The 230,686-nt window shown below is 38.2% G+C and carries 210 protein-coding genes, 4 tRNA genes and 1 rRNA gene (1 of these 215 cut by a window edge); 56 read left to right on the top strand and 159 right to left on the bottom strand.

Features of this window, described 5'->3' with window-relative positions:
- Together uvrA and uvrB are read right to left on the bottom strand one after the other, a co-directional pair.
- On the bottom strand, positions 1-1,386 hold the 5' portion of the coding sequence (gene uvrA / locus ACMX9J_RS20555; protein WP_028412038.1) for an excinuclease ABC subunit UvrA. Its footprint begins 1,491 nt before the window's first position; 1,386 of the gene's 2,877 nt are visible here — the first part of the coding sequence; the start codon lies at positions 1,384-1,386; its stop codon lies off the left edge, out of view.
- Positions 1,387-1,392: 6 nt separating this feature from the next.
- On the bottom strand, positions 1,393-3,372 hold the full coding sequence (gene uvrB, locus ACMX9J_RS20550; RefSeq protein ID WP_033580416.1) for an excinuclease ABC subunit UvrB: 1,980 nt from the start codon (positions 3,370-3,372) through the stop codon (positions 1,393-1,395).
- 335 nt (positions 3,373-3,707) lie between these two features.
- Between uvrB and ACMX9J_RS20545 the strand changes: the two genes are divergently transcribed.
- The gene (locus ACMX9J_RS20545) at positions 3,708-5,369 is read left to right on the top strand and encodes a sigma-54 interaction domain-containing protein (RefSeq protein ID WP_416226133.1); all 1,662 of its coding nucleotides are present in this window, start codon (positions 3,708-3,710) and stop codon (positions 5,367-5,369) included.
- 64 nt (positions 5,370-5,433) lie between these two features.
- Here ACMX9J_RS20545 and ACMX9J_RS20540 read toward each other — a convergent pair whose 3' ends face one another.
- The 7 genes from ACMX9J_RS20540 to ftsE form a co-directional block, all read right to left on the bottom strand.
- Positions 5,434-6,348: a proline dehydrogenase family protein gene (locus ACMX9J_RS20540; protein ID WP_028412035.1), complete on the bottom strand. Its 915-nt coding sequence runs from the start codon at positions 6,346-6,348 to the stop codon at positions 5,434-5,436.
- 315 nt (positions 6,349-6,663) lie between these two features.
- Complete coding sequence (locus tag ACMX9J_RS20535) at positions 6,664-6,894, bottom strand: DUF2198 family protein (protein ID WP_205689522.1); 231 nt, start codon at positions 6,892-6,894, stop codon at positions 6,664-6,666.
- 20 nt (positions 6,895-6,914) lie between these two features.
- A complete protein-coding gene (locus ACMX9J_RS20530; RefSeq protein WP_028412033.1) occupies positions 6,915-8,105 on the bottom strand; it encodes a PDZ domain-containing protein in 1,191 nt (396 codons plus the stop codon).
- A gap of 162 nt (positions 8,106-8,267) precedes the next feature.
- The gene (locus tag ACMX9J_RS20525) at positions 8,268-9,707 is read right to left on the bottom strand and encodes a S41 family peptidase (RefSeq protein ID WP_028412032.1); all 1,440 of its coding nucleotides are present in this window, start codon (positions 9,705-9,707) and stop codon (positions 8,268-8,270) included.
- Between the two features lie 173 nt (positions 9,708-9,880).
- Positions 9,881-11,089, bottom strand: coding sequence for a peptidoglycan DD-metalloendopeptidase family protein (locus ACMX9J_RS20520; RefSeq protein WP_176344887.1), 1,209 nt, complete (start codon positions 11,087-11,089; stop codon positions 9,881-9,883).
- A 160-nt stretch (positions 11,090-11,249) separates the two neighbouring features.
- On the bottom strand, positions 11,250-12,140 hold the full coding sequence (ftsX, locus tag ACMX9J_RS20515) for a permease-like cell division protein FtsX (protein WP_014457813.1): 891 nt from the start codon (positions 12,138-12,140) through the stop codon (positions 11,250-11,252).
- Complete coding sequence (gene ftsE, locus ACMX9J_RS20510; RefSeq protein WP_013085414.1) at positions 12,130-12,816, bottom strand: cell division ATP-binding protein FtsE; 687 nt, start codon at positions 12,814-12,816, stop codon at positions 12,130-12,132. Before ftsE ends, ftsX begins: the two co-directional genes overlap by 11 nt.
- 338 nt (positions 12,817-13,154) lie before the next feature.
- Here ftsE and ACMX9J_RS20505 point away from each other — a divergent pair, with 338 nt between their 5' ends.
- The gene (locus tag ACMX9J_RS20505; protein ID WP_416226132.1) at positions 13,155-13,691 is read left to right on the top strand and encodes a flavodoxin family protein; all 537 of its coding nucleotides are present in this window, start codon (positions 13,155-13,157) and stop codon (positions 13,689-13,691) included.
- Positions 13,692-13,716: 25 nt separating this feature from the next.
- On the opposite strand, the gene cccB is transcribed toward ACMX9J_RS20505, so the two are convergent.
- The 6 genes from cccB to secA form a co-directional block, all read right to left on the bottom strand.
- Entirely contained in the window at positions 13,717-14,031 is a 315-nt protein-coding gene (gene cccB / locus ACMX9J_RS20500) for a cytochrome c551 (protein WP_013059743.1), read from the bottom strand.
- Between the two features lie 124 nt (positions 14,032-14,155).
- Positions 14,156-14,872 (bottom strand): twin-arginine translocase subunit TatC, encoded by a 717-nt coding sequence (gene tatC / locus ACMX9J_RS20495; RefSeq protein ID WP_328171369.1) that lies wholly within the window; start codon positions 14,870-14,872, stop codon positions 14,156-14,158.
- A gap of 59 nt (positions 14,873-14,931) precedes the next feature.
- Positions 14,932-15,150 (bottom strand): twin-arginine translocase TatA/TatE family subunit, encoded by a 219-nt coding sequence (locus ACMX9J_RS20490; protein WP_028412028.1) that lies wholly within the window; start codon positions 15,148-15,150, stop codon positions 14,932-14,934.
- A 26-nt stretch (positions 15,151-15,176) separates the two neighbouring features.
- Positions 15,177-16,910, bottom strand: a complete 1,734-nt coding sequence (locus ACMX9J_RS20485; RefSeq protein ID WP_416226149.1) for an alkaline phosphatase D family protein — start codon at positions 16,908-16,910, stop codon at positions 15,177-15,179.
- Between the two features lie 305 nt (positions 16,911-17,215).
- A protein-coding gene (gene prfB, locus ACMX9J_RS20480) for a peptide chain release factor 2 (RefSeq protein WP_114896991.1) occupies positions 17,216-18,314 on the bottom strand; the annotation gives its coding sequence in 2 pieces (ribosomal slippage) (positions 17,216-18,250 and positions 18,252-18,314; 1,098 coding nt in all).
- Between the two features lie 99 nt (positions 18,315-18,413).
- Complete coding sequence (gene secA, locus ACMX9J_RS20475; protein WP_416226131.1) at positions 18,414-20,930, bottom strand: preprotein translocase subunit SecA; 2,517 nt, start codon at positions 20,928-20,930, stop codon at positions 18,414-18,416.
- A gap of 226 nt (positions 20,931-21,156) precedes the next feature.
- Between secA and ACMX9J_RS20470 the strand changes: the two genes are divergently transcribed.
- A complete protein-coding gene (locus ACMX9J_RS20470) occupies positions 21,157-21,561 on the top strand; it encodes a GNAT family N-acetyltransferase (RefSeq protein WP_416226130.1) in 405 nt (134 codons plus the stop codon).
- 73 nt (positions 21,562-21,634) lie between these two features.
- Here ACMX9J_RS20470 and hpf read toward each other — a convergent pair whose 3' ends face one another.
- The 5 genes from hpf to ACMX9J_RS20445 all read right to left on the bottom strand — a co-directional run bounded on the left by hpf (position 21,635) and on the right by ACMX9J_RS20445 (position 25,828).
- Positions 21,635-22,186 carry a ribosome hibernation-promoting factor, HPF/YfiA family gene (hpf, locus tag ACMX9J_RS20465; protein WP_013059750.1) on the bottom strand — a complete coding sequence of 184 codons (552 nt, stop codon included), beginning with the start codon at positions 22,184-22,186 and terminating at the stop codon, positions 21,635-21,637.
- Between the two features lie 188 nt (positions 22,187-22,374).
- Complete coding sequence (locus tag ACMX9J_RS20460; protein ID WP_028412024.1) at positions 22,375-22,713, bottom strand: hypothetical protein; 339 nt, start codon at positions 22,711-22,713, stop codon at positions 22,375-22,377.
- A 2-nt stretch (positions 22,714-22,715) separates the two neighbouring features.
- A complete protein-coding gene (gene fliS / locus ACMX9J_RS20455) occupies positions 22,716-23,117 on the bottom strand; it encodes a flagellar export chaperone FliS (RefSeq protein WP_028412023.1) in 402 nt (133 codons plus the stop codon).
- Between the two features lie 16 nt (positions 23,118-23,133).
- The gene (locus ACMX9J_RS20450) at positions 23,134-24,939 is read right to left on the bottom strand and encodes a flagellar hook-associated protein 2 (protein WP_416226129.1); all 1,806 of its coding nucleotides are present in this window, start codon (positions 24,937-24,939) and stop codon (positions 23,134-23,136) included.
- Between the two features lie 202 nt (positions 24,940-25,141).
- Positions 25,142-25,828: a YpmS family protein gene (locus tag ACMX9J_RS20445; RefSeq protein WP_224980629.1), complete on the bottom strand. Its 687-nt coding sequence runs from the start codon at positions 25,826-25,828 to the stop codon at positions 25,142-25,144.
- A 325-nt stretch (positions 25,829-26,153) separates the two neighbouring features.
- Here ACMX9J_RS20445 and ACMX9J_RS20440 point away from each other — a divergent pair, with 325 nt between their 5' ends.
- The gene (locus ACMX9J_RS20440) at positions 26,154-27,551 is read left to right on the top strand and encodes an amino acid permease (protein ID WP_028412020.1); all 1,398 of its coding nucleotides are present in this window, start codon (positions 26,154-26,156) and stop codon (positions 27,549-27,551) included.
- Positions 27,552-27,590: 39 nt separating this feature from the next.
- Here ACMX9J_RS20440 and ACMX9J_RS20435 read toward each other — a convergent pair whose 3' ends face one another.
- Complete coding sequence (locus ACMX9J_RS20435) at positions 27,591-29,303, bottom strand: sodium:solute symporter family protein (RefSeq protein WP_416226128.1); 1,713 nt, start codon at positions 29,301-29,303, stop codon at positions 27,591-27,593.
- A gap of 630 nt (positions 29,304-29,933) precedes the next feature.
- Here ACMX9J_RS20435 and betB point away from each other — a divergent pair.
- Both betB and ACMX9J_RS20425 read left to right on the top strand, forming a co-directional pair.
- Positions 29,934-31,424: a betaine-aldehyde dehydrogenase gene (gene betB, locus ACMX9J_RS20430; protein ID WP_176521382.1), complete on the top strand. Its 1,491-nt coding sequence runs from the start codon at positions 29,934-29,936 to the stop codon at positions 31,422-31,424.
- A 21-nt stretch (positions 31,425-31,445) separates the two neighbouring features.
- Entirely contained in the window at positions 31,446-32,648 is a 1,203-nt protein-coding gene (locus ACMX9J_RS20425; protein ID WP_033580409.1) for an iron-containing alcohol dehydrogenase, read from the top strand.
- Between the two features lie 42 nt (positions 32,649-32,690).
- Here the strand turns inward: ACMX9J_RS20425 and cudC are convergent, their stop codons facing one another.
- From cudC to ACMX9J_RS20350, 15 genes are all read right to left on the bottom strand, one after another.
- Positions 32,691-33,245 (bottom strand): choline uptake/conversion transcriptional regulator CudC, encoded by a 555-nt coding sequence (cudC, locus tag ACMX9J_RS20420; protein WP_028409671.1) that lies wholly within the window; start codon positions 33,243-33,245, stop codon positions 32,691-32,693.
- A 226-nt stretch (positions 33,246-33,471) separates the two neighbouring features.
- Entirely contained in the window at positions 33,472-33,702 is a 231-nt protein-coding gene (gene csrA / locus ACMX9J_RS20415) for a carbon storage regulator CsrA (protein WP_029714345.1), read from the bottom strand.
- 24 nt (positions 33,703-33,726) lie between these two features.
- Positions 33,727-34,149 (bottom strand): flagellar assembly protein FliW, encoded by a 423-nt coding sequence (gene fliW, locus ACMX9J_RS20410; RefSeq protein WP_028412016.1) that lies wholly within the window; start codon positions 34,147-34,149, stop codon positions 33,727-33,729.
- Between the two features lie 81 nt (positions 34,150-34,230).
- Entirely contained in the window at positions 34,231-35,112 is an 882-nt protein-coding gene (gene flgL, locus ACMX9J_RS20405; protein WP_033580408.1) for a flagellar hook-associated protein FlgL, read from the bottom strand.
- Between the two features lie 2 nt (positions 35,113-35,114).
- Positions 35,115-36,638, bottom strand: coding sequence for a flagellar hook-associated protein FlgK (gene flgK / locus ACMX9J_RS20400; RefSeq protein WP_416226127.1), 1,524 nt, complete (start codon positions 36,636-36,638; stop codon positions 35,115-35,117).
- A gap of 18 nt (positions 36,639-36,656) precedes the next feature.
- Positions 36,657-37,118 carry a flagellar protein FlgN gene (locus tag ACMX9J_RS20395; protein ID WP_223546706.1) on the bottom strand — a complete coding sequence of 154 codons (462 nt, stop codon included), beginning with the start codon at positions 37,116-37,118 and terminating at the stop codon, positions 36,657-36,659.
- Between the two features lie 21 nt (positions 37,119-37,139).
- Entirely contained in the window at positions 37,140-37,394 is a 255-nt protein-coding gene (flgM, locus tag ACMX9J_RS20390; RefSeq protein ID WP_014457790.1) for a flagellar biosynthesis anti-sigma factor FlgM, read from the bottom strand.
- Positions 37,395-37,553: 159 nt separating this feature from the next.
- On the bottom strand, positions 37,554-37,967 hold the full coding sequence (locus ACMX9J_RS20385; RefSeq protein ID WP_028412012.1) for a TIGR03826 family flagellar region protein: 414 nt from the start codon (positions 37,965-37,967) through the stop codon (positions 37,554-37,556).
- Positions 37,968-38,028: 61 nt separating this feature from the next.
- Positions 38,029-38,664: a ComF family protein gene (locus ACMX9J_RS20380; RefSeq protein ID WP_260505796.1), complete on the bottom strand. Its 636-nt coding sequence runs from the start codon at positions 38,662-38,664 to the stop codon at positions 38,029-38,031.
- 53 nt (positions 38,665-38,717) lie between these two features.
- The gene (locus ACMX9J_RS20375) at positions 38,718-40,208 is read right to left on the bottom strand and encodes a DEAD/DEAH box helicase (RefSeq protein WP_028412010.1); all 1,491 of its coding nucleotides are present in this window, start codon (positions 40,206-40,208) and stop codon (positions 38,718-38,720) included.
- 97 nt (positions 40,209-40,305) lie between these two features.
- Positions 40,306-41,151 carry a DegV family protein gene (locus tag ACMX9J_RS20370; RefSeq protein ID WP_033580406.1) on the bottom strand — a complete coding sequence of 282 codons (846 nt, stop codon included), beginning with the start codon at positions 41,149-41,151 and terminating at the stop codon, positions 40,306-40,308.
- 106 nt (positions 41,152-41,257) lie between these two features.
- On the bottom strand, positions 41,258-41,695 hold the full coding sequence (locus ACMX9J_RS20365) for a YaaR family protein (RefSeq protein WP_033580405.1): 438 nt from the start codon (positions 41,693-41,695) through the stop codon (positions 41,258-41,260).
- Positions 41,696-41,815: 120 nt separating this feature from the next.
- On the bottom strand, positions 41,816-42,247 hold the full coding sequence (gene fliS / locus ACMX9J_RS20360; RefSeq protein ID WP_080754497.1) for a flagellar export chaperone FliS: 432 nt from the start codon (positions 42,245-42,247) through the stop codon (positions 41,816-41,818).
- Positions 42,248-42,625: 378 nt separating this feature from the next.
- Positions 42,626-43,309: a response regulator gene (locus ACMX9J_RS20355; RefSeq protein ID WP_013059772.1), complete on the bottom strand. Its 684-nt coding sequence runs from the start codon at positions 43,307-43,309 to the stop codon at positions 42,626-42,628.
- 77 nt (positions 43,310-43,386) lie between these two features.
- Entirely contained in the window at positions 43,387-44,535 is a 1,149-nt protein-coding gene (locus ACMX9J_RS20350; protein WP_013059773.1) for a sensor histidine kinase, read from the bottom strand.
- Positions 44,536-44,973: 438 nt separating this feature from the next.
- Between ACMX9J_RS20350 and ACMX9J_RS20345 the strand changes: the two genes are divergently transcribed.
- Positions 44,974-45,609 carry a YigZ family protein gene (locus ACMX9J_RS20345; protein WP_013085443.1) on the top strand — a complete coding sequence of 212 codons (636 nt, stop codon included), beginning with the start codon at positions 44,974-44,976 and terminating at the stop codon, positions 45,607-45,609.
- Positions 45,610-45,804: 195 nt separating this feature from the next.
- On the top strand, positions 45,805-46,803 hold the full coding sequence (locus ACMX9J_RS20340) for an LCP family protein (protein WP_028412005.1): 999 nt from the start codon (positions 45,805-45,807) through the stop codon (positions 46,801-46,803).
- Positions 46,804-46,841: 38 nt separating this feature from the next.
- Here the strand turns inward: ACMX9J_RS20340 and ACMX9J_RS20335 are convergent, their stop codons facing one another.
- Positions 46,842-47,894: a glycosyltransferase family 4 protein gene (locus ACMX9J_RS20335; RefSeq protein ID WP_013059776.1), complete on the bottom strand. Its 1,053-nt coding sequence runs from the start codon at positions 47,892-47,894 to the stop codon at positions 46,842-46,844.
- Positions 47,895-48,523: 629 nt separating this feature from the next.
- On the opposite strand from ACMX9J_RS20335, the gene ACMX9J_RS20330 reads away from it, so the two are divergent.
- Both ACMX9J_RS20330 and ACMX9J_RS20325 read left to right on the top strand, forming a co-directional pair.
- Positions 48,524-49,057 (top strand): hypothetical protein, encoded by a 534-nt coding sequence (locus tag ACMX9J_RS20330; protein WP_416226126.1) that lies wholly within the window; start codon positions 48,524-48,526, stop codon positions 49,055-49,057.
- 20 nt (positions 49,058-49,077) lie between these two features.
- Entirely contained in the window at positions 49,078-50,607 is a 1,530-nt protein-coding gene (locus ACMX9J_RS20325) for a flotillin family protein (protein WP_028412004.1), read from the top strand.
- Positions 50,608-50,643: 36 nt separating this feature from the next.
- Here ACMX9J_RS20325 and ACMX9J_RS20320 read toward each other — a convergent pair whose 3' ends face one another.
- The 3 genes from ACMX9J_RS20320 to galU form a co-directional block, all read right to left on the bottom strand.
- Complete coding sequence (locus ACMX9J_RS20320) at positions 50,644-51,351, bottom strand: WecB/TagA/CpsF family glycosyltransferase (protein WP_028412003.1); 708 nt, start codon at positions 51,349-51,351, stop codon at positions 50,644-50,646.
- Between the two features lie 66 nt (positions 51,352-51,417).
- Complete coding sequence (locus ACMX9J_RS20315; protein ID WP_028412002.1) at positions 51,418-52,701, bottom strand: nucleotide sugar dehydrogenase; 1,284 nt, start codon at positions 52,699-52,701, stop codon at positions 51,418-51,420.
- A 246-nt stretch (positions 52,702-52,947) separates the two neighbouring features.
- Positions 52,948-53,832, bottom strand: coding sequence for a UTP--glucose-1-phosphate uridylyltransferase GalU (galU, locus tag ACMX9J_RS20310; protein WP_416226125.1), 885 nt, complete (start codon positions 53,830-53,832; stop codon positions 52,948-52,950).
- Between the two features lie 241 nt (positions 53,833-54,073).
- Between galU and ACMX9J_RS20305 the strand changes: the two genes are divergently transcribed.
- From ACMX9J_RS20305 to ACMX9J_RS20295, 3 genes are all read left to right on the top strand, one after another.
- Positions 54,074-55,636 (top strand): hypothetical protein, encoded by a 1,563-nt coding sequence (locus ACMX9J_RS20305; protein WP_048021738.1) that lies wholly within the window; start codon positions 54,074-54,076, stop codon positions 55,634-55,636.
- Complete coding sequence (locus ACMX9J_RS20300) at positions 55,629-58,259, top strand: DEAD/DEAH box helicase (RefSeq protein WP_049166295.1); 2,631 nt, start codon at positions 55,629-55,631, stop codon at positions 58,257-58,259. The genes ACMX9J_RS20305 and ACMX9J_RS20300 overlap by 8 nt, the downstream gene beginning before the upstream one ends.
- 297 nt (positions 58,260-58,556) lie before the next feature.
- Complete coding sequence (locus ACMX9J_RS20295; RefSeq protein ID WP_028411998.1) at positions 58,557-59,603, top strand: LysM peptidoglycan-binding domain-containing protein; 1,047 nt, start codon at positions 58,557-58,559, stop codon at positions 59,601-59,603.
- 282 nt (positions 59,604-59,885) lie between these two features.
- On the opposite strand, the gene ssb (ACMX9J_RS20290) is transcribed toward ACMX9J_RS20295, so the two are convergent.
- The gene (gene ssb / locus ACMX9J_RS20290) at positions 59,886-60,248 is read right to left on the bottom strand and encodes a single-stranded DNA-binding protein (protein WP_028411997.1); all 363 of its coding nucleotides are present in this window, start codon (positions 60,246-60,248) and stop codon (positions 59,886-59,888) included.
- A 96-nt stretch (positions 60,249-60,344) separates the two neighbouring features.
- Between ssb (ACMX9J_RS20290) and ACMX9J_RS20285 the strand changes: the two genes are divergently transcribed.
- Together ACMX9J_RS20285 and ACMX9J_RS20280 are read left to right on the top strand one after the other, a co-directional pair.
- The gene (locus ACMX9J_RS20285) at positions 60,345-60,782 is read left to right on the top strand and encodes a YwpF-like family protein (RefSeq protein WP_028411996.1); all 438 of its coding nucleotides are present in this window, start codon (positions 60,345-60,347) and stop codon (positions 60,780-60,782) included.
- A gap of 523 nt (positions 60,783-61,305) precedes the next feature.
- On the top strand, positions 61,306-61,728 hold the full coding sequence (locus ACMX9J_RS20280) for a helix-turn-helix domain-containing protein (protein ID WP_028411995.1): 423 nt from the start codon (positions 61,306-61,308) through the stop codon (positions 61,726-61,728).
- 28 nt (positions 61,729-61,756) lie between these two features.
- Here ACMX9J_RS20280 and fabZ read toward each other — a convergent pair whose 3' ends face one another.
- The 40 genes from fabZ to ACMX9J_RS20080 all read right to left on the bottom strand — a co-directional run bounded on the left by fabZ (position 61,757) and on the right by ACMX9J_RS20080 (position 97,778).
- On the bottom strand, positions 61,757-62,191 hold the full coding sequence (gene fabZ, locus ACMX9J_RS20275; RefSeq protein WP_013059788.1) for a 3-hydroxyacyl-ACP dehydratase FabZ: 435 nt from the start codon (positions 62,189-62,191) through the stop codon (positions 61,757-61,759).
- Positions 62,192-62,274: 83 nt separating this feature from the next.
- A complete protein-coding gene (locus ACMX9J_RS20270) occupies positions 62,275-63,096 on the bottom strand; it encodes a flagellar hook-basal body protein (protein ID WP_033580402.1) in 822 nt (273 codons plus the stop codon).
- A gap of 23 nt (positions 63,097-63,119) precedes the next feature.
- Complete coding sequence (locus ACMX9J_RS20265) at positions 63,120-63,944, bottom strand: flagellar hook-basal body protein (RefSeq protein WP_416226124.1); 825 nt, start codon at positions 63,942-63,944, stop codon at positions 63,120-63,122.
- Positions 63,945-64,058: 114 nt separating this feature from the next.
- Positions 64,059-65,060 carry a rod shape-determining protein gene (locus ACMX9J_RS20260; RefSeq protein WP_013059791.1) on the bottom strand — a complete coding sequence of 334 codons (1,002 nt, stop codon included), beginning with the start codon at positions 65,058-65,060 and terminating at the stop codon, positions 64,059-64,061.
- Positions 65,061-65,246: 186 nt separating this feature from the next.
- Positions 65,247-65,510, bottom strand: coding sequence for a sporulation transcriptional regulator SpoIIID (gene spoIIID / locus ACMX9J_RS20255; protein WP_013059792.1), 264 nt, complete (start codon positions 65,508-65,510; stop codon positions 65,247-65,249).
- A 276-nt stretch (positions 65,511-65,786) separates the two neighbouring features.
- The gene (locus ACMX9J_RS20250; RefSeq protein ID WP_028409695.1) at positions 65,787-66,617 is read right to left on the bottom strand and encodes a M23 family metallopeptidase; all 831 of its coding nucleotides are present in this window, start codon (positions 66,615-66,617) and stop codon (positions 65,787-65,789) included.
- Positions 66,618-66,778: 161 nt separating this feature from the next.
- Positions 66,779-67,801 (bottom strand): stage II sporulation protein D, encoded by a 1,023-nt coding sequence (spoIID, locus tag ACMX9J_RS20245; protein ID WP_416226123.1) that lies wholly within the window; start codon positions 67,799-67,801, stop codon positions 66,779-66,781.
- Positions 67,802-67,962: 161 nt separating this feature from the next.
- Positions 67,963-69,267, bottom strand: coding sequence for a UDP-N-acetylglucosamine 1-carboxyvinyltransferase (gene murA / locus ACMX9J_RS20240; RefSeq protein WP_028411990.1), 1,305 nt, complete (start codon positions 69,265-69,267; stop codon positions 67,963-67,965).
- Positions 69,268-69,298: 31 nt separating this feature from the next.
- On the bottom strand, positions 69,299-70,039 hold the full coding sequence (locus tag ACMX9J_RS20235; protein WP_028411989.1) for a YwmB family TATA-box binding protein: 741 nt from the start codon (positions 70,037-70,039) through the stop codon (positions 69,299-69,301).
- Positions 70,040-70,199: 160 nt separating this feature from the next.
- The gene (locus ACMX9J_RS20230; protein ID WP_013059797.1) at positions 70,200-70,436 is read right to left on the bottom strand and encodes a DUF1146 family protein; all 237 of its coding nucleotides are present in this window, start codon (positions 70,434-70,436) and stop codon (positions 70,200-70,202) included.
- Positions 70,437-70,710: 274 nt separating this feature from the next.
- Positions 70,711-71,115, bottom strand: a complete 405-nt coding sequence (locus tag ACMX9J_RS20225) for a F0F1 ATP synthase subunit epsilon (RefSeq protein ID WP_028411988.1) — start codon at positions 71,113-71,115, stop codon at positions 70,711-70,713.
- A gap of 26 nt (positions 71,116-71,141) precedes the next feature.
- Positions 71,142-72,563, bottom strand: a complete 1,422-nt coding sequence (gene atpD, locus ACMX9J_RS20220) for a F0F1 ATP synthase subunit beta (protein ID WP_013059799.1) — start codon at positions 72,561-72,563, stop codon at positions 71,142-71,144.
- Positions 72,564-72,599: 36 nt separating this feature from the next.
- The gene (locus tag ACMX9J_RS20215) at positions 72,600-73,457 is read right to left on the bottom strand and encodes a F0F1 ATP synthase subunit gamma (RefSeq protein WP_013059800.1); all 858 of its coding nucleotides are present in this window, start codon (positions 73,455-73,457) and stop codon (positions 72,600-72,602) included.
- Positions 73,458-73,562: 105 nt separating this feature from the next.
- On the bottom strand, positions 73,563-75,071 hold the full coding sequence (gene atpA / locus ACMX9J_RS20210; protein WP_013085461.1) for a F0F1 ATP synthase subunit alpha: 1,509 nt from the start codon (positions 75,069-75,071) through the stop codon (positions 73,563-73,565).
- A gap of 15 nt (positions 75,072-75,086) precedes the next feature.
- Positions 75,087-75,632, bottom strand: coding sequence for a F0F1 ATP synthase subunit delta (locus ACMX9J_RS20205; protein ID WP_176344908.1), 546 nt, complete (start codon positions 75,630-75,632; stop codon positions 75,087-75,089).
- Positions 75,629-76,147 (bottom strand): F0F1 ATP synthase subunit B, encoded by a 519-nt coding sequence (locus ACMX9J_RS20200; protein ID WP_013085463.1) that lies wholly within the window; start codon positions 76,145-76,147, stop codon positions 75,629-75,631. The genes ACMX9J_RS20205 and ACMX9J_RS20200 overlap by 4 nt, the downstream gene beginning before the upstream one ends.
- Before the next feature lie 102 nt (positions 76,148-76,249).
- Entirely contained in the window at positions 76,250-76,462 is a 213-nt protein-coding gene (atpE, locus tag ACMX9J_RS20195) for a F0F1 ATP synthase subunit C (protein ID WP_013059804.1), read from the bottom strand.
- Positions 76,463-76,552: 90 nt separating this feature from the next.
- Entirely contained in the window at positions 76,553-77,263 is a 711-nt protein-coding gene (gene atpB, locus ACMX9J_RS20190; RefSeq protein ID WP_013059805.1) for a F0F1 ATP synthase subunit A, read from the bottom strand.
- A gap of 18 nt (positions 77,264-77,281) precedes the next feature.
- Entirely contained in the window at positions 77,282-77,653 is a 372-nt protein-coding gene (locus ACMX9J_RS20185; protein WP_013059806.1) for an ATP synthase subunit I, read from the bottom strand.
- Positions 77,654-77,659: 6 nt separating this feature from the next.
- Positions 77,660-77,881 carry an AtpZ/AtpI family protein gene (locus ACMX9J_RS20180; protein ID WP_013085464.1) on the bottom strand — a complete coding sequence of 74 codons (222 nt, stop codon included), beginning with the start codon at positions 77,879-77,881 and terminating at the stop codon, positions 77,660-77,662.
- 297 nt (positions 77,882-78,178) lie between these two features.
- Positions 78,179-80,371, bottom strand: a complete 2,193-nt coding sequence (locus tag ACMX9J_RS20175; RefSeq protein WP_416226122.1) for a S8 family serine peptidase — start codon at positions 80,369-80,371, stop codon at positions 78,179-78,181.
- A gap of 67 nt (positions 80,372-80,438) precedes the next feature.
- Positions 80,439-81,590 carry a non-hydrolyzing UDP-N-acetylglucosamine 2-epimerase gene (gene wecB / locus ACMX9J_RS20170; protein ID WP_367033106.1) on the bottom strand — a complete coding sequence of 384 codons (1,152 nt, stop codon included), beginning with the start codon at positions 81,588-81,590 and terminating at the stop codon, positions 80,439-80,441.
- A 22-nt stretch (positions 81,591-81,612) separates the two neighbouring features.
- A complete protein-coding gene (gene upp, locus ACMX9J_RS20165; protein WP_013059810.1) occupies positions 81,613-82,242 on the bottom strand; it encodes a uracil phosphoribosyltransferase in 630 nt (209 codons plus the stop codon).
- 214 nt (positions 82,243-82,456) lie between these two features.
- Entirely contained in the window at positions 82,457-83,701 is a 1,245-nt protein-coding gene (gene glyA / locus ACMX9J_RS20160) for a serine hydroxymethyltransferase (protein ID WP_013059811.1), read from the bottom strand.
- A gap of 117 nt (positions 83,702-83,818) precedes the next feature.
- Positions 83,819-84,370, bottom strand: a complete 552-nt coding sequence (locus ACMX9J_RS20155; protein ID WP_028411982.1) for a TIGR01440 family protein — start codon at positions 84,368-84,370, stop codon at positions 83,819-83,821.
- Positions 84,371-84,405: 35 nt separating this feature from the next.
- Positions 84,406-84,867: a ribose 5-phosphate isomerase B gene (gene rpiB / locus ACMX9J_RS20150; RefSeq protein WP_028411981.1), complete on the bottom strand. Its 462-nt coding sequence runs from the start codon at positions 84,865-84,867 to the stop codon at positions 84,406-84,408.
- Positions 84,868-84,946: 79 nt separating this feature from the next.
- Complete coding sequence (locus ACMX9J_RS20145) at positions 84,947-85,375, bottom strand: low molecular weight protein arginine phosphatase (protein WP_028411980.1); 429 nt, start codon at positions 85,373-85,375, stop codon at positions 84,947-84,949.
- Positions 85,376-85,606: 231 nt separating this feature from the next.
- Positions 85,607-86,167 carry a manganese efflux pump MntP family protein gene (locus ACMX9J_RS20140; protein WP_028411979.1) on the bottom strand — a complete coding sequence of 187 codons (561 nt, stop codon included), beginning with the start codon at positions 86,165-86,167 and terminating at the stop codon, positions 85,607-85,609.
- 67 nt (positions 86,168-86,234) lie between these two features.
- Positions 86,235-87,275, bottom strand: a complete 1,041-nt coding sequence (locus tag ACMX9J_RS20135) for an L-threonylcarbamoyladenylate synthase (protein ID WP_098627061.1) — start codon at positions 87,273-87,275, stop codon at positions 86,235-86,237.
- 192 nt (positions 87,276-87,467) lie between these two features.
- Positions 87,468-87,914, bottom strand: coding sequence for a GNAT family N-acetyltransferase (locus tag ACMX9J_RS20130; protein WP_047749577.1), 447 nt, complete (start codon positions 87,912-87,914; stop codon positions 87,468-87,470).
- Between the two features lie 85 nt (positions 87,915-87,999).
- A complete protein-coding gene (gene spoIIR / locus ACMX9J_RS20125) occupies positions 88,000-88,893 on the bottom strand; it encodes a stage II sporulation protein R (RefSeq protein WP_033580396.1) in 894 nt (297 codons plus the stop codon).
- Between the two features lie 121 nt (positions 88,894-89,014).
- Positions 89,015-89,866 carry a peptide chain release factor N(5)-glutamine methyltransferase gene (prmC, locus tag ACMX9J_RS20120; RefSeq protein ID WP_028411975.1) on the bottom strand — a complete coding sequence of 284 codons (852 nt, stop codon included), beginning with the start codon at positions 89,864-89,866 and terminating at the stop codon, positions 89,015-89,017.
- Complete coding sequence (prfA, locus tag ACMX9J_RS20115) at positions 89,866-90,933, bottom strand: peptide chain release factor 1 (RefSeq protein WP_013059820.1); 1,068 nt, start codon at positions 90,931-90,933, stop codon at positions 89,866-89,868. The genes prmC and prfA overlap by 1 nt, the downstream gene beginning before the upstream one ends.
- Before the next feature lie 138 nt (positions 90,934-91,071).
- Positions 91,072-91,686 (bottom strand): thymidine kinase, encoded by a 615-nt coding sequence (locus ACMX9J_RS20110; protein WP_153252841.1) that lies wholly within the window; start codon positions 91,684-91,686, stop codon positions 91,072-91,074.
- Positions 91,687-91,890: 204 nt separating this feature from the next.
- Positions 91,891-92,091, bottom strand: a complete 201-nt coding sequence (gene rpmE, locus ACMX9J_RS20105; protein WP_013085477.1) for a 50S ribosomal protein L31 — start codon at positions 92,089-92,091, stop codon at positions 91,891-91,893.
- A 154-nt stretch (positions 92,092-92,245) separates the two neighbouring features.
- Entirely contained in the window at positions 92,246-93,520 is a 1,275-nt protein-coding gene (gene rho / locus ACMX9J_RS20100; protein WP_014457752.1) for a transcription termination factor Rho, read from the bottom strand.
- 525 nt (positions 93,521-94,045) lie between these two features.
- A complete protein-coding gene (locus tag ACMX9J_RS20095; protein ID WP_028411974.1) occupies positions 94,046-95,332 on the bottom strand; it encodes a UDP-N-acetylglucosamine 1-carboxyvinyltransferase in 1,287 nt (428 codons plus the stop codon).
- A 207-nt stretch (positions 95,333-95,539) separates the two neighbouring features.
- Complete coding sequence (gene fsa / locus ACMX9J_RS20090; RefSeq protein WP_013059825.1) at positions 95,540-96,184, bottom strand: fructose-6-phosphate aldolase; 645 nt, start codon at positions 96,182-96,184, stop codon at positions 95,540-95,542.
- A 137-nt stretch (positions 96,185-96,321) separates the two neighbouring features.
- A complete protein-coding gene (locus ACMX9J_RS20085) occupies positions 96,322-97,179 on the bottom strand; it encodes a class II fructose-bisphosphate aldolase (RefSeq protein WP_013059826.1) in 858 nt (285 codons plus the stop codon).
- A 224-nt stretch (positions 97,180-97,403) separates the two neighbouring features.
- Entirely contained in the window at positions 97,404-97,778 is a 375-nt protein-coding gene (locus ACMX9J_RS20080; RefSeq protein WP_087944205.1) for a response regulator, read from the bottom strand.
- Positions 97,779-98,015: 237 nt separating this feature from the next.
- On the opposite strand from ACMX9J_RS20080, the gene ACMX9J_RS20075 reads away from it, so the two are divergent.
- Positions 98,016-98,546, top strand: a complete 531-nt coding sequence (locus ACMX9J_RS20075) for a DUF2529 family protein (protein WP_033580394.1) — start codon at positions 98,016-98,018, stop codon at positions 98,544-98,546.
- A gap of 38 nt (positions 98,547-98,584) precedes the next feature.
- Here ACMX9J_RS20075 and ACMX9J_RS20070 read toward each other — a convergent pair whose 3' ends face one another.
- The 9 genes from ACMX9J_RS20070 to ACMX9J_RS20030 all read right to left on the bottom strand — a co-directional run bounded on the left by ACMX9J_RS20070 (position 98,585) and on the right by ACMX9J_RS20030 (position 111,844).
- Entirely contained in the window at positions 98,585-100,192 is a 1,608-nt protein-coding gene (locus ACMX9J_RS20070; RefSeq protein ID WP_033580393.1) for a CTP synthase, read from the bottom strand.
- Between the two features lie 320 nt (positions 100,193-100,512).
- The gene (rpoE, locus tag ACMX9J_RS20065) at positions 100,513-101,049 is read right to left on the bottom strand and encodes a DNA-directed RNA polymerase subunit delta (RefSeq protein WP_033580392.1); all 537 of its coding nucleotides are present in this window, start codon (positions 101,047-101,049) and stop codon (positions 100,513-100,515) included.
- Positions 101,050-101,398: 349 nt separating this feature from the next.
- Positions 101,399-104,641: a fused isobutyryl-CoA mutase/GTPase IcmF gene (icmF, locus tag ACMX9J_RS20060; RefSeq protein ID WP_098112253.1), complete on the bottom strand. Its 3,243-nt coding sequence runs from the start codon at positions 104,639-104,641 to the stop codon at positions 101,399-101,401.
- Positions 104,638-105,282, bottom strand: coding sequence for a TetR/AcrR family transcriptional regulator (locus ACMX9J_RS20055; RefSeq protein ID WP_014457745.1), 645 nt, complete (start codon positions 105,280-105,282; stop codon positions 104,638-104,640). The genes icmF and ACMX9J_RS20055 overlap by 4 nt, the downstream gene beginning before the upstream one ends.
- Before the next feature lie 27 nt (positions 105,283-105,309).
- Entirely contained in the window at positions 105,310-106,443 is a 1,134-nt protein-coding gene (locus tag ACMX9J_RS20050; protein ID WP_013059833.1) for an acyl-CoA dehydrogenase, read from the bottom strand.
- 11 nt (positions 106,444-106,454) lie between these two features.
- Positions 106,455-107,582, bottom strand: coding sequence for an acyl-CoA dehydrogenase family protein (locus tag ACMX9J_RS20045; RefSeq protein ID WP_176344911.1), 1,128 nt, complete (start codon positions 107,580-107,582; stop codon positions 106,455-106,457).
- 12 nt (positions 107,583-107,594) lie between these two features.
- Complete coding sequence (locus ACMX9J_RS20040; protein ID WP_033580390.1) at positions 107,595-108,449, bottom strand: 3-hydroxybutyryl-CoA dehydrogenase; 855 nt, start codon at positions 108,447-108,449, stop codon at positions 107,595-107,597.
- A 15-nt stretch (positions 108,450-108,464) separates the two neighbouring features.
- Positions 108,465-109,628, bottom strand: a complete 1,164-nt coding sequence (locus ACMX9J_RS20035) for an acetyl-CoA C-acetyltransferase (protein ID WP_028411968.1) — start codon at positions 109,626-109,628, stop codon at positions 108,465-108,467.
- Between the two features lie 104 nt (positions 109,629-109,732).
- On the bottom strand, positions 109,733-111,844 hold the full coding sequence (locus ACMX9J_RS20030) for a (Fe-S)-binding protein (RefSeq protein ID WP_028411967.1): 2,112 nt from the start codon (positions 111,842-111,844) through the stop codon (positions 109,733-109,735).
- A gap of 198 nt (positions 111,845-112,042) precedes the next feature.
- Between ACMX9J_RS20030 and cls the strand changes: the two genes are divergently transcribed.
- Both cls and uvsE read left to right on the top strand, forming a co-directional pair.
- Positions 112,043-113,236, top strand: coding sequence for a cardiolipin synthase (gene cls, locus ACMX9J_RS20025; protein ID WP_416226120.1), 1,194 nt, complete (start codon positions 112,043-112,045; stop codon positions 113,234-113,236).
- A gap of 24 nt (positions 113,237-113,260) precedes the next feature.
- Positions 113,261-114,214: a UV DNA damage repair endonuclease UvsE gene (gene uvsE / locus ACMX9J_RS20020; RefSeq protein WP_416226119.1), complete on the top strand. Its 954-nt coding sequence runs from the start codon at positions 113,261-113,263 to the stop codon at positions 114,212-114,214.
- Positions 114,215-114,246: 32 nt separating this feature from the next.
- On the opposite strand, the gene argS is transcribed toward uvsE, so the two are convergent.
- From argS to speE, 4 genes are all read right to left on the bottom strand, one after another.
- Positions 114,247-115,917: an arginine--tRNA ligase gene (gene argS / locus ACMX9J_RS20015; protein ID WP_416226118.1), complete on the bottom strand. Its 1,671-nt coding sequence runs from the start codon at positions 115,915-115,917 to the stop codon at positions 114,247-114,249.
- Positions 115,914-116,354, bottom strand: coding sequence for a DUF1934 domain-containing protein (locus ACMX9J_RS20010; RefSeq protein WP_406902095.1), 441 nt, complete (start codon positions 116,352-116,354; stop codon positions 115,914-115,916). The genes argS and ACMX9J_RS20010 overlap by 4 nt, the downstream gene beginning before the upstream one ends.
- A 189-nt stretch (positions 116,355-116,543) precedes the next feature.
- Entirely contained in the window at positions 116,544-117,422 is an 879-nt protein-coding gene (gene speB, locus ACMX9J_RS20005) for an agmatinase (RefSeq protein WP_028411962.1), read from the bottom strand.
- 75 nt (positions 117,423-117,497) lie between these two features.
- Entirely contained in the window at positions 117,498-118,325 is an 828-nt protein-coding gene (gene speE / locus ACMX9J_RS20000) for a spermidine synthase (RefSeq protein WP_013059843.1), read from the bottom strand.
- Between the two features lie 266 nt (positions 118,326-118,591).
- Between speE and ACMX9J_RS19995 the strand changes: the two genes are divergently transcribed.
- The gene (locus tag ACMX9J_RS19995) at positions 118,592-120,658 is read left to right on the top strand and encodes a transglycosylase domain-containing protein (protein WP_028411961.1); all 2,067 of its coding nucleotides are present in this window, start codon (positions 118,592-118,594) and stop codon (positions 120,656-120,658) included.
- A 38-nt stretch (positions 120,659-120,696) separates the two neighbouring features.
- On the opposite strand, the gene ACMX9J_RS19990 is transcribed toward ACMX9J_RS19995, so the two are convergent.
- Both ACMX9J_RS19990 and ACMX9J_RS19985 read right to left on the bottom strand, forming a co-directional pair.
- Positions 120,697-121,209, bottom strand: a complete 513-nt coding sequence (locus tag ACMX9J_RS19990) for a YwhD family protein (RefSeq protein ID WP_416226117.1) — start codon at positions 121,207-121,209, stop codon at positions 120,697-120,699.
- Between the two features lie 16 nt (positions 121,210-121,225).
- Positions 121,226-121,873 carry a site-2 protease family protein gene (locus tag ACMX9J_RS19985; protein WP_028411960.1) on the bottom strand — a complete coding sequence of 216 codons (648 nt, stop codon included), beginning with the start codon at positions 121,871-121,873 and terminating at the stop codon, positions 121,226-121,228.
- Positions 121,874-122,146: 273 nt separating this feature from the next.
- On the opposite strand from ACMX9J_RS19985, the gene ACMX9J_RS19980 reads away from it, so the two are divergent.
- On the top strand, positions 122,147-122,332 hold the full coding sequence (locus ACMX9J_RS19980; protein ID WP_013085497.1) for a 2-hydroxymuconate tautomerase: 186 nt from the start codon (positions 122,147-122,149) through the stop codon (positions 122,330-122,332).
- A 46-nt stretch (positions 122,333-122,378) separates the two neighbouring features.
- Here the strand turns inward: ACMX9J_RS19980 and ACMX9J_RS19975 are convergent, their stop codons facing one another.
- The 3 genes from ACMX9J_RS19975 to ACMX9J_RS19965 form a co-directional block, all read right to left on the bottom strand.
- On the bottom strand, positions 122,379-122,888 hold the full coding sequence (locus ACMX9J_RS19975; RefSeq protein ID WP_033580386.1) for a YwgA family protein: 510 nt from the start codon (positions 122,886-122,888) through the stop codon (positions 122,379-122,381).
- A gap of 23 nt (positions 122,889-122,911) precedes the next feature.
- Complete coding sequence (locus ACMX9J_RS19970) at positions 122,912-124,219, bottom strand: HD domain-containing protein (protein WP_013059849.1); 1,308 nt, start codon at positions 124,217-124,219, stop codon at positions 122,912-122,914.
- A 193-nt stretch (positions 124,220-124,412) separates the two neighbouring features.
- Positions 124,413-124,637, bottom strand: a complete 225-nt coding sequence (locus ACMX9J_RS19965; RefSeq protein ID WP_013059850.1) for a DUF1450 domain-containing protein — start codon at positions 124,635-124,637, stop codon at positions 124,413-124,415.
- 201 nt (positions 124,638-124,838) lie between these two features.
- Here ACMX9J_RS19965 and ACMX9J_RS19960 point away from each other — a divergent pair, with 201 nt between their 5' ends.
- Both ACMX9J_RS19960 and ACMX9J_RS19955 read left to right on the top strand, forming a co-directional pair.
- Positions 124,839-125,513 carry an RsfA family transcriptional regulator gene (locus tag ACMX9J_RS19960; protein WP_033580385.1) on the top strand — a complete coding sequence of 225 codons (675 nt, stop codon included), beginning with the start codon at positions 124,839-124,841 and terminating at the stop codon, positions 125,511-125,513.
- A gap of 128 nt (positions 125,514-125,641) precedes the next feature.
- Complete coding sequence (locus tag ACMX9J_RS19955; RefSeq protein ID WP_028411958.1) at positions 125,642-126,493, top strand: lipoate--protein ligase family protein; 852 nt, start codon at positions 125,642-125,644, stop codon at positions 126,491-126,493.
- A 31-nt stretch (positions 126,494-126,524) separates the two neighbouring features.
- Here the strand turns inward: ACMX9J_RS19955 and pta are convergent, their stop codons facing one another.
- On the bottom strand, positions 126,525-127,496 hold the full coding sequence (gene pta, locus ACMX9J_RS19950) for a phosphate acetyltransferase (protein ID WP_013059853.1): 972 nt from the start codon (positions 127,494-127,496) through the stop codon (positions 126,525-126,527).
- Between the two features lie 276 nt (positions 127,497-127,772).
- Between pta and hemQ the strand changes: the two genes are divergently transcribed.
- The 3 genes from hemQ to gerQ all read left to right on the top strand — a co-directional run bounded on the left by hemQ (position 127,773) and on the right by gerQ (position 129,613).
- The gene (hemQ, locus tag ACMX9J_RS19945; protein WP_013059854.1) at positions 127,773-128,516 is read left to right on the top strand and encodes a hydrogen peroxide-dependent heme synthase; all 744 of its coding nucleotides are present in this window, start codon (positions 127,773-127,775) and stop codon (positions 128,514-128,516) included.
- Between the two features lie 156 nt (positions 128,517-128,672).
- Positions 128,673-129,095, top strand: a complete 423-nt coding sequence (locus tag ACMX9J_RS19940) for a cell wall hydrolase (protein WP_016765947.1) — start codon at positions 128,673-128,675, stop codon at positions 129,093-129,095.
- 26 nt (positions 129,096-129,121) lie between these two features.
- Positions 129,122-129,613, top strand: a complete 492-nt coding sequence (gerQ, locus tag ACMX9J_RS19935; protein WP_416226116.1) for a spore coat protein GerQ — start codon at positions 129,122-129,124, stop codon at positions 129,611-129,613.
- A gap of 24 nt (positions 129,614-129,637) precedes the next feature.
- On the opposite strand, the gene ACMX9J_RS19930 is transcribed toward gerQ, so the two are convergent.
- From ACMX9J_RS19930 to ACMX9J_RS19920, 3 genes are all read right to left on the bottom strand, one after another.
- On the bottom strand, positions 129,638-130,009 hold the full coding sequence (locus tag ACMX9J_RS19930; RefSeq protein ID WP_013059856.1) for a DUF423 domain-containing protein: 372 nt from the start codon (positions 130,007-130,009) through the stop codon (positions 129,638-129,640).
- 15 nt (positions 130,010-130,024) lie between these two features.
- Complete coding sequence (locus ACMX9J_RS19925) at positions 130,025-130,342, bottom strand: YwdI family protein (protein ID WP_028411956.1); 318 nt, start codon at positions 130,340-130,342, stop codon at positions 130,025-130,027.
- A 103-nt stretch (positions 130,343-130,445) separates the two neighbouring features.
- Complete coding sequence (locus ACMX9J_RS19920; RefSeq protein WP_028411955.1) at positions 130,446-131,120, bottom strand: uracil-DNA glycosylase; 675 nt, start codon at positions 131,118-131,120, stop codon at positions 130,446-130,448.
- A gap of 177 nt (positions 131,121-131,297) precedes the next feature.
- Between ACMX9J_RS19920 and ACMX9J_RS19915 the strand changes: the two genes are divergently transcribed.
- Together ACMX9J_RS19915 and zwf are read left to right on the top strand one after the other, a co-directional pair.
- The gene (locus ACMX9J_RS19915; RefSeq protein ID WP_013085507.1) at positions 131,298-131,744 is read left to right on the top strand and encodes a staygreen family protein; all 447 of its coding nucleotides are present in this window, start codon (positions 131,298-131,300) and stop codon (positions 131,742-131,744) included.
- A 305-nt stretch (positions 131,745-132,049) separates the two neighbouring features.
- A complete protein-coding gene (gene zwf / locus ACMX9J_RS19910; protein ID WP_013085508.1) occupies positions 132,050-133,552 on the top strand; it encodes a glucose-6-phosphate dehydrogenase in 1,503 nt (500 codons plus the stop codon).
- A 42-nt stretch (positions 133,553-133,594) separates the two neighbouring features.
- Here the strand turns inward: zwf and gndA are convergent, their stop codons facing one another.
- Complete coding sequence (gndA, locus tag ACMX9J_RS19905) at positions 133,595-135,007, bottom strand: NADP-dependent phosphogluconate dehydrogenase (RefSeq protein WP_013059861.1); 1,413 nt, start codon at positions 135,005-135,007, stop codon at positions 133,595-133,597.
- 396 nt (positions 135,008-135,403) lie between these two features.
- Here gndA and ACMX9J_RS19900 point away from each other — a divergent pair, with 396 nt between their 5' ends.
- Together ACMX9J_RS19900 and ald are read left to right on the top strand one after the other, a co-directional pair.
- On the top strand, positions 135,404-136,639 hold the full coding sequence (locus tag ACMX9J_RS19900) for a PucR family transcriptional regulator (protein WP_416226115.1): 1,236 nt from the start codon (positions 135,404-135,406) through the stop codon (positions 136,637-136,639).
- Positions 136,640-136,891: 252 nt separating this feature from the next.
- Positions 136,892-138,025 carry an alanine dehydrogenase gene (gene ald / locus ACMX9J_RS19895; RefSeq protein WP_013059863.1) on the top strand — a complete coding sequence of 378 codons (1,134 nt, stop codon included), beginning with the start codon at positions 136,892-136,894 and terminating at the stop codon, positions 138,023-138,025.
- Positions 138,026-138,087: 62 nt separating this feature from the next.
- On the opposite strand, the gene ACMX9J_RS19890 is transcribed toward ald, so the two are convergent.
- Positions 138,088-138,474: a hypothetical protein gene (locus ACMX9J_RS19890; protein ID WP_224980621.1), complete on the bottom strand. Its 387-nt coding sequence runs from the start codon at positions 138,472-138,474 to the stop codon at positions 138,088-138,090.
- A 793-nt stretch (positions 138,475-139,267) separates the two neighbouring features.
- Here ACMX9J_RS19890 and pdxK point away from each other — a divergent pair.
- The gene (pdxK, locus tag ACMX9J_RS19885) at positions 139,268-140,092 is read left to right on the top strand and encodes a pyridoxine/pyridoxal/pyridoxamine kinase (RefSeq protein WP_047749570.1); all 825 of its coding nucleotides are present in this window, start codon (positions 139,268-139,270) and stop codon (positions 140,090-140,092) included.
- Between the two features lie 33 nt (positions 140,093-140,125).
- Here pdxK and ACMX9J_RS19880 read toward each other — a convergent pair whose 3' ends face one another.
- Positions 140,126-140,995 (bottom strand): Cof-type HAD-IIB family hydrolase, encoded by an 870-nt coding sequence (locus tag ACMX9J_RS19880; RefSeq protein WP_033580381.1) that lies wholly within the window; start codon positions 140,993-140,995, stop codon positions 140,126-140,128.
- Positions 140,996-141,083: 88 nt separating this feature from the next.
- Positions 141,084-141,791, bottom strand: a complete 708-nt coding sequence (pgmB, locus tag ACMX9J_RS19875) for a beta-phosphoglucomutase (RefSeq protein WP_028411951.1) — start codon at positions 141,789-141,791, stop codon at positions 141,084-141,086.
- Positions 141,792-142,066: 275 nt separating this feature from the next.
- Between pgmB and ACMX9J_RS19870 the strand changes: the two genes are divergently transcribed.
- From ACMX9J_RS19870 to ACMX9J_RS19830, 9 genes are all read left to right on the top strand, one after another.
- Entirely contained in the window at positions 142,067-143,704 is a 1,638-nt protein-coding gene (locus ACMX9J_RS19870; protein WP_025752447.1) for a PTS transporter subunit IIBC, read from the top strand.
- 4 nt (positions 143,705-143,708) lie between these two features.
- Entirely contained in the window at positions 143,709-144,494 is a 786-nt protein-coding gene (locus ACMX9J_RS19865) for an endonuclease/exonuclease/phosphatase family protein (protein WP_028411950.1), read from the top strand.
- A 290-nt stretch (positions 144,495-144,784) separates the two neighbouring features.
- Entirely contained in the window at positions 144,785-145,885 is a 1,101-nt protein-coding gene (locus tag ACMX9J_RS19860) for a glycosyltransferase family 4 protein (RefSeq protein WP_028411949.1), read from the top strand.
- Positions 145,882-146,820: a glycosyltransferase family 2 protein gene (locus ACMX9J_RS19855; protein ID WP_013059871.1), complete on the top strand. Its 939-nt coding sequence runs from the start codon at positions 145,882-145,884 to the stop codon at positions 146,818-146,820. The genes ACMX9J_RS19860 and ACMX9J_RS19855 overlap by 4 nt, the downstream gene beginning before the upstream one ends.
- A gap of 2 nt (positions 146,821-146,822) precedes the next feature.
- The gene (locus ACMX9J_RS19850) at positions 146,823-148,541 is read left to right on the top strand and encodes a DUF6020 family protein (RefSeq protein ID WP_116739825.1); all 1,719 of its coding nucleotides are present in this window, start codon (positions 146,823-146,825) and stop codon (positions 148,539-148,541) included.
- Entirely contained in the window at positions 148,541-148,876 is a 336-nt protein-coding gene (locus ACMX9J_RS19845) for an EamA family transporter (protein WP_013059873.1), read from the top strand. The genes ACMX9J_RS19850 and ACMX9J_RS19845 overlap by 1 nt, the downstream gene beginning before the upstream one ends.
- A complete protein-coding gene (locus ACMX9J_RS19840) occupies positions 148,869-149,201 on the top strand; it encodes an EamA family transporter (RefSeq protein WP_014457712.1) in 333 nt (110 codons plus the stop codon). Before ACMX9J_RS19845 ends, ACMX9J_RS19840 begins: the two co-directional genes overlap by 8 nt.
- A 30-nt stretch (positions 149,202-149,231) precedes the next feature.
- A complete protein-coding gene (gene murJ / locus ACMX9J_RS19835) occupies positions 149,232-150,734 on the top strand; it encodes a murein biosynthesis integral membrane protein MurJ (protein ID WP_176344924.1) in 1,503 nt (500 codons plus the stop codon).
- Positions 150,735-150,759: 25 nt separating this feature from the next.
- Positions 150,760-152,136 carry an O-antigen ligase family protein gene (locus ACMX9J_RS19830; RefSeq protein WP_028411945.1) on the top strand — a complete coding sequence of 459 codons (1,377 nt, stop codon included), beginning with the start codon at positions 150,760-150,762 and terminating at the stop codon, positions 152,134-152,136.
- A 28-nt stretch (positions 152,137-152,164) separates the two neighbouring features.
- On the opposite strand, the gene ACMX9J_RS19825 is transcribed toward ACMX9J_RS19830, so the two are convergent.
- From ACMX9J_RS19825 to ACMX9J_RS19785, 9 genes are all read right to left on the bottom strand, one after another.
- Positions 152,165-153,964: a cation:proton antiporter gene (locus ACMX9J_RS19825; protein ID WP_416226114.1), complete on the bottom strand. Its 1,800-nt coding sequence runs from the start codon at positions 153,962-153,964 to the stop codon at positions 152,165-152,167.
- Between the two features lie 225 nt (positions 153,965-154,189).
- Positions 154,190-155,935, bottom strand: coding sequence for a thiol reductant ABC exporter subunit CydC (gene cydC / locus ACMX9J_RS19820; protein WP_255287248.1), 1,746 nt, complete (start codon positions 155,933-155,935; stop codon positions 154,190-154,192).
- Positions 155,935-157,647 (bottom strand): thiol reductant ABC exporter subunit CydD, encoded by a 1,713-nt coding sequence (gene cydD / locus ACMX9J_RS19815; RefSeq protein ID WP_328171382.1) that lies wholly within the window; start codon positions 157,645-157,647, stop codon positions 155,935-155,937. The genes cydC and cydD overlap by 1 nt, the downstream gene beginning before the upstream one ends.
- Positions 157,647-158,663, bottom strand: a complete 1,017-nt coding sequence (gene cydB / locus ACMX9J_RS19810; protein WP_328171383.1) for a cytochrome d ubiquinol oxidase subunit II — start codon at positions 158,661-158,663, stop codon at positions 157,647-157,649. The genes cydD and cydB overlap by 1 nt, the downstream gene beginning before the upstream one ends.
- Positions 158,650-160,056, bottom strand: a complete 1,407-nt coding sequence (locus ACMX9J_RS19805) for a cytochrome ubiquinol oxidase subunit I (protein WP_028411940.1) — start codon at positions 160,054-160,056, stop codon at positions 158,650-158,652. Before ACMX9J_RS19805 ends, cydB begins: the two co-directional genes overlap by 14 nt.
- A 300-nt stretch (positions 160,057-160,356) precedes the next feature.
- Entirely contained in the window at positions 160,357-160,812 is a 456-nt protein-coding gene (locus ACMX9J_RS19800; protein WP_013059882.1) for a threonine/serine exporter family protein, read from the bottom strand.
- 14 nt (positions 160,813-160,826) lie between these two features.
- On the bottom strand, positions 160,827-161,588 hold the full coding sequence (locus ACMX9J_RS19795) for a threonine/serine exporter family protein (protein ID WP_013085528.1): 762 nt from the start codon (positions 161,586-161,588) through the stop codon (positions 160,827-160,829).
- A 144-nt stretch (positions 161,589-161,732) separates the two neighbouring features.
- Positions 161,733-162,743 (bottom strand): LacI family DNA-binding transcriptional regulator, encoded by a 1,011-nt coding sequence (locus ACMX9J_RS19790; protein ID WP_033580374.1) that lies wholly within the window; start codon positions 162,741-162,743, stop codon positions 161,733-161,735.
- 95 nt (positions 162,744-162,838) lie between these two features.
- Positions 162,839-163,615: an alpha/beta hydrolase gene (locus ACMX9J_RS19785; protein ID WP_033580373.1), complete on the bottom strand. Its 777-nt coding sequence runs from the start codon at positions 163,613-163,615 to the stop codon at positions 162,839-162,841.
- A 191-nt stretch (positions 163,616-163,806) separates the two neighbouring features.
- Between ACMX9J_RS19785 and ACMX9J_RS19780 the strand changes: the two genes are divergently transcribed.
- Positions 163,807-165,192: a sugar porter family MFS transporter gene (locus ACMX9J_RS19780; RefSeq protein ID WP_049166315.1), complete on the top strand. Its 1,386-nt coding sequence runs from the start codon at positions 163,807-163,809 to the stop codon at positions 165,190-165,192.
- 273 nt (positions 165,193-165,465) lie between these two features.
- Here ACMX9J_RS19780 and ACMX9J_RS19775 read toward each other — a convergent pair whose 3' ends face one another.
- Positions 165,466-166,710 (bottom strand): glutamate-5-semialdehyde dehydrogenase, encoded by a 1,245-nt coding sequence (locus ACMX9J_RS19775; RefSeq protein WP_155008455.1) that lies wholly within the window; start codon positions 166,708-166,710, stop codon positions 165,466-165,468.
- Positions 166,707-167,531, bottom strand: coding sequence for a glutamate 5-kinase (gene proB, locus ACMX9J_RS19770; protein WP_013085533.1), 825 nt, complete (start codon positions 167,529-167,531; stop codon positions 166,707-166,709). The genes ACMX9J_RS19775 and proB overlap by 4 nt, the downstream gene beginning before the upstream one ends.
- A gap of 253 nt (positions 167,532-167,784) precedes the next feature.
- Here proB and cstA point away from each other — a divergent pair, with 253 nt between their 5' ends.
- Together cstA and katA are read left to right on the top strand one after the other, a co-directional pair.
- A complete protein-coding gene (cstA, locus tag ACMX9J_RS19765; RefSeq protein WP_014457699.1) occupies positions 167,785-169,593 on the top strand; it encodes a carbon starvation protein CstA in 1,809 nt (602 codons plus the stop codon).
- A gap of 276 nt (positions 169,594-169,869) precedes the next feature.
- On the top strand, positions 169,870-171,330 hold the full coding sequence (gene katA / locus ACMX9J_RS19760; protein WP_033580370.1) for a catalase KatA: 1,461 nt from the start codon (positions 169,870-169,872) through the stop codon (positions 171,328-171,330).
- A 325-nt stretch (positions 171,331-171,655) separates the two neighbouring features.
- Here the strand turns inward: katA and ACMX9J_RS19755 are convergent, their stop codons facing one another.
- Together ACMX9J_RS19755 and ACMX9J_RS19750 are read right to left on the bottom strand one after the other, a co-directional pair.
- A complete protein-coding gene (locus tag ACMX9J_RS19755; RefSeq protein WP_416226113.1) occupies positions 171,656-173,905 on the bottom strand; it encodes a sensor histidine kinase in 2,250 nt (749 codons plus the stop codon).
- Complete coding sequence (locus tag ACMX9J_RS19750; protein ID WP_028411932.1) at positions 173,883-174,572, bottom strand: response regulator transcription factor; 690 nt, start codon at positions 174,570-174,572, stop codon at positions 173,883-173,885. The genes ACMX9J_RS19755 and ACMX9J_RS19750 overlap by 23 nt, the downstream gene beginning before the upstream one ends.
- 250 nt (positions 174,573-174,822) lie before the next feature.
- On the opposite strand from ACMX9J_RS19750, the gene ACMX9J_RS19745 reads away from it, so the two are divergent.
- On the top strand, positions 174,823-176,274 hold the full coding sequence (locus ACMX9J_RS19745; protein ID WP_033580368.1) for an alpha-amylase: 1,452 nt from the start codon (positions 174,823-174,825) through the stop codon (positions 176,272-176,274).
- A 29-nt stretch (positions 176,275-176,303) separates the two neighbouring features.
- Here ACMX9J_RS19745 and ACMX9J_RS19740 read toward each other — a convergent pair whose 3' ends face one another.
- From ACMX9J_RS19740 to ACMX9J_RS19730, 3 genes are all read right to left on the bottom strand, one after another.
- On the bottom strand, positions 176,304-177,737 hold the full coding sequence (locus ACMX9J_RS19740) for an anion permease (protein ID WP_028411930.1): 1,434 nt from the start codon (positions 177,735-177,737) through the stop codon (positions 176,304-176,306).
- Positions 177,738-178,018: 281 nt separating this feature from the next.
- On the bottom strand, positions 178,019-179,218 hold the full coding sequence (locus ACMX9J_RS19735) for a class I SAM-dependent rRNA methyltransferase (protein ID WP_033580367.1): 1,200 nt from the start codon (positions 179,216-179,218) through the stop codon (positions 178,019-178,021).
- A 193-nt stretch (positions 179,219-179,411) separates the two neighbouring features.
- Positions 179,412-180,449: a PepSY domain-containing protein gene (locus tag ACMX9J_RS19730; protein WP_033580366.1), complete on the bottom strand. Its 1,038-nt coding sequence runs from the start codon at positions 180,447-180,449 to the stop codon at positions 179,412-179,414.
- A 228-nt stretch (positions 180,450-180,677) separates the two neighbouring features.
- Here ACMX9J_RS19730 and ACMX9J_RS19725 point away from each other — a divergent pair, with 228 nt between their 5' ends.
- Together ACMX9J_RS19725 and ACMX9J_RS19720 are read left to right on the top strand one after the other, a co-directional pair.
- Positions 180,678-181,361, top strand: a complete 684-nt coding sequence (locus ACMX9J_RS19725) for a response regulator transcription factor (protein ID WP_028409748.1) — start codon at positions 180,678-180,680, stop codon at positions 181,359-181,361.
- Positions 181,358-182,806 carry a sensor histidine kinase gene (locus ACMX9J_RS19720; RefSeq protein WP_416226112.1) on the top strand — a complete coding sequence of 483 codons (1,449 nt, stop codon included), beginning with the start codon at positions 181,358-181,360 and terminating at the stop codon, positions 182,804-182,806. The genes ACMX9J_RS19725 and ACMX9J_RS19720 overlap by 4 nt, the downstream gene beginning before the upstream one ends.
- Before the next feature lie 40 nt (positions 182,807-182,846).
- Here the strand turns inward: ACMX9J_RS19720 and ACMX9J_RS19715 are convergent, their stop codons facing one another.
- On the bottom strand, positions 182,847-183,689 hold the full coding sequence (locus ACMX9J_RS19715) for a PepSY domain-containing protein (protein ID WP_176344941.1): 843 nt from the start codon (positions 183,687-183,689) through the stop codon (positions 182,847-182,849).
- Positions 183,690-184,070: 381 nt separating this feature from the next.
- Between ACMX9J_RS19715 and ACMX9J_RS19710 the strand changes: the two genes are divergently transcribed.
- Positions 184,071-185,969 (top strand): PhoX family protein, encoded by a 1,899-nt coding sequence (locus tag ACMX9J_RS19710; RefSeq protein WP_033580363.1) that lies wholly within the window; start codon positions 184,071-184,073, stop codon positions 185,967-185,969.
- Between the two features lie 167 nt (positions 185,970-186,136).
- The gene (locus tag ACMX9J_RS19705; RefSeq protein WP_033580362.1) at positions 186,137-186,532 is read left to right on the top strand and encodes a (deoxy)nucleoside triphosphate pyrophosphohydrolase; all 396 of its coding nucleotides are present in this window, start codon (positions 186,137-186,139) and stop codon (positions 186,530-186,532) included.
- 239 nt (positions 186,533-186,771) lie between these two features.
- On the opposite strand, the gene ACMX9J_RS19700 is transcribed toward ACMX9J_RS19705, so the two are convergent.
- Positions 186,772-189,576, bottom strand: a complete 2,805-nt coding sequence (locus tag ACMX9J_RS19700; RefSeq protein ID WP_033580361.1) for a DEAD/DEAH box helicase — start codon at positions 189,574-189,576, stop codon at positions 186,772-186,774.
- Positions 189,577-189,874: 298 nt separating this feature from the next.
- Between ACMX9J_RS19700 and ACMX9J_RS19695 the strand changes: the two genes are divergently transcribed.
- A complete protein-coding gene (locus tag ACMX9J_RS19695; RefSeq protein ID WP_014457691.1) occupies positions 189,875-190,873 on the top strand; it encodes a tRNA dihydrouridine synthase in 999 nt (332 codons plus the stop codon).
- A gap of 169 nt (positions 190,874-191,042) precedes the next feature.
- On the opposite strand, the gene rlmH is transcribed toward ACMX9J_RS19695, so the two are convergent.
- The 24 genes from rlmH to ACMX9J_RS19575 form a co-directional block, all read right to left on the bottom strand.
- Complete coding sequence (gene rlmH / locus ACMX9J_RS19690; RefSeq protein WP_028411923.1) at positions 191,043-191,522, bottom strand: 23S rRNA (pseudouridine(1915)-N(3))-methyltransferase RlmH; 480 nt, start codon at positions 191,520-191,522, stop codon at positions 191,043-191,045.
- An 83-nt stretch (positions 191,523-191,605) separates the two neighbouring features.
- Positions 191,606-191,764, bottom strand: coding sequence for a CxxH/CxxC protein (locus ACMX9J_RS19685; RefSeq protein ID WP_013059901.1), 159 nt, complete (start codon positions 191,762-191,764; stop codon positions 191,606-191,608).
- Positions 191,765-191,837: 73 nt separating this feature from the next.
- Positions 191,838-193,070, bottom strand: coding sequence for a S1C family serine protease (locus ACMX9J_RS19680; RefSeq protein ID WP_033580481.1), 1,233 nt, complete (start codon positions 193,068-193,070; stop codon positions 191,838-191,840).
- A gap of 57 nt (positions 193,071-193,127) precedes the next feature.
- A complete protein-coding gene (locus ACMX9J_RS19675) occupies positions 193,128-193,922 on the bottom strand; it encodes an MBL fold metallo-hydrolase (RefSeq protein ID WP_014457688.1) in 795 nt (264 codons plus the stop codon).
- Between the two features lie 18 nt (positions 193,923-193,940).
- Complete coding sequence (locus tag ACMX9J_RS19670) at positions 193,941-194,720, bottom strand: two-component system regulatory protein YycI (RefSeq protein ID WP_033580359.1); 780 nt, start codon at positions 194,718-194,720, stop codon at positions 193,941-193,943.
- Entirely contained in the window at positions 194,707-196,074 is a 1,368-nt protein-coding gene (locus ACMX9J_RS19665) for a YycH family regulatory protein (protein ID WP_028411920.1), read from the bottom strand. The genes ACMX9J_RS19670 and ACMX9J_RS19665 overlap by 14 nt, the downstream gene beginning before the upstream one ends.
- Positions 196,065-197,972: a cell wall metabolism sensor histidine kinase WalK gene (walK, locus tag ACMX9J_RS19660; RefSeq protein ID WP_033580358.1), complete on the bottom strand. Its 1,908-nt coding sequence runs from the start codon at positions 197,970-197,972 to the stop codon at positions 196,065-196,067. The genes ACMX9J_RS19665 and walK overlap by 10 nt, the downstream gene beginning before the upstream one ends.
- A gap of 6 nt (positions 197,973-197,978) precedes the next feature.
- Positions 197,979-198,686 (bottom strand): response regulator YycF, encoded by a 708-nt coding sequence (yycF, locus tag ACMX9J_RS19655; protein WP_013085552.1) that lies wholly within the window; start codon positions 198,684-198,686, stop codon positions 197,979-197,981.
- A 262-nt stretch (positions 198,687-198,948) separates the two neighbouring features.
- A tRNA-Phe gene (locus ACMX9J_RS19650) sits at positions 198,949-199,021 on the bottom strand.
- A gap of 4 nt (positions 199,022-199,025) precedes the next feature.
- Positions 199,026-199,101 (bottom strand) — tRNA-Asp (locus ACMX9J_RS19645).
- Positions 199,102-199,136: 35 nt separating this feature from the next.
- Positions 199,137-199,208 (bottom strand) — tRNA-Glu (locus ACMX9J_RS19640).
- A gap of 15 nt (positions 199,209-199,223) precedes the next feature.
- Positions 199,224-199,296, bottom strand: a tRNA-Lys gene (locus tag ACMX9J_RS19635).
- A 168-nt stretch (positions 199,297-199,464) separates the two neighbouring features.
- A complete protein-coding gene (locus tag ACMX9J_RS19630; RefSeq protein ID WP_013085553.1) occupies positions 199,465-200,751 on the bottom strand; it encodes an adenylosuccinate synthase in 1,287 nt (428 codons plus the stop codon).
- A 187-nt stretch (positions 200,752-200,938) separates the two neighbouring features.
- Positions 200,939-202,303 carry a replicative DNA helicase gene (gene dnaB / locus ACMX9J_RS19625; protein WP_013059909.1) on the bottom strand — a complete coding sequence of 455 codons (1,365 nt, stop codon included), beginning with the start codon at positions 202,301-202,303 and terminating at the stop codon, positions 200,939-200,941.
- A 116-nt stretch (positions 202,304-202,419) separates the two neighbouring features.
- The gene (rplI, locus tag ACMX9J_RS19620) at positions 202,420-202,869 is read right to left on the bottom strand and encodes a 50S ribosomal protein L9 (RefSeq protein WP_013059910.1); all 450 of its coding nucleotides are present in this window, start codon (positions 202,867-202,869) and stop codon (positions 202,420-202,422) included.
- Positions 202,866-204,839 (bottom strand): DHH family phosphoesterase, encoded by a 1,974-nt coding sequence (locus ACMX9J_RS19615; RefSeq protein ID WP_025752414.1) that lies wholly within the window; start codon positions 204,837-204,839, stop codon positions 202,866-202,868. The genes rplI and ACMX9J_RS19615 overlap by 4 nt, the downstream gene beginning before the upstream one ends.
- Positions 204,840-204,875: 36 nt before the next feature.
- Positions 204,876-205,820, bottom strand: coding sequence for a YybS family protein (locus ACMX9J_RS19610; protein ID WP_033580875.1), 945 nt, complete (start codon positions 205,818-205,820; stop codon positions 204,876-204,878).
- Positions 205,821-205,958: 138 nt separating this feature from the next.
- Positions 205,959-206,198, bottom strand: a complete 240-nt coding sequence (gene rpsR, locus ACMX9J_RS19605) for a 30S ribosomal protein S18 (RefSeq protein ID WP_013059913.1) — start codon at positions 206,196-206,198, stop codon at positions 205,959-205,961.
- 66 nt (positions 206,199-206,264) lie between these two features.
- Entirely contained in the window at positions 206,265-206,765 is a 501-nt protein-coding gene (ssb, locus tag ACMX9J_RS19600) for a single-stranded DNA-binding protein (RefSeq protein ID WP_013059914.1), read from the bottom strand.
- 47 nt (positions 206,766-206,812) lie between these two features.
- Complete coding sequence (gene rpsF, locus ACMX9J_RS19595) at positions 206,813-207,100, bottom strand: 30S ribosomal protein S6 (RefSeq protein ID WP_013059915.1); 288 nt, start codon at positions 207,098-207,100, stop codon at positions 206,813-206,815.
- A 189-nt stretch (positions 207,101-207,289) separates the two neighbouring features.
- Positions 207,290-208,390 (bottom strand): redox-regulated ATPase YchF, encoded by a 1,101-nt coding sequence (gene ychF, locus ACMX9J_RS19590; RefSeq protein ID WP_028411917.1) that lies wholly within the window; start codon positions 208,388-208,390, stop codon positions 207,290-207,292.
- Between the two features lie 170 nt (positions 208,391-208,560).
- On the bottom strand, positions 208,561-208,758 hold the full coding sequence (locus ACMX9J_RS19585) for a DUF951 domain-containing protein (RefSeq protein WP_013059917.1): 198 nt from the start codon (positions 208,756-208,758) through the stop codon (positions 208,561-208,563).
- Between the two features lie 14 nt (positions 208,759-208,772).
- Complete coding sequence (locus tag ACMX9J_RS19580; protein ID WP_033580876.1) at positions 208,773-209,666, bottom strand: mechanosensitive ion channel family protein; 894 nt, start codon at positions 209,664-209,666, stop codon at positions 208,773-208,775.
- Positions 209,667-209,733: 67 nt separating this feature from the next.
- Positions 209,734-210,747, bottom strand: a complete 1,014-nt coding sequence (locus ACMX9J_RS19575) for a membrane protein (protein WP_033580877.1) — start codon at positions 210,745-210,747, stop codon at positions 209,734-209,736.
- Positions 210,748-210,833: 86 nt separating this feature from the next.
- On the opposite strand from ACMX9J_RS19575, the gene yyaC reads away from it, so the two are divergent.
- A complete protein-coding gene (gene yyaC, locus ACMX9J_RS19570) occupies positions 210,834-211,454 on the top strand; it encodes a spore protease YyaC (RefSeq protein ID WP_028411915.1) in 621 nt (206 codons plus the stop codon).
- A 31-nt stretch (positions 211,455-211,485) separates the two neighbouring features.
- Here yyaC and ACMX9J_RS19565 read toward each other — a convergent pair whose 3' ends face one another.
- The 10 genes from ACMX9J_RS19565 to rpmH all read right to left on the bottom strand — a co-directional run bounded on the left by ACMX9J_RS19565 (position 211,486) and on the right by rpmH (position 220,696).
- A complete protein-coding gene (locus ACMX9J_RS19565; RefSeq protein WP_013059921.1) occupies positions 211,486-212,355 on the bottom strand; it encodes a ParB/RepB/Spo0J family partition protein in 870 nt (289 codons plus the stop codon).
- The gene (locus ACMX9J_RS19560) at positions 212,327-213,109 is read right to left on the bottom strand and encodes a ParA family protein (protein WP_013059922.1); all 783 of its coding nucleotides are present in this window, start codon (positions 213,107-213,109) and stop codon (positions 212,327-212,329) included. Before ACMX9J_RS19560 ends, ACMX9J_RS19565 begins: the two co-directional genes overlap by 29 nt.
- A gap of 117 nt (positions 213,110-213,226) precedes the next feature.
- Positions 213,227-214,102, bottom strand: a complete 876-nt coding sequence (gene noc / locus ACMX9J_RS19555; RefSeq protein WP_013059923.1) for a nucleoid occlusion protein — start codon at positions 214,100-214,102, stop codon at positions 213,227-213,229.
- A 135-nt stretch (positions 214,103-214,237) separates the two neighbouring features.
- On the bottom strand, positions 214,238-214,954 hold the full coding sequence (rsmG, locus tag ACMX9J_RS19550) for a 16S rRNA (guanine(527)-N(7))-methyltransferase RsmG (RefSeq protein ID WP_013085565.1): 717 nt from the start codon (positions 214,952-214,954) through the stop codon (positions 214,238-214,240).
- A 30-nt stretch (positions 214,955-214,984) separates the two neighbouring features.
- A complete protein-coding gene (gene mnmG, locus ACMX9J_RS19545; protein ID WP_013059925.1) occupies positions 214,985-216,874 on the bottom strand; it encodes a tRNA uridine-5-carboxymethylaminomethyl(34) synthesis enzyme MnmG in 1,890 nt (629 codons plus the stop codon).
- Between the two features lie 22 nt (positions 216,875-216,896).
- Entirely contained in the window at positions 216,897-218,285 is a 1,389-nt protein-coding gene (mnmE, locus tag ACMX9J_RS19540) for a tRNA uridine-5-carboxymethylaminomethyl(34) synthesis GTPase MnmE (protein WP_028411914.1), read from the bottom strand.
- A gap of 306 nt (positions 218,286-218,591) precedes the next feature.
- Entirely contained in the window at positions 218,592-219,221 is a 630-nt protein-coding gene (jag, locus tag ACMX9J_RS19535; RefSeq protein WP_028411913.1) for an RNA-binding cell elongation regulator Jag/EloR, read from the bottom strand.
- Entirely contained in the window at positions 219,218-219,982 is a 765-nt protein-coding gene (gene spoIIIJ / locus ACMX9J_RS19530; RefSeq protein WP_028411912.1) for a YidC family membrane integrase SpoIIIJ, read from the bottom strand. Before spoIIIJ ends, jag begins: the two co-directional genes overlap by 4 nt.
- 115 nt (positions 219,983-220,097) lie before the next feature.
- On the bottom strand, positions 220,098-220,451 hold the full coding sequence (gene rnpA, locus ACMX9J_RS19525; RefSeq protein WP_013059929.1) for a ribonuclease P protein component: 354 nt from the start codon (positions 220,449-220,451) through the stop codon (positions 220,098-220,100).
- A gap of 110 nt (positions 220,452-220,561) precedes the next feature.
- Entirely contained in the window at positions 220,562-220,696 is a 135-nt protein-coding gene (gene rpmH / locus ACMX9J_RS19520) for a 50S ribosomal protein L34 (protein WP_013059930.1), read from the bottom strand.
- Positions 220,697-221,450: 754 nt separating this feature from the next.
- On the opposite strand from rpmH, the gene dnaA reads away from it, so the two are divergent.
- From dnaA to ACMX9J_RS19485, 7 genes are all read left to right on the top strand, one after another.
- Entirely contained in the window at positions 221,451-222,794 is a 1,344-nt protein-coding gene (gene dnaA / locus ACMX9J_RS19515; protein ID WP_028411911.1) for a chromosomal replication initiator protein DnaA, read from the top strand.
- Between the two features lie 186 nt (positions 222,795-222,980).
- Positions 222,981-224,117, top strand: coding sequence for a DNA polymerase III subunit beta (gene dnaN, locus ACMX9J_RS19510; RefSeq protein WP_013054821.1), 1,137 nt, complete (start codon positions 222,981-222,983; stop codon positions 224,115-224,117).
- Positions 224,118-224,217: 100 nt separating this feature from the next.
- On the top strand, positions 224,218-224,433 hold the full coding sequence (gene yaaA / locus ACMX9J_RS19505; RefSeq protein WP_013054822.1) for a S4 domain-containing protein YaaA: 216 nt from the start codon (positions 224,218-224,220) through the stop codon (positions 224,431-224,433).
- Positions 224,434-224,447: 14 nt separating this feature from the next.
- A complete protein-coding gene (gene recF, locus ACMX9J_RS19500) occupies positions 224,448-225,566 on the top strand; it encodes a DNA replication/repair protein RecF (protein WP_013054823.1) in 1,119 nt (372 codons plus the stop codon).
- A 240-nt stretch (positions 225,567-225,806) separates the two neighbouring features.
- On the top strand, positions 225,807-227,723 hold the full coding sequence (gyrB, locus tag ACMX9J_RS19495; protein WP_028411910.1) for a DNA topoisomerase (ATP-hydrolyzing) subunit B: 1,917 nt from the start codon (positions 225,807-225,809) through the stop codon (positions 227,721-227,723).
- Between the two features lie 126 nt (positions 227,724-227,849).
- A complete protein-coding gene (gyrA, locus tag ACMX9J_RS19490; RefSeq protein WP_416226110.1) occupies positions 227,850-230,360 on the top strand; it encodes a DNA gyrase subunit A in 2,511 nt (836 codons plus the stop codon).
- A gap of 265 nt (positions 230,361-230,625) precedes the next feature.
- Positions 230,626-230,686, top strand: a 16S ribosomal RNA gene (locus ACMX9J_RS19485); the annotation flags it as partial.

Raw genomic sequence — 230,686 nt, 5'->3', positions numbered from 1 at the left:
TTCACGCAGTATCATATCCGCAATCTTCATGTCTTTTTCAGATAAACTGAGACTTTCAAAAAAGTCATATGCTTCTTTTACTGAAAAGCGTGTTGTATCTCCTATATGCTTTTCGTCAATAAGCACCGCTAAGCTTTCGCGTTTTAAACGATTTCCTTTACATTTTGGACAAGCTTGCTGAGCCATGTATTTTTCCATTTGCTCACGGATATAATCAGAACTTGTTTCATGATAACGGCGTTCTACGTTCCGAAGCACACCTTCAAATTCGATATGATTTTCTCTTACTTGGCCAAAATCATTTTCATAGCGAAAGTAAATTTTTTCTTTACCGCTGCCATATAATACTTTATCAAATAAATGTTCCGGGATATCTCGAACCGGCACATCCATGTCGATGCCGTAATGTGTACATACGGCTTCAAGCAGCTGCGGATAGTATTGAGAACTTGTTGGCTCCCAAGGTGCAATTGCGTGCTGATGAAGTGTTAAGTCATAGTTAGGAATCACTAAATCTTTATCCACTTCCAATTTCGTTCCTAACCCGTCACACGTTGGACACGCCCCGTACGGACTATTAAATGAAAACATGCGGGGCTCAAGTTCTCCAATGGAGAAGCCACATTTTGGACAAGCATGATGCTCGCTAAAAAGTAATTCTTCCTCACCTATTACATCAATAATTACTTTCCCATCTCCAAGGCGAAGAGCTGATTCCAAAGAGTCCGACAAACGAGCGGCTACACCTTCTTTGACAACAACGCGATCAATCACTACTTCAATGGAGTGCTTTTTGTTTTTTTCCAGTTCAATTTCTTCTGTTATTTCACGCATTTCTCCGTCTACTCGAATGCGAACGTACCCTTCCTTTTTAATATCTTCTAATACTTTTACATGGGTGCCTTTTCGGCCAGATACCACAGGGGCCAGTACTTGAAGTTTTGTACGTTCAGGGTACTCTAAAATTCTATCTACCATTTGCTCAATCGTTTGAGACGTAATTTCAATTCCATGATTAGGACAAATCGGCTTTCCTACACGAGCAAACAAAAGGCGCAAATAGTCATAGATTTCGGTCACAGTTCCGACGGTTGAACGAGGGTTTCGGCTCGTTGTTTTTTGATCGATTGAAATAGCAGGCGACAATCCTTCGATCGAATCTACATCTGGCTTATCCATTTGACCTAAAAACTGTCTTGCATACGCCGAAAGTGACTCGACATAACGTCTTTGTCCTTCAGCATAGATTGTATCGAAAGCTAAAGAAGATTTACCAGAACCTGACAACCCTGTTAATACCACTAATTTGTCTCGCGGGATTTCAATATCGATATTTTTCAAATTGTGGGCTCGTGCACCTTTTACCACGATTTTTTCCATCGCCATGTTTTATCACCCTTCCGCTTTTAATTCTAGAATCAAGTCACGAAGCTCAGCTGCGCGTTCAAAGTTAAGCGCTTTGGCTGCTTCTTTCATTTCTTGTTCCATTTCTTCTACGAGCTTTGCTTTTTCTTTTTTATTGAGTTTATCAAATGCCGGTGCTTCTTCATACGTTTCTGTATCTTCTGCTACTACTGTTGCACGAATTGAGCCTCGAACTTCTTTTTGAATCGTTGTCGGTGTAATACCATGCTCTTCGTTGTAAGCTTCTTGAATACTTCTACGACGCTTGGTCTCATTGATAGCAATGTCCATGGAGTTTGTGATGCGATCTGCATACATAATGACATGTCCATTAGCATTTCGCGCAGCACGTCCAATGGTTTGAATAAGCGATCGTTCTGAACGCAAGAATCCTTCTTTGTCCGCATCTAATATGGTTACTAACGAAACTTCTGGAATATCTAAACCTTCACGAAGTAAGTTAATCCCTATGAGCACATCATATTTTCCAAGCCGCAGCTCTCGGATAATTTCAATACGCTCGAGCGTCTTCACCTCAGAGTGAAGATATTGAACTTTAATGCCAATTTCTTTTAAGTAGTTCGTTAAATCCTCAGACATTTTCTTTGTTAACGTCGTGACGAGCACTCGTTCATTTCGCTTAATCCGGTCGTGAATTTCTCCAATTAAATCATCAATCTGCCCTTCAATTGGTCGAACTTCAATATTTGGATCTAATAATCCCGTTGGACGGATAATTTGTTCAATCACCTCAGGCGCCTTCTCAAGTTCGTAAGGACCTGGTGTTGCTGAAACATGGACGATTTGTTTAATATGCTGTTCAAATTCATCAAATTTAAGCGGACGGTTATCTAATGCAGACGGCAAGCGGAAACCATGGTCCACCAACACTTGTTTACGCGCTTGGTCTCCATTATACATTCCTCTAACTTGAGGAATGGTAACGTGGGATTCATCCACCACAAGAAGGAAATCTTCCGGGAAGAAATCCAGCAGTGTATAAGGTGTAGAACCAGCCGGACGAAGCGTTAAATGACGAGAGTAATTCTCGATTCCTGAACAAAATCCCATTTCTCTCATCATTTCTAGGTCGTAGCGAGTGCGCTGCTCCAAGCGCTGCGCTTCTAAAAGCTTTCCTGCTTCTTTTAACTTCTCTAGCTGTTCTTCTAGTTCTTTTTCAATGTTTTGAATGGCCACACGCATTTTTTCTTCCCTCGTGACGAAGTGAGATGCCGGGAAGATAGCCACGTGTTCACGATCTCCAATAATTTCTCCTGTTAAGGCGTCGACTTCGCGAATGCGGTCAATTTCATCCCCGAAAAATTCCACGCGAATACAGTGTTCATCTCGAGACACAGGAAAAATCTCAACAACATCACCGCGAACGCGGAACGTTCCGCGCTTGAAGTCAATATCGTTTCTTTCGTACTGTACATCCACTAGCGTACGAAGCAGCTGATTGCGTTCTTTTTCCATTCCTACTCGAAGAGATACTACCATTTCTTTGTATTCTTCCGGAGACCCTAATCCATAAATACAGGATACGCTGGCAATAATAATGACATCTTTTCGTTCAAAAAGAGCAGAAGTTGCCGAGTGACGAAGTTTATCAATCTCGTCATTAATGCTTGCATCTTTTTCAATAAATGTATCTGTTTGAGGTACATAAGCTTCAGGCTGATAGTAATCATAGTAACTGACAAAGTATTCGACTGCATTATTAGGAAAAAACTCTTTAAACTCACTGTACAATTGACCAGCAAGCGTTTTGTTATGAGCCATAATTAATGTCGGCTTATTTATTTCCTTAATAACATTAGACATAGTGAAGGTTTTTCCCGTTCCTGTAGCACCTAATAATACTTGATGCTGCTTACCTTCTTTAATTCCTTTCACAATCTTTTCAATTGCCTTTGGCTGATCACCTTGCGGTTGATATGGGGATACTAATTCAAACTGATCTTTCAAATGAAGGCCTCCGTTTCTATTTTCTTGTTTTATCTATTTTTATTACGATATGTAAAAACCGAAAACACGAACTGATATTCGTATTTTATCACTTTATACTCATAAATGAAACTAATGAGTATTAATCTTATATAGTGTTTGTTTGTTTTGATTTTTTACCCTGTTACTTTATTACCCACTAAATTCTTATACTACCCTTTTCGAGGGGAATACAACTCTTTAGATGAAAGCAATAAAAGAAAGTAAGCTGCCTAATTGTTTGAAAAAGATAGGCTTTTGCGCCAATTTCTAAATTATGATACAGTATAAAAAATATGTACTGAGAGGGGTTTAGTATGGCAAGCGTTGATCAAGTTCTTATAAATAACTCCTTTATAACAGTTGAAGAATCAACTTCTTTAGCTAAAGTGAAATCTGAACTTTCCAACTATGATTTCGTTGTAGTCACAGCAAGTACCTTTTATGTAATACAAAAAGATGAACGATACCTTTTAACAGGTCATGACGAGGCATCGTCCATTAAAAAAGTAATAGCGGACACAAATTGGCCTTCATCTTCTACTTCTACGTTAGCCAATTTACAAGCCAACACAAACTGGAATAGACCAGTCCTCATTCAAGCAGAAAACCAAGAAACCACAATAGGACTTGTAACACCTTCACAGTGGATTACACATTTGCATAGCCAAAATGAGATATTAGCTTCCTATTTTGATACATTGGCAGAAACCATTAATGATGCAGTGACAGCGGTCGATCATGAAGGAAATGTAATCTTGTGGAATACTGCTGCGGAACATACGTATAAGATTCAGAGAGATAATATTATTGGTAGAAAAATCGGAGAGCATTTTAAAGATGAATCCATCATTCTACATACGATTCTAAATGAAGGGCGTCCTGTGCGCGGAACGTATCATCGTCCTAATGAACAAACTCACGTGCTCATCAATGCATCTCCTATTATAAGAAACAACCGAGTCATAGGTGGAGTCGCAACCGAACATGACATTACCAATATTGTAAGACTAAATGAAGAAATTGATGTATCTCTTCTCATTCCGAAAGATAATCCATTTTCTTCTTTTGCGGGTATCAGTCCTGAAATTAAGCAAGCCGTTGACATTGCCAAAAAAGTGGCATCTACAGATATGCCTATTTTATTAACAGGAGAACCTGGTTCTGGGAAAGAAATGCTGGCTCAGGCCATCCACTACGGGGGATCCAAACATAAAGAACCTTTTTTATCTTTAAATTGCGCCACTATTCCATCTGGACTTCTGGAAATTAAACTCTTTGGTCATCAAAAAGACGTCTTTTCAGAAGATCCAACGACCATTGCAGGAAAACTGGAGCAGGCTCATAACGGGACGTTATTTATTGAAGAAATTGATAAAATGCCTCTTGAAATTCAAGTTAAGTTTCTCCGTTACTTGGAAGAACGAGCCTTTTATCACGTTGGAGGCACGGAAGAAATTCAAGTCCAAACCCGAATTGTAGCCTCTACTACGACGCCTTTGGAAGAGTTGCTAAAAGCCGGTGAATTCCATGAAAATCTTTACTATTTGCTGACCGTCATTAATATTATCATTCCGCCGCTTCGAGACCATAAAGAAGACATTGAAGCATTAACGCAGCAATTTGTACAGGAATTTAGTAAAAAGTATAAAAAGAAGGCTCCTTTCATCAGCTCTGAAGTTCTCGAAGCCTTTATGCAATACGATTGGCCAGGAAATATTCGCGAGCTGAGAAATACGATTGAACGAATGATTTTTCTTAGTGATCAGTCGTTGATTACCCTTACGCACCTTCCTGACAATCTGAAGGATGCCAGTTCTTTCACAGAAGTTCAAAAAGAAGAAGATTCTCTCCAAGAAGCTAGGCTAATAGAAGAGACTCTTCAAAAAACCTATGGAAACAAAAGTGCAGCAGCAGATCTGCTTGGCATTTCGCGCGGCACCCTTTATAACAAAATCAAAGAATACGGATTAAACTAATTAAAAAATTCGACACGAAGCTCAGGATACTTGTGTCGAATTTTTTATGTTTCTTGGACTGAACTTATTTGGAGAAATTTTTTAATACGAACCATACGTTGGCGGGGCGTTCGGCTAGGCGTCTCATGAAATACCCAAACCAATCAATTCCGTAAGGAACATAAACCCTGACTTTATATCCTTCTTTGACCAGACGATCCTGTAGCTCTACGCAAATTCCATAAAGCATTTGGAACTCAAACTGATCATTTGAAATGCCGTTTTCTCTTACTAATCGTTTTGTATACTGAATCATTTCCTCATCATGACTTGCTACAGCTGTATAGTGTCCATTTAATAAATGCATTTTAATGATTTTTTTATAGTTTTCATCTACGTCTTTCTTTTCCGGAAACGATACTTCTGGCGATTCTTTGTAAGCTCCTTTTACCAGACGTAAATTGGCTTGATATTGATGTAAGTCATTCATATCTTGTTCTGTACGATAAAGATACGCTTGAATCACAATTCCAATATTATCAAATTCTTTGCGTAATTCTTTATACATATCAAGGGAGATTTGGCAGTGCAAGTAGTCTTCCATATCAATTCGAACAAAAATATCATTCACTCTGGCTGTGTGTAGAATTCTGCGCATATTTTCCATACAAAGCTCTTTGCTAATATCCAATCCTAAAGAAGTCATCTTTAATGATAAATTTGATTGAACGCCCGATGCTGCAATGGCTTCTAGTGTCTGAATGCACATGGCCGTAGATAACCTAGCTTCCTCTTCTGTAAAAACAAATTCGCCTAAATGATCGAGTGTCACAACTTTCCCACCATTGTTAAGCTCCTTGGATGTTTGAATTGCTGATTCAATTGAGTCTCCAGCAACAAAACGAGCTGCCCCCATCCGCAATCCATACTTTTTAGCTAATTTATTCATTGAATGATTTTTGCCAAGCGACTGAAACATCGTTCTCATTAACACTTCCATCGATACTAAACCTCCTTCTATTTTTAAAAATCAAAATAAATATAATTTTCAGATTAATTTCTTTATTTTTCTATACCCCAACTACATATTTGTACACACATTTAAAATAATTTACACAAAATTGTTTAAGTTATTTTATTTACAAACATATTTGTATAATTAATTTAATTATACTTATTTATCGATGGAACCGTAACAACAGTGTTATGAGTTCTAACTCGTTTTTCGACATAAAAAAGCTCTCCACATTTCGTAGAGAGCTTTTGCGTACGTTTTGATAATAGGACGATTCACTTATCATCAAAGCAACAATCTTTATTTTCCAGCTGCTAGCATGCCTTTTGCATATATAAAACCAATGGCTGCTGAAAGTAAATCTATTAAAATAATAAGCGGATAATCTGCGTACCCTTTATATACAGAAACAGCTATCAACAAAAGCGTCAGCGCTGTGGCAACATATAGGTTATATGTTACTCTAGCAAACAGAACAAGCAATATGGCGGGTAGAAAAACTGCGGCAATCGTTTTGACTTCCACAAACATTTCTCCTTTTTATCCGTCTTTTAACCAGCTTGTGAATTACGTTTTGTATAATTGTGTACAAACAAAATACCTAGTTCATGATGTTCGTTGTCATACAATGCTCGCTGAGTAAAGCGAACTTCTCCATTTTCGTCAATAACTTCTAGCTTACAAAAAGCACGGTTATTCACTTGTAATGCTTCATAAAATTTATGGACTTCAGATATAGCGATTCCATTTACTTTAATAATCACTTCTCCTACTTTCAAACCCATTTTCTCTGCCGGAGAATGAGGGATGATTCCTAACACAACCAAACCTTGTGTACGCTTAGTAAATAGTGCGGGCGCTTTTTCATCGCTTCGACGCTGCTGCAAACGAATCCACTCTCTTCCTATGATCGCTAGAATAACAACAGCGACAGCGGCAGGAGGATAAAAAATAGCAGCAATTGTAATAATCGTTAATCCCACGCCTAATGCTAATACACGCTTACCGGTAAATTCAATAGATTTAAACGGAACCATACTTTGAATTCGCTGATAAAAACCGATAGCAAAAGGAACAAAAAACAGGCTAAATGATGTTCCGTCAATAGATAACACAGGCCACCATGGAAACACAGACGTAATGGCGCTGCCTGGAATTAAGACAAAAAGCGGAACAACCCATAATTTTTGAGAATAATGAGCCCCAATTTCCTGCCCTCTTTTACTTTTCACAATGGCTGGAGACGTACCTTTTGCTCCAAACTTCCAAATTAAATATCCTTCTGCTAATACAAGCAGCGACATTAAAATAGTAAGAGAAGGTAAATCTGCGTTATGAGCTTGCACAGACCACGTTTGAATAAATCCTTCACCGAAACCAGCTGCAGGAATAAGCAAGGTCGCAAGCACAGCCAGTCCTACCGTATAAGAAGGAGAAAGCCATTTAAACGTCCACGGGCCGCTTATGATAAAAGTTAAAACAGCTACAAGTACAATCGTTCCTATAGATACATAGACACCTAGCAACACGGTAACAACGGATAAAATCAAACCAATAATGATACCTGGAAAAAATAAATATTTTGCTTCTAAAATAAAATCAAACACGCGAACATGAAAATTCTGACGCTCTCTCTTGACGCGAGAAAGACCTACAAAAAACGAGACGAGCAGAAATAAATAAGTTAACGGGTGCAAAAATAAACGCCCGATACCTTTTAAAAGCTCTAATGCAAAATCCATTTTTTCACCACCTGTATTTTTCACATTTTTATTACAACATTTACGATTGATTGTTATGTATCATAGGCTTCTTTATTTTATCAAAATGCATCACTAACCGACAATGTTGTTTTTACTAAAAAAGTTCCGTGCTTTGGAAAAGCACGGAACTTTTTCTACTTCTTATTGACTAGCTAGCTTTAAAGCCGTTTGAAGCTGACGATCTTCATCTTTGGATTTAATTTTTTCTAATAGTTTTGTTTGTAAAAGCGCTGCTGTATCTTCATCAATTTCACCTGTAGCTTTTTGCTTATTGGCTTTTTGGAATGCAGTTACAGCTGTTTCTGTCTCTTTACTAAAATATCCGTCTGTACGTCCAGGTTCAAAGCCAAGGCCTTTTAGCATCACTTGAGCATTCTTCACTTGGTCACCTGTCATATCACGTGTTAATGGCTTTTTATCAACTTGAATTGGATTTGCATAATAGTAATCCGGCTGCTTGACTTCTACCGTTGGTTTTATACCTTTTTCGTTAATCCAGTTTCCATCAGGCGTTAGCCATTTATAGAACGTTAATTTTAAATTACTGCCGTCTTCCATTGGAACAGCTTGTTGAACCGTTCCTTTTCCATAGGATTTTTCACCGACTAGCTTGTATCCGCCTGCTTCTTTTAATGCCCCGGCAAGAATTTCAGAAGCAGATGCACTTCCTCCATCAATCAAGGCCACAATTGGATAATCCTTTTGCTTTTTCATTGAAGAAACCACTTTTTGACGTTCACCGTTACGATCTTCAATTTGAATGTATGGCTTTTTATTCGTTACTAATTTATCGAGCATTTTTTCAACACTCGTTAAATAGCCACCAGGATTTCCACGAACATCTAGAACTAAACCATCAATATGTTTATTTTCAAGTTTTTTCAACTGTTTCGTAAATTCGTCTCCCGTTGACTCAGAGAATGACGTAATTTCCATGTAACCAATTTTTTTATTGTTTACATTTTTAACAGAAGAATAGACGGTTTCAATTGGAATCTCATCTCTTACAACCTTTACTTTCATCGTTTCTTTCACGCCTGGTCTTTGAACATCTAATGTCACGGTAGAGCCTTTTTTACCGCGAATTTTTAATACCGCTTCATTCAATTCAAGACCCGCGATACTTTTACCATCGATCTTTAAAATCTGATCATTTGGTTTTAATCCTGCTTTTTCCGCAGGAGATTGTTTAAACGGAGCTACGATTGTTACTTTTCCATCTACCATGCTTACTTCAGCACCAATCCCCTCAAACGATGAATCAAGAGACTGCGTGAATTGCTGTGCCGTTTTCTTATCCATGTAAGATGAGTGAGGGTCTCCTAAGGTTTGTACCATTCCTTGGATTGCGCCATCTAATAATTTTTTGTCATCTACATCTTTGTAATATTTTGAAGATATCAGTTCGTAAGCCTGCTTGATTTTGTCTAGCTCTTCCTTTTCCACTTTACTATCATTTGAAGAAGTTGTAAGGGGGGTACTGACCGTTCCAGCATTTGCATACTGAATGCCAAAATATGTACCTGCTGCTCCAACAACTAAGGAGAGTGCCATTAATAGTGCAACGATTTTCCGATTCAAGTTCTTTCATCCTCCTCAACCTTAAGCCATCTCTTCTTATTATAATAGATACAACCAAAACTATGTAATAAAAAGGATGCATGTGTTATTTGTAGCAAAAGGCACCACACAAATCAAGTGCGATGCCTTTTTGTTAAACTATATGTTGAGCTTGTACCACGTATGCTAGGAACTTAAAATTTAATATAACGTTCAGGGTTTACAGCAGAGCTTTTGCCTTTCCAATCGCCCTTATGCAATTCAAAATGCAGGTGAGCACCAAACGAACGTCCTGTGTTCCCTATATAACCTAATTGTTGACCTTTATTGATAGATTGACCACTTGAGACGCTGTAGCTCTCTAAGTGAGCATAAACTGTAACCCACGTCTGACCTTCGACATTGTGACGAATAAATACGGCATTACCAAAAGAAGAAGAATGATATGCTCTAATTACTTTTCCGCTTGCTGCGGCTACAACTGGCACACTTTCTCCTCGCTTTCCAATATCAATACCGTAATGTCCTCTTCCAAACGTTTCTCGATATCCAAAATGAGATGTTACCGGGCCCTTTGCCGGCCTCATAAACGACCCGCTTGTAACAGGTGGTGCCTCCTCTGTTGCCCCGGCTTTTTCAATTTCTTGCTGTTGAGCTTGTGCTGCATTTTTTTGATCGGCTAAAATAGAAGCTTGCTCTTCTAATCCAACGGCTTCTTCATTAAATTCTTTTTCCTGATCTTTGAGCGTTTGCATGAGGTGATTCTTTTCATCCACTTGTTTTTGCAGCTGCGCACGAAGATTTTTAAGTTCTTCAAGCGCTTGATTTACTTCCGTTAGCTTGTTTTGAACTTTTGTTTCTTTCTCTTCTTTTGCCTTTTTATCAGCTTCATGCTGCATTAACAAATCGCGGTCAGCCCCTACAATTGTCGAAACCGCACTCACTCTGCTAATAAAGTCTCCGAAGCTTTCAGAGCCTAGCAGTACATCTATGTAATCCACAGACCCGCCGTTTTCTTGTAAAGCACGAGCACGCTTTTTTAATAGCTCATTTCGTTTTTCAATTCTTTTTTTTACAACGTTAATTTCATTTTTCAGCTTTTCGATGTCTTGCTTTGCTTTTTCTACTTCAGCTTCACGGCTGCGGATGTCTGCATTTGTCTGTCCGACTTCTGAATCCAAACGCGCAATCTCAGCTTCTTCGTTTTTTTGCTGTTCTTGAACTTCTTTTAATTTCTCTTTATTTTGATTAATATTTTGGTTCACATCGTTACTTTTTTTCTCTAAATCACTGAGTTTAGTAGTGCTGGCACTTTCTGCATAAGCAACTTTTTCATTACCTATCCAAGCTGTACCTAGTCCAACTAAAACTGCTGCTGTCATTACTAATGTCTTACGTGTCATTTGTTTCTCCCCATTTGCACATATTTCCCCGTATAAACGGGCATTAGCAAGACCCCCATTAGCACTTTTTTCTATTTTTATCTGTAATTACACAACAACCTCACATCTGATAAACATCAAATGTGAGGTTGTTATAATCTATTATGTTAAAAATCTATCTTTATTTTCGTAAGAATTTACGGATGGATAATGTACTTCCCCACATCCCAATTAGACCACCGATTACAAGTAGTAATAGCGATACTTGAAGCACGAATGGAAAAGCAGGTAAAAGTTCAAAGAATCCATCGAACTTAGGCTGAACTTCATTATATAAAACGCTGTACACACCGATAATAACAGCAATTGGCACAATAGAACCAAGCACTCCTAAAAACAGACCTTCAATAAAGAACGGCCAGCGAATAAAGGAGTTTGTGGCTCCAACTAAGCGCATAATTTCAATCTCTTCACGGCGAGCTACAATCGTAATTTTAATTGTATTTGAAATGAGGAACATCGCTGTAAATAGAAGCCCTAAAATCAGTACTACTCCGATATTACGAGCTACTTTCAGCACTTTAAATAACTTTTCAACTTGATCTTGTCCGTATTGAACTTTTGCTGCATACGGATATTTCTCAATTTGTTTAGCTACTTTTGCGACATCAGTCGGCTCTTTTGTTTTAACAACAAACACATCATTTAATGGGTTTTGCTGCTCAAACGGTTCAAAAGCTTGTCCTTCATCACCCATACTATTAATTAAATCTTTTAACTCTTTATCTTTAGAAGAAAACGTCACCGTATCAACTTGCTTAATTGCATCTAGCTTTTCTTTCATTGCTTTTCGATCATCCGCTGTCGCTGCAGCATCAACGTGAACGCGAATTTCCACATCATTTTCAATCAATTTAGCAATGTGGTTTAAATTCATCATCAACATAAAAAATACGCCTACAAGCAAGAGCGTCACGGTAACCGCGCTTGCAGATGCGAATGTCATCCAGCCGTTTCTTCCTAAACTTTTAGATCCTTCACGTAAGTGGCGACCGAATGTCCTAGCCTTCATATCCGTATTCACCTCTTACTTCATCACGCACAACATTTCCATTTTCAATCGCAATTACGCGCTTTCGAATTGTATTTACAATTTCACGGTTATGCGTTGCCATTAAAATAGTCGTACCGCGTTTATTAATCTCCTCAAAAATATCCATTATTTCCCATGAAGTCTCCGGATCAAGGTTCCCTGTCGGTTCGTCGGCGATGACAACCTTAGGACTATTCACAATTGAACGCGCAATAGACACACGCTGCTGCTCTCCTCCAGATAATTCATCAGGGAAAGAATCCATTTTACCCTTTAACTTAACAAGCTCTAGCACCTCTAGCACTCGCTTTTTAATTTCTTCGGGACTTTGCTCAATTACTTCTAGTGCAAAAGCAATGTTTTCATAGACCGTTAATTTTGGAAGCAGCTTGAAATCTTGAAAGACTACACCAATATGACGTCTAAAGATAGGAACTCTGCTATCTTTTATTTTTGCTACATTTGCACCGTTTACAATGATATTTCCTGAAGAAGGCTTTTCTTCACGATACATCATTTTAATAAAAGTGGATTTTCCTGCTCCACTTGGTCCTACGATATAAGCAAACTCACCTTGATTAATCTTGATGCTAATGCCATTGATTGCTTTTACACCGTTCGGATACGTTTTATATACATTTTGCATTTCAATCATAAGTAATCACCTAATCAAGTGTGTTATTTTAATACTATGTAAAACTTGTCAAAATACGACAAAACTCTACAATTCAAACCAAAAATTCGACTCTTCTCACGCGCTTTCTCATTATAACATCACTCTTCGTGAAAATAAGCCCCAAAAATATTACATTTTTATTTCAAATATGACATAAGTAGGATATTTTTAGCAGGGTATGAGAATTTATCCTTATTTTTAATTCTGTTGTTTTTTGCTGTTCATTTTTTTACGAATATCGTTAGACAAAGCACATTCATGTCTACTTTTTTACAAACAAGGTATGATAAATAAGAAAAACGATGAGGAGAGATAACATGATCACTATTTATGGAAGTTCACGGGAAAACGGAAATACGGAAGAATTGGCTAAAGCAGTCTTAAAAGATATCAATACTGAAGAAGTTTACTTACGTAGGCATACCATTAACCCCATTACTGATATGCGTCACGATGAACATGGATTTACCAATCAACAAGATGATTATTATGATATAGCGAAAAAGATGGCAACGCACGATACTATTTTATTTGTTACGCCTCTTTACTGGTACGGTATGAGCGGATTGATGAAGAACTTTGTGGATCGTTGGTCTGAAAGCCTTAGAGATTCGACAATCAACTTTAAAGAACAAATGAAAAATAAGCGCGTCTATGTATTAGTAGTCGGGGGCACAGGCGCATCTGTAAAGGCCCTTCCTCTTATTATGCAATTTCAATACATTGTCGATTTTATTGGTTCTTCCTTTAGCGGATACATCATTGGAGAAGCCAATGCACCTGGAGACATAGCAAAAGATGTCAAAGCTCAACAGCAAGCTATTGTCTTAAATGAACAATTAAAGCAGCTTTAACACAAAAATAAGACGGAGACCCGTCTTATTTTTTCTTTGCCAGCCAAGCCGCAACTTTTTTGGCATCTTCTTCATTAATCAGTCCTTTTGGCATACCGCCTTGACCATTGTTAATAATGTTTTCAATTTCAGCTTCTGAGTGCTTGCTGCCTACATGCTGCAAGCTTGGCCCATTTGCTCCTCCTAAATCTACACCGTGACAGCCTGTACAGTTTTTCTTCACAATATCTTCTGCACTCGCTGAAGATTCACCGGCAGATTCATTTTTGGAACTACCTCCGCCGCACGCGGACAAAACAAGCGCTAGGCCAATTGTTAACGTTAATAATACTTTTTTCAAGCCTTCTCCCCCTTGCTGTAGAGTTTTCACTCTATTATAACCTACTCAAGAATGTTTAAAACACTCTGTTTACAAGGACTTTGTTTCAATTTCATGAATTCTCTCATCGTATTTATGTATGAGGTCAAGCAATTGATTCGTTTCCTAAACGTTTTTTGTATACTACGCGTGAAATTGTCACACTGAGCTCATATAAGAGCAGAAGCGGGACAATGACTAAAATATCCGAAATAAAATCAGGAGGAGTAATAAGCACAGATATCACAATTAAAGCAAAATAAGATAACTTCCTTGCTTTAGCTAACCTCACTGGATTTAGAACCCCTAAACGCGTTAAAAATAAGACAACTAAAGGCATTTCAAATAAAAAACCAAATGGTAAACACAGATTAAGCATAAAACGGAAATAATGCTCCGCCGTAAACATGAGTGAAAACTGATCATTCGACAAACCTGTTAAAAATGCTAAAACCATTGGAAATAAAACAAAATAACCAAACCCCAAGCCACTTACAAATAAGAGAAAAAAGAATGGAATGAAGGTAATCATAATCTTATACTCTTCCTTTTTTAATCCCGGTGAAACAAACCGAAATACTTGATAAGCAGCTACTGGAAGTGTAAAAGCAAGCGCAAAAACAAATGCAATCACCATATAAATCCATACAATTTCACTTGGTCCAAGTATAGCAAGCTTGCCGTCCAAATCTTTCACTAGCCACTGATAAATATCTTGTACAAATACAAAACTGACAATAAGTAAAACTACAAATGCACAAAGTGTTTTAATAATACGAACACGCAATTCTTCAAGGTGCTCCATCAAGCTCATTTCTCCCATTGTCTATTTCTCCTTTCTGACAAGTAGAAATAGACGAGTTTCCTCGTCTATTTCCTTACTTACAATGTCGATTCATTCCTTTTTTGTTCAGAAACGGTTGCTGCCTGCTTTTCTTTAACACTTTCATCATCTGATACGAGCCCTTTTGCTGCTCCTTTAAATTCAGTTAATGTTCGCCCAAACGCCCGTCCAACTTCCGGCAGCTTAGACGGCCCAAAAATAATTAACGCAATGACCAAAATAATAACTAAACCAGGAATTCCAATATTAGAAAGCATACTTGACCTCCTTTCCCTTACTCAATTTACTGCTGTACTTTTTCTTTCTTTTTCAACTCTTGTTTTTCATGTGCTTTCCCGTGTGCCCGCATACGATCTTCCTCTACTTCCTTAGAAATCTTTAGCCCACGCGGCACGTTATTTACTTCAACTTCTGTCATACCTTTTCCATCTTTTTTATATTGAAAGGAAGCTCGAGTTGAAATTTCCGCACCAGGTTCTGTTACAAAAGGCACAACGCGATAATCAGCTTGCCATATATCAGGAGTGACCGTACACCTTACATATCCTCTGTAATCATTAAAGAATGTGAGATGTGGATTTTGACTTAAAATTTTATCCGTATCAGCTCGTTTATCTGCTCCGTTCCCTCCGGAAGTGATGGAGGTGCCAACGAACTCTGCACCAATAATTCTTGAATTAAGATTGGCAAAATCCGTGTGTAAATTAGAAGCCCAGTTAGCGTGCACATCTCCAGTTAGTACAATGACGTTGTCCAACTTTTTCTTTTCAATAAAATCAATAACACGCTGACGATTCGCCGTATACCCATCCCATGCATCCATGCTGTATGTAGGCTTAGCCGCCGTTCCAAATTTTCTGGGAGCAAAGAAAATTTGTTGAGCCAGTACGTTCCAATGACACGCTGATTTTTCAAGATTAGTAAAAAGCCATTTTTCTTGTTCAATCCCTAATAGCGTACGTTTAGGATCAAGAGATTCTGGCGTTTGCGGCTTTGTTCCGTCTCCGTTTGCTTGATCGTCTCTGTATTGACGCGTATCCAACACTTGAAAGGAAGCTAGTTTCCCATATGAAAAGTCACGATACAATCTCATATCCGTTCCGTGAGGCAAGGATGTTTGACGCAAAGGCATATGTTCGTAATAAGCTTGATAAGCTGCCGCGCGGCGTTGAATAAATGCTTCTACTGATTGTCCTTTTTCAGGAATTACATTTGCATAATTGTTTTCTACTTCATGATCATCCCACGTCACAACCCACGGAAAAGCAGCATGAGCAGACTTCAAATTGGCATCTGACCTGTACTGAGCATGCCTGTTTCGATAGTCTTGAAGCGTTTGAATTTCTGCGCTGCTGTGAGTACGAACATTTCCGCTTGCAGCCACATACTCGTTTGGTCCATATTCATAGATGTAATCGCCCAAATGAACCACAAAATCCAATCGTTCTTTAACCATATGTTCATAAGCTGTAAAGTAACCATGTTCATACTGTTGACACGAAGCGAATGCAAACGTCATGCTGGCTACTTCTGCATTTGCTGAAGGAAGTGTTTTTGTTTTTCCAACCGGGCTTAACTCATGACCGCTTTTAAATCGATAATAATAAATACGGCCTGGCTTTAATCCTTTTACATCAACGTGAACAGAGTGAGCAAGTTCAGGTCTAGCTATTTCTGTTCCTCGTTTGACAATTCGATGAAAGTCTTCATCTTCGGCAAGCTCCCATTTTACTGGAACGGGTTGATTAGGCATTCCCCCGCCATTCAATGGGTCTGGTGCTAATCTTGTCCAAAGAACAATACTATCTGCTAAAGGATCTCCCGATGCGACGCCTAAAGTGAACGGATAACTTGAAAATTTAGGCGCTGCCGCTGAAACTTCTACTGCATTTAAACCGATAGACTGAGCAATTGTTAAGCCAAGTGATACTCCTGCTACTTTTCCAGCTCCTTGTAAAAAACGCCTTCTATCAAACCCTTTACTCGAAGAAAAACTGTTCTGTTTTACTTGCTCTATTAATTCGTGTAACGATTTATTTGCCACTGCACATGCCCCTTCCTCTTGATTTAACTCAAATTATAAAAGCTGTTTGTAAAAGAGGTATAAAGGATTGTAAAGAAGCATTTACCATAAAATAGGTATTTTAAACCATTTTATTTCATTGACAAAATAAGCGAACGGACGACAGCAACCTTTAAATTTCTGTATTTTCTTAATTTTCTATCTACAAATAGTTCTTTACGCTCGTTTTTCTTCATTCAAATTTTACAAAGTCCTAACAACTAAAAAAAGGCAGCATACCGAGGTATACTGCCTTTTGATTAAATATGAGAACGTAAATACGCATCAATAAACGGATCTAGATCTCCATCCATTACACTTTGCGTGTTTCCGACTTCCGTATTTGTGCGGTGATCTTTTACTAACGAATACGGATGGAATACGTAAGAACGAATTTGACTTCCCCATCCAATATCTTTTTGTTCTCCGCGGATTTCAGCTAGCTGTTCTTGCTGCTTCTCAATTTCTAACTGATACAACTTAGATTTTAACATCTTCATTGCTTGCTCACGGTTTTTAATTTGTGAACGTTCCGTCTGACAAGATACGACTACATTAGTTGGGAGGTGAGTAATACGAACAGCTGAATCTGTTGTATTGATATGCTGACCTCCGGCACCGCTTGCACGGTACGTATCAACCTTCAAATCTTCCGTACGAATATCAATTGAAATTTCATCGTTAAATTCCGGCATTATGTCGCACGATACAAATGACGTATGGCGACGGCCTGATGAATCAAACGGAGAAATACGAACGAGACGATGAACGCCTTTTTCAGCTTTTAAATACCCGTACGCATTATGGCCTTTAATTAAAAGCGTTACACTTTTAATACCAGCTTCATCCCCAGGTAAGTAATCAAGTGTTTCTACTTTGAAACCTTTTTTCTCCGCCCAGCGCGTATACATACGTAGTAACATTGAACCCCAATCCTGTGATTCTGTTCCACCAGCACCTGGGTGCAATTCTAAAATGGCGTTATTTTTATCATACGGCTCGCTTAAAAGCAGCTGTAATTCAAAGTCGTTCATGCCTGAAATAAGCTCTTTTAGTTCACTAACTAGTTCTTCTGCTAAATCTTCATCGTATTCTTCTTTTACAAGTTCATGAGATATCTGTAAATTTTCGTATGTTTCATCTAAGTGGTTAAATTGATTTACTGCATCTTTTAAACCATTGGCTTCATTAATAACAGTCTGAGCTGCCTGCTGGTCATTCCAAAAATTTGGATCAGCCATAGTCTCATCTAATTCATCGATACGAGCTTGTTTTGTATCGAGGTCAAAGAGACCCCCTAAAGTCCGCTAATCGCTTAGCTGTTTTGTCAAGTTCTTGCTTAATTTCTACTAAATCCATGAGTTAAACACCTCTATTTTATTTTTGACGCACAGGAAGGAAATGAGAAGACTCATTTCCTTCCTGTACTAGTTCATTCTATACTAATTGACTCTTATTTTATGATTCTTTACCGCAGCAGTTTTTATACTTTTTGCCACTTCCACAGATACAAGGATCATTTCGGCCAACTTCTATCGCATTTACTTTTGGCTTCTTCTTAGCCGGCGCGTCTCCTTCTTTTGGATGAACAGCCGCCTGACCTTGCGCTACTTCTTGACGCTCAAGGTTGTTGTTAATTTCTGCTTTCATGATATACTTCGTCACTTCTTCTTCAATGGTTGCAATCATATTTTCAAACATCGCAAAACCTTCCATTTGGTATTCGCGAAGAGGATCTGTTTGGCCGTACGCACGAAGGTGGATACCTTGGCGAAGCTGATCCATCGTATCGATATGATCCATCCATTTAGAATCAACTGCTCTAAGAACAACTACTTTTTCGAATTCACGCATTTGTTCTTCAGGGAGCTGCTCTTCTTTTTCATTATAACGAGCTTTTGCATGATCTACCAGCAGTTCTACCATTTCTTCAGGCTCTTTACGGCGAAGATCTTCTTCTGTGACTTCGCCTTCCTCAAGAACATTAGCATTTACGTAATCAATAATCGCTTGTAAATTCCATTCTTCTTCTAATTCTTCACGCGGTGTATTTACCTCAACCACACGCTGTAGCGTTGATTCAATCATACGTTCTACAATCGCACGTAAGTTGTCTGAATCAAGCACTTCAAAGCGTTGTTTGTAAATAACTTCACGCTGCTGACGAAGAACATCATCATATTGAAGCAATTGTTTACGCGCATCAAAGTTATTACCTTCAACGCGTTTTTGAGCGGATTCAACAGCTCTCGTTACAATTTTACTTTGAATTGGCTGTGAATCATCCATACCAAGACGATCCATCATCGCCATCATATTATCAGAACCAAATCGGCGCATTAATTCATCTTCCATGGATAGATAGAATTGAGACACCCCTGGGTCCCCTTGACGTCCAGCACGTCCGCGGAGCTGATTATCAATACGGCGTGATTCATGACGCTCTGTACCAATTACAGCAAGACCTCCAGCTTCAACGACACCTTCACCTAGTTTAATATCCGTACCACGACCGGCCATATTCGTTGCGATTGTTACCGCACCTTTGTGACCCGCATTCTCGATAATATCCGCTTCACGCTCATGCTGTTTTGCATTTAAAACGTGATGGCGAATGCCTTTTTTCTTTAATAATGCTGATAAAACTTCAGATGTTTCAATCGCAACTGTACCAACAAGAACAGGCTGTCCTTTTGCGTGGCGCTCGGCAATATCTTCCACTACCGCATTAAACTTGCCTTCCATTGACTTGTAAATTAAATCCGCTTTATCATCACGTGAAATTGGCTTGTTTGTCGGAATAACGACAACGTGCATGTTGTAGATATTACGGAATTCTTCTTCTTCCGTTTTAGCTGTACCCGTCATACCTGATAATTTTTCATACATACGGAAGTAGTTTTGGAATGTAATTGTAGCTAACGTCATGCTTTCATTTTGAATCTCAACGTTCTCTTTAGCTTCGATAGCTTGATGCAAGCCGTCACTAAAACGTCTTCCTTTCATCAAACGACCAGTAAATTGGTCAACGATTACGACTTGATCTTCATCAATTACATAATCCACATCGTTTTGCATCGTTACATGTGCTTTAAGCGCTTGGTTGATGTGATGGTTTAGCGCTACGTGTGAAATATCAAATAAGTTTTCAATGCCAAATGCGCGCTCGGCTTTTGACATACCTTCTTCGGTTAGCTGAACGCTTTTTGTTTTGATATCAAAAGTAAAATCGGTTTCTTTATCAAGCGTGCGAACGAATGCATTAGCTTGAATATAAAGCGCAGTCGATTTCTGTGCGCTGCCGGATATAATAAGCGGCGTACGTGCTTCATCAATTAAGATAGAGTCAACTTCATCGATTACAGCAAAATGAAGCGGACGTTGAACCATTTGTTCTTTATAAAGCACCATGTTATCACGTAAATAGTCAAATCCTAGTTCATTATTTGTACTATACGTAATATCCGCTGCATATGCTTCTTGTTTTTCTTCACGCGTTAAATGGTTTAAGTTTAACCCTACTTTCAAGCCTAGGAATTCATATAAACGACCCATTTCACTAGCATCACGGCTCGCTAAGTATTCATTGACTGTTACTACATGTACACCTTTGCCTGTAATGGCGTTTAAGTATACAGGCATAGTAGCTGTCAACGTTTTACCTTCACCCGTTTTCATTTCCGAGATATTCCCTTCATGCAGAGAAATACCCCCCATTAGCTGAACTTTGTACGGATACATGCCTAACACACGTTTCGCTGCTTCACGTACAACCGCAAAAGCTTCATCTAATAGGTTATCGAGCGATTCACCATTTTGGTAGCGTTGTTGAAATTCAGCTGTTTTTTCACAAAGCTGATCGTCCGTTAAAGACGCTATTTCAGGACCTAACGCATCAATTTGGTCCGCCATTTTTTCTAAACGGCCGATTTGGCGCTGATTGCCGTCAAACACTTTTTTAAATAATCCAAGCATATTAAAACGCTCCTCTATTTATAATCAGTACATTTTATACTATTTTCATTCATATCTGTATCTTTCATTATAAAACATTCTGAGTAAAATTGTAACATTGCAGCTAAACAAGTAGCAACTTGTACCCTTTTTCGTCTGTCTCTTTACTAGTACTACTCTATTAAGGAGTTATTTTCTATTGTGATTTTCCCTGCCTCACTCTTACAATAAAAAAGGGGGATGTAGAATGAACGTTCAAACGATTACGAAAGAACAAGCTTGGGAAGTCCGACATATCGTCATGTGGCCTCATAAAGATTTCAGTTATGTTCAGCTGAAAGAGGATCCATCAGGCATGCACTATGGACTGTTTGAAAAAGGAGAGTTAAAATCAGTTGTTTCCTTATTTATAATAGGTGATGAAGCTCAATTCCGGAAATTTGCTACGCTCAAAGAAGAACAAGGAAAAGGGTACGGCAGTCATTTGCTAAAAGAAGTTTTGTTCAAACTCAAGAATCTTGGGATACGAAGGGTCTGGTGTAACGCACGAGAAAATAAAGTATCTTTTTATCAGGCATTCAAAATGAAAGAAACCACGCGTGTATTCACCAAATCTTCTACACGCTATGTAGTTATGGAACTATTTTTTTAAACAGCTAAAAAAGCAGCGTGCGGAAGCACGCTGCTTTTATTTTACTGCTCTTATTTAAGAAAGACTGTAACCTTTAGTTTGGTTCAATCAATCCATATCGGCCATCTTTTCTTCGGTACACAACGTTTGTAATGTTTGTCTCAGCATTTGTAAATACAAAGAAACTATGTCCTAACATATTCATTTGTAAAATAGCCTCTTCGCTATCCATTGGTTTTAAATTAAATCGTTTTGTACGAACTAGCTCTAATTCATCCTCTTCAGTTGCAACAGCTACGTTCGCTTCACTTTCTAATGCTGCAAATAGATACTTCTCAGCACCTTTTTCACGCATTTTTCGATTCACTTTTGTTTTATGTTTACGAATTTGACGCTCTAATTTATCTAGGACAAGATCGACAGCTGCGTATAAATCACTGTGGGTCTCTTCAGCTCTCAATACGAGATCATTCATTGGGATTGTGACTTCTATTTTTTGATCGTTATTGTAGACTTTTAAGTTTACATTTACGTCAGCAGTTGGTGTCTCGTCGAAATAACGCTCTAACTTACCAAGCTTTTTCTCTACGTATTCCCTAATTGCTGGAGTCACCTCAATGTTTTCACCGCGAATGTTATACATCATGTTCGAACTCCTCCTTTAATCCATTGCTATACCTCTACAATTCTACAATACCCGACACAATCCCTTCCTAAACTATTAAAATTTTTAGAAAATTTAGTGAAAATTTTTGGAACCTGAGAAAAGTTTATGAAAAAACCAAAAAAATAGACCTTCTTCATAAGAAGAAGGGTTGTATTTTTTACGCAAAATTAATTTTTTTTATCGTAAAACATCCCATCAAACGATTTCATTTCGTAAGGGTTTACATAGCTGTTATTATGCTTTTTTTTCACTTTTAGCAAACGGAGATCTTCCATGATTCGATGCCGGATGAAGATCAGATTTTGATCAATCGTCTTATTCATTTCGACAATTTTCTTACCCATCCATTCATGATCTCTACTTTTTGGCGGCAGCTTCTCCATGAGGTCACGTCTTTTTAATAGAAGATACTCTAATTTCTGAATGTCCTCTTCTCGATTTTTGTCAGAAAATATTTGAGTAAGTCGGTAAATCTCGTCAGTTATCTGATACAGTTCGTTTATCATATTTATGCTTGGCCGCCGCTTCCATGGACTTGCTGGCGGTGAAGCTGCACAACTTGCTTCCACGTATCGCGGAACTCTGTTACATATTGTTCGGCTTCATCCAAGCTCTCTATGTCATTTTTTGTGTTCGCTTCAATTAAACACTGGTTGATATAGTCATACATAGTCATCATAGACTTAGCAACTTGCACGTTTGTATCAAGGGTAATCATTAATTCTTGAATAATATTTTGTGCTTTTAACAAATTCGTATTTTTTAGCTCAATATTTTTTTCCTGTATGCCTGTTCGTGCAAGTTTGATAAATTTCAAACACCCGTTATACAGCATAAGCGTTAACTCTCCTGGAGAGGCAGTCTGAACAGCTCCCTGCTGATACGCTTGATATGGATTATTTGCTGCCATAAACGTTCACTCCTTCTTAACTAAAATATTGCGATAACTGCGCGCTTTGAGCATTTGCATTTTGAATGGCTTTCTCCATTGCTGTAAACTGACGATAATACCGGTCCTCTACTTGTGTGAGCCTGCTTTCAAAACTAGTAATTTGGCTGTTTACGCTTTTTAAATTCCGCCCAAGCAAAAATTGTTCACTTGTCCATGTTGAACGGCCAGCGCGCTGCTCAACTTTGGATACGGTTTGAGTAATCGTATCTCGTAAACGTCGTACAATCCCTTTTTCACTTGTGGTACTTCCACTTTTCATAAATAAATCCATAACAGACTGCGGGTCTTTTTCAATTGCTTCTTTTAATTTAGTCCCGTCACCTTCAATCACTAGCTTGCCTCGATCACTATAGTTTGCGCTAGTTGAAATACCGATGTCCGTTAGCTGTGAAAATGCTCCGCTCACTCCTGATACAGAGGCATACCAGTTAGAACGCATTTGATTCAGCCCGCTTGATAAAATTGTGTCTCCTTTTAACAAACCGCTTTTTGCTTTATCATCCCACTGCTCAGCTTGTTTGTCCGTTAGCTTTTCTCTTTCTTGATCCGTCAAAGGCTGATAGTTTCGGTCTCTTTCTTCGGTAATCTTTCCATTAATTTTCTCAATCAGCTCATTATATTTAGTCACAAAATCTTTGATTGTATCAAATACTTTTTGCGTATCATTGCTTACGTTAACGCGCACATCTCCTGTGAAATTATTTTGAAGGGTATAGGTAACGCCTCCCGTTGTAAATGTATTAGACTTACGAGTTGTTTCTAGACCGTTTAGCGTAAATTTTGCGTCTGTTCCTTTCGCATTACCGGCAAGTTGTAGAAACCCCGTTGTCAAAAATGCTCCTGAAAAAACCATATTGGATCCATCTGGACTGTCAACAGAAGATAAATTCCCCGTATCTTTACGAGTCATGACAACTTTATTCGTTCCTTCATCAAAAAAAGCTGAAATGCCTACTTTTGAATTACTGATTTGTGTGAGAAGGGTGTTTAATGAGGTGGAACCATCAAATTCAAATGGCGTACTTCCCCCATCTTGAATATTTCCTGTTGCTTTGCCTGTACTATCATAAGTTGTCATAGAAAAGTTCAGCACATTTTGCTGATACGAGAACGCTTCAATTGTACTGCCGCTTGTTAATGTGGTACCAAACGTCATTTCACCTGTGTCTTCGTTAATAAATACTTCATTAGAATTTATAATTCCCGCCGCTGTTCCTATTCTTACGGTATACGCTTTACTTGTACCATCCGTGGTAACGGATATAGAGTTTAAAGTGCCTGTGTTCTGATTTACAGCAGAAACAGCACCTTTAGCTAATTTCACTGTACTAGTATCCGCACTTAATGTTATGGCGGCTTGTTCCACTGTTTTCTCAGTCCAAACACTTGAATCCATCGACCCGCGTTGAGACCACAAGCTTTTCGTCGGATCCATACTAGAATCAATACTGGTGCTAATAGTCTGAGCAGCAGTCGCCATTGTCACGTTTGAAAGGGTATAAGACGCATTTCCTGCTGAGGAAGTAGCTGCTGCTTTTACTTTTGTTTCATCTGCTGAAGATACCGTTTTGGACGAATAAGAAGACTGCAAGGTCATATTAAAAGCAAGATTATTAAAGTCTGATAACAGCAAATTCATAGAGCGATAATCGTCGCGCTGCCACTCTAACGTTTGCTTTTGTTTTTTCATCTTATCAATAGGCATTCGTTCAGCCTTCATTAAATCACTGACGATTTGATCAATATCCATCCCACTTGCTAATCCACTTACTCTTACCACTTACCATCACCACCGTTTTTTTATTCATCTATCCATCAACTGCTAGCCATAAAATATAAGTATATTTTTTCGAATCTCCCTATTCGTTCATAGGTTCACCACTTCTCTATTTTGTATCGGTAAAACGAACATTTTTTTCATAGGTCAAAGGGTGCAAGATAGAAAAAGCTCACTTATTTTTTTACAATAAGTGAGCTTTTTATTATTGGCCAAACAAGTTCAGTTTCTGGGATAAATTCCTTTGAATATCCTTAGGAATAAGGTATGGTGCTAGATTTATAATATCTCGTAACGAATCAATGGTTACAGAGGCAGATAAATTTATATATTCATCCGTTGTATCTGCTTGCTCAAACGAAATGGAATCTGGCAAATTATTGAGCAGAGTAATTTCATTCATTTCTTTATCGACCGTGACATCAGAAGACTCGTTAATATTTAAGCGATCCCATACAAGAGACCTCGGAATCGGCATTCTTCCTAAATGCACACTATTCACCTTCAAAACAAGCTTTCCATTCTCGGCATTTGGTGTTACATCAACTACAAACTGTGATTCCATAAAAGATACTACATGTTTATTAATATAAAATTTTATATGTTCCGGAAGCAACTCCGCTTCTGCTCCCTCAACCGTTTCATCATTTTCATAAAGGTAGCTGCGCAAATAATCGTTAACATCGCTCTCGCTCAATCGGTAGCCTAAAATAGGGGAGCCTCCGTTCAGTTCTAGCGACGTCGCACGAGCGGACTTTTCTTGTGCTAGTGAAGATAATGAAGCAGTCTGATCAAGCTTTTCAACATTTCTAACTGGACTAACGAAAAAATACAACCCAAATAAAAGGATAATAAATAGAAAAATAACAGCTATAAATTTTCTCAAACACACGCACCCTTTCAAACATTCTTCTTGGAACATAATACCGATTTATCTTTTATCATACAAGATAAATAAGATGTATGTCGAAAACTTGTATAAAATGTACGTATATACTCGACATCCCAAATGGCGAATAAGTCTATAGTGAATAAAACGAGTCTTTTTCGACTTAAAATGCGTCGATTTTAGTAACTTAAAGTCGATTTTTATAGGAATTTGATAATTGGCACACTTCTTGCTTATTATAAAGGTAAGGGGAGGAATTTCTATTTATATTTTCAGAATTTACTTTATTTTCTAATAGTCTTTCGATAATTTTAAAGGAGTGAATACGATGGGAAACAAAACAGAATCACACGGAAAGTTAAAGCAACGTCACGTTTCCATGATTTCCATTGCAGGTATTATCGGGGCCGGCTTGTTTGTAGGAAGCGGATCCGTTATTAACGCAACAGGCCCAGCAGCAGTAGTTTCATATGCAGCAGCCGGACTGTTAGTCGTTCTATTAATGCGTATGCTCGGTGAAATGGCTATGGTAAATCCAGATAAAGGTTCATTCGCGACATATGCTCAGCAAGGAATTGGCCCGTGGGCAGGTTATGCTGTTGGATGGCTTTACTGGTTTTTCTGGCTAATTGTAATTGCAATCGAAGCCACTGCAGGAGGAGCAATTGTTCATGAATGGCTCCCTTCCGTACCAATTTGGCTTTTAAGCTTAATCTTAACCTTTGCATTAACCTTAACAAACTTATTCTCTGTCAAATCATTTGGAGAATTTGAATATTGGTTTGCAATGATTAAAATTGTGGCAATCGTTGCTTTTATGGGAATCGGTTTAGCTATTATTTTCGGATTAATCCCAGGTACATCTTCACCTGGTTTAGCTAATTTAACGGGGCACGGAGGCTTTATGCCAAAAGGTACGAACTCTATCTTTTTAGGAGTTATTACCGTTATTTTCTCTTATTTTGGAGCTGAAATTGCGGCTATTGCAGCTAGTGAATCAGAAAATCCAGCAAAAGCTATTACAACTGCTATTCGCAGTGTCGTATGGCGAATTTTAATCTTCTATATTGGTTCAGTTGCTATTTTAGTAACTCTTTTACCTTGGAACTCAGCTGATTTACTAAAAAGTCCGTACGTAACAATGTTAGAAATGGTCAACATTCCAGCAGCTGCACAAATTATGAATTTAGTCGTATTAGTATCCGTTTTGTCTTGCTTAAACTCTGCTTTATATACGAACTCGCGAATGATTTTATCATTAGCTCAAAAAGGACAAGCTCCTCGTGCCTTAGCAAAGGTAAGCAAATCAGGCGTGCCGGCAAGAGCCGTATGGATTAGCACAGCTGCCGCATATGTATGTGCTATCTTTAGCTTCGTTTCGCCGGATAAACTCTTTTTATTCTTAGTTAACGCATCAGGAGCCATTGCTCTTATTGTGTACTTAGCTATCGCTATTTCGCATTTACGCCTGCGTAAGAAAATGATTCAAGCCAACCAGCCAATTAAAGGAATGAAAATGTGGTTGTTCCCGTATTTAACATACGTAACAATTGCTGTTATTACCGTGATCTTCTTATCAATGGCATTTATTGATTCGATGCGCTCACAGTTTTTCTTAACTCTTGGATTAACCGCTGTTGTTCTTCTTTCATACTCGTTCATCAAAAAAACAAATAACAAGCGACCTGACGATCAATTTTCCGAGTCAGAAAATATTGCAAAATAAAAAAAGCCGCATCTGCGGCTTTTTTTATTTTGTTTTTGATTATTTCTCAACCGATATGTCACGATGAAGGTTTCGAAGCGGCTGAGGAGGGCAAATACGTCGCGTTGCGTAAGAAACAATAAAAATAGTTAACAACCCGCCTACCATCGCAAATGTACGAAATGGAAACATGACCACCCCGTCTTCTATCATCGGATACGGAAGCAGCGCTTTTAAATGAAGCAGCGGTTCCCCTCCACCGATTCGAAGAACAAGAGACACAATGAATCCAGCCAAAGATCCGTACCAGTTTGCTCCTTTAAAGAACAAAGCGCAAACCAATTGTGGAAAAAGAATACAATACACTAGGTCCCCTGATAAATACCATAAGGAGTAGACACTCTCAGAGTTTAAAGCAATTAAAGTTGCTCCAGTTCCAATGATAATGATAGAACGTTTAATAACTTTATCTAACTGCGCCTGTGTCGCATTTGGTTTTACAATCGGACGATATACGTTCCAAGCTGCCATTCCCGAAGCTGAAAGTAACGAAGCCGCTACTGCAGCCATGACGGCAGCAGCTAGTCCTCCAAGCGCAATCGCTCCTACTAAATCAGGCGTTAGATATTTAAATACGTATGTTAAAATCATAGACGCGCTCTCAGGGCTTGACGCTCCAAATGAAGACCAGTCCGCACTGTAACCAATCATTCCTATTAAAGTTGGAGGCAAGGCCGCTAGAGCGCAAAAAATGCCGGCTGTAATAGATAGCCACATTGCTGCTTTTTCATTTTTAGCAGATAACACGCGCTGAAAATAAATCTGCCATGGAATACCACCAAAAATAAGTAAAAATGTGCTATCCCACCATTGCCAATATGTATTTCCCCATTTTGGATCTTCCCAGCCTTTTAATGGAGGAAATAAATGAAGAGAACCAGTCATACCTTCTGAATAAGTAGAAAAAACGGCTCCCACCCCTCCCGTATTCGAAAATGCAAAAGGAAGCACCAGAAATAATCCTAAAAACATAATAGAAAGCTGTAAGATATCGGTATGTGCTACTGCCCACAAGCCGCCAATCACGGTGTATGCAATGGCAATAAGTGCGGAAAGAATGATGGAAATTGAAAAACTGAGGCCTAAAATCACACCGAATGTTGTTCCTAAAGCAGTTAAGATAGCTGCGCTCCAAAACAGCTCTCCTAATATAGCTGGAAAATAAAGAACCGTAGCCATTTTCTTACCGAAACGAGATTCTAGAGGATCGAGCATTGTCATAAACTCAAACCTTCTCATCTTTCTAGCAAAAAAGATACCGCCTAAAATTAAGCTGATTGAATAACACCATGGCGCTTGCGTCCAAGTCAGTCCTGAGGAATAAACAGTTTCGGCCGTTCCAGCAATATACCCTCCACCTACCCAAGTAGCGGTCATTGTGAACATTGAAATCCATAGCGGCATAGATCTTCCCGCAACAAGCATATCATCTGATTTTCCTTTTTTACTTGCAGCAGCTCGAGCACCAATAAAATAAATAACACCATACATAATGAACATTAAAATGAGGCCTGGCCAATAGAGATCTGGATTATAGAGAGAATAGATAAATGCGACAACCATAAAGATGAAAAATCCTATAGTAGTTGTCCATAAGGGGGTTAGTAGACGGTTGTTTCTGTTTGATTTCCCTGAAAAGTCAGAAGTCTCATTCGACTTTTCAGGCCTGGCTTGTTGTGTGTCTGAACGAAATGGCTTTTTAGCATTTTGCATCGTCTCACATCCTTTAAATTGATAAAGAAATCTAAAGACATAACTGTCCTCTATTCCTTTTTCCTACCAGCATACAATTAAACCTAAAAATAGATTTTTTTAGAATAAACTATAAATAGTTGGATTATAAATACCAATACGAAGGGGAGAAATTACGTTTATATAATTATATTAAAATAATTTAAATTGACTTATTTTATTATTCAGCTAAAAATTCATAATTATTTTCATCTTCTCTCTAAACTCCTTTCTTAATTTCCACATTCAAAATCCTTTGTTTCTCAAGGTTTGTATGCAAGCAGATATCGTACTATGGTTAATATATCTGAATGTTTAGGATATTGTCAAAAAAGTTTAAGGGTTTTCATATAAAAAAAGAATAATATTCTCATAGCTCATACATAAAAAAACCTTTTGTATCAAGGGACATAGCAATCAGTATTTTTTAATTACTTTTTGTTAAATTTTTTCTTAATATCCGAATAATCAGCTCTTAATAGAGAAGAAAATCAATTTAAATTCAGAACATTTAAAGTTTTTGGATTTGACTAAATTAAATGGCCGATGCTATAATTCAAATTGTTAAGAACGTTAAATATAAATTTAACAAATTCTATTATTTGGAGGTCGATGCTATTGGAACAAACACTTATGCTTGAGAAAATGCACATAAACGGCCAATGGGTTGAAGCACGCAGCGGCGAGAAAAGAGAAATTGTAAACCCCTTTAATCAAGAGGTTATCGCTGTCGTTACAGAAGGAAATCGTGCTGATGCCATAGAAGCCATTGAATCAGCTAGAAAAGCTTTTGATGCAGGTGAATGGTCTAAATTTACAGCGGCCGAAAGAGGTTCTTTGTTATTTAAAGTAGCGGAAGAAATTCGCAATGATCGCGAGGAACTAGCAAAGCTTGAAACCTTAAATACCGGAAAAACCCTCGTTGAAAGCCTAGCAGACATGGATGGAATTGCTGATGTCTTTCAATACTATGCTGGATTAGCAGATAAAGATGGCGGACAGATGATTGAGTCACCTAATCCCGATTCTGTTAGCCGCGTTGTCCGTGAGCCTGTAGGCGTGTGCAGCCAAATTACTCCTTGGAATTACCCGTTATTGCAAGCCTCTTGGAAATTGGCTCCCGCACTTGCTGCTGGGAACACAATTGTTATTAAACCAAGCGAAATCACCCCTTTAACAACTATTCATATGATGAAAATTTTTGAAAGAGTTGGCTTTCCAGCAGGCGTCATTAACATTGTGCTCGGTCCAGGTGCGACCGTTGGACAAGAAATGGCAGAGAGTCACTTAGTAGATTTAGTTTCCTTTACAGGTGGCGGAGTATCTGGACGTAAAGTCATGCAGGCTGCCGCAGGCAACTTTAAAAAAATTGCTCTTGAACTCGGAGGGAAAAATCCGAATATCGTCTTTGCTGACGCTGACTTTGACACTGCGGTTGACTATGCATTAAATGCGGTCTTCTTTCATGCTGGTCAAGTTTGTTCAGCTGGTGCGAGATTACTCGTTCAAGATGATATTCACGATAAATTTGTTTCAGCAGTTATTGAACAAGCCAAAAAAATTAAGCTAGGGGACGGCATGGACGAAGCCACTCAAATGGGACCCGTTATCTCAAAAGAACATCTAGCTAAAGTGGAACATTATATTGAGCTAGGGAAACAAGAAGGTGCTTCTCTTGTTTTAGGAGGCAAGCGTCCAACTCAGGATTCTTTACAAAAAGGATTATTTATCGAACCAACTATTTTTACAAACTGTCATGGAGACATGAAAGTTGTCCAAGAAGAGTCATTTGGTCCGATTATGACAATTGAGCGCTTCAGTACTGAAGAAGAAGCAGTCGCACTTGCTAACGATACGATCTATGGATTAGCTGGAGCTGTTTGGACAAGTGATATGAACCGAGCTGAACGTGTAGTGAAAGCACTCCGTATGGGAACAACTTGGATTAACGATTATCATCCCTACTTCCCGCAGGCTCCTTGGGGAGGTTATAAGCAATCTGGGATTGGAAGAGAGCTTAGCCATATCGGTCTAGAAGAGTATACGGAAATTAAACATATTTATACCAATACAAATCCACAGCCAATGCGCTGGTTTCAATAAAAATTAAGGGGGAATTTAAAGATGTTTATGCGATTTGAAAGAATGGAACGTTTAAAAAGTTTTGAGATGCCAACGGTTGTAAAACATGGAATTGGTGCTGTAAAACATACTGGAGAGGAAGTAAAAAACCTAGGTGTGTCTAAAGTTTTATTGGTAACAGATCCTGGTGTAAAAAAAGTAGGTTTAGCAGATCCCGTAATCGCTAGTTTAAAAGAAGCGGACGTAGACGTTATTCTATTTGACCAAGTAGAAGCCAACCCTTCTATTCACGTAGTAGCAGACGGCACAAAAATGTACAAGGAAAATGGATGCAACGGACTAGTAGCTGTTGGAGGCGGAAGTTCAATGGATACGGCAAAAGCTATTGGTGTAGAAGTAGCTCATAATGCTCCCGTCTTAGATTATGAAGCAGCTGAAGGAAAAAAACCTTTAACAAAACGTATCCCTCCTTTAACAACAATCCCTACAACTGCGGGTACAGGAAGCGAAGTCACACAATGGGCCGTCATTACGGATCCTGTTCGTGAGTTTAAGTTTAATACAGGTGGACCTTTAATTGCTGCTCACTTAACAATTATTGATCCAGAACTGCACGTATCTATGCCTTCACATATTACGGCCGGTACAGGAATTGACGCATTAGCTCATGCAATTGAATGTTATACATGCCACTTTGCGCAACCAATGACAGACTCTGTTGCTTTATTGGCTATTGAGTACGTTGGAAAATACTTACGACGTGCAGTTGCAAATGGACAGGATATCGAAGCACGCTATGGAATGGCGCATGCAGCTATGCTGGCTGGCCTTTCATATGGAAGTGAATCTGCAGGAGCAGCTCACGCGATGGCTCAAACATTAGGAGGCATTTATCCAATTGCCCATGGCCCTTGCGTAGCAGCAATGCTAGGTCCTGTAATGGAGTATAACTGGATGGGTGAGCCTGAGAAATTTGCGCGCATAGCTCAAGCTCTAGGGGTTAATACACATGAACTAACACTTGAAGAAGCAGCTCAAGCAGCTGTTCGTGAAGTATATCAATTAGTTAAAGATGTACAAATCCCTTCTTTAGAAGAACAAGGTGTTCCAAAAGAAGCGGTTTCTCGCTTAGCGCAAGAAGCATTTAATGATCCTCAAACAGTTGGGAATCCTCGTGATTTAACTGTAAAAAGTTACGAATGGATTTATAACCGCTGTTTTGAAGCTGCACCATTAACCGTATAAAAATGATAAAAGGCTGTTGATTTTTCAACAGCCTTTTTTATGTTACTCTTTCGCTAATTCTTCATTTAAAATATCGATGATTCTTCGGTCGTCAAAAACTTTCACTACTTTTTTCAAGAAATGATAATAATGTTTGGACTCTATAATCTGCGCTAAATTACGCTTTGCTTTTACTGCGATCTCCTCAGGTACATCTTCATCATTTAAAAGAATCTGCAGCTTGTTTTCCGCTTCTTCGATTGCCTCTAAATTAACTGAAATTTCTCTTTGCCACTTCTTACAGAAAAATGAAAAAAAGGACTTAGAAAAATCTTTTTCTGCTTCATATAAGTCTTTTCGAACACCTTTTTTCCACACTTTGTGGACCATGTCAATATTTTGAAGCGAACGAATAGATGTACTCATCGTTGGTTTACTCATACCCAATTCTTCACTCATTTGATCTAATGTAACAGGTTCATCCATAAAATAAAGCATGCCATACAGCCTTCCTACTGAAGGTGTAACACCATATAAATCCATCGTATCAGCTAAAGCACTGACAACCACATCTTCGGCTTCTTTTAATAAATCATGATACTCTTGAACATCACTCATTTACTCTTCTCCTCTTTTGTTAAATTTATTTGAATTATACTTAATAAATTTAATGATACACGATAAAAAGGAAAAAAACAGAAATTCAGTTCAATTTTTTGATAAAAAAGAAGCCTTCTCTTAAAGAGAAAGGCTTAAGACATAGTGGGGAATACTATATGTTTATCTTTCCCGATTTAGATATTATTTATACGGTATATTTTTAATTATTTTCAACCTGATTGTTTTATTTCTTTTTCGGTAATTGTTTCAGCATATCAATAGCATGTAATGTAATTTGAGAAGCACTTTTATTTTCGTTACGTATTTCTTCATAAATCTCTTGTCTATGAATATCTACAGACTTTGGAGCTTGAATTCCTAACTTTACTTGATCACCATTAACTGCAAGGACGGTCACTTCAATTTCATCACCTATTTTGATTGTTTCATGTAACTTTCGTGTTAAAACAAGCATGGACTCACTCCTTATCTATTCCTCTTACTCAAATAACCTGTGCTTCGTTTCGTAAGCTGTATTCATTAAAATCACTTGCTTAGCAAGCTGTTGCTTTGTATTAATAATAACAGGAGCCTGCAAATTAGCCGTTATCTTTTCCACAGAATCTGACATCGTAAGCAATACGTAAACAGCTGCATCTTCCGCTTGTTGTAATTGAAGCTTTTCGATTTCCTGAGGTTCTAGTTGAAAATCATAATCTAAAAAAAACTGAAATGGATCCGTGATAATAAAAGCTAATTCTTTGGTTTGAGTAGACTGCAGAACTTGGAAAGCTTCGGCTTCCGGAAGTGGTAAAATAACAAATTCAGTTTCTTCCAAAAAACCTGGAATCCCTTGATTAAATGTCAGTGTTTGCTGATTATCTATTTCTATATCTCCATGATAGCTTGTGGAAATTTTCATCTCATCACACCTTTGCTAATTAATTTTTTCTTGTTATCTTTTTTCATTATAAAAAAGCTCCTTCTGTTTAGAAGGAGCTTTTTAACGCAAGAAATCTAGCAGCGTAGGCTGAATAATTTGAGCCCCTACTCCCAAAGCAGCACGATGCACGCTTTCTTGTACGGTTAAATCCGTAATGACTTTTTCAATATCTGCATCTTCATTATTTGAAAGCATCTTAGTAGCCGTAATTTCCTGTGAATCAAGGCGGTTTTCGATCAGCTCAAGCCGATTGCTCCTTGCTCCCAATTCAGATCGCTCCGCTAATAGCGTAGACAGCTGCGTGTCTACCTGTGTAGAAAGATCTTTTAGTGAGTTTACATCGTTTTGTTCAAAAGCTGTTTGAACATTGTTCATTAAGTCGAATGCACCTTGTCCAAAGATGTTTTCAGGATGAATATTGACTCTCAGCTGGATACCTTTTGATACCTCAACCGAAAAAGGATCCAGATTAATATTCGATTCTATCATACCGCTTGCATTCTCACTAATCGGCGGTGCTCCCACATTTACACCGTTAAAGATATAGTTTCCTGCCACCTGCGTATTGCCGACTTGCATATAATCCAGCTTTAACTGTTCAATTTCACGTGCAATCGCTTGTCGGTCATCACTTTCATTCGTACCGTTTAACCCTTGCACGACCAGCTCTTTAGTGCGCTGAAGAATGGAATTGACTTGTTCAAGTCCTGATTCTGAACTATCAAACCAAGACTGAGCTTCTGTTAAATTACGTTTATATTGATTTACTTCAGAAAGATTAGACCGATACGCCATTCCTTTCGTAGCGACTACCGGGTCATCGGAAGGACGAGTAATTTTCTTTCCCGTTGATAATTGGTTTTGAAGGGTTTCCAGCTTATTATAGCTATTGCCAATCTGTTTTAACGAATTAGCCGCTAACATTCCTTGTGTGACACGCATCTTTACCTTCCTCCAGTTCCAAGACCGTTTACAATTTTATCAAGCATTTCATCAATCATAGTCACCATACGGGCACTAGCGTTATATGCATGCTGAAACTGAATCATATTGGTCATCTCTTCATCCAATGAAACTGCACTGGTAGACTGGCGCCTTTGCTCCACAGCTCCTTGGAGAGTTTCTGAATTACTTTTTAAGCGGTTGGCTTGTTGGGCATCTACTGACATTTGGCCAATGACAGATTGATAAAATCCATCTAATGAAACAGCTCCGTTTCCGGAATTAATAAGCACCTTTTGACGAAATTGAGACAACAGCTGAGCATTTTGTCCATCTCCTTTGCGGCCAGTTCCATCATCTTCAGAAGAGGCCGAAGAAGCAGCAGCGATATTGTTTGTGTTTTGTTTGATTTTATCAGCAATAACAATTCCAGTTGCAGCTCCTTCTTTTTGAGAAATCTCATTAAAAAAGGACACACCATTCTCACCATCTAGCGTGACACCTTGTTCGTGCTTATCATTAAACCAGTTCACAAATTCATATGCCATTTCATCTAAATCATCAATCATTGAAGCGTAAACACCAGTTCTATTACCACTATTATCTATATATCCAGAAGCCTCAATTAACCCTTTAAGTTTTCCTTGAGGAAATGACTCAGGGTTCCGTATCTCATCCCCTATATGAATGCCCGTCACATAGGAATCTTGATTTGTTGTCAAACTGATGGCATTTATTTGATGAGTTTTCCCATCTAAAAGAGTAATAGGTCCTTGAGACGTTTGAAGCTGAACCGTTACCACTCCTTCTGACGTTGCAGAAGCGTTCCCGCTGCTTTTTGTATACTCTAAAGAAACCGGCATAAATTTAGAAATCTCATCTAGCAGCCGATCTCTTTCATCATACAAATCATTAGGTAAATAGCCATTTGGTTCTACGTTTTGTATTTGTTGGTTCACATTATTTATTTGCTCTAGCAACGAATTTACTTGTGTTACGGCTACGTCACGCTCGTTTTGTAAATCACCTTGAATCGTTTTTAAAGAAGTAGATAAATAAGAGAAAGTATCGCCTACTGCTTCAGCTCGTTCAATCATAACAGACCTGGCTCCTGCTTCTGAAGGGTGTGAAGCTACATCTTGAATGGCCTCAAAGAATTGATTAAAAACAGCTGAAAGTCCATCTTCAGTAGGTTCATTCATAATTTCCTCCATTTTTTCAAGAGCACCAGCGCGTGCATCCCAATACCCCACTTTAATGGTTTCATCTCGATACTGGGTATCTAAAAATGTATCACGTATTCGCTCTACCGTGCTGGCTTCTACTCCCATTCCTATTTGACCCGCAGTCCCAGTCTGATTCATCCCTGGGGCCGGATAAGCTGGGAACGTTTCTAAACTTACTCGCTGACGCGTATAGCCCGGCGTATTTGCATTAGATACGTTATGGCCAATCGTGTAAAGAGCCGCTTGTTGGGCATCCATTCCTCGTTTAGCCACATGCAAACCATGAAATGTTGAACTCATTCTGCTTTCCTCCGTTCTTTATGCCTTCGAATTAAAAATAGAGTTGGACTGAAACGATCTATTATTTGTTTTTGTGTAATTGAACGAATCCTCTCGCTTCGATGGAACAAGAAGGTCTAGTTCGGTATGAATCAGCTGTAAAGACTGTGTGAGCAGCTGATTGTTTAAGTCATTTGCATACTTTATATCTTGAATGATATCTATTAGCTGTTTTTGAAAGGGTATCAAGATGGAGTATTCAGAGAATGAGCCTGCTATTTCTTCAATGGAGCGAGCAGTATGTCCGCTTTTTTCCATTGCTTCTATACGTTTTGTTTCCAGTGCAGAAATAGCAGCTATATGAGATTGCTCTTTTTGCAAAGAAGCCGTCAATGCCTTTACATCTTGTTTAATAATAAAATTCGTTTTCTCTTTAACAATGACATACAAACTTTTATGAAGCGTTACTTGTTTTTCTAGTATCGTTTGAATTTCTTGCACGTTCAATCAATGTCAGTCCTTTTATTTTTTATAGAAATCTACAATACTTTTAGCAATTTCTTTTCCGTTAATTTCGTATGTTCCGCTGTTAATTTGCTGTTTGAGCTTCTCCAATTTTTCAAGTCTTTCTGGAGATGGTTCATTTCCCTGAAGTTTCTTCGCCTCAGATGAAATATGAATCTGATCTTGTGGATTTTTTTTAGAGACCTGTTCTGTTTTTTCTGATTGTTTTTTGTACGGATTTATTCCAAATAAGTTCGATGGGTTAATCTTCATCTCTCTCACCTCTTTTTATATTTGTATCCGTTATCTCTATTCATTATATCGGAATTTCCACCTAAACCTTTAGCATCCGCAAGGAAGTTGAGACCATTTTCACAGTCCACCTTAAACATAGGTCTATAGATAGAGAGTCTGCAAACATTCAGCACACTTTTACTCTTTTTTCCTTTCGTTAGAACGATAGGTGGGACGCGTGGGCTCTTCATTTGAACGAATCATCTCACGATTATGCTTTTCTAACCCATGTTTAATTTCTTGAGAGCATGAATGGCAAAGTTTCCCTTCCCGAATCTGAGCGTTGCATTGCATGCATGGATAGCTTATATTTGGAAAGTTAGCTAACACTAAGCGACCTTGTCGAATAAATTGATGAATTAACAAATCTGAAACGCCCGTTTCTTTCATCACTTCGTAAGTCGTTGCTGTACGATTTGCTCTTTTCTTCAAGAATGAAGAAACACGTTGAAACAGAGCTTCTTCTTTGTCAAAACATGATTTACATATACTTATTGATCCAATTTTCACAAATAAATGACCGCATTCCCTGCAATTATCTAACGTTCCCATATTCGAAACTCCTCATTTGTTTTTTATTTTACTATCGGTCAAAGTTTTAAATTATACATCTTCATGCACGAATTAAAGTGAGCGAACGAACTGAACGTGCCCCAGCTTCCTGCAAACACTTTGCCGCTTGGCGCACGGTTGCTCCTGTTGTATAAATGTCATCAATCAAGAGAAATTCTTGATTCGTAACCATTGAGGAGTCGACTACTTTAAATTCCAGCCTTTCTGTCAGCCGACTTCGCCTATTTTTCTTTGATTGCTTTGTTCCTGAACAACGAACAAGAGGCATTTCTATGTTGTCACTGATCAGTTCAGCTAGTGCTAAAGATTGGTTAAACCCTCTTTCGTATAATCTCTCCTCCGTTAAAGGTACAGGAACTAGTATAGCTTTTGGATTACATTCTTTTTTATAGAACTTATACCACTGCTCCTTGAATGCTTGGATAATTTCATAGTCTCCTTGAAATTTAAAACGCTCTATTATGCTTTGCATAAAATCACTGTACGTATAAAGAGAACGGTTAAAAAAAGAAGCATCATTCCATTTCTGACAGTCCTTACATGTGTCTAGCTCATAATGAGAAGGAGCCAGGTCTGCAAGAGAGCGGCCGCATCCCCTGCAAACGCTACTGGTGATGATGGGACATCTTTGCAAGCAAACAGTGCAAATCCTATCCGTTGAAGAAGATTTTAACAATGACCTCCAATCGAAAGAAGAGACAAGAGGTTCAAAACAAATCAGACATATTGTCATCGATCAATCAGCCCTTCCTTATAAGCTAGAGCATTCATATGTTCAATATGTCCTTTTGCTTTTCGCATAGACAGAGATTGTCCATAATGAAAAAAGACCACGTCTCCCGTTGGAAATTGAGCACTCCTCCCCACCCTTCCTGAAATCTGCACAAGAGCACTTTCAGTAAAAATCGTTTCTTCTGCTCCCAATACTGCAACATCTATGTTGGGAACCGTTACGCCTCGCTCCAATATGGTTGTCGTTACTAAAATAACGAGCTGCCCTTCTCTAAATTTCATTACTTTTTCTTTTCGCTGGGAATCTTCAGCATGGACACCGTCTACCTTTTCGGTCAGCTTTCGAATCATGTCTGTGATCGGAGCAATCCACTTAATTTGCGGGACGAAGACAAAGCATTGTTTCCCTTCATCTATTCTTTTTTTTACCCATTTCTCAACATTAGCAGGCAAGGTATCTGTTTTTATTTTTTTCTTCCAATTGCCACACCATTCAAACCGAGGAACAGGAATAAGCATTCGGTGATAGCGGGCTGGAATTTTAACTACTTGTTTTTTTCCTTGCTCAACGTCTTTTTTTAATGATTCACTTGGAGTCGCTGTTAAATAAATCTTTGACGCAACGTGTTTAGCTGCTTTTGCAACAGCATAGTGCAGCATAGGCTCCGTTGAATACGGGAATGCATCTACTTCGTCAATAATCAGCACATCGAATGCTTGATAATAATGCAAAAGTTGATGAGTGGTGGAAATAATAAGAGAGGATTCATGAAAACGGTCTTCGCTGCCTCCATACATAGCCAGCACAGATATATCCGGAAATGCCGATTGAATTCTTGGCTTTAACTCAATAACCACGTCTGTTCTTGGAGTAGCAATACAGACTTTCTTTCCGCTGTTCAACGCGGATTCAATACCTTTAAATAAAATTTCCGTTTTTCCTGCTCCGCAAACAGCCCAAATTAACAGCTCTCCATCCTTTTTTATAGCTTGAATGAGTTCATTTGAAGCACGTTCTTGAGCTTTAGACAGCGTGCCTTTCCAATTCATCACGCTGCTTTTTGGCAGGACATTACTTGCTGGCCCTTCCCAGTTTATAAAGGGTGTGCATTCACTTACTTTGCCCATTACAATACATGCTCGGCAATAGTAGCAGTTCTGGTGACATCTACTGCATGGAAATGAAGCGAAATAAAAAGGGCTATCACTTCCACACCGGTTGCATCTATATCGATTTTCTTTTTGGGTTATTGCTTTTTGATAGGAAATATATCCGTTTAGGTAATGTTCATGAATGAGGGGTAAAGGATAGGGAGTCTGATTGAGTAGCAGCTGCTTTCCGCTTAAAGAGCGCTGAAGATCTAAAGAGTAAGGGTATGAAGGATTTAAAGGTGGAGTTCTCCACGTATCGATTTGAGAGAGAGGAAAAGCATCAGGACTAGGCACTTGAACGGGATCTAGCAGTTCTTGTTTAACAGTAAAAAGCATCTCTTCATTCCTTTCCATTTTTATCGTACACATCTATATACGCAAAAAAAGGTGTTTTTTCCTGCAAAAAAACCAAATCAAATGATTTGGTTTTCGATTACTTTTTATACCAGCCTATACCGATGGCACCTTCACCTAAATGCGTGCCAATGACAGCCCCAAAATAAGAAAGGCTCCATTCAATATGAGGATATTCTTGTTCTAAGTCTCGTTGAATTTCTTTTGCTTCATTTTCACGATTAGAATGAATAACTACAGCTTTCATAGGTACGTTTTCTTTTGCATCTTCATCAAGAAGCTCGGTAATTCGTTTTAATGCTCGCTTACGCGTACGAATTTTTTCAAACGGAACGATTTTTTTAGATTCAAAATGGAGCACGGGCTTTACTTGAAGAAGACTGCCAATAATAGCCTGAGCAGCATTTAGGCGACCTCCGCGCTGTAAGTGAGATAAATCATCTACCATAAAATACGCACGCATTGATAGTTTCATCTCTTCGAAACGCGCAATGATTTCGTCAGGATGTTTATTTAATCGGACCATCTCGGCTCCTTCAATCGCATAAAAGCCCTGAACCATACAGCTGATTTCTGAATCAAATACGTGCACATCAAAGTCTTCTACCATGCTACCTGCCGTCAAAGCACCCTGATACGTTCCGCTAATTCCACTAGATAACGTAATAACGATAGCAGCATCGAACTGATCTCGTTTTAACTGTTCAAACAACTCTACAAATTCTCCAATAGCAGGCTGAGAAGTGGTTGGAAGATTTTTTGCTTCTTTAATTTTTTCAAAATATTGATTTGCAGTCATATCTACTTCTTCACGATATGTTTCTTCACCAAAAATAACGCTTAGCGGTACCATATGTATATGATAGTTTGATCGAATTTCCTCTGATATATAGGCGGTACTATCTGTAATAATTGCTGTTTTCATAAGATAGGGATCCATCCTTTGTTATATAAAATAATTTCACTCTATTCTACAACATTTAGGATTAAAATGCATGTAACGAGAGGTTTACCTATTAGTAAAAGCTCCTTCACGTATACATATTAATTAACAAACCTTGAATTTCCCCTACCTGCTTGAGTAAATTTAAACTGTCTTTTTCTTTTTGAAGGATATCGTTTGTCAAGTCAACTAGTTTCGTATCCACTTCTTTCACTAGCTTATATACTTTAGTGGTTCCTCTGTGGTTAAATCCTCTTTCTTCATGCAGTTCAAAACCATTTTTAACGACTTCGTTCATAAACTGCTTCACAAGCGTCTTGTATTTCCGCAAAGAATCAATAGTTTGACTTTTTACTAACTGCTTTCCCTGTTCTTCAATTTTATTTATCACTTGAGTTAAATGTTCATAGGTCAGTTCTTTTTGTTTCTTTACCATTACTCCTGTAAATGAAGCCGAACTACTTACTTCTTTTTCTCTAATGAGATTCACGGAAGAAGAAAGACCGTTAATTCGCTGTAACTCCACTATGTATCTCTCCTTTCTCTGTTAGTATACACTTCATTCAGTTTAGACTTTTAGATGCGCTTGCTTGATTAGCTGAAAAGTTTCGAGAGGCATCTGATGCGTGGATATGATGATTATCCTTTAGCTAAGAGTAATACGTATGTGCTGTTCATAAGAAGACAGCTTGTTTTTGCGGGGCGAAGAGGTAACTTTAGGCGTCTCTTTTAACACTTCATTCCAAGCGTTAGAAAGCTTCTTCATCATTTGTTGAACTTCACATAAAATAAACGTATCTTTTTTTAAATTAGCCATAATTAATCTCTCAGACATATAGTTGTAAAGGGTATCTAAATGCTCTGCAATAATACCTGCTTGATATGTTAAGCCAATTCCTAGACGATATAAAATATCGTTGCACTGTTTAATTTTTTCATTCGCTGTAAAATAATCGCTGTGTTGAATTGCTCTAACAGCTTCATCAATATTTTGAATAAATTTTTCATACATCATAGCTGTTAGCTCTTGAGGAGATTTATGATAGATTAATTCTTCCGTTATAAAATTCAGCTTCATCACCTTCTTGCCTTCTTTAAATCCATTTTCTATGTGTTGCGCTATAACTCTTAAATTTTTAAAGTATACCAGTTGAGGTTTGAATAAATTCTTTTACGACCTCATATGTATCTGAATGTATTGAAGACCTTCCTTTACAAGAGCTTGCATCAAATGGATGGACATTGTTTTGAGGTATGGATGCTTTTGTCGAAAGTTGAAGGACGAGTAAATGCACAGAGGTATCACCCTTCGCCTTCCTAGAAGATATCTTCTTCCCTTAACTTATCGGTTGGTTTCCTCTCTCATTACACATGACTTTTTACCCACAATTTCAAAAAAAGTTATAAAAAGAAAAAAAAAGTCCGATATACCTAGCGGTATATCGGACTTTTGAACTTATCTTACTTCTACCCAACCGTTTTTGATTGCCACAACAACAGCTTGCGTGCGATCATTTACATTCATTTTTTGCAAAATATTACTCACATGGTTTTTAACGGTTTTTTCACTAATATATAATGCTTCTCCGATTCCTCGGTTACTTTTACCATCAGCCAACAATTGTAGCACTTCGCACTCACGACGTGTTAACAAATGCAGTGGACGGCGAATCTCAATTGGTTCGTGCGGATAAGAAGACGACTGTCCTTGAGCTGCTAGTCGACGGTACTCTTTTACTAAACTATGTGTTACTTTAGGGTGTAAATATGAACCACCTTCTGCAACTACTTTCACCGCTTCAATTAACGCATCCGCATCCATTTCTTTTAGCAGATAGCCTCGTGCCCCTGTTTGCAAGGCATGAGTTACATACGTCTCATCATCATGAATAGATAAGATAATAACTTTAGCATCCGGATTTACTTCTACAAGCTTTTTCGTAGCTTCTACACCATTCACAGCCGGCATGTTAATATCCATGATTACAACATCAGGTTGATGTTCTTCTACAAGGTCAATAACTTCGCTACCGTCGTCACCTTCTGCAACTACTTCAAAATCTTTTTCGAAATCTAAAATTCTTTTTACTCCTTCACGGAATAATTGGTGATCGTCGATTATGATAATTCTTGTCTGCATGTTTGATTCCTCCCCAAATCGAACAACAAATGTTTTACTCTATATTGACCCCTATTTATATACATATCTCTGCCTTTTTAAGCGGCTATAATCGGTACTTTAATCATAACAAGCGTGCCTTGGTTAATTTTCGAATGAACAGAAATAGTCCCATCTAACAAATCAACACGCTCTTTCATTCCTATTAAGCCGAACGAATTCTCTTTTTTCTCTTCTTGATTAAAACCACAGCCGTCATCTTTGACCAGCAAAATAGCGTGTTCATTGTTGAACTCTATCTTCACCTGGATTTCCGTCGCGTCTGCATGTTTTAATGCGTTCGTTACAGCTTCTTGCACTAGACGAAACAGTGCTACTTCTAATTTTGAAGCAGTTCGCTTCTCTTGTCCAATGGAAATAAACGTAATCCGAGGCTTGCCTTCGTTATAATCTTCGATTGTATCAAGATATTTACGCAGCGTCGGAATTAGACCTAAGTCGTCAAGTGCCATCGGTCTTAAATCATATATAATTCGACGTACTTCGTATAGGGCAGAACGAACCATTTTTCGTAAATCTCGAATTTCCTCCATTGCTTCTTTTGCACTACGTTCCCGGTAAATTCGGTCAATTAATTCCGATCTCATCATAACATTTGCAAGCATTTGAGCTGGGCCGTCATGAATCTCTCTTGACAAACGTTTCCGTTCCTCTTCCTGAGCTTCAATAATCCGAAAGCCAAAATACTCTTTTTGAATAGCATCTTCTACTATTTCCCCTACTTGTTTTAAGTCACTTGTTAAATAATTTAACACAACGGAAATTTGACCTACTAAGTGATCTGCACGTTTAATCGTTTCTTCCAATGTAAGCAAGCGTCTTTCTAGTTCATCTCGACGATTACGCAGCTGATATTCGCTTTGCTGATTCATCAGCAGCTTAGTTTGTAATTCGTGTGCTTTTTCATAAGCGTCTTTTACTTCAGGCTCTGAATAAATTTGAAAATGTCGGCTCACATCAGACAAACGCTTTCGAGCCAACCTTGCCTGAGTTTCCAATTTATCACCTTGCTCTATCGTCTCAAGAACTTTTCCTTTTAACACTTCTAACTCTTCTTTAATTTGCTGATATTCTTGTCTGGCATCTTCAGAAAGGCGATAGACTTCATTTTTACTATCTCCCACTGTGCCAATAATCTTCTCAAAAATTTCATCAAGTGCCTTGCTTGTTAATTTATGTTTCGACATTTACTCACCCCAAACTATACTCACATTCGGAGAAATGTCTATACGTTCATGCTATATATAGTATTCGTATGACCTATCTGAATTGTGAGGATAAGATCCATATTTTCTCCCTATCTGACTTTTTATATCCAAAAAGTAACGGTTGTTTTAGTACCCTCAAACTCGACATCAATCGACGCTTGACTCGCGTTATTTGAATAGATTACCATTTACGCTCACTCTTCAACAGTGACTAACTGCCTGTTTAAATCATTTCATTATTTAGCTATACAAGCCTGCACACTATTTTATTATAACGTATATTCTGTATGGCTTGTTTAAGTGATGTTGAATTTGATTAATTGATGTCTTTTCATAAACATTTTATACTAATAGCAAGTAAACAGTACGTAAATACCCGTTTTTCTTCTATTTATAACGCTAAGGAGGATTTTTTGATTGTTATCACAATATTATACCGTAAAACAAGAAGGTTCACATGAAATCACTATTCAAAAATCTAGATTCATTTGTCATATGAAACGTGTAACAACTGAGGAAGAAGCCCAGCAATTTATTCAAGACATTAAAAAACAGCACTGGAATGCTACTCATAACTGTTCAGCTTACCTAATTGGAGAACGAGATCAATTTCAAAAAGCAAACGATGATGGAGAACCAAGTGGAACAGCAGGCGTACCAATGTTAGAAGTGCTTAAAAAGAGAGGCTTAAAAGATACGGTAGTCGTCGTTACGCGCTATTTCGGAGGTATTAAATTGGGCGCAGGTGGATTAGTGCGCGCGTATGGAAAATCCGTTTCCGAAGCGTTAAATGAATTAGGTACAGTCAAACGAACTCTCATGGCGGTTATGCATACAACCGTCGACTATACATGGCTTGGAAAATTAGAAAATGAGCTTCGCAGTTCCGTTTATCTATTAAAAGAAATCCACTACGCAGACATGGTAGAGATTGAAACATTTGTAGAGGAAGCTCAAACAGAAGCATTTACTGAATGGATGACCGAGCTAACAAACGGCCAAGCAGATATTCGAGCAGGTGAGACGACCTATTTAGAAGAAGATGTAGAATGAATTATTTACTCTTATTAAAAAACATTGTACAATTGATAAATAGCGCAACTATTCTGATGGTTGCGCTACTTGTCAATGAGTAAAAACCTCGTAAAGACGCATTGCTTTGACGAGTTTGATTCATACATTCCAATTTATAACACATACTAAGTGTCACAATAAGTGTTCGAATATACGAATAAAAGGAGAAACCGTATGGCTCAATATAGACGTTTTCAAAAAAGAGTAAACAAACGGAAAAGAAAACGAAGGCTTTTTACATTTTTTCTGTTACCTATCCTTATTTTAGGGCTTTCTGCAACCGCTTATGGCTCTTATTTATTTGTTAAGGCTAAAACAGTAGCTTCTGATTCTTATGAAGGACTTGGAGATCGCGATAACTCTCCTATGCGTGATCGTAAAATCGATCCCAAAAAAGATGATATATCCATTTTATTTATGGGCGTAGATGACAGTGAAACCAGGAAGTTCGGAAAATCAGCCCGTACAGATGCTTTGATTTTGGCGACCTTTAACGAAACAAATAAAACCGTAAAGCTTGTAAGCATACCTCGAGATTCGCGGGTTTATATACCTGAAGTGAACAAAAAAGATAAAATTACGCATGCGCATGCGTACGGAGGTCCAAAAGCAACTGTAGAAACGGTAGAACAGCTGTTTAATGTCCCTGTTGATTACTATGTTAAAGTGAATTTTAAAGCTTTCACAGACATTGTAGACTCACTTGGGGGAATCGATTTTGATGTACCTTATGCGATGAGTGAAAAGGACTCAAAAGATCGTCATAATGCTATTGTCTTAAAACCAGGAAACCAACATTTAAATGGTGAAGAAGCGTTAGCTGTTGCTCGAACACGAAAACAAGACAACGATATTGAGCGAGGAAAAAGACAGCAGCAGTTGATCGAAGCCATGATTAAAAAAGCTGCTTCCATTGGATCACTTAATAAATATGGCAATCTTATCGAAGCTGTTGGCGATAATATGAAAACGAATTTAATGTTCGGTGAAATGCTTTCGTTTTATGATTACGCTTCGAAAAAAGTAGACATCGAAACCATTAACTTAGACGGTAGCGATGAAAAAATTAACGGCGTTTACTACTTCAAACTAGACAATGATTCAGTGGAAAAAGTAAGTGAAAAGCTCCGCAAGCATTTAGGCATTGAATCAACTTCAGATACAACAGAATAATTAAAAAGACCTCTTGGATATCCAAGAGGTCTTTTTAATTAATTTTTTAAACGAAGCCCACGAACCATGTTAAGAATTGGCCTATATGTCTTATCAACTAATCCTATTTTTTCAACGATAATTTCAATCGCCACAAGGAGGATAGCTAGTACAAGAAAAGACCCCCACATTGTTTGTACCTTTGAAAAGATAACTGCCGCTAAGCCAAATATCGCACTCATTCCATAAATAATTAAAACCGTTTGTCTATGGCTGTACCCTAAGCGCAACAAGCAATGATGCAAATGAGATTTATCAGGAGCCGATAGCGGTTGATTTTTTACGATTCGGCGAATAATAGCAAAGAACGTATCTGAAATTGGTACCCCTAAAATAATAACTGGAACAATGAAGGAAATAACCGCTACATTTTTAAATCCTAACAGAGACAATACAGAAATCATATAGCCTAAAAATAGTGCTCCTGTATCGCCCATGAAAATCTTAGCGGGGTGAAAGTTGTAAAACAAAAATCCGAGCGTACTTCCCAATACGATGAAACCCATGCTTGTCACAAACACATTACCCATCATAATAGCCATACCAGAGATGGTAATCAATACAATAGAGGAAACGCCGGCAGCTAATCCATCCAATCCATCAATTAAATTAATAGCATTGGTAATTCCTACAATCCATAATACCGTAATTGGAATACTTAACATTCCGAATTCTAATTTTCCGCCAAACGGCAAGTTAATGAAGTCAATTTGGACTCCACCGTATACAACAACAATTAATGTCGCTACTAGCTGACCGCCTAATTTAATTTTAGCGGATAGCTCAATCATATCATCTAAGACACCGGTAATGATGATAATGATGCTTCCGATTAAAATCGGCAGCGCATATTTACTGTCAGGCTGTAAAACGAGGTATCCAATAAGAAAACTAAAAAATATCGCCAAACCTCCAAGGCGAGGCATAATTTTTTGATGAACTTTTCGTTGATTTGGTTTATCCGTTGCACCTATTTTAAACGCCAGCTTCTTAACCAGCGGAGTGATCAGAATAGATGTAATAAAACAAATAAACAAGGTCAAATATAGCATGGAGACCCTCCTCAGGTTTATGTTAACCAAAACCATAAAAAATGTATCCAACTTTATATAATTGGATAGTATTTCAAATTGCGTATAACAATAATTACTTACTTATTCCCAAAATGGATTATATCACAATGATTCTACTACTTAAATAGAAATTTATTCTCAAAAATTAGCACATTTACAAACTATTAATAGAAAAGAACTGTATTTTTTGGTGTATAAACAGCTGATTTACTTTATTCTTATGTGGTTATTTTATGTAGAACATTTTCTTTACTATATTTTATTAAAATATAAGCGAACTCCCCCCTTTTCGTCTAATTTATTCGTCATCTTTAACTCTTTTTCCTTTTTATTAAGCATATTTAAACCTTTATTTTTATTTCACATGGCCCCACTCATTATATGAACAAACTTTTGACCTATGCATGTCCACTACTTCAAACCACATTCGCTGAATCGTTGTCCTTATCTTATATCATTTAAAAGTTAAAATATAGTGAAATGGACAGAGATAAAATCAAACAAAAAAAGGAATTTTATCAAAAAAATGAAACTTTTTTTGATACGGTTCGTAATACATAGTAGAAACAGTATCAATCATCTTACATAAAGGGGGTGTTGAATGAACTATGTTTGGTCTATCTGTTCAAACAGTGTATTTGTATGGATTAATTATCTGCGGAAGTCTCACCTTCTTATACATTTTATTTAGCGATTTGTTAGATGGATTATCTGAAGCGATACCTTTTTTTAACCCCACTCTTCTTTTTTCTTTTTTAACATTCTTTAGTGCCAGTGGATATTTGTTCACCTATACGTCATTGCAAAATTATTGGATTATTTCGATTTCCGCTCTTATTGCCCTTCTACTCGTTATTTTGCTCAACGTTTTCGTATTGATTCCTTTATCATCGGCTGAAGAGTCTCTTGCTTTTACTGAAGATTCGTTAAAAGGAAGACTTGGTACCATTATTACTTCCGTTCCTGCAGATGGTTATGGAGAAGTATTTATCGAAGGGGTTAGCGGCACGATCTCCAAACCCGCTGCCAGCTTTAAAAACACTGCTATACCTTTAGGCAGCAAAGTGCTTGTGGTAGATATACAAAGGGGCAACGCACTCGTTGTGATTTACGAAGAAATTATGACCAATCACTCATTATAAATAGTATTAGGGGGAGTTTTATGTTTTCAACACCTATATTAGTTGTCGTTGGAATTGTTGTTTTTTTATTAATTGCGCTGATTGCCGTATTTATTACAAAATACCGTACAGCAGGTCCAGATGAAGCGTTAATTGTAACAGGGAGCTATCTCGGAAATAAAAACGTGCACGTCGATGAATCCGGAAACCGCATTAAAATTGTTCGCGGCGGCGGTACGTTTGTGCTGCCAGTTTTTCAGCAGGCTGAGCCTCTGAGCTTGTTGTCAAGCAAACTGGAAGTATCTACACCTGAAGTATATACAGAACAAGGTGTTCCAGTTATGGCTGATGGGGTATCAATCATCAAAATTGGAGGTTCTATTTCAGAAATCGCAACGGCCGCTGAGCAGTTTTTGGGCAAAGCAAAAGAAGATCGTGAAACCGAAGCTAGAGAAGTCTTAGAAGGTCACCTTCGTTCGATTCTTGGTTCTATGACGGTCGAAGAAATTTATAAAAACCGTGAAAAATTCTCTCAAGAAGTACAGCGCGTAGCTTCACAAGATCTAGCTAAAATGGGATTAATTATTGTATCGTTTACAATTAAAGACGTTCGGGATAAGAACGGCTATCTAGAATCGCTAGGGAAGCCTCGTATTGCTCAAGTTAAGCGAGATGCTGACATTGCAACAGCGGAAGCTGAAAAAGAAACAAGAATCAAGCGTGCCGAGGCTCATAAAGATGCCCAAAAAGCGGAGCTTGAGCGAAATACAGAAATCGCGGAAGCTGAAAAAATGAATCAATTAAAAACCGCTGAATATCGTCGCGAACAAGATATTGCCAAAGCTCGTGCTGACCAAGCGTATGATCTAGAAACAGCTCGCGCGAAACAAGATGTAACAGAACAAGAAATGCAAATCCGCATTATTGAACGTCAGAAACAAATTGAATTAGAAGAAAAAGAAATTCTTCGTCGTGAGCGTCAATACGATTCTGAAGTAAAAAAGAAAGCAGATGCAGATCGTTACTCTGTTGAGCAATCCGCAGAAGCTGAAAAAGCAAAACAGCTTGCGGAAGCTGACGCCAACAAATATCGAATTGAAGCAATGGCTAAAGCTGAAGCTGAACGCGTTCGAATTGATGGTTTAGCAAAAGCTGACGCTCAGCGTGCCCAAGGTGAATCTGAAGCTGAGATTATCCGCTTAAAAGGTTTAGCAGAAGCAGAGGCTAAACAAAAAGTTGCGGAAGCATTCGAGCAGTTTGGTCAAGCGGCTATTTTAGATATGATTATCAAAATGCTTCCTGAATATGCAAAACAAGTTGCAAGTCCTTTAGCAAATATCGATAAAATTACGGTTGTGGATACAGGAAGCAACGGTGAAAACAGCGGAGCTAATAAAGTGACTGGTTATGCAACAAACTTAATGTCTTCTCTTCAAGAATCGCTGAAAGCATCCTCAGGTATAGATGTAAAGGAATTGATTGAGAACTTTTCTGGAAAAGGAAATGTGCGCCAGAGCTTGCACGAACTAACGGATGAAATCAAGCAACAAAACAAAAAAGAAGATATCTAAAAATAAAAAGCATGCGGATATCATCCGCATGCTTTTTTAACCTCTTAACACTCGAAGAAGAAACCTAGGCAATTCTAACTGACGCTTCCATCTCCATGGTTCTTTTAATAGTCGATAAAGCCACTCTAAACCAAATTTTTGAAAAACAGCCGGTGCCCGGTTCAATCGTCCTGAAATAACATCAAACGAGCCGCCTACGCCTTGATAAACAGAAGGATTGAGTTTTTCTTTATGAGCAATAATCCAATTTTCTTGCGCTGGACTGCCTAAAGCGACAAACACAATTTCTGCTCCTGAATCATTAATCGTACGTTCAATGACTTCTTCATTTTTTTCATAGCCATTTAATGTTCCAACAATTAAAATCCCTGGAAACATCTCTTCCAATTTAGCTTTGGCTTCATCTGCAATGCCAGGCTTGGCTCCGTATAAAAAAATTCTTTTACCGTTATTAGTTGCTTCTTTGCACAGCTTCAGCATCATATCAATACCCGTTACACGCTCACGAATACGTCCCTTTTTGAGCTTTGAAGCTAAAATCACACCGATTCCATCTGGAATTTGATAAGTCGCTTGATTTAACAGTGACTTTAGTTCCTGATCTTCTTGTGCTTTCATAATTTTTTCAGGATTGATTGCTACAATAAATGATTTTCGGCCTTTATCTATATCCTGAAGTAACTTTGCCGCTAGCTCATCGTACGTGTCGCTACAAACGTCTATTCCTAAGATGTTTTCCTTCATTAAATCACCCGTATGTTGATTTTTTAGTTTTTTACAAACGAAAGACAGGCTGTTCAGCCCGTCTTTTTATAAAGTAGAAACTTTTGAATCACCAAGTAACACTACGTCAAAGCCTGCTGCTTTCCATTGATCACGCTGAATGCAGTTTTTCGTATCAAAAATAATCTTTGTACGCATATGATTTTCAACAGCTGATGGAAGAAGCTCTTTGAACTCATTATGATCTGTTAAAATAAGAATCACATCTGCATGTGCAACAGCTTCATCCAAACTTTGCGTCTGACGTTCGATTTTATTCTCTTTGATATGAGGATCAAATGCTGTGTAATCAACACCTAGCTTTTCTAAGTGATGAAGCACATCCGTTGATGGACTTTCACGCATATCATCAATATTTCCTTTAAAAGCTAAACCTAAAACAGCTACACGTCCATGTTGAATGCCCTTCTCATCTAGTAGGCTTTTCGTTTTTAATGCTGTATATTCAGGCATTGAATCATTTGTCTGACGAGAAAGAGAAATAATTTTCGCAAGTTCTGGCTGAAGCTCCGTTAAGAACCAAGGGTCAACAGCAATACAGTGGCCGCCCACACCAGGACCTGGTAAATGGATGTTTACACGTGGATGATAGTTCGCTAACTTAATCGCTTCCCACGCATTTACACCAATTTTTTCACTGATTTTTGCCAGCTCATTTGCAAAGGCAATGTTCACATCACGATATGTGTTTTCAATTACTTTCACCATTTCAGCTGTTGTAGCATCCGTTACGTGAATATTTCCTTTTACAAATGTTTTATAAAGCTCAACAGTCAAGCGACTGGACTCTTCGTTAATACCACCGACAATACGGTCATTATTTACTAGTTCCTCAAATACTTTTCCTGGAATAACACGTTCAGGTGAGTGAGAAACAAATAACTCACTGCCTAATTCTAAACCAGTTTCTTTTAGCACAGGTAGCATAACGTCTTCTACTGTACGCGGAGGAACTGTGGATTCTAAAATAACTAAATTTCCTTTACGAACGTAAGGAACAATTGATTTTGTCGCTTCTCGAACATAGTTCAAGTTTGCCGTTTTATCTTCATTAATTGGTGATGGTACAGCAATAATAAAAATATCCGCCTCTTCAGCTGTTGTGCCTACCGTAAAGTGGCCGTTGTCAACTGCTGATTCTAAACGTTCTTGTAAGCCATTTTCTTCTATATGAAGTTGCTTATTTTTAATTAATTCTACTGCTTTTTCATTTACGTCAACACCATGTACATATAAGCCGTGATTGGCAAACATAACAGCTGTCGGTAAACCTATATATCCTAAACCAACTACACACAATTTCTTTGTCATTGCAGAAAATCTCCTTTATATGACATGCTTAATAAATAAAACCTATCTGATATTATATCGAAAAATGTCATTTCATGATAGCATTTATATAAAAACATGAAATAATTTCTTTTACTTATTATTATGTAACATTTTATGAGAATTCATCAATAAACGATATAACCATCTTTTGTACAACGGGCTCTAACCCAAAAGAACTATTGAAAATCTCCATGATTCCCAATAGTTCTCCTAGTAAATCTATTTTTACATATGCCCTTCTTTTTCGACAATTTCTTTAAAATAGCTCACTAACTCTTCTCGCAGCGGTTCTCTTTGTAAGGCTAAATCAATTGTTGCTTTAATGAATCCAAATTTATCTCCAACATCATAACGTTTTCCTTCGAAATAATAAGCAAGAACACGTTGAAATTCATTCAGACGTAAAATAGCATCTGTTAATTGAATTTCTCCTCCTGCACCAATCTCTTCTCTGCTTAAGATATCAAAAATTTCCGGTGTTAAAATATAGCGCCCCATAATTGCATAGCCTGAAGGGGCATCTTCTGGATTCGGTTTTTCAACGAGCGTTTCTACGTCTAATAATCCTTTTTCAAGAGGCTCTCCTTTAGGACCTACAATTCCGTACTTTGAGGTTTCTTTCCTAGGCACCTCCTGTACACCAACTACAGCGCATTCATATTTTTCGTATACGTCCATTAACTGTTTCAAACAAGGTGTTTCTGATTGGACTACATCATCCCCTAGCATAACAGCAAACGGTTCATCTCCGATAAAACTTCTTGCACAGTGAATGGCATGACCTAATCCTTTAGGTTCCTTTTGACGAATATAGTGAACATTAGCCAAATTCGAAATCCCCTGCACTTCTTCAAGCATGTCCCACTTTTCCTTTGCCGCTAATGTTTCTTCTAGCTCATATGATTTATCAAAATGATCCTCGATTGCTCGTTTTCCGCGACCGCTTACAATTAAAATATCTTCAATACCTGATGCTACTGCTTCTTCCACAATGTATTGAATCGTTGGTTTATCTACAATTGGCAGCATTTCTTTAGGCTGTGCTTTTGTAGCCGGCAAAAAGCGTGTCCCTAATCCAGCTGCTGGAATAATAGCTTTACGAATTTTCACTTACTTTTCCTCCTGTCAATGTCAATCGTGCTTATTGGTTATAGTATAGTAAGTCTTCGATTGAGTATGTACACAAAGTCATGTTGAATCCATTTCTTTTTATAAAGAGTCATGTTGGATTCTGCTTTATCATAACAAAAGATTTTGTATAATTCTATTTTTATCATTTATAATGAAAAGAAAATTAATCACTTATAAATATAATTTTATGTTCCACTTATGTATAGAAAGGAATGGGATTATGAGTTCGTTTTCAGATCACTTACAGCACCAATTTATACATCATTTCCCGTACAGTGATGCACGCTATCGTACAAATGCCCAAGCAGGACTAGACCTTTACCGTACCCATTCATTCTTCATTTTGCACAATGATGAACAGATATTAAACGTTAAAATCGATTCGTTTTATGTTGAACTAAACAAACAGCTGCTCCCTGAAAGTACCTGTTCTTGTCAGCATAACGGATTTTGTGAACACTGCTTTGCAGCGTTTTTTTATATGTATTCATTAATAGAACCGCTTTCGCCCCTATTCAAAGAATGGCGAAACCATGAGAAAGAAGCTTTGACTATGCTATCTGCCAAACAAGTGTTAAAAAAACCCAAGGCAACTTTTCAAGAGTGGAGACAAACTTTTGAGGAGCAGTATACGCTTTTTATGCAGGGGCGGAACGAAAATGACCGGTCCATTTATCATGAATATTATCAGTACTATTACCGTTCTTTAGTGAAAAAAGCTCCTGAGCATCCATTGCTTTATGCTTTATTTTGTATCTATGGAGCGGTTCATACATTTTATAAACTATCAGCTCAATTACAGGCACATCAGCTTTCTACTAACATCGAGGAATCATTCGTATATAGTCACGTCTACAAAATAACAAATGAAATTTATGCTACCGCTGATTCATTAAAGCAAACGAAATACGATCGGGATGCATTATCTATTATAGAGGACAGCATCCCATACATCCGAGAATTATTGCATAATGATATACCTTTACAATATGAGCGTATTGAAATTTATCGGGTTATTTGGCAAAAAGTCTTCACGTTAGAAAGATGGCGAAAAAATGAGGAACGCGAATTAAAAGCCAAGCATGGTTCTTTTATAAATAATACAGCTCTTTCCTATCTTTTATTTCTTCAAGAAAAAGATAGAGAAGCAAAAGAACGTTTGAGCGATGGAACATTACAAATGATTCCCTATCTTATCCCTTGGTTAAATGATTTATTGCACGAAAAAGAAACTGACCGCTTTGCTCAGTGGGGCTCTTATATAATGACCTATATAGGAGATTACGTACGCACCGTTCCAACTACTTATCAAGGAAGCCGAAATATGGTCTCCATGATTGTAAATTTATTTCAGCACTATAAAGACTTAACGAACGAGCAAACTTTGTATACTGAAGCATTGCAAACATTACTTCCCTATAGTTTTATTGAATACAGTGATTTTCTATATGCTTCTAACCAATTAAAAAAATGGGTTGAATTACAGGTGCTTCTTCAATATGACAGCATCAAATATGACGAGCAAACGATAGAGGCCTTAAAACAAAAAGATGAAAAGCTGGTTATTCCTCTTTATCATCAAATGATTTCAAAGCTGATTTATGAAAAAAAGAAAAGCAGTTATCAAGAAGCCTATATCTACTTACAAGAATTAAAAAGACTTTATCTACAAATGAATCGCTCTCTACTATGGGAACATTATATAGAAGAATTAGCGATAAAAACGAAGAAACAGCGCGCATTTCAACAACTATTAGAAAAAGGAGATTTACTGAATGTTTGATTTGTTTCATTTAACACTTGAAGTCGAACCTGTACACGATGACTTTTTTCTCTACTGTGTATCACCTAGCGGCCAAATTTTGCTCCCTGATACATGGAAAGATGCGCTGTTTCTATGGCATGAACAGACCTATTACGGAAGTGAAGCTACACAGGTTGAGATTAATGGAAAAAAAGGAATTCTTCTTTCTGCATGGCAAATGTTCACTTTCATACAATCACCTATTCAACAGCATGTGTTGAAACCGGCTTTGTCCGCTTCAGCGGAAGATTATCAGCAAATTGCAGTCGATATGACAAAGAAGATTATCCAAGGGAAATTTCATTCTCTTCCTTTAAAAAAACAAATGACTGGATCGCTTTCACAAGCTGATGAGCAAGAGTGGCGAGCACAAATTAAAGAGAGCCTATTAAAAAAAGAAGGAAAAGACTTTTTAATAAGCATAGGAGGCGAGAGCTATAATCCTCCCTTTGACCTTTCATTGCGTGTTGTAGAGCCAACGACCGATGGAGATGTATGGACGGCTGAAACATTTGTGATTCCCCACGATGAAGCCAAAGAACCTTTTATACTGGGAAGAACACTTCCTAAAGAGTGGAATCACTACGAATCATATATCGCTTACGAACACGAACGATGGAAAGCATTGGCTCCTACTTTATACCAAAAAGGAGCGTTTATTCAGTCTGTCCTAACAGATGAGGAAGTATGGGAATTTCTAACTCAAGATAGTGCAGCATTGATTGAACAAGGTGTCTCTATCCATTTGCCAAGCTGGTGGGAATCATTAAAAAAAGCCACCATAAAAGTATCTGGCGCTATAGAAAATACTTCATCTGCATTGTTTGGTAAACAAGCTATCAGCAGCTTCCGCTGGTCATTTTCTATTGGCGATCAAACTTTTTCAGAAGAAGAGTTTCGGAAATTAGTCGAACAAAAACGCCGATTATTATCTATTAACGGACAGTGGATTCAACTGGATTCTAGATTAATTAAACAAGCGCAGAAAATTGTTAAAGAAGCTAGTAAAAAAGGCGTCTCAATTCATGAAATTTTAAAAACGAAGCTAACCTACATGGCAGACAGTAAAACTGATGAAGAAGAGGTAAAAGTTGAATTCCAACTCCCCGCTTCCTTTCAATCATTTATTACATCCTTAACGGATTTAGAACGGCTGCCGGAAGTGCTGCCTCCCTCTGAATTTAAAGGGATATTAAGACCTTATCAGCAGCAAGGCTTGAATTGGCTCATGTTTTTGAGAAAGTTTAACTTAGGAGGATGTCTAGCAGATGACATGGGGCTAGGTAAAACCATTCAATTAATTAGTTATTTAACAAACATTCATCAGTTACATAGCTTTCCTTCTCTTATCGTTTGCCCAACTTCTTTAATTGGAAACTGGGAAAAAGAATTACAGAAATTTGCCCCTTCTCTTCGTGTTCATGTTCATTACGGGCCGAAAAGAACCGGCGGAGATGCATTTGAGAAGATATGTGAAAGTACTGACGTGGTGATTACGACTTATCAAGTTGCCCTTTTGGATGTCGAATTGTTGAAAGGGTTTATATGGAACAGCATTTCCTTAGACGAAGCGCAACATGTTAAAAACCCGCAGACTAAACAGGCGAGAGCCATTCGTCAGCTGCAAGGAAGACACAAAATTGCGCTTACTGGAACTCCAATTGAAAACCGTCTGCTGGAACTATGGTCATTATTTGAATTCATCAATCCCGGTTACTTAGGAACAATCAATTCATTTAAAAACCGATTTGTAGCCGGCATTGAAAAAGGCGAGAAACCTGAACGAACTGTTGAGCTTAAAGCACTCATTCAACCTTTCTTATTGAGAAGAACAAAACAAGATAAAAGCATCGCCCGCTCACTGCCTGATAAACAAGAACAAAAAGAATATATCCCGCTGACAGCGGAACAAGCTTCACTTTACCAGGAGCTAGTTCAAGAAATGCTTCAAGAAACAGAGGAAAAAACAGGATTTGAACGAAAAGGCATGATTTTGCAAACACTAAATAAGCTAAAATTATTATGCAATCATCCAGCTTTGTACTTAAAGGAAAGTGCAGCTAAACAAACGGTACGGCGATCTCATAAAAGTGAAAAAATTATTGAACTCGTAGAGAGCATTCGCACACAGCAAGAAAGCTGTTTAATCTTTACTCAGTATATTGAAACAGGACTCATGCTACAAAGAACCTTAGAAAAAGAAATCAACGAGCCGGTTTTATTCCTTCACGGAAGTTTGTCAAAAGAGCAAAGAGATGAAATGGTTGCTCAATTTCAAGCAAGGAAAAAAGCCATCTTTATCCTTTCTCTTCGCGCAGGTGGAACTGGATTGAATTTAACAGCTGCAAATCACGTTATTCATTTTGACCGATGGTGGAACCCAGCCGTTGAAAACCAGGCAACCGATCGGGCCCATCGCATTGGTCAGAATAAATTTGTTCATGTTCATAAATTCATTACAAGAGGAACGATTGAAGAAAAAATTGATGAAGTGATCAATCAAAAACAACATCTCAACAATGAACTCATCCAAGGAGATCAATGGGTAACAGAACTTTCGAATAAAGAGCTACAAGAGCTTCTTGCTTACAGAAATGAATAAGAAAAATTATAAAATGTGTTACACCGTTACCAAAAAGAGGACTTTTTTACTTGTCCTCTTTTTTTATTAGATCATTCGACACAAAAAAATAAGTGTAAATCGTTCTTCAACTACTGATAAAGATACAAAAAACGCGATAAATATCGTTTTTTGAATAAAAAGGTATTTTTATAGCGAAAAAGACCCTTTACTTTCTCTTTAAATTCCAGCATATTTATACATATAATATTTTTGTAATTTAATAGACATATTGGAAAAATAAACACGAAACATTTACATAATTAGGGGGATTTATTAATGAAAAAAAGGCAGCTCGCTTTATCTCTAGGCGCCATTGTTGGCGGGACATTCTTATATCAAGCTTCAGCTGAAGCATCTGCTTCAACTGTTCAAGTGAAAGCTGGAGATACACTTTGGTCGTTATCTACTAAATATCATACAACGATAGAAGCTTTAAAAAGCGTAAATAAGTTATCTTCAAATACAATTCGCATAGGACAAACGTTATCGATTCCTTCTGCTTCAACCTCTCAACCATCTAATAAGGAAGAAAAGCCTTCAGCTCCTGCTACTGGTTCAACCTATAAAGTTCAAAGCGGCGATACCCTTTGGAAAGTGGCTACTCGTTTTAATATGAGCGTAGAAGAATTAAAACGTTTGAACACTCTTTCTTCCAACATCATTTATATTAACCAAACGTTAAAAGTAAATGGAAGCAACAGCGCATCGACTCCAACTACGAGTAAACCAGCAGAAACTCCTTCTAAGGATGCAAACGGAACTTACAAAGTTCAGCGTGGAGATAGCCTGTCTAAAATAGCTTCGGCATTTCACATGAGCGTGAGCGAATTAAAACAAATAAATGGATTAACGTCTAATACGATTTATGTAAATCAACAATTAAAGGTATCAAAAAGCGCTCAAACAACTACGCCAACAACAAAACCAAGTACATCAACACCTTCAACTTCTAGCGGAACATTAAATGTATCGCAAATGATTTCAGATGCAAAACGTTATATGGGTGTTCCTTACAAATGGGGTGGCACAACTCCTTCTGGTTTCGACTGCAGCGGATTCATTTATTACGTAATGAAACAACAAATTTCTACAACGCGCTATACGACGGCTGGTTATTGGAGTGTATCAACACCCGTAAGTAATCCACAGCCTGGTGACCTAGTGTTTTTTAATACATATTCTAGCGGCCCTACACATATGGGCATTTACCTTGGTAATCGTCAATTTATTCATGCTGGATCTTCTACCGGTGTAACCATTGCAAGCTTAGATAACAGCTACTGGAGCAAGCGCTACTTGGGTGCAAAAAGGTTTGCTAAATAACTGATAGAAGCTGAGACAAGAGTATGTTAGCTGAAGGAAGATCCGAATGAGTTTGATTCTTGATGGAGAATCAAACTCATTCGGATCTTTTCATTAAAAAAACCGTTAAATAATTTAACGGCTGAAATAGAGGAATAATTCGGGGATAGTGAATACTTTAATTTTCTCTCTTGAGAATATAGAAAGAGCCTTGCTCTTAAGGAGGATCTATCTTCTATTATGATAGATAAGGGGAATTAAAACCTTAGCTGAACTAATCACCCCCTTTCATACTAGATTACTTTATTCTTCTTGTTGATTTGAACCAAATGAAGAAGAATCAGATGGCTTTCCACTTAAAAATTTAACCGCATCAGCCACAACGTCGGTCATATATACTCGTTGCTGAAGATTATTTTCAAATGTGCGCGTTTGTACACGCCCTACCACGCCTACAACCGCTCCTTTATCACAGTAAGCAGCTGTATTTTCTGCATTTTTTCTCCACAGAGTAATGTTGACAAAATCAGCATCATATTCACCTTCAACATTTCGAAACGTTCGATTAATTGCTAACGTAATAGTAGATACGGCAATCCCTTCATGGGTATATCGAAGCTCCGGCTTTTTTGTCAGTCTTCCTACAAGAACAATATGGTTAATCATAGTCTACCACTCCAACTGATTGAATAATGGGAATCTTTAAGCTCATTCATGTTATAATATGGATAACCTACTATTTACGTAAAGGAGGAAACATCAATGAAAACATTTAAACTTGTGTCATTTCAATTGGTTGATGATCAAGAAAAGCGTCAGTCTGTCTCACTAACTAATGGCCTTATTATTAATAAAGAAGACGGCGAAAATAACTGGATTTTAGAAGCAGTTATCGATAAGAAATGGTACGATGAATTTCATGTTTTGTTGAAAGATAAACAAAAAGTGACGGTAGAAGCTAAAATTACGAAAGAAACAAATGATCCAGCTACCTTTATAGCTACCGTGGCTTCCATTACTTCAATTGGTGAAAATCGTATTAGTTTGTTGATGAAAGGTGTTTTAAAAGAACGGAGACTTCATTATGCTGAAATGCTCTTAGAGGATTTAATTAACCAAGGGTTATCAGGTCAAGATTTACTTCAACAGTTCAAACTGCAGCTTCGAAACAGACCGGTAAAAAGTACATCTAAAAAATAAGTCAAGTCATCTCAAGGTGTCTGGATTTAAAAGAGAGGATTATTGTTTGAGGTCTTTTTCGTTGGTCCATGAGAAGGGTAAAGAAAAGAGAACTCACTGGAGAGGTACCTTTCTTTTTTTCCTAAAAATAAATGTGCATGACTAGAACGTTTGAAGCGATTATCTCTTATGCGAGCACCTTGCCTTTTCAAATAAAAATTTGTCATTTTTTCACTCCTTTTTCTTTGTAATTCGTATATTAATGCATTTTTCCCCGTTATTCAACCATTTTTTTCAATATACCGAACAAAAAATAGGATTTTTTTACTATAAAAACCTCTATTTTTGTTCTTTTTTTTATATCCATGCAGAAAAATGAATCTTTTTAGAGAAAAAAAAGAAATAAAAACAGGTTTTATTCCCTCTATTGCAGAAAGTAAAGTGTATATGTTTCATATTGTGCAAATTAAGCATGTTACAAAGAACATGAACTACATTCGAACAATAAGACATATACTTATCTTTACGAAATCAGGTGATGCATATGAAAGATTTTGGAGAAAGAATTAAACATTTCAGACTAAAAGGAGGATTTTCACAAGAAGAATTAGCAAATCAGTTGAATGTTTCTCGTACAACTATTTCAAAATGGGAATGTTCGAAACAAACGCCTTCCATTTTTGATTTTCTATCTCTATGTAATTGTTTTCAAATTACGCTCGACCAACTTATTGAGCCTTCCTCTTATAAACAAGATTATTTACATGACTTCCAACTTCTTTACTTAACAAGAAAACGTGAATCGGATTCACAGGAAAATACCATTTTAACCCTCATAGATAAACAGCCCTTATTAAAACATGTGCTCTTACAATTTTCATCTCTGTCACCAACTCTTCAAAAAGAGTTGCTAACGGATATTATACCTTTATTAAAGAAACTTTTTTCTGCTTTGCAGCGCCAATAAAAAAAGCTGCATCAGCAGCTCTTATGTACTATTCTTTTTTATCGCCTAAAGCAAACATAATATCTGTTTCGCAGACTAACTCTCCATCTACAGTTGCGATACCTTTTCCTTTGCCAATAGATCCACGCGCACGTACAATTTCAACCTCTAAACGCAGTTGATCACCAGGTCTTACTTGCTTTTTAAAACGGCAGTTGTCAATGCCTGCAAAAAATGCTAAACGTCCTTGATTTTCCTCTTTTTTTAGCATAGCTACTGCTCCTACCTGAGCCAAAGCTTCTACAATTAAAACCCCTGGCATCACAGGATAGTCAGGGAAATGCCCGTTAAAAAATTCTTCATTGGCAGATACGTTTTTTAAACCAACTGCTTTTTTTCCCTCTTCCACTTCTAAAATACGATCGACCAATAAAAATGGATATCGGTGTGGAATAATTTCTTTAATTTGTTCAATATCAAGCATAAATAAGTCTCCTTTCAAACCGCATGTAACATACGATACTATTATCAATATACAGAATGCTCAATTGAGAAGCAACTACTTGCTTAAGCTCTGATTCCATTCACCAAGCCCATCATTTGGTCTGCAATTGAAATAGAGCGGGAATTAAACTGATACGCACGTTGGGCAATGGACATATCAGTGAGTTCTTTGCTCAAATCTACATTTGACTGTTCCAATTTCCCTTGATCTACGCCTGCTGTTTCTCGAGCTTTTCCAGTCAGATCTGTAAACATATTCGGTTGGTTCATCCCAGCTGGAAAAGCAAATAGATTTTCTCCTTTAGCTTCTAGCTCCTGCGGCTTTTGGACATTTGTTAACCCAAGGGTAAACTGGTCAACGCCCGTATTCGTAGTAACCGTTATCGTTCCACTTCCATCAATCTGTATATCTTTAAATGCGTTACTGAAAATAATAGCTTGACCATTTTCCCCCAGCACATCCTGGCCAGAACCGTTTACTAATTTAACATTGTTGGGGCCTTCAGGCCTAAGGTGAAATGAACCATCTCGCGTATATTGTACAGGCTGTTCGGAATCGTTTACGGCAACTTGAAAATAAACGTTTGGATTTGATGCAGCTACATCTAATGGTTTGTCTGTATTTTCAAAAGCACCTTGCGTCATATTTAAGCGTGTTTGGTCTAGATAAGCTCCTGAACCTTGTCGAATTCCAGACGGTGTAAGCCGCTTTTCTGTTCCCTGGTCTACTTGATTATTTACTTGTTGATACAGCATATCGTTAAATGAAGCGTCTCTCGATTTATATCCTGTCGTATTTGTATTAGATAAATTGTGACTGATGACATCAAGCTGCTGCTGTAGCTGCCCCATTGTATTAGCCGCTGTTATCATTGTACGGTTCATTCTCTTCATCTCCCCTGTTGCTTTTAGCGCACACGTCCAATTTCATTTGCCGCTTTATCCATGCTTCTATCGTAAGCTTGCATTATTTTTTGATTTGCTTCAAAAGCTCTGTAAGCTGTTAGTAAATCCGTCATACTTTGAGCAGCATCTACATTGGAACGTTCAACAAATCCTTGCTTTAACTGATAAGAAATGCCTGGATTATTTCTTGCTGAAGGCAAGGACTGATTGTTCAACGTTTCATACAATCCATTCCCTGCCTTTTTAATCGTTTGTAAATCACTAGAATAAGCAATACCGATTTGTGCAATCTGCTGATTATTTTCCGTTACGTTACCCTGTGAATCAACTGTAAAGTTTTCACTTTTCAGTTGAATTGGCTGATTATTTGTATTTAATACATAAGCTCCCGTAGACGTAGTTAAAAACCCTTCTTGATCTAATGTAAAATTACTGTTTCTTGTATATTGAGGCGTATTATTAGGGCTTTGTACCACAAAAAATAGGCCGCCCTCTTTTGTAGGCATATTTTGCTCCATCAATGCAATATCAGTTGATTGAGACGTTTGCTGAAGATCACCTTGTGTAAAATTTGGAACTGTTTCTTGCATATACACACCCGTATTAATTGTACCTATGTCTTTTTTGTTCTGAACAGAGATGTTACGGTCAGTGGGTAAATCTTCAGATGCCATTCGCTGCAGTAACATATCAGGAAATGCCTTTAACGTACCTTGATCTGCTTTAAATCCTGGCGTATTAGCATTTGCTATGTTATTCGTTAATAAGTCAGTTTGACGCTGCTGAGACAGCATACCCGCTGCTGCCGTGTAAAACCCTTTAAACATACTTCATCCTCCTTACAAGTAAACGTTGTTCGTTATAGCCGGCTGACAGAGTATAATAAATAAAAGAAGAGACTCCTCTGTATGAAACGAGCCAATAGAGGAGTCTTCATTTATTTAAACAATATTGCGACGAGATAGTTTATCAATATTATCAAGCATAATACCTGTTCCAACAGCTACACAACCCATTGGATTTTCTGCAATTAGCACAGGCACCTTTAATTCTTCCGCTAACAGCTGATCCATACCGTGAAGCAATGCTCCACCGCCAGTTAAAATAACGCCTCTGTCTATAATATCGGCAGAAAGTTCGGGAGGTGTACGCTCTAATACACTTTTCGAAGCTTGTACAATGACGCTGACAGACTCTCTAAGTGCCTCCTCTACTTCCTCAGAATAAACAGTAACCGTACGAGGTAAGCCTGAAACCATGTCTCGCCCTCGAATGTCCAGCTCTTCATTACGAGCTTTAGGAAACACTGTGCCAATTTTCACTTTAATTTCTTCTGCTGTACGCTCTCCAATTAAGAGCTTATATTTTTGCTTAATGTACTGCAAAATTTCGGCATCAAAACGATCACCAGCCATCTTAATAGAAGCTGCTGTTACAATATCGCCCATTGAAAGGACAGCCACATCGGTTGTACCTCCACCAATATCTACGACCATGTTTCCGCTCGGCTGAAAGATATCCATTCCAGCGCCAATAGCCGCGACTTTTGGTTCTTCTTCCAAATAAATGGTTTTTCCACCGCTTTTTTCAGCAGCTTCGCGAATTGCTTTTTGTTCAACAGAGGTAATATTTGTTGGACAACAAATTAAAATACGAGGCTTGGATAAAAAACCTTTTACATTTAATTTATTAATAAAGTGTTTGAGCATAGACTCGGTAATTTCGAAGTCAGCGATAACGCCATCTTTTAATGGACGAATGGCAATAATATTACTGGGCGTTCTTCCTACCATACGTCTCGCTTCTTCCCCTACTGCTAGCACTCTATTTGTATTTTTATCAATCGCCACAACAGACGGTTCATTTAACACAATTCCTTTGCCTTTAACGTGAATTAAGACGTTAGCTGTACCTAAATCGATACCAATGTCTTTTGCTAACATACCTTAAATCCTCCTTCTATTTACATATCTTTGCATGATAACCATTCTTTTTTCCTAATTTACTATTTTATCACAATTTGTATATGTATGTTGTTATTAGCAAAAATATTTATTATATACCTATTTTATCCAAAAATTAAAATGCCCTATACTACCTCTATAAAAAAGGCAATATCGGGCATTCTTTTACTTTACAGTTTCTTCTTCTTTTTTGTACTTTAATTTTGTTGCTTCTCCTCCACGCAAATGCCGAATAGATTTATGGTAATCAAGAATTTCTTTTACTTCATTTGCTAACTCAGGATTTATTTCTGGTAGACGCTCTGTTAAATCTTTATGGACAGTACTTTTCGAAACGCCAAATTCTTTCGCAATTACACGAACTGTTTTCTTTGTTTCTACAATATACTTTCCAATCTTGATAGTTCTCTCTTTGATGTAATCGTGCACACTACTCGCCCTCCCCAAATTGGATATGAGAAGTATCCAAGGGAATGTATATATTATCCCTTTTCTAACATTCTCTTTATAGGTTTGTAACAGTTTATTAGCTTGTGTGCAGATATATGCTAGAAAAGTCAGTAAGGACAAGTGATTTCTTATATTTTTTTTGAAAATTTAGTGTTTTTTATTTACTTTTTTAACATAATGCATCTCATTTTAGAAAAATTCATAAAAAAAGAAGCTCGGTTTTATCCAGCTTCTTTTCGTATTTATGGTCTTGCTTTATGCATTTGGTTTAGACGTATCTGTTGAAGGTTGTTTTGAATCTTTATCTTCTTTAGTCTTTTCATCAGATGATTTTTCGCTATCCTTTGATTCTTCAGAAGAAGAGTCGTCTTTTGGTTCTGTCACTTCAGCTGCTTTGACTTCTTTGATAGAACTAACCGATTTTCCAAAATAACTGCTTGGATTAATTGCTACACCATCTTTACGAACTTCAAAGTGCACATGTGTTTTTGCTTCTTGATTATATAAGCTTTTTCCAGCTTTTGCGATCGTTTGGCCTTGTTTAACAATATCTCCTACTTCTACATCAGCTTTCTCAAGAGATTGATACTGTGTTACTAAACCATCTTTGTGATCAATTTCTACTACATAACCTAGTAAAGGATCTTTTGTTGCTTTTGTTACTGTACCGCTAGCTGCTGCTACAACATCAAATGATTTATCTCCCTTAACAGCTAAATCAACACCTGTGTTTGGATGATACGTATTGTTGTAGAAAACTAGTGCTTCTTCTTGTTGTTTTTCAGATGCTTGATCGTCGTAGAAAGGCTTTTTCACGATAGCTGATGCTTCACTAGCAACTGGCATTTTTAAATTTTCAAGCGAAGCATTTACCTCTACAGCGTCGTCTCGATAAGCCGTACCGTCTTGGCTATAGCCGCTTTTGTCTTCTTTGCTAATATCATTTCCATTAGCTTGAAACCAAAGGACTGCTGTAAGAATAATTGCTGCACTCGCTAAATAGATAGCCGGGAACACCCAACGCTTTCTAACTAATTTTTGAACTTTCGATTTTGGAGAAGTACGTTTCTTTTCTTCCTCTCTCATATATCATCACCTCAGCAATCAGTCTGAACACAATTGAATGAATATATACACAGCGATAAAAAATTTTTTTCGATTATTTTTCAACAGATGAATCTAAAATATACATTTTATTTAAAAAAAGTGAAAAACATAAAAAAGACCCTGCTATAAGGGTCGTTGAATTAGCGTTTAGCTGTCAATTGTGCAACAAACTGATCGTTAGGAGTAATCGCAACACCTGTATAATAATGAGTAACAATATCTTTATACGTTTTTCCTTCCAGTGCCATACCATTTGCTCCGTACTGACTCATCCCAATACCATGTCCATATCCTTTTGTATTGATGATAATTTCATTCCCTTTTTTTGTCCAATGAAAGTCGGCTGACGATAAATCCAGTTTTTCCCGAACATCTTTTCCCGACAGTTCTTTACCGTTTATCTTTACGTAATCTACGCGCTGCCCCGGCGTTCTAGAGACGATTTCACCTACTGATCCACTGTTTGTTAATTTCACTCCAAGCCTCTGTTCAAAGCTAGCAACAGACATTACTTTCTGATTTGTAAATTCAGGAGACTTTTTATCCCATGGACTAGCTACACTTTTTAGATAAGGAATGGAATTCTTCCAATACGCTTCTGAATTTTCAGTGTAACCATTGCTGGTAGAAAAGAACGTAGCATTAATTGGCTTATTTTTATACGTAAGAATTTGACCTTGGGTGTCCTTCACTGCTTCTTGAATTTTTTTGATTTTCCAATCATAGTCTTTGTTCCATCGGCTTCTTAGCTCATGTTTATTTAAATATACTTGGTACTCTACGGTATCAGTCACATCCGCTCCTTGGGGAAGATGACTATTTCCATTCATCATAGTTTGCACAATATAGGTTCTGGCTGCCAAACTTTGAGCCTTAAGTGCTTCAAGTTCAAAAGTAGCAGGCATTTCAGCTGCTACTACCCCTACAAGATAGTCTTCGAGCGGCAGTTTTTCTACTTTTTTCGTTTCCGTACGATAAACACTGACATCAAGAGGAGACGCTGTCACTTTTTGTAGTTTTTCGGTTTTTGGGGTCTGTTTGACATTTTCATGTAGCTTTCCATCTGTCTTTTCAGTAAAAGGAACAACGAGAAGTGTTGGGATGAGTAACACAACGAAAAAAAAGATGACTCCTAGTACGACGATTGGCTTTGCTTGTTTCATGAACGCCTAGCCTCCATATCTATTATTTTGACAAGGAACACCTATATCCCTATATTCCATATGTATGGAGGTGGACAACCTTTTATGACAGCAAACCGGCCATAAGGGTCGTCCAACGACAAAAAAAGCATCTCGCTATGAGATGCTTTTTTATGACATATTTACTTGACGTCTGAAGCCTGTTGAGTTTGTTCTACCTGCTTTGTTTCGTCATTTACACGTTCAATATCAGCGCCTAAAGCGGCTAATTTATTGTGGAAATTTACATAACCACGATCAAGGTGTTTTAATTCCGTTACACGCGTATAACCGTCTGCTACAAGTCCTGCTAATGTTAACGCTGCTGCTGCACGAAGATCTGTTGCTGCTACTTCAGCGCCTTGTAGTTGAGAAGGTCCGTTAATAATAACAGAGCGTCCTTCAATTTTAATATCAGCGTTCATGCGGCGAAACTCTTCTACGTGCATAAAGCGGTTTTCAAAAACTGTTTCTGTAATCATACTTGTGCCTTCTGCTGCTAATAATAATGCCATCATTTGAGATTGCATATCCGTAGGGAACCCTGGATGAGGCATTGTTTTAATATCTACTGATTTTAGCTTTTCAGGTCCTACAACACGTAAGCCGTCGCCTTCTTCAGTAATTTCAACACCCATTTCTTCCATTTTAGCAACAAGTGAACTGATGTGCTCTGCTACTGCACCGCGTACAAGTACGTTTCCACCTGTAATAGCTGCTGCTACCATGAATGTTCCAGCTTCGATACGATCTGGAATAATTGCATGTTCTGCACCATATAATTTATTAACACCTTCAATACGGATCGTACCAGTTCCTGCACCGCGAACTTTAGCGCCCATTGCGTTTAAGAAGTTTGCTAAGTCGACAATTTCAGGTTCTTTTGCTACGTTTTCCATAATTGTAGTGCCTTCCGCTAATGCTGCTGCCATCATAATATTTTCTGTGGCACCTACACTTGGGAAGTCTAAATAAATTTTAGCACCTTTTAGTCTTCCTTCAACTTTTGCATCAATAAAACCATTTCCTACTTGAACTTTAGCACCCATTGCTTCAAAGCCTTTAAGGTGCTGATCAATCGGTCTTGATCCAATCGCACATCCACCAGGTAAAGCTACACGAGCCTCACCCATACGCGCCAATAAAGGACCCATTACAAGTACTGAAGCGCGCATTTTTCTTACATATTCAAAAGGTGCATCTGTTTTTAACTCTCTTGATGCATCTACAACTACACGATTTGTTTCAAAATCTACTTCTGCATTCAGATGTCTTAAAACTTCGCCAATCGTAAATACATCGGAGAGAGCTGGTACATCATTTAGAATTGTTTTTCCTTCACTAGCTAATAAGGTTGCAGTGATAATAGGTAAAACGGCGTTTTTTGCTCCTTCAACTTTAACTGTACCGCTTAATCTATTTCCACCGCGGACGATGATTTTTTCCAAGGTATTCCCCTCCGCGTCCATTTTCTCTATATTAATATTCAGACGTAATGATAGGTGTGCCAACAACTATGGTTGTTTGACCGCCCATTCTTGTCTTGCGTAATGCAATTTGTAAGTTCATTTCCTGCTTTTTCGTTTGAAGAGCTTCTTTCCACAGTCCAGTATATGCTGAAACAGAGGTAAATGACTCTTCCACTAGAGATTCCACTGGTTTAGCATTGAAAGCTCGTAATAGGTCTTGAATTTCAACAGACAAAACACTTTCCATCTTATCATTGATTTCCCCTGTTGCACAAGAGAAAATTATGGGTTCTGACAGGAAAATTTTTTCATAATTTGTCTGAAATACATTTTGAAAATGGGTCATATTTTTTTCTTTTAAACCTTGTCCCGTTACATGATACGATATGTACGCATTGCTGTGTTCATCGATCGCATAAGTTAACAGAATGACTTCGTTCACATCTTCACTTTTGCGTGTACCTATTGCTTTCCATAGGTCTCTTTCCCTCTTCACTTCCCATTTAAAACCTCTAAAATTACTTTTAATACTTTCAGCTTGCGAATAAAAGGTTTTTTGGTCAGTAACAGCTTTTACTTCTTCTCTTGCATACAACGATACTTCAGTTAACGAAACATGCTGCTTATTTAAGGTGTGAACAATCTTCTCAATAGTAGTTTCATTGTTTTGGGCATTGCTCACATAACTTCCATGATATACGAATAAGCCAGTAATGAAAATAGCCAAAAAGACACTAATTTTTTTAAACATTTCGCCACTCCCTCTCCGTACTCATCAGTCTTTCCAGAAGGCGATGATACATACATGAAAAGGGTCGTCATATTTAGACATAGCGACATACATTAGCGTATAAATTCGTATATCTTCAACGAATGAACGTCTATTTTATCATAGACTCATAGCCTTCCAATCATTGAAAAAATGAGGGAATGCGCTGTGACCAAAATAAATAATCCAAAAAGAAATTACTTACTGTTGATGAAATAGTAATGGTCAATAAAATAAGCATTAATTTTGCTTGAAACACATGATTAGGTTTCATCAGCTTTTCAATTTGAAAGCCTTGCAAAGCATACCAAGTAATCACAATAAAAATCAAATGTGAAATCATGGTTAGTAACGTTTGCTGCTCAATTCCTCCAAACAATAAAAGCACTCCTTTTAAACACCATATGAAAAGAAGAGACGATCATCGTCTCTTCTTTTCATATTAAAGCACACTTATGCAAATTCGTAAACGGTAACATGAAAAACATTTATTTTATTCCCTATTTTAAGATCCTTTTCCATTATTAAGAAAAATAAAGAAGACGGATACGCTTAGTTAAATGGAATATATAATCATAGACGAATGCTATTTGCTCTTCCTCTTTTATATAATAGAGCAAAAAAGCCCTCTCATTCGTTTGAGAGGGCTTTTTTTAGAACTTACGTTGACTAATATCTAAACGATTGACTGCCCGTTTTAAGGCAATTTCAGCACGCTTAACATCAACGTCGTCTTGTTTGCTATCAAGGCGCATTTCAGCGCGCTTTTTCGCTTCTTCTGCACGAGCTACGTCAATCGCTTCAGCTGTTTCAGCAGCCTGTGCAAGAATTGTTACTTTGTCAGGTCTTACTTCAAGAAATCCTCCGCTAACAGCCACAAGTTCTGTACTGCTTGCTTTCTTCAAGCGGACGGCTCCAATTTGTAAAGGAGCAACCATCGGAATATGGCCATGTAAAATACCAAGCTCACCGCTCTGTGCTCGGGTACTTACCATTTCCACTTCTGATTCGTAAACTGGGCCATCAGGAGTCACTACACTGACATGGATTGTCTTCATTTAAAAAACCTCCTATGTCCCTTAAATTAAACTTCTACTCCCATACGTTTCGCATTTTCAATAACTTCTTCAATGCGACCAACTAAACGGAACGCATCTTCAGGTAAATGATCGTATTTACCTTCCAAGATCTCTTTAAATCCTTTAACAGTTTCTTTTACAGGAACATAAGAACCTTTTTGACCTGTAAATTGTTCTGCTACGTGGAAGTTTTGAGACAAGAAGAATTGAACGCGACGAGCACGTTGTACAACGAGTTTATCTTCATCAGATAACTCATCCATACCTAGGATTGCAATGATATCTTGTAACTCTTTATAACGCTGTAACGTTTGTTGAACTTGACGCGCAATTGCATAGTGCTCTTCTCCAACAATTTCAGGAGATAAAGCGCGAGATGTAGATGCTAATGGATCTACCGCAGGGTAAATACCCATCTCTGATAATTTACGCTCTAAGTTTGTTGTTGCATCTAAGTGAGCAAATGTTGTCGCTGGAGCTGGATCCGTATAGTCATCGGCTGGTACGTAAATCGCTTGAATCGATGTTACAGAACCTACGCTTGTTGACGTGATACGCTCTTGAAGCTGACCCATTTCTGTCGCTAATGTTGGCTGATAACCTACTGCTGATGGCATACGGCCAAGTAATGCCGATACTTCTGAACCCGCTTGTGTGAAACGGAAGATATTATCGATAAAGAATAATACGTCTTGACCTTGTTCGTCACGGAAGTATTCTGCCATTGTTAATCCTGTTAATGCAACACGCTGACGTGCACCAGGCGGCTCATTCATTTGTCCAAATACCATAGCCGTCTTCTTAATAACACCAGAGTCTGTCATTTCATGGTATAAGTCATTACCTTCACGCGTACGCTCACCTACACCAGCGAATACCGAAATACCGCCGTGCTCTTGAGCAATGTTATTGATTAACTCTTGAATTAATACTGTTTTACCTACACCGGCACCACCGAATAGACCGATTTTTCCACCTTTAATGTAAGGAGCTAATAAGTCTACTACTTTAATACCTGTTTCAAGAATTTCAGCTTGTGTAGATAGATTTTCGAACTTTGGTGCTTGACGGTGGATCGGATCACGACGTGCACCTGCATCGATTGGGGCGTCTAAGTCGATTTTTTCACCTAATACGTTAAATACACGACCTAACGTAACGTCACCAACTGGTACTGAGATTGCTGCACCTGTATCTTCTACTTCTAATCCACGAACTAAGCCGTCAGTGGATGACATTGCTACTGTACGAACTGTGTTATCACCTAAGTGAATCGCAACTTCTAATGTTAATTCGATTGCAACTTCACTTGCACTGCTCGGTTTATGTGAAATTTTAAGGGCGTTATAAATTGCCGGAAGGTGTCCGTTGTCAAACTTTACGTCTACAACTGGACCCATGATTTGAGTAACGCGTCCTTTTGTCATCGTGTTCCCTCCTAACTTGCTTTTCCATTAAACTTTCTATTCTAACGCTGCCGCTCCGCCAACAATTTCCGTAATTTCCTGGGTAATTGCCGCTTGACGTGCACGGTTATATGACAATGTAAGATTATTGATAAGATCTTTTGCATTGTCTGTTGCACTTTTCATCGCTGTCATACGAGCAGCATGCTCACTTGCTTTTCCATCAAGCAGGCCGCCGTAAATTAAACTCTCTGCATACTGAGGAAGTAATACTTCTAAAATCTCTTCTTGTGATGGTTCAAATTCATAACCAACAAGTTTACCAGAAGGTTGAAGATCTGTTAGAGGCAATAGCTTCTTCTCCGTCACTTCTTGTGAAATCGTATTGATAAAGTGATTATAGTATAAGTAAAGTTCATCAAACGTACCGTCCGCAAACATTTGAACTGTTTGTGAAGCAATTCCTTGAATGTCAGCAAAAGCTGGCTGATCTGCTAAGCCTGTGATTTCAAGCAAAACCGGAATACCGCGTTTTACGAAGAAATCTCTCCCTACTCGTCCAATTGCAATCACACCGTATTCATCAGGTGATTGATGGCGTTCTTCAATAGCTTGAGATACTTTTCGCAAAATATTACTGTTATATGCTCCTGCTAGACCGCGATCTGAAGTGATTACGATATAACCAGTCTTCTTCACGCTGCGCGCAGTTAACATTGGATGTGAAGCGCCTCTGCTGCCTAGGGCTACACTTGAGACTACCTCTTGAATTTTTTCCATATATGGAACAAACGATTTTGCATTTTGTTCCGCTCTATTCAGCTTTGCAGCTGAAACCATTTCCATTGCTTTCGTAATCTGGCTCGTTTTTTTCGTCGATGTGATTCGAGTTTGTATATCACGTAATGATGCCAAAGGTTTCACCACCTTGTTTTAGAAGATCACGTGGTATGAAAGGTGAACAAATGTTCACCTTCACCTTATTGAAAGATTGTCTTAACATACCATGCTGACAATATATTATTCAGATGCAATAAATGTTTTCTTGAATTCTTCAAGTGCTGATTCGAATACGCCAGCTTCAGGAAGGCCACCAGTTGTACGGATTGATTCAAGTACTTCTTTACGGTTTGATTCTAACCATGTTAAGTACTCGTCTTCAAAGCGTGTAATATCTGATACTGGAACATCATCTAAGAAGCCTTTTGTTAATGCGTAAAGCACAGCTACTTGTTTTTCTACGCGAAGCGGTTTGTGTAAACCTTGTTTTAAGATTTCAACTGTACGCGCTCCTCGATTTAATTTTGCTTGAGTTGCTTGGTCAAGATCAGAACCGAACTGAGCAAACGATTCAAGCTCACGATAAGATGCAAGGTCTAGACGCAGTGTACCTGCTACCTTTTTCATCGCTTTAATTTGTGCAGATCCCCCTACACGTGATACAGAAAGACCAGCATTAATCGCAGGACGTACGCCTGAGAAGAATAGATCTGACTGTAAGAAAATTTGTCCGTCTGTAATCGAAATTACGTTCGTTGGGATATAAGCAGATACGTCTCCTGCTTGCGTTTCAATAAATGGAAGAGCTGTTAATGAACCTCCACCTTTTGCGTCCGATAACTTTGCCGCACGCTCTAATAAACGAGAGTGCAGATAGAATACATCCCCTGGATACGCTTCACGACCTGGAGGACGGCGTAATAGTAATGAAAGTTCACGATAAGCTGATGCTTGTTTTGTTAAGTCATCGTAAATAACAAGTACGTGCTTACCGTTATACATAAACTCTTCACCCATTGTTACTCCAGCGTATGGTGCTAAGAATAATAGTGGAGCTGGTTGTGAAGCTGATGCTGTTACAACGATTGTGTAATCTAGAGCACCGTGTTTACGTAATGTCTCTACTACGTTACGAACTGTTGATTCTTTTTGGCCAATCGCTACATAGATACATACCATATCTTGATCTTTTTGGTTTAAGATTGTATCGATTGCTACCGATGTTTTACCCGTTTGACGGTCACCGATAATTAACTCACGCTGTCCACGGCCGATCGGCACAAGTGCATCAATCGCCTTGATACCTGTTTGAAGCGGCTCATGTACTGATTTACGATCCATAACGCCAGGTGCAGCACCTTCAATTGGACGTGTTTTTGTTGTTTCTACCGGGCCTAAGCCGTCTACTGGCTGACCTAATGAGTTAACAACACGACCGATTAACTGCTCCCCTACTGGAACTTCCATGATGCGTCCTGTACGGCGAACTTCGTCACCTTCACGAATTTCTGTATATGGTCCTAAAATAATGATACCTACATTGTTTTCTTCTAAGTTTTGTGCCATTCCCATGACACCATTTGAAAATTCAACCAGTTCTCCAGCCATGACATTGTCGAGGCCATGAGCACGTGCGATACCATCCCCAACTTGGATAACAGTACCTACATCACTCACTTTAATCTCAGACTGATAGTTTTCAATTTGCTGCTTGATCAGCGCACTAATTTCTTCAGCTTTGATGCTCATGAATTTCACCCCTATCTACGATCTGTGTGCAAGAAGTCCTCGGTGGATCGTTTCTAATTTGCTGCTAATGCTGCCATCATAGATACGATTACCAATGCGAAGCTTCACGCCGCCGATTAGGCTTTTATCTACTACATTTGAAATATTTAACGTATGTTTTCCAACTTTTGAAGCAAATGATTGCGAGATTGCTCGTTTCTCATCTGCGCTTAAAGGTTTGACAGAATAAACAGTTGCGTCTGCCACGCCACGTACTTCGTTCGCTAGGAAACGATACTCTTGCACCATTTGGCTAACAATTTGAATGCGGTGACGCTCTAATAATAGAAGAACCGTATGTTGAACAGTTGGTGAAAGTTCAGCAAATGCCTCACTTACAAACTGTTTTTTTCGCTCAATTGTAATTTTTGGATGAGTTAATACATCCATTAATTCAGGTGTTTTAGCAAACACCTCTTCAACGATTTGTAGCTGTTCTTGCATTTCATCGATCATCTGTTTTTCTGTTGCTAATTGAAAAAGAGCTAGTGCATAGCGCTTGGCTACAGCTGGTTGACTCATCGTACATCCCCTACTTCTTGGATATATTCATGAATTAACTTCTCTTGATCTTGTTCAGAAAGTTCTTTTTCAATAACTTTCGACGCAATTAAAACAGATAATGAAGCAACTTGCTCACGTAACGCAGCAACTGCTTGATCTTTTTGCTGTTCGATTTCTTGTTTTGCTGCAGCTTTTAGACGCTCAGACTCTTCGCGTGCTGCTGCAATGATTTCTTCTTTTTTATCTTCTGCAGACTTTCTAGCGTTTTCCATCATTACTTGCACTTCTTGACGAGATTGCTTTAAGATTTCACGCTGCTCTTCAACAAGCTTCTTCGCTTCCTCATTTTGCTTTTCTGCTTCATCAATCTCACCGGCAATATGCTCTTCACGTTTTTTCATGATTCCCATTACAGGACCAAACGCGAATTTTTGAAGTAACGCAAGTAGGATAAGGAACATCACTAATTGGAAAAGAATATCTCCACCATTAATGCCTGCTGCTCCTAACACAAACATGTTCGACACGGCCATGTTCACTCCCTTCAGAGACTCCACATATATAATTTACTTCTTAAAGACATAAAGTAATGGCGAAGGTTCTTTTGAATGATCTTCGCCACATGTAACACATTATTATTTACCTTGTACCATGAATGCAATAACTACGGCGATAATTGGAAGCGCCTCAACTAAGGCAACCCCAACGAACATCATTGAAGTTAATGTACCACGTGCTTCTGGTTGGCGAGCTGTGCCTTCAATCGTCTTAGAAACGATAAGACCGTTACCAATACCAGCACCTAGTGCCGCTAAACCAATCGCAATTGCAGATGCTATTAAACCCATTTTATAAAGTCCTCCCTTAATATATATGATTTTGTTTAACTAAGTTTTGTTTTGTCCAAATTGGGTATTACTTGAACAAAGCTTTATAAATTAATGGTCGCTACTCACTTTGTGAGATAAATAAACCATCGTTAACATTGTGAAAATGAAGGCCTGAATTGCGCCTACAAAAATACTGAATCCTTGCCATAAAAGCATTGGGATAGCAGCTCCAATTGTACCTAGGAAGCCTGTTGTTGCTAAACCAGCTAGCAAGCTTAACAAAATTTCCCCAGCATAAATATTACCGTAAAGACGAAGGCCAAGCGTTAACGTATTGGCAAACTCCTCGATAATCTTAAGCGGGAATAAAAATGCCATTGGCTTGAAGTAATCTTTCGTGTATGCAGAGAAACCTCGCATTTTAATACCATAATAATGTGATAGTACAACTACCATAACGGCTAACGTCAGCGTAATTGCTGGATCAGCGGTTGGCGATTTCCACCATAAGTTATGGTCAATCACGATGGCGAATGGAAGACCCAACATATTTGACACAAAAATGTACATAAGTAAAGTTACACCTAGCGTCAAAAAGCGGCCACCTGTTTTCCAATCCATATTGCTATTAACGAGTCCTTTAACAAAATCTAAGACCCATTCAATAAAGTTTTGTGCACCGCTTGGCTTCATAGCAAGAGTACGAGTACATAAAACTGCAATTAAGAATACAATAACAGAAGCTACGGTAACCATAAGCAAGTTACTTTGACTAAAAGTAAGGCCTAGAAACTCTATAGTTGGTGATTCATGACCCAACTGTGTTCACCTCTCTTTCTATCTTCTACGCATATTTTGAACAACTAAATCTATGATAATGACAACATAATACGTCATTAATCCCACAACTACACTAATAATATGAAAGGTTTTTGGATAAGAGATGGTAATCACAACTGCGAGAGCAGCTGTTGCAAATCTTACAACAGTCCCAATTGAACGGGGCTTTTTCCCCTCATCCAACGCCTGTCCAAACTGCTCAAACTTTCTTACTAAGTTCCACAAATTATACAAACTCAGGGCGGTTCCTAAAATTAAACCTGCAAAAACAGCCTTATAACTTGTAAATCCCCAGCCGAGAACGTATAATGCTAACAAATACAATATGTATGAACGAAGTCTTGGAAAAACGTGCTGCAAATCCTGCATGAATTATTAATCTCCTGAAAAAAAATGGTGGACTGTCCGCAGCATCATAAAAACACCTGCTGCTAGCCCTGAAAGAAGGCCTAAAATCAAAAATAGTGGTTCGGTGTCAAGCCATTGATCAGCCCATCTTCCAGAGAATAAGCCAATTAAGACTGAACCTGCTAACTGTGATAGAATGATTGACACTAATGCCATCGCTTGCAAAGGATGACGGTTGCGATCTTTCATAAGCTCATACCCCTTTTGCAAAATTTTCTTTTTTCCGAATTCTCTATCGTTTTCATAGCTCAATATATGATAGAAAGGCAAAAAAAATTGCTAAAAAAGGTAAAAACAGCTAATAAAATACGCAGAAATATCAACGGTTTTCACAGGTTGAAAACCTTATCATTTATATTCCCTGTAAGCATACAATAGCGTATATTTAATGTCAATGTGTTTAAGCTAAAAACTTCACAATCTCTTCTTATTGTTCACATTTCTGCCACACATAAAACCTCTTCAAATGAAAACATTTAAAGAGGTTCATTCAATCGTTATTGTACTGTGTACAACCTGCTCTTGTCTATGCTTTTTCACAAATGCAAATATTTGGTACACTCCTGGTACAAGCGATTCATCAATCGTTATTTTTCGTTTTCTCATGCCTCTTTCTACATCCACGTCAACATCTAAATACGATACAAACTGTAAAGACTGCTTATCAAAAAGAGCGACGCCTAACTGATCTGCTCCTTCAGGCAAAAACAGTTCATAGCTATACGTATTTTTCTCTTTTTCCGCTGCTACTTGCAATCCCATGACACGAGGATAATCTGGAATGCTAATCATGTACATATAGGGAAGCGAAAATGTTTCACGTGAATCATTTATTTCCAAATATCCGTCATATATACCTTTATTTTTAAAACGGGGCTGCACCGATAAAGTGACAGCTATCTCTTTTGTCTGACGGGGTGGCACCGTGACGGGTAATGGAACATCCCAGTTCACTCCTTCATCCCTTTTTGGAACGTTTAAGCGATACGTTTTTGCTTTATCAGACTGGTTATCAATTTTAAAAGATAAAACTTTCTTTGATGGACGCGTAAAAATACCAAAAGATAAAGAAGATGGATAAAACAAAGATTCTGCTGTGACGGCTTTTGCTATTTGAATTCTTCCCGCTCCTTGTTCATATACGCGATACGTTTGACCGTTTAGCTGCTGCATTACTTTACTGGTGTTCATCAATGAAGCTTTGACTTGTTCAGGAGACCAGTTCGGGTGAGCTTGTAAAATCAGCGCACACGCTCCAGCTACATGGGGCGCAGCCATACTTGTGCCATGCATGCGTTCATATCCTCCAGGAACTGTACTATTAATGAAGTAACCTGGTGCGACGACGTCTGGTTTGATTCCCCAAGTAGTCGTTACAGGCCCTCTTGAACTGAAAGATGTGAGCAAGTCTTGCACCACCTGCTGGCCAGTGCGTAAGTACGGTTGTTGAGACTGAATGTGTTGGCTAATGGTGTCACCGCTTTTTTTACTTACCCATATCACGGGAATATTTACTGACTCTTTTAGTTTACTGACTATGCTTTTTTCTGTCGGGCTATATAAAATAACCGCTTTTGCTCCCGCCTGTTCAGCTTGTTTAATCTTTTTTTGAACTGCATTTCCTTCTGCTTTTAGCAAAATGACGTTACCCGACGCATGCTTTTGCTCTTTGGAATCTTCTGCATTTATTACACGCAGCGTTTGATTAAACGTCCATGGACGAGACCCTTCTACTGGCGCCATCATAATTTTTTCTTTGTTAAATCCAATTGTTAGAAATTGAACTGTTGTCGGAGAAACAGAAGCGCCAACGGAAATAGCTTTTCCCGCTGTACCCGGAGAGCCCACCGTCCATAAACCTGGACCTGAATTGCCGCTAGATGTAACCGTTACAATTCCTTTTTCAACAGCTCGATCTAACGCTAAGCTTGTTGGTAAATCAGGGCCATTCACATCATTTCCTAATGATAAATTAATAATATCTACATCATCTTGAATTGCTTTTTCAATAGCTAGAATAACACTTTCAGACGTTCCAGCTCCTCCAGGCCCAAGAGCTCGGTATGCATAGATTTCCGCTTGGGGTGCTACGCCTTTAATATTCCCATTCGCTGCAATAATACCAGCTACATGAGTACCGTGCAGAGTCGGTTCTCCTTGCTCACGAGTGGTTTCCATCGGCTCATAATCTTCATCTATTACATCGTAACCCCCTCTGTAGGTTTGTTTTAAATCAGGGTGAGAATAATCAACCCCCGTATCGATAACGCCTACTTTGATCCCTTTTCCTGTTAAGCGCTGATTGTGAGTATCAAACAAGCCTCTTACCTGTTCTGAGCCAATGAACGTTACGCTATTTTCTTCTGTAACCTGATAGTTTTTAATAGAATGTGAACTAATAATAGATGGATTCTGAGATAGTTTTTCCAAATCCGAGATGGAGCCGTTTAATGAAAGTCCTGTAAACACCGTGTGAAATTCGCTCTTAATCTTTATATTAGGATAATTTTTTTGTAGCTGACTTTTAAATTTCGTGAATTTTTCTTTTTTAATCATCACAATGATTGATTTTTCCTGATGATTCATTTCTTGTTTTATAGAAGGAAATGTCGGATTGAGCGACATTTGCCCTCCCCCACTCCCCAATATAAAGCTAATCATTAACCATTTAATCCACATAAAAAAACACCTCTCACACTATCGTGTCTCAAAGAGACGCTTTTCATGTGAAAGGTGTTTAGAAATCTTACGAAAGCGGATTAAAAGCTTCCGGTCTGTTTTCACGGCGGTTGAAATAGTAGCTAATAGCATCACAAATGCGTTTAGAAGCTAAGCCGTCTCCGTAAGGATTCGATGCTTGTGACATTTGCTTATATACGTCTTCATCTATTAACAGCTCTTTTGCTAGCGTATAAATCGTTTTTTCTTCCGTGCCTGCTAGTTTGAGCGTTCCTGCTTCAATTCCTTCCGGGCGCTCTGTTGTATCGCGAAGTACCAATACAGGTACGCCTAATGAAGGAGCTTCTTCTTGAACACCGCCCGAATCTGTCAAAATAATATGAGCGCGCTCAGCGAAGTTATGGAAGTCAATTACATCTAACGGTTCAATTAAATGAATGCGCGGGTCATTTCCTAAGATATCGTTTGCTGTTTCTCTAACTACTGGATTCAAATGAACAGGATACACAACTTGCACATCTTCATGTTCATCTACAATACGCTTAACAGCACGGAACATATTTTTCATTGGTTCGCCTAAATTTTCGCGGCGATGTGCCGTTAACAAAATAAGACGATCATCTCCCAATTTCGTTAACACTTCATGCTCATATGTCTCTTTTACTGTTGTTTTTAACGCATCGATAGCTGTATTTCCAGTCACAAAGATTTGCTCTTCTTTTTTGTTCTCTGCTTGCAAATTAGCTGCAGACTTATCTGTTGGAGCAAAGTGCAAATCAGCGAGAACACCTGTAAGCTGACGGTTCATTTCTTCCGGGTATGGAGAATATTTATTCCATGTGCGCAAACCTGCTTCAACATGCCCGACCTGAATCTGATTATAAAAAGCTGCTAGCCCAGCAATAAACGTCGTAGTTGTATCACCGTGTACAAGTACCATGTCCGGCTTTACTTTTTTCATTACGTCGTCCAAGCCTTGTAATCCTCTGGTCGTTACGTCCATAAGGGTTTGGCGATCCTTCATAATGTTCAGGTCATAGTCAGGCTGAATGTCAAAGATGCTCAATACTTGGTCTAACATTTCACGGTGCTGAGCCGTTACTGTAACAATTGCTTCGAACTCTTCTGGTCGCTTTTTAAGCTCTAATACTAGAGGAGCCATTTTAATTGCTTCTGGTCTTGTCCCGAATATCGTCATTACTTTAATTGGCTGCTTCATGTTCATCACCCAAATCTACAAATTATTTTGTACCGAATAAACGATCCCCTGCATCACCTAAACCTGGAACAATATATCCATGGTCATTTAATTTTTCATCTAATGCTGCAATGTAAATATCTACGTCAGGGTGTGCTTCTTTTACAATTTCCACGCCTTCAGGAGCAGCAATTAAACACATAAATTTAATGTTTTTAGCGCCTCTTTTTTTCAGAGAGTTGATTGCTTCTACAGCTGACCCTCCTGTTGCAAGCATAGGATCTACTACAATAAAGTCACGCTCTTCTACATCATTAGGTAGCTTTACATAATATTCAACAGGCTGTAATGTTTCTGGATCACGATATAAGCCAACGTGTCCAACTTTAGCAGCTGGCATTAGTTTTAAAAATCCATCTACCATGCCGATACCAGCACGAAGAATTGGAACGATACCAAGCTTTTTCCCTGCAATAACTTTTGACTTTGTTTTGCAAACCGGTGTTTCAATTTCAACATCTTCTAGCGGTAAATCACGTGTTGCTTCAAAAGCCATTAAGCTTGCCACTTCATCAACTAATTCACGAAACTCTTTCGTTCCCGTTTTTACATCGCGTATGTAAGTTAATTTGTGTTGAATAAGCGGGTGATCAAATACGTATACTTTGCCCATTGATATCTCTCCTTATATATAAAGATGTACACATTAAAATACCATTCAACGAATTGAATGGTACGTACTAGTAAAAACATATCTCTTGCTAATTAAATTTATACATTGCATTCATTTTACAGAAAAAAGTTTTTGAGTTCAAGCATTATTCAAAAAATGATTGAATTGCTACCACTTTCTCCATAAAAAAAACAGGCACAAAGGCCTGTCTCTGTTAAAGTGATTTATACATTTCAAACTTGCTTGTTAAAGCTTCAACGCGTGTTTTAGCTTCAGCTAACTTTTCTTCATCTTCAATATTTTTAAGCGTTAATCCGATGATAGAAGCAATTTCATCCATCTCTTCTAAGCCAAATCCGCGAGTTGTAACCGCAGCTGTACCAATACGGATACCGCTTGTTACAAATGGGCTTTGCTCATCATAAGGAATTGTATTTTTGTTTGTTGTAATACCTACATCATCAAGCGCTTTTTCAGCTACTTTACCTGTCAAATTCATTGAGCTTACGTCGATTAACACAAGGTGATTGTCTGTTCCTTCAGATACAAGAGCAAATCCTTCTTTCTTTAATCCTTCTGCTAAACGATTAGCATTGTCGATGATATTTTGAGCATAGTGCTTAAACTCATCTTGTAATGCTTCACCAAATGCTACTGCTTTTGCAGCGATAACGTGCATCAATGGACCACCTTGAATACCAGGGAAGATCGACTTATCAATCTTTTTCGCAAATTCTTCTTTACATAAAATCATACCGCCGCGTGGTCCGCGTAGTGTTTTATGTGTTGTAGTTGTAACGAAATGAGCATGTGGCACAGGATTTTGATGAAGTCCTGCAGCTACTAGACCAGCAATATGAGCCATGTCTACCATTAAATAAGCGCCTACTTCATCAGCGATTTCACGGAAACGCTTGAAGTCGATTGCGCGTGGATATGCGCTTGCACCAGCCACAATTAATTTTGGTTTGTGTGTACGAGCTTTTTCTAATACGTCATCGTAGTTAATGCGATGTGTTTCGCGATCTACACCATATTCGATGAAATTGTACTGAACACCACTAAAGTTAACAGGACTTCCGTGCGTTAAGTGACCGCCGTGCGATAAATTCATACCAAGTACTGTGTCTCCAGCCTCTAAAACAGTGAAGTATACAGCCATGTTTGCTTGTGCACCTGAGTGAGGTTGAACGTTCACGTGCTCTGCTCCGAAAATTTCTTTTGCACGATCACGAGCTAAGTCTTCTACTACATCCACGTGTTCACAACCACCGTAGTAACGTTTAGCTGGATAGCCTTCAGCATATTTATTTGTTAAAACTGAACCTTGTGCTTCCATTACCGCTGTTGTTACAAAGTTTTCTGAAGCAATTAGCTCAATCTTAGTACGTTGTCTTTGTAATTCATCCTTGATCGCATTATAAACTGCTGGATCTTGTTGCATTAGTTGTTTCTCCATCAAAATCCTCTCCTCGTTTCGTATTCGCAATGTTCGTTATTTGTTAATTCAACTACATTGTAACATGATTTATTTAGAATAAAAAAGAAAAAATGTGTATTATTTTAATATATTTAATTACGAAAGTTCGTAAAACGCTCTCATTCCACCGATTAGTTTTGGACGCGTCTTTGCTAAAGTAACATGAGCGTGTCCAACTGCGTTCAACGTACAACGAACGGGTACTGCGACATGCTTTAAATGCATACCAATGAATGTATCTCCAATATCAATCCCAGCATCAGCTTTAATAAACTCTACTAAAACAGGATCTTTAAGCTGGCCATAGGCCTGTGTAGCCATTGCTCCACCTGCTTTATGAATAGGAACAACACTAACGATTTCTAAGCGTTCTTTACGAGCTAATTCTCTTTCTACTACCAGTGCTCGATTAAGATGTTCACAGCATTGAAATGCTAAGTGGACACCCGTTTTTTTTCGAAAATCTGCTAGTGTATCAAAGATCATTTCTGCAACTTCCATTGCGCCTGCGGTTCCTATTTTTTCACCAATTACCTCGCTTGTACTGCATCCAATGACAAGTGTATGTTCTGAAGATAACTGCACTTGTGCTGAAAAATCAGATAAAACTGTTTCCAACTGCTCTTTCCATTTCGTAAGTTCAGACACGTTTTTCTTCCTTTCTTCCATTGAATACGTTCACATTATGCCGTTACTGTTGCATCACTTTGCTGCTCATACTGTTTAATTTTATTCACGCGATTTTCATGTCGCCCGCCTTCAAATTCTGTCGTTAACCAAATTTTCGCAATTTCACGTGCAAGTCCCGGCCCAATGACGCGTTCACCCATTGCTAAAATGTTGCTATCATTATGTTCTCTTGTCGCTTTTGCACTAAACGTATCATGCACTAGAGCGCAGCGAATTCCCTTTACTTTATTAGCTGCTATGCTCATACCGATGCCTGTTCCGCAAATAAGAATGCCTCGACTTACTTCTTGGCTCGCCACTTTTTGAGCAACGGGAAGTGCATAATCCGGATAATCGACAGATGCTGAGCATTCACACCCTAAATCCACATATTCAATATTTAATTCTTCCATTAAAGAGATAATTTCCTGTCGTAAATTTATACCGCCGTGGTCAGATGCAATAGCTACTTTCATCTTTGTTTCCTCCTCATACATACCTTCATCTTCTATTAATTTTTGTTCAGTTTAAGTCTGCAAAAATTTATGGGACCTTTTATAATTTGTCGACTATTTTGTTAATCATACGCTCTAACTCTTCTAAAGTCTGTTCGTACGTCTGTAATGATCCGCCGAACGGATCAGATACTTCACCTTGCTCGCCGGCAAATTCTTTTAGCGTAAATAATTTATCACTTACGTATGGAGCTTGGTTCAAAATTAGCATTTTATGCTGCTCCGTCATCGTAAAAATATAAGTAGCCCACATCAATTGTTCTTCCGTTAATGCTGCCGAAGCATGAGAACAAGCTATGCCTTTCTGTTGAAGGGCAACTTGTGCATGAACAGAAGCTTCACTTCCATTTGAAGCGAATACGCCTGCAGACTTCACGTTTATTCCATCTATTTTTTTAGCTTTCAGCAACGCTTCTGCCATAGGGCTGCGGCACGTGTTTCCTGTACATACAAATAAGATGTTTTTCAAGATACATCCTCCCTTGCTTTCACTATGTGCGACTATGTTGATATTCCACCCTATTGTATCTCTATTGCTTGCATAAATCCAGTTAGCTTTTTTGGGTGTTTTTTATCCATAATCTCTTTATTTATCTTAAAAAAAACACCTTCGCTTTCCTTTTTTTATTGCTGTAATTTAAAAGAAGCAAAAAAAGACCATAACCTGCATGGTCATGATCCTTTACCTATTTATATATAGTTAAAAAGGTAATAGCAATTTGATGCCAAAAGCTAATAAAATGCTCCCGCCCAGTGCCTCACTATATGAACCAAGCCAGCCTTGTACTCTTCTGCCGAGCAACAGTCCTAACCAAGTTAATAGCATACTCACTACGCCAAAAACAATAATGGTCAAAAACGTTCTTGCCCCAAAAATACCTAAGCTAAGTCCAACAGAAAAACTATCTAGACTCACGCTGAGCGCAAAAAATAACAGTCCAAAGCCAACTGGTTTGATAAACGGCGTATCGTCATGCTTAAAGGAGGAATAAATCATCTGCGCCCCAAGAATCAGCAATAAAATTCCACCGCCATAGGTAGCAAACATTCCAAGTTTATCAGACAAAAGTCGTCCAATAAACATGCCCAATAGCGGCATCCAAATATGAAATATACCGATAACAACACCAATGTAGAAAATTTGGCGAAAGCGTAAACGAATTAACCCCATTCCCAAACCAACTGAGAAAGCATCCATTCCTAAGGCAAACGCCATAATGACTAACGTGATCATTTCACTAATTAACTGAGATACATTCATCTTTACCCTCCTCGGACGTGCTCCTATTTCAAAATATGCACATTCGAAAAGGTTTAGAAGATGAATTTTATTGCTTAATCACGTGATGTCCTGCAGCTTTCATTAATCGATTCATAACGGCATGACCGACTCCTTCTTCAGAAAAACTTTCACTAACGATAATATCTACATCGCACTCATTAAATGAACGAAGAGACTCATATAAGTGGCTAGCAACCGTCTCTAAATTTGAGCGAGATCCACATGTAATGACGGCATCGGCTTTATACACATCTTCATGTTCAGATGTCGTTAATACCCCTACTCGCTTACCCTGATCTTGATAGTGATCAATAATAGATTGGAAAAAATCTGAACTGCCGTCAACAATGACAAGCGGTGCATCAGGTGCGTAATGCGTATATTTCATACCTGGAGATTTTGGCGCTTCTTTATCACTTATTAACGCTCGATCTACTTTTACGGGACCAATTACACTTTCTAACTCTTTCTGAGTAATGCCGCCTGGACGTAAAATAATAGGAATCTCTTCAGTACAATCAAGGACAGTCGACTCTACTCCTACCCCTGTCGCTCCTCCGTCTACAACTCCGCTAATACGCCCTTCTAAATCATTCATCACGTGGTGAGCTAAAGTGGGGCTTGGCTTGCCGGAGAGGTTTGCACTAGGAGCCGCGATAGGCAAAGCCACTTTTTTCAATAATGCAAGAGCTACCGGATGTGATGGCATTCTCACTGCAATGCTGTTTAAACCAGCCGTAACCTTATCTGAAACTTGATCTTTTTTAGGTAATATCACGGTAAGAGGACCTGGCCAAAAAGCATCAATCACTTTCTCTGCTTTTGAAGGAATTGACTCTACAAATGTATGCAGCTGCTCTTTATCTCCAATATGAACAATAAGAGGGTTATCACTAGGACGTCCTTTCGCTGCAAAAATTTTATCCACAGCTTTATCCGATGTTGCATCTCCTCCTAATCCATACACCGTCTCTGTAGGAAAAGCAACCACTTCGTGGTTGCGCAGCAAATCTGCTGCTTCTTCTATCTGTGGATAAATATCTTTTTCGTTCATAAAATTATCCACAACCCATAACTTAGTTTCCATCTTCTTCAACTCCTTTTTCTTTCTATATCTAGGTTTTTTTTACTTTAAAAGTACAATATGTATCAAAAACAGTAAAATACATGCATTCATTATATCAGCAAACAAGCTTTATCCACAAAATGTGGATAAAGCTTAGATTTTTGTGAATAACATTGTGGATACCCCATTAAAATGATTTATCCACATTTCCTTTTAACTAGCTGCATAAAACATCACGTAGACATCCTTAGGATTTGGTAACTGTTTTAAATACGAATGTTCTTTTAACAAATCAGGTAGAGCACTATAAGATGTTTGCTGAAAATTCATCATTTGAAAAAAATGCAGAGAGGATGCCTTATTTGTTAGTAAATATAGTTGCTTCACACCATGCTTTTGAGCCAGCTGAACGATACTTTTAAATAGCAGCAGAATATCAGATTGCATCAAAGAAGGTGACACGACAAGGGAGCGAAGAATTCCGTCCATGCCTTCTTTTTCAAACCCAACTGTTGCTAGCAGCTCGCCTTCATCACTTTCCATGATGACAAATTGATGAATATGTTCTTCTACACCCGCTGTGCTAATACCCGCTTTTTGTAAAAACTTCTGAATTCGAATATAATCATTTTTACTGGCAATTTTTAATTGTTCTCTCATTTTAATCACCTCAACTTGTTTTCTAGTAACAAATCTATGAGATGGTTAAAAAAAGTAGAACTGAATTTTATTTTTAATGATTCTATTAATTAAATACGGACGATACCCATTCTACTACAAAAAACTTAACTTCTACAGAATCTTCTTTCGATTTAGCATCAGCTTTTTTCTTAGATGAAACAGACTTTTCAGCTTCCTTACTTTCCTTTTTCTCAGCCTTAGCGCTTGTTTCTTCTTTCGCTGTGTTGCTTGTATCCTTTGCAGCTGCTTCTTTAGAAGATGCCGTTGGTTGAGAAGGTTCCTCAGCTTTCTGCTTAATAGAATCCGATGTAATAGTTGCAGATTGAATTTCTGTCTTCACTGCGGGTTCTTTACTTTCAGCCGACGTATCATCTGTTTTGTCTGCAGATTTTAATTCAGAAGCTGCTGGTTTTTCTTTTTCTGCCTTTGGTTCTTCTTCAGATGGCTCTGGCGCTTTTACCGCTTCACCGTTTGAAAAATCTAAGAAGCATAAAGGAGGAAATAGTACACACCACCAGTTTGCTCCTTCTCCTTTACCAAGAGTAATAAGCACGGCTTCATACTCACCTGCTGGATATAAAAACTGACCGTACAACTTAGTAGGAAACTCTACTTTTCCGAATTTAACGTGAACAGATTCATTTACGCCTTCTTCTTTTAGCACTTCTTTCGCAATTGTCTCAAGCGCTGGCAAATTTTCTTTAATTGTTTTTCGAGCTACAGTTACAGATGTTAAATCTTTTACCCATTCTGTAATTTGTTCGTTCACACGGTCACGAATCAGACGTTTTACGTACTGATCTTTTTCACCGTCGCTGTTTGCTAAAATACGCAGTCGAATTGCCTCGTCTGGAATGACTGCAGGCTGATCTGCCTGCACTTGGTTATGTGTATATATAAGTTGAGCATTTGCTCCAATAATTAATAAAATAAAATAAATGATAGCATATTTCTTCATTTCGGCCACCGCCCTTTCATAGGAACAGTATGGCCGAAAGCAAGATATCTTAAACTAGTAATTTAGTAAAAAAATGCATGATTTTCAAAAACCAAAGGGAAAATCATTCCCTCTGATTTTTTTAGTTATCACGAAGTTGTGCAAAAACCATTCGATCTTTTCCATTAATATCATATACACATTCTACAAAAGCTGTCGGAAACGTTTTTTGCAGCATCTCAGCTACATCTTTTGTCTGTCCGGCCCCGACCTCAAATCCAATAATACTGTTTGACTTCGTCACATATGGCAACTCTTCCATAAAACGTCGATAAAAATCCAGACCATCTTTTCCACCAAAAAGAGCTCGATTTGGCTCATGATCTTTTACCACTGTGGACAATTCATCATCTGCTGGAATATAAGGCGGATTAGACACAATTACATCAAATTTCTGATTTGATGATAGGAATGGTTGTAATAAATCTCCCTGTATAAACGTGACAGCAGCGTCCAGATTTTGAGCATTCTCCTTGGCTACATTTAAAGATTCTATAGCTATATCTGTTGCTGTAACATTGACGCTGTCAAGCTCCAACGCTAAAGTGATAGCAATCGCCCCACTTCCCGTTCCAATATCGACAAGCTCAATAGACTGGTGTTGAAATTCTTTTTTCATTCGAGAAATCATTCCATATACGAGCTCTTCTGTTTCCGGTCTTGGAATTAATACATGTTCGTTTACAATAAATGAACGTCCGTAAAATTCTTCTGTCCCGATGAGATATTGTACAGGCATCCCTGCTTTATGAGCATGGACATCTTGTTCAAACCTTTTTAGCGTTTCTTCTTCTAGTTCTTCCTGCAGAGCACCTAGCAAATGAGTTCTCGTCATCTGTAAGTGATGGCGAAGCAAGAGTTCTCCCGCGTTTTCATCTCGCTTTGCCTCTTTCAAAAAAGAAGAAGCCCACTTAAGGGCTTCAAATACTTTCATTAGTTCGAATCTTCCATTCGGCGCGCTTGGTCTTCCATTACTAATGCATCGATAATTTCATCAAGCTTGCCTTCTAAGATTTGATCTAGCTTTTGAATCGTCAGACCAATACGGTGGTCCGTTACGCGATTTTGCGGGAAATTATACGTACGGATACGCTCAGAGCGATCTCCTGATCCAACTGCTTGTTTGCGCGTTGCATCGTACTCTGCTTGTGCTTCTCGCTGGAATTTGTCGTACACGCGAGCACGCAATACTTTCATTGCTTTTTCTTTATTTTTAATTTGAGACTTTTCATCTTGACATGATACCACTGTATTTGTTGGTAAATGTGTTAAACGAACTGCCGACATCGTCGTATTAACACTTTGGCCACCAGGTCCACTTGAAGCAAATGTATCTACACGGATGTCTTTTTCATGAATGTCCACTTCAACTTCTTCCGCTTCAGGAAGACATGCTACCGTTGCTGTAGATGTATGAATACGACCGCCTGATTCTGTTTCAGGAACTCGCTGAACACGGTGTGCACCGTTTTCAAATTTCATCTTTGAGTACGCACCTTTACCGTTAATCATAAAGATAATTTCTTTATAACCGCCTACTCCAGTAGTCGTTGCTTCCATTACTTCTGTTTTCCAGCCTTGTGATTCAGCAAAACGAGAATACATGCGGTACAAATTAGCTGCAAATAACGCTGCTTCATCTCCACCAGCCGCTCCACGAACCTCCATGATTACGTTTTTATCATCGTTTGGATCTTTTGGAATTAATAAAATACGTAGCTTTTCAACTAGCTCTTCTTGCTGCGTTTCTAACTCGGCAATTTCTTCTTTGACCATGTCGCGCATATCTGCATCAAGCTTATCTTCAAGCATCGTTTTCGCTTCTGATAACTGCTCTTTTACATCTTTGTATTCCTGATAAGCGGCTACCGTTTGTTGTATATCTGATTGTTCCTTCGAATATTCTCTCAACTTAGAGGGGTTGTTTACGATCTCAGGGTCACTCAGAAGTTCGTTTAACTTCTCATAGCGCGCCTCTACCGCTTCTAAACGATCAAACACGTCATTCACCTCATTCTTTATCCATAACATTGTAATTATAGTATAGCTTTAAAATAGAGTCAAAACCTTGTTAATACACGTATATGAACAAAAAAACAGAACTGCGCGTTCTGTTTTTATCATCATAAAATTCTTGCTTTATTTTTCGACCATTTCGCTTGAGTCCACAGACACAGCCTGTCCTTTGGACTTTTGCACAACGTGGCAATGACGACATCTTGGTTCGTACGATTCAGACGCACCGACTAAAATAATAGGGTCGTCATAAGAAGCAGGCTCACCGTTAATCAAACGCTGCGTACGGCTCGCAGGAGAGCCACATGAAGCGCATACGGCCTGTAGCTTTGTTACCGATTCTGCAATAGCCATTAACTGGGGCATTTGTCCAAAAGGTTCACCTTTGAAGTCTTGGTCTAACCCTGCTACAATCACACGAAAGCCTTGATCTGCTAAAGATTGAACAATTTCTAAAATATCTGTGTCAAAAAACTGTACTTCATCTATCGCTACTACGTCTGTCTCTTCATTTACTCGCTTTAAAATATCGCGCGATGCTGAGATTGAATAAGCCATAACAGATGTACCATTATGTGAAACGACAGCTTCTTCACTATATCGATTATCAATTGCAGGCTTGAACACTTGTGCTTTTTGTTTAGCAAACTGCGTACGGCGCACACGTCGAATCAACTCTTCTGATTTCCCTGAAAACATACTGCCACAAATTACTTCTATCCAACCGCTTTGTTTCATTACGTACACCACTGCGGGACTCTCCCTTCTTCTCGTTCCGTTTCTGAGCGAACCGCTACTAACTTAATCTACGTCTTCTATGTAGATCTTATTCCTATGATAAAGTACCCACTTTTTTATCAAGCAGACACTGTTTTTCTACTTTTTTAAGCAAAAAAACAGGCAAGAAGTTAAGCTACTTGCCTGTTTGTTTCGACAATGTGATTATTTAAGACCGTATTTTTTGTTGAAGCGATCAACACGGCCACCAGCTTCAGCGAATTTTTGACGACCAGTGTAGAATGGGTGACATTCAGAACAAGTCTCAACGCGGATCTCTTCTTTTACAGAACCACTTTCAAATTCGTTTCCGCAAGTACATTTAACCATAACTGTTTTATAGTTTGGATGAATTCCTGTTTTCATTCGTTTCATCTCCTTCCGCCCTGAATCATTCTGAAACAGAGTTTATTGATAAAGATAGTGATGAAATAATAACTATTTCACTGTGTACTTTATCAACACACATGATGAAATTATAACAAGGGTTGTATGCTTTTGCAACCACATGTTTTATAACTTATCGTTTATTTGCTAGAAGCGTTTTTTTCTCTTCCGTTAACATCGAAAAGAACTCTTCATTTGTCTTTGTTTGACGTAAACGTTTTAAGAATTTTTCTGCAAAATCAGGAGCATCTGCCATTGATTTGCGAATTGCCCATAAGTGGTCTAAATGCTCTTTTGGAATTAACAGCTCTTCTTTACGTGTGCCTGAACGACGAATGTCAATCGCAGGGAAGATACGTTTTTCAGCTAGTGAACGATCTAGATGCAGTTCCATGTTACCTGTACCTTTAAATTCTTCATAAATAACATCATCCATACGAGAGCCTGTATCAATTAAGGCTGTTGCTAGAATGGTTAAGCTGCCTCCATCTTCAATGTTACGCGCAGCTCCAAAGAATCGTTTTGGACGATGAAAAGCAGCTGGATCAATACCCCCTGATAGTGTACGACCGCTCGGTGGAATAACTAAGTTATAAGCACGAGCAAGTCTTGTAATGCTATCCATCAAAATGACAACATCTTTTTTGTGTTCGACAAGTCTCATCGCACGTTCAAGGACAAGTTCCGCTACTTTAATGTGATTTTCTGGCACTTCGTCAAATGTAGAACTGACAACATCACCGTCAACCGAACGCTCAATGTCCGTTACTTCTTCAGGACGCTCATCAATAAGAAGAACAATCAATTCCGCATCAGGATGATTGGTTGTAATGCTATTGGCAATTTCTTTTAACAGCATCGTTTTACCTGCCTTTGGCGGCGCAACAATTAGTCCCCTTTGCCCAAATCCAATTGGTGAAATCAAGTCAATAATACGCGTAGAGAAACTTCTTGGCTGAGTTTCCAGCAGCATTTGCTCATTTGGATAAATCGGGGTTAGTGCTGGAAAATGTACGCGTTCTTTTGACGTTTCTGGGTCTTCTCCGTTTACTGCTTCTACATGCAGTAACCCGTAGTAGCGCTCATTTTCTTTCGGAGGACGAACTTTCCCCGATACCTTGTCTCCATTACGCAGATCGAAGCGACGAATTTGTGAAGCTGAGATATAAATATCTTCTGAACTCGGTGAATAGTTAATTGGTCGTAAGAAACCGAATCCTTCTGACTGAATAATTTCAAGAACGCCTTCCATAAATAAAAGCCCATCTTGTTCAGCTTGAGCCTTTAAAATAGCAAAGACAAGTTCTTTTTTCGTTAATTTACTATAGTACGAAACTTTATACTCACGAGCATGTTCATATAGCTCTTTTAATTTCATATTTTCTAAACTGGATAATGTTAAGTTCATTAGGACACCACGCTTTATAATGAATAATTTTTAACCGTTCCTCCCATATTAAATTCAAATATAAAATTGAGAGATGATATGGATGGAATAAATCTGTGAAAATGGAGAATATAACCTTTGAAGTATAATAAGTAGAATCAATTGATTAACCATACACTTTTAGAAGAATAATTCCGACATAAAACCATTTATATTATCTTGATAAATTTAACGTAGCAATTTATATTCTAACCTTTTTCTATCTTTTTAATCAATCTTTTTTTACTTTAGAAGATGAATAAAAAAAAGGAAATTTAATAGCTTAAGAGAAGCAAGGAAAACCTTTTCATAATTTCACATTAAAGGAAATAAACTGGACGTTAAAATAAGAAGTGAAATTTATCTTTTAGCTTCCCCTTTTTATCTATTTACCCTATTCATAAATATATAAGCTACACAGACATAGAAGAACGTTCCTACACCTGTGTAGCTTATTTAACGGCTCATTTCTAGAATTTGCTTTCCTGACTGTTGTGCAATTTGCCTCTATGAATTTTGAAATTGTTCAATTTCTTCTTGAGTCATCTCTTCACGCCAAATCATTGCCCCTAAATCCGATAGCTTGTCTACTAAATGGCTGTAACCTCGGTCAATGTGCTCTAAACCCGTTACTTCTGTAATCCCTTTGGCCATTAAGCCTGCGGTTACAAGGGCTGCTCCTGCTCGTAAGTCCGACGCTTTCACACGTGCACCTTGTAAGTGAATGGGACCATTAATAATAGCTGAACGTCCTTCTACCTTAACAGATGCATTCATTCGTCTCAGCTCGTCAATATGCTTAAACCTTGCACCGTAAATTGTATCTGTCACAACGCTTGTACCTGATGCTCTTGTTAGAAGCGTCGTGAATGGCTGCTGTAAATCAGTTGGAAAACCTGGATATACTAACGTTTTAATATCTACGGGCTTCAACAGCTGACGAGTCGCTACGAGAATCTGATCTGAGCTTGTTTCGATATGAATACCCATTTCCCGCATTTTAGCCGTTAATGACTCTAGGTGCTGAGGGATAACGTTGTCAACAACAACTTCTTTTCCCATACTCGCTCCCATAATCATATACGTGCCTGCTTCAATTCGGTCTGGAATGATGGAATGACGGCATCCTTTTAATTGATCTACGCCATCAATTCGAATAACGTCCGTCCCTGCACCTTTAATACGGGCACCCATACTTGTCAGTAACGTAGCTACATCGATAATTTCAGGCTCTTTAGCAGCATTCTCGATAACGGTACGCCCTTTTGCTCTCACAGCAGCTAGCATGATATTGATTGTTGCTCCTACGCTCACAACGTCTAAATAAATTCGAGCACCAATCAGTTCATCAGCTCGAATGTAAATAGCTCCTTGCTCATTTGTTACTTTCGCACCAAGAGCTTCAAAGCCTTTAATGTGCTGATCGATTGGTCTTGGACCAAGGTAACAGCCTCCTGGAAGACCAACTACCGCTTTTTTAAAGCGTCCCAACATCGCCCCCATTAAATAATAAGAAGCGCGTAATTTTTTTACTTTTCCGTTCGGTAAAGGCATTGCAACCATTCCGGATGGATCTACTGTTAATTCGTCGTTATCAATGGTTACTTTCCCACCAATTTCTTCAACTAAATCCCCTAATAACTGCACGTCTGAAATATCAGGCAGACCTTCAATTGTAACAGGTGACTCGGCTAAAATTGTTGCTGGAATAAGCGCAACGGCACTATTTTTAGCACCACTGACGCGGACGGATCCACTTAAGGTAAAGCCACCTTGTATTTTTAACTTTTCCATTTATAGCTCCCTTCTAGTGAAAGAAAGTTTCTCACCTAGTAATTGAGGAAAATTTTGGTACAAAGAATACCTAAAAGAATGGTTATTTTTCCTATTACCTACTAGTGTACACGAAAATGAAAAAATCATGTATAGTTTCGACAAGATAAAAGAAAAATATGGCATTCACCTGTCAGGATGGTAAATGCCACACAAATTTATACATGTTTAGACATTTCGTTTTTCCCAATCTGCTAAAAATTGGTCAATTCCTGCATTTGTTAACGGATGTTTGAACAATTGCATTAAAACTTTGTAAGGAATTGTCGCAATATGTGCTCCATTTTTTGCAGCTTCTGTTACGTGCATCGGATGACGAATAGATGCTGCAATAATTTCGGATGGAATGTCATGAATTGCAAAAATATCTGCAATATCTGAGATTAAATCGAGGCCATTAAAACCAATATCGTCTAACCTTCCCAAGAAAGGCGATACGTAAGTAGCACCTGCTCTTGCTGCCATTAACGCTTGGTTAGCTGAGAAAATAAGCGTAACGTTTGTCTTAATACCTAAACTAGTAAATTCTTTTACTGCTTTTAAGCCATCTGGAGTCATCGGTACCTTGATTGTAATATTCGGCGCAATCGCAGCAAGCTCTTTTCCTTCGCGAATCATGCCTTCTGCATCAAGCGCAATCACTTCTGCACTTACAGATCCTTCAACGAACTCTGTAATTTCACGAAGACGATCTTCAAACGTGATGTTCTCTTTAGCTACTAAACTAGGATTTGTTGTAACCCCCGCTAACAAACCTAATGAATGCGCTTCCTTAATCTCGTCTAAATTAGCCGTATCAATAAAAAACTTCATGAATGCCATCCCCCTGTGTTATGTATTCAGAATGATAAGAAAATTATAGTAAAAATAAAACCGCCTTACAATAAAAATAAGACGGTTTTATTTTTCAGACTCAACTAACTGCAAACAGGCCATCCGAAGATTTCAAATTATGCTTTGTTAGAAGAACCGAATTCACGCATTTTACCTTGAACCGTTTCTTTGATTGCTTCGCGAGCAGGTCCTAAGTATTTACGTGGATCATATTGTTCAGGTTGCGCAGCTAATACTTCACGAACAGCTTTAGCTGAAGCAATTTGGTTTTCAGTGTTTACGTTGATTTTAGCAGTACCTAAAGAAACTGATTTTTGGATATCTTTTGTTGGAATACCAGTTCCACCGTGTAGAACTAATGGTAAGCCTGTACGATCTCCGATTTCTTTCATTTCAGCAAAACCTAGGTTTGGTTCACCTTTGTATGGTCCGTGAACTGATCCTAATGCTGGAGCTAAGCAATCGATACCTGTACGGTTAACAAGTTCTTCACACTCGTTAGCATCTGCATAGATAACACCCTCAGCAATAACGTCGTCTTCTTGTCCACCAACAGTTCCTAGTTCTGCTTCTACAGATACTCCGTGGAAGTGAGCTAGTTCAACTACTTTAGAAGTAATTGCAATGTTTTCTTCAAATGGGTGGTGAGAAGCATCGATCATTACAGAAGTGAATCCAGCATGGATTGCTTTTGCACATGATTCAAAGCTTGAACCGTGGTCTAAGTGAATTGCAACTGGTACTTGAACGTCGTAATCTTCGATTAGAGCTTCAACCATTGCTACAACAGTTTTGAAACCGCCCATGTAGCGTGCTGCACCTTCAGATACACCAAGAATAACTGGAGAGTTTTCTTCTTTTGCTGCTTGAAGAATAGCTTGAGTAAACTCTAAGTTATTTAAGTTAAATTGACCTACTGCATAGCCTTGTTCTTTTGCTGTAATAAGCATTTCTTTCATTGATACTAAAGGCATATTGAAATCCTCCTTAAAATCAACCTTAGATTAGATGCTAACCAAAAGGCACACTCAAATAGTATGCTCTTGAATTGAGTGTTTCATGTAGAAACAACGCGCATCTTTACATAATAGATTGTCGAATTATGAATACAGTAATTAGGATACCAACTAACAATGAAAACAGCAACATTTTTAGGCTGATATTCAAAATTTGTTAGGATGAAAACCCTACCAAAACCTTAATTCGACTTTACTGGTATATATTCCCTAACAACTTTGCGGATTTCATCAATATCAAAAGGTTTTGCAAAGTGAGTTAACGCTCCTAGATCTTTTGCTTCTTGAATCATATCCAATTCACCATAAGCGGTCATAATGATGACTTTAATCGTTTCATCGTGCTGCTTTAACCTTTTTAAAATTTCGATTCCATCCATTCCTGGAATTTTCATATCTAATAAGACAAGATCCGGTGCTTGCTCTTTTGTAATATCAATCGCCTGGAAGCCGTTCGCCGCTTGAAATGTCGTATAGCCTTCTTTTTGCAGCACTTCCGTTAATAAAATACGTATACCATACTGATCATCAACAATTAAAATTTTCTCTGCCAATATAATCCCACCTTTTATATTCCTCTTCTACAGACAAAACTAACATATGTATTTCGCCTTTAAAACAAAAATCCCTGCTAATTAGAGAAATTGTTACAAAACATAGCTTTTTTTGTCATCCATCTAACTTCATTGCACTTTACTTTCATTGTAGCTCATTTCAAGATAGAATACAGATAGCTTTTTTCGTTATAATGTGTAGATAGACGGCTTTAGCCGCTTAAATCGAAGGGAGATTCTATGCTTAAAATTTTCACAACTCAACTTTCAGGTTTTTTTAAACGAATTGAAGAACAAGAAGAATTCCAATTTGAAGATGCCGCGCGTATTTTAGCACAGGCCTCTGTCGGAGAAGGATTTATCTATATTTATGGTGTAGAAGAAATGCATGCCGTTACACTAGAAGCACTAAGCAGTGCAGAACCTTTAAGTCAGGCAAAACCTTTGCCTTTACATGAATTGGATCAGCTGACTAGCGTCGATCGCGTACTGCTTGTCTCTCGATTTTCAACAGATCACAAAGCTGTGGAAATAGCTGAACGTTTAAAGAAACGCGATATTCCATTTGTCAGCATTGCTGCTGTCCCTAAAGAAATAACCGAACCTTCTTTAACAGCACTCGCAGATGCTCATATTGATACAAAATTGTTAAAGCCCCTTATTCCTGGAGAAGACGGCTCAAGATTTGGTTTTCCAGCAATGATGGTCGCTTTATACGCGTACTACGGTTTAATTTTTACATTAAAAGAAATCGTAGAAGAATATGAATAAAAAACACGCTGTCTAAAGACAGCGTGTTTTTATTTCACTTATTTGTTTTGGCCTGACTCCATTGATGCGCGAATAAATTCTTTGAACAATGGTTGCGGTCTTGTTGGACGAGACGTGAATTCTGGGTGGAATTGTGAAGCCAAGAACCATGGGTGGTCTTTAAGCTCTACAATTTCAACTAAACGGCCATCCGGGCTTGTACCAGAGAAGATAAAGCCTTTCTCTTCCATTTGCTGGCGATATTCGTTGTTAAATTCATAGCGGTGACGATGACGCTCATACACCACTTCATCTTGATATGCTTCATATGCAAGCGTATCTTCAGACAATTTACAAGGATATAATCCTAAGCGTAATGTACCACCTAAGTCTTCTACGTCTTTTTGTTCCGGTAATAAGTCGATAATTGGATAATTTGTTTCAGGTGCAATTTCTGCTGAATGTGCGCCTTCTAATCCTAATACATTGCGTGCAAACTCAACTGATGCTAGCTGCATACCTAAACAAATACCTAAGAATGGAACTTTTTGCTCACGTGCATATTGTGTTGCCACAATTTTACCTTCGATTCCACGATCCCCAAATCCACCTGGAACTAAGATACCGTCTACATCACCAAGTAAATCTTGAACATTTTCTTTTGTTACAAATTCAGAATTTACCCACTTGATATTTACATCTGCATCGAATGCATATCCAGCATGTTTCATTGCTTCTACAACAGAAATATAAGCATCTTGAAGCTCTACATACTTACCAACTAATGCAATTTTTGTTGTGTTTGAAAGTCCTTTTACTTTCTCAACAAGTGCTTTCCACTCAGTCATTTCTGCCTCTTTGCAATCTAATTTCAAGTGATCGCATGTGATTTGATCTAAGTGCTGCTCTTGTAGAGATAGTGGAATTTCATATAATGTTTCAGCGTCTGCACACTCAATAACTGCTTTTGGATCAATGTCGCAGAATAAAGCTAGCTTATCTTTCATATCTTCAGAAATTGGCATTTCTGTACGAACAACAATCACGTTTGGCTGAATACCTAAGCTACGTAATTCTTTTACACTATGCTGTGTTGGTTTTGTTTTCATTTCACCAGCCGCTTTTAAATATGGCACAAGTGTACAGTGAATATACATAACGTTGTCACGGCCAATATCGCTTTTGATTTGACGAATAGCCTCTAGGAAAGGAAGTGATTCAATATCTCCTACCGTTCCGCCGATTTCAGTAATAACAACATCTGCGTTTGTTTCTTTGCCTGCACGGAAAACGCGTTCTTTAATTTCATTTGTGATGTGCGGAATAACCTGAACTGTTCCGCCTAAATAATCACCGCGACGCTCTTTTTTCAATACTGTTGAATATACTTTACCTGTTGTTACATTGCTGTAGCGATTTAAGTTGATATCGATAAAACGCTCATAGTGACCTAAGTCTAAGTCTGTTTCCGCGCCGTCATCTGTTACGAATACCTCACCGTGTTGGTATGGACTCATTGTTCCTGGGTCTACGTTAATGTATGGATCAAACTTTTGAATCGTTACGTTCAACCCACGGTTTTTTAATAAACGGCCTAAAGAAGCTGCTGTAATCCCTTTTCCTAGAGATGATACAACACCGCCTGTTACGAAAATATACTTTGTCATCTATACTTCCCCCTCTAAATAATTTGAACTGTACAATATTAAAAGTTTTCACATAAACAATCACAATTCATTCATTGTGCATGCGAAATTATAAGAAACCTTATGAATGTGAAACGTTCAAGAACCAAAAGAAAGTTTCTATCAAGGATTTATAAGAACATATCGGGGTGTAAAACATTGATAAATAAAATAAAAAAATTGCTCCCAATACCAAAACTGGATTGGGAGCAATAGTCTATTTTAAATAAAAACTTTTTAAATGCTTGTTTAAAGAGCCCAAAAAAGATTCTACCTACTTCGCTTGAAAAAGTCAAGAAGGATTATTTTTCTTTTTCGTCCTCATAATCGTCTTCTTCATCTTCCTCATCATCGTCTAGATCATCTTCTAAATCGTCAAAATCGTCTTCTGCAAGATCATCTTCATCTTCTTCTAGCTCGTCGATGTCTTCAAAATCTTCTTCTTCGTCTAGATCGTCAACATCTTCATAATCTAAATCTTCTTCTAGATCATCAAAGTCTTCAACTTCTTCAACAACAGCTTTTTTCGCTTTTTTCTTTTTAGGTTTTGCAACCGGAATAACTTCTTCTTCAGCCTGGTCAAAAGGATACCATCCACGAAGACCCCAATGGTTGTCCCCTACTGTTAAAAAGCGACCATCAATATTAATATCTGTATAAAACTGAGCTAATCTCGTTTTTAATTCTTGATCTGACATTTCCGCTGCTGCTTTAATTTCAGCAATAATTTCTTGGAATGACATTGCTTGACGATCTGTTTTTTCTTCTAGAAGCGCGTAAGCAATCTCAATCATCGACATTTCTTTTAAATCCGTTTTTGAGTACTGTGCTAAACTCAAATCTGGCACATCCTTTCTATGGCTATGTATATCGAAAATCTATTAAATCAATTCATCATATGTGTAAATGATGGAAACGAATAAATACATACCATTCATTATAAACAAATTCAATACATTTATGCTAGCCTCGTTTCTAAAATTCTCGAGAATTTCGCATAAAACAACGAAAAAATAGACATTTTATTACTATAATACATTCTACTTGATACACCAACAGTATCCTTTGACCAAAAGGAATTCACCATCAGTTATTCTGAGTCCGTTAGGGTTAAGTCTATAAAAGCCGCGATGACCAAAAATAGTCATCGCGGCTTTTAATATATCACTATATACTAACGATACATTATTACATATTTCGACGATATTGCCCACCGCATTCATATAAAGCTCGCGTAATTTCTCCTAAGCTGGCTACTTTAACAGTCTCCATTAACTCTTTGAAAATGTTCTCTCCTTCTGTTGCAGCTTTCTTTAACCTTTTCAGCGCGTCTTCTCTTTTTTCTTCATGCTGCTGTTGAAACTTCTGAAGCTGATTAATTTGATGATTTTTTTCTTCTTTTGATGCGCGGGCTAACTGCATGTCATCAACTGAGGAACTTTCCTCTTCATTTGGATTAATATACGTATTTACTCCTATAATAGGTAAAGCTCCCGTATGTTTTTGCATCTCGTATTCCATCGATTCATCTTGAATCTTACCTCGCTGATACTGCATTTCCATCGCACCTAAAACGCCGCCTCGATCATTTAAGCGTTGAAATTCAGCCAATACCGCTTCTTCTACCAAGTCTGTTAGTTCATCAATAATAAAAGAGCCCTGTAATGGATTTTCATTCTTAGTGAGTCCATGCTCTTTTGTAATGATTAGTTGAATGGCCATCGCTCTACGTACAGATTCCTCTGTCGGTGTTGTAATTGCTTCATCATACGCATTGGTATGAAGAGAGTTGCAGTTGTCATGAAGAGCCATTAAGGCTTGGAGCGTCGTACGTATATCATTAAAATTAATTTCCTGTGCATGAAGCGATCGGCCGGATGTTTGAATATGATACTTAAGCTTTTGACTGCGTTCATTTGCGCCGTATTTATCACGCATCACAATTGCCCATATTCTTCTTGCCACACGTCCAATAACCGTGTATTCAGGGTCAAGTCCATTACTAAAGAAAAACGATAAATTAGGAGCAAAATCATCAATATGCATCCCTCGGCTTAAGTAATATTCCACGTACGTAAAACCGTTGGCTAATGTAAACGCGAGCTGAGAAATTGGATTCGCCCCTGCTTCAGCAATATGATAGCCTGAAATAGACACAGAATAATAGTTGCGCACTTTCTCGTCAATAAAGTACTGCTGAATATCTCCCATCATTTTTAACGCAAATTCTGTGGAAAAAATACACGTATTTTGGCCTTGATCTTCTTTTAAAATATCCGCTTGAACGGTTCCTCTTACTTGTTTCAACGTACCCGATTTTACTTCCTCGTATTCCTGTTCCGTTAAAGGACGCTTTAATTCTTCTTCTTTCTTTTCTACCTGCTGGCTGATAGCTGTATTCATAAACATAGCTAATAATATCGGAGCCGGCCCATTAATCGTCATCGAAACGGAAGTCGAAGGATGGCAAAGATCAAATCCCTTATACAAAAGTTTCATATCATCAAGCGTACAGACATTTACGCCGCTTTCGCCAATTTTCCCGAAGATATCCGGCCTTGGATCCGGATTTTCTCCATAAAGCGTTACAGAATCAAACGCTGTACTTAAACGCTTGGCCTCATCATCTTTTGACAAATAGTGAAAGCGGCGATTGGTTCGTTCTGGTGTTCCTTCACCTGCGAATTGACGCTTAGGATCTTCACCTTTTCGTTTGAACGGAAAAACACCTGCTGTGTATGGAAATGCACCTGGCACGTTTTCTTTATAAAGAAAACGAAGAACTTCCCCGTATTCATCAACCTTTGGAAGGGCCACGCGCGGAATACGCAGTCCTGATAGCGTATCAACTTGCAAAGACGTTTTAATTTCTTTATTTCTTACCTTTGTAATAAGTTCTTCTTGCCGATACTGACTTTTTAATTTAGGCCAGTTTTCCAGCTTTTCAATCGATTCGGCCGTTAGCTGTTTTTGATATTTCTCCTTTAGCTGAGTGAGCTCTTGCTTGGCTGTTTCTGTTTCCACTTCTTCGAGAGCACCCTCTAGCTGATAAAATTTACGCGCTGTTTGCGCTTGAACGTCCGTATTGCGGTGATAAGAGCGAACGCTGTTTACAATCTCCTGTAAATATTGCTGTTGATCATTAGGAATGATGGTATATTTCTTTTCACTTACGCGCTCTGATGATTTTTCTACGTGCCAAGACGTACGGTATGTTTGATACAGATGATTTACAAGATCTTCAAATAAAATATTTGTTCCCCCGTCGTTGAACTGACTCGCGATTGTTCCGTAAATTGGCATCGTAGAGAGACTATTTTCAAACAGCTGATGATTGCGCTGATATTGACGCTGCACTTGTTTTTTTGCGTCTTCGGAACCTTTTTTTTCAAATTTATTGATGACAATAAAGTCTGCGTAATCAATCATTTCAATCTTTTCTAACTGCGACGGCGCGCCAAATTCGCTTGTCATGACATAAAGAGAGACGTTTGCAATATCTTTAACTTGAGCATCAGCTTGCCCGATGCCGCTTGTTTCGACAATGATAATGTCGAAGCCCGCTTTTTTCACGACGGCAATTCCATCTCGAATGGCCGCCGATAGCTCATGTCCAGATGAACGCGTGGCCAAACTTCTCATATACACACGGGGAGACGCTGCGATGTTCATGCGAATTCGATCCCCAAGAAGCGCTCCTCCAGTCTTTTGTTTAGTTGGATCAACGGATAAAACAGCTACATGAATATCTGGGATATGTTCAATAAACCTTCTTACTAATTCATCCGTAAGCGAACTTTTCCCCGCTCCTCCTGTTCCTGTGATTCCAATAACCGGTATTTTTTGATCTGTCTCGCTGTCGATTACACTTTCTCGTATTTCTTCAAGAGCGGCTGCATGCTCTTTTGTGTATTCATAGGCTTCATTTTCAGCACATGTAATAAGCTGGGCAATTAAACGGTCATTAGCCGGCGTTAAGGTTCGATCATTCGGCAGTGCAGGGGGATTTGTGTAATAACAATCATCGATCATGAATTGAATCATGCCTTCTAACCCCATTTTTCGTCCATCTTCCGGAGAAAAGATTTTAGAGATGCCGTAATCATGAAGCTCTTGAATCTCACTCGGAATAATTACCCCGCCGCCGCCGCCATAAATTTTAATATGAGAAGCCTGTTGTTCTTGGAGTAAATCGTACATATACTTAAAATATTCTACATGGCCGCCTTGGTAAGAAGAAATGGCGATCCCCTGAACATCCTCTTGTATGGAAGCGTTAACAATTTCTTCGACAGATCGGTTATGCCCCAGATGAATGACTTCTACCCCCTTGGCTTGAAGAATCCGTCTCATAATATTAATAGACGCATCGTGGCCGTCAAACAGGCTAGAAGCGGTTAAAAAACGAAGCGGTCTTTTGCTTGTATTCAAACTGTCTCCCCCTCACACAGTTGTTGAAATGAAAAATTTTTAAGTAAAAAATCCAACTGCATATTTGTATATTCTTCTAGTGAATAATGCTTTTGCAGCCACCATCTGCGAAATGCCCACATCTGACCTTGAACAAATAAATGATGAGCAAACAGCGAAATTTCTTTATCCGTAAGTGCAAATTGATTGTTTTCTACGCAGCCTTCGATAATAACCTTAAACATTTCAACCATATCCAGCTCTTTTTTTAATACATATGGAAGCGCATCTTTAGACAGCGATTTCGCTTCTTGGTACATGACTAATACTTCATCTTGAAGCTCATCTACAACTTTAAAATAGTGTTGAATCGCTTGTTGAAGCTCAGCGATTGTATAACGATCCACTACCATCTCTTCTAATCGCTCTCTCACTTCGTCGTAAATGTTGTCACATACAAGATATAAAACATCTTCTTTAGATTGAATATATTCGTAAAGTGTACCGATACTGAACCCAGCGGCTTTGGCAATTTCCCTTGTTGTTGTTCGGTGAAAACCTTTTTCCTTAAATAGCGTGACGGCCCCTTTAATCATTTGATTACGACGCTCTACAATCAGCTTTTCATCTTTAATGGATGTGAGAACTTCTCTCTTTTTCATTTTTTCACCTCTCCTACAACAAGTGTTTTATTTAGCAAGATACCTAGAAATGACGAGACGCTGAATTTCTTGTGTACCCTCATAAATTTGCGTGATTTTTGCATCTCTCATAAAACGTTCTACTGGATAATCTTTTGTATAACCGTACCCTCCAAATACTTGAACAGCTTCTGTCGTTACTTTCATTGCTGTATCCCCAGCATATAATTTTGACATGGCTGATTCTTTGCCGTATGGCAGCCCTTGAGACTCGAGCCAAGCAGCTTGATAGGTTAACAGTCTGGCAGCTTCTATACTCGTGGCCATGTCGGCTAACTTAAACGCAATTCCTTGCTGAGAAATAATGGGCTTTCCAAATTGCTGACGTTCCTTTGCATAAGCCACCGCCGCATCTAACGCTCCTTGAGCAATTCCTACCGCCTGCGCTGCAATACCATTTCGGCCGCCATCTAGCGTCATCATGGCAACTTTAAATCCTTCTCCTTCATTTCCTAGCAAATTTTCTTTTGGAACACGGCAATCCTCGAAAATAATTTCTGTGGTAGGTGAAGAGCGAATGCCCAGTTTCTTTTCTTTTTTACCAACTGAAAATCCCGGCATATCTTTTTCAATAATAAAAGCGCTCGTGCGTTTTTCATTAGGATCGATGCGAGCAAATACGACGTAAATATCCGCTTCGCCGCCGTTTGTAATAAAGATTTTAGAACCATTTAAAATATAATCTTCTCCGTCCTTTACAGCGAGCGTTCTCATTCCTCCTGCGTCTGATCCAGCACTCGGTTCCGTTAACCCATAAGCACCTATTTTCTCACCCGTTGCCATAGGTTTCAGGTATTTTTGTTTTTGTTCTTCTGTTCCGAATGTATAGATTGGCCAGCCGGCAAGAGAAGTATGAGCCGACAACGTAACGCCTGTTGATGCACATACTCTAGATAGTTCTTCAACGGCAATGCAATAAGCTAGATAGTCACTGCCGATTCCTCCGTATTGCTCTGGCCATGGAATACCTGTTAATCCTAGATCAGCCATTTGTGTAAAGATTCCTCTGTCAAAACGCTCTTCTTCATCTCGTTGTGCAGCTGTCGGAGCCACTTCGTTTTTGGCAAAGTCTCGCACCATTTTTCGAATCATTTCGTGCTCTTCTGAAAGTTTAAAAAACATGATTATTCCCCCTATAGTTGACTGCTAATGACAATGCGCTGAATTTCGCTTGTACCTTCGTAGATTTCGCACACTTTGGCGTCACGAAAATACCTCTCTACTGGATAATCTTTCATATAACCATAGCCTCCCAAAACTTGAATCGCATCGATTGCTACATTCATAGCCGTCTGGGAAGCAAACAATTTCGCCATTGAGGCTTCTTTTTTGCAAGGAAGTTTTTGATCATATAAAAAAGCGGCTCTGTACATTAAAAGCTTCGCTGATTCAACAGCCGTTTCCATATCAGCCAGCTTAAAGGCAATTCCCTGCTGAGATAAAATCGGCTTTCCAAATTGATATCGTTCATTTGCATAGTTTTTGGCTGCCGTTAACGCACCTTCAGCAATTCCTACCGCCTGAGCAGCAATACCAATTCTTCCAGCATTTAAATTAGCCATAGCAATTCGAAATCCTTCACCTTCTTCTCCGAGACGATTTTCTACAGGCACCTGCATATTTTCAAAGTGCAGTTGAACCGTTCGAGAACCGTGAAGACCCATCTTATGTTCATCTTTTCCTACTGAAAATCCCTCCATCGTCTTTTCAACGATAAAGGCGCTCATCCCTCTCGACCCGCGTTCGGGATTCGTTTTAGCAAATACAATATATGTATCCGCTTCTCCCCCGTTTGTAATGAAAAGCTTTGACCCATTTAAAAGATAGTGGTCTCCTTTTCGTTCTGCTTTTGTTTTTAGGCTTGCGGCATCAGACCCTGCACTAGGTTCTGTTAGGCAAAAAGCACCTAAATATTCACCTGTCGCAAGTTTTTTTACATACTTTTGTTTTTGATCTTCCGTCCCAAATACGACAATAGGATTCGTACCTACAGAAGTATGAACAGACAAAATGACGCCGAGGGCTGGACTTGCTTTTGATATTTCGTGGATGGCAATCATGTATGACACAAAGTCCAGTCCACCTCCTCCGTATGTTTGAGGAACGGGAATGCCCATCAGGCCAAGATCAGCCATCTGCTTTAATAAACCTCGAGGAAATTCACCCTTTTCCATGTTTGGCACAGCCGCAGCGACTTCTTTTTCACTAAAATCAGCTACCATCTTTTTAATCATGTGTTGTTCAGACGTAAAAAAGATCATTTTGCCACTCCTTTATGTTTCGTACGTAAAAAATCCTTTTCCTGTTTTTCGACCAAGCCATCCTGCCTTTACATATTTCCTAAGCAATGGACAAGGACGATATTTGTCATCACCAAACCCTTTATGGAGCGTTTCCATAATAAACAAACATGTATCGAGGCCGATGAAATCTGCTAATGTCAAAGGTCCCATTGGATGGTTCATTCCTAGTTTCATCACTTGATCAATATCCTCTTCGTTTGCTACACCTTCATAGAGCGTAAACACAGCTTCGTTAATCATTGGCATTAAAATTCGATTTGAAACAAACCCTGGAAAATCATGAACTTCCACCGGGGTTTTATTTAATTTTTTTGTTGTTTCATAGACTGCTTGATACACTTCATCAGCAGTAGCCAGCCCTCTAATAATTTCAACGAGCTTCATCACGGGAACAGGATTCATAAAGTGCATGCCAATTACTTTTTCAGGTCGAGTGGTCACAGCTGCAATTTCAGTAATAGGAAGCGAAGACGTGTTGGTTGCTAAAATAGTATGACTCGGGGCTAACGAATCCAACTCCGCAAAAATGGCTTGCTTGACTTCCATCTTTTCCACAACCGCTTCGACGATTAAATCTGCTTTTTGTGCTGCTGTTATTTCATTTGCCAAGTGAAGGCGCTCCATAATCCCTTCATATTCCTTAGCTGAGAGAGAACCTTTTTCCACCTGTTTTTTCAGACGTTTATCAATACCTTCTATTCCTTTTTGTGTATTTTTTTGATCAACGTCATACAAAGAAACTTGATATCCGCTCGCAGCAAATACTTGCGCAATGCCTGCTCCCATCTGACCTGCTCCAATAACCATAACTGTTTCAATATTCAAGTTGATTTCCCCCTTTTACACTTCTACCATGATGGCATCACCTTGGCCGCCGCCGCTGCAAATAGAAGCAATGCCTAGTCCGCCGCCTCGTCGTCTTAATTCATGAATGAGCGTTACAACAATACGGGCGCCGCTTGCTCCAATCGGATGTCCAAGTGCCACTGCCCCGCCGTTCACATTTACTCTTTCAGCCGGAAGCCCTGCAATCTCCATACTCATTAATGCTACTGCTGAAAAAGCTTCATTGATTTCAAACAGCGCAATATCGTCTACTGTCTTCTTTGTTTTTTGCAGTAGCTTGTTAATAGCAAACCCAGGCGTTTTCGGAAATTCCCTTGGCTCCATCGCAAGAGAAGTATGGTTTATAATCGTAGCCAACGGCTCATAGCCATTTGCTTTCGCCACATCTTCATCCATTAGCATGAGCGCAGCTGCTCCGTCATTCACGCTAGGTGCATTTCCTGCTGTAATGGTTCCACTGTGGCCAAATACAGGCCGAAGAGACGAGAGTTTTTCTAACGACGTATCTTTTCTTGGTCCTTCATCTTTTTGAACCGTTATCGTTCCTTTTTTAGACGGAATATCAACTGAAATTCTTTCTGCATCCCATCTCCCTTTTTCTTCTGACTCTACCGCTAATTGATGACTGCGAAGCGCCCATTCATCCTGCTTTTCTCGGGAAATATTCATTTCAGAAGCTATTTGATTTCCATACGTACCCATTTGCACCCCTGTAAAGCTGCATGTCAAACCGTCATGAACCATCAAATCCGTCACCACGCTATCTCCCATCCGGAATCCCCATCTTGCTTTTGGAAGAAGATACGGCGCGTTACTCATCGATTCCATTCCACCTGCAATGATTGTTTTTGCTTCTCCTAATCGAATCAGCTGATCAGCAGTTGTAATACTGCGCATACCCGATGCACAAACTTTATTAATGGTTTCCGTCTCTACTTGCCACGGTAAACCTGCATAATGCATGGCTTGCCTAGAAGGTAGCTGTCCTTGGCCCCCTTGCAGCACGCACCCCATAATAACGGAATCAATTTCTGTACGTCCCTTTGATGCTGCTTGAATCGCTCTCCCCCCTAGTTCTGCCGCTTTTAGTCCGCTTACGCTGCCACCTAATTTTCCAAAAGGTGTTCGAACTGCACTCACAATAACTGTTTTCCCCACTATTGTTTCCTCCCCTTTTTCCTACTCTTTGTCCTTGCCGATTGAACGCTTGCTCAATTTCCTTTCTTTAAAAAGTAGAGATGAATACCATCTCTACTTCTCCTTTATGAAACCTGTTCTTGCACGTCACCATAAATTGACTTTTCAAGCAGTTCTGCTACGTCATACGTATGAACCTTTTCTTCTACTTCTTTTGCTTTTGTTCCGTCACTTAGCATCGTTAAGCAGTACGGACAACCTGAACTGATAATGCTTGGATTAACGGCTAAGGCTTGTTCCGTGCGCGCTACGTTAATGCGCTGGCCGGTCGTTTCTTCCGTCCACATTAACCCTCCTCCTGCTCCACAGCACATACCATTTTCACGGTTGCGATCCATTTCAATCAAACTAACACCTGGAATCGCTTTCAAAATTTCTCTTGGTGGACTGTATACTTCGTTATATCTTCCTAAATAACAGGAATCATGGAAGGTAATTTTTTCATTAACCGCATGTTTTGGTGTCAGCTTACCTTCTTTCATCAACATAGCTAATAATTCTGTGTGATGATACACTTCTCCTTCAAAACCGAAATCTGGATATTCATTTTTGAAGATATTGTAAGCATGTGGATCAATCGTAACAATTTTTTTGATTTCATTTTTTTCAAATTCAGCGATATTTTTAGAAGCTAACTCTTGGAATAAAAATTCATTGCCCAACCTGCGGGGCGTATCACCAGAATTTTTTTCTTTATTTCCTAAAATCGCAAATGAAACACCAGCTTCATTGAGAAGCTTAGCAAACGATAGAGCGATTTTTTGACTGCGGTTATCATAAGATCCCATCGAACCTACCCAGAACAAATACTCAAACGTTTCACCCGCTTTACTTACTTCTTTAACAGTCGGAATGTGAACATCTTCTCTTACATGTCGCCATTCTTCACGCTCTTTTCGGTTTAATCCCCAAGGGTTTCCTTGACGCTCAATATTCGTCATGGCACGCTGAGCATCCGCGTCCATCTTTCCTTCGGTTAATACTAAAAAACGTCGTAAATCTATGATCTTATCTACATGCTCGTTCATTACGGGACATTGATCTTCACAGTTTCGGCACGTTGTACATGCCCAAATTTCTTCTTCCGTAATGACATCTCCAATTAGGGCGGGATTATATTCCGCTGTTGCTGCGGCTTCTGCTCCGCCTTGGCTGGCCGCCATCATCGCCAGCTGATTTCCTTTTGTTTTAGAGAATGCATACGTAGGAACCCAAGGAGCCTTAGATGTCACAACCGCTCCTTTTTCTGTTAAGTGATCGCGCATCTTCAAAATTAAATCCATTGGAGACAAAATTTTCCCCGTACCCGTTGCCGGACACATATTCGTACATCGACCGCATTCTACACAGGCATATAAATCAATGAGCTGATGCTGCGTGAATTCTTCAATCTTACCAACCCCAAACGTCTCCTGCGTCTCATCTTCAAAATCAATCTTTTCAAGCTTACCTGGCTTAGAAACACGGTTAAAAAATACGTTAGCCGGTCCAGCCAGTAAATGAGCATGTTTTGATTGAGGAACATATACTAAAAACGTCAATAACACGGCTAAGTGAATCCACCATGAAACATAAAAAATGGAGATAGCGGCAGTATCATTGATTCCCTTAAACAAGATGGCAATAGATGACGCAATCGGTTCTGTCCATGCTGGTTCATGATTATGCCAGATGATTGACATGCCGTTTCCAACAAGCACTGACAGCATAAGTGCTCCAATAAAAATCAGTACTAAACCAGATTTAAATCCTCTTTTTAAACGCACAAGCTTTTCTACATAGCGACGGTGAAAAGCCCAGACAACTGCTACTAAAATCAAAAACGTCACAATTTCTTGGAAAAATGTAAAGCCGGGATATAAAGGTCCAAGCGGCAAATGTTTACCTGGAAGCAAACCTTTTATAATGAAGTCTAACGCGCCGAACTGAACTAAAATAAACCCATAAAAAAACATGACGTGCATAATTCCACTTTTTTTATCTTTTAACAGTTTCTTTTGTCCAAACACATTCACCCAAATTTTTTGCAGCCTTTCTTTTAACCGCTGATCAAATTCAACTTTTTTTCCTAATTGAATGTACTCAATGCGTGTGCGAATTAAATATACAAACAAAGAGATAGCGTAAGCGGTTACAATAATAAAAAAGAGAAAATTCACCCACAGCAACCCTGTCATCTCGTCCCCTCCTTGAATAATTTGTTACCTTTCTTTCCTCCTGACGACTAAATTTTCTGATAATATATCTGTTTTCATTGTATATAATGAATGAGCATTCAGTCAATATCTTTTCGTTCTTTTGTTCATATTCTATTTAAACAAGGTGACACTAAGAACAACATAAAATGTATTTACATCGGGAAAAGAGGTGACATGATGAGCGGCATGATTGTGATTTTACTTTTTATTATTTTTATTGCTTGGCTTGCAATTGACCTTGGTGTTGGAAAGAAAGTATTTTCCCAGGCTGAAAATACTTTTCCAAAACGCCGTGCTTCTCTCTTTTTGTTCGCAGACGGGAATGTCTTGTATAAAGATTTATTTCACGAAATAGAAAATGCCTCTTCATTTATCCATTTATCGTTTTACATTGTACAAAATGATGAAATTAGCCAAGAATTTTTAGATTTACTAGTCCAAAAAGCACAGCAAAATGTTGAAGTCAGATTATTGGTAGACCGTGTAGGAAGCTATAAAATCAAGAAAAACAAAATTGCATTCTTAAAGAAACAAGGTGTTCATTTTGCTTACAGTCGAACGCTACGGTGGCCTTATTTGTTTTATACACTCAACGCACGCAATCACCGTAAAATGGCCGTTATTGATGGGAAAGTTGGCTACATTGGCGGTTTTAATATTGGAAGAGAATATTTAGGACTCGACGCCAAGCTTGGGGTGTGGAAAGATTACCACCTGCGTATGGAAGGGGAAGGTATACAAGACCTTCAAATGCAACTATTGAGCGACTGGTATGCTGCTACCGGCTTAGACCTGCGTAAAGTGAAAAGATACTTTCCACCAACCTCTGAAGGAGACTATGTTATTCAGCTAAAGTCGACTGAAGGTTTTTCACTTGAAGAAAGCTTTTTATCGATTATCAACCAAGCCAATAGGGAATTGTACATAGGTACTCCTTATTTTATTCCAAGTGAACCTTTGATGAATGCTTTACTCCAAGCTCGTGCACGGGGAGTAAAAGTTCATATTTTAATTCCAATGCGTGCAGATCAACCGCTTGTTCATCATGCTGCGTTTGCTTATCTTCCCACATTACTTCAAGCAGGTTGTATGATTTATCAATATTATTACGGTTTTTACCATGCCAAAGTATTAATTGCAGACAATGTTATCTGCGATGTAGGAACGGCTAATTTTGATAAAAGAAGCTTGTTCTTAAATGCTGAAATCAACTGTTTAATCTATGATGCAACGTATATTGAAGAAGTAAAGAACAGCTTTAAAGCTTGTATGGGGGAATGCCCAATTTTGTCTTTAGAAGATGTCAAAAACCGAAAATGGAGTGAAAAACTAAAGCAAGGATTTGCAACCTTTATTTCTCCGTTACTTTAATGAACGAAAAGAGGAAGATTTATCATGAAAATTAGATTTGGCTATGTATCACATGCCCTGTCGCTTTGGGACTGCTCACCTGCTAAAACCCTCACGTTTACTAGATGGGGAAAAATGAAAAAAGATGAGAGGCTGGATAAGCTTCATCACGTCACAAAACAAAATTTGAATCATACTAAGCGCGCTTTGCATTTTAATATTGCCCACGAAATTATGCTGTATCGATTGTCATCTTCTCTTGTCCCTTTAGCTACTCATCCTGAAGTAGCTTGGAATTACATTGATGCGTTCCAAGAAGACTGGTCAGAGATAGGAGAATTGATTCGGAATCATCAGCTGCGCGTGAGTTTTCACCCCAATCAGTTCACATTATTTACAAGCGACAAAAAACACATTACAGAAAATGCGGTAAAAGATATGGATTATCACTATAGAATGCTTGAAGCGATGGGAGTAGCTGATCGAGCTCTTATTAATATTCATGTAGGAGGAGCTTATGGCAATAAAGAAAAAGCGATTGGTCGATTTCATGAAAACATTCAAACGCTGCCGCCTGCCATTAAAAAGCGCATGACTCTTGAAAACGATGATAAAACATACACAACTGAAGAAACATTAGCCGTATGCGAAAAAGAGAAAGTCCCTCTCCTCTTTGATTATCACCACCATAAAGCAAATGAAGGAGAAGAACCTCTTGACCTATTGCTCCCTCGTATCTTTGACACGTGGAAACATATCGGATTAAAACCAAAAGTACATATCTCTTCTCCTAAATCTGAAAAAGAATTTAGAAGTCACTCTGATTATGTCTCAACTGATTTCATCGCACCTTTTTTGCAAATAGCTAAAGATATGGGACAAGATTTTGACGTAATGATTGAAGCAAAGTTAAAAGATAAAGCGCTGCTAAAATTAGTGGAAGATTTAGCATCAATGAGAGGAGTAAAGCGTACGGGAGGCGCCACGCTTGTTTTTTAAATAAAAAAAGAGCCAAGAGGCTCTTTTTTTATTTACATTTTTTCAGGTGCTGAAACACCAATTAGTTTTAAGGAGTTTTGAAGCGTTACTTGAACAGCTTTCACTAGTTCAATACGCGCTTTACTTGTTTCTATATTATCGCTGTCTAATACTTTTTCTGCATTATAGAAGCTATGGAACGTAGAAGCAAGATCAAATACATAGTTCGTAATGCGGTGCGGAATACGTTTTGTTGCTGCTTCCGCTACGGCCTGAGGGAACTCTCCGATTTTCTTCAGCAGTTCCATTTCTTTTTCTGCACTAATTAATGAAAGGTCGGTGCCAGATGTTGATTGAATCCCCATCTCTTCACCTTGACGAAGAATACTGCAAATACGGGCATGAGCATATTGCGCGTAGTATACAGGATTTTCATTAGATTGAGAAACAGCTAAATCTAAATCAAAGTCTAAATGTGTATCCGCACTTCTCATCGCAAAGAAGTAGCGAGTTGCATCAAGGCCTACCTCTTCTACTAGGTCACGCATTGTTACTGCTTTACCTGTACGTTTGCTCATCTTCATTTTTTCGCCATTTTGATACAGTTGAACCATTTGAATAATTTCTACTTCCAGCGTATCTTTTTCATAACCAAGCGCTTGAATCGCTGCTTTCATACGAGGAATATATCCATGGTGGTCGGCTCCCCAAATATTAATTAGCTTATCAAATCCGCGTTGAATTTTGTCTTGGTGATACGCAATATCTGGCGTTAAGTACGTAAATGAACCGTCATTTTTAATTAACACACGGTCTTTATCATCACCAAATGTTGTAGAGCGGAACCACGTAGCACCTTCTTCTTCATATACGTGGCCTTGTTTTTTCAACGTTTCAAGTGCAACTGAAATTTTATCATTTTTATAAAGAGACGTTTCAGAATACCATACGTCAAATTTCACACGGAACTGTTCAAGATCACGCTTTAATTTAGCTAACTCATAATCTAATCCGTATTGACGGAAGAATTCAAAACGCTCTTCTTCAGAGGCGTTTACATACTTGTCTCCGTGCTCTTTTGCTAACTCTTTTCCGATGTTTATAATATCAGCACCATGATAGCCGTCTGCAGGCATTTCTTTCTCTAAACCAAGAGCCTGCATGTAGCGTGCTTCTACTGAATAAGCCAGGTTATTAATTTGGTTACCAGCATCATTGATATAGTATTCACGTGACACATCGTAACCTGCTTTTTCAAGAACATTACATAATGAGTCTCCAACTGCAGCACCGCGGGCATGTCCTAAATGTAAATCTCCTGTCGGATTAGCTGAAACAAACTCAACCTGTACTTTTTGTCCGTTCCCTACGTTTGTCTCACCGTATGCTTCACCAGCTTTTATAATCGTTGGAATAAGCTCTGTTAAATAAGAGTTATTCATATAAAAGTTGATGAATCCAGGGCCTGCAATGTCAATTTTTTCGATAGATGCTTTTGATTTATCGAAGTTTGCTACAAGCTCTTCAGCGATAACACGCGGTGCTTTTTTGGCAATACGAGCTAGCTGCATAGCCATATTGGTAGAATAATCACCATGTGTTTTATCTTTTGGTGTTTCTAATAGAACTTCTGGAAGTTCTGCTTTTTCAGCAAGTCCTGCTTTGACCACAGCATCTTGAATTTCAGCTTTTAATTTTTGCTGCACTTGTTCGACGATGTTCATTTTTTCTCCTCCTTGAATGTAATGGTTAACGCATATTTCCCGGTAGGCTGACCCTGTACTTCTAGATCATACGTTAAAAATAACCGACCCTTTTGAGTCATTTGTTTATATTCAATGTTATGAGCGAATGTTAGTAAATCCATACGTCCATAAGGGCTTATATAAGTTCCTTCGATCTGTACCTTTTTACGAAACGATTGCTTCATTTGAACAGCACCAGTTCGGTTAATTGATACTTCGTCTTCGCTAATTTTTACCATTGTTTTAATATCTCCGATTTCCTCTTGGCGCTCTGTGTATGTAAGATAAATTTTCGATCCTTTTTCATAATACATACCTTTTGCATTTACCGATGTTGTCTCTTTTCGGTGACCATCACGGATATCCGTCACAATTTTAACTTCAATGGGTTTTTTGACTTCTGAAGCGTTACTCACAAAAGACACTTCCTTATTAAAATGAATACGTTATAACTTAAATAGTATAAACATTCTAAAGAAAGAATTCAATAATACTTCAAAGGAAATATGATAGATAAGCCGAGAATTCCTTTTTTCACTGTGTTTGACGTACTCACATATTTCAAACAAAAAAGGCGGCCGTAGGCGGCCGCCTTTTTACTTTATTTATTTCTTTTGAACCCAGCCTAAGATCATTTCGCGAATAAGCTTGCTTGCTGTATTAGCTGTTTGTTCAGACGGATCATAAATTGGAGCTACTTCGACTAAATCTCCTCCGACAATACGAAGATCTGATTTAGCAATTGCGTGAATAGAAGCTAAAAGCTCTTTTGATGTGATACCGCCTGCATCTACTGTTCCTGTACCAGGAGCGTGCGCTGGATCTAATACATCGATATCAATTGTTACATAAACAGGACGACCTGCAAGTGTTGGTAGAATCTCTTTTAACGGCTCTAGAACTTCAAATTTTGAAATATGCATACCGTTTTCTTTTGCCCATTGAAATTCTTCTTTCATTCCTGAACGAATACCAAATGAATAAACATTCTCCGGTCCGATTAGTTCAGCAACTTTACGAATTGGAGTGGAATGAGAAAGTGGTTCTCCTTCATACTCTTCACGAAGGTCTGTGTGAGCATCCATATGGATAATGGCTAAATCCGGGTATTTTTTATACATAGCTTTCATAACAGGCCAAGAAACCAAATGCTCTCCGCCCATGCCTAATGGGAACTTGTCCGCTGCTAAAAGCTGGTCGATATACTCTTCAATTATGTTCAAGCTGCGCTGAGGATTCCCAAATGGAAGTGGAATATCTCCTGCATCAAAATATTTCACTTCTTCTAGCTCCCGATCTAAATACGGGCTGTATTCTTCTAATCCAATTGATACTTCACGAATACGAGTTGGGCCAAATCGTGAACCTGGACGATAGCTAACTGTCCAGTCCATTGGCATTCCGTAAAGAACCGCTTCACTTTCTTCAAAAACAGGGTGACTGCCAATAAATACATTACCTGAATAAGCTTCATCAAAACGCATATTTTGTTCCTCCTTCATTACTCATAGAAAAGATGCCAGCCTTAAACCTCTGGCATCTCACTTGTATGTGATAACTTATTTAATAAGATCTTGCACAAATTTAGGTAAGGCAAATGCCGCTTTGTGCAATTCTTTTGTGTAATATTTTGTATCAATATCAAAGAAACGATCTTCGCTTACTTCCAATGGATCATGTTTCTTTGAGCCCATTGTAAATGTCCATAAACCGCTTGGGTATGTTGGAATATTTGCTACGTATAGACGTGTAATCGGGAAGATTTCTCTTACATCACGCTGAACATTTGAGATAAGTTCTGGCGTGAACCAAGGGTTGTCCGATTGAGCAACAAAGATACCATCTTCTTTAAGTGCTTTTGAGATACCTGCATAGAATCCTTTTGTAAATAAATTCACAGCTGGACCTACTGGCTCTGTTGAATCCACTAAAATGACATCGTATTCGTTCTCGCTTTTAGCGATGTGCATAAATCCGTCATCTACTTGTACATCAACACGAGGATCTTCTAGTTTACCCGCAATTGAAGGTAAGAATTTTTTTGAGTACTCAATAACTTTTCCATCGATATCAACTAACGTCGCTTTTTTTACGCTTGGGTGTTTTAAGATTTCACGGATTACGCCTCCGTCTCCTCCACCTACAACTAGTACGTTTTCTGGATTTGGATGCGTAAATAACGGTACATGTGCAACCATTTCATGATAAACGAACTCATCTTTTTCTGTTGTCATAACCATACCGTCAAGTAGGAGCATGTTACCAAACTCTTCTGTTTCAACCATGTCTAATTTTTGAAACTCCGTTTGCTCTGTATGTAAAGTGCGATTAATTTTAGCTGTAATACCAAAGTTCTTTGTTTGCTTTTCTGTGAACCATAATTCCATTTCAAAATCTTCCCTTCTATTTTGAGAATTAACCTATGCATAGATTACCCTAACATAATTTATACAAACATGAAAAAAGTATAGATGAATTCAGCAAAAAAGCAAGTAAAATTTTTAGCAATGGAGGTTTAAAACCTCCTTTTCTATTTCATACTGATGATAGATACAAGCTTTAGAATCTACTTGCACCGCTCTTTTAATAGAATTTTGTTGTGTTGAAAGCAACATGTACGGTGCATAGTGACACATATTGGTGGTGAATGGAAATGGAAACGGTATTAACCGAACATTTAAAAAAGGCAAGACGCATCTTCCGAATTCTTCTCGTCCTTGGTATATTAGCGGGGGCTTTATTGTTGTTTGCCTACATAAGTATCTTTCTCTACGCCAAAATCGCTGGCCCTCCTCCGCTAAACGTTTCTCAAACAGCTGTTTTCTACTCAGCAAACGGTAAAGTTCTTGATGAAGTTCACAATGGACAAAAGCGCTACTGGGTTTCACTTAATCAAATTTCACCTTACGTAAAAGATGCGACTTTAGCCGTTGAAGATAAGCGCTTCTACGAGCATCACGGCTTTGATATGCATCGAATCGCCGGAGCAATTGTAGCTGATATAAAAGCTATGGGAAAAGTACAGGGTGCGAGTACTATTACTCAGCAGTATGCACGAAACTTGTTTTTAGAGCACGACAAAACGTGGACTCGAAAGCTTCAAGAAGCTCTGTATACGATTCGGTTAGAAATGAATTATAGCAAAGACCAAATTCTAGAAGGCTACATGAATACGATTTACTACGGCCATGGAGCTTATGGAATTGAAGCGGCAGCTAGGCTGTACTTTGATAAGCACGCCAAAAATTTGACGTTAAGTGAAGCGAGTATGTTAGCCGGTATTCCAAAAGGCCCTAGCTACTACTCTCCTCTTATTCATCAGGAAAATGCAAAAAAACGACAAAATATCATTTTATCTCTCATGAAAGAGGATGGAATTATTACGTCGAAGCAAGCAACAAAAGCGCTGGTAACTCCCCTAGCATTTTCAAAGCCTGCTGAAAAAGATCCTAACAAAGAAGACGCTTCTTACTTTATGGATGCAGCGCTAGCAGAATTAAAGCAAGATTTAGGCATTGATGAAACCATGATTTATACAAATGGACTTCGCGTTTATACAACGCTGGATGAAAAGATGCAGCGAACGGCAGAAGAAAAAATGAAAGATGTTATCAGCAGCTCTTCAGACGTACAAAGTGCATTTGTTGCGATGAACCCTAAAAATGGACAAGTGAAAGCTCTTATTGGTGGAAGAGATTATGAAAAGAGCCCGTTTAACCGCGCTACTCAAGCAGTAAGACAGCCTGGCTCAACGATGAAGCCATTTTTATACTATGCGGCATTAAAAGATGGTTTTACTGAATCCACTCCAATGAAAAGTGAAGAAACGACGTTCAAATTAGAAGATGGTGTTTCGACATACACGCCTAGTAACTATCACAATTATTATGCAGATGCGCCTATTACAATGGCTCAAGCCATCGCACTTTCAGACAATATTTATGCGGTCAAAACGCATTTGTTCATTGGGGAAAATCGCTTGATCGAAACCGCTAAAACACTTGGTATATCATCACCTTTAAAGAAAGTTCCATCTTTAGCTCTTGGAACTTCACCTGTCAAAGTCATTGATATGGTTAATGCGTACGGCATCTTTGCTAATGGCGGAAAAGAAATTCGTCCAACATTTATTAAACGAATTGAAACCCATGACGGAGAAGTTGTTTATCAAGCTCCTTCTGAACGGAAACAAGTCATTGATAGACGCTATGCTTTTCTTACTACCCATTTAATGACAGGCATGTTTAATCAAAAGCTAAATGGCTATACAACCGTCACAGGAAAGCCTATTTCTAAATATGTATCTCGTCCTTACGCGGGAAAATCCGGCACAACCTCTACGGATAGCTGGATGATTGGCTACTCTCCTCAGCTCGTTTCAGGCGTTTGGGTTGGATATGATCAAGGAAGGACAATGGATGATGTAGCTGAAAAAGGATACGCAAAAAAAATGTGGGCGCTATTTATGGAAGATGCTTTAAAAGGGAAGAAAAAAGAAAAGTTTAAAGCACCAAACGGATTAATGAGCGTCAACATTAATCCTCAAAATGGAAAGTTAGCATCCAAATCATGTCCTGTTCAATATAAAGCTTATTATTTAACTGGAACACAGCCTAAAACATATTGTACTGATCACATCGATCATGCAGCAAAAACGAAGAAAAAAGAGCGTGAAACAGAAGGTAAAAAATTTCACTGGTTCCCAAAATGGTTTGATTAAAAAAAGCTTAAGGCCTTGGCCTTAAGCTTTTTTTAGCATTACAATGTTTGAAGCGCTTCTTTTAAGTCATCATTAGATAACGTCCAGATTTCTTCATTATGAGACTTCAAAAACTCACGAAGCAAAGCCTTAGACTTGTTATCCATTTCTTCTACCATAATGCGTCGTTTTAAGGATTTATCCATTTTGTTTACATGTTCAGGAAGTGACTTATAGCCGCGGCGAATTTCACGATCAACGGTCATTTCACATGCTGTCATACCTGCGTAGTAAGGTCCTTCTTGCTTGCGATCAATCGTTACCCATACAAGCCAATATAACTTGCCGTTTGGCACCTCGTCTTTATTCGGTAAGAACTTAATTCCTTTTTCTACTACACTTCTGGCATGCATCGCACCAATATCGACAAATACTTCTTCATCGCTTGGGCAAACAAAAACCGGTGAAATGTTTTCTAAACTTAACGCTCCAACCCCGTAGCCGCCGTGGCCGTCGGTTGAATCGTCTTTTATGATATTAAATCCTATACTTTTCTTTTTTGGCTGAGTCATAGTAAGCCTCCTCTATTTAGTAAATCAGTGGTGCTAATATCTGCTGAAAGATATTCATCACAAACGTTGCTGCTCCGTTTAGAAGCGGCCAGATTACAATTCGATCCAGAGGTGTAATCACAAGAATCAAAAATACAAAAATACCCCAAGACTCATACTGCGTCATTTTGGCTCGCGTAGACGGCGGAACGAGATCTTCAATCACGCGGTAGCCGTCTAAAGGCGGAAAAGGCAACAAGTTAAATACACCTAGTGTTAGGTTTATTTGAATAAATAATGTAAAAAAACGATAAAGCGCATCGTTGTCCACTGCGGCATTGTTCATCAAATAGTAAATAAGCAAGCCGATAAATGCCAACAACAAGTTGCTAAACGGTCCCGCTATCGATACTAGAATACCAGCTAAACGAGGCTTTTTAAAGAAATAGCGATTAACAGGAACCGGCTTCGCCCATCCAAAACCTGCGATAATTAACAAAAGCGTTCCAAATGGATCTAAATGTGCCAGCGGAGAAAGCGTTAGCCTTCCTTGCTTTTTAGCCGTGTGGTCTCCAAATAAATAAGCTACATACGCATGTGCAAACTCATGCAGTGTGAATGCAACAATAAGGGTCATCACCACGTAAGGAAGGTCTTGCAATGAAAAAGCTAAAAAATGTTCCACTCTTTATCTCCTTTATTTTAAAATAATTTCTACACATCATATCTACTAAATAAACCGTTTGCTTACGAAGAAGGATACAAGACTTCTTGAATATGGCCTCAAAGGTCTCAAAAACCAGACATGGGCTCCCTATGGCCCCACCTGGTTTTTAGCATCGATGTTATGATAAAAAGTATACTACAGATTATGACCTGCATCACTACCTCATACTGTCATTTTATTCAGAAAACGGGTACACTAATCATATACTGACCAAAAAGGAGTGTACACATTATGCCAGTTGTAACTGTTAAGATGCTTGAGGGCCGTACAGATGATCAAAAAAGAGCTCTTGTTGAAAAAGTAACGGATGCTGTTGTAGAAACAACAGGTGCATCACCTGAAAAAGTATCCATTATCATCGAAGAAATGTCTAAAAACCATTACGCTGTAGCGGGCAAGCGCATGAGCGATCAATAACGCCTACATAAAAAAAATGCCATAGGAGTTGACCTATGGCATCTTTTTAATGTACAGACAGAGTTGCCTGAAGTTTTTCAATATATTCGTATGCTTCTGCAATGTCTTCTTCTGTATAGTTTTGCTTACGCTTTAACGTAAACACTTTTTCTTTTACTTCTTCTTTAGATAAGTTATCAAAATATAAAATCGTAGAGACGAGCTCCAAAAATTTAGAGCTTTGCTCGTTCATATCCTTCATACATTCCTGCAAGTGAGGAAGCTCTAAATCATAGTGACTTAAAAATCCTTCTCCCGCTTCTGTTAATACGTAACGATACTGCATATACCCGCCTTTTTTCTCTTTAATTTCACTTAAAAAGCCCAAGTTACACAGCTCCTCAATTCGAAGCGTTAATTCCTCAGAATAAGGTCCAAAAAAGTGAAAATTATACTTTTCATAAAAAGGAAACTTCAGTTTTTTTCCGATAAATATCATCTTTTGTAACTTTTTTCTGCCAACAACTTCTCCCGCCGCGGAAAATACTTTCACAATCTTTGCGTGATCGTTTAACACAGCCCCTTCAACTCCTATACTATTTAACTCTGATCTCCTTTTAGTAAGTTTATAATCTGATCTTTAACTTTTCGCTTAGACGACAATTGATCAATGAGATCTTGTGGAAAATATAATTTATGATCGGTTCTCTTTTTCCCTGAAATTGCTTCAACAATCTCCGACTGACGTGATAATTCACGCACTTCATTATTTGGCATCAACAGATGAATCGGCAAACGTTCTTCCTCTTCACCCGGTCGATAAAAATCGTATGGTAGGTCGCTTGAAGAATCGACGACTAAATAATAATCTGGGTTAATGCCCGCTTTTTTAAAAAGTGTTGTAAGCTCCATCCACATTTTCATTTGTGAATTTGGATTAAACTCAATGTATTTAAAAAGCTGACGATTCATAAATCTTCGGCATAGATCAGATAAAATTTCATCCTCTTCTTCTTCCCATGCTTGAAAATAAAATAAAATAACAGATTCATCTAATTTCAAATACTCTTTTAGCGATATTTCTTCTTCAAAAATCGAATAAAAATGAGTGGGCTCCTGCTTGAACTCATAGTAATGATGATGGAGCTCTTTCGCGCGATGTAAAATTTTTGTCAAAATAACTTCAGCACTTCTCGTAACAGGATGAAAATACACTTGCCAGTACATTTGGTAGCGGCTCATAATATAATCTTCAACCGCATGCATACCGCTGTGTTTAATCACGGCTTGGTCTTCCCGAGGACGCATAACACGAAGAATTCGTTCCATATCAAAGTGACCGTAGCTTACTCCTGTGTAATACGCATCACGCTGCAAATAATCCATGCGATCTGCATCAATTTGACTGGAAATTAAACTAACGACAAGCTTATTTTCATATGTTTTCGCGATTACTTCGGCCACTTTTTTAGGAAAATCCTTTCCCACTTTCGTCAACACTTGATTTACCTCCGTGTCACCTACGATAATGGCTTGTGTAAATTCTTCATGATCTAAGTGGAAAACCTTCTCAAATGAATGTGAAAACGGACCGTGACCTAAATCGTGCAGTAAAGCAGCACAAAGACAAAGAAGACGCTCATCTTCATTCCATTCAGGGCGTCCTTGAAAACCGTCGTCAATAATACGGCGCACAATTTCATAAACACCTAAGGAATGACTAAAACGGCTGTGTTCAGCCCCATGAAACGTTAAGTATGTCGTTCCTAGCTGTCTAATACGACGTAGCCTTTGAAATTCGGCTGTCCCAATTAGCTCCCAAATAACACGATCTCTTACATGGATATAGCGGTGAACAGGATCTTTAAATACTTTTTCTTCACTGAGTTTTTCATTAGGATATGTCATTTACATACCTCTCTATCTTCACTTTGTTGTTGCTATAATTTTTCGACACTCACTTCCTATTTTCCTATTCAGAATAAAAAATCACCTTGTCAAGCAACCAAGGTGATTTACCTAACAAACAAGGCGATTCTGTTTGTAAGAAGCTCGTTCGACAAATAAGTAGCAGAAAAGCAGCTATTTATTGTTTCACTATCTATTTTTTTACTTTTTTTTCAATCTTCTCGATTAATTCGTCCTCTGTTGGCGCTGCTACAGGACGGTTATTTACAAATGCAAATGACTTTTTACGTCCGGGCCCACAGTAAGACTGGCAACCGATTTGTACTTCAGCTTGTTCATCTATTTTTTTAAGTCGAGGTAACAACGTTTTGACGTTTGTTGCCTGACAATCATCACAAATTCTAAATTCATTTGCCATGTTGACACAATCCTTTCAAAATTGGTTCATCATTTTGTCTAAGGGGTATTTTACCCCTATTTGAAGTCCGATGCAAGTTAAAGAAGGAAGCAAAATCTATCATACTCCTAGAAGAAATGGTATAAAGTATGGATTTTTTGTACATGATGATACTACAAAACATGATTACTATGAGTCATGGAAAATAGAGGAGTGAACAAAGTGAAAGATAGACAAGATGCTTGGACAGAAGAAAACGACTTATTATTAGCTGAAACAGTATTGCGCCATGTCCGCGAAGGAAGTACGCAGTTGAATGCGTTTGAAGAAGTTGGAGATGAATTAAATCGAACTTCAGCAGCATGTGGATTCAGATGGAATGCTGTTGTACGCCATCAGTATGAAAAAGCACTGCAGCTAGCTAAAAAACAGCGAAAACAGCGTATGCGTGCACTTGGACAAGAGCAAGGCAAAAAGAAATTATTATATACGCCACCAGCATCTGTAGAGCATGTGGAACAAATGATGTCTGCGCCTACAGCAACATATAGCTTACCTGAAACACACGTAGAAAGAAGCAGCAGTGAGGAGCTTTCAATGGCTGATGTTATTCGCTTCTTGCAAACAATGCCAAATCAAGCGAGCAATTTACAAGCATTGCAAAGCGAAAACAAACGCTTGATGCAAGAAAATGCAGAGTTAGCTAAGAAAAACACAGAGTTGGAAAAACAAATTAAACATCTCGAAGCTAATGCTACTACTATTCAAGAAGACTATGAAACATTAATGCAAATCATGAACCGTGCGCGAAAGTTAGCTCTATTTGATGAAGAAGAGCGTTCTTCTACTACGTTTAAAATGGATCGTAACGGAAATCTTGAGAAAATGGCTGAATAAGCTACACGAACGAAGAAAGAGGGATGTCAAACTTGGCTCTGCTTTCTTCTTTTTCTATTTTACAGACAATGACCTGACGCCTTTATGCTATAATATGTTCGTTTACTGTTTATAAAGGGGTTTGAGATATGCAGCAGAATAGTTTGAAACTTTTAGCACAGCCCGCTTGGCGTATTATTGATCAATCCAGTCTAGGTCCTCATTTTGATGCCCGTCATTCTTTTGCCATCGATGACACGCTTTGTACAACCGTTGGAAGAGGTGAATCTCCAGCTGTCATGCGCTCATGGGTGCATCACGATACGATTGTATTAGGCATTCAAGATACAAAGCTCCCTCACCTGGCTGAAGGTGCAGCTTATTTACATGAACAAGGGTATAAAACAATCGTCCGCAATTCAGGCGGCCTCGCTGTCGTACTTGATCAAGATGTTCTAAACATTTCTTTAATTTTTCCAGATGCAGAAAAAGGAATTGATATTGATCGTGGCTATGAAGCCATGTTTGATTTGATTAAGGCCATGTTTGCATCTTACGGTACCGCAATTGAAGCGAAGGAAATCGTAGGATCCTATTGTCCCGGCAGCTTTGATTTGAGCATTCGCAATCAAAAATTTGCAGGCATTTCACAGCGACGCGTTCGCGGCGGTGTGGCCGTACAAATTTACTTATGCGTTAACGGAAGCGGCTCTAAACGCGCTTCTCTCATTCAAGAGTTTTACAAAAAAGGGCTCCAAAACACAGAAACTAAATTTTCATACCCAGATATCGAGCCTCATACAATGGCTTCTCTATCTGAACTATTACAGATTGATTTAACCGTTTCTGATGTCATGCTGCTTTTATTGCAAACACTGAATAGCATGAGCTCTTCTCTTGTAAATATGCCTTTAAATGCTACCGAACAAATGCTGTTTGAGACGCAGCTGCAGCGCATGTATGACCGCAATGAAAAAGCGTTGGGTTCATTAGCCGAATAAAAAAACTCCGCCCTAGGACGGAGTTTTTTTATTAAAGTGCTTGAGCAGCTGTGATTAAAGCAAGCTTGTACACATCTTCTTCGTTACAACCGCGAGATAGATCGTTTACCGGTTTGTTTAGACCTTGTAAGATTGGACCTACTGCTTCGAAGTTTCCTAAGCGCTGTGCAATTTTGTAACCAATGTTACCTGCTTCAAGGCTTGGGAATACAAATACGTTTGCATCTCCTTTGATCACTGAACCTGGTGCTTTCTTTTCAGCTACAGAAGGAACAAATGCTGCGTCGAATTGGAATTCGCCGTCTAATGTTACGCTTGGTGCTAATTCTTTTGCAATTTCTACTGCGTTTGCTACCTTTTCTGTTTCCGGAGATTTTGCTGATCCTTTTGTTGAGAAGCTTAGCATAGCAACACGAGGATCGATATCGAACATTTCAGCTGTACGAGCACTTTCGATAGCAATTTCAGCTAAATCTTGGCTGTCAGGTGAAATATTAATTGCACAGTCAGCAAATACGTATTTTTGATCGCCGCGAACCATGATAAATACGCCAGATGTTTTCTTAACACCTTGTCTTGTTTTGATAATTTGTAGAGCAGGTCGCACCGTGTCTGCTGTAGAATGAGCAGCTCCGCTTACAAGACCGTCAGCTTTGTTCATATGAACAAGCATTGTGCCAAAATAATTTTCATCTAATAAAATTTTGCGAGCATCTTCTTCTGTTGCTTTGCCTTTACGACGCTCAACAAATGCTGCCACCATTTCATCAAATTCAGAGTAGCTTTGAGGATCCAAAACCTCAACACCGTCTAATTTTACGTTTAATTCTGCTGCTTTTGATGCTACCGCGTCTTTATTTCCAACAACGATAGGCTTTAAGATATTGTCGGCAGCTAAACGAGAAACAGCACCTAATACGCGCTCATCTAATCCCTCTGGGAATACGATTGATACATCGCTAGCTGATACTTTTTGTTTTAAACCTGTAAATAAATCACTCAAAGTAAATCCTCCTCGATATGTAAAAAACTTTTCTCATAATAGGATACTCCACTTTTTTTAAAAATCAAAGGCATGTCCTTCAAGAATCCATGATTACGAAAAAGTCTTTTAATTCTTAATTTTCCGCTAACACTCAAAATAAAACCTGTTTTTACTTTGCAACAATTGTTTAAAGTTTAGTCACAAAATCACAGGTTTTTCATTCCAGTTCTTCGGACAAACTATGATATAGTAGAATTGGAATTTATCATAATCGGACAATAGGAGTGAAACGAAATGGCAGAAGCAGCACAAACATTAGACGGTTGGTATGCACTTCATGATTTCCGTTCAATCGATTGGGGCGCTTGGAAGCAGTTATCAAGCGACGATCGCCAAGCGGCCATCCATGAATTTTTAGGTTTGATTGAGAAATGGAAAGGAACTGAAGCTGAAAAGCAAGGCAGTCATGCTTTATATACCATTGTCGGCCAAAAAGCAGATTTTATGCTAATGCTTGTTCGTCCTACTATGGAAGAACTAAATGAAATTGAAACAGAATTTAACAAAACAAAGCTTGCTGAGTTTACCATTCCTACTTATTCATATGTATCAGTAGTTGAATTAAGCAACTACTTACCTGCTGGGGAGGATCCTTATGAAAATCCTCAAATCCAAGCTAGACTATATCCAACTTTACCAAAAGCTAGTCACGTTTGCTTTTATCCAATGGATAAACGTCGTCAAGGAAATGACAATTGGTACATGCTTCCTATGGAAGAACGACGCAGCTTAATGCGCAGCCACGGAATGATTGGACGTCAATACGCTGGAAAAGTAAAGCAAATCATTACGGGTTCTGTTGGGTTTGATGATTATGAGTGGGGCGTTACTCTTTTTGCAGATGACGTTCTTCAATTTAAAAAATTAGTATACGAAATGCGTTTTGACGAAGTAAGTGCTCGCTACGGGGAATTTGGCAGCTTCTTTGTCGGAAATTTATTAAAAGAAGAAGCTATTGCACGCTTTTTACACGTTTAAACTAAGCTGCAAAAGCGTTCATCTCTTTTATAAAATTTAGTATATAAAAAACCTGTTTCCACTTGGAAACAGGTTTTTTTATTTTCTACCCATGGCATATTCACATCTACAGGACCATATATATACAACAGTGTCACAAGTAAGCGAGGTGGGATAATGGCAGTCGTTGCACACAACGAAGAAGATGTTAAGCTCCTAGCCAGACTCATTCGAGCTGAAGCTGAAAGTGAAGGAAAACAAGGGATGTTACTGGTAGGAAATGTAGGCGTGAACCGCGCTAAAGCTCCCTGTTTGGATTTTAGAAATATAAGAACCATTCGTCAGATGGTATTTCAAAACCCAGGCGGATTTGAAGCAACTCAAAAAGGCTACTTTTATCAGCGTGCCCGCCAGTCTGAAATTACACTTGCACGACGTGTATTAAGAGGGGAACGTTTTAACCCCGCGGAAAACTCACTGTGGTTTTTCAAGCCCAGCGGCGACTGTCCTGCTCAATGGTATAACCAAAATAACACAGGACGATTTAAATCTCACTGTTTCTTTGCACCAACTCAAGCTGATTGTCCAGGAGTTTACTAATTTCTTTTTGTTTGAAGGAGGTTCCTATGAAAAAACCAAAGTCTAATCAACCGCAACAGCAATATATGCAAAATCCGTATATGAGTCCAAACTACCCTTATTATATGCCTCAGCCGCAGCAGCCGCAGCAGCCCCAGCCAGGCGGCCAGCCGCAGGTTCAAGGGCAAAGCCAAGGAGGGCCACCCCCTACCTCTTCTGGAGGCAGTGGTGCCCCACAAGATCCAAATCAACTGCCTATTGAAGAATCATATATTGAAAATATTTTACGTTTAAATCGAGGAAAAATAGCGACTGTATATATGACGTTTGAAAATAATACGCAGTGGAACGCGAAGGTCTTTAGAGGTATTATTGAAGCGGCCGGACGCGATCATATCATTTTAAGCGATCCACAGACTGGAACGCGCTATGTACTGCTTATGGTTTATCTTGATTACATTACCTTCGATGAAGAAATTAAATACAATTATCCATTTGGCGGTGGAGGCCAACAGTTGAGCAATTATTCTCCGCGTTAAAAAAACCCCTTTTCAGGGGTTTTTTTATAGCCATTTTACAGCTGCAACAACAATTAAAATCCAAGCCACAATAAAAGCAACTCCACCTAGGGGAGTAATCGCGCCAAGAACTTTAATACCGGACGTACTTAATACATAGAGACTGCCTGAAAACAGCACAATCCCTGCAAACATAATCCAGCCTGAAGCTGTTAACAAAGAAGACTGAGGAAATTTGCTTAATAAAAACGCAATAACGAACAGCCCCATTGCATGGAACATTTGGTACTGCACTCCTGTTTTCCATACCTCTAAATACTTCTCTGAGATTTTCCCTTCTAACCCGTGTGCTCCAAAGGCACCAAGAGCAACCGCTAACATCGCATTGATTGCACCGATTATTAAAAATAGTTTCATGTTTCTCTCCTCACTTTAGAAATCAAACAAACTATCGCCGTTTGCATCATCTGATTTCAATTTCGTTCCTTCAAAATTAGGTTTGGATGACTGAATAATCTGTTGCTGCATAATCTCAGGCGATTGCATAATTTCCGGTGAAGACATGACAACAGGTTTTGAAACCGAGACAGGTTTCGATGCTGAAACCTCTTCATTTTGATCTAATGCAAGCTCACACAGTGCTTTGATAGCAACCAATTGATCTCGAACGTTCCCACTATTCGAATGGTGCTTCGCTTTTTGTACTTCTGCACTAATTTTATCAAGGAGCTGCGCCATTTTTATATCCATGTAGACACCTCATCTTACATTCAATATGACTTTATACAGCTATTTTATCAAAAGATGAAATAGGAGGCTATGTCTGAAGCTAATCTTCATGAAATGCTCACTTTTACACATCATCAATTTGCCAATCGATGGATTGACGTCCGTGTTGGAGCAAAAACTCATTTGCTCGTTGAAAATGATTATTGCCAAAAAAGCCTCGATTAGCTGAAAATGGGCTAGGATGCGGGCTTTCCAAAATTAAATGGTGTGAATGATGAATGAGCTCTTTTTTAGCTTGTGCATGTTTGCCCCACAGCAAAAACACGACCGGCTCCTCTTTTTGTGCCACTAATTCAATAATGCGGTCCGTCAGCTGTTCCCATCCTTTTCCTTTGTGAGAATTCGCTTCCCCTCTTCTAACCGTCAAAACAGTGTTAAGCAAAAGAACACCTTGTTCTGCCCATTTGACTAAATAACCGTTATTCGGAATGTGATAGTCCATTTCATTTTTCAGCTCTTTGTAAATATTCACTAAAGAAGGCGGTGTTTTGACTCCTGGTTGAACAGAGAAGCTCAGTCCATGCGCTTGATTTGGTCCATGATAAGGATCTTGTCCCAATATGACAACTTTTACATTTTTATAATCCGTATAGTGTAAAGCGTTAAAAATATCATATTTATCAGGATAAATGGTGTGGTGATTATATTCATCCACTAAAAATTCTCGAAGCTGTATGTAATAGTCTTTTTGAAATTCTTCTTCTAATAAAGGAGCCCAGTCATTTTTTAAAATACTCATTGCTTATCACCTCATAATAATCTTTTTTGTTATTTTATCGTAAACTCTGCCGCCTGCTCAAACGTTGCCTGCTTTAAATACGCTGAGAGCCTGGGCATATTTTAATATTGTCATGTTCAATGAAACTTTGTATACACTTATAAAGAGTGTATTTTTATATTAAAGGAGGGATTCCATATGATCATCAGCAATCCCCACCAAATAGACGTAACCTACAGCCTGGGTGTTACACCCGTTGAACCAATGATACCAAGAAAATACACCGTTTTCCCAGGTCAACACACTTCTGTTCCTTCCATTCAAATCGGCATTGAATTTGCCTACGATCATATGCAAAAAGAGCGGAACGAATATTTAGCATCCTTCGTCTTCGATAAAGGTTTTTATTCCCTTACTGTGTATTATTACATCGGTGCGCATACATCAACAGATGAAACCATTACACGCTACCTTCACTTTTTAGAACAGCTCCCTGTTATTCTATCGTCTATCTATCACGCTGATGCTTCCTTTTTCGAAAAACATCCACTTTTAATGCACTGTCCTATTTTTATCATTGCCGATAGCCCTGAGCTGCCATTTTCAACAAAAAAATCTATCGGTTCCCTGTATCAATATAAATAAATGAGAAAAGCTACTGTTAAAATAACGGTAGCTTTTTCTCCGTATTCGAAACAAAATACTTTTAAACTTGTTAAAAACATGGAATAATAACTACAAATTGTTTTAATCTATTTGCGTTAACCCTTTAAAATCGTTACAATTTATTAGTAGTTCTATACATAAAGGAAAAGGTAAACAAGCAATCATTCGTTTGTTTATAAAGGCCGAGTTTAACGGGCAATGAATCCCCAGATTTCATTTAAGTGTTGTCTGTTAAAGCGGAAAAAAATTGAACGTAACTACGACAAAGTGAGGTCCTAGAAGTAATGACAAATGTACAACCAAAATCCATTATCGTAATTTTTGGCGCTACAGGTGATTTAGCAAAACGTAAGTTATTCCCCTCTATTTTCCGCTTATATAAAGCGAACAAACTATCGGAAGATTTCGCTGTTGTTGGTGTCGCAAGAAGACCTTGGACTAATGACGAATTACGCGAAAATGTAAAAAAATCAGTGAGCAGTTTCAAAAACAGTGACGCTGACATTGAAAAGTTTGCTTCACATTTTTATTACCAACCGTTTGACGTAACAGATGTCGCTTCTTATCAAGAATTAAAAAGCCTAACAGAAAGCCTTGATGAGCAATACAACGTGCCTGGAAATCGTATTTTCTATCTAGCAATGGCACCTGAATTTTTCGGAACGATTGCTTCGAATTTAAAAAATGAAGGTTTAACACAAACAGAAGGCTGGAGCCGCCTAGTCATTGAAAAGCCGTTTGGCCATGATTATCCTTCTGCTAAAGAATTAAATGAACAAATTCGCCATGCATTTAAGGAAGATCAAATTTATCGTATCGACCACTATCTCGGTAAAGAAATGGTGCAAAATATCGAAGTTATCCGTTTTGCAAATGCTCTATTTGAACCGATGTGGAACAACCAATACATTTCAAACATCCAAATTACGTCTAGTGAGACGCTTGGTGTAGAAGACCGTGGCCGTTACTATGAATCTTCAGGTGCCCTTCGAGATATGGTACAAAACCATATGCTTCAAATGGTGGCCCTACTTGCAATGGAACCGCCGATTAAATTAACACCGGAAGAAATTCGCAGTGAAAAAGTAAAAGTATTGCGTGCTCTTCGCTCTTTATCAGTGGATGAAGTAGATGATTATTTTGTACGAGGTCAATACGGCAAAGGTGTACTTGAAGGAGAAGAAGTTATCGGCTATCGCGAAGGAAACTCGGTTGATCCTGAGTCTAATACCGCTACATTTGTATCTGGTAAGCTTATGATTGATAACTTCAGATGGGCTGGCGTACCGATTTATATCCGTACAGGTAAACGCATGAAAGAAAAAGCAACGACAATTGTTGTACAGTTCAAAGACTTACCAATGAACCTGTACTTCAATAAAGATAAAGAAATTCATCCAAACTTGCTTGTCATTCATATCCAACCGGAAGAAGGCATTACGCTTCACTTGAACGCGCGTAAAACGCCAGGTGCCACATCATCCACACCGATTAACTTGAACTATTGCAATAACTGTGGAGATAAAATGAATACACCGGAAGCTTATGAACGCCTTATTTATGATTGCATGCTTGGAGATGCAACGAACTTTACTCACTGGGATGAAGTAGCCCTTTCTTGGAAATTTGTTGATACTATCTCAGAAGCATGGGAAAGCACAAAAGCACAAAACTTCCCGAACTACGAATCAGGTTCAATGGGACCAAAAGAATCAGACGCATTGCTTGCTGAAGACGGTTTCCACTGGTGGCCAGTCGGAGAAGACAACTTCTCACCTAAAGAGTAAATAAAAAAAGCAGCTGTAGTATACAGCTGCTTTTCTTGTTTTTTATTTTAACCACTCAGTATGGAATACGCCCTCTTTATCAACACGTTGATATGTGTGAGCTCCGAAGTAGTCACGTTGCGCTTGTAAAAGGTTCGCTGGTAGCGTTTCTGTACGGTAGCTGTCATAGTAAGCTAATGCACTTGAGAAACTTGGTACAGGAATACCTTGTTTAACCGCAATTGAAATAACTTCACGAAGAGCCGACTGATAGCCTTCTACGATATCCTTGAAGTATGGGTCTAACAATAAGTTTGTTAGATCTGCATCGCGATCGTAAGCTTCTTTAATTTTTTGTAAGAATTGTGCACGGATGATACAACCACCGCGGAAGATCATTGCAATATCACCGTACTGTAAATTCCAGTCATATTCTTCAGAAGCTGCTTTCATTTGAGCAAACCCTTGCGCATATGAACAAATTTTACTCATGTACAATGCTTTACGAATTGCTTCTACTAATTCGGTTTTATCGCCTTCAAATGCAGCTGCATTTGGACCGCTCAATACTTTGCTTGCTTTTACACGTTCTTCTTTCATAGCTGAAATAAAGCGTGCAAATACAGATTCCGTAATGATTGGTAGTGGTACACCTAAATCAAGCGCACTTTGGCTTGTCCATTTACCTGTACCTTTTTGACCTGCAGTATCTAAAATAACGTCTACAAGTGCTTTACCTGTTTCTTCATCTTTTTTCGTAAAGATATCAGCTGTGATTTCAATTAAGTAGCTATCTAGCTCGCCTTTATTCCATTCAGCAAATACTTCATGTAATTCATCTGTTTCTAAGCCTAATACGTTTTTCATGATGAAGTATGCTTCACAAATTAACTGCATATCGCCATACTCGATGCCGTTATGAACCATTTTTACGTAGTGACCTGCACCATTTGGTCCAATGTATGTGCAGCAATCATCGCCTTCAACTTTCGCTGAAATAGCTGTTAAGATTGGTTTTACAAGTTCATATGCTTCTTTTTGTCCGCCAGGCATGATTGAAGGTCCTTTTAATGCGCCTTCTTCTCCGCCGGATACGCCTGTACCGATGAAATGGATACCTAATTCTTCTAGCTCTTTGTTACGACGAATTGTATCCTGGAAGAATGTATTTCCGCCATCGATTAAAATGTCGCCTTTTTCTAAGTATGGTTTTAACGAATCAATTGTTGCATCTGTAGCAGCACCAGCTTTAACCATTAATAAAATTTTACGCGGTTTTTCAAGAGAATTAATAAACTCTTCCACACTGTATGTACCTGCAAAATTTTTACCTTCTGCTTCTGTTTTTAGGAACTCTTCTGTCTTTTCAGGAGAGCGGTTATAAACTGAAACAGAATAGCCTCTGCTCTCAATGTTTAGCGCCAAGTTTTTCCCCATAACCGCTAAACCGATAACACCGATTTGTTGTTTTGCCATGTTAAATTCTTCCCTTCATGTGTAATATGAATTGGTCAACCTAATCGTAACTGAACATATCATAAAGAAAGTTACGGATTCAAGTTTGATATAACCATAATCATACGTTTTATTATACACATTTGAAAAGAATCATGCTCACCGAACATTGATTATTTTGAAGAAAATTTCGATAAAATAAGTGAAATGAACGCAGTTACTAATCATCCGTACATTCTTAACTACCTTTAGACGCATTTTAACATTTTCTTAAACAATTACTTTTGTTAAAATATTAAGCAGTTAATCATTTCAATGAATTGATGATCAACACGGTTGTTACCGTTTTACTATATTTACTGCAGCTAAAAAAGCTGCACTAGTACTTATTTTGTTTTACGAAGAGGGATTTTATATATGACAAAACCAATCAAAGATCCGTTCAAAGAAAATTTTGATACGCTTGAAGAATTTGCAGATCGCATTAGCGAGGTATTGAACTGCCCTATTACGATTGAAGATGCTAATCATCGCTTACTAGCTTACAGCACCCATGATGAAAGAACGGACCAAGCGCGTATTGCTACGATTATTGGAAGAAGAGTTCCGGAAAAAGTCATTAACAACTTATGGAAAGAAGGCATTATTCCGAAACTGCTTGAGACAAATGAACCTGTGCGTGTGAAAAATATAAATGAAATCGGGCTTGGAGATCGTATAGCTATTTCTATCTGGAAAAATGAAGAAGTTCTAGGATTCATTTGGGCTGTGGAAATTGAGAAAGCCTTAGGCGATGAAGAAGTGGAGCTATTAAAAAAAGCTGCGAATGTATTAAAAAACAAATTGCTGCAGCTTCAAATTCGAAAATACAAACGAGAGGAGCGCTCACAGGAATTTTTCTGGAAATTATTAACTGGCCACATTAAGTCTCGCCAAGAAATTTCAGAAGCGTTTTATGAAGCTCAAATTACGGCTCCATCAGCGTTTTCCATTGCTATCTTCCGCTTCCAAGAAGATATTACGCCTGAAGCTGAACGCCAAATTTCGTATATGTTGAAAACAATGCACCGCTTAAAAATCGTTCTTTATACGATTGATTGCAATGATTTAATCTTACTGCTTTCTTTGGATGCGGTTGAAAATCCTCTTGATGAACAGCGAGATTTTGTAGACTATTTTAGAGGAAACATGCATGAACGCTTTGATGTTACTCAAATTAAAGCCAGCTGCAGCAGTATTTATTCATCGCACGATCATATCGAAAAAAGCTATAAAGAAGCTTTGGACGTATTAGATATGAAAAGTAAGTTTCCAGAAGAAACAAAAGAGATTATTAACTATCAAGAATTAGGTATTTATCAATTTCTAGATGTTATTTTAGACAAGCGCGTTCAAGATCAATTTGAAAACCATTCTTTAAAGAAGCTAACTGATTATGACCTTCGTCATAACAGTAACTTGGTGGAGACTCTTGAAGTATTTTTAAATAATGATAACAATATTAATGAAGCAGCCAAAGAATTAAATGTGCATATGAATACACTTAGCTATCGATTAAAGCGAATTTCAGAGATTGGTGATATCAACTTAAAGGATGTTAATCAAAAAATGACTCTTTATATTGATATTAAGTTAATGAAATATAAAAAATAACAGATAATGTTATATCTTTTAACAGAAAGCTATTTATTTATTTTCCGATAAATAAATAGCTCTTTTTTTATGTTTTCTTCCCTTAACAATGTTAGATAACCTGACATAAAAATTAAAAATTCTGATAAGTAAGCGGTTACATTTGTGTGTTTAAACAAAAACCGCTTCTTCAATTCTTCTTTCTAGACAAAGAAATTTCACAAAACTTTCTTTATACTAAAGATACACAAACGACCAAGGGGGAAATTAATCATGATTATTGGCGTACCAAAAGAAATCAAAAACAACGAAAACCGAGTAGCGATTACACCAGCAGGCGTAGCATCATTTGTTGGTACAGGTCATCGTGTATTAATTGAAAATGAAGCGGGTATTGGAAGTAACTTCACAAACGAAGATTATGTAAAAGCCGGAGCTGAAATTGTTGAGACAGCAGCTGACGTGTGGGCACAAGCTGAAATGGTCATGAAAGTAAAAGAACCATTAGCAAGTGAATACGGCTATTTTAGACCAGGTCTTATCTTATTCACTTACCTTCACTTAGCAGCTGAACCAGCACTGGCAAAAGCATTAAAAGATAGCGGTGTAACGGCTATTGCTTATGAAACAGTGGCAGTCAATCGTACATTGCCTCTATTAACACCTATGAGCGAAGTAGCAGGACGTATGGCTGCTCAAATTGGTGCACAATTCCTTCAAAAATCAAACGGGGGAAAAGGAATTTTATTAGCGGGTGTTCCTGGAGTTAGCCGCGGAAAAGTAACGATTATTGGAGGCGGCGGTGTTGGTACAAATGCTGCAAAAATCGCAATCGGCCTCGGTGCTGATGTAACAATTATTGATTTAAGTCCTGAACGCCTACGTCAATTAGACGATATCTTTGGCAACCAAATCAATACGCTAGTGTCAAATCCTTATAACATTGCGGATGCAGTAGCAGAGTCAGATTTAGTGATTGGTGCAGTATTAATCCCAGGTGCAAAAGCTCCAAAACTAGTAACAGAAGAAATGGTGAAAACCATGAAGCCAGGTTCTGTTATTGTTGACGTAGCAATCGACCAAGGTGGTATCGTTGAAACAATTGACCACATTACAACACACGATCAGCCTACTTATGAAAAGCACGGTGTTGTACACTATGCAGTTGCGAACATGCCAGGAGCAGTTCCACGCACATCAACGATTGCTTTAACAAATGTAACGGTACCTTACGCACTTCAAATTGCTTCTAAAGGTGTTCACAAAGCAATCGCTCAAAACGAAGCGTTAAAATTAGGAGTGAACGTTGCAAACGGAGCTATTACGTACGAAGCAGTTGCACATGATTTAGGTTATGATTATGTATCAGTAGACGTAGCTCTTGAAAAAGAATTAGCTTCTATTTAATAGATAGTAAAAAACGTCCTTAACCCTCTGTTAAGGGCGTTTTTATTTTGAATAAACAGCAATTAGCTGTAAAAAACACGACTATTTAAAGCTTTGTGTATCTGTTCACCGGTAATCTCCGGTACCATTGGCCAGAATTCAGGAGTAGGAAACATAAGGTTGCTAGGCGTTCTATTATGATTACCATCTAATTCATGAAATGGTTCAGGATCATCTGTCTCGTTAAACCGATTCGTAATAAACATAAAGTGACCTAATTCATGTGCAAGAAGATACTCATCTGTACTTGCATTTGTCATAATCACAAGTGGAAAAGAGTTATAAGTTACAGCAAGAGTCGATGAATAGTCAAAATTAACAGGCCCAAATCTATTTCCATTCATATAAAATACGTATACATCAGCGTCTTGACAAACTTTTCGGCCAGTTTCAAGCATTGCTTGTACCATTGTAAGATGACTAGCTCCTCTAATTGGAAAATTTTCCGCATTACTTACAATGCCACTGATGTTTTCCAAAAAAACAAATGAACGTGTAATAGTAAATGTAACCCCCTGGATTAATTGGTTTTTCTCATATTGTTTCCATATCCTATTAGCAGCCGCTATGTCTCTTTTTACACGGTTGGGAACTGTAGACGGATTATCTTTAGAATTTCGATCAACTTTAGCTCCTGGTAATACGATTATACAAACATTTAAAGTACCTGTCTTAACAGTTTTGAAGTTATCGCTCATTAAATTCGATTTCATATAACAGTCTTTGTGATTTCTCTTTTGAAGTTGTGATTGATTAGAAGAATCCGGGGCATCTTTATAACTGTCATGATTATAATGTTTTTTTATGTGAATCACCCTTTCTTAAGTTTCTATTCATTTTATTCATTAAGAAAAAGAGTGCTTGTACAATAAGGTAAAAAGCCTTTTAATAAGAGGTTTTTTAGCATCCGATTACTTGTGAAGGTAGTTACTCTTAAGTTTATGTAAAGTAAATGTTCAAACCACCTTATATCTCATTCGCTAACGTTCATTTAACTCATGCTTCACAGTCAGTCATGATAATTCTAAATTACACGTAGGATTCATACAGTTTTTAGAAATTGAATATCTACATTAAAAGCGATAAAATAGAAGAAAAAGTGAATGGAAGAAATTTATCTAAAACACATTGGGCAACTAAAAGCCGCCCGGTAGAAATTTTACTCTATTTTCTCTATGAACTTAAAATACGGGAGGATTTTTTATGACAATGAATAAAGCATTAACCATTGCTGGTTCTGATAGCAGCGGCGGAGCTGGCATTCAAGCGGATTTAAAAACATTCCAAGAACTTGGTGTTTACGGAATGACAGCTTTAACAACAATTGTAACAATGGATCCCGATAACAGCTGGTCTCATAACGTATTTCCACAACAAGCTTCCACTGTTGAACAGCAGCTGAAAACAATTGTAAAAGGCGTAGGCGTACAAGCTCTAAAAACGGGTATGCTTGGCTCAGTGGAAATTATTGAACTAGCGGCAAAAACAATTGAAGAATACGATTTAAAAAATGTTGTAGTAGATCCTGTGATGGTATGTAAAGGAGAAGACGAAGCGCTTCATCCGGAAACAACTGTCAGCTTGCGTGATGTACTAGTTCCAAAAGCAACAGTCGTAACGCCTAACTTATTTGAAGCTAGTCAATTAAGCGGACTTGGCCCTATCAAAACGGTTGATCAAATGAAAGAAGCAGCCGTGAAAATTTCTGAACTTGGTGCCAAATATGTATTGATTAAAGGTGGAAGTAAATTAGCACACGAAAAAGCAATCGATTTGCTTTATGATGGAAAGACATTTGAGATCTTAGAGTCTGAACGTATTGAAACGACATTTACACATGGTGCTGGATGCACATACTCAGCTGCGATTGCTGCTGAATTGGCAAAAGGCAGTGACGTCAAACAAGCTATTTATACAGCAAAAGAGTTTATTACAGAAGCAATTCGCCATTCATTTGCTTTAAATCAATATGTCGGACCAACAAATCACGGTGCATACCGTCGTAACAAAGAAAAAGTAACAAACTAAAAGCATGCCTAAAGGCATGCTTTTCTATTTTGCTTATTGTTTGACTGTTTCAAGCGCATTTAAGATAGCTTGAGCTACGCCGTGCTCGTCATTTGTTCCTGTTACGATATGGGCAAACTCTTTAATTTCTTGAGGGGCATTTCCCATCGCTACGGCACGTCCAACTCGCTGAAACATCGATACGTCGTTATAATTGTCTCCAATAGCCATCGTTTCTTCTAAAGAAATATGGCGTTCTTGAACAAATGATGTAACCGCAATTCCTTTTTGAGCATTTTCATCATTTATTTCAATATTTTCTTTACCAGATGCACTGACTGCAATAGAATCTAACTTCACAAGTTCTACTTTTGCCTGCTCTAACTTTTCTTCATCAAAAGAGAAAGCAAGCAGCTTATAAATGTCCTTGTTTGGATCTTGAAACAGCGCTTCATACTCTTCAATAAGCTTTACTCTGCCGCTATTGAAACGCTCTTTTGCCGCTTCTAACGATTTTTCATAATTATCTTTTAAGCTAGCACTTAAATAAATATCCATTAATACGGACAAAGCTTTTTCATAGTCATTTGAATACGTACCTTCACTTGTATAGACTTCAAAGTACAGCTGAAACTTCTTAAAAATATCTTCTACTTCACGAATAGCTTCCATCGTCATGCCTACTGAATATTGTTTTTCCCCTTGTGGATTGCGAAGCTCTGCTCCGTTTGCACAAATTAAATATGTATGAAGTCCTGCTTCTTCTAAAACATAACGCGCTTCTTCATAAGAACGTCCCGTAGCAACAACAACTTCCACCCCTGCCTTTTGAGCTGTCTTAATCGCTTGGGCATTTTCTTTACTTACAACTTGTTCACTATTTACTAGCGTTCCATCCATATCGATCGCAATACATTTAATCATGATGTACCCCTTCCTATGTATCTTTGCTCTCTTATTTTATTCTAGCATATGTTTTTTAGCGCTTTGCTACTTGCATGTAAAAGATTTACTAATTTTTTGTATACGCGCTGTTATAATCTGTTCCTTTTCTTGCTTTTTCGAAAACCTCTTTGATCGTCTTTACATGCAAATCAGCTGTTGAATATACGCGAAAATTCACATCCTCTTCCCTCAGATGCTTACCAACGCCGATAGAAACCATATCTGTTTGATTAATAGCTTTTATACCTGCCTCTCCATCTTCTATTGCCACACATGCATCGGGTTTTACTTTTAATTGATCGGCAGCTGTCAAAAATATTTCTGGATCTGGTTTTCCCTTCTTGATTTTCCTCACATCCACAATACAATCAAAAAAAGAGCGTATTCCTAGCGCATCTATTACAGTATTTGCATTCGAACTAGAAGAAGCAATTCCCATTTTAATGCCTTGTTTTTTACAATCTTCTAACAACATTTTAATGCCTGGAAGTAAATGATCTTCTGTCATTTCTCTTATTAAAGCCTGATAATGCTTATTCTTTTCATAAGCAAGCTCTTCTTTTTGTTCCACTGTCAGGTGTACATTGCCTTGCGCAGCAATGAGCTCTACAGTTCTCATCCGGCTGATTCCCTGCAGCTGTTGATTTAGTTCTTCAGAAAACGAAACGTTAAGTTGATCTGCTACTTTTTTATTTGCTCTATAATATAAATGTATTGTATCTGCAATAACACCGTCTAAATCAAAAATAATCGCTTGTAGCTCTTCTTTTTTCATATTATCCTCCTCTGTACCTATCTTTATGCCATTACTTAAATGCTTTTATTACATCCCACCATGTTAAAATACCGTTGATATTGTTCACTTTATCATAAAAATTTTTTCATCATTTATAATTTATGAATAAATTTTTCAAAAAAAGAGAAATTACAGTATTGCATTATGAAAGCCCTTTTATTACAATAGGTTTATGCAAACGGTTGCACTGTCTTAAAAATATAGTTTATCAAAAAATAAAATGAAAACCCATACATAGGGGAAGGGGAAAAACTATGAAGAAGTTCTTTTCATTTGATTTTTGGCAGAAGTTTGGTAAGGCTTTATTAGTAGTAGTAGCGGTTATGCCCGCAGCTGGTATTATGATTTCACTTGGAAAACTAGTTGCAATGACTGGGGGAGACATCACTGCTGTACAAACAATTGCACGAGTGATGGAAGATATAGGATGGGGTATCATTACAAATCTTCACATCTTGTTCGCTGTTGCCATCGGGGGATCTTGGGCAAAGGAACGTGCTGGCGGTGCATTTGCTGCACTCATTGCATTCATTCTTATTAATCGAATTACAGGAGCCATTTTTGGAGTTAAAGCAGAAATGCTCTCAGATTCAAAAGCAACGGTTCAATCACTGTTTGGACAAGAATTAGTTGTAAAAGACTACTTCACATCTATTTTAGGATCTCCCGCTCTTAACATGGGAGTATTCGTAGGAATTATCGCTGGTTTCTTAGGCGCAAATTTATTCAACAAATATTACAATTATGATAAATTGCCTGAAGCCCTTTCGTTTTTTAACGGCAAGCGCTTCGTACCGTTTGTAGTCATCGGTGGTTCAGTTGTAACGGCACTGCTTTTATCCATTGTGTGGCCGTTCATCCAAGGTTCGCTAAACAGCTTCGGACAGTGGATTGCAACATCTAGAGATACAGCTCCTATTCTGGCACCATTTATTTTCGGAGCATTAGAGCGTCTCCTTCTTCCGTTTGGTCTTCATCATATGCTGACAGTTCCTATGAACTATACGGAGCTAGGCGGTACGTACAAAATTTTAACGGGTTCTGGAGCAGGTTCCACTGTTGCCGGTCAAGATCCTTTGTGGCTTGCTTGGATTGCAGACTTAAATAACTTCCGTGCTGCAGGAGATATGGACAGCTACAAGCAGCTCTTACATGACGTTACACCTGCACGATTTAAAGTAGGACAGATGATTTTATCTTGTGCGTCATTAATTGGAATTGCTTTAGCAATGTATCGCAACGTAGATCCTGACAAACGTTCGAAATATCGTTCAATGTTCTTTTCAGCTGGACTAGCTGTTTTCTTAACAGGCGTAACAGAGCCGATTGAATTTATGTTCATGTTCGCGGCGCCTCTTCTATACGTTGTATACGCCATTATGACAGGACTGGCTTTTGCCATTGTTGATATTGTTCATGTTCGCGTACACTCATTTGGCGTAATTGAACTATTAACACGTACACCAATGATTATCAAAGCCGGACTATGGGCTGACTTAATGAACTTTGTCATCGCCTGCCTTGTATTTTTTGGCTTAAATTTTGGAGTGGCAAACTTCTTAATTAAACGTTTTAACTTCCCAACACCGGGACGTAACGGAAACTATATCGATGAAGAAACAACTGCAACAAGCAGCAAGCAGGTGAAAAATGATTCGCTTGCCCCAGTCATTATTGGACTGCTTGGCGGAGAAAACAATATTGAAGACGTGGATGCTTGTATGACTCGCTTACGTGTAACGGTAAAAGATATACATGCCGTTGCAGGAGAAAGTGAATGGAAACAAAACGGAGCCCTTGGTTTAATCTTGAAAGATAAAGGGGTACAAGCTATTTATGGACCTAAAGCGGATGTTTTGAAATCCGACATTCAAGATTTGTTAGGAGCTTAACATAATGAAGCTATTAACGTTAAATTGCCACTCTTGGCAAGAGGAAAATCAGCTAGACAAGTTATCTTGTCTAGCTGAAGTAATTAAAAAAGAAAAATATGATGTCATTGCTTTACAGGAAGTAAGCCAAAAAATAGACGCGCCTTATGTATATGACTACATTCGCAGCGATAATTACGCTTGGCTTTTAGCAAAAGAACTGGGTAAGCAAGGTGAAGACTATCAATTGGTATGGGATTTATCTCATATAGGCTATGAAGTGTATGAAGAAGGAATTGCCATTTTAACGAAACACCCGATTATTGAAGAGCATTCATTTTTTGTTTCACAAACGTCAAATATTGACTATTGGAAAACGAGAAGAATTGTTGGAGCAACAATCGAATATGAAAAAGAACTCCTTACTTTTTATTCTTGTCATCTTGGCTGGTGGGATGACGAGGAAGAGCCATTCAAGCAGCAAGTTGATACGCTGCTAGCTCATGTACACAAAGATAACCCATTTTTCTTACTTGGAGACTTTAATAATGACGCTCATAGACGACATGAAGGTTACGACTACCTGTTGAGCCAAGGCCTCTATGATACGTATACTCTATCGAACAAAAAAGATAGCGGTATTACAGTTCAAGGGAACATTGCTGGATGGGATGATAATGAACGGGCGCTGCGCCTTGATCTCATTCTATCGAGTCATGCGCAGGATATTCAATCATCGACTGTAGTTTTTAACGGCATACATTATCCCGTTGTTTCTGACCATTTTGGGGTAAGCGTTGAAGTGAAATAAGTGACATAAAGCGAACGAATAGCGTTCGCTTTTTTCTTGTGATTATGATTATGTAAAAATCATCTTCTTTACTGCTTTATCTATCGTTTTATAAGTGTCCGATAAACTTTCGCATTTTAAAAAGTAGGTGTGCTATAATATTGTGATGTTGACGATATGCAACCCATTTTTGCATGTTTATCAATGAAATCGCTCAACTTAATAGTAAGATGATACATGTAAGCTCTATTTAAATGAACACCCGTTGTCATTATCATAAACTAATAAAGAAAAATAGGTGTGAAACAATCATGAAAATTTTGTTGATTTCAAATATGTATCCTTCTGAACAATTCCCGAGCTATGGTGTATTTGTTCAAAACACTGAAAAAATTTTAGTTCAACATGGTATTCAAGTTGATAAAATTGTCATGCAAAAAAAGACAAGCAAATTAAGCAAGCTTTTTAGCTATGCTTCTCATTATGCTAATGTCATTGTGACGGGCTTAACAAAAAATTACGACTATCTTTACGTACATTATGCATCTCATAATGCTCTTCCGCTGCTGATTCTCAAAAAGCTAAAGAAGAATGTGAAGATTGTGACAAACGTGCATGGTTCAGATGTTGTACCTGAAGTAGCTTCACAGGAAAAATATCAGCCTAGAGTAAATGACTTATTGCACCATTCCACTAAAATTATTACTCCTTCTCCCTACTATAAAGGGCTCGTTGAAGAGAAATATAAGGTTCATAATCCAATCTATATTTTTCCAAGCGGAGGAGTGAATAAAGATCTGTTTCATCCTTATGCAGATAAAAGCAAAGCTTATCAAGAACTAAACTTGGACCCTACTATCCGTTATATTGGATGTGTAAGCCGCATTGATGTGGGTAAAGGATGGGAATACTACCTTCAAGCCATTGCAAAAGCTGAACAACAAACGCCCACTTCTTACAAATACTTATACGTTGGAAGCGGAAAAGACGAAGCTGCATTTAAGGAAATGATCAAGACTCTGGGCCTAGAGGGAAAAGTCATCCATTTTCCTCTGCTTCCTCAGTCGTCTCTTGCTTACGTATATAATGCGATTGAAGCATTCGTGTTTCCGACCGTAAGAAAAGGAGAAAGTTTGGGCTTAGTCGGCCTCGAAGCTATGGCTTGCGGAGCACCCGTGATTGGGAGTCAGATTGGTGGTCTAAAAGATTACATTATAGACGGAAAGAATGGTCTATTCTTTGAGCCTAAAAATGTAGATGAACTAGCTTCACAGCTACAGGCTTTTATTAATCTTCCTGAAGATGTGAAACAGCAAATGTCTCAACAGGCGTTACAAACAGCAAACCGCTACACAGTAGATGTAATTGCTGAACAACTCCCAACAATTTTTTTTGATGAGGTGGAAAAATGAAAGTCGCAGTTTTAATTCCTTGTTATAACGAGGAAGTAACAATTGGAAAAGTAATTGACGATTTCAAACGCGAACTGCCTAGTGCAGATATTTATGTATACGACAACAATTCAAAAGATCGTACAAGTGAAATTGCACTTGAACACGGCGCAATCGTCAAAAAAGAATTTAAGCAAGGAAAAGGAAACGTTGTACGTTCAATGTTTCAAGAAATTGATGCAGATTGTTATGTCATGGTAGATGGGGATGATACGTATCCTGCAGAATTTGTTCATCAATTAATTGAGCCTATTAGAAATCGAGAAGCTAACATGGTCATTGGAGATCGTTTATCAAACGGAACGTATCTCGAAGAAAACAAACGTGCTTTCCATAATTTTGGTAACAACTTAGTACGTTCTTTAATTAACGGCCTGTACAAAAGTAACATTAAAGATATCATGACAGGTTATCGTGCGTACGATAAATTATTTGTAAAATCAATTCCTGTGATGAGCCCAGGATTTGAGATTGAAACAGAAATGAGTCTTCACGCGTTAGATAAACGATTCCGCCTAAAAGAAATCGCGATCGATTATCGCGATCGACCTGAAGGCAGCGAATCGAAACTTAATACGTTCTCTGATGGATTTAAAGTGTTACGAATGATTTTTACGTTATTTAAAGAGTACAAGCCGCTTCAGTTCTTCTCCATTTGGACAGTGTTGTTTATTGTCGCAGGATTAGCTGTTGGTGCTCCGGTACTTTATGAATTTTTTGATACAGGCTTTATTACGAAAGTACCTTCATCTATCTTAGCAACTGGATTGATGGTGTTAGGTGTTTTATCTTTCGTCTGTGGATTAATTCTAGATACAATCGCTTCATTAAATCGCAAGCAATATGAATTAGAACTAAATAAAAAAATTGAACAGATTGAACAAGTAGGAGAATAACAATGATGAAGAATAAAAAAAGTATTTTACTGCTTACAGTAACAGCTTTAATTATTCTTATCGGTTTAAGTATTGGTAATCCAGACGGTGTTCACTATCTTTCCCTTTTTGCTGCACTTGTATTTACCATCATAAGCTCTATTTTTATTTATAAAAATAGAGCTTATGCTTCATTTAAACCGCTAGAATGGCTATTGCTGATTGTTTTTTCGTTTATCGTACAGTTTTCACTTTTAGATAACTTACATATGACGAGCTCAACTATTTTTTCACTCGTTTTGTATGCCATCAGCCGTACTTTATTGGCAATGCTGCTGACGGCCGCTGTACTCAGCGCTATCAAACAGATAAACGATTTTCACTATACATTTGCACACCCAAAGCGTTATCTAGGAATTGTTACGATTCTTATTTTAGCTGTTAGTCTATATTACTGGTTCGCCTTTTTCCCAGCGGCCATGACTCCTGATTCATTAGCACAGTGGAGACAGGCACATAACGGAGAATTTAACGATTGGCACCCTATTATGATTACGTGGCTCATTATGCTGCTGACAAAAATATGGGATAACCCAGGAATTGTAGCGTTCACGCAAATTGTTGTTGTAGTGAGCATATACGCCTATACATTTGACTTTTTCATTAAACGCAAAGCACATCCTGTTATGATTGGACTTTTAACAGCTATTATTGTCATTATTCCAAGCTTCTTAATCTTTTCAATTATTATTTGGAAAGACATTTTATACAGTGCTTTTCTGCTGTTTTTTACGGTTAACATTGCAAAAATTTATCTGTCAAAAGGTGCTTGGGTTAAAAGTAAAGCGAGCTTTTTCTTACTTTTACTTTCCGCATTTGGAGTAGCTTTCTTTAGACATAATGGTTTTCCTGTATTTGTTTTGACTTTCCTTTTAATGATTGTCTTATTCAGAAAAAATTGGAAACCTCTTGTCACGATTTTCTTAGTCGTCTTTATTTTACAAAAGATTGTTACAGGCCCTGTGTTCACGTGGCTTGATGTAAAACCTTCAGATCCAAATGAAGCTTTGTCTATTCCAACTCAACAAATTGCAAATATCATTTCAAATGATGGGGAGATGTCAAAAGAAGAGCGCGAATATTTTAATAAAGTGCTTCCTATTGAATTGTGGAAAGAAAAGTATAATCCATACAAAAGTGATCCAATTAAATTCACGTGGAAATACTATGACCGCGAATTTATTTTTAATGATTTAGGTCTTTACTTTAAGAACTATGCTAGCATTGTCATCAAAAATCCTTATCTAGCAACGGAAGGCTTTCTCAAACAAACGGCTTTAGTATGGCAAATCAACCCTTTTAAAGATGGCTACACGGATACGTATGTAACCAACATTTATTACGGCAATGATTTAGGTCTTAAAAATAAAGTAATCGAGCCGTTTATTACACATACTGCTAATGCTTACTTAGCTATTTTTAAGCACCCTGTTTTTACATTCTTATGGAAACCAGCTTTTTATCACTGTGTCATTTTATTATTTTCATTAATGCTAGTGATTCGAAGAGGAATTACGTCCCTTATTATTGTCATTCCTTGGGCACTTAACACGCTTTCTGTTCTTGCGGCACTGCCGGCTCAAGATTTTAGATATTTATTAGCAAGCGTATTTGTGTCTTTCTTCTTTATTGGTCTTCCTTTTATCCGATTTGATCAGAAAGAAAAGGATGTGACCTCCTGATGGAGAGCAATTATAACAAAAAGCTAGGAATCACACTCATTATCGTGGCTTCCCTGTTTACAGCTGTTGGACAACTTTTTTGGAAGTTGTCCGAAGCTTCATTTAACTTAAATTTAATTATTGGTTTTTTCCTTTATGGATTAGGAGCGGTGTTTATGATTGCCGCTTTTAAATTTGAAAGAGTTTCCTTGCTTCATCCATTTTTAAGCCTAGGATATGTCATCAGCATCGCTCTTGGTTTCTTTCTATTAAATGAAACCATTAGCCCTATGAAGCTGGTCGGTACTCTTATTATTATCGTAGGTGTAATTTTAGTAGGTGGCCAAGATGAATAGTATCCCACTTTTAATTATTATGACTCTTTTAGGTTCAGTTGGAGCTGTCTTTTTCAAGTATATTTCTACGTATTTAAATGAAAAAAAGATAAAGCTAGCGCTTATTTGTTTTGTGGGTGGCGGCCTTTTTTACGGGGCAGCAGCTCTGCTTAATGTGTATGTTTTAACGCTGTTACCTTATTCTATTGTATTTCCGCTCACGTCTATTACGTACATTTGGACATTAACATTCGGTTACTTTTTAATTAAAGAAAAAGTTACAACAAAACAAGTTATCGGCTGTATTCTTCTAATTGTCGGATGCTTTTTTATTGCTAATAGTTGATGAGATAACTTGAAAAGGTAGGAGTTTCGCATGAAAAACTTAAAATTCGCGAGCATTTTACTGCTCATATCAACATTATTTTTGAAATTTTCTAGTATGATTCGTGATTTAGTTATTGCTAACTATTTCGGTACAAGTTATATCGTCGATTCATACAACGCAGCAATGATTATTCCAAACGCTTTTATCTTATTTATGTTAACGGGGATGAAGGATGCGTTTATTCCTAGTTATTTACGTTATGAAAAAGAAAATAAAGGAAAGGTTCATTTAACTAATATTGTTAAATCAACCTTTCTTATTTGTTTCATTATTTCGGTTCTCGGATCAATTGCCGCTTTCTTTTACTTTCCCGCTTCGTATTCTAATTTTTCCAAAGCAGCAATTGAACTAGGCATTTATACGGGCGTTATGTACTTTTTATCTCTTTCATTAGTTGGAGTGAATGCCGTATACGAAGGTGTATTTGATGCACGAAGTCAATATTCTTTCTCCGTGTTTTCTCAAACCGTTGTTGTATTATTTACAATTTTAAGTACAATCCTATTACATTCAATTATGGGCGGCTATGCAATTGCTCTTGGCTACTTTGTAGGAACGATTGCTTCTTTCTTAATTAAAGTTGTCTATTTTAAACCGCAGCATCTGCTGTTATGGAAGCAAAAAATTGACCGTGATGAAGTGGTGGCTTTTTATAAAGTATTCATCCCTGTTGGTGTGACCATTATGGTCGGTCAAATTAATTTAACTGTAAACTTCTTCTTTGCTGGCTCCTTTGGTGAAGGTGTTATTTCATACTTAAATTACGCCTTCAGACTTGTAAGTATTCCCCAGGCAATATTCGGGGTTACGGTCGCAACCATTATTTACCCGCTGATTGCAAGAGCCATTTCTGAAAAAGATGAAGAGCGCTTTAAATCAGGAATTGAAAAAGGGATTACGTTTATGCTGATGCTGCTGATTCCGACGATTGTTATTATGATCTTTTATATGAAAGACATTGTAATGATTGCTTATCAGCGCGGTGCATTTGACGCACAATCAACGCTAAAAACAACGGATGTATCTTATTATTACCTAGGTTCGGTATTTTTCTATTCGCTACAAGCTGTTCTTGCAAAAGGATTTTATTCTCTTCAAAAAGGTTATCTTATTATGAGAGCAGGCTTATTATCCATTGTGTTAAATATCATCTTTAACATAATTTTCACTAAATTTATGGGATACCAAGGATTAGCACTTTCCATGTCAGTAGTTGCCTTTTTCTATACGGCTATCGTATTCGTTATGCTGGCAAAACAAATCAATCACTTCCATTACGGATATTTAGCGAAAGAAACAGGAAAAATTCTTTTAGCTTCCGTACCTGTTGCGATCGTCATGTTCTTCTTAAGGGACATCGCATTTTTGAATTCATTACATGTTATCTTACGATTTGGTATTGTCTGTATTGCAGGTGGTTTAGTATACTTAATGTCGACGCTATTATGCAGAGTAGAAGGTGTTATGCTTTTAGTTAAAAGAAAACGTTAATTCACGTAAAACAGGAGAGTACTATATGAAGAACACATACTGGTTATTTTTTCTGTTCGTTGGTTTTATTTCAATTCAGCCGATTATTGATATGCTAACGACGTACATGGTTTTGAACATGGATAGTGGTCTCTCAATTGGGGTTGTTATTCGCTTTCTATATATGATTTTTGCAGGTGTCCTACTTTTAGTGTTTGCCAAACAATCAAAATGGGCTAGATATTCGATTATCTATCTTATTGTTTTTGCACTCTTTCTTGGACTCAATATCTACTTAAATCATCAATGGAAAGATCCTTATTATATTGGGCAAGAAATTAAATTTTTCAATAAAGTTGTTTATATGAACGTTACGCTGCTTGGAATGATTGTGATGTTTTCACATTATCGATCATCTGTGGATGTAAAAAGAATACTGAGCAAAAACTTATTAACTGCTTCACTCATCATCAGTATTGTTTTTATCGGTACAATGCTAACGGGTACAGCACTAGAGAGTTATCAGTATAATAAAATTGGGTTTAAAGGCTGGTTTTATGCAGCGAATGAGCTAGGCGCAACCATTGCTATTTTGCTTCCTCTCACACTGCTTTTAGCTTTAGATAAAGTACGTTCGTTTTCAAAAGCTTATTACTGGATTCCTTTTATCTTGTTAGCCGTTTCGTCCATCATGCTTGGAACGAAAGTAGGCTTAGGTGCCGTTATTCTTTCTTTAGTTGTAGCAACAGTTGTCTTATTTGCTAAATTATTTACGAATAAACGCAGCTTAATTAAAGCCAACTTAGTAATCTCAATTCTGCTTTTAATTGTAACCGGAGCAACTACTCCGATTTCTCCAGCTTATAAAAACACATATACGCACATCGATATGTTAGAGGCTAAAAAAGAGAAAACAAAGCAAGAAAAGCCGGAAAAGAAAGAAAAAGAAAAGCCGGCTAAAAAGAAAAAACAAAAGGAATCAAATTTAGATGATAAAGATATTCAAAATCTGATTCTAAGCAGCCGTGAGCAATTCTTAGCTCATCATAAGGAAGAGTATGCAAAAGCACCTATTGCACGAAAAATGATAGGTATGGGCTTTTCTGGTGACTATACAAAACAGCTTCCGCCAAAGATGATTGAAATGGATTTTTATGATTTGTTTTTCTCTTTAGGTATCATCGGATTTTTACTATGGGTTCTTCCACTTCTAGTAGTTGGTTTAACCGTATTGGTTCGATTATTTAAAGAGCCATCACAGCTTCTTGATGAAAGCTTTATGATGTATAGTACAGCAATTGTATTAGCTCTTGGAATTGCTTTTGTAGCTGGGCATGTCTTTACAGCACCAGCCGTTACCATCTATTTTGCAGCAGCTGCTGCTTATCTGTTCGTCATTCATTTTAAACAAAGACAAGCATAAAAAAACAGGCCATTAACGGCCTGTTTTTTTATCTTTTTAATGGCTGAAGGCTTAACACCGTATCGCCCGCATTGACGTTTATTTCTTGATCATGAGCAAAAAAACTCAATGCCTTTCCTTGCGTACTCACTGCTAGTAAAAGAGAATCATCGCTTTTCTCCTCAAGATATGTTTCGTACGTATATTCATCCGTGATTTTTGTATTGTAAATCGTATATCCATGCTCCATTTTATGATGCAGAAACTCCCACGTAATGCCTTTCTTAAAGAGCATACTTCCTCTTACTGTATGCATAATTTCATCAACATCTTCTCTTGAATCTTCTTGGTCACGAATGCTCAATTGAAAAACATTGTTCCGTCCCATATCTTGAAGAAAAGCAGTACAAACAAGCGCATTATATGCATCTAACTCAGTTGCAGCAATCACATATTCATAAGGAGTTAAGTCTAGATGATATTCTGTTTGCTCAGCTAGTACTTCTCCGTGATAAACATTTACCTCCGCTCTGCGCGCAACTCTTAACCGCTCCCACGAAGAATCAGCAACTAATACTGGATAGCCCAGCTGTTTTAACTTTGAAGCAAAGGCAACCGTAAAATCATTGCTTCCTACAAGCAAAATACCAGGTTCTTCGCCAATCGATAAATCCAGCTTTTTAGCTAGCCATGAAAGGGAAAAACCGTGTGCACAAACCGTAGCAAACACTAAAGCAAATGTCAGCGTTGTTAAGATCGAAGCATCTTTAAATCCTTCATCAATTAGTACTTTCGCAAAGTAGCTTGAGACCATTAACGCCACAATTCCGCGCGGGGCAATCCAGCCAATCAGTATTTTTTCTTTTATAGATAAATCTGTGCCTACCGTTGATAAAAAGATGGAGACAGGTCTGACAATAAACAGCATAAGTAAAACAAACAAAATAATATTCCAATGAAAAATTTCAGTAATGGTCTTCATCGTCAGTCCAGCCGTTAACATGATAAAAATAGTAGAAGTTAATAGAACCGAAATATTCTCTTTAAAGTGTCGCATATCACTAATAGACGAAATATGCATATTAGCAAGGGTAATCCCCATCGCTGTTACTGCTAGAAGACCTGTTTCATGCTTAATTTCATCAGCTACTGTAAAGCAGGCAATAACGACAATAAATACGACCGGAGATTTTAAATACTCTGGAATATGCCCCTTTTGAAACATCCATCCTATTCCGCGGCCAAGAATCCATCCTATTAAAACGGCAATAATAGAGGCTACGAAGAAAAAGAGAATTGTTTTTCCACTCACTTCTCTCAGCACTAAAAATTGAACAATTTCAAACGAAAAAACGGCCAACAGTGCACCAAATGGATCGACAATAATACCTTCCCATTTTAAAATCGCTGCTGGTTTTGGTTTTAATTTAGCTTGTCGTAAAAGAGGTAAAATTACGGTTGGACCCGTCACAATAAAAAGCCCTCCGATAACAATTGCCACCGCCCAGGATAAATCCGCTATATAATGAGCAGCTAAAGAGCCTAACATCCAAGCTAGCATGGCTCCCAGTGTCACAATGCGAAACACGGGCTTTTCGATTCCTCTTACCTCTCTCATGTCTAAGTTCAAGCTGCCTTCAAATAAAATAACAGCTACAGCAATCGATACAAAAGGATCAAAAAGCTGAGCAAACTGTGCTTTAGGATCAATTAAACCTAAAATAGGGCCTGTTAGCAGTCCGATAATCGACATCACGACAATTGCTGGTAGCTTAAATCTCCAAGCCAGCCACTGAGATAGAACTCCTAGTCCCACTACAAGTGTGATATGTACAAGCATAGGTTCCATTGTATCTTCCTTCTCTCGTTCGCATAATGTGTATATATTTTCCCTAAAATAAACCGATGTTATACAGGAAGAAACAAACACTACCTTGTTTTACCACTTTTTCAAAAATGCTAAACGCCTCTCCCCTCTTTGAATCCAAGCTATTTTCCTTCGTTCGACACATACCTTACTCATGTTTGTCGAATTTCACTTTAGTATAAAATAGTAAAAAGCCTTTAGCTGCTGCTAAAGGCTTTTTGCCGGATAATCCAATTCATATAGCTTTTGATAGTGACTGTTCGTAGCAAGTAATTCCTCATGCGTTCCGCGAATGGCTATCTTTCCACCTTGTAGGAATAAGATTTCATCCATCTTTTCCATCCCAACTAAATTATGTGTAACCCAAATTAAAGTTTTGTCGTGAAGAGTTTCAAAGATAGTGGATAACAAACGCTTTTCAGTCACGGTATCCAACCCTGCAGTTGGCTCATCCAGCATAACAATGGGCGTACGCTGAAGTAGAACACGTGCTAACGCAATCCGCTGACGTTCTCCTCCTGAAAAGCGCTGACCTGTTTCGAGCATGGACGTTTGATATCCTTGATGCAAACCTTCCACAAGGGAGTGCATATTGACTTGCTTCATTGCCTCAATTACCTCTTCTTTTGTAGCCTCTTCATTAGCTAGTAATAAATTGTTTGCTACGCTTGTATTAAATAAATAAGGATTTTGATTTAATACAGAGATGAGTTTTGGTACATCTTCGCGAACTTCAGCAACAGACTGACCGTTTAGTTGAACTGTACCTTCTGTAGGCAATAAGGAGCCTTGCAGCAGCTTTAACAGAGTCGACTTTCCAGCTCCGCTCTTGCCAAGAATCGCAATTTTTTTCCCTTGCTCGACTTGAAATGAAAGATCATGAATGACTGACTCTTCCTCATTGCTATAGCGAAAGCTTACATGCTCGACTTTTAAGCTAACCGAGTCCCATGAACCTTTGTAAGGTAGGGAAAGAGTATGTTTTTTCTTTTCATTCACAGATTCCCAGTTCTTTTCCATTTCCTGCACTCTATTTAATGACTCTTCAAATTGAGGAATTTTTTCTACTGCATTAGATACCGGCAGCAGTGCTTCAGATAAAGGAAATACTACTAAAATAAAAGCAGCAATAAAAACACCTGCAAGCTCTTTGTCTGCAAAAAGAGAGGCCCCAAACCAAATCATTGTGACAATTAAACCTGCTACAATAACTTGGCCAATCAATTCTCGGTAATACGTCCATAGTTTAAGCTTACGATCCATGCGGTCTAGCTCATCTTCTGTTTTGTTATACGAATGAAAAAATGACTGCTGCTGACCGCTTAACACCCAATCAGCAACTCCTAAAAACCCGTCTGTGACCTTAGCATATAACTGTGCTTTGCTTGATTTATATCGCTGATTGGCCGCTTTCATATGCCAAAGGGAAAAAAGCGGCATCACTACTACTAATAAAAATAAATAGATGGCAATCAAACATGCAAACTTTAGGCTAAAGAATCCTAAAGCTACAATCGAAATAACGTATAAAATAACAGCTGAGATTGTTGGAAGAATGGTACGCAAGAACAAGTCTTGTAAACTTTCAATATCTTCAGCGAGAACGGCTAAAACATCTCCCGTTCGATAGCGGGATGTAGCAACTAACGGTTCAATCAAATGATAAAGACGTGTACGCATCTTAGCTAAAATGCGAAGAATAAAATCGTGACTAACAAGACGCTCCGCATAACGAAAGGCGGCTCGACTTAAACCAAATGTACGCACAAGCACAATGGGAACGTACACCAGTAAGATTGTTTCTGGACGTAAGGAAGAAGCTGAAATCAAGTAACCTGATGTGAACATTAGCGCACAAGCAGAACCAATCGTTAACAAGCTTAGTAATAAGATAGAAAAGATACGATATTTATACGTTTTAAAGTAGGGCCATATCCAACTTTTATATTTCATCATATCTCCTCCTCTTCATGTAAAAATTGATAGTAAGCTCCTTTTTTTCGAATCAGTTCTTGATGATTGCCGACTTCTGCAACCTTTCCGTTCTCTATTACAACAATGAGGTCCATATCTTTCATCCAATGCAGACGGTGCGTAGCTAAAATAAATAACTTGTCTTGAAACATCGTTAAGATATCTTGCTTTAATTCATATTCCGTTTCAATATCTACTTGCGCCGTTGGTTCATCAAGCATAATAATAGGGCGATCGCTCAGAAACGCCCTAGCTAGGGCAATCCTTTGAGCTTGGCCGCCGCTAAGCTGCCGTCCTCCATCTCCTATCACTTCATTTTCCTTCTCAGGCATCTGTTGAATCGTAGATAAAAGTCCTGCTTTCGTTAAAGCATCTTCATAATCATAAGAACCGCCTCTATCCTGATAAAATTCAATATTTTCTTTCACTGTTCCATTAAAAATAAATGGGTGCTGAGGGATATACGTAATCTGCTTTTGCCAAGCATCTGAGCGTAAATCAACCGGCACGCCATTTACTTCAGCAGACCCTTCTGTAAATTGTACAAAGCCGCTCAGTATATCAATAAGCGTCGATTTTCCAGCTCCGCTTTTTCCTATAATCCCAATTTTTTTACTTCCTTTAACATGAAGTGACACATCTTCAAGAGAAGGCGGCTGCTCTTTGTCATATTTTACGGTGATATGACGCAATTGAATTTCACTGTTTTCCGTCCAATCAGGAACATCTTCTTCATTAGCCGACGGTTTTTCAGCCTGCTTTACAATCTTAATTAATGCATCTCCGGATTCTTTTCCGTCTAATGTTGCATGATAATCGTTTCCGACTTCCCGTATCGGCAGGAAGTATTCAGGCGCCAGCAATAAAATCATAAGTGCAGGCTCTAACGTCATCGAACCGTTCACTAGCCGCAAACCGAGCATAACAGCCACGATGGCTACAGATAACATCGTAAAGAAATCTAAAGCAAACGTAGATAAAAAAGCAATTCGGAGCGTTCCCATTGTCGCTTTTCGATAGCGGTCACTGACTCTTTCAATCGTTTCAGCATGCTCCTTACTTTTCCCGAGAAATGTTAACGTTTCTAATCCTCGAAGCGAATCTACAAAGTGATTGGACAGCACATGATACGTCTCCCATTGGCTATCTATTTTTTTCTGGGCAGCCAGTCCAAGTAAAATCATAAATAAAATTAAAATTGGCATAGTTACAAGCAAAATAATGCCTGAAAGCCGATCTTGATACCAAACGAAAGCGAGCACTAGCCAAGGTGTAACGCTGATGGCGGCCAGTTTAGGCAAAAACAGCTCAAGATAAGCGCGAAGCTTCTGTAGGCCTGTGGTGATGAGCGTCACCAAGTTTCCTGTCCCTTCATTTTTGGTAAAGCGCGGTCCGAGTGCAAAAATGCTTTTCATGACCGTCAAACGAAGTTCCTGAGTCGTTTTGACTCCAAATTGATATGCTGTTTTTTTCACTATAAAACTTACGATCTGACGAACCATAAAGGCAGACAAAAACAATCCGATTGCTTTTGTCTGCGAAGTTAAACTTTCACCATGAAAAAGAGCAGTAATTACTTCGGCAAGCCACTTAGCTTGAAAAATAATGGCTACACTTTGAATAGTAATAAGCCCTATTAACACGGCAAGAACCATTTTTATTCCGTTGTAAACCATTAAATTTCTACCCATTAGTACTCCATATGCTCCTTATGATCTACACGTTTTCTAAAAACGTAGTAGCTCCAAATTTGATAACCTAACACAAAAGGCAGTAACGCAATAGCAGCGTAAGACATAATTTTCAAGGAATAATTCCCTGATGCTGCATTATGAATCGTTAAACTATAGCTTTCATTGACTGAACTAACCAAAACGGTTGGAAACAATCCTGCAAATATAGAGGAAATTGATAAAATTAACATTAAGCCAGACATAGCAAAGGCCCATCCGTCTTTTTTCCGTGTAAGGAAAAATCCTGCTAGTAAATACACGAAAATACCGATAAAAAATGTGTATAGCATCAAGCGGCTATGATTGCTGAATAAATTTGTTTCAAAAAACGTCATGCCTGAAAAAATAAGAAGCAGCAAGGCATTAACAGGCAAAAGCTTCATGGCCACTTTTCGTGAACGATCTCTAATGTCATCCATCGTACGGATCGTCGCAAAAATAAGTCCGTGCCATAAGCAAAGCATCGTTAGCGTCACGCCGCCCGTTATGGTATATAGATTCACAATATCCGAAAAGCCGGCATTCATTTGCATGTTGCGCTCAACAGGCAATCCTTTCATTAGTGCTGAAAATAAGATGCCGAAAATGAGCGGTGGAAAAAGACTTCCAAAGAAGATAACCCAATCCCACGCATTTTTCCACGCTTGTTTTTCAACTTTTCCTCGAAATTCAAATGCTACACCGCGTCCGATAAGCGAAAGCAACAGAAGAACAAAAAGAACATATGACCCGCTTAATAGCGTTGCATACCAGTTTGGAAAAGCGGCAAACATAGCACCGATTGCTGAAATTAACCAAACTTCATTTGCATCCCAAAAAGGACCGATTGTATTAATAAAAGCTCGTCGCTCTAAGTCGTTTCTTCCTAAAAAGCGAGACACCATTCCAATCCCAAAATCAAAGCCTTCTAAAAAGATAAAACCAACAAACAGAATGGATACTAGCAAATACCAGAATTCATTAAGAGAAAACATTGTATCCCTCCTTTGTAAACGGATCAGTTGATGTTACTTTTGTATGTGCTTCGTGATCGTGATCTGGACCTTTTTTAATTTCTTTAACGAACAAGAACACCATAATCACAGCTAAAATTAAGTAAAAGAACGAAAACGAGATAATAGAAAATAGCAATTCACCTGCTGTTACACCAGGAGACACGGCATCTTCGGTTTTCATATAGCCAAATACAACCCAAGGCTGACGGCCAATCTCTGTCATAATCCAACCTGCTGAGCTTCCAAGGAACGGAAAGGCGATGGCAATCGTCATAATACGTAAAAATAGTTTGCTTTCTTGAAGTTTTTTACGAGAAAGCAAGTACGTACCCCAAATGCCTAATGCACATAATACGCCACCTAGACCAGCCATAATGCGGAAACTCCAAAACGTTGTTCGAACGGGTGGAATATAATTTCCTTCTCCATATTTCGCCGTATACTGCTGCTGCAGCTCATTCATTCCAGGAACGGAGCCTGAAAACTTACCGTATGATAAGAAGCTTAATAAGTAAGGTATTTTGATTTCACTCGTATTTTTCTTTTCATCAGGGTGAATATTTGCTGTTACTGTCCAAGCACCTGGACTTCCGCTGTTTTCCCATAATCCTTCACTTGCGGCCATTTTCATCGGCTGTGTTTTAACTAAATATCCGGCCTGTTCATGCCCAGATAGTGCAATTCCTACACCTGAAACTAGCCCTACAAGGATAGCAACTTGAAATGATTTTTTAGCAAAAGCCACATGTTTTTTCTTCAAGAGCATAACAGCGCTGACACCCGTGATAAAAAAGGCGCCTGTTGCAAACGAACCTAAAATTGTATGAGGGAATTCGACCCACAGCTGACCGTTCGTTAACAATTTAAAGAAGTCATTCATTTCCAAACGGCCATTATTTAGCTCCATTCCGACCGGATGCTGCATAAAAGAATTAGCCGTTAAAATAAAGAACGCTGAAAAGATAGTACCTAGACTAACAAGCCAAATACATAGACAGTGCAGCCATTTAGGCAAACGATCCCACCCGAAAATCCACAGCCCGAGGAACGTGGACTCCATAAAAAACGCTAGCAGTGCTTCAATAGCAAGCGGCGCACCAAATACATCTCCTACAAATCTTGAGTACTCTGACCAGTTCATGCCAAACTGAAATTCTTGTAAAATACCTGTTACGACTCCGACAGCAAAGTTAATCAGGAATAAGTGCCCCCAAAACTTTGCCATCTTTTTATACTGTTCATCTTTTTTTACTACGTACATCGTTTCCATGATCGCTACTAAAAAGACAAGGCCGATAGACAGCGGTACAAAGATAAAATGAAACAGCGTCGTTGATGCAAATTGAATACGTGATAGTATGACTGTATCCATCTTCTTTCTCCTTTCATATATAAGAACATTCATCATTTCCATAGATACTTTGCTCATTTCTGAGCATCTTTTACTTATATTGTGAAACATTGAGCATAACAATTCGAGAAATATGCTCAACATTTCACAAACATATGTAATGTCTCTCTTTCTATTTACATAGTATAGTCTATTTTTTTAGCTGTGCACGTACATTTTTTGAACGTTTTTAGACTAAAACGTGACTTTCTTGTGACAAAAAAGGGCAGGATCTCTTTATTTTTTCATAAAAAAAGCACGCTCTGATTTGAGCTTGCTTCTCTACGGTCGATATTTTGCTTTCGCATTTAATTTAGATTGACGAATGATTTGGTTAATGACTTCAGAAAATACAATACCAATGGCAATTGAACCTGAAATCATAAAGGCTTTTGCTGCAAGACTAATCGCTTCATTATAATTATTTTCTACAAAGTTACGCATGGCATCGTATGCTGTTCCCCCTGGAACGAGCGGAATAATACCTGCTACGGTGAAAATAATGATCGGCGTACGATAAATTTTTGCGTAAATTTGACTAATAATAGCAATAAAAAAGGCCGATGCTACAGTGCTTGGAATTTCATCTACACCATAGAACGTTAGCAAATAGTAAATGAGCCAGCCAATCATTCCGACAAAGCCACTTTTTAATAATGATTCACGTGGAACATTAAAAATAATCCCAAACGCTGCTGAAGCAATAAAACTTGTAATTATCTGCTCTACGATATGCATATGATGCCTCCCTTCTATAGAAGCGTAAATACAATGGCAATACCTGCACCAATAGCAAATGCCGTCAGAAACGCTTCTGCTCCTTTTGATAATCCAGACAGTAAATGTCCCGCCATTAAATCTCGCACTGCATTGGTAATCGATAACCCAGGAACGAGAGGCATAACGGATCCAATAATAATTTTATCAATTTGCGTTCCTAGTCCTGAAGCGACTAAAAGAGCTGATAAAAGTCCAATAACTAACGAAGCGGTAAACTCAGCAAAAAAGCGAATCGGAATAAGACGGTGGAAATACACCACGGTTAAAAATCCGAGACCTCCTGAAAACATCGCTGGAATAAAGTCCGTCCATAAACCTTGAAACATGATTAAAAAGCATCCGCTAGAAATGGATGCAGCTGCAAGTTGAACCCATAGTGGAAAAGCTACGTTCGTTGCTTCAATTTCTTGTAGCATTTCATACGCTTCCTCCAAGGAGATGTTTCCTTGACTGATGGTTCTTGAGACGCTATTTACCATAGTTACTTTTTTTAAATCGGTCGTTCGTTCGGAAATACGAATTAACTTCGTTTTCGTCGGTTCTTTCGTTTCAAGTGAAAACATAATCCCTGTTGGCGTCACATAGCTGTGGGATTTTTTTATACCGTAAGACGCTGCAATCCGCATCATTGTGTCTTCTACTCGATACGTTTCTGCTCCGCTTTCTAACATAATTTTACCTGCTAGTAAGCTAACGTCCATAATTTCATATTTATCTAATTTTTGTTGTGTCATCAAATCGCTCCAAACATATTAAAGCTTGGTTTTTTCCCCTACAGCATACAGTGTATAAGAAAGAGGGAAGTGGACGCAATGGTTAATGCAAAAAAGTGTGGACTTTTTGTCTCACACTTTCAGGAATAGTATATACATTCCTTATCAATTCATACGTTTTGTGGTCTCACGCTCTACTAATACAGGTGCCATTTTATACTGTACCTGATCTATTTCTTGCTGATCCTGAATTTGCTGAAGTAAGAGGTTTACTGCTTTTTCAGCCATTTTTTCCATCGGTTGACGGATGGTTGTTAGCGGAGGTTGCGCTTCACTAGCTTCTGTAATATCATCAAACCCTATAACAGACAAATCCGCTGGAACGTGAAGTCCGTTTTGCCACGCACAGTGTATCACTTTCAGAGCAATGTAATCCGTAGCACAAATAAGCGCAGTTGGGGGCTCTGGATGATGAGCTAGCTCATTTATAAACTGATATAGTTCATCTGAGTTATTCATATCTTCTTTCACAAACTTTGCGTTTGCTGACGGTACATACTGATAAAAAAGAGACAGACGGTGCTCGACTCCGCTTACAGCTTTTCCAACGAACCCGATATTCTTATGGCCAAGGTCCGTTAAGTGAGCAACAGCTAATTGCATTCCCTCCGCATCATCTACATGTACAATTGGCCAAAGTGCAGAAGAGCCGTCTCCTGTAAGAGAAACGTAAGGCGTTTGATATTGTTTTAATACGTCTACAAACGGATGCGGAGCGGCTACATAATCTAATAAAATGACTCCATCAAACCAATGATTCATCATCACATTTAATTGACGCTCAGCCGTTGTTTCTTGGTAATCCGTATGTCCAATAAGAACGTCCATCCCTCGACTTTGAACTTGCTGCTGTACCTTTTTTAACAGCTCGATTAAAAATGGGTCTTTTAAATCTCTAATTAATATCCCGATAATCCCTGTTTTTTGGGCCCGCAGAGCTGCCGCAAATGGATTTGTCTGATACCCTAAATGAGCTGCTGCTTTTAGTACTTTTTGTTTTGTTTTTTCACTGATTTTAATTTTACCGTCTTTATTATTGAAGATTCTTGATACCGTAGCTAATGAAACACCCGCTTCTTTTGCTACTTCTGTAATCGTGACTTTTTTTCTCCCCATTCGTACCGACTCCTATTTCCTTTTAGTCTATCGACCAAGTAAACATTTTTCTTTATTATACTACTAGAAGTCGGAACCACCCAAAACTACCTTCCCTACTTTTCACTAAAAAGCCACTTTAACACATCTCGAATTTTTTGATCCCAATATGCCCAGTCGTGACTTCCTTTTCCTTCTTCATATGTAAAACAAATAGGCTCTTGCTTACATCGCTCGGAAAAACGTTTATTTTCCTGATATAAAAAATCTTCCGTTCCACAGCATTGATAAATACGCGGAGTCACTTCTCCATAGCGCCGGCGATTTTCAAGCAGCCAGAAAAGATCATCCTCAGGTCTAATAACAGGCGGCATGCCAAAAATCAAAGGATAATCTAGGAACTGAACTTCCCCTCGTTCTCCAAGCCCTTCAATGTCCATCACTCCTGATAAACTGGCAGCTGCAGAAAATTGATGTGGTTTGCGAAACGCCCATTTTAAAGCGCCGTACCCTCCCATAGAAAGACCAGCCACAAAATTATCTTCTCTTTTTTCCGATAACGGAAAGAATGACCTAGCCAATTGAGGAAGTTCTTCTGTTACAAACGTCCAATACTTCTTTCCATAAGCCATATCTCTATAAAAGCTACGATCTACATTTGGCATTACAACTGCAAGTCCTAATTCTGATGCGTAGCGTTCAATCGAAGTTCTTCTCATCCATATCGTATGATCATCAGAAAGACCGTGTAATAAATAGAGCGTAGGGTGTTTCTCACTTCTTGTATTGGTTTGTAAACCAATCTGAGATTTTGTTTGCTGCGGTATCAAAACGTTCATTGAAGTACTTATTTGCAATACTTCTGAAAAAAAATCACATTGAATAAACGCCATATTTCTCTTCCCCCTTACTTTTTCTTCCCCATTGATTGATAACAAAACGTACATAATTCATATAAAAGTTAAAAAATAGTTTGATTATTTACAATTTTTAGTTTAACATAAAAACATCTTTTATGAAAACGTTTTACGTATAACGTTTTTTTAAATTAAAATAGTGAACGCGATTCAAAGGAGGAATTTATATGGGGATAGTAAAAGTAACTTCTGACGAGTATAAGGAGCAAAAAGGAAATCTATTTTTTGTTATTTTCATTTCATGTGCAGCTGCTTTTGGAGGGTTACTTTACGGCTATGACACAGCCGTCATTTCAGGGGCTATTGGGTTAATGGAAGTGCATTTTAATCTCAGTCCAACGATGGTAGGTTTTGTTGTATCTAGTTTGCTGCTCGGGGGTGCCGTTGGGGTACTTTCTTCAGGAAAACTGAGTGATCGATTCGGTAGAAAAGGTATCTTGCTTTTAGCAGCTTCTTTATTTATCGTATCCGCAATTATGCAAGCGCTATCTTCAGCCATCTCTTTTGTGATTATTTCTCGAATTATTGGAGGGCTAGGCATTGGTATGGCCTCCGTTCTTTCTATTACCTATATTTCTGAAATAGCCCCTCCGCACATGCGCGGCCGCTTAGGCTCTCTTTATCAATTTGCTGTTGCCGTTGGGATTGTTTCTGTCTATTTTGTGAATGACTACATTTTATCTATTGGGGAAGACGCATGGCAGAATTCCACAGGATGGCGCTACATTATCGGTGCTTCTGGGATTCCAGCTCTTTTATTTCTTCTTATCCTTTCTCCTGTTCCTGAAAGTCCGAGGTGGCTAGTAAAAGCAAACCGCACTGTAGAAGCTATGGACATTTTAATTAAAATCAATGGTACACACATTGCACGCCAAGAGCTGTATCATATTGAGCAATCGTTAAAAGAAAATCAACCGGCTTCTCTTTCGCTTTTTAAAGAGGCAGGCCTTCGAAAAGCGTTGCTTATTGGTATTCTACTTGCAGCCTTTCAACAGCTTGTCGGAATCAATGCCATTATTTATTACGCCCCGCAAGTTTTTGAAGCAGCTGGAGCTAGAGGAGATTTATCGCTCCTTGTTACGTCTATGATTGGTGTAGCTGCCTTTTTAGGCGTTCTTTGTTCCATGTGGCTTATCGACCGGATTGGCCGCAAAGCTTTATTACTTATTGGCACAGCCGGTATGGCCGTTACGCAGCTTCTCGTTTCTTTTGGATTTCATTCACAGGGTACTGAAGGCTTGACTACTAGTTTACTTATTGTTTTTTATTTATTTCTTTTTAATATTTCTATGGGACCTGTTGTATGGGTTGTGATTTCTGAAATTTTTCCTAATCATGCGAGAGGCTATGCAATGTCTATTTCTACCTTTTTCTTGTGGATAGCTAATTGGTTTGTGTCTCAGTTTTTTCCTATTCTTTGGAACAAAGCTGGAGGATCTTTTACCTTTTTATCTTTTATGATTATGTGTATCGCTTCATTTTTGTTTATATGGAAGTGGGTGCCAGAAACAAAAGGAAAGTCACTTGAAGAAATTGAACATATATGGAAGTAAGGGAAGAGGTTGGGGTATATCTAAATGAATCCAATCTAAAGAAAAACAAATGGGATACATGAGCTAAACGGCTTATGACACCGTAGTTGATTTCCGTGCAAGACTTCGCTTTCCGCGGGAGTCTTCATCTCGCCCTCCAATCAACTACTAGAAGAATTTAAACAGATGAAAACTATGTTCACCCTAACAAAAAAACCGAACCACTAATCAAAAATTTTGATCAATGGTTCGGTTTTACTTTGTCTAAAATACTTTCGTCCCAGCCTCTTCTTTTTATCGAATTTGTCCATCTCCGTAAATAATATATTTTAATGTTGTTAATTCCTTTAATCCCATTGGTCCACGCGCATGAAGCTTTTGTGTACTAATTCCGATTTCTGCCCCGAAACCAAACTCTTCTCCGTCCGTAAACCTCGTCGAAGCATTCACATAAACAGCAGCTGAATTAACGCGCTGTAAAAAACGCTGAGCATGAGCATAATTTGTTGTTACAATCGCTTCAGAATGATGTGAACTATGAACATTAATATGGGAAATCGCTTCATCGATATCATCTACGATTTTAACTGCCATGATGAAATCCAAATATTCTTTCTTCCAATCCTCATCCCCTGCTGGAACAAGATCTGGAACGATTGTGAGCGCACGTTCATCACCGCGTACTTCTACATCTTTGTCTCGTAGTGCTTGAACAATAATCGGCAAAAATTCATGAGCCGCCCGTTCATGAATAATCAGCTTTTCGGCTGAGTTGCACACCGCTGGACGAGATGTTTTTGCATTAATGACAATACTGGCTGCCATGTCACGGTCATATTCTTCATCAACATAAATGTGGCAGTTCCCGGTTCCTGTCTCAATAACAGGAACCGTTGCATTTTTTACCACCGCTTCAATTAAACCTGCACCGCCTCGAGGAATTAATACATCGATATATTCATTTAGCTTCATTAACTCCAGTGCTGTTTCTCTCGACGTATCTTCAATAAGCTGTACGCTATGCTCAGGAAGCCCTGCACTTGCCGCAGCTTGAGATAACACAGAAACAATCGCTTGATTCGAATAAAATGCCTCACTGCCTCCGCGTAAAATAACCGCATTTCCTGCTTTTAAGCATAGGCCTGCTGCATCACATGTAACGTTTGGACGCGCTTCATAAATAATTCCTATGACACCAATAGGTACACGCTGCTGCCCAATTTGTAAGCCATTTGGTCGTTTAGCCATAGACAGCACTTCTCCTACCGGATCTGCAAGCGCAGCTACTTGGCGCAGGCCGTCTGCCATTCCATGAATCCGCTCTTCATTTAAAGATAGGCGATCCAACATCGCTTTTGACGTGCCTTTTTGAACGGCTTTTTCTACGTCTAATTTATTTGCTTTTAAAATCGTTTCTTGTTGATCCAATAGAGCAGCCGCCATTTTATAAAGTGCCTGCTGTTTTTGTTCGCTCGTTACATTTCCTAAGAAATAAGAGGCTTCTTTTGCCTGCTTTCCTTTAAGCTGCAATTCACTCATTTCATTACTCCTTCAGCTTGTTTTAAGAATAACGTTCCAATTTCTTGGCCTTCAATAATATCTCGCAAAATACTTGGTTCTTTCCCATTTGCTAGGATTAAGCTCACGCCTGCACTTGTAGCTGTTTTAGCAGCGGTCAGCTTTGTGACCATTCCGCCTGTTCCAACGTCAGTTCCACTATCTCCAGCAAAATTCTCAAGCTCCGGCGTGATGCCATCTATTACTTTCATTAATTTAGAGTTAGGGTTTTTTGTGGGATCTGAATCAAAGAAACCGTCAATATCAGATAAAATAACAAGTAAATCTGCGTGAATCAAAACTGAAACAATGGCGGATAAATTATCGTTATCTCCAAAACGCACGATGTTTTCAATCTCATCGATGGCAACTGTATCGTTTTCATTCACAATAGGAATCACTTTGTCTTCAATTAATTTTTCAAACGTGTTCACAACGTTATTGCGCACATGTTCATCTTCGATTACATCTTTTGTTAACAGTACTTGACCAACAATGTGACTATACTCACCAAAGAATTTACTATAGATATGCATAAGCTCACACTGCCCGACAGAGGCTGCTGCTTGTTTTTCTCGAATAGAAGTTGGCTTTTCTTTTAACTTTAGTTTTTTTACTCCCACTTGAACGGCACCTGATGTAACAAGCACAACTTCTTTTCCTGCATTCATTAAATCAGATAACACACGCGCTAGTTTTTCAATGCGTGCTAAGTTAATATCTCCGTTATCATAGGTCAACGTAGATGTCCCTACTTTGACTACGATACGCTTGCTATTTTGTAACTCTTGACGATGGTTCACTCATTTCATCTCCCTAACTAAAAACACCTAAATGCGTACTAATTTTTTTAAAAATTATAGCAGAGATTATGTGAAAAGTCTTATAGTTTTTCAAAGGGAATTTGAACTTTCTAATTTTTTAAATAATTAAGGGAAAAACTGGTGATAAAAGCGCTTTCTTCTCTTATAATGAAAGTTGTAAGGGGAACACACAATTACATAACATTGTGTAGTAGTACAAACATCAGACAACTAAGGGATAGGGGGATTTGTAATGAATGCGGTTACGATTGTTATTGGATCTATCTGTATTTTAATGATTGCGTATCGGCTTTATGGAACATTCATGGCTGTTAAGGTCTTGAAACTAAACGATGCGCAAAAAACGCCGGCACATGAGCTTGAAGATGGAAAAGATTACGTGCCAACCAATCGATGGGTAACATTTGGTCATCACTTTGCAGCTATTGCAGCTGCGGGTCCGCTCGTTGGACCTATTTTAGCAGCTCAGTTTGGCTATTTGCCCGGACTGCTCTGGCTTTTAATCGGAGCTGTAATCGGAGGAGCCGTTCACGATGCAGTTGTGTTATTTGCATCTATGCGCCAAAAAGGCCAGTCGCTTTCAGAAGTGGCTAAAAAAGAGCTAGGACCCGTCGCTGGCTTTTGTACAGGTTTAGCTATGCTTTTTATCATTACCATTACAATGGCCGGTTTATCTATGGTCGTGTTACACGCCCTTGAGAAAAATCCTTGGGGTACATTCGCTGTTGGAATTACCATTCCGATCGCAATGGGGGTAGGTATTTACCACAAAAAAACAGGTAATTTAAAAGCGGCTTCTACCGTCGGCTTCATTTTAATTTTAATCGCCGTATTTAGCGGTCCTTATATTCAAGGAACAGCTTTAGGAGATTTTTTAACGCTAGATATTAAAACACTTTCAATTATTCTTCCCGTTTATGCATTTTTTGCAGCGGCCTTGCCCGTTTGGCTGCTTTTAGCACCTCGAGATTACTTAAGCAGCTTTATGAAAATTGGTGTCTTTATCGCGCTGATTGTAGGCGTGTTTTTCGTAAATCCAGCAATTCCATTTCCTGCAGTTACTGAATTTATTCACGGAGGCGGCCCTATTTTAGCAGGACCTGTGTGGCCGTTCATTTCTATTACGATCGCCTGCGGTGCTATTTCTGGCTTCCATGCATTTGTTGGTTCAGGAACAACCCCTAAGATGCTCGATCGTTGGAGTGACATTAAAGTTGTAGGCTTCGGCGCGATGTTAGTCGAATGCTTAGTAGGAATTATGGCATTAATTGCCGCAACTGCTTTACATCCTGGAGACTATTTTGCAATCAACTCTACACCTGAAGTGTTCAAAACGCTTGGCATGAACGTAACGGCTCTTCCTCAGCTTAGCCAAGAAATTGGCCTAAACTTAGAAGGCCGTACAGGCGGCGCTGTTACACTGGCTGTAGGAATGACGTATATTTTCACGGAAATTCCTTGGTTCAGCCACCTGTCTTCTTACTTTTTTCAATTCGTTATTATGTTTGAAGCAGTGTTTATTTTGACTGCTATCGACGCGGGTACACGCGTTTCCCGCTATTTAATTCAAGACTTTTTCGGTGAATTTTATAAGCCATTGAAGCGAGTAGACTGGCTTCCTGGGTCCATTTTTGCAAGTGCCCTAGCCTGTTTTATGTGGGGATACTTATTGTTCTCAGGAGATATTGGCTCAGTTTGGGCGCTGTTCGGCGTATCGAATCAGTTAATGGCATCCATTGGTTTAATTATTGGTGCAACCGTTATTCTTAGAATTGCAGATAAGCGCTCCTATATGCTTACTTGTCTTATTCCACTAGCCTACCTTTACGTAACGGTTAACTACGCGGGTTATTGGATGGTTAAGAATGTGTATTTAAATGAAGCTGCGGCAGGTTACAGCATATTAAATGCGACTCTTTCAATCATCATGCTTATACTCGGTCTCATTATTATGATTGCCGCGATTCAAAAATGGACGCAGCTTTGGCGCACGCCTCAGGCTGAACTAGCGGCGAAAGCAAACTTATCACAAAATATATAAAACGAACACGCTTGCTTATATAAGCAAGCGTGTTTTTGATATGGTAATAGCCGGTCAAAATAATTGCACACCAGGCATTTTTATTATTAAACTAAATATACTATACAGAAAATTTTTAAAATAGTTCGTACACTTCACATGCTTATAACCCCCACTGACTACATCTCAAAATTAACACTTTAAATTATAATAATTATAATTTAGTATTGATTTTTTATTTAAAAATGTTATTATTATTTCTAACATAATAAAATTCAAATAAGAGGTGGTTCTAAGATGACAACAAACAAGAATAACTTAACGACTAGTTGGGGATCTCCGGTTGGAGATAATCAAAATTCGATGACCGCTGGTTCACGCGGACCTACTTTAATTCAAGATGTTCACCTTTTAGAGAAATTAGCCCATTTTAACCGAGAGCGTGTTCCTGAACGCGTCGTACACGCAAAAGGCGCCGGTGCCCACGGTTATTTTGAAGTGACAAACAATGTTTCAGCCTATACAAAAGCAGCTTTCCTTTCTGAAGTAGGAAAACGAACACCTCTATTTGTTCGCTTTTCAACTGTAGCTGGTGAAAACGGCTCAGCAGATACCGTTCGCGACCCTCGCGGATTTGCTGTTAAATTTTATACAGAAGAAGGCAACTACGACTTAGTCGGAAATAATACACCTGTATTTTTCATCCGAGATGCGATTAAATTTCCCGATTTTATTCATACACAAAAACGCGATCCACGCACGCATTTGAAAAACCCGACGGCCGTGTGGGATTTCTGGTCTTTATCTCCTGAATCTTTGCATCAAGTTTCTATTTTAATGTCTGATCGCGGTATCCCTGCAACGTTACGCCATATGCATGGATTTGGCAGCCATACATTTAAATGGGTTAATGCCGAAGGAGATGGCGTTTGGGTAAAATATCACTTTAAAACAGAGCAAAGCGTGAAAAATCTGTCTCCAGACGTAGCCGCAAAGCTAGCTGGTGAAAATCCAGATTATCATACTGAAGATCTATTTAATGCCATTGAAAAAGGCGATTTCCCTTCATGGAAGCTGTACGTTCAAATTATGCCATTAGAAGACGCTGATACGTACCGCTTTGATCCGTTTGACGTAACAAAGGTTTGGTCACAAAAAGACTATCCGTTAATTGAAGTAGGTCGCATGGTCTTGGACCGAAATCCAGAAAATTATTTTGCCGAAGTGGAGCAAGCTACATTCTCACCTGGAACGCTTGTACCGGGAATTGACGTATCACCTGATAAAATGTTGCAAGGTCGACTATTCGCATACAGCGATGCACATCGCTACCGCGTGGGTGCTAACCATCAAGCGCTACCTATTAACCGTCCGCGCAATGAAGTAAATAACTATCAGCGTGATGGTCAAATGCGCTTTGACGATAACGGCGGCCGTTCTGTTTACTATGAGCCAAACAGCTTTGGCGGTCCGACAGAATCTCATGAAAATAAACAAGCGGCATACCCTGTTTCAGGCCTTGCCGATAGTGTTGCATATGATCATAACGACCATTACACGCAAGCAGGTGACTTATACCGCCTCCTAAGCGAAGACGAGCGTACACGACTAGTTGCAAACATCGTTGAAGCTATGAAGCCTGTAGAAAAAGAAGAGATTAAACTGCGTCAAATTCAGCACTTCTACAAAGCGGATCCAGAGTATGGAACACGCGTTGCAGACGGTTTAGGATTGTCTGTTCCGCAGCAAGTAAAATAAAGATATCAGTTTTCCTAATGAGAAAATAAAGGTGTTTTTCTCATTTTAGATTCTCGTTTATTATCAATTAGTTTAACATTTTATCACTAAATAAGTATCCATATTTTATGGATACTTATTTAAATTCTTGTAAAAAGAGGAAGGGATGAAGAAATGATTGGACAAGAAATAAGATGTAATCAGTGTCATAGAGAAATAAAAGTACTAAAGCACAGTACACTTTGCGGTTGCGGAATAAAATTACGAACGCTAAAAAAAGAGAAGCAACCAGCATAATGAGGTTGCTTCTCTTTTTTACTAGATATGCTGTTTATATTCACTCACATTAAAGAGTAATCGTTACTTTAAATAAATCTCCGTCAATTTCAATATTCAATTCTCCTCCGTGCAAATCAATAATTGACTTAGCAATAGCTAAACCAAGTCCAGAGCCATCGGTTTGTCTTGAGGCGTCCCCTCTTTTAAATCGTTCAAACAGCTCGTCTGCCTGCTCATTTAACTCATATTTACTTACATTTTTAAACGTTAGTTTCACTTGTTCGTTTATTTCTTGAACAGAAATATAGACACGCGTTTGTTCAAGTGAATATTTCAATATATTCTCTATCAAATTGTCAAATACTCTCCATAATTTTTGACCATCTACAGTAGCAAATATCGGCTTTTGGATAGATTGAATACGAAATTGCAGAGTTGAATCTTTAATTGCTTCATCATATTCAGCTAAAGCCTGATGAAGAAGCTGATTAATATCAATTGTGTCTTTATGCAATTCTACATTTCCACTTGCCATTTTTGATACTTCAAACAAATCATCAATAAGTGTCTGTAAACGTTTTGATTTACGGTCAATAATTTCAACGTAAGCATGTTGTTCGTCCCAAGTAAGATCTTGGGACTTTAGCAACGCTGTATATGTCATAATAGAAGTCAATGGTGTTCTTAAATCGTGACTGACGTTGGTAATTAACTCTGTTTTCAAGCGTTCACTTTTAACTTGAACATGCTGAGATGTTTGAATTTGCTGCTGAATATGATTTATATCTATCGCTGCTTGAGTTAAAGCTGATTTTCCTTTGATAGGTAACGGCTCTTTCCACTCAGCTGTGGCGATTTGATTAATGGAAATAATAATTTTATTTAAATAATTAATTCGTAGCATAAGCAGTATCAAAGTAACCACTCCTATAACACTGCCGACAGCTAAGTATAGTATAGACACTTGTTCTACAAACATATATCCACTGGTCAATAAAGCTGCAACAGCAAATACCGCAAAAACTAAAAGCAGTACTACAACCATTATATACATGCCAATATGTCTGATAATAAAAATAGATTGAAGAAAATAAATGACTTGATAAACACACGTTCTGTTATATTCTTCTTTTATATCATCTAGTGTGCGCATACGCTGAAACAGTAAAAATACTTGAAGTACCCACAGGCAAATAGCTATGGATATAGCTATCATATAAAAGAAAAATGTAGCAACATGCTTATATGATTCTAATAAAGAAGTTGGATAGCCGTTCAGAACTAGACTTGATGTGAAAAATGAGTACAAAAGAAAAACAATTATACACATATCTAAAGGTACTTTTTTATAAATCCTCTGTACGGCAGTTTGTCTTATTATTTCTTTTAAATGTCCGGTTATTGTTTTTTTATAAATGAAGTAAACTATTAACAGAGCTAGTATCCCTGACAATACATACACGAGAAATACTACATTTTGATGATGAAAATAGTTATACTCATCAAATAAAGAACTACTGAAAGCTTCTTTTTCAGGAACAGCAATTATACCCGTAAACTTCTGCTTTAAATACCGGGTTGGAATCTCTGAGTCTGTCTCACTGCTTAACAATGAATTTTTATATTCATCTAGTTGAAACACAAGGGGTGATTGAGCTGAATAGGTATGTTTATACAACATATTTTTTTGTTTTACTAATTGATTAACGTTTTCCTTGCTTGCATTTTGGATGTTCGTATATATTTTTTGTGTGTTTCTATCTTTCAAATAATACATGATGTCTTTTTTATATTGAGATAATGGTTTTTGCCGATCAAAAGCTTCATCATAAATTCTCGTTATTTCGAATTCTTTATTTTTTGCTATTTTTTCTCGAACAAATTGATCATCTTGAAACTTTTTTTGAATGTTTTTAACTTCTAGATCCCGCTGCTTTACATAGGCATCTTCAACTTTTTTACTCTTTGCTTGCTTAGCGTCTTCTATTTTTTCTTCATATTTATCGTGTACGTTTTGTATTTGTTCCGTTAAGTTTCCTTCTGCATATCGATACGACTCAATTTCTTCTTCTGTTATCGTATTTGCGTTAACGGTATTTTTATTCTTGGATGTCAATTCTAAGAGGTAAAGATCATTTGTAAAACGATCTATTTCTTTTTGGAAGTCTTCTGATTTTACATAGGTACTTTTTTGTAAGTAGTTTGCTTTTACTAGGTTATGCATGCTGCCAATAGAAGAAATGGTTGCTCCTAAACCAAATAAAAACAAGATAATACCTATAGCTGAAATAACGCTATTTTTCCATTTTATATCCAAGTCCCCACACAACCTTTACATATCTCGGATTTTTTGGTTCAATCTCAATTTTTTCTCTTATTTTTCTAATGTGCACTGCTACCGTATTTTCTGCGTTGTAGCCGGGTTCATTCCATACGCGCTCATAAATATCATGTATGGAAAAAACTCTTCCTGCATTTTTCATTAATAATTCTACAATTTTATACTCAATGGGAGTGAGCTTAATGAATTCCCCATCAAGAGTGACGGACTTAGCCTCAATATCAAGTACAAGACCTCGGATATTAATCGTCTTTGTTTCTTCATAGGTACCTAATGTCACATATCTTCTTAACTGTGATTTAACTCTTGCTATCAGTTCTAATGGATTAAAAGGTTTTGTCACATAATCGTCTGCTCCTACCTGCAGACCAAGCACTTTATCGGCATCTTCGCTTTTAGCACTCAGCATAATAATCGGGATATTTTTTTGTTCTCGAATTTTAAACGTTGTTGAAATGCCGTCTTGCCTTGGCATCATAATATCCAGAATAATCAAGTGAACTTTTTCTTTATTTAGTATCTCTATGGCTTCGATTCCATCTTTGGCCGTAAAGACTTTAATACCTTCATTTTTTAAATAAATAGCAATACCATTGCGGATTTCTTGCTCATCATCTACAACTAAAACCACATATTCGTTCATTGATTTCTCACACTCCTTTCAAAAGTATATCATGGGTCATTTCGTCTATGGGTTTTATTGTAAACTGCATTTCTTAAGAAAAAAGAAGGGGGAATCTTAAGATTTTCTTAAGCATCATATATTGAAAAAGGTTTAAGGAATAGGGATAACAGGAACGTTAAAAGAAAAAATATAATCAATTCCTCATTTGATTCTAAAGAACTATCCGTGAGCGATTATATCTTTTTATTTAAAAGGAGGATGATTTAACTTGGAACGGAATCATACAATTATGCAATTTTTCGAATGGCATGTGCCAGCTGATGGCGAGCATTGGAAACGCCTCAAAGAGCTCGCTCCTCAACTAAAAGAACAAGGAATTGATTCCGTGTGGATTCCCCCGGTTACAAAAGGTGTTTCATCAGAGGATAATGGCTACGGCGTTTACGACTTATATGATCTTGGCGAGTTTGATCAAAAAGGAACCGTTCGTACAAAGTATGGAACCAAGCAAGAGCTGCATGAAGCAATTGATGCCTGTCATAATCACGGAATTAATGTCTATGTTGATATTGTGATGAATCATAAAGCTGCAGCGGATGAAAAAGAAACCTTCCACGTCATTGAAGTAGATCCCATGAACCGAACAGAAGAGATTTCTGAACCCTTTGAAATTGAAGGGTGGACAAAGTTTACATTTGAAGGGCGCGGCGATCAATATTCTTCTTTCAAATGGAACTTTAATCATTTTAATGGCACTGATTACGATGATAAAAACGGAAAAGAAGGTGTGTTTCGTATTGCCGGGGAAAACAAAAGTTGGAACGAAAATGTTGATCAAGAGTTTGGCAACTACGATTATTTAATGTTTGCGAATATTGATTACGACCACCCTGAAGTGCGAGAAGAAATGATCAAATGGGGAAAATGGTTAGCAGACACCCTGCAGTGCGACGGTTACCGATTAGACGCCATTAAACATATTAACCATGATTTTATTAAAGAGTTTGCTCACGAATTGTCCTCTTCTCAAGAAAAGCCATTTTATTTTGTGGGAGAGTTTTGGAATCCAGAATTAACAGCCTGTCAGGAATTTTTAGACGTTATTGATTATCAAATTGATTTGTTTGACGTATCGCTGCATTACAAACTGCATGAAGCCTCTCAGCAAGGAAGAGATTTTGATTTAACCACAATTTTTGATGATACATTGGTTAAGACTCATCCGTTGAATGTTGTCACATTTGTAGATAACCATGACTCTCAGCCAAATGAATCTTTAGAATCTTGGGTAGAAGATTGGTTCAAACAAAGTGCTTACGCTCTAATTTTACTTCGTGAAGACGGCTATCCTTGTGTATTTTACGGAGACTATTTTGGGATAGGCGGAGAGCATCCAATTGAGGGAAAAGAAAAAGATATTTCTGCTCTCTTGCACGTACGCTATGACAAAGCATACGGACAGCAAGACGATTATTTTGATCACCCGAATACCATTGGATGGGTAAGGCATGGTGTAGAGGAATTTGAGAAGTCTGGATGCGCTGTGGTGATGTCAAACGGCGAAGACGGCGAAAAGAGAATGTTCGTCGGCGAACACCGAAGCGGACAAACGTGGATCGACTTCACAAATAACCGAGAAGACCAAGTTGTGATTGAAGAAGACGGCTACGGACACTTCCCTGTAAATGGCGGCTCTGTATCCGTTTGGGCTGAAGCATAAAAAAAACAGTGGCCTGCGCCACTGTTTTTTTACCATAGACCTAGCAGTTTCCACCACAAGCCGCCAATTCCAATCCAAATGATAATATGAATAATTGAAATTAAAAAGCCGAGCGACCACCATTTTTGCTGCGTTACATATCCACTACCGAAGAACACCGGTGCCGGTCCACTGCCGTAGTGAGTTAAACAGCCAAATAAATTGCTAAAGAACGCTAAAATTAATGCTGACAGTAACGGAGGCGCACCAGCGGCCACGATGACAGATAGAAATGCTGCGTACATAGCGCTGACGTGAGCCGTGTTACTCGCAAAAAAGTAGTGAGAATAAAAATATGCAATAGCTAGTACAATCAACGCCGTCATCCAAGACATATGACTAACAGTGCCTTTCATCAGATCACTGAACCAAGGAATCATGCCTAGATCATTTAAGAAAGTTGCCATCATAACCAAAACAGCAAACCAGACTAATGTATCCCATGCTCCCTGTTCTTTTTTGATGTCCGACCAGCTTAACACTTGCGTTAAAAGCAGCGCACATAGACCAATAAAAGCAGTTGTTGTTGCATTAATATTTAAATTAGCGCCAAAAATCCACAGCACAAGAAGAAGTAAAAATACGCCAATCATGTACCATTCTTCTTTCTTTAGCGGACCCATTTCATTTAGTTTTTTTGCTGCAATTTCAGATGCTTCCGGCGTTTCTTTTAATTCTGGCGGATACAGCTTATAAATAACGAGCGGAATCACAATTAAACTGATAATTCCAGGTACGATTGCAGCCGCTGCCCATCCAACCCATGAAATAGTCTTTCCTGTAATTTGTTCCGTCATTTTAACAGCAAGAGGATTGGCCGCCATTGCCGTTACGAACATAGCCGATGTAATCATATCTCCTTGAAACGATACTTTTGTTAAGAAAGCACCGACTCTGCGCTCCGTACCGTCTCCAGTTCTCGATCCGTATGTTTCAGATAAAGAACGAATGATTGGAAGAATAATTCCTCCAGCTCGTGCTGTATTAGACGGCATTGCAGGTGATAAAAGTAAATCACTTACGATAAGAGAATACGATAGTCCCAACGTCTTTTTACCGAACAAACGAACAAAGATATAGGCAACCCTTGTTCCTAGACCAGTCTTAATAAAACCTCTAGAAATAAAGAATGCAATAACGATCAACCAAATCGTCGTATTTTGAAAACCGCTGAGCGATTGTTCAAGTGTTAATGTATTAGTTAATACAATAATGGTTAAAGATAAAATAGCTACACTGCCTAATGGCAATGGTTTAATGATAAGACCTACGATAGTAGCCACAAAAATAGCGAATAAGTGCCAAGCCTTCACATCAAGTCCGGACGGAGGTGTAATAAACCATAAAACAAGTCCGATTGCCAGACAAATTAATAAAGGAATAAACTTCACTTCGCCGGCAGGCTTTTTAGTTGTTTCAGCCATAATCTTTCTCCTTTCATGTTTTTAAATAATAATAGTAGTAGTATGCTCTTTCCCCTTCGTACCCAATACTTGTCCCATTTAAAATGAAATAATTGTAAAAATACGTTTCATAAGGATGATATTGTAAATTTGTGAAGTGTTGAGCATAATTCCTTTATTATTTTATCATACATATTGACAATTTTTATCTTTCACCTTCATTTTATTCCCTTCAAAATAGCTTGTAAGCGTTATTTCATCAAAATAAATAAGCTGCATGAGTTCATCATGCAGCCTTGCATTTAACGATTTACCTTTTGAATAAACACGACTTTGAGATAATCACCTGACTTAAATTCTTTTATTGTTTTAAAATCAGCTGGAAGAGAGAACTGCTCCATCATTTTGTAACGTTCCCCTTTTTCGTTAAAAGCTTTTTCAATAAACGAATGAAATTTTTTCATATCAAAATTACTTGCATTCGTCGAAGCTACAATGACACCATTTGGCTTTGTAAGAGCAATGGCTTCTTTTAATAAATCTTTGTAGTCTTTTGCCGCGCTGAACGTATGCTTTTTCGATTTAGCAAAGCTCGGCGGATCTAGCACCACAAGATCGAACGTCATATTCTTCTTAACCGCATATTTAAAATACTTAAAAACATCTTCCACAATAATGTCCTGTGCTTCGTGATCAATTCCATTTACACTAAATTGCTCAATTGTTTTTGCCAGGCTGCGATTGGCCAAGTCGACACTTGTTGTTTTCGCAGCTCCTCCAAGAGCGGCCGCCACTGAAAATGCGCCTGTATACGAAAACATGTTTAGAACGGTCTTTCCTTTTGCATATTTATCTCGAATCGTTTTACGGACGTCTCGCTGATCTAAAAAGACCCCAACCATCGCTCCGTCATTTAAATAAACGGCAAAACGAATACCATTTTCTCTTACAATTAAAGGGAATTCACCTTTATTTCCTGTGACAAAATCATCTTCTTCAATATACTGCCCTTTTACGTTGAAACGTTTTTTCTGGTACAGCCCTTTAAAGTTAGGCGCAGATTTTAAAGCTTCAATAACGTATTCTTTAAATTGATAAATTCCTTCACTATACCAACTCGTGACGTAATATCCGTCATAATAATCAATGATTAAGCCGCCAATTCCGTCACCTTCACTATTAAATACACGAAAAGCAGTTGTATCTTCAGACGCATAAAAATCGTGACGAGAGGTAATAGCTCGCTGAATTTTTCGTACAAAAAACGCCGCGTCAATTTGTTCACTTTTCTTCTTCGTCAGAATCCATCCGTAGCCTTTGTTTTGTTTTCCATAATAGCCTTTGGCTAAGAATTGATTCTTTGGAGTGACTAAGTTAATAATAACGCCTTCTTCTTGCAGTTTATGACCATCAACAAGCGCATCTTTTTCAATGAGTGGATAACCTTTATTCACTTTTTTAATAAAAGCTTCTTTGGCTATAACTTGTACTTCTTTTCTCATGTGTACACCCTATCTATTTAATTTAGTTCATTCTAGTTTTATCCATTTTACGAGAATAATCTACATTTATCTTAACATAGATAACCGGTAATGTTTCCAGTTACAAAATAGAAAAGCAGAGGATGCCTTGAAGCACCCTCTGCTTGATATGAATGAAAAATGAAATGTATGTTTTATGTTTTAAGATAAAAAATTATGAGCACTCTTGTCCAGTATATGCATCGAACTTAAGCGTCTGCTGCTTGCTTCCGCTCACTAAAGTCACCACGTATACAGTTATTGAGTTTTCTGTTATAAGCTCAATATGCTCTACTTTTCCTTCTTGATGTTTTAAAGCAAGAACTTTTACAGCGGTCTCCGTTAACGGCTGAAGCTTATCATGTTTTACATGTGTGATTTCACCCGAAACCGCATCGATTGTAACGGTGTATTCCGTATTATCTTTGATTATTTTTACTGTGAAAATCGCTGCGTTTTGATCATATTCTACCATTTTCACCTTACCTGCATATGTAGCCAATGCAAGATCTTTTGCATCTTGTCTCGTTAATAGCTTCACTTCTTGCTGAGAAGTATTAACTACTTTTCCTGTGAAAGCATCTAACGTTACCGTATATTGAGTGCTATCTTTAAGAATCACTGCGACATACTGACTAGCGGATTCTTTAAACTCTAGACTATATACGTAACCACTATATTGTTTAACAATTGCTTCTTTTATTTTTTGCTCTGATATTAGCTGCAGCTCTTTTTTATTCTCATGAATGACTTTCCCCGTTAGACCATCCACGGTTAGCATATATTCTACTTTGCCATCTACTACAGTTAACGTATATTCATTCGTTTCTTTGTTAAATGTAATAGATTGAATCGCTCCTGTATACTGCTTAGAAATGGATTCTTTCACTTGATTTTGTGTCCATAACTTCACTTCTTGCTTCTTCACTACTTTTCCAGTGCTTGCGCTTACTTCTACGATTCTTTGCTCAAGGTTATTCGTTGCAATTGTAATCACATACACACTTGATTCCTGCTTAAATTCCGTAGATGTGACCGTCCCTTTACAATCTTGCAGAGCAATACCATTTGCCTGAGCTTGCGAGATACTCACATGTTCAGTTGTCTCTGCTTTCGCTGTCTTCATCTCTGCAGCGTGACTCGTTGTAATAGAGCTAAATGCAACTGCAGCTCCTAAAGCAGATGTAGACAATACTTTTGCCCATTTGATCATCCTTACATTTCCTCCTCCTTCACCATTAGACTTTCCGTCTATGGCGTTTTATCTAGTACGCCGTTCATTATGCAAAAGATTTCTGAGAATAAGACGAATAGAAGCTTAAAGTTAGCTGAAGATATAAGAATAGCTACTATTTTTCAGCTTGCTTTCAGCTATTATTCAGGGCTGTTTCAGATAAAAAAGCATAATAGAAAGTAGAGGAGCAAAGGAGTTTTCACCATGATGGATCAACTAAAAGGAATTAAAGTCTTGCTTATAGATGACGAACCAACTATTTTACAGTTTTTATCTTTAGGTTTAACGAATGAAGGATTTGATATCAAAGCTGCCCAAGACGGAATGGAAGGAATTAATATAGCCAAAGAATTCAAGCCTCATATCGCTATTGTAGATGTTATGCTTCCGGGAATGGATGGATTTGAAGTATGCCGCTTGTTAAAGAAAATGGGGAATATAGCTGTCATCATGCTAACAGCAAAAGATCAAGTGGACGATCGAGTAAAGGGGCTGACTATTGGAGCAGATGATTATATGGTCAAACCCTTCAGTTTTGAAGAACTTCTTGCGCGCATTCAAGCTAGAATCCGCAATCAATTTCCCAACTTATTAGACGAAGTATCCATCGGTCCATTTAAAATTGATGACCGCCGCAAAGAAATTAAATACCTTAATCACATACTTGATTTATCCCCTACTGAATATGCACTCTTAAAATTCTTAGTTATTAATCACGGTCTCGTACTAAGTAAATCCACCATTTTAGATCGAGTGTGGGGATATGATTTTGGAGGAGAAGAAAACATTGTTGAAGTATACATTCGATCACTGAGAGAAAAATTACAGGACCATAGCCGAACCGTTATTCGAACGCTTCGCGGTGTAGGGTACCGGATTGATATTTCATGAAGCACAAACGTTTCTTTCATTTGAACTCTCTTCGCCTTCAGCTTTTATCTAGAAGTTTACTCGTTATTTTGAGTTTACTGATGCTGATAGGCGTTTTTCAATACGTATTTATGAAGCAATTTATTTACACAAATAAAATTAGAAGCATCGAAGACCAAATTCACTTAATTCCCGATGATGTCTGGAAGCACGATATTGAAACAAGCCAGAATGTAAAACAATCATCAAGACCAATGGTTTATTTCCCGGGCGTTAATATTACCTTTATCAATCAAAAAAGCACCTTTTTACGGCTGGCTAAGGATCCACATCATTCTTACTTCCCTAAGCTTTCTGCATCTGCATACAAACAAGTAATGAAAAACAGCAACCAGCCGGACAACACGACGAGCCTCATAAAAAAAATGGATGGTCATCAAGAGCAAGTCATTGTTTTAAAACCCATTATCTTTGATGGAGAAATACAGGGAGTTATTCAAATTAATACTCCCACAGAATCATTAAGAGACCTCTTAATCAGACAAATGCTCATCTTTTTAATGCTTTCACTTACCGCAATGACCATTGCTTTTTTTGTTTTTTCTTCTGTTTTAAAACAGACGTTAGTCCCTTTGTTTACTACTACTAAAAAAGTGGAGCATATTAATGCCGGAAGCTTACATGACCGCTTGCCTGTTAATCAAGGACAAATCGAAATGGATCGCCTTTCTCTTTCTATTAATGAAATGCTTGAACGTCTTGAAAAAGCATTTAAAGCAGAAACAGAAGCCAAAGAACAAATGCGGCGTTTTGTTGCGGATGCTTCGCATGAACTGCGAACGCCGCTTACATCTATTCACGGCTTTTTAGAAGTTTTATTAAGAGGGGCTAGCAGTAATCCAGAACAATTAAACGACGCATTAAAAAGCATGTATGGAGAGTCCAAAAGACTGCACAAACTTATTCAGGATCTTCTGCTTCTTGCTCAGCTTGATCAACTTCCACCGTTTCAAAAAGAATACTGTTTTGTAGATGAGTTGATTTTAGATATGAAACCTCAACTCATACTATTGGCGGGGAACAGAAAGGTTTTATTCGACTTTCCAAGCCGTTTACCATCAGACACTAACAAAGATCAATTTAAACAAGTTGTTTTAAACTTATTTTCCAACGCCGTACAGCATACAAATCCAACTACAGGAGTTATTCAAGTGATAGGAAAAATAAATGAGAAAGAACTTTCGTTAATAATACAAGATAACGGTCATGGTATTCCTCAAGAACACCTTCCTCATTTATTTGAGCGATTTTACAAAGCTGATGCTTCACGCTCTCGGGCATATGGAGGAGCGGGCTTAGGCTTGTCCATTAGCGCATCTATTATAGAGCTGCACGGGGGGAAAATACATGTAGAAAGCAAATTGAATGCAGGAACTGCTTTTGAAATCGTATTGCCCTTGACATAAAAAAGACGATTGCCTTGAAGCAATCGTCTTTTTTATCAAATCAGCATACTTTTCCTGTTTGAGGGCTGATTTTTACAGTATGTTTTATATTGTCTGTTCCTTTGATCACAAACGTGTACGCTTGTTCACTGAATGAAACAGATTGAACCGTTCCTTTGTGCTGTTGAAGAGCAGCTTGTTTAGCTTGTTCTTGCGTAAACTTTACCGCTTCGACTTTGATTACTTTTCCCGTTTCAGCGTTTATTTTCACATGGTGATCTTTGTTATCTTTCCCGTGAATTAAAAATGTGTATACATCATTTGCATATGAACTCGATTGAATCGTTCCACTGCAATTTTTTAATGCAATTGATTGAACCTGTGCTTTTGTAAATGCAGCGCTTTGAATTTGAATCACTTTTCCACTTTGTGCATTGACTTTTACGTGGTGATCACGGCTATCGTTTCCATGAATTAAGAACGTATACACTCCATCGTTGAAGCCTACCGACTTAACCGTTCCTCCACAGTTTTTCACCGCTACTGCTTGTGCCTCACTTTGAGAAAAAGATAGTTTTTCAACCTTTACCACTTTTCCGCTGTGTGCATTTACTTTCACATGATGGTCTTGATTATCTTTTCCGTGAATTAAAAACGTGTAGGCGTTATTTTCAAAAGAAACCGATTGAACCGTTCCTCCGCAGTTCTTTAAGGCAATTGTTTTTGCTTGAGCTTGTGTATATGTGGCCGCTTCAGTATGAGCCGACGCTTTTGTTGAAGTAATGTGCTGACCGTCTGAAGCAAATGCACTTGTCATTGAACCAAGAGCAATAGCTGTTCCAATTGTGGCACCTCCCACGGCTTTTGCTACTACTGCTTTTCCTGCTAATACTTTTCCAATCATGATTATACCTCCGCGTAATTTCCAATGTATTTACAGCACAAGCTAAAGGTTTTAACAGCGGTCATTTATCAAAATAGCGCCATTGGAGTAACGTTTTTTTCTGCTAAAATACCTTTCACTTTTGCTGTACGAGCCAAAGCGCTTCTTGTCCTCTTTAGCTATGTGTTTATTGTAAGAGCGGAACATGAATTCACTATGAAGCCCAGCTGAATGCTATCTGAACAAATTCTGAAAGATAGCTGAATAACTTCTAGTTAAACTTGTCATCTAAATGTTCAACGTTCTTAACAACAGCTCAACAAATCCAATGCTTCTCTTCATATTTCCTCAACAATCAAATGATTTAATAAATGTATGAATACGATTTGGAGGTTATCAACCATGAAAAAACGAGTATCTCTTGGACTATCTCTCACTCTCTTAGCTTCTAGCGCCGCTTCTGCTTTTGCAGCAGAGCATCATCCAGTTCAACATCCAAAACAAATCAAAAGCGTCGAGTTTCAGCCAATGAAAGCACCTACTACGATTGAAAATATGATTAAAACGTATACAGAGGCCTCTGTAAAAGTAACGTATAAAGATGGAAGTGTGGAAGAAACGCCGCTTAACTATAACCAACTCTTTCTTTCAAAAGATAAAATTGTCGATAATAAAGGAGAATTAATCGCCGCAGGTACACCAATCGATGCAAACGGGGATCCAATTATTGACCGAAGCGTTCCTGATCAGCCATCACCGTACGTATCAGACGCGCCGGATTCAAACAGCTTTATTACCATTAACGGTAAGTCTTATATTATTTCACATTATGAATACGAATCTGTTAATAATGCTGGAAAAGAGATTTCCGGTCTTCCTGCTTCCATGACGCTTACACAAGTTGATCGAGATGATAAAACAGGAAAACTAACCGTCAACCATGCCAAAAAAATTGATTTTTCTAATGTAAATGGTTTGTGGACGCCGTGTAATGGCTCTACAACGGATTGGGGTACTCACCTCGGTTCAGAAGAATACGAGCCTGATGCACGCGCTTTTGAAGACCCTGCATCTAGCTCTTATAAAGACGTTACGAACTTCGCTAAGCTTTATTTCGGTGACACGTCAAAAGCAAACCCTTACTACTACGGCTGGATTCCAGAAATTTCAGTGGATGAAAGCGGCGATGCGTCTGTCGTAAAACATTACAGCACAGGCCGTTTTTCACATGAAATGATGCAGGTACTTCCAGATAATAAAACCGCTCTTTTTGGAGACGATGGGTCTAATACCATGATGTTTATGTATGTAGCAGATAAGGAAAAAGACTTCTCAGCAGGAACTCTTTATGCCGCAAAGTTTAAACAAACGAGCACAAAAAATGGAGGGAAAGGCGACCTTCAGTGGATTAAGCTTGGCCATGCAACAGACAATGAAGTGAAAACAATAATCGACAAAGGCACAAAATTTAGTGATATTTTTGAAACAGCCGACCAGCCTACAAAAGGATTTAAAGCAGTCAAAACCGCCGCAAGTAAAAAAGTTGAATATTTAAAAGTAAAGCCTGGCATGGAAAAAGCAGCTGCCTTTTTAGAATCACGCAGATACGGTGCGATTCTAGGTGCCACGTCTGAATTCAACAAGATGGAAGGACTAACGGTTAATAAAAAAGACAAAAAAGCGTATATGGCTATTTCTTACCAAAATAGTGCCATGCTAAAAGAGCCTGGTGCTGTACAAGATGATATTCAGCTTCCAAAATTAGAGTCTGGTGTGACCTACCAGCTGAACTTAGGCTCGCATCAAAAAGACCAAGCAAAAGGCAAGATTAACAGCCGCTACGTTCCTGCAAGTATGGAAGGGCTATTGATTGGACAAGACCTAGAAAAAGCAGATGCATACGGCAATACAGCGGATCCAAATAAAATTGCCAACCCTGATAACCTTACGTATTCAAATGACTTAAATACACTGTTTATCGGAGAAGACAGCTCACTGCACACAAACAACTTTGTATGGGCCTATAATGTAAAAACCAAAAAACTATCACGCATCCTTTCGGTTCCAGTGGGAGCAGAAGCAACAGGACTTCGTGCAGTAGAAAACATTAAAAACTCTCGCTACGTACTAAGCAACTATCAGCACCCGGGCGAGGACATCAGCGACAAAAATATTACCGCTGTTGATAAAGAAGAGTTAGCTAATGCAATGAAAGAAAGCATTGGCATTCAAGAAACTGGTGGTGTCGGATACATTTCTGGACTGCCTTCTAAGGACGGCGCTCCTTACAAAAAGCATTAATACGTAATGAAACCACGTCTGTTGTGAGTGACAGACGTGGTTTTAGTATGTTTATTTTATGTATTATAGAATAACTCCACTATGATCTATGAACAAATCACCTAGGATATAACCCGCTACTCTCCTATGTTATGATAAAGTAAAAAGCTACTTAAGGAGGATGACTAATGAAGAAAAAAGTAAAAGTCGTTGCCGCAGTAATCGAAAATGAAAAAGAAGAAGTACTTTGTGCCTTGCGCTCCAATAATATGTCACTAGCGAACTTATGGGAATTTCCTGGTGGTAAAGTAGAAGAAGGGGAAGATATTTACTCTGCTTTAGTTAGAGAAATTGAAGAAGAGCTACATTGTAAAGTAAAAACGATTGATTTACATAATGAACACGTACACGAATACGAAACATTTATTATTGAACTTATTGCAATTAAAGCAGAAATCATAGAAGGTACCCCTCAACCAACCGAGCATGCAAAGCTACTTTGGCTAAACAAAGAAAATCTCCTTTCACTTGTTTGGGCTCCTGCAGATATTCCGGCAGTTGAATTATTGGTGAAAGAAAAATGAGGATGGGACATAACGAAATGAATTTCATCTAACGACGAACAAATGGGATACACGAGGTGAATCGCTTGTGACACCGCAGTTGATTTCCGTGCAAGGCTTCGCCTTGCACGGAAATCAACTGCTAGAAGGAACGAAACAGATAAGATCTACGTTCACCGTAACAAAAAAACGAACTACTAATCAAACAGTTTGATTAATGGTTCGTTTTTCACTTCAACTACACTACTTTTGTCCCGCCTTCATACTTTTTCAGTAAACTCCGTATACAAAAGCTTTGGCACTTCGTGTTCAAGCTCTAAAATAACTGTGATTGGCTTTTCACCATGATACTCGACCGTGTTTCCTTTTCCAATATAGATGAACGGCTCGGTCTTACCGTCAATTTCACGGTATTTTCGTATAAATAAGTGTAGATGAATGCCTCTGTCTTTATTAAAAATAATATTCTTTCCTCGCTCAGACGTCTGTGCCGTACTGTTTGGTGTTTGCCAGTGGAACGTACGCTTATCAATGAACTTGTCCTGATAGTTAATACTTTCTTTAATATCTTCTTCCTTATGAAGATCAATAAATAAAAAGAACTCTTTTTCATTTACTAACAAGCCAGAACCACGGAATGAGCTATGCGTTTTACGATAGTTTGATAACAATGCGGGGTCCATCATGGTATATTGTTCATACAGTTTTAAATGTGGAATTCCATAATCTTCTTTTCCAAACTCTTTTTCATAGCGGAAAATTCCATAATCAATCGCGTCCTTAATGAACTGCTTAAACTGTGTATTATCCAGCACATTGGTAAAGCGCTCTGTTTTTACCGCTTCTTCTCCAGTAAACTCAATTAGCTTGAGCTTTGAACGAAGTTGACCGCTGTCGTAGTAGTCTTGATTTAACACTTCAAATGCGTGTTGTACTGAATCTTCTTCAACGTTATCTACATATTTTAAAACTTCTTGCTTCGCCTGGGACAATGAAATGTGATTGTGATTTAATAAATATTTTAAAATAACAAACTCGTAAACTCTCTTGATTGGCAGCTTGCTAGATAGCTCTTTTAGTGCACTTTCAAAGTCTTTATGCAATAAAAGTAATCTGAGCTGGTCGTCTTTTTCAGTCTTCGCTACAAACTGAAGATACGACTTTTCTTTATTAATAAACTTGATTGGATCTGGTGCTCCGTCAAATGTTAAATAATCCAACAAATAATAAGGAATTCTTCCTTGGTTTAGCTTTTTAAATTCATTGTATTCTTCTTTCAAATATTTCATGGAATTAAAGTTTTCATGATCAATTTGAGCTAAAATGCGATCGCGAGAAATCTCATCCATTTGAATATGCGTTGCCCCTGGAATACTTGGAAACCCTGTTGCGATGGCAACTTTTAAGCTTTCTTTATCGTAATAGCGGCTGCCGTTTAGCGCGAGCGCAATTAAAAAAACTTTGCTATGGTTTCCTATAAAGTCGAGCACTGTTAGAAATGATTTACTCTCATGCTTACGCAAGCCGCGACCTAACTGCTGTATAAATACAATAGGAGAGTTCGTTGGGCGAAGCATTAACACCGAATTTACTGATGGTATGTCGACACCTTCATTAAAAATATCAACAGAAAAAATAACTTCTAGTTCATCGTCCTCGTTTTCTAAACGCTCTATATATGCTTGACGATAAGGAATCGAGTGACTCCCATGTAAAACCTCACTTTTATAGCCTCGCTTATTGAACTCTTCTGCCATATACTCTGCATGCTCAACGCTTGCGCAGAATCCGAGCGCTTTACGCTTTAGACCATCATGACCATAAAACTCCATTTTTTCAATAATAAAATCAACGCGCTCATTTACTTTTAAACGCTTGGTAACCTCTGTAATATCATCAATATCTATATCGCTTAAATCTACACCTTTAATATCTGTGATACCAAAGTAATGAAACGGCACCACCAATTGATCTTCCAACGCTTCATGAAGTCTCACTTCAATTCCAACATTATTATCAAACAGATCAAATACGTTCATGCTGTCACTTCGCTCCGGTGTAGCTGTCATTCCTAGCATAAAGACTGGGGTGAAATACTCCATTATCCTTTGATAAGATGGGCTCGTTGCGTGATGGGCTTCATCATAAATAATATAATCAAATTGGTCTCGATCGAATTCACTGTAATATTTCGTTAGTGTTTGAATCGTCGCAAATATGTAATCTGCCTCTTTATCCTTTGAATTCCCTGTCAAAAGACCAAAAGTCATCGATTCATTAACAAACAGTATTTCAAATGTTTCTTTTGCTTTTTTTAAAATCTCTTCTCTATGCACAATAAAAAGCAGCCTTTTGGGTTTAACTTTCTGAACGTCAAAAGCTGACATATACGTTTTCCCTGTACCCGTAGCCGCAATTACAAGCGCTTTTGTTTCGCCAAAGCTACGCAAGCGTCTCAAGTTTTCCATCGCTCGCTGCTGCATTTTATTCGGGACAATATAGTTACTTCGTTCGAATACCTGCTGAGGCTTGTACGATCCTTCTTTTAACGTACCTAAAAATTTCTCGTACTCCGTCAAAAACTCGCTCGTCGCATCATCACTGATCTCCCACAAATACTCATATTCCTTTAGTACATCTTGAACAAAAGGAGACTCACCCTTTGACACAACTTCCACATTCCACTCAATATTGCTTTTTAAAGCGCTTTGCGTTATATTCGCGGAACCTATAATCACTTTATAATCGTTTTCATACTCAAAAATATAAACCTTCGTATGAAACCCCTTCTCTTCGACTTCACTAAACACTTTAAGGTCAATATGATCAAAGTTCTTAATTTTCTCTAATGCCTTCACTTCTGTAAAATTCAGATAAGTTGATGTAATAATACGCCCTTCCACGCCTCGACTAGCCGCTTCCTTCAAAGGATCTAAAAGAAGCTGAAGTCCGCTAAAATTAATAAAAGCCACACTAAAATAAAAGCTTTTACACTGTTTTAAAGACGTTACAAGCTCATGCAAGAGACTGGTGTTTTTTGAATTGACTAGTAACCGATTATTCATTGACTCCACCTTTTTCCATTAAACTGTTAGTTTTAGTTTAGAGGTTCGGAAAGAAGGGATCAATAGGGTTGGTTAATTAAAAAAATGTCAAAGTTAGACTTAGAGATCTTTTTAATACTTTTTATTTATGGTATGGTTTTCCGTCAAAACAAAATGTCTTGTTCCCTTGCACTTTTCGTTCCATACCATTAAAGTATATATTGGTTGAAGTTTATACTAGCATTCAACCCGATAAAAGAAATTACACTTTTTAATTTTGGGAAGATGTTTTCCCTAAAAGAAAGGGTTTAGATATAAGATGAAAGATAATTTTTGGCATGAGTTGCCGCGTCCGTTTTTTATTTTGGCACCGATGGAAGCTGTGACGGATGTCGTTTTTCGCCATGTTGTGACTGAAGCAGCACGACCTGACGTATTTTTTACAGAGTTTACGAATACGGAAAGCTACTGCCATCCGAAAGGAAAAGATAGCGTAAAAGGACGTTTGACGTTTACAGATGATGAACAGCCAATCGTTGCGCACATTTGGGGAGACAAGCCTGAATACTTCCGTCAAATGAGTATCGGTATGGCCGAAATGGGCTTTCGGGGCATTGATATTAATATGGGTTGTCCTGTGCAGAACGTTGCAGGAAACGGAAAAGGTTCTGGTTTGATTCGCCGTCCAGATACTGCGGCTGAGATTATCCAAGCAGCCAAAGCTGGAGGGCTTCCAGTAAGCGTAAAGACTCGTCTTGGCTATACGCAAGTTGATGAGTGGTACGACTGGCTGAAGCACATTTTAGAACAGGATATCGTGAACCTTTCTATTCACCTTCGTACGAAAAAAGAAATGAGCGATGTTGACGCGCACTGGGAGTTAATTCCGGAGATTAAGAAGCTTCGTGACGAAATCGCTCCTCATACGCTACTAACAATTAACGGTGATATTCCTGACCGCCAGAAAGGTCTTGAACTTGCGGAGAAGTACGGCGTTGATGGAATTATGATTGGACGCGGAATTTTCCATAATCCGTTTGCGTTTGAAAAAGAAAAGAAAGAGCACACAAGCGAAGAACTATTAGAACTTCTTCGCCTGCAGCTAGACCTTCATGACAAATATTCTGAAGAACTAGAGCCGCGCCCTTTCAAACCGCTTCGACGCTTTTTCAAAATTTACGTTCGTGGATTCCGCGGTGCAAGTGAATTAAGAAATCTACTCATGAGCACGGAAACGACTGATGAAGTGCGTGCATTGCTTGATGAGTTTAAAGACAGAGCTGGAGTGAAAGAAGACGAAGGTTTTTCTGTTTCTTAAATAAGAGCTCGTTTGCTTAAACTCAATTGTTCTAACATTTTATCGGAGAGAAGAACCTCTTGTTCTTTTTTATAGACGTTTGCTATTTATCCACATATGATAAAAGCTGAGGCAGAAGGTTCTACATTTCCTTCTGCCTCAGCTTTTGATGAAAAAATATCCACACGTTCTATTTATGATAAGGTTCATTTCGAATAATACGAAAAGCTCGGTAAATTTGTTCTACTAATACTAGGCGCATAAGCTGATGAGGAAAGGTCATTTTTGAAAAAGAAAGAGCTGCGTTTGAACGTTTCATTACTTCGCTGCTTAAGCCAAGCGATCCGCCAATGACAAACGCTACTTTACTTTTTCCGTAAGTAGCTAATGAATCGATTTCTTTTGCCAGTTCCTCGGAAGATTTTTGTTTTCCGTTGATAGCTAATGCGATCACGTGAGTATCATCTGAGATTTTCGCTAAGATGCGTTCTCCTTCTTTTTGTTTCACCTGTTCCATTTCAGATTCACTTAAGTTTTCGGGCGCTTTTTCATCTGCAAGCTCAATAATTTCTACTTTTGCATAACTTGATAAACGCTTTAAATATTCTTCAATGCCTTGTTTTAAGTATTTTTCTTTTAACTTCCCAATGGTTATAATAGAGATATTCACAGGCTATTCTCCTCTCCTTTATCCCTTATCCACAGATATTATCCACATATCCACATGTCATATCCACATTTTGTATAAGAATATTAGTTCCCTACTACATATACAGCTTCATTGTCACAATATTCGCAGCTTTTTTTGTCAGTTGAATTTTCTATTTTTTCAAAAACCGGTGCTAGCTCAATCTCATCTACCATTACATCCAGCGCTAGTTCCGTGTGTTCTAAACAGCAATATATCTTCATGTATTTATCTTCCTTTCTCTATTCTTTTCATTAAAAAACCACAGGAGTTTATCCCCTGTGGATAACTTTTCTTTTACTTCATTTGACGAGTTAATTTTACTTCTGTGGATTTCTTTTTGCCATCACGATAGAACGTTACATTCATTTTATCGCCAATTTCTTTTTCAATGTAGAGGTGTTTGCGAAGTGTCGCAATATCCCTTACTTTGCTGTGATCTAGCTCAACAATCACATCATATTCCTTCAACCCAGCTTTAGCGGCTGGCGAACCTGGCTCGACTTTTAGAACAGCGACTCCGTTTACTACATCATGCGGTAACTTAAGGGTTTCTTTTAAATGATACCCTGATACCTCACTTAATGATAGTGTACTAACTCCAAGATACGGACGTCTAACTTCACCATATCGTTCTAAGTCATTAATAATGGGCCTAGCCATGTTAATTGGTATTGCAAGACCAATGCCTTCAACTGCTTCTTGGGCAATTTTCATGGAATTAATGCCTATTAATTCACCATCAATATTAACAAGAGCACCCCCGCTATTGCCAGGGTTAATTGCGGCATCTGTTTGAATGACTTCTGATTGCCAATCAGGATTTCCATCGCCATTCAAATCTTGAGGAATGACACGGTTAACTCCTGAGACAACTCCTTGTGTAACGGATCCAGAAAATTGAAGGCCTAGCGGGTTTCCGATAGCAATCACTGGTTCACCAGCTTTAAGCTTATCAGAATTTCCGAAGGTAGCCACTTTTGTCACGTGACCTGCATCAATTTCAAGAACTGCTAAGTCCATTAAATCATCGCTGCCAAGAATTTTAGCTGATACCCTTGTACCGTTACTGAAGCTCACTTCAATTTCGTTAGCGCCTTTAATGACATGATAGTTTGTCACAATATAAGCTTTATTGCCTTGCTTTTTGTAAATAACACCTGAGCCCGTCCCGGCATCAGTTCGTTCATCATTCCAAAAGCTTTCAGAGTTCTGAATGTTTACAACTCCTACAACTGCTGCATTGGCTTCGGAAACGGCTTTGGTGACGGCCGTAGTAACGTCAAGAGATACTGACTTTTGTATCGTAGACCCTGTTTGTTCATCTCCGTTTTCATCATTCATCCATCCGTATGGCAAAATCCCGTTCCTCACCAAGGCTGGCATAAGAAGCAGTACAATAAGTGCACCTATAATAGCTCCAATCAGAGCAGAAGCGAAATATCCTCTGCGGCGTTTAGGCGGCCGACTATTCGGCTCTTGGCCTTCATCATAATGTTCCACACTATCACCGAACCCTTCATTTATCATCGTGAATGTCTGCATTCACGTACTAAATGAAGTTATTTTTCGCTTCCTTTCTAGAGACTATACATAAACAATATCAGTCGGTCTTTTTGGATCAGTATCACATAGAAGAATATTGTCCTCTACATTGATGTCTTTTTGTTGTAACACTTGCGCAACCGACATGCGGGCAATTTCCTTCATGTTATTGTCTTGACTCAAATGCGCCAAGTAAATGCGTTTGGTTTGATCTCCGATCACATCTGCCATTGCAAGCGCCGCGTCTTCATTTGATACATGTCCCACGTCGCTTAGAATTCGTCTTTTAATGCTCCAAGGGTAGCGCCCCATTCTCAGCATTTCAACATCATGATTGCTTTCAAATACGTACATATCACTATTTTTAATTGTACCTTTCATGCGGTCACTTACATAGCCGGTATCCGTAATAAGGGTCAATTTTTTAGACCCTTGATGAAAGACATAAAACATAGGCTCTGCAGCATCATGCGAAACGCCAAAAGACTCCACTTCCAATTGACCAAACGATTTCGTTTGGCCAATTTCAAAGTGAAACTTCTGTTCCGTATCAATGTTGCCGATCAAGCCGTCCATTGCGTTCCACGTTTTTTCATTTGCGAAAATAGGGAGCTTATATTTACGTGCCAGAACACCTAGTCCTTTAATATGGTCACTATGTTCGTGAGTCACTAAAATTCCTGATAAATCCGGGATATTGCGATTTACTTGTTGAAAGAGAGCTTCCATTTGTTTTCCGCTCAGCCCTGCATCAACTAGTAAGGAATGTTCTCCATCACTTACTAAAATCGCATTTCCTGTGCTCCCACTCGCTAGCACGCTGAAATGCAGGCTCATTTATCTCACTCCAAATACTTATTTATTTCCTTTTTTAATGATCTGTCCTTCAAAGGCATTTACAAAATAACTTGTATCTCCATTTACAACAATGTGCCAAGTTGGTGCTAAAACTTGAGAATTTAATAACGGCAGATCAAACGTATAGTATCCAAACTCTACGTTTGTTACAGAATCTTTCTTTTTCAATTCATCCTTCAAAAACAAATTTTCCAATGCTTTTAAAGGAGACAAAACATCCTGCTCATCATCCAACGTTTTCACGGAACCTAGCATCGTTTGTTCATATGAAACAATTTCACCTTTGTCATTTAAATGAGCAATGATCATGCCATTTTCATTGTCATAGATTTTGTGCTTTTTATATTGTTGAAAGAATGTAACTGTTTTTTTCTCTTTATTAACGTTCCATAGCTCATAATCTTCACCGGAGAGCACATATCGTTTCAAAAATTGACTTAGCTTTGCTTTTGTATTTTTTTCAGGCACTGAAAAAGGTTTGTCCAATACGCTTCGAATTGTTTTTTCCTCAAGCAGCGTTGCTTTTTGCTCTTTCAGCTTTTTTAAGTCTTCTTCTTTAAACAGCTTACTTTTAGCATTTAACGAAGAAGCTTCTTTCACATCTACAGGTAAATGTTTATATTCAATGCCTTCACTCGTTAATTGTTCTTCCACGCTCGACTCCACAAATAGAGAGTACTGATCTTCTTGATGAGTTTTAAAAATCTGATAGCCTAAGTAAATATTAAGAATCAAGAAAGTGAAAATAAAGATGGTTTTTGTTCTATTCCAATCCATCGTTATCGCCTCCTTCGGTCGGCGGTGCAATTCGATACCATTTGCTATTATAATAATAGAACCAAGAAGGAACGAGTTTGACAGAATTAGAATTAAACTCAACCGTCTTTTCGCCGGTTTTCGGCTGCTGTGACACTTCTTCTAGCTGATAGCCTATTGAAATATCTTTTAACAGATTCGGGTCAAAGTTTTGATGTTTTTCAATTAATTGAATCACCTTTTGAGATGACTGCAGCTTTTCTACACTCGAGTCCTGTACTCTTACAAAACGATAAAGAGGACGACGGTAATTTAAAATCTCCGCATTTCCCCATCTTTGATATATTTCAGTCATTCCCTGATTGCTGTACACTGGATAGTTATCTTTATAATAACGATAGCTAATTTCTTTTGTAATGCGATTCCAGCTGTTGAACCTGTAATTAGATTCTGTCCAGCCGCCGTGGTCATTAACGAAGCTAAAGCTGCGATTTATTAAATTATAATCTTCCATTACCTCGGTCGTGGAATTTACAAGATTCACATATTCCATCACATCTGTCTTCGTATTGACATTGATCACTTTTGTACCTTCAGTGTAGACATCTCGGTTTGTAGACGTTTCTTTCCGTGCATAGTCTGGGTTGTTAAAAAGCGCTTCTTTATATTTTTCAATATCTAAATGCCTCATGCTCGTATAGTAGACTTCACTATTCATCGTAATATTATTTTCCGGAAGGAAGATATACCGATTTTTGTTTTCTTTATATACAAGGCTCGGGGCATACGTACGCTTCATTTTATCTTCTAATTCTTTGATATCATCTTTGGCCAAATTCTTGACTGTAACCGAATAAATCTTTTTTTGCTCATAATTCACAAGATACACGCTCACGAAAAAGGAAGGTGTACGCTTAATTTTAATGAGTACACGGTCAAATGTTTGATTAGGCAAAGACGTTTGAGAAAATGAAAAAAGCTGTTGAAATGTTTTCAAAGGTAGTGCGTCTGGATACAGCACTTCAATAGAATTACTTCCATGGACATAATTTAAAAATCCATCAGGAGAAATAGCATCCGAAACGTCCGTCACATTCGAAAATTTCCACTTTTTCATTTCATTTACCCATTTGTTTACATCATCTTCATCGTGAGACATGTAGTGATTATCGTTTCGATGATAGAGAACTTCTGTTGGAAGAATATGATCTTCTATTTTACTTTTTGAACTAACTTCAACTTCTTGCAAATGTTGATTTTTTGAAATGACCTTATAAGAAGGCTGATACGTCCATATATGATACGTCATAATTAAACTGGAAGCGACGAGAACAACTAAGATGGCCGTTTTGATATGTTCATATCTCATTCCCATTCGTCATCATTCTCACTTTCAATCGGAAGAGTAAAGTAAATCGTTGTTCCTTTTCCTTCCTGACTATCTGCCCAAATGCGTCCATCATGTGCTTCAATAATTTCCTTGGCAATAGCAAGCCCTAATCCTGTTCCGCCTAATTTACGCGTTCGTGCTTTATCTACACGATAGAAGCGTTCGAAAATTTTAGCTAAATTTGATTTTGGAATTCCCATACCTTGGTCTTTAATGCTCACAACAATTTCATGCGTATGCTGAGCAATTGAAAATGTAATGGTTCCGCCTTCAGGTGAATATTTTATTGCATTGGAAATAATGTTATCTAATACTTGTGTAATTTTATCTTGATCAATAGCGACATAGATTGCTTCATTTGGCAAGTCGCGCACGAACGAAATACCTTGTTCAATTGTCATTTCAAAGCGATCAATGATGTAATGATAAAACTTCACAAAATTGATTGGGTCACGACTAAATCGGTAGTCTTGGCTATCTAGCTTAGATAATTGAAGCAAGTCGTTAACGAGACGAATCATTCGCTCTGTCTCCGTTTGCGTTACATTTAAAAATGTTGGAGCTAAGTCCTTATCTTGCCAAGCACCGTCTGCAAGCGCATCTAAATAACTGCGCATCGTTGTTAACGGCGTACGCAATTCATGTGAAACATTCGCTACAAATTCTCGGCGATCTTGATCAATTTTCTCCTGCTCTGTAATGTCATGCAAGACAATGATAATCCCGTTGATAAAACCGGTCTCTTTTTGAATAGCGGAAATGGTAGCTCGTAAAATAAAGGGATCCGATTTTGTACTAAAGTCCAAAATTAATGACTCTTGATTGGCAAGCAAGCTTTCAAACGTATGCGTTTCTTCAAGATCTAATAGGGAAACAACTGGATCAGACAAAACCGTTTCACGTGAAACATTTAGCATAGCTGCGGCTGGATCATTAATTAAAATTACTCTTCCCTTTCGATCCGTCGCAATAACGCCGTCCGTCATATGAGCTAATACCGAACTAAGCTTACGGCGCTCCCCTTCTGTCGTTGCCTGTGCTTCTTGAAGCTTTCTTGTTAAGTTGTTGAATGTGAGAGCTAGCTGACCAATTTCATCATACCCGTACACCTTAGCTTTTCTCGTAAAATTCCCTTTGGCCATCTCAAGTGCTTGTTTTCTCATTTCAGACATTGGACGAGTAATGGTCTGAGCTAAAAACACGCCTAAAATAGCTGTGATAAAAAGAGCAATCACCGTACCTGCCTTAAAGATCTGATTGATATTACTCATTTGATCGTAAACAGGCTCCATGGAAGCTGTTAAGTAAATAGCGCCTAAGATTTCTTCGCTAGACTGAACTTTTCCATTTTTATTAGTTGAACTTGATTGACTGGCACCTACTTTATCCTGTAAACGGATAGGCTGTATCATAACTCTGATTCGCTGCCCGCTTTGATCAACAAATACATTATCAGAGTTCGTTCCTGCTAACAACGCATTTGTAATCGCTAAATCATTAGTCTTTTTACCTATGATCTGTTGAGGATTTGAGTTCGATGTAGCAATGATTCTTCTATTTTGGTCAATGACTCTTACTTCAGAAATGTCATTCATATCATTTGAAGCTAAATTGGGTCTTGAAGCAAAATCTCTTAAAATAGTCTTTAAGTCTTCCTCAAGAGTCGGTGAATCATCATCACGATTTTTCACCATTTCTTGTCCAATGTTATACGTCAGCAAGTCTGTCCGCTCTTGAAGAGACGTTCGAAAGTTGTTAACTAATTCTTTTTCTAATTGTCGTGCAAAATAGACCCCAATAATTTGCATCGCAATTAAAATGAGCAGCACATAAATCAATACAAACTTTAAATGAATAGATTGCAGGAGCCTTACTTTCTTCATCTAAAATTACTCCTGCTCTGGGCTGCGTAAATAATAGCCTACTCCACGTCTTGTTACAATCCACATTGGATGGCTTGGATTATCTTCAATTTTTTCACGTAATCTTCGAACTGTTACATCTACCGTACGCACATCACCAAAATAGTCATAACCCCATACAGTTTGAAGCAAGTGTTCACGCGTCATGACTTGTCCAATGTGCTTCGCTAAATAATGCAGCAGCTCAAATTCACGATGAGTCAGTTCAATCGTTTCTCCGCGCTTAGACACAATATAAGCATCTGGATGAATAACAAGTGCTCCAATCGTAATTTCATTCGTTTCACTTTCTTCTGTTGGAACAGCTACCTGCTGATGTCTACGTAAATTAGCTTTTACACGTGCTAATAATTCACGCGTACTGAACGGCTTAGTTACATAATCATCTGCACCTAATTCTAGACCTAAAACCTTGTCAATTTCAGAGTCTTTTGCTGTTAACATGATAATGGGCATATCATATTTTTTGCGCACTTCTCGGCAAACTTCCATTCCATCTTTCTGAGGAAGCATAATATCTAATAAAATCATTTCAGGCTGTACTTCTTCCACTTTTTCAAGTGCTTCTACGCCATCATAAGCACAAAATACTTCGTAACCTTCTTTTTGCAAATTAAACTTTAAAATATCTGCAATCGGCTTTTCGTCATCTACGACTAAAATACGTTTATCCATGATCATCGTTCTCCTTTATTAGTTGAAGCAAAATATAAAAGATAGTATTCATACTGTTTGAATACCGTAGTTTTATTATACTTGATAACCCTTGAAACGTCACAAGTTCATCCTCTACTATACATGAAGATATATGATTTTCAACCATCTCCAAATACAAAAGTAATATATTACCATAAAAGAGATGCAAAGCAAATAACGTTTTCTTTTAAATGTAAATAAAAGAAAAAAGCATGACTTTAAATAAAGTCATGCTTTTTGATGGCTCGGGACGGAATCGAACCGCCGACACAAGGATTTTCAGTCCTTTGCTCTACCAACTGAGCTACCGAGCCAAAATGGCGGTCCCGACGGGAATCGAACCCGCGATCTCCTGCGTGACAGGCAGGCATGTTAACCGCTACACCACGGGACCTCAGTCTATATGCTATGTATTAAAAATATTAAAAATGACCCGTACGGGATTCGAACCCGTGTTACCGCCGTGAAAGGGCGGTGTCTTAACCGCTTGACCAACGGGCCACGTTGTAACAAAAGTGAGCCATGAAGGACTCGAACCTTCGACCCTCTGATTAAAAGTCAGATGCTCTACCAACTGAGCTAATGGCTCATGTTATATCTCTTAGCGACGCTTATTATAATAACATGATATTTCATATAAATGCAATAGTTTTTTTAAAACTTTCTTTTTATTATTGAGCTTTTTTTAAAAGTCTTGTTAAAAAAGCACCAATTATAAATAAAAAAGGTTAGCTCACGAAGAGCTAACTCTTTTTATTTAGCTATATACACCACGTAATACATTTGTTTGTGTACGATCTGGACCTACAGAGAAAATAGATAAAGGAATACCTGTTAATTGAGACACGCGCTCTAAGTAGTGGCGAGCGTTATCAGGTAACTCATCTAATGTTTTCACACCCGTGATATCTTCTGTCCAACCTGGAAGCTCTTCATATACAGGTTCGCATTCTGCAAGTGTTTTTAAGCTAGCAGGGAATTCTTCCATAACTTCCCCTTTATAACGGTAAGCTACACAAATCTTTAATGTCTCAATTCCCGTTAATACATCAATTGAGTTTAAAGATAAGTCTGTGATTCCGCTAACGCGGCGAGCATGACGTACAACTACACTGTCAAACCAACCTACACGGCGAGGACGACCAGTTGTTGTACCATATTCACGTCCTACTTCACGGATTTGATCACCGATTTCGTTTGTTAATTCAGTTGGGAAAGGACCGTCACCAACACGAGTTGTATAGGCTTTTGATACACCTACAACGTGTTTGATTTTAGATGGACCTACACCAGAACCAATTGTTACTCCACCCGCTACTGGGTTTGAAGATGTAACAAATGGATATGTTCCTTGGTCGATATCTAACATAACACCTTGTGCGCCTTCAAATAGTACACGACGTCCTTCGTCTAACGCATCATTTAATACTACTGATGTATCAACAACATATTTTGCAACTTGTTGACCATACTCATAGTACTCATCTAAAATTTCTTCTAATGTAAAGCCTTCTACTTCATACATTTTTTCAAGAAGGCGATTCTTTTCAGCTAAGTTTTGTGTTAATTTTGCTTCAAATACTTCACGGTCTAGTAAATCGGCAATTCGAATACCAACACGTGCTGCTTTATCCATATAAGCTGGTCCAATACCTTTTTTCGTTGTACCAATCTTATTTTCACCTTTACGTTCTTCTTCAACTTCATCTAATTTTAAATGATATGGAAGAATCACATGAGCTCGGTTACTAATACGTAAGTTTTCTGTTGTTACACCGCGATCATGTAAGTATTTTAATTCTTGAACAAGTGCTTTTGGATCAACAACCATACCGTTTCCAATTACACACGTTTTGTCATTATAAAAAATACCTGAAGGAATTAAATGTAACTTATAAGTTTCACCATTAAACTTAATTGTGTGACCTGCATTGTTCCCACCTTGGTAACGTGCAATCACTTCTGCATTTTCTGATAGGAAGTCTGTAATCTTCCCTTTTCCTTCATCTCCCCATTGTGTTCCTACTACAACGACTGAAGACATATCTTAAGCACCTCCGCTTAGTAAGCAACAGCTCACTACGACATAATTTAACCATGGATAAGTGTATCAATTTATCACACTAAAGTCAATTAAATCCGAACGATTTAACAAAAGTTATTACAAATATATCGTATTTTGCGGAACGAATGCGATAACAATAAAATAAAACCTCTCATATTGAGAGGTTTTATGCACCAGGCGGCACTCCTGCGTCATCAAAGCGCCGCTCGAGATTAACGAATTTATTGTATTCTTTTACAAAGGCAAGCTGTACGGTTCCAACTGGACCGTTACGCTGCTTGGCTATAATAATCTCGATAATATTTTGATTTTCTGTGTCTTTTTCATAATAGTCTTCACGATATAAGAAAGCTACGATATCGGCATCCTGCTCAATACTTCCGGATTCACGAATATCAGACATCATCGGTCGCTTATCTTGTCTCTGCTCTACGCCACGGGAAAGCTGTGATAAGGCGATAACAGGAACTTCTAATTCACGGGCTAAAGCTTTTAACGCACGCGAAATTTCAGATACTTCCTGCTGTCGGTTTTCTCCGCTTCGTCCATTACCTTGAATAAGCTGTAAGTAGTCAATTAAAATCATCCCAAGTCCGCCTTCTTGTTTCAAGCGACGACACTTAGAACGAATTTCACCTACTCGAATACCCGGTGTATCATCAATATAAATCCCTGCATTGGACAAAGATCCCATTGCCATCGTGAGCTTTCCCCAGTCATCGGCTGTAAGCGAGCCTGTACGCAGCCTTTGTGCATCAATATTTCCTTCGGCACACAGCATCCTCATAACAAGCTGCTGAGCACCCATCTCTAAACTGAATATTGCTACGTTCTCATCCGTTTTCGTTGCAACGTTTTGCGCAATATTTAAGGCAAAAGCCGTTTTACCTACCGATGGACGGGCCGCTACAATGATTAAATCATTTCGTTGGAACCCTGCTGTCATTCTATCTAAATCACTAAACCCAGTTGGGATACCTGTAATGTCACCTTTTCGATTGTGAAGAACTTCGATATCATCGTACGTTTGTACAAGTACATCTTTGATATTTTGAAACACACCGCTGTTTTTACGCTGTGCTACTTCTAAAATGTTTTTTTCCGCTTCATTTAATAAAACTTCCACTTCGTCTTCCCTTGCATATCCTTCTGAAGCAATATGCGTTGCAGTACGAATTAGACGGCGTAAAATCGACTTTTCTTCTACGATTTTACCGTAATACTCTACGTTTGCAGCCGTTGGAACAGAGTTAGCTAAATCACTTAAATACGATACGCCGCCAACTTCTTCTAAGATTTTTTGATCAGCTAATTCAGACGTTACCGTTACCAAATCAACCGGTTCACCTTGGTCAGAAAGTTTCAGCATACATGTAAAGATTTTCTGGTGCGATGCCCGGTAAAAATCTTCAGGTATCAGCAGTTCAGATGCTAAGGTTAAAGAAGAAGGCTCTAAGAAAATGGCCCCTAATAGCGCTTGCTCTGCTTCAATATTCTGAGGCGGAAGACGATCAGCAAAAAGATCACTCATATTTCTATGCCCCTCTTATATTCTTTCAGTATTTTCTTTCATCATAAATGTTGGCGCGAACAAATACAAGTCCGCGCCAACCCTTTATATTATTTACTTATTTCTCAATCGTACGTTTATTTTTGTTCAGTCACGTGTACCTTTACAGTAGCCGTTACTTCCGGATGTAATTTAACCGGTACATTTGTGTAGCCTAATGCGCGAATGGCATCATTTAATTCAATTTTACGCTTATCTACTTTAATTTTGTGTTTTTTCTTTAATTCTTCAGCAATTTGTTTGCTTGTGATAGAACCGAATAAACGGCCACCTTCACCAGATTTTGCTGTTAATTCAACTGTCAGTTCTTCAAGAGTTGCTTTTAACTCTTTGTTTGCTTGAAGTTCTGCAGCTGCATCTTTTTGCTCTCTATTTTTTTGTGCTTCTAATACTTTCACATTACCGCCCGTAGCTTCAACAGCATAACCATTTTTTAATAAGAAGTTATGTGCATAACCATCTGAAACATTTTTCACTTCACCTTTTTTGCCTTTTCCTTTTACATCTTTTAAGAAAATTACTTTCATGATTTTTTACCTCCATCTAAGTACTCATCAATTGCTTGTTTAAGCCTTTCTTCAGCTTCATCCAAACTAATGTCTTGAAGCTGAGTAGCAGCATTCGTTAAGTGGCCTCCGCCTTGGAGACTTTCCATAATAACTTGTACATTGATATCTCCAAGCGATCTAGCACTAATGCCAATTAGATTATCCCGTCGCTTAGAAATAACAAACGAAGCAACCACTCCGCTGATTGAAAGCAGCGTATCTGCAGCTTGCGCGATTAACACTTGATCATACATTTTGTTCGGTTCAGCGCGTGAAATGGCAATACCTGCTGTATAAATCTCTGCATGTTCAATAAAGCGTGCTCGCTGTACATATTGCGTAATATCTTCTTTTAAAAACTTTTGAACAAGAACCGTATCTGCGCCTTGAGAACGTAAAAAGGACGCTGCATCAAACGTACGAGATCCCGTGCGTAATGTAAAGCTTTTTGTATCGACAATAATACCGGCTAAAAGTGCTGTTGCTTCTAGCATATCAATTTTAAATCGTTTTGGCTGGTATTCAAGAAGCTCAGTAACGAGTTCTGCTGTCGAGGAAGCATATGGCTCCATATAGACAAGAAGAGGGTCTTCGATAAAGTCTTCTCCTCGTCTATGATGATCAATGACCACGACATTTTCAATACGATTTAATAACCTTTCTTCAATAACGAGCGACGGCTTATGCGTATCTACTACTACTAAAAGAGTATCATCACTCACAAGATTTAAGGCTTCTTCAGGCGTAATAAATCGTTCCCACAGGCCTTCTTTCTTTTTAATCTCTTCTAGCATTCGCTGAACACCTGTATCAATATGATCAGGATCTAATACGATAAAACCGTCTTTCTGATTTACTTGCGCTACTTTTAATATCCCAATAGCAGCTCCTACAGCATCCATATCCGGATACTTATGACCCATGATAATCACTTTTCCACTCTCTGTAATGAGCTCTTTTAACGCGTGAGAAATAACTCTGGCACGCACGCGCGTCCGTTTTTCCATTGGATTAGTCTTGCCGCCAAAGAATTTCACTTTTCCATTCGGCTGTTTAATCGCTACTTGATCTCCACCTCGGCCTAAGGCCAAATCCAAGCTAGATTGAGCTAAAGCACCCAGCTCAGGTAAATCAGCAGCACCAGCTCCGATACCAATGCTCAATGTAAGCGGTATATTTTGTTTAGACGTCTCTTCTCGAACTTGGTCTAAGATAGAAAATTTGCTTCGCTCTAAATGAATTAAGATTTGTTCATTCATAATCGCAATAAATTTCTCAGAAGACGTACGTTTAATAAAAATACCGTATTCTTGAGCCCAACTATTTAACATAGAAGTTACTTGGCTATTCAAGTTACTTTTAACTTGATCATCCATTCCTTGCGTTAGTTCATCATAATTATCTAAAAAGATAATGCCTAAACTTGTTCGTTCTTCCTCATACAATTTTTCGATTTCTATTTGCTCTGTAATATCAAAGAAGTACAGTAAGCGCTCGTCTCGTTTAATCACCACTTTGAATTTCCGATCATGCAACGTGACAACTTCTGTTTCCACTTCTTGTTTGATCAGTGGAATAATACTCTCTGCCACATCGTATAATGATCTTCCCACCAGTGTGTCTTCACCCAGACAAGATGCTAGAAAAGGATTGGTCCATTCAATTTGATATTCATCATTAAATAGCATAATCCCAATCGGCATTTCCATTAATGCCTCTTCGCCTACTTTTTTCAACCGATGAGACAGCATTGAAATATAGGTTTCAAACTCATCGGACAGCATTCGCTCCATTCTCATGTATAGAAAAAGACAGGCTAATAGTAATATAAAGCCTATCATTCCTATGATCCAATTATGATAGGTCACGATACCTACTAAAATCAGGGCTATACTATACAATGAGTAAAATGGATAGCGAATGACGTTCTTTTTTGTAAAGACAGGCATCCATTTCAGCTCCTACTTTTTTAAGTTCCACAATATCTACTTTTTTGTGTCTAATTGTTTTCTTAAATTAAATCCTAAATCAATTATACCTAAGATGCGCACAATTTGAAGGATAATTGGAATAATTAATGCTAAAATTGTTACAACAATTGGAATTGCTTTGGCATACCCTTTTTGATGTGAGAAATAGAAAATAAAAGAGATCCCTTGTAACACGACTAGCATTTGCAGTCCCATCACGATGTTGATAATAGCTACGTACATAAATGTACCTTGTTCAATATTAAAAGATGGGAAGGATAAGATTAATGCAATCAAATAATACCATAGAATACTTTTAGGAAGTTTAAATTCACGAAAAGGCGGGAATGCTTGCACCTCATAACCTGTTCTTTTAAGAATAGGCGTAGCAATAAGCTGAGAGAAAAAGGCTAGAATAACTCCACCCATAACAATTAATAGAGGCAGCAGATTTTTAAACATATCAAATGCATCTCTCATTTGGTCAATTTGAGATTCCTTAACGTCTTGTCCTAAACTTTTCATCATTTCAATACTTTGATTAATCGATTGATCTAAAGCATTATTTATTTGCTCCATTAAATTAACATTAAAAATGACATTTGCTCCTACGAACAATAAAAGTAAACCTAAACTAAATGCAACCGTGCCGCCTAGTAAAATGGTATACCTTTTTTGTTTTTGTCGGTAAAGCATTCCTATTGCTAATCCACCAATACCAAATACAAGTGTAAAAGGAAGAGTCAATACATTTCCAAATAACAAAGTCAATAACAACCCTACTACTAAAAATAATATTGCCTTTTTCCACCCATGACGAACGGTATACACAATAAATGGAACAGCTAGCGCTAGTTGAAAAATGGTTCCCACAACAGGTATGTATAGTGAAAAAAGCAACAGCGCTACAAACAGCGCTAAAAGAGCTGCTCCTTCTGTAATATATCGAATTCCTTTCACAACTTCACCTCGTTGATATAGACTATTATTTATTTTATCGATTCAGTTCATAAGAAGCAACTATTTGACAAAAGAGCACCTATGTAATGTAAAAAGAGGCAGTAAGGGAATCCTTACTGCCTCTTTTTATACCGTTCATTATTCACCAGAAACATATGGTAATAATGCCATTTGACGAGCGCGTTTGATAGCGATCGTTAATTTACGTTGGTATTTAGCGCTTGTTCCAGTTACACGACGAGGTAAAATTTTACCACGCTCTGAAACGAATTTTTTAAGCATATCTACATCTTTGTAATCGATGTGAGTGATGCCGTTTGCTGTGAAGAAACAAACTTTACGACGTCTGTTGCGTCCACCTTTACGTCCACCTGCCATTTTGATACGCCTCCTTCCGCTTAAAAGTTTCTATAAAATTTTATACTCCGGATAATCTACTGCGAATTAAAACGGTAAATCGTCATCAGAAATGTCAATTGTCTCGCCATTATTTGCAAATGGATCATCATCAACGCGAGTATAACCTTGATTACCTGAGTTACGGTTCTGATTATCTCCAAATGGAGAGCCTTGTCCAGATCCTCCAGTGTTAGCAAAGTTACTGCGTTGCGTATCCCCACCGCCACTTTTCGGCTCTAAAAATTGCACACTTTCCGCTACAACTTCCGTTACGTATACACGACGACCGTCTTGTCCTTCGTAACTGCGAGATTGTAGTCGACCATCAACACCAGCTAAACTTCCTTTTTTAAGGAAATTGGCTGCATTTTCAGCCTGACGACGCCATACAACACAGTTGATGAAGTCAGCTTCACGTTCACCTTGCTGATTTGTAAATGTGCGGTTTACCGCTAAAGTGAATGTTGCAACCGCTGCTCCACTCGGGGTATAACGTAATTCAGGATCTTTGGTTAAGCGTCCTACGAGAATTACGCGATTCATCATCAGAACCACTCCTTAAGGAAATAAAACCCATTTATTTAAACGTTTAATTATGCTTCTTGTTTAACAACGATATGACGGATAATGTCTTCGTTGATTTTCGCAAGACGATCAAATTCAGAAACTGCTTCTGAAGTAGCCGCCACGTCAAGAATCATGTAGTAACCGTCACGGAAATCATTGATTTCGTATGCTAAACGACGTTTACCCCATTCTTTAACATTTGCGATTTCAGCACCATTATCAGTTAATACGCCGTTGAAGCGCTCAACTAATGCTTTCTTTGCTTCGTCATCAATGCTTGGACGGATGATGTACATTACTTCATACTTTCTCATCACTGTCACCTCCTTTTGGTCTAACGGCCCGAAACGGGCAAGGAGCAATAAAATATTACTCACGAATTAAAATTATAGCACACTACCCTAGGCAAAGCAATATGCATTGCGGGCTGTTTCGTAAATATACGCTAATATTTTCGCCAACGATAAAAGCCGAAAGAAGATATCTTCTTTCGGCTTTTAATCTTATACGTTAAAGCGGAAATGCATAACGTCTCCGTCTTTTACGATGTATTCTTTTCCTTCTAAACGTACTTTTCCAGCTTCACGAGCTGCTCCCATTGTTTTGGCAGCTAATAAATCCTCGTATGACACCGTTTCTGCACGAATAAATCCACGTTCAAAATCTGTATGAATAATACCTGCACACTCAGGAGCTTTCATACCTTGTGTAAACGTCCACGCGCGTACTTCTTGCTCACCAGCTGTAAAGTACGTAGCTAATCCAAGTAAATCGTACGCTGCACGTACAAGCTGATCTAGACCTGACTGTTCAATGCCTAGTTCTTCAAGGAACATTGCTTTTTCTTCTCCTTCAAGTTCAGCAATTTCAGATTCAATGCGTGCGCAAACAACAATTACTTCTGCACCTTCGCTTGCCGCATACTCACGCACTTTTGCTACATATTCGTTAGCAGATGCATCGGCTACTTCATCTTCAGCAACGTTTGCTACATAAAGAATAGGCTTAATCGTTAGCAAGTGAAATTGTTTTACTAATTTCATTTGTTCTTCTGTAAATGATACAGCACGAGCTGGCTGATCACTTTCAAATGCATTCTTTAGTTTCTCTAGAATTTCGTATTCATACATTGCTTCTTTGTCTTTTTGTTTAGCCATTTTTTGAACACGGCCAATACGTTTCTCTACCGTTTCTAAATCTGCTAAAATCAACTCTAAATTAATTGTTTCAATATCTGAGATAGGATCTACTTTTCCTGAAACGTGCGTGATGTTTTCATCTTCAAAACAACGCACAACGTGACAAATCGCATCTACTTCTCGAATATGAGATAAGAATTTATTTCCCAATCCTTCACCTTTACTAGCACCTTTTACGATTCCAGCGATATCTGTGAATTCAAATGCTGTTGGGATTGTTTTTTTAGGTTTTACAAGCTCTGTAAGTTTTTGAAGACGATGATCAGGTACTTCTACGATACCTACGTTAGGATCAATCGTACAGAAAGGGTAGTTCGCAGATTCTGCGCCCGCTTGTGTAATTGCATTAAATAATGTTGATTTTCCAACGTTAGGAAGACCAACAATTCCAGCTGTTAAAGCCATATATTTATTCACTCCTCTTTATATATCCGAAACAAGTTAACCTGTCACAATTATAGTGAGTCAACTTTTGAAATACAAGTTTGATAAAGAACCTTTAACCGCATGGGGTTAAGGTGCCTCATTTTGTCCCACCTTACAGTATAAGGCATAAACATAGAAAATGCATGAGGTTATTCCTCATGCTTTACAAGAATTTTTTTCATTTTACGTGCAAAATCACGTCTTGGAATCATTACGCTATGGCCGCAGCCTTCACATTTAATACGGATATCCATTCCCATTCGAATGATTTTCCATTCATTTGTACCGCAAGGATGAGGTTTTTTCATTTCCACAACGTCATTTAAACCAAATTCTTTTTCCGTCATCAGCTCTCTCCTCCTTATGTCCCTTTCAACGTCGACGAATGCCGTGCTTCTTCTGTACGATTATACATAACCATACGTGGAAATGGAACTTCAATTCCATGTTCATTTAGCCTTGTACGCACTTCTTTACGAATCATACGAGAAATATGGAAATGTCTCATTGGTTTTACTTCGCTTGTAATCCTCATTGTGACTTCAGTTGCATGGATATTTTGAACCCCCAGCAGTTCAGGCGTTTTCACCATATCTTCATAGCGACTTGGCAATTCTTCTAACAGGTCTAAAATCACTTGTTCTGCTTTTTGTATGTTTTCTTCATAAGAAATGCTTACATCAACGAAAGCTACGCTGTTATGTAACGAAAAATTAGTGACCTCTACAATACTGCCATTGGGTAAAATATTAATTTCGCCTGTCCAACTCTTAATCTTCGTTGTGCGCAACCCAATTTCTTCCACAGTCCCCTCAAATGTTCCTACTCGAACATAATCGCCAACGGAGAACTGATCTTCAAAGATAATAAAAAACCCCGTGATGATGTCTTTCACTAAGTTTTGAGCACCAAACCCTACCGCGAGCCCTACGATTCCAGCCCCCGCTAGCAATCCACGGACATCTACCGATAACGTTTCTAAAATCATAACTCCCGCAACGAAATAAATGGCATAAGAAAAAATATTTTGAAGCAAACGGACCATCGTAGCTTCTCGTCGCTCAGAAATACGCAGAGGGCTATTTGTGCGAACCTCTACGAATTTATTTAACGCTTTCTTTCCAATTCGAATTAAAAACATGGAAATAAGTAGAATCAACAGAATTTTTATAAATCCCTCTCCAATATGTGCCCACGTTTCTTCTTGAAAAAATGGCTCAAACACGTTCTTAAAAACCGACTTCAACGAATTCATACTACATGTAGCTCCTAACGTAACATAATCTGCATATGAGAAAGTTTTAACCTATTGTAGCAAGTTTCTACGAACTTTTGTAGCGATTTCGAAATGGATACAACAGAACGGCTGTTACTAGAAATAAATTGACGATTCCATACATTGGATACAAAACGGCAATCAAAGTAGAAAACCCTACCTTTGTAAAGGGAATCATTAAAAGTAGCCAGCAGGCTGCCAGTTTCCAAAGAGATTGCACCTTTTCAGTATGAAAACGAGCGGTCAATCCTAAAATTCCCGAAACGGCTGTCGTATAAATTGCGATAAGCAAAACAATGCTCATTAAAAACGTCATCATATAAGGAAACTCTTTAAGAATAGCGAATAATGGAATTTCATAAGAGGAAAGAAGCCCTGAAACTTGAATAAGTGATTCATTATAAATAAAGGAGAGACCTCCTAATAAAAAACCACTGCCAACACTTGCAATATAAATCTCTTTTTTGCTTTTAATTTCCTTTCCAATTGTAGATAATACCGCGACGAGAGGAAGAATATTCAAAGCCGTAAAGGTAAAAGCAGCAGGCCAATTATGCTGAAGATGCCAATTAGTTACTCCAGGATGACGTAAAACAAATGTAAGAAGTACGCCAGCTAGTCCAATCATTAAGATTGGCATAACGAAAGAATTGATAGAAAGCAGTCCACTTAATCCTCTTGAAAAAACAAAGACAATCAACGCACTAAGAGCACCAATTCCCCACCAGTAAGGAACATGCCACATTTCCAATGTCGCCCCGCCTCCTGCAATCATAATCACCGTCGTCGTAAACAAATAAAAAACGATTAAAACGTCGTAGGCTGCAGCCCATTTCTTTCCTATTAATTCAATTAGTACTGGGTAAAATTGATTGGTTCGATAGCGATAGCTGATTTGCATAATCACATTGCAAGAAATCGCAAAAATAATAGAAAATAGAAAAATAGCAAGTCCGCTTTCTTCACCAAAAAACTGCCATAGTTCTCTTCCAGAAGCATATCCAGCGCCTATCATGGTTCCCATAATTAAGAATATCCATTTACATCCTGCTCTCCACATCGATTTTCCCCCAATCTATGAAATATATGTATAGAATCTTCAAAATCTTCGTATACTGTTACTATTATGTATAAGGAGTGGACCCTATGAATTTAAAATCTCCCTTCTTTGAGAAGACACAACATTCAACCCGCGTATTTCATGATGAAGAATCTGCTATAAAGAAGCTGAGTACACAGTTACTATCTTTACTTCCAGCACAGAAAGACAGACCAATTGTTTTTGTATGTATTGGAACGGACCGTTCAACTGGGGACTCATTGGGTCCATTAGTCGGAACGAAACTGAATGAAAAAAAGGTTTCATCTTTTCATATTTTTGGAACGTTAGAAGAGCCTGTTCATGCTGTTAATTTGAAAGAAACGTTAAAACATATTCAAAAGCTTTTCCCGAATCCTTTTATTATTGGAATTGATGCTTGTTTAGGTCGTATGAAAAGCGTAGGCTCTGCATCACTTGGAATAGGACCCGTTAAACCAGGAGCAGGGGTTAATAAAGAATTGCCGCCAGTCGGGGATATTCATATAACAGGGGTTGTCAACGTGAGCGGATTTATGGAGTTTTTCGTCTTGCAAAATACGAGGCTTCATCTTGTTATGTGCATTGCCGATTTAATTGCGAAAAGCATTGAGACTGTACACAACGAACGAGAGAAAGAGTTTAATGCTTCTCCGGTTTACCAAACTGTAAGACACTATAAACAATAAAAAGGTTGTCCTAAAACTAGGACAACCTTTTTTATACAGAAGATTTATTGGTCTGAGAAAGATCATTAAATAATTCAAGAAGACGGTTTAAATCTTCTTTAGAGAAAAATTCGATTTCAATTTTTCCTTTTTTCTTGCTTTGTGTAATATGAACAGAGGTACCAAAGCGCTCACGGAGCTGTGTTTCACTTTGTTTTATGAATAAATCTTTATCTTTTTTGGTTTTTGATGTTTCACGTGGAACGGCTTTATTTAAGTGAGCAATATAAGCCTCTAGCTGTCTGACATTTAATTGTTCCTTGCGTATTTTTTCAACTACTTTAGGTAGAAGAGCTTTATTTTTTAAACCGACTAGCGTACGCCCGTGTCCCATAGACAATTCATTAGTAGAAATGAGGGTTTGAATTTCCTCAGGCAGTTGCAAGAGGCGAACATAGTTAGCAATATGAGGTCGGCTTTTTCCTAGTCGTGTAGCAAGTTGCTCCTGTGTCATATCGAGCTTATCCATAAGCAATTGATAAGCGGTTGCTTCTTCAATTGGCGTCAAATCTTCACGCTGTAAATTCTCCAACAAAGCTAGTTCCATCATTTGCTTTTCTGAAAAGTCTTTTATAATGACAGGAACAGTAGCAAGGTCAGCTTCTTTAGCAGCTCTAAATCGTCTTTCACCCGCTAAGATTTCATAGCCTTTAATGCTTTTGCGAGCTACAATAGGCTGTAAGATGCCATGATGTAAAATGGATTGCTTTAACTCATTAATTGCTTCTTTATTAAACGTTTTACGTGGTTGATAGGGGTTGGGTCTAAGTTCGTGAATAGCAACTTCCTGAATTGAATCATCAGCCTGTGCATCTAAGCCTGAAAATAAGGCATTAATTCCTTTCCCTAATCCTTTCGCCATTATAAATCACTTCCTTTGCAAGTTCCGTATAAACTGCGGCCCCTCTAGATCTTGCATCATATAAGATAATTGGTTCACCATGACTAGGTGCTTCGCTCAAACGAACATTTCGAGGAATAATCGTTTGATAAACCCGATCCTGAAAGTATTTCTTCACTTCTGCTGTTACCTGGAGTCCCAAATTTGTGCGTGCGTCAAGCATAGTAAGCAATACACCTTCGATACGCAGTTGATTATTCAAATGTTTTTGGACTAATCTAACGGTATTTAGCAATTGACTTAATCCTTCAAGCGCATAATATTCACACTGTACAGGTATTAAAACAGAATCAGCTGCAGTTAACGCATTTAATGTCAGTAAACCAAGAGAAGGGGGACAATCAATAATAACATAATCAAAGTGATCTTTCACCGTTTCTAAAGCTCTCTTAAGTCGAACTTCACGTGAAATAGTCGACACTAATTCAATTTCTGCACCAGCTAATTGAATGGTCGCGGGAATGATTGATAAATTTTCGACGGCTGTTGAACGCACAACGTTTTTGGCTTCCATATCTTCCACTACTACATTGTAAATACATTCATCTACATCTGCTTTATCTATGCCAACTCCACTCGTAGCGTTACCCTGTGGATCTCCGTCTACAAGTAGAACCTTTTTTCCTTGTTCAGCTAAACAAGCGCCTAAATTAACAGCGGTTGTTGTTTTTCCAACCCCGCCTTTTTGATTCGCAACTGCCACAATTTTCCCCATGTTGTCACCTACTTTCATTTCCATCCCATTTGTCCAGACAGTTTTATTGTTCATTGAATTTTCTGACGAAAAACTTTGATAAAAAAGCCTCATCAAAAAAAGATGAGGGCTATTTCTTTATTTTTTCGGAATCTTAATAGTAAACTGAAAATATTCATCAAACTCTTCTTCTTCTGTGTTTAATGAAATACCGCTGTCACTAACCATTGTCAACGATTGACGGATTGTATTCATTGCGATACGCGTATCTTTACTAAACGCTTTTCTTTTTGCTTTTGGCTTTTTAACCTGCGTTTCTAACAATTTAACTACTCGATCTTCCGTTTGTTTTACATTTAATTGTTTTTCAATAATCTCAGCTAATACTTGAAGTTGTTTTTCTTGATTTTTGAGGGGAATGAGCGCTCTCGCATGTCGCTCTGTAATCAATTTTTGTTTGATTGCTTCTTGTATTTCAACAGGAAGCTTTAACAAACGAAGCTTGTTTGCAATTGTGGATTGGCCTTTTCCTAAACGTTGAGCTAATGCCTCTTGGGTAAGATTATGTAACTCAATTAACTTTGCGTAGGCTAGTGCTTCTTCGACAGCCGTTAGCTCTTCACGTTGTAAGTTTTCTATTAAAGCCACAGAGGCCGTTTCTGTATCGTTAAAATGTTTCACAATTGCAGGAACCGTATCCCATCCTAAGCTTTGTACAGCTCTCCACCGGCGTTCTCCAGCAATTAATTCGTATTCTTCGCCCTCAGTCGGTCGAACCACAATAGGTTGAATAATACCGTGTGTATGAATAGTAAGAGCTAGCTCTTCAATTTTTGCTTCATTAAACACAGTACGCGGCTGATAACGATTCGGAATAATACTTGAAACCCTAATTTGTTTTACTTCATCTCTTAAAACTTTTTCGACATTTTCATCTTGGACAGTTTCAATCTCTACATGAATATCCTCATCTTTTTCTTTTAAATTAAAAAAACGTGAAAAAGCAGATTTCATAGTCCCACACCACCTTCAGGAAAATCCCGCCTTAAACTAATTCGATGTTTTTTAATCATATCCTGCTTTCTAAACAGAAAATATAGAGAAGAAAATGTTTCATATGAAACATTTTCTTCTCTATCTATTTACCGCCTACTCTAATGGAAGCTTAACTGGGGTACCAGGTTTTCTAGGATATTTTTTAGGCGTTTTCTTTATTTTATCTATTAAAATAATGTAACGTTCACTTTGCTCCAAAGGCAATTGGAAATGTTCAATCGACTTCACTTTTCCACCTAATACTTGAAATGATTTTTCCCCATTTTTTAATTCCTCAGGGGCAGAAGCACCTTTCATTGCTAAAAAGCGTCCTTGTTCTTTAACAAGCGGTAAGCAAAATTCATTAAGAACCGAGATACGTGCCACGGCTCTTGCTGTTACAAGATCGAATGACTCGCGAATCGTTTCTTTTTTACCAAATGTTTCAGCTCGATCATGACATAGTGTGACATTGTCTAGTTCAAGCTCATTTACAAGATGCGTCAAAAACGTAATACGCTTTTGTAACGAATCAACAATGGTTACATGCAAATGCGGGAAACAAATTTTGATCGGAATACTTGGAAATCCTGCTCCTGCCCCTACATCACACATGGATTCAATTTCTGTAAAGTCTTGAAAAAAAGCAGCTGAAATAGAATCGTAAAAATGCTTTTCATACACTTCACCGTGATCAGTGATAGCAGTTAAATTCATTTTTTCGTTCCATTCCACTAAAACTTGATAATACTTTTCAAATTGATTCAGCTGTTTAGAAGAAAGAGAAATTCCCTTTTCTTCTAATAGCTGTTGAAACTGTTGAATATTCATTGAGTTTCCCTTTCTTCGCGCCTAAGAGTTTTAATCATTTGATACTTTAGCGATGCGCCCTTGTTCAATATAAACAAGCAAGATTGAAATATCAGCTGGGTTGACTCCAGAAATACGTGAAGCTTGCGCTACCGTTAGTGGACGCACTTGGTTTAATTTTTGACGGGCTTCTGTAGCTAAACCGTTAATTGCATCATAATCGATATAATCAGGAATCTTTTTGTTTTCTAACTTCTTCAAGCGTTCAACTTGTTGAAGTGATTTCTGAATATATCCTTCGTATTTCACCTGAATTTCTACTTGTTCAGCTACTTCAGGATCTACCGTCTCATCCGCTGGTGCTAATTGATGAATATGAGTATACGTCATTTCAGGGCGGCGAAGTAAATCTGTCGCACGAATGCCATCTTTTAATTCGCTGCCGCCAGCTTCTTTAATCAGTTGTTGAACAGCTTCATTCGGCTTAATAATAAAAGAAAAAAGACGTTTCTTCTCTTGCTCGATTTCCGCTTTCTTTTGTTCAAATTTAGCATAGCGCTCATCGCTGATTAATCCTAGTTCACGACCAATTTCAGTGAGGCGTAAATCAGCGTTGTCGTGACGAAGCAATAAACGATATTCTGCACGCGATGTTAGCAGACGATACGGTTCATTTGTTCCTTTTGTTACTAAATCATCCACCAATACACCGATGTAAGCATCAGAACGTCCTAAGATGACTTCTTCTTGTTCCAGCGCTCTTCTTCCCGCGTTAATTCCGGCAAGAAGACCTTGGCCTGCAGCTTCTTCATAACCAGACGTTCCGTTAATTTGTCCAGCCGTATAAAGATTTTTAATTTTCTTCGTTTCCAGCGTTGGCCATAACTGAGTCGGAACAATTGCATCATATTCAATAGCATAGCCAGCACGCATCATTTGGACTTTTTCAAGGCCAGGAATTGTTGCAAGCATTTGACGCTGTACGTGCTCAGGAAGGCTTGTTGATAGTCCTTGAACATATACTTCTTGCGTATTTCGTCCTTCTGGCTCTAAGAAAATTTGGTGACGCGGTTTATCATTAAAGCGCACAACCTTATCTTCAATAGATGGACAGTAGCGTGGTCCAGTACCTTTGATCATCCCAGAATACATAGGGGATAAGTGGAGGTTGTCATCAATAATTTGATGCGTTTGTTCACTTGTATATGTTAACCAGCAAGGCAATTGATCTGTAATGTACTGTGTTGTTTCATATGAGAAAGCACGAGGCACATCATCCCCAGGCTGAATCTCCGTTTTGCTGTAATCGATAGTTGAGCTATTAACACGAGGTGGAGTTCCTGTTTTAAAACGGACCATGTCCAGTCCTAACTCCTCTAAGTGTTCAGAAAGCTTAATAGCCGGTTGTTGATTGTTAGGACCGCTTGAGTATTTTAGTTCACCTAAAATAATTTCCCCGCGTAAGAATGTTCCTGTCGTAATAACAACTGTTTTAGCTTTATACACAGCTCCCGTTTGAGTGACAACACCTGTACATACACCGTCTTCTACGATTAACTGTTCTACCATGCCTTGCATAAGGGTTAGGTTTTCTTCATTTTCTAACGTTTTTTTCATTTCATGCTGATAAGCAAATTTATCTGCTTGAGCTCTAAGTGCTCGAACAGCCGGACCTTTTCCTGTGTTTAACATTCTCATTTGAATATGAGTTTTATCGATATTTCTACCCATTTCTCCGCCAAGAGCATCAATTTCACGTACGACAATACCTTTTGCAGGACCACCTACAGAAGGATTGCAGGGCATAAACGCCACCATGTCTAAGTTGATGGTCAACGTTAACGTTTTAGCACCCATACGCGCAGAAGCAAGCGCCGCTTCACATCCTGCATGACCTGCTCCAATGACAATAACATCATATTGTCCACCTTCATATTGCATAATAGTAGCCTCCTTTAATAATCTATTTTCCTAAACAGAATTGAGAGAACAACTGATCAATTAAGCTTTCGTGAACAGCATCACCAATAATTTCACCTAATAGTTCCCACGTTCTTGTTAAATCAATTTGGACAATATCGATTGGAACACCACTTTCAATACCTGTGATGGCCTCATCGATAGCTCCTCTTGCTTGCGTTAAAAGCGCAATATGTCTCGTATTAGATAAATATGTTAAATCTTGAGATTCAATTGTTCCTTCAAAGAAAAGAGCTGCGATTGCTTCTTCAAGCTGATCGACTCCTTGTTCTTGAAGAAGCGAAGTCGTCACTACTGGATGATCACCAGCAAATTGCTGCACTTCCTCTAGATTAATTTTTTGCTCAAGATCTGTTTTATTCACAATGACAATAACGTCCATGCCTTCTACAGCTTCAAATAGCTTTTTATCTTCGTCCGTTAATTCTTCATTGAAATTCAACACAAGCAAAATTAAATCCGCTTCTTTCAAATACTGACGGGAGCGTTCCACACCAATTCGTTCTACAATATCTTCTGTTTCACGAATTCCAGCTGTATCAACTAATCGTAGAGGAACTCCTCGCACATTAACGTACTCTTCGATCACATCTCGCGTCGTTCCAGGAATGTCTGTGACAATAGCCTTTGCATCTTGCACTAAACTATTTAGAAGAGAAGATTTCCCTACATTAGGACGTCCAATAATAACCGTAGCTAATCCTTCTCTTAAAATTTTCCCTTGATGAGAGGTTTGAAGAAGCTTATCAATTTCTTGGCGTACATTTGAAGCTTTTTCGATCAACACTTGGTGAGTCATTTCCTCTACATCGTCATATTCTGGATAGTCAATGTTCACTTCTACATGGGCAAGTGTTTCGAGAATTTCCTGGCGTAAATGACGTACTAGCTTGGACAAACGCCCTTCCATTTGGCCAATTGCCATATTCATCGCTTTATCTGTTTTGGCACGAATTAAATCCATTACAGCTTCTGCTTGTGATAAGTCTACTCGACCATTTAAAAATGCTCGTTTTGTAAACTCACCTGGCTCGGCTAAACGGGCACCATTTGCAATAACTAACTGCAGCACACGATTAACGGATACAATTCCTCCGTGACAGTTAATTTCAATAATGTCTTCTCTAGTAAATGTCTTGGGACCTTTCATAATGGAAAGCATCACTTCTTCAACGACTTGCTCCGTCTTGGGATCTACGATATGACCGTAGTGAATAGTATGAGAAGCTACGTCTGTTAATCGTTTATTCGAAACGCTTTTAAAGATACGATCTGCAATCGTAATTGCTTCTTCACCACTCAGGCGGACGATGGCAATAGCTCCTTCTCCCATTGGTGTAGAAATGGCCGCAATTGTATCAAAATCTAGCACCAACTTCACCTCATTTCATTTTATAAACCTTTTATTTTAAACGATGTTATATACTATCATCGTTAACAATTTTCTACGAACAAAAACATCTATTTTAAGGCCCGTGATTTGTATGAACCAAATAAATAGAATACCACAATTCACCGATTTGGAACATCTCTAACGTTCTTCTGTTATGCACAGCAAGAAAAACAGGCAGTATGTACTATTTTAACTTATCCACATGTGAATAACAACGTATGCATCTTGATTTTTTGAACGCTGGATCGATAAAATAAGCATATAAAAAAGCACTAGCTTATTTTGCTAGTGCTTTTTGGCAACTGGCTGAACCAAAATACTTCTTTTGGGTTCTTTGCCAACGGATTGTGTCTCAACTAAAGAATTTTTAGCTAACGCTTGGTGAATCATTTTTCTTTCATGGGAAGGCATTGGTTCTAGTTGAACAGATCGATTCGTTTTAATCGCCTGATTAGCTATTTTTAATGCCAGTTTTTCGACCATTTCTTTTCGTTTTTCCCGGTAGCCTTCTGGATTTAAGACAACATTTAAAAATTGCTGACTGTATCGATTAGCTACCAATTGTGTGAGAAGCTGGAGCGCATTGAGGGTTTGTCCATGTTTTCCAATCAACATTCCCGCTGAATCGCTACTAATCTCAATTATGCAGTTTCTGGAGGTTTTTTTGACGTTCGTATGAATCGAAATCCCCATTTCACGGCTAACATTTGTAATAAAATGAACCGCTTCCTCTACAGGGTCAACTATTTTTGTAACTTTTACAACTGCGGGTTTTCCCTTAAAGATTCCTAAAAATCCTTTTTTACCTGGTTCAATTATTTCTACATTTGTTTGATTTCGCTCTACTTCTAAAGCATTTAATGCTTCTTGAACAGCAGCTTCAATCGTCTGGGCCGTAATTGTGATTTCGTTCATTTTTTAACCCCTTCAATATTCGCTTGTTTTAAGTCTGGCCCTTTAATGAAGTAGGTTTGAATAATCATAAATAGATTTCCCACTACCCAATAAAGAGATAAGGCGGCTGGAAAATTGATTGCAAAAACCACAATCATGATCGGCATAATCCAAAGCATCATAGCCATTTGAGGATTTTGATTTGCATTTCCGGCCATCATCATCTTTTGCTGAATAAACGTTGTGATTCCTGCGACAATTGGTAAGATAAATAGCGGATCACGCGCACCTAAATCAAACCATAAAAAGCTGTTGTTTGCGATTTCCGAAGTTCGTGTAATCGCGTGGAAAATCCCAATAAGAATGGGCATTTGAATTAGAATTGGGAAGCACCCAGCTAAAGGATTTACTCCGTAAGTTTGGAATAATGCCATCGTTTCTTTCTGCAATTGCTGCTGCGTCTGGGCATCTTTTGAACTGTACTTCTCCTTTAACTTCTGCATTTCGGGCTGAAGCATCTGCATTGCTTTCGTGTTTCTCATCTGTTTGATCATAAGCGGTAGAATAAGTAAGCGAATCAGGATCGTGACAACGATGATCGCAACTCCATAGCTTTTAAATACCTCCGCCAGATACGTAATGACTAATGACAGCGGATACACAACATACTCATTCCAAAAACCTTTACTATCATCTGTAATAGGTTGGTTCATTTCCGTACAACCCGCTAAAACAGTTAATAGAAAGATAAGCGTTATCCCTAAAAACAACTTCTTCTTCACCTGTTTTTCCTCCTTCTACATGTTCACCTTTCAATTCTGAAAGTGCGTCAAAATCCATTATATAAGGATGCGGTAGAAAAACAACAGCTATTAAAGGCTTTTCTTCTATTGTTTATTAATCGTTTTGTCTATGTGTAAGTAATTTGCCACGCTTAAAGACATGCTGCAAACTGCTTTTAATTTCTTCATAGCTCATTGTTGCAGCAGGCTGCCTTGCAATTACAATATAATCTTTGTCTTGCTTTAAATACGGTGTGAATTCAAACATAATTTGTTTAGCAAGGCGCTTAACTCGATTACGAGTCACGGCATTTCCAATCTTTTTGCCCACGGAGAATCCTACGCGGAAATGTTCTTGATCCGGTTTGTCTAGAACATACAAGACAAATTGGCGATTCGCTACGGACTTGCCCTTTTTAAAAACGGTTTGAAATTCATCATTCTTTTTTATACGATATCTTTTTTTCATTTTTAACAACTCCTGCCCTTTTTCAGGTCATGCTTTTATGTAGTCCCTACAGGAACAGAGGTGATTTTAGCCTTAGAAAGCGAAAAAAGACCACTGGCGTCAGTGGTCTATTATGCTGATAATACTTTTCTTCCTTTACGACGACGACGAGCTAAAACTTTACGTCCATTCGCTGAGCTCATACGAGCGCGGAAACCGTGTACTTTACTGTGCTTACGTTTGTTTGGTTGGTAAGTTCTTTTCATCTATAAACACCTCCTCGAGGAATAACTGAAAAAGACAGTCCTTGCAATTATAATGAAAAGACTAAGAAGATGTCAATGTTATTTAAAAAATAAAATTTTCAATCTCTTGGTTTCATTATCTGTTTTACTCAATCTTCTTCATTCTAATATCTTTATAACCCAATTGTCTATACCTAATCAACAAAATTCATTGATTTATTAAAGAAAAAATTTTTCCTTTTCATCTCTTTTTCTTTCTCTACCAGCTGCGATCGCATCGTTACTGAACAAAACTACAACAATAAATGTTATAAAAAGCCTCTTTTTTATTCAAATTCTTCTCTTAAACCTTTGTGGATAAGTTTTTTCGACATTTTTCTACTTTTCCATTTCTTATCGACAACTCATGCACACTATCTTGTGTTGTGGAAAACTTTTCTCCACAAGGTGTAGTGATTGTGGATAAGTTTCGAAAATTCATTGCATCATGCCGAATTCTTTGATATTATATTTTTGTTTTCACTCTTAATTACTTTTCCACAGTTGGTTTTTATCCACAAACTGTGGACAACTTGTGGACATCATTTCCACTATCACTGTATAAAGTTATCCACACCATGTGGAATCTGTCGAATAGTCGGCTTTCTTCTATAATATATATTTACCCACATAATAGCAATTGTATAAATATAAATTTTTTATGCATAAGGTTTTGTACAGGTTGTACAAGGGTTGTACAAAGCGCATGAAAACTAGAAAAAGGAGGGGTTACTCGTTGGAAAACATTCATGATTTATGGAACAGAGCTTTAGATCAAATTGAAAAAAAATTAAGCAAACCTAGTTTTGAAACCTGGCTCAAATCGACAAAAGCTCATGCTTTGCAAGGAGACACGCTCATTATTACTGCGCCTAATGATTTTGCACGGGACTGGTTAGAATCTAGGTATTCTAATTTAATTGCTGAAACACTTTACGACCTTACGGGGGAAGAGTTAGATGTGAAATTTATTATTCCTCCTAACCAGGCCGAGGAAGAATTCGATATTCAAACTCCTAAAAAGAAAGTCAATAAAGACGAAGGAGCAGAATTCCCTCAAAGTATGCTAAATTCGAAGTATACCTTTGATACATTTGTTATCGGATCTGGGAATCGTTTTGCCCATGCAGCTTCTTTAGCAGTAGCAGAGGCGCCGGCTAAAGCGTATAATCCGCTTTTTATTTACGGGGGAGTAGGATTAGGTAAAACACACTTAATGCACGCAATAGGCCACTATGTGTTAGATCATAATCCTGCCGCTAAAGTCGTGTACTTATCATCTGAAAAATTCACAAATGAGTTTATTAACTCTATTCGTGACAATAAAGCAGTAGAATTCCGCAACAAATACCGCAATGTAGATGTTTTACTGATTGATGATATTCAATTCTTAGCGGGTAAAGAGCAGACACAAGAGGAATTTTTCCATACGTTTAATACGCTTCATGAAGAAAGCAAGCAGATTGTCATCTCAAGTGATCGACCGCCGAAAGAAATTCCTACACTTGAAGATCGACTTCGTTCTCGCTTTGAATGGGGCCTTATTACAGACATCACACCACCAGATTTGGAAACACGAATTGCTATTTTGCGTAAAAAAGCAAAAGCGGACGGCTTAGTTATTCCAAATGAAGTTATGCTTTATATCGCCAATCAGATTGATTCAAATATCAGAGAATTAGAAGGAGCACTTATTCGCGTAGTAGCTTATTCTTCACTAATTAATAAAGATATAAACGCTGATTTAGCAGCAGAAGCATTAAAAGATATCATTCCTAGTTCAAAACCTAGGGTTATTACGATTCAAGATATCCAACAGATTGTTGGACAAGAATTTAATATAAAATTAGATGATTTCAAAGCGAAGAAACGTACAAAGTCAGTAGCGTTTCCTCGACAAATTGCCATGTACCTTTCTCGCGAACTAACGGATTTTTCGCTTCCTAAAATTGGAGAAGAGTTTGGCGGGCGAGACCATACTACGGTCATCCATGCTCATGAAAAAATCTCAAAACTTGTTCAAACAGATACTGACCTACAAAAACAAATTAAAGAAATAAGTGAATCACTAAAAATATAGGCTTTTTTTACTTGTATTTTGTGTATAAGTGAGTTAGGATTGTACACAGTCTGTCCACATGTGGATAGGCTGTGTTCTCACGTTTTTAGGGGTTATCCACATTTCCACAGCCCCTATTACTACTACTATCTTAAAATATAATAAATAATAAGCTTTTAAACCTACTTTTAAGGAGGATTAATTATTATGAAATTTATCATACAGAAAGACTACCTAGTTCAAAGCGTTCAAGACGTTATGAAAGCTGTATCTTCTAGAACAACAATTCCAATTTTAACAGGGATTAAAATTGTAGCGACTGAAGAAGGTGTTACTTTAACCGGAAGTGATTCCGATATCTCTATTGAATCGTTTATTCCAAACGAGGAAGAAGGAAAAGAGATTGTTGATATCCAAAAACCAGGAAGCGTTGTTCTCCCAGCTCGTTTCTTTAGTGAAATCGTCAAAAAGCTTCCTAAAGACATCGTAGAATTGGACGTCCAAAGTCACTTTTTAACAATCATTCGTTCAGGAAAAGCTGAATTTAACTTAAATGGTTTAGATGCAGAAGAGTATCCTCATTTGCCACAAATCGAAGAAAACAACATGTTTAGATTACCGACAGACTTATTAAAAAACATGATTCGACAAACTGTCTTTGCAGTGTCCACCTCAGAAACACGACCTATCTTGACAGGTGTAAACTGGAAAGTCGACGGCAAAGAATTAACGTGTATTGCCACTGACAGTCATCGTCTAGCTTTGCGAAAAGCGACCATTGAAACTGGAAATGAAGCAACGTATAATGTGGTTATTCCAGGTAAAAGTTTAAGTGAATTCAGTAAGATCCTTGATGATTCTCATGAATTAGTAGACATCGTTATCACGGAAAATCAAGTATTATTCAAAACAAAACACTTACTATTTTTCTCAAGATTACTGGACGGAAATTATCCTGACACTTCAAGATTGATCCCAGCCGATAGTAAAACGGATGTTATATTGAACGTAAAAGAATTTTTACAATCGATTGACCGTGCTTCTTTATTAGCTCGTGAAGGAAGAAACAACGTAGTAAAACTATCTACGCTAGATGAAGGAATTGTTGAAATTTCTTCTAACTCTCCTGAAATCGGAAAAGTAATTGAAGAGGTACAAAGCCAGTCTATCTCAGGAGAAGAATTAAAAATTTCTTTTAGCGCAAAATATATGTTAGACGCATTAAAAGCGCTCGAAGGAACAGATATCAAAATTAACTTCACTGGTGCGATGCGTCCATTTGTCATTCGAACATTAGAGGATGATTCAATGCTGCAGCTGATTTTACCAGTGCGAACATATTAAATCTCAGAAAGCTACTAGCATGCCGTACTAGTAGCTTTCTTTTCTCAAGAAGAATTATTTAGTAAAATAGAGATACATCATTAGAAAGTGAGAGAGTCGCATGAAAACAGAGGTTAAAATTTCAACTGAATACATTACGCTTGGCCAGTTTTTAAAACTAGCAGACGTCATTCAAACAGGTGGAATGGTAAAATGGTTTTTAAGTGAGCACGAAGTATATGTGAACGGGGAGCTAGAAGAGCGCCGCGGACGTAAATTATATGCAAATGACGAAGTGGATATACCGGCTGCAGGATCATTTGTTGTTATTACTTAAAGTTGGTGAAACGTTTGTATATTAAAGAAATTACTTTAACAAATTACCGAAACTATACGAAGACAACGATTCCCTTTGAAAATAAAGTAAACGTCATTTTGGGTGAAAACGCACAGGGTAAAACAAACGTGATGGAATCGATCTTCGTATTATCTATGGCTAAATCTCATCGTACGTCCAACGATAAAGAATTAATTAAATGGGACTGTGAGTATGCAAAGCTATCGGGCATTGTAGAAAAGCATAGAGGGCCCGTTACACTGGATTTAGTCATCTCAACAAAAGGGAAAAAAGCAAAATATAATCACATTGAGCAGAAAAAACTCAGTCAATATATAGGGTCAATTAACACTGTCATGTTTGCTCCGGAGGATTTGAACCTAGTTAAAGGGAGTCCGCAAGTAAGGCGCAAATTTATCGATATGGAAATTGGTCAAGTTTCGCCTGTTTACATGCATGATTTAAGCAGGTATCAAAAGATTTTGCAGCAAAGAAATCAATATTTGAAGCAGCTGCAGACAAAAAAACAAACGGATCTTTCACTTTTAGACGTACTTACGTTACAGTTAAGTGAAATGGCAGCGAAAATCTTAAAAAAACGTTTTGAGTTTTTACAGTTACTCCAACAGTGGGCAGAGCCTATTCATAAAGGGATCAGTCGAGACTTAGAAACATTAAAAATTGAGTATAAGAATTCAATTGATGTATCAGAAGATGCAGATTTGTCGAAAATGTTAGAAGCATATCATCAAAAGTTTGATAAAATAAAAAGTAGAGAAATTGATAGAGGTGTCACCTTAGCAGGACCACACCGTGATGATCTTCTTTTCTACGTTAATGAAAAAGACGTTCAAACATTTGGTTCACAAGGGCAACAGCGGACGACTGCTTTATCGTTAAAGCTTGCTGAAATTGAGTTAATTCATCAAGAAGTAGGTGAATATCCAATTTTGCTTTTAGATGACGTATTGTCTGAATTAGATGATTTTCGTCAATCACACTTGCTAAATACCATTCAAGGAAAAGTTCAGACGTTTGTAACGACAACGAGCATTGAAGGAATTCATCACGAGACCTTAGAAAAAGCCGCTACATATCATGTAGAAGCTGGCCAAATTCAAAAGGTCAAATAGCAATTGATCTGTCTAAAAACTTTTCACAAGGCAATCTAACTGAAATATGATATCATTATAGTTTTAAGTCTATATATTTCAACTCGTACCCTCGATTATGAAAATTTTGTGCATAAGTAAACAAATGGCAAATACATTAAAGGCTCCGTATTATTTCCACATAATATTCGAAAAACATAATACAAAATGATAAATACAGCAGTTTGCTGTTAAAAAAAAGTGTAGGTGATACATTTGACGATGGAACAAAAAGAAGTACAAGCATATGAAGCTGATCAGATACAAGTATTAGAAGGATTAGAAGCTGTTCGTAAACGTCCGGGGATGTATATTGGATCAACGAGCGCAAAGGGTTTACATCATCTTGTATGGGAAATTGTAGATAATAGTATTGATGAAGCGCTGGCCGGCTATTGCGATGAAATTAATGTTATTATCGAAAAGGATAATAGTATTACAGTCAAAGATAACGGTCGTGGAATTCCAGTTGGTATTCAAGAAAAAATGGGCAGACCTGCCGTTGAAGTTATCTTAACGGTTCTTCATGCCGGAGGTAAATTTGGCGGCGGCGGCTATAAAGTATCTGGTGGATTACACGGTGTAGGTGCCTCAGTTGTTAACGCACTTTCTACCTCTTTGGAAGTACACGTACATCGTGACGGTAAAGTTCATTATCAAAAATATGAACGAGGTGTACCGGCTGCTGACTTAAAAGTAGTTGGAGAAACAGATAAAACAGGTACTGTTATTCAATTCCATCCAGACGGTGAAATTTTTACAGAAACGCTTGAATACGATTTTGATACGTTAGCTAATCGTCTGCGTGAGTTAGCTTTCTTAAACCGCGGCATTAAAATTACGATTGAAGACAAACGTGAAGAAGATAAAAGACGTGAATACCATTACGAAGGCGGAATTAAGTCTTACGTTGAACACTTAAACCGTTCGAAAGAAGTGATTCACGAAGAGCCGATCTATATTGAAGGTAATCGAGACAACATTTCTGTAGAAATTGCTATTCAATATAACGATAGCTACACAAGTAATTTATATTCTTTCGCAAACAACATTCACACATATGAAGGTGGAACGCACGAAGCAGGATTTAAAACAGCGTTAACGCGTGTAATTAACGACTATGCACGTAAAAACAGCGTATTTAAAGATAGTGACGCCAATTTAACGGGTGAAGATGTTCGTGAAGGAATTACAGCTATTATCTCTATTAAGCACCCAGATCCGCAGTTTGAAGGACAAACAAAAACAAAGCTGGGAAATAGTGAAGCAAGAACAATTACTGACTCTGTGTTTGCAGAACACTTAGAAACTTACTTGCTAGAGAACCCTATTGTGGCGAAAAAGGTAATTGAAAAAGGTTTAATGGCTGCAAGAGCAAGAATGGCAGCTAAAAAAGCTCGTGAGCTTACAAGACGTAAAAGCGCGCTTGAAATTTCAAACTTACCGGGTAAATTAGCAGATTGTTCATCAAAAGATCCTTCTATTAGCGAACTCTATGTAGTAGAGGGTGACTCTGCCGGAGGTTCAGCTAAGCAGGGAAGAAGCCGCCATTTCCAAGCTATTTTGCCTTTGCGCGGTAAAATTATCAACGTAGAGAAAGCGCGTTTAGATAAAATTTTATCTAATAACGAAATTCGTACAATCATTACCGCTCTAGGAACGGGTATTGGTGACGATTTTGATATTTCGAAAGCCCGCTACCATAAAATTGTGATTATGACAGATGCAGACGTAGATGGTGCGCATATTCGTACGCTTCTTCTAACGTTCTTCTATCGCTATATGAGACAGATTATTGAGCACGGATATGTGTACATTGCCCAGCCGCCGCTTTACAAAGTTTCACAAGGTAAAAAAGTAGAGTACGCGTACAACGATCGTCAATTAGAAGAGGTATTAGCTTCTTTCCCTGAAGGCGCAAAACCAAACCTTCAGCGTTACAAAGGTCTAGGAGAGATGAATCCTGAACAATTATGGGAAACAACAATGGATCCAGAATTCCGTACCCTTCTTCAGGTGAACTTGCAAGACGCAATTGAAGCTGATGAGACATTTGAAATTTTAATGGGCGACAAAGTAGAACCGCGCCGTAATTTCATTGAAGAAAATGCTCAGTACGTAAAAAATCTCGATATTTAAATGAACGGTAATACCCTTTATATTTTTTATAAAGGGTATATAAACGTCAGGATAGAGATAGGTTCTATCCTGCGTTTACATATATATGAATTACTATACTGAACTTCGCGAAGGAGGTTCTTATCGATGTCAGATAAACCAAACTCTCAAATAAGAGAAGTAAATATTAGTCAAGAAATGCGCGCATCCTTTTTAGATTATGCAATGAGCGTAATTGTATCGCGTGCTTTACCAGATGTAAGAGACGGACTTAAGCCCGTGCACCGTCGTATTTTATATGCAATGAATGATTTAGGTATGGGATCGGATAAGCCATATAAAAAATCAGCTCGTATCGTAGGAGAAGTAATTGGTAAGTATCACCCACACGGTGACTCAGCTGTATATGAAACAATGGTTCGTATGGCACAAGATTTTAGCTATCGTTATATGCTAATTGACGGTCATGGAAACTTTGGATCTGTTGATGGAGATGCAGCAGCAGCTATGCGTTATACAGAAGCAAGAATGTCAAAAGTTTCGATGGAACTGTTACGTGACATCAATAAAGATACAATTGATTATCAAGATAACTATGACGGTTCTGAACGTGAACCAATTGTATTACCTGCTAGATTTCCAAATTTACTTGTAAACGGTTCAGCCGGAATTGCGGTAGGTATGGCGACAAATATTCCTCCGCATCAGTTAGGGGAAGTCATTGACGGCGTTTTAGCTGTAAGTCAAGACCCTGATATCACAATTGCAGAGTTAATGGAGATTATTCCAGGACCGGATTTCCCAACTGCAGGACAAATTCTTGGCCGCAGCGGGATTCGTAAAGCTTATGAAACTGGGAAAGGTTCTATTATTGTTCGCGCAAAAGTAGAAATTGAAGAACAAAACAATGGTAAACAAACTATTATTGTTCATGAACTTCCATACCAAGTAAATAAAGCAAAGCTAATTGAAAAAATTGCCGAGCTAGCTCGTGATAAGAAGATTGATGGAATTACGGACTTACGAGATGAGTCTGACCGTTCGGGTATGCGTATTGTTATTGAAGTAAGACGTGATGCAAATGCAAATGTTTTATTAAATAACTTATATAAGCAGACATCTCTTCAAACAAGTTTTGGTATTAATACTCTTGCATTAGTAGATGGACAGCCAAAAGTATTGAACTTAAAGCAATGTCTACAGTACTATTTAGACCATCAGGTAGTGGTGATTCGTCGTCGTACTGAATTTGAACTTCGAAAAGCCGAAGCACGCGCGCATATTTTAGAAGGTTTAAAGATTGCTCTTGATAATTTAGATGCTGTTATTGCTTTAATTAGAGGTTCTCAAACAACAGATATTGCACGTGAAGGATTAATGACGCAGTTTTCGTTATCTGAAAAACAAGCGCAAGCTATTTTGGATATGCGCCTGCAGCGTTTAACAGGATTAGAGCGAGAGAAGATTGAAGCGGAATATCAATCTTTATTAGCGCTAATTGCTGAATTAAAAGCTATTTTAGCAGATGAAGAAAAAGTATTAGAAATTATTAGAGAAGAACTAATAGAAGTAAAAGAAAGATTCAATGACGGCCGTCGAACAGAAATCGTAAGCGGAGGAGCTGAAATTATCGAAGACGAGGATCTGATTCCTCGCCAAGATATTGTTATTAGCTTAACGCACAACGGCTATATTAAACGTTTGCCTGTTTCTACGTATAAGAGTCAGCGAAGAGGCGGAAGAGGTATTCAAGGAATGAATACAAACGAAGATGATTTCGTTGAACATCTTCTAACAACGTCTACTCATGATACGATTCTCTTCTTTACAAATAAGGGAAAAGTTTACCGTACGAAAGGATACGAAATTCCAGAGTATGGAAGAACGGCTAAAGGGATACCTATTATTAACTTATTAGAAGTAGACAAAGGTGAATGGGTAAATGCCATCATTCGCGTCGATGAATTTGTAGACGATTGGTATCTATTCTTTACTACAAAACAAGGAATTTCTAAGCGTACACCTTTATCTTCTTTTGAGAACATTCGAAATAGCGGACTTATCGCCTTGAATTTAAGAGAAGAAGATGAATTGATTTCTGTTAAATTGACAGATGGTAAGCGCGATATGGTTATTGGAACGAAGAAGGGTATGTTAATTCGTTTTAATGAAAATGATGTTCGTTCAATGGGACGTACAGCTACTGGAGTTAAAGGGATTACTCTCGATTCAGAAGATGAAGTAATCGGTATGGAGATTCTCGAAGAACAATCAGATATCTTGATCATTACGAAAAATGGTTACGGAAAACGTACGCCGATTGAGGAATATCGTGTACAAACAAGAGGCGGTAAAGGTTTAAGAACATGTAATATCACTGATAAAAATGGTGATGTTGTCGCACTGAAATGCGTATCTCACGAAGAAGATATTATGCTTATCACAGTAAGCGGCGTTCTTATCCGTGTTTCTGTTTCAGATATTTCACAAATGGGCCGTAACACACAAGGTGTCAAAGTCATCCGTTTAGGAGACGAAGAGTTTGTTTCAACGGTTGCAAAAGTACAAACTTCAGAAGATGAAGACGAAGTATTAGATGAATTAGATGAACATGAAGAGACAGATATAATAATTGAAGCTGAAGAAACGGAAGAATAAAAAAAGCCCCTGAAAAAGCAGGGGCTTTTTTTTATGTAAAAAAACCTTGCCATAGGCTTTTTATTTTGGTAATATATAAAAAGTCAGCAAAACACATATAAGTTTTTTAGTAGTTTTAAAAAAAGTTATATAAAAGTGTTGACAATGATTCTTATAAAGTGTTATTATATAGGAGTCGCTTTAAGACAAGAGTTCTTTGAAAACTGAACGAAATAGTAAACGTCAACGTTAATTTTTATTTTTTTAAACGAGCAAGTCAAACATTTCTTCGGAGAGTTTGATCCTGGCTCAGGATGAACGCTGGCGGCGTGCCTAATACATGCAAG

Source organism: Priestia sp. RMT2NF4 (assembly GCF_047872835.1).
Taxonomy (GTDB): domain Bacteria; phylum Bacillota; class Bacilli; order Bacillales; family Bacillaceae_H; genus Priestia; species Priestia zanthoxyli.
Note: the sequence above shows the minus strand (reverse complement) of the source record. Positions and strands in the feature narration are given on the sequence as shown.

What these genes read in the sequence shown, in the direction of transcription:
- ACMX9J_RS20545 (WP_416226133.1), top strand. Translation starts at nt 3,708, where the DNA reads ATGGCAAGCGTTGATCAAGTTCTTATAAATAACTCCTTTATAACAGTT.
- ACMX9J_RS20540 (WP_028412035.1), bottom strand. Translation starts at nt 6,348, where the DNA reads ATGGAAGTGTTAATGAGAACGATGTTTCAGTCGCTTGGCAAAAATCAT.
- ACMX9J_RS20535 (WP_205689522.1), bottom strand. Translation starts at nt 6,894, where the DNA reads ATGTTTGTGGAAGTCAAAACGATTGCCGCAGTTTTTCTACCCGCCATA.
- ACMX9J_RS20530 (WP_028412033.1), bottom strand. Translation starts at nt 8,105, where the DNA reads ATGGATTTTGCATTAGAGCTTTTAAAAGGTATCGGGCGTTTATTTTTG.
- ACMX9J_RS20520 (WP_176344887.1), bottom strand. Translation starts at nt 11,089, where the DNA reads ATGACACGTAAGACATTAGTAATGACAGCAGCAGTTTTAGTTGGACTA.
- ftsX (WP_014457813.1), bottom strand. Translation starts at nt 12,140, where the DNA reads ATGAAGGCTAGGACATTCGGTCGCCACTTACGTGAAGGATCTAAAAGT.
- ftsE (WP_013085414.1), bottom strand. Translation starts at nt 12,816, where the DNA reads ATGATTGAAATGCAAAATGTATATAAAACGTATCCGAACGGTGTAAAA.
- ACMX9J_RS20505 (WP_416226132.1), top strand. Translation starts at nt 13,155, where the DNA reads ATGATCACTATTTATGGAAGTTCACGGGAAAACGGAAATACGGAAGAA.
- tatC (WP_328171369.1), bottom strand. Translation starts at nt 14,872, where the DNA reads ATGGGAGAAATGAGCTTGATGGAGCACCTTGAAGAATTGCGTGTTCGT.
- ACMX9J_RS20490 (WP_028412028.1), bottom strand. Translation starts at nt 15,150, where the DNA reads ATGCTTTCTAATATTGGAATTCCTGGTTTAGTTATTATTTTGGTCATT.
- secA (WP_416226131.1), bottom strand. Translation starts at nt 20,930, where the DNA reads ATGCTTGGATTATTTAAAAAAGTGTTTGACGGCAATCAGCGCCAAATC.
- ACMX9J_RS20470 (WP_416226130.1), top strand. Translation starts at nt 21,157, where the DNA reads ATGAACGTTCAAACGATTACGAAAGAACAAGCTTGGGAAGTCCGACAT.
- hpf (WP_013059750.1), bottom strand. Translation starts at nt 22,186, where the DNA reads ATGATGTATAACATTCGCGGTGAAAACATTGAGGTGACTCCAGCAATT.
- ACMX9J_RS20460 (WP_028412024.1), bottom strand. Translation starts at nt 22,713, where the DNA reads ATGATAAACGAACTGTATCAGATAACTGACGAGATTTACCGACTTACT.
- fliS (WP_028412023.1), bottom strand. Translation starts at nt 23,117, where the DNA reads ATGGCAGCAAATAATCCATATCAAGCGTATCAGCAGGGAGCTGTTCAG.
- ACMX9J_RS20440 (WP_028412020.1), top strand. Translation starts at nt 26,154, where the DNA reads ATGGGAAACAAAACAGAATCACACGGAAAGTTAAAGCAACGTCACGTT.
- ACMX9J_RS20435 (WP_416226128.1), bottom strand. Translation starts at nt 29,303, where the DNA reads ATGCAAAATGCTAAAAAGCCATTTCGTTCAGACACACAACAAGCCAGG.
- betB (WP_176521382.1), top strand. Translation starts at nt 29,934, where the DNA reads ATGCTATTGGAACAAACACTTATGCTTGAGAAAATGCACATAAACGGC.
- ACMX9J_RS20425 (WP_033580409.1), top strand. Translation starts at nt 31,446, where the DNA reads ATGTTTATGCGATTTGAAAGAATGGAACGTTTAAAAAGTTTTGAGATG.
- cudC (WP_028409671.1), bottom strand. Translation starts at nt 33,245, where the DNA reads ATGAGTGATGTTCAAGAGTATCATGATTTATTAAAAGAAGCCGAAGAT.
- csrA (WP_029714345.1), bottom strand. Translation starts at nt 33,702, where the DNA reads ATGCTTGTTTTAACACGAAAGTTACATGAAACAATCAAAATAGGTGAT.
- fliW (WP_028412016.1), bottom strand. Translation starts at nt 34,149, where the DNA reads ATGAAAATTTCCACAAGCTATCATGGAGATATAGAAATAGATAATCAG.
- flgL (WP_033580408.1), bottom strand. Translation starts at nt 35,112, where the DNA reads ATGCGTGTCACACAAGGAATGTTAGCGGCTAATTCGTTAAAACAGATT.
- flgK (WP_416226127.1), bottom strand. Translation starts at nt 36,638, where the DNA reads ATGAGTTCAACATTTCATGGTTTGCATGTGGCTAAACGAGGAATGGAT.
- flgM (WP_014457790.1), bottom strand. Translation starts at nt 37,394, where the DNA reads ATGAAGATTAACCCATCGAACTTATTTGGAATAAATCCGTACAAAAAA.
- ACMX9J_RS20385 (WP_028412012.1), bottom strand. Translation starts at nt 37,967, where the DNA reads ATGGGAACGTTAGATAATTGCAGGGAATGCGGTCATTTATTTGTGAAA.
- ACMX9J_RS20375 (WP_028412010.1), bottom strand. Translation starts at nt 40,208, where the DNA reads ATGCTTTTTACTGTTAAACAAGAACTGCTAGATCCCGTTCAAGTGCCT.
- ACMX9J_RS20370 (WP_033580406.1), bottom strand. Translation starts at nt 41,151, where the DNA reads ATGAAAACAGCAATTATTACAGATAGTACCGCCTATATATCAGAGGAA.
- fliS (WP_080754497.1), bottom strand. Translation starts at nt 42,247, where the DNA reads ATGAAGCTGAATTTTATAACGGAAGAATTAATCTATCATAAATCTCCT.
- ACMX9J_RS20355 (WP_013059772.1), bottom strand. Translation starts at nt 43,309, where the DNA reads ATGCAGACAAGAATTATCATAATCGACGATCACCAATTATTCCGTGAA.
- ACMX9J_RS20350 (WP_013059773.1), bottom strand. Translation starts at nt 44,535, where the DNA reads ATGTCGAAACATAAATTAACAAGCAAGGCACTTGATGAAATTTTTGAG.
- ACMX9J_RS20340 (WP_028412005.1), top strand. Translation starts at nt 45,805, where the DNA reads ATGGCTCAATATAGACGTTTTCAAAAAAGAGTAAACAAACGGAAAAGA.
- ACMX9J_RS20335 (WP_013059776.1), bottom strand. Translation starts at nt 47,894, where the DNA reads ATGCTATATTTGACCTTGTTTATTTGTTTTATTACATCTATTCTGATC.
- ACMX9J_RS20330 (WP_416226126.1), top strand. Translation starts at nt 48,524, where the DNA reads ATGTTTGGTCTATCTGTTCAAACAGTGTATTTGTATGGATTAATTATC.
- ACMX9J_RS20325 (WP_028412004.1), top strand. Translation starts at nt 49,078, where the DNA reads ATGTTTTCAACACCTATATTAGTTGTCGTTGGAATTGTTGTTTTTTTA.
- ACMX9J_RS20320 (WP_028412003.1), bottom strand. Translation starts at nt 51,351, where the DNA reads ATGAAGGAAAACATCTTAGGAATAGACGTTTGTAGCGACACGTACGAT.
- ACMX9J_RS20315 (WP_028412002.1), bottom strand. Translation starts at nt 52,701, where the DNA reads ATGACAAAGAAATTGTGTGTAGTTGGTTTAGGATATATAGGTTTACCG.
- ACMX9J_RS20305 (WP_048021738.1), top strand. Translation starts at nt 54,074, where the DNA reads ATGAGTTCGTTTTCAGATCACTTACAGCACCAATTTATACATCATTTC.
- ACMX9J_RS20300 (WP_049166295.1), top strand. Translation starts at nt 55,629, where the DNA reads ATGTTTGATTTGTTTCATTTAACACTTGAAGTCGAACCTGTACACGAT.
- ACMX9J_RS20295 (WP_028411998.1), top strand. Translation starts at nt 58,557, where the DNA reads ATGAAAAAAAGGCAGCTCGCTTTATCTCTAGGCGCCATTGTTGGCGGG.
- ssb (WP_028411997.1), bottom strand. Translation starts at nt 60,248, where the DNA reads ATGATTAACCATATTGTTCTTGTAGGAAGACTGACAAAAAAGCCGGAG.
- ACMX9J_RS20285 (WP_028411996.1), top strand. Translation starts at nt 60,345, where the DNA reads ATGAAAACATTTAAACTTGTGTCATTTCAATTGGTTGATGATCAAGAA.
- ACMX9J_RS20280 (WP_028411995.1), top strand. Translation starts at nt 61,306, where the DNA reads ATGAAAGATTTTGGAGAAAGAATTAAACATTTCAGACTAAAAGGAGGA.
- fabZ (WP_013059788.1), bottom strand. Translation starts at nt 62,191, where the DNA reads ATGCTTGATATTGAACAAATTAAAGAAATTATTCCACACCGATATCCA.
- ACMX9J_RS20270 (WP_033580402.1), bottom strand. Translation starts at nt 63,096, where the DNA reads ATGAACCGTACAATGATAACAGCGGCTAATACAATGGGGCAGCTACAG.
- ACMX9J_RS20265 (WP_416226124.1), bottom strand. Translation starts at nt 63,944, where the DNA reads ATGTTTAAAGGGTTTTACACGGCAGCAGCGGGTATGCTGTCTCAGCAG.
- ACMX9J_RS20260 (WP_013059791.1), bottom strand. Translation starts at nt 65,060, where the DNA reads ATGTTAGCAAAAGACATTGGTATCGATTTAGGTACAGCTAACGTCTTA.
- ACMX9J_RS20250 (WP_028409695.1), bottom strand. Translation starts at nt 66,617, where the DNA reads ATGAGAGAGGAAGAAAAGAAACGTACTTCTCCAAAATCGAAAGTTCAA.
- spoIID (WP_416226123.1), bottom strand. Translation starts at nt 67,801, where the DNA reads ATGAAACAAGCAAAGCCAATCGTCGTACTAGGAGTCATCTTTTTTTTC.
- ACMX9J_RS20235 (WP_028411989.1), bottom strand. Translation starts at nt 70,039, where the DNA reads ATGTTTAAAAAAATTAGTGTCTTTTTGGCTATTTTCATTACTGGCTTA.
- ACMX9J_RS20225 (WP_028411988.1), bottom strand. Translation starts at nt 71,115, where the DNA reads ATGAAGACAATCCATGTCAGTGTAGTGACTCCTGATGGCCCAGTTTAC.
- atpD (WP_013059799.1), bottom strand. Translation starts at nt 72,563, where the DNA reads ATGACAAAAGGACGCGTTACTCAAATCATGGGTCCAGTTGTAGACGTA.
- atpA (WP_013085461.1), bottom strand. Translation starts at nt 75,071, where the DNA reads ATGAGCATCAAAGCTGAAGAAATTAGTGCGCTGATCAAGCAGCAAATT.
- ACMX9J_RS20205 (WP_176344908.1), bottom strand. Translation starts at nt 75,632, where the DNA reads ATGAGTCAACCAGCTGTAGCCAAGCGCTATGCACTAGCTCTTTTTCAA.
- ACMX9J_RS20200 (WP_013085463.1), bottom strand. Translation starts at nt 76,147, where the DNA reads ATGGCCGTGTCGAACATGTTTGTGTTAGGAGCAGCAGGCATTAATGGT.
- atpE (WP_013059804.1), bottom strand. Translation starts at nt 76,462, where the DNA reads ATGGGTTTAATAGCATCTGCAATTGCGATTGGTTTAGCGGCACTAGGT.
- ACMX9J_RS20185 (WP_013059806.1), bottom strand. Translation starts at nt 77,653, where the DNA reads ATGCAGGATTTGCAGCACGTTTTTCCAAGACTTCGTTCATACATATTG.
- ACMX9J_RS20180 (WP_013085464.1), bottom strand. Translation starts at nt 77,881, where the DNA reads ATGAAAGATCGCAACCGTCATCCTTTGCAAGCGATGGCATTAGTGTCA.
- ACMX9J_RS20175 (WP_416226122.1), bottom strand. Translation starts at nt 80,371, where the DNA reads ATGTGGATTAAATGGTTAATGATTAGCTTTATATTGGGGAGTGGGGGA.
- wecB (WP_367033106.1), bottom strand. Translation starts at nt 81,590, where the DNA reads ATGAAGCAGCCAATTAAAGTAATGACGATATTCGGGACAAGACCAGAA.
- upp (WP_013059810.1), bottom strand. Translation starts at nt 82,242, where the DNA reads ATGGGCAAAGTATACGTATTTGATCACCCGCTTATTCAACACAAATTA.
- glyA (WP_013059811.1), bottom strand. Translation starts at nt 83,701, where the DNA reads ATGGAGAAACAACTAATGCAACAAGATCCAGCAGTTTATAATGCGATC.
- rpiB (WP_028411981.1), bottom strand. Translation starts at nt 84,867, where the DNA reads ATGAAAGTAGCTATTGCATCTGACCACGGCGGTATAAATTTACGACAG.
- ACMX9J_RS20140 (WP_028411979.1), bottom strand. Translation starts at nt 86,167, where the DNA reads ATGAATGTATCTCAGTTAATTAGTGAAATGATCACGTTAGTCATTATG.
- ACMX9J_RS20135 (WP_098627061.1), bottom strand. Translation starts at nt 87,275, where the DNA reads ATGGAAACTAAGTTATGGGTTGTGGATAATTTTATGAACGAAAAAGAT.
- ACMX9J_RS20130 (WP_047749577.1), bottom strand. Translation starts at nt 87,914, where the DNA reads ATGAGAGAACAATTAAAAATTGCCAGTAAAAATGATTATATTCGAATT.
- spoIIR (WP_033580396.1), bottom strand. Translation starts at nt 88,893, where the DNA reads ATGAAGAAATATGCTATCATTTATTTTATTTTATTAATTATTGGAGCA.
- prmC (WP_028411975.1), bottom strand. Translation starts at nt 89,866, where the DNA reads ATGAAAGTATTTGAAGCCCTTAAGTGGGCTTCTTCTTTTTTGAAAGAG.
- ACMX9J_RS20110 (WP_153252841.1), bottom strand. Translation starts at nt 91,686, where the DNA reads ATGAAACAAAGCGGTTGGATAGAAGTAATTTGTGGCAGTATGTTTTCA.
- rpmE (WP_013085477.1), bottom strand. Translation starts at nt 92,091, where the DNA reads ATGAAAACAGGAATTCATCCAAACTATAAAACAGTTATGGTTAAATGT.
- rho (WP_014457752.1), bottom strand. Translation starts at nt 93,520, where the DNA reads ATGAACTTAACATTATCCAGTTTAGAAAATATGAAATTAAAAGAGCTA.
- ACMX9J_RS20095 (WP_028411974.1), bottom strand. Translation starts at nt 95,332, where the DNA reads ATGGAAAAGTTAAAAATACAAGGTGGCTTTACCTTAAGTGGATCCGTC.
- fsa (WP_013059825.1), bottom strand. Translation starts at nt 96,184, where the DNA reads ATGAAGTTTTTTATTGATACGGCTAATTTAGACGAGATTAAGGAAGCG.
- ACMX9J_RS20085 (WP_013059826.1), bottom strand. Translation starts at nt 97,179, where the DNA reads ATGCCTTTAGTATCAATGAAAGAAATGCTTATTACAGCAAAAGAACAA.
- ACMX9J_RS20075 (WP_033580394.1), top strand. Translation starts at nt 98,016, where the DNA reads ATGCTTAAAATTTTCACAACTCAACTTTCAGGTTTTTTTAAACGAATT.
- ACMX9J_RS20070 (WP_033580393.1), bottom strand. Translation starts at nt 100,192, where the DNA reads ATGACAAAGTATATTTTCGTAACAGGCGGTGTTGTATCATCTCTAGGA.
- ACMX9J_RS20055 (WP_014457745.1), bottom strand. Translation starts at nt 105,282, where the DNA reads ATGAAAAAGAGAGAAGTTCTCACATCCATTAAAGATGAAAAGCTGATT.
- ACMX9J_RS20050 (WP_013059833.1), bottom strand. Translation starts at nt 106,443, where the DNA reads ATGTTTTTTAAACTTTCAGAAGAGCACGAAATGATTCGAAAAATGGTG.
- ACMX9J_RS20045 (WP_176344911.1), bottom strand. Translation starts at nt 107,582, where the DNA reads ATGATCTTTTTTACGTCTGAACAACACATGATTAAAAAGATGGTAGCT.
- ACMX9J_RS20030 (WP_028411967.1), bottom strand. Translation starts at nt 111,844, where the DNA reads ATGACAGGGTTGCTGTGGGTGAATTTTCTCTTTTTTATTATTGTAACC.
- cls (WP_416226120.1), top strand. Translation starts at nt 112,043, where the DNA reads ATGAGCGGCATGATTGTGATTTTACTTTTTATTATTTTTATTGCTTGG.
- uvsE (WP_416226119.1), top strand. Translation starts at nt 113,261, where the DNA reads ATGAAAATTAGATTTGGCTATGTATCACATGCCCTGTCGCTTTGGGAC.
- argS (WP_416226118.1), bottom strand. Translation starts at nt 115,917, where the DNA reads ATGAACATCGTCGAACAAGTGCAGCAAAAATTAAAAGCTGAAATTCAA.
- speB (WP_028411962.1), bottom strand. Translation starts at nt 117,422, where the DNA reads ATGCGTTTTGATGAAGCTTATTCAGGTAATGTATTTATTGGCAGTCAC.
- speE (WP_013059843.1), bottom strand. Translation starts at nt 118,325, where the DNA reads ATGGAATTATGGTTCACAGAAAAGCAAACAAAGAACTTTGGTATTACA.
- ACMX9J_RS19995 (WP_028411961.1), top strand. Translation starts at nt 118,592, where the DNA reads ATGGAAACGGTATTAACCGAACATTTAAAAAAGGCAAGACGCATCTTC.
- ACMX9J_RS19990 (WP_416226117.1), bottom strand. Translation starts at nt 121,209, where the DNA reads ATGACTCAGCCAAAAAAGAAAAGTATAGGATTTAATATCATAAAAGAC.
- ACMX9J_RS19980 (WP_013085497.1), top strand. Translation starts at nt 122,147, where the DNA reads ATGCCAGTTGTAACTGTTAAGATGCTTGAGGGCCGTACAGATGATCAA.
- ACMX9J_RS19970 (WP_013059849.1), bottom strand. Translation starts at nt 124,219, where the DNA reads ATGACATATCCTAATGAAAAACTCAGTGAAGAAAAAGTATTTAAAGAT.
- ACMX9J_RS19965 (WP_013059850.1), bottom strand. Translation starts at nt 124,637, where the DNA reads ATGGCAAATGAATTTAGAATTTGTGATGATTGTCAGGCAACAAACGTC.
- ACMX9J_RS19955 (WP_028411958.1), top strand. Translation starts at nt 125,642, where the DNA reads ATGCAGCAGAATAGTTTGAAACTTTTAGCACAGCCCGCTTGGCGTATT.
- hemQ (WP_013059854.1), top strand. Translation starts at nt 127,773, where the DNA reads ATGGCAGAAGCAGCACAAACATTAGACGGTTGGTATGCACTTCATGAT.
- ACMX9J_RS19940 (WP_016765947.1), top strand. Translation starts at nt 128,673, where the DNA reads ATGGCAGTCGTTGCACACAACGAAGAAGATGTTAAGCTCCTAGCCAGA.
- gerQ (WP_416226116.1), top strand. Translation starts at nt 129,122, where the DNA reads ATGAAAAAACCAAAGTCTAATCAACCGCAACAGCAATATATGCAAAAT.
- ACMX9J_RS19930 (WP_013059856.1), bottom strand. Translation starts at nt 130,009, where the DNA reads ATGAAACTATTTTTAATAATCGGTGCAATCAATGCGATGTTAGCGGTT.
- ACMX9J_RS19925 (WP_028411956.1), bottom strand. Translation starts at nt 130,342, where the DNA reads ATGGATATAAAAATGGCGCAGCTCCTTGATAAAATTAGTGCAGAAGTA.
- ACMX9J_RS19920 (WP_028411955.1), bottom strand. Translation starts at nt 131,120, where the DNA reads ATGAGTATTTTAAAAAATGACTGGGCTCCTTTATTAGAAGAAGAATTT.
- ACMX9J_RS19915 (WP_013085507.1), top strand. Translation starts at nt 131,298, where the DNA reads ATGATCATCAGCAATCCCCACCAAATAGACGTAACCTACAGCCTGGGT.
- zwf (WP_013085508.1), top strand. Translation starts at nt 132,050, where the DNA reads ATGACAAATGTACAACCAAAATCCATTATCGTAATTTTTGGCGCTACA.
- gndA (WP_013059861.1), bottom strand. Translation starts at nt 135,007, where the DNA reads ATGGCAAAACAACAAATCGGTGTTATCGGTTTAGCGGTTATGGGGAAA.
- ACMX9J_RS19900 (WP_416226115.1), top strand. Translation starts at nt 135,404, where the DNA reads ATGACAAAACCAATCAAAGATCCGTTCAAAGAAAATTTTGATACGCTT.
- ald (WP_013059863.1), top strand. Translation starts at nt 136,892, where the DNA reads ATGATTATTGGCGTACCAAAAGAAATCAAAAACAACGAAAACCGAGTA.
- ACMX9J_RS19890 (WP_224980621.1), bottom strand. Translation starts at nt 138,474, where the DNA reads ATGGTACAAGCAATGCTTGAAACTGGCCGAAAAGTTTGTCAAGACGCT.
- pdxK (WP_047749570.1), top strand. Translation starts at nt 139,268, where the DNA reads ATGACAATGAATAAAGCATTAACCATTGCTGGTTCTGATAGCAGCGGC.
- ACMX9J_RS19880 (WP_033580381.1), bottom strand. Translation starts at nt 140,995, where the DNA reads ATGATTAAATGTATTGCGATCGATATGGATGGAACGCTAGTAAATAGT.
- pgmB (WP_028411951.1), bottom strand. Translation starts at nt 141,791, where the DNA reads ATGAAAAAAGAAGAGCTACAAGCGATTATTTTTGATTTAGACGGTGTT.
- ACMX9J_RS19870 (WP_025752447.1), top strand. Translation starts at nt 142,067, where the DNA reads ATGAAGAAGTTCTTTTCATTTGATTTTTGGCAGAAGTTTGGTAAGGCT.
- ACMX9J_RS19865 (WP_028411950.1), top strand. Translation starts at nt 143,709, where the DNA reads ATGAAGCTATTAACGTTAAATTGCCACTCTTGGCAAGAGGAAAATCAG.
- ACMX9J_RS19860 (WP_028411949.1), top strand. Translation starts at nt 144,785, where the DNA reads ATGAAAATTTTGTTGATTTCAAATATGTATCCTTCTGAACAATTCCCG.
- ACMX9J_RS19855 (WP_013059871.1), top strand. Translation starts at nt 145,882, where the DNA reads ATGAAAGTCGCAGTTTTAATTCCTTGTTATAACGAGGAAGTAACAATT.
- ACMX9J_RS19850 (WP_116739825.1), top strand. Translation starts at nt 146,823, where the DNA reads ATGATGAAGAATAAAAAAAGTATTTTACTGCTTACAGTAACAGCTTTA.
- ACMX9J_RS19845 (WP_013059873.1), top strand. Translation starts at nt 148,541, where the DNA reads ATGGAGAGCAATTATAACAAAAAGCTAGGAATCACACTCATTATCGTG.
- ACMX9J_RS19840 (WP_014457712.1), top strand. Translation starts at nt 148,869, where the DNA reads ATGAATAGTATCCCACTTTTAATTATTATGACTCTTTTAGGTTCAGTT.
- murJ (WP_176344924.1), top strand. Translation starts at nt 149,232, where the DNA reads ATGAAAAACTTAAAATTCGCGAGCATTTTACTGCTCATATCAACATTA.
- ACMX9J_RS19830 (WP_028411945.1), top strand. Translation starts at nt 150,760, where the DNA reads ATGAAGAACACATACTGGTTATTTTTTCTGTTCGTTGGTTTTATTTCA.
- ACMX9J_RS19825 (WP_416226114.1), bottom strand. Translation starts at nt 153,964, where the DNA reads ATGGAACCTATGCTTGTACATATCACACTTGTAGTGGGACTAGGAGTT.
- cydC (WP_255287248.1), bottom strand. Translation starts at nt 155,935, where the DNA reads ATGAAATATAAAAGTTGGATATGGCCCTACTTTAAAACGTATAAATAT.
- cydD (WP_328171382.1), bottom strand. Translation starts at nt 157,647, where the DNA reads ATGGGTAGAAATTTAATGGTTTACAACGGAATAAAAATGGTTCTTGCC.
- cydB (WP_328171383.1), bottom strand. Translation starts at nt 158,663, where the DNA reads ATGTTTTCTCTTAATGAATTCTGGTATTTGCTAGTATCCATTCTGTTT.
- ACMX9J_RS19805 (WP_028411940.1), bottom strand. Translation starts at nt 160,056, where the DNA reads ATGGATACAGTCATACTATCACGTATTCAATTTGCATCAACGACGCTG.
- ACMX9J_RS19800 (WP_013059882.1), bottom strand. Translation starts at nt 160,812, where the DNA reads ATGCATATCGTAGAGCAGATAATTACAAGTTTTATTGCTTCAGCAGCG.
- ACMX9J_RS19795 (WP_013085528.1), bottom strand. Translation starts at nt 161,588, where the DNA reads ATGACACAACAAAAATTAGATAAATATGAAATTATGGACGTTAGCTTA.
- ACMX9J_RS19790 (WP_033580374.1), bottom strand. Translation starts at nt 162,743, where the DNA reads ATGGGGAGAAAAAAAGTCACGATTACAGAAGTAGCAAAAGAAGCGGGT.
- ACMX9J_RS19785 (WP_033580373.1), bottom strand. Translation starts at nt 163,615, where the DNA reads ATGGCGTTTATTCAATGTGATTTTTTTTCAGAAGTATTGCAAATAAGT.
- ACMX9J_RS19780 (WP_049166315.1), top strand. Translation starts at nt 163,807, where the DNA reads ATGGGGATAGTAAAAGTAACTTCTGACGAGTATAAGGAGCAAAAAGGA.
- ACMX9J_RS19775 (WP_155008455.1), bottom strand. Translation starts at nt 166,710, where the DNA reads ATGAGTGAATTGCAGCTTAAAGGAAAGCAGGCAAAAGAAGCCTCTTAT.
- cstA (WP_014457699.1), top strand. Translation starts at nt 167,785, where the DNA reads ATGAATGCGGTTACGATTGTTATTGGATCTATCTGTATTTTAATGATT.
- katA (WP_033580370.1), top strand. Translation starts at nt 169,870, where the DNA reads ATGACAACAAACAAGAATAACTTAACGACTAGTTGGGGATCTCCGGTT.
- ACMX9J_RS19750 (WP_028411932.1), bottom strand. Translation starts at nt 174,572, where the DNA reads ATGAACGAATATGTGGTTTTAGTTGTAGATGATGAGCAAGAAATCCGC.
- ACMX9J_RS19740 (WP_028411930.1), bottom strand. Translation starts at nt 177,737, where the DNA reads ATGGCTGAAACAACTAAAAAGCCTGCCGGCGAAGTGAAGTTTATTCCT.
- ACMX9J_RS19735 (WP_033580367.1), bottom strand. Translation starts at nt 179,218, where the DNA reads ATGAGAAAAGAAGTACAAGTTATAGCCAAAGAAGCTTTTATTAAAAAA.
- ACMX9J_RS19730 (WP_033580366.1), bottom strand. Translation starts at nt 180,449, where the DNA reads ATGATCAAATGGGCAAAAGTATTGTCTACATCTGCTTTAGGAGCTGCA.
- ACMX9J_RS19725 (WP_028409748.1), top strand. Translation starts at nt 180,678, where the DNA reads ATGGATCAACTAAAAGGAATTAAAGTCTTGCTTATAGATGACGAACCA.
- ACMX9J_RS19720 (WP_416226112.1), top strand. Translation starts at nt 181,358, where the DNA reads ATGAAGCACAAACGTTTCTTTCATTTGAACTCTCTTCGCCTTCAGCTT.
- ACMX9J_RS19715 (WP_176344941.1), bottom strand. Translation starts at nt 183,689, where the DNA reads ATGATTGGAAAAGTATTAGCAGGAAAAGCAGTAGTAGCAAAAGCCGTG.
- ACMX9J_RS19710 (WP_033580363.1), top strand. Translation starts at nt 184,071, where the DNA reads ATGAAAAAACGAGTATCTCTTGGACTATCTCTCACTCTCTTAGCTTCT.
- ACMX9J_RS19705 (WP_033580362.1), top strand. Translation starts at nt 186,137, where the DNA reads ATGAAGAAAAAAGTAAAAGTCGTTGCCGCAGTAATCGAAAATGAAAAA.
- ACMX9J_RS19700 (WP_033580361.1), bottom strand. Translation starts at nt 189,576, where the DNA reads ATGAATAATCGGTTACTAGTCAATTCAAAAAACACCAGTCTCTTGCAT.
- ACMX9J_RS19695 (WP_014457691.1), top strand. Translation starts at nt 189,875, where the DNA reads ATGAAAGATAATTTTTGGCATGAGTTGCCGCGTCCGTTTTTTATTTTG.
- ACMX9J_RS19685 (WP_013059901.1), bottom strand. Translation starts at nt 191,764, where the DNA reads ATGAAGATATATTGCTGTTTAGAACACACGGAACTAGCGCTGGATGTA.
- ACMX9J_RS19680 (WP_033580481.1), bottom strand. Translation starts at nt 193,070, where the DNA reads ATGATAAATGAAGGGTTCGGTGATAGTGTGGAACATTATGATGAAGGC.
- ACMX9J_RS19675 (WP_014457688.1), bottom strand. Translation starts at nt 193,922, where the DNA reads ATGAGCCTGCATTTCAGCGTGCTAGCGAGTGGGAGCACAGGAAATGCG.
- ACMX9J_RS19670 (WP_033580359.1), bottom strand. Translation starts at nt 194,720, where the DNA reads ATGGATTGGAATAGAACAAAAACCATCTTTATTTTCACTTTCTTGATT.
- ACMX9J_RS19665 (WP_028411920.1), bottom strand. Translation starts at nt 196,074, where the DNA reads ATGGGAATGAGATATGAACATATCAAAACGGCCATCTTAGTTGTTCTC.
- walK (WP_033580358.1), bottom strand. Translation starts at nt 197,972, where the DNA reads ATGAAGAAAGTAAGGCTCCTGCAATCTATTCATTTAAAGTTTGTATTG.
- yycF (WP_013085552.1), bottom strand. Translation starts at nt 198,686, where the DNA reads ATGGATAAACGTATTTTAGTCGTAGATGACGAAAAGCCGATTGCAGAT.
- ACMX9J_RS19630 (WP_013085553.1), bottom strand. Translation starts at nt 200,751, where the DNA reads ATGTCTTCAGTCGTTGTAGTAGGAACACAATGGGGAGATGAAGGAAAA.
- dnaB (WP_013059909.1), bottom strand. Translation starts at nt 202,303, where the DNA reads ATGAGTGATCTTTTTGCTGATCGTCTTCCGCCTCAGAATATTGAAGCA.
- rplI (WP_013059910.1), bottom strand. Translation starts at nt 202,869, where the DNA reads ATGAAAGTAATTTTCTTAAAAGATGTAAAAGGAAAAGGCAAAAAAGGT.
- ACMX9J_RS19615 (WP_025752414.1), bottom strand. Translation starts at nt 204,839, where the DNA reads ATGCCTGTCTTTACAAAAAAGAACGTCATTCGCTATCCATTTTACTCA.
- rpsR (WP_013059913.1), bottom strand. Translation starts at nt 206,198, where the DNA reads ATGGCAGGTGGACGTAAAGGTGGACGCAACAGACGTCGTAAAGTTTGT.
- ssb (WP_013059914.1), bottom strand. Translation starts at nt 206,765, where the DNA reads ATGATGAATCGCGTAATTCTCGTAGGACGCTTAACCAAAGATCCTGAA.
- rpsF (WP_013059915.1), bottom strand. Translation starts at nt 207,100, where the DNA reads ATGAGAAAGTATGAAGTAATGTACATCATCCGTCCAAGCATTGATGAC.
- ychF (WP_028411917.1), bottom strand. Translation starts at nt 208,390, where the DNA reads ATGGCTTTAACAGCTGGAATTGTTGGTCTTCCTAACGTTGGAAAATCA.
- ACMX9J_RS19585 (WP_013059917.1), bottom strand. Translation starts at nt 208,758, where the DNA reads ATGACGGAAAAAGAATTTGGTTTAAATGACGTTGTGGAAATGAAAAAA.
- ACMX9J_RS19580 (WP_033580876.1), bottom strand. Translation starts at nt 209,666, where the DNA reads ATGAATTCGTTGAAGTCGGTTTTTAAGAACGTGTTTGAGCCATTTTTT.
- ACMX9J_RS19575 (WP_033580877.1), bottom strand. Translation starts at nt 210,747, where the DNA reads ATGTGGAGAGCAGGATGTAAATGGATATTCTTAATTATGGGAACCATG.
- yyaC (WP_028411915.1), top strand. Translation starts at nt 210,834, where the DNA reads ATGAATTTAAAATCTCCCTTCTTTGAGAAGACACAACATTCAACCCGC.
- ACMX9J_RS19565 (WP_013059921.1), bottom strand. Translation starts at nt 212,355, where the DNA reads ATGGCGAAAGGATTAGGGAAAGGAATTAATGCCTTATTTTCAGGCTTA.
- ACMX9J_RS19560 (WP_013059922.1), bottom strand. Translation starts at nt 213,109, where the DNA reads ATGGGGAAAATTGTGGCAGTTGCGAATCAAAAAGGCGGGGTTGGAAAA.
- noc (WP_013059923.1), bottom strand. Translation starts at nt 214,102, where the DNA reads ATGAAATCTGCTTTTTCACGTTTTTTTAATTTAAAAGAAAAAGATGAG.
- rsmG (WP_013085565.1), bottom strand. Translation starts at nt 214,954, where the DNA reads ATGAATATTCAACAGTTTCAACAGCTATTAGAAGAAAAGGGAATTTCT.
- mnmG (WP_013059925.1), bottom strand. Translation starts at nt 216,874, where the DNA reads ATGCAATATGAAGGTGGACAATATGATGTTATTGTCATTGGAGCAGGT.
- jag (WP_028411913.1), bottom strand. Translation starts at nt 219,221, where the DNA reads ATGAACGAAATCACAATTACGGCCCAGACGATTGAAGCTGCTGTTCAA.
- rnpA (WP_013059929.1), bottom strand. Translation starts at nt 220,451, where the DNA reads ATGAAAAAAAGATATCGTATAAAAAAGAATGATGAATTTCAAACCGTT.
- rpmH (WP_013059930.1), bottom strand. Translation starts at nt 220,696, where the DNA reads ATGAAAAGAACTTACCAACCAAACAAACGTAAGCACAGTAAAGTACAC.
- dnaN (WP_013054821.1), top strand. Translation starts at nt 222,981, where the DNA reads ATGAAATTTATCATACAGAAAGACTACCTAGTTCAAAGCGTTCAAGAC.
- yaaA (WP_013054822.1), top strand. Translation starts at nt 224,218, where the DNA reads ATGAAAACAGAGGTTAAAATTTCAACTGAATACATTACGCTTGGCCAG.
- gyrB (WP_028411910.1), top strand. Translation starts at nt 225,807, where the DNA reads ATGGAACAAAAAGAAGTACAAGCATATGAAGCTGATCAGATACAAGTA.
- gyrA (WP_416226110.1), top strand. Translation starts at nt 227,850, where the DNA reads ATGTCAGATAAACCAAACTCTCAAATAAGAGAAGTAAATATTAGTCAA.